At 63.3% G+C, this 227,480-nt stretch carries 206 protein-coding genes and 5 pseudogenes (1 of these 211 running past the window's edge); 99 read left to right on the top strand and 112 right to left on the bottom strand.

Going from position 1 to position 227,480, the window contains the following annotated elements; translation table 11 throughout:
* The 5 genes and pseudogenes from A3AI_RS43235 to A3AI_RS0121345 form a co-directional block, all read left to right on the top strand.
* Nucleotides 1-261 (top strand): annotated as a pseudogene (locus A3AI_RS43235) (IS481 family transposase); the annotation flags it as partial.
* A gap of 316 nt (nt 262-577) precedes the next feature.
* Nucleotides 578-1,603: a class I fructose-bisphosphate aldolase gene (locus A3AI_RS0121330; protein ID WP_024517519.1), complete on the top strand. Its 1,026-nt coding sequence runs from the start codon at nt 578-580 to the stop codon at nt 1,601-1,603.
* A 1-nt stretch (nt 1,604) separates the two neighbouring features.
* On the top strand, nt 1,605-2,285 hold the full coding sequence (locus tag A3AI_RS0121335; RefSeq protein ID WP_024517520.1) for a thiamine phosphate synthase: 681 nt from the start codon (nt 1,605-1,607) through the stop codon (nt 2,283-2,285).
* A gap of 12 nt (nt 2,286-2,297) precedes the next feature.
* Entirely contained in the window at nt 2,298-3,455 is a 1,158-nt protein-coding gene (locus A3AI_RS0121340; RefSeq protein WP_024517521.1) for a tetratricopeptide repeat protein, read from the top strand.
* Between the two features lie 81 nt (nt 3,456-3,536).
* Nucleotides 3,537-4,331, top strand: a complete 795-nt coding sequence (locus A3AI_RS0121345) for an inositol monophosphatase family protein (protein ID WP_024517522.1) — start codon at nt 3,537-3,539, stop codon at nt 4,329-4,331.
* Nucleotides 4,332-4,343: 12 nt separating this feature from the next.
* Here A3AI_RS0121345 and A3AI_RS0121350 read toward each other — a convergent pair whose 3' ends face one another.
* The 3 genes from A3AI_RS0121350 to A3AI_RS0121360 form a co-directional block, all read right to left on the bottom strand.
* Nucleotides 4,344-7,502, bottom strand: a complete 3,159-nt coding sequence (locus A3AI_RS0121350) for a multidrug efflux RND transporter permease subunit (protein WP_024517523.1) — start codon at nt 7,500-7,502, stop codon at nt 4,344-4,346.
* Nucleotides 7,503-7,506: 4 nt separating this feature from the next.
* Nucleotides 7,507-8,703 carry an efflux RND transporter periplasmic adaptor subunit gene (locus A3AI_RS0121355; protein ID WP_024517524.1) on the bottom strand — a complete coding sequence of 399 codons (1,197 nt, stop codon included), beginning with the start codon at nt 8,701-8,703 and terminating at the stop codon, nt 7,507-7,509.
* Nucleotides 8,704-8,919: 216 nt separating this feature from the next.
* Complete coding sequence (locus tag A3AI_RS0121360) at nt 8,920-9,276, bottom strand: hypothetical protein (protein WP_024517525.1); 357 nt, start codon at nt 9,274-9,276, stop codon at nt 8,920-8,922.
* An 83-nt stretch (nt 9,277-9,359) separates the two neighbouring features.
* Here A3AI_RS0121360 and A3AI_RS0121365 point away from each other — a divergent pair, with 83 nt between their 5' ends.
* The 3 genes from A3AI_RS0121365 to A3AI_RS0121375 are packed head-to-tail and all read left to right on the top strand — an operon-like array spanning nt 9,360 to nt 11,872.
* Nucleotides 9,360-10,358: a hypothetical protein gene (locus A3AI_RS0121365; RefSeq protein WP_024517526.1), complete on the top strand. Its 999-nt coding sequence runs from the start codon at nt 9,360-9,362 to the stop codon at nt 10,356-10,358.
* A gap of 12 nt (nt 10,359-10,370) precedes the next feature.
* The gene (locus A3AI_RS0121370) at nt 10,371-11,399 is read left to right on the top strand and encodes a peptidoglycan -binding protein (protein ID WP_024517527.1); all 1,029 of its coding nucleotides are present in this window, start codon (nt 10,371-10,373) and stop codon (nt 11,397-11,399) included.
* The gene (locus tag A3AI_RS0121375; protein ID WP_024517528.1) at nt 11,396-11,872 is read left to right on the top strand and encodes a GNAT family N-acetyltransferase; all 477 of its coding nucleotides are present in this window, start codon (nt 11,396-11,398) and stop codon (nt 11,870-11,872) included. The genes A3AI_RS0121370 and A3AI_RS0121375 overlap by 4 nt, the downstream gene beginning before the upstream one ends.
* An 87-nt stretch (nt 11,873-11,959) precedes the next feature.
* Here the strand turns inward: A3AI_RS0121375 and A3AI_RS0121380 are convergent, their stop codons facing one another.
* Nucleotides 11,960-13,807 carry an ABC transporter ATP-binding protein/permease gene (locus A3AI_RS0121380; RefSeq protein ID WP_024517529.1) on the bottom strand — a complete coding sequence of 616 codons (1,848 nt, stop codon included), beginning with the start codon at nt 13,805-13,807 and terminating at the stop codon, nt 11,960-11,962.
* A 173-nt stretch (nt 13,808-13,980) separates the two neighbouring features.
* Between A3AI_RS0121380 and rpmE the strand changes: the two genes are divergently transcribed.
* Nucleotides 13,981-14,208: a 50S ribosomal protein L31 gene (gene rpmE, locus A3AI_RS0121385; protein ID WP_024517530.1), complete on the top strand. Its 228-nt coding sequence runs from the start codon at nt 13,981-13,983 to the stop codon at nt 14,206-14,208.
* Between the two features lie 109 nt (nt 14,209-14,317).
* On the opposite strand, the gene rcdA is transcribed toward rpmE, so the two are convergent.
* A complete protein-coding gene (gene rcdA / locus A3AI_RS0121390; protein WP_024517531.1) occupies nt 14,318-14,830 on the bottom strand; it encodes a protease adaptor protein RcdA in 513 nt (170 codons plus the stop codon).
* Nucleotides 14,831-15,238: 408 nt separating this feature from the next.
* On the bottom strand, nt 15,239-15,430 hold the full coding sequence (locus tag A3AI_RS0121395; protein ID WP_024517532.1) for a DUF1192 domain-containing protein: 192 nt from the start codon (nt 15,428-15,430) through the stop codon (nt 15,239-15,241).
* A 104-nt stretch (nt 15,431-15,534) separates the two neighbouring features.
* Between A3AI_RS0121395 and A3AI_RS0121400 the strand changes: the two genes are divergently transcribed.
* The gene (locus A3AI_RS0121400) at nt 15,535-16,533 is read left to right on the top strand and encodes an NAD(P)H-quinone oxidoreductase (protein ID WP_024517533.1); all 999 of its coding nucleotides are present in this window, start codon (nt 15,535-15,537) and stop codon (nt 16,531-16,533) included.
* Between the two features lie 159 nt (nt 16,534-16,692).
* Nucleotides 16,693-19,569, top strand: coding sequence for an EAL domain-containing protein (locus tag A3AI_RS0121405; RefSeq protein WP_024517534.1), 2,877 nt, complete (start codon nt 16,693-16,695; stop codon nt 19,567-19,569).
* A 149-nt stretch (nt 19,570-19,718) separates the two neighbouring features.
* Here the strand turns inward: A3AI_RS0121405 and A3AI_RS47785 are convergent, their stop codons facing one another.
* The 6 genes and pseudogenes from A3AI_RS47785 to A3AI_RS49995 all read right to left on the bottom strand — a co-directional run bounded on the left by A3AI_RS47785 (nt 19,719) and on the right by A3AI_RS49995 (nt 23,346).
* The gene (locus A3AI_RS47785; RefSeq protein ID WP_156927878.1) at nt 19,719-19,982 is read right to left on the bottom strand and encodes a hypothetical protein; all 264 of its coding nucleotides are present in this window, start codon (nt 19,980-19,982) and stop codon (nt 19,719-19,721) included.
* A gap of 14 nt (nt 19,983-19,996) precedes the next feature.
* Nucleotides 19,997-20,407: a MaoC family dehydratase gene (locus A3AI_RS0121415; protein ID WP_245286927.1), complete on the bottom strand. Its 411-nt coding sequence runs from the start codon at nt 20,405-20,407 to the stop codon at nt 19,997-19,999.
* 164 nt (nt 20,408-20,571) lie between these two features.
* On the bottom strand, nt 20,572-21,891 hold the full coding sequence (locus tag A3AI_RS0121420) for a beta-ketoacyl [acyl carrier protein] synthase domain-containing protein (RefSeq protein WP_024517536.1): 1,320 nt from the start codon (nt 21,889-21,891) through the stop codon (nt 20,572-20,574).
* 43 nt (nt 21,892-21,934) lie between these two features.
* On the bottom strand, nt 21,935-22,240 hold the full coding sequence (locus tag A3AI_RS0121425; RefSeq protein WP_024517537.1) for an acyl carrier protein: 306 nt from the start codon (nt 22,238-22,240) through the stop codon (nt 21,935-21,937).
* Between the two features lie 141 nt (nt 22,241-22,381).
* Nucleotides 22,382-22,750 (bottom strand): annotated as a pseudogene (locus A3AI_RS0121430) (alcohol dehydrogenase catalytic domain-containing protein); the annotation flags it as partial.
* A 467-nt stretch (nt 22,751-23,217) separates the two neighbouring features.
* Nucleotides 23,218-23,346 (bottom strand): hypothetical protein, encoded by a 129-nt coding sequence (locus tag A3AI_RS49995; protein WP_283807255.1) that lies wholly within the window; start codon nt 23,344-23,346, stop codon nt 23,218-23,220.
* 687 nt (nt 23,347-24,033) lie between these two features.
* Here A3AI_RS49995 and A3AI_RS43245 point away from each other — a divergent pair.
* The 3 genes and pseudogenes from A3AI_RS43245 to A3AI_RS45415 all read left to right on the top strand — a co-directional run.
* Nucleotides 24,034-24,903: pseudogene (locus A3AI_RS43245) on the top strand (translation factor GTPase family protein); the annotation flags it as partial.
* 249 nt (nt 24,904-25,152) lie between these two features.
* Nucleotides 25,153-26,745, top strand: coding sequence for an ATP-binding protein (locus tag A3AI_RS0121445; protein ID WP_024517540.1), 1,593 nt, complete (start codon nt 25,153-25,155; stop codon nt 26,743-26,745).
* Nucleotides 26,746-27,036: 291 nt separating this feature from the next.
* The gene (locus tag A3AI_RS45415; protein ID WP_051382465.1) at nt 27,037-28,065 is read left to right on the top strand and encodes an alpha/beta hydrolase family protein; all 1,029 of its coding nucleotides are present in this window, start codon (nt 27,037-27,039) and stop codon (nt 28,063-28,065) included.
* 60 nt (nt 28,066-28,125) lie between these two features.
* Here the strand turns inward: A3AI_RS45415 and A3AI_RS0121455 are convergent, their stop codons facing one another.
* Nucleotides 28,126-28,863: a DUF899 domain-containing protein gene (locus tag A3AI_RS0121455; protein ID WP_024517542.1), complete on the bottom strand. Its 738-nt coding sequence runs from the start codon at nt 28,861-28,863 to the stop codon at nt 28,126-28,128.
* Between the two features lie 257 nt (nt 28,864-29,120).
* Complete coding sequence (locus tag A3AI_RS0121460) at nt 29,121-29,744, bottom strand: FMN-binding negative transcriptional regulator (protein ID WP_024517543.1); 624 nt, start codon at nt 29,742-29,744, stop codon at nt 29,121-29,123.
* A gap of 197 nt (nt 29,745-29,941) precedes the next feature.
* On the opposite strand from A3AI_RS0121460, the gene A3AI_RS0121465 reads away from it, so the two are divergent.
* From A3AI_RS0121465 to A3AI_RS0121490, 6 genes are all read left to right on the top strand, one after another.
* Nucleotides 29,942-30,877, top strand: a complete 936-nt coding sequence (locus tag A3AI_RS0121465) for a glutathione S-transferase family protein (RefSeq protein WP_024517544.1) — start codon at nt 29,942-29,944, stop codon at nt 30,875-30,877.
* A 106-nt stretch (nt 30,878-30,983) separates the two neighbouring features.
* On the top strand, nt 30,984-31,370 hold the full coding sequence (locus A3AI_RS0121470; RefSeq protein WP_024517545.1) for a BlaI/MecI/CopY family transcriptional regulator: 387 nt from the start codon (nt 30,984-30,986) through the stop codon (nt 31,368-31,370).
* 62 nt (nt 31,371-31,432) lie between these two features.
* Nucleotides 31,433-33,985 carry a M56 family metallopeptidase gene (locus A3AI_RS0121475; RefSeq protein ID WP_024517546.1) on the top strand — a complete coding sequence of 851 codons (2,553 nt, stop codon included), beginning with the start codon at nt 31,433-31,435 and terminating at the stop codon, nt 33,983-33,985.
* A gap of 120 nt (nt 33,986-34,105) precedes the next feature.
* The gene (locus A3AI_RS0121480) at nt 34,106-35,554 is read left to right on the top strand and encodes a DUF1800 domain-containing protein (protein WP_024517547.1); all 1,449 of its coding nucleotides are present in this window, start codon (nt 34,106-34,108) and stop codon (nt 35,552-35,554) included.
* 2 nt (nt 35,555-35,556) lie between these two features.
* The gene (locus tag A3AI_RS0121485) at nt 35,557-36,801 is read left to right on the top strand and encodes a DUF1501 domain-containing protein (RefSeq protein WP_024517548.1); all 1,245 of its coding nucleotides are present in this window, start codon (nt 35,557-35,559) and stop codon (nt 36,799-36,801) included.
* Nucleotides 36,802-36,834: 33 nt separating this feature from the next.
* Nucleotides 36,835-37,161 (top strand): hypothetical protein, encoded by a 327-nt coding sequence (locus A3AI_RS0121490; protein ID WP_024517549.1) that lies wholly within the window; start codon nt 36,835-36,837, stop codon nt 37,159-37,161.
* Nucleotides 37,162-37,277: 116 nt separating this feature from the next.
* Here A3AI_RS0121490 and A3AI_RS0121495 read toward each other — a convergent pair whose 3' ends face one another.
* On the bottom strand, nt 37,278-37,493 hold the full coding sequence (locus A3AI_RS0121495; RefSeq protein WP_024517550.1) for a hypothetical protein: 216 nt from the start codon (nt 37,491-37,493) through the stop codon (nt 37,278-37,280).
* A gap of 261 nt (nt 37,494-37,754) precedes the next feature.
* On the opposite strand from A3AI_RS0121495, the gene A3AI_RS0121500 reads away from it, so the two are divergent.
* The 3 genes from A3AI_RS0121500 to A3AI_RS0121510 all read left to right on the top strand — a co-directional run bounded on the left by A3AI_RS0121500 (nt 37,755) and on the right by A3AI_RS0121510 (nt 40,718).
* Nucleotides 37,755-39,152, top strand: a complete 1,398-nt coding sequence (locus A3AI_RS0121500; RefSeq protein WP_245286928.1) for a serine hydrolase domain-containing protein — start codon at nt 37,755-37,757, stop codon at nt 39,150-39,152.
* Between the two features lie 107 nt (nt 39,153-39,259).
* Complete coding sequence (locus A3AI_RS0121505; RefSeq protein ID WP_024517552.1) at nt 39,260-40,138, top strand: transporter substrate-binding domain-containing protein; 879 nt, start codon at nt 39,260-39,262, stop codon at nt 40,136-40,138.
* A 346-nt stretch (nt 40,139-40,484) separates the two neighbouring features.
* The gene (locus A3AI_RS0121510; RefSeq protein ID WP_024517553.1) at nt 40,485-40,718 is read left to right on the top strand and encodes a hypothetical protein; all 234 of its coding nucleotides are present in this window, start codon (nt 40,485-40,487) and stop codon (nt 40,716-40,718) included.
* A gap of 249 nt (nt 40,719-40,967) precedes the next feature.
* Here A3AI_RS0121510 and A3AI_RS0121515 read toward each other — a convergent pair whose 3' ends face one another.
* The 9 genes from A3AI_RS0121515 to A3AI_RS0121555 all read right to left on the bottom strand — a co-directional run bounded on the left by A3AI_RS0121515 (nt 40,968) and on the right by A3AI_RS0121555 (nt 49,901).
* Nucleotides 40,968-41,636 (bottom strand): amino acid ABC transporter permease, encoded by a 669-nt coding sequence (locus tag A3AI_RS0121515; protein WP_024517554.1) that lies wholly within the window; start codon nt 41,634-41,636, stop codon nt 40,968-40,970.
* A 35-nt stretch (nt 41,637-41,671) separates the two neighbouring features.
* Entirely contained in the window at nt 41,672-42,919 is a 1,248-nt protein-coding gene (locus A3AI_RS0121520; RefSeq protein WP_024517555.1) for an FAD-dependent oxidoreductase, read from the bottom strand.
* Between the two features lie 17 nt (nt 42,920-42,936).
* Complete coding sequence (locus tag A3AI_RS0121525; protein WP_024517556.1) at nt 42,937-43,695, bottom strand: SDR family NAD(P)-dependent oxidoreductase; 759 nt, start codon at nt 43,693-43,695, stop codon at nt 42,937-42,939.
* A gap of 62 nt (nt 43,696-43,757) precedes the next feature.
* On the bottom strand, nt 43,758-44,726 hold the full coding sequence (locus tag A3AI_RS0121530) for an ABC transporter ATP-binding protein (RefSeq protein WP_024517557.1): 969 nt from the start codon (nt 44,724-44,726) through the stop codon (nt 43,758-43,760).
* Nucleotides 44,723-45,733: an ABC transporter ATP-binding protein gene (locus A3AI_RS0121535; RefSeq protein WP_198030170.1), complete on the bottom strand. Its 1,011-nt coding sequence runs from the start codon at nt 45,731-45,733 to the stop codon at nt 44,723-44,725. Before A3AI_RS0121535 ends, A3AI_RS0121530 begins: the two co-directional genes overlap by 4 nt.
* Nucleotides 45,733-46,674 (bottom strand): ABC transporter permease, encoded by a 942-nt coding sequence (locus tag A3AI_RS0121540; RefSeq protein WP_024517559.1) that lies wholly within the window; start codon nt 46,672-46,674, stop codon nt 45,733-45,735. The genes A3AI_RS0121535 and A3AI_RS0121540 overlap by 1 nt, the downstream gene beginning before the upstream one ends.
* Complete coding sequence (locus A3AI_RS0121545) at nt 46,640-47,599, bottom strand: ABC transporter permease (RefSeq protein WP_024517560.1); 960 nt, start codon at nt 47,597-47,599, stop codon at nt 46,640-46,642. The genes A3AI_RS0121540 and A3AI_RS0121545 overlap by 35 nt, the downstream gene beginning before the upstream one ends.
* Nucleotides 47,600-47,655: 56 nt before the next feature.
* Entirely contained in the window at nt 47,656-49,449 is a 1,794-nt protein-coding gene (locus A3AI_RS0121550; protein WP_024517561.1) for a peptide ABC transporter substrate-binding protein, read from the bottom strand.
* Nucleotides 49,450-49,634: 185 nt separating this feature from the next.
* A complete protein-coding gene (locus tag A3AI_RS0121555; protein ID WP_024517562.1) occupies nt 49,635-49,901 on the bottom strand; it encodes a DUF7662 domain-containing protein in 267 nt (88 codons plus the stop codon).
* Between the two features lie 188 nt (nt 49,902-50,089).
* Here A3AI_RS0121555 and A3AI_RS0121560 point away from each other — a divergent pair, with 188 nt between their 5' ends.
* Nucleotides 50,090-51,562 (top strand): sensor domain-containing diguanylate cyclase, encoded by a 1,473-nt coding sequence (locus tag A3AI_RS0121560; RefSeq protein ID WP_024517563.1) that lies wholly within the window; start codon nt 50,090-50,092, stop codon nt 51,560-51,562.
* Nucleotides 51,563-51,673: 111 nt separating this feature from the next.
* On the opposite strand, the gene A3AI_RS0121565 is transcribed toward A3AI_RS0121560, so the two are convergent.
* Nucleotides 51,674-52,552, bottom strand: coding sequence for a UTP--glucose-1-phosphate uridylyltransferase (locus A3AI_RS0121565; protein ID WP_024517564.1), 879 nt, complete (start codon nt 52,550-52,552; stop codon nt 51,674-51,676).
* A 183-nt stretch (nt 52,553-52,735) separates the two neighbouring features.
* Here A3AI_RS0121565 and A3AI_RS0121570 point away from each other — a divergent pair, with 183 nt between their 5' ends.
* Complete coding sequence (locus A3AI_RS0121570) at nt 52,736-54,133, top strand: lytic murein transglycosylase (RefSeq protein WP_024517565.1); 1,398 nt, start codon at nt 52,736-52,738, stop codon at nt 54,131-54,133.
* 169 nt (nt 54,134-54,302) lie between these two features.
* Nucleotides 54,303-56,036 (top strand): SGNH/GDSL hydrolase family protein, encoded by a 1,734-nt coding sequence (locus A3AI_RS0121575; RefSeq protein WP_024517566.1) that lies wholly within the window; start codon nt 54,303-54,305, stop codon nt 56,034-56,036.
* 295 nt (nt 56,037-56,331) lie between these two features.
* On the opposite strand, the gene A3AI_RS0121580 is transcribed toward A3AI_RS0121575, so the two are convergent.
* Nucleotides 56,332-57,066, bottom strand: a complete 735-nt coding sequence (locus A3AI_RS0121580; RefSeq protein WP_024517567.1) for an SDR family NAD(P)-dependent oxidoreductase — start codon at nt 57,064-57,066, stop codon at nt 56,332-56,334.
* Between the two features lie 131 nt (nt 57,067-57,197).
* Between A3AI_RS0121580 and A3AI_RS0121585 the strand changes: the two genes are divergently transcribed.
* Complete coding sequence (locus A3AI_RS0121585; RefSeq protein WP_024517568.1) at nt 57,198-57,977, top strand: SDR family NAD(P)-dependent oxidoreductase; 780 nt, start codon at nt 57,198-57,200, stop codon at nt 57,975-57,977.
* Nucleotides 57,978-58,083: 106 nt separating this feature from the next.
* Entirely contained in the window at nt 58,084-58,974 is an 891-nt protein-coding gene (locus A3AI_RS0121590) for a TauD/TfdA dioxygenase family protein (RefSeq protein ID WP_024517569.1), read from the top strand.
* A 40-nt stretch (nt 58,975-59,014) separates the two neighbouring features.
* Here the strand turns inward: A3AI_RS0121590 and A3AI_RS0121595 are convergent, their stop codons facing one another.
* Nucleotides 59,015-59,677: a YqgE/AlgH family protein gene (locus A3AI_RS0121595; RefSeq protein ID WP_024517570.1), complete on the bottom strand. Its 663-nt coding sequence runs from the start codon at nt 59,675-59,677 to the stop codon at nt 59,015-59,017.
* A 179-nt stretch (nt 59,678-59,856) separates the two neighbouring features.
* On the opposite strand from A3AI_RS0121595, the gene A3AI_RS0121600 reads away from it, so the two are divergent.
* Nucleotides 59,857-60,696, top strand: a complete 840-nt coding sequence (locus A3AI_RS0121600) for a protein-disulfide reductase DsbD domain-containing protein (RefSeq protein ID WP_024517571.1) — start codon at nt 59,857-59,859, stop codon at nt 60,694-60,696.
* Between the two features lie 92 nt (nt 60,697-60,788).
* Entirely contained in the window at nt 60,789-62,159 is a 1,371-nt protein-coding gene (locus A3AI_RS0121605; RefSeq protein ID WP_024517572.1) for an oligosaccharide flippase family protein, read from the top strand.
* Nucleotides 62,160-62,566: 407 nt separating this feature from the next.
* On the opposite strand, the gene A3AI_RS0121610 is transcribed toward A3AI_RS0121605, so the two are convergent.
* The 12 genes and pseudogenes from A3AI_RS0121610 to A3AI_RS0121665 all read right to left on the bottom strand — a co-directional run.
* The gene (locus A3AI_RS0121610) at nt 62,567-63,355 is read right to left on the bottom strand and encodes a 3-hydroxybutyrate dehydrogenase (RefSeq protein WP_024517573.1); all 789 of its coding nucleotides are present in this window, start codon (nt 63,353-63,355) and stop codon (nt 62,567-62,569) included.
* Between the two features lie 5 nt (nt 63,356-63,360).
* Nucleotides 63,361-64,542, bottom strand: a complete 1,182-nt coding sequence (locus A3AI_RS0121615) for a DUF3734 domain-containing protein (RefSeq protein WP_024517574.1) — start codon at nt 64,540-64,542, stop codon at nt 63,361-63,363.
* An 84-nt stretch (nt 64,543-64,626) separates the two neighbouring features.
* The gene (locus tag A3AI_RS0121620; RefSeq protein WP_024517575.1) at nt 64,627-65,127 is read right to left on the bottom strand and encodes a CAP domain-containing protein; all 501 of its coding nucleotides are present in this window, start codon (nt 65,125-65,127) and stop codon (nt 64,627-64,629) included.
* A gap of 119 nt (nt 65,128-65,246) precedes the next feature.
* Nucleotides 65,247-66,284: a sulfate/molybdate ABC transporter ATP-binding protein gene (locus A3AI_RS0121625; protein ID WP_024517576.1), complete on the bottom strand. Its 1,038-nt coding sequence runs from the start codon at nt 66,282-66,284 to the stop codon at nt 65,247-65,249.
* Nucleotides 66,281-67,108 carry a sulfate ABC transporter permease subunit CysW gene (gene cysW, locus A3AI_RS0121630; protein WP_036049182.1) on the bottom strand — a complete coding sequence of 276 codons (828 nt, stop codon included), beginning with the start codon at nt 67,106-67,108 and terminating at the stop codon, nt 66,281-66,283. The genes A3AI_RS0121625 and cysW overlap by 4 nt, the downstream gene beginning before the upstream one ends.
* Before the next feature lie 185 nt (nt 67,109-67,293).
* Complete coding sequence (cysT, locus tag A3AI_RS0121635; protein ID WP_502685758.1) at nt 67,294-68,127, bottom strand: sulfate ABC transporter permease subunit CysT; 834 nt, start codon at nt 68,125-68,127, stop codon at nt 67,294-67,296.
* Between the two features lie 19 nt (nt 68,128-68,146).
* A complete protein-coding gene (locus tag A3AI_RS0121640; RefSeq protein ID WP_024517579.1) occupies nt 68,147-69,133 on the bottom strand; it encodes a sulfate ABC transporter substrate-binding protein in 987 nt (328 codons plus the stop codon).
* Between the two features lie 86 nt (nt 69,134-69,219).
* Entirely contained in the window at nt 69,220-69,954 is a 735-nt protein-coding gene (locus A3AI_RS0121645) for a phosphoadenylyl-sulfate reductase (RefSeq protein ID WP_024517580.1), read from the bottom strand.
* Complete coding sequence (locus A3AI_RS0121650) at nt 69,951-70,466, bottom strand: DUF934 domain-containing protein (protein WP_024517581.1); 516 nt, start codon at nt 70,464-70,466, stop codon at nt 69,951-69,953. Before A3AI_RS0121650 ends, A3AI_RS0121645 begins: the two co-directional genes overlap by 4 nt.
* A complete protein-coding gene (locus tag A3AI_RS0121655) occupies nt 70,453-72,108 on the bottom strand; it encodes a nitrite/sulfite reductase (RefSeq protein ID WP_024517582.1) in 1,656 nt (551 codons plus the stop codon). Before A3AI_RS0121655 ends, A3AI_RS0121650 begins: the two co-directional genes overlap by 14 nt.
* A gap of 10 nt (nt 72,109-72,118) precedes the next feature.
* Nucleotides 72,119-72,448 carry a DUF2849 domain-containing protein gene (locus A3AI_RS0121660; RefSeq protein ID WP_024517583.1) on the bottom strand — a complete coding sequence of 110 codons (330 nt, stop codon included), beginning with the start codon at nt 72,446-72,448 and terminating at the stop codon, nt 72,119-72,121.
* 79 nt (nt 72,449-72,527) lie between these two features.
* Nucleotides 72,528-73,553, bottom strand: a pseudogene (locus tag A3AI_RS0121665) (SAM-dependent methyltransferase); the annotation flags it as partial.
* Nucleotides 73,554-73,969: 416 nt separating this feature from the next.
* Here A3AI_RS0121665 and A3AI_RS0121670 point away from each other — a divergent pair.
* Nucleotides 73,970-76,132: a malate synthase G gene (locus A3AI_RS0121670; protein WP_024517585.1), complete on the top strand. Its 2,163-nt coding sequence runs from the start codon at nt 73,970-73,972 to the stop codon at nt 76,130-76,132.
* Nucleotides 76,133-76,238: 106 nt separating this feature from the next.
* On the opposite strand, the gene A3AI_RS47790 is transcribed toward A3AI_RS0121670, so the two are convergent.
* On the bottom strand, nt 76,239-76,394 hold the full coding sequence (locus A3AI_RS47790) for a Thivi_2564 family membrane protein (protein ID WP_156927879.1): 156 nt from the start codon (nt 76,392-76,394) through the stop codon (nt 76,239-76,241).
* 184 nt (nt 76,395-76,578) lie between these two features.
* Here A3AI_RS47790 and A3AI_RS0121680 point away from each other — a divergent pair, with 184 nt between their 5' ends.
* A complete protein-coding gene (locus tag A3AI_RS0121680) occupies nt 76,579-78,672 on the top strand; it encodes a methyl-accepting chemotaxis protein (RefSeq protein ID WP_024517586.1) in 2,094 nt (697 codons plus the stop codon).
* Between the two features lie 135 nt (nt 78,673-78,807).
* Here A3AI_RS0121680 and A3AI_RS0121685 read toward each other — a convergent pair whose 3' ends face one another.
* Together A3AI_RS0121685 and A3AI_RS0121690 are read right to left on the bottom strand one after the other, a co-directional pair.
* Nucleotides 78,808-79,467: a DUF2865 domain-containing protein gene (locus A3AI_RS0121685; RefSeq protein ID WP_024517587.1), complete on the bottom strand. Its 660-nt coding sequence runs from the start codon at nt 79,465-79,467 to the stop codon at nt 78,808-78,810.
* Between the two features lie 4 nt (nt 79,468-79,471).
* The gene (locus tag A3AI_RS0121690; protein WP_024517588.1) at nt 79,472-80,266 is read right to left on the bottom strand and encodes a L,D-transpeptidase; all 795 of its coding nucleotides are present in this window, start codon (nt 80,264-80,266) and stop codon (nt 79,472-79,474) included.
* Between the two features lie 225 nt (nt 80,267-80,491).
* Here A3AI_RS0121690 and A3AI_RS0121695 point away from each other — a divergent pair, with 225 nt between their 5' ends.
* The 3 genes from A3AI_RS0121695 to A3AI_RS0121705 all read left to right on the top strand — a co-directional run bounded on the left by A3AI_RS0121695 (nt 80,492) and on the right by A3AI_RS0121705 (nt 82,598).
* Entirely contained in the window at nt 80,492-81,604 is a 1,113-nt protein-coding gene (locus tag A3AI_RS0121695; RefSeq protein ID WP_024517589.1) for an AI-2E family transporter, read from the top strand.
* A 75-nt stretch (nt 81,605-81,679) separates the two neighbouring features.
* Nucleotides 81,680-82,030, top strand: a complete 351-nt coding sequence (locus tag A3AI_RS0121700; RefSeq protein WP_024517590.1) for a DUF883 family protein — start codon at nt 81,680-81,682, stop codon at nt 82,028-82,030.
* Between the two features lie 136 nt (nt 82,031-82,166).
* Entirely contained in the window at nt 82,167-82,598 is a 432-nt protein-coding gene (locus tag A3AI_RS0121705; protein ID WP_024517591.1) for a hypothetical protein, read from the top strand.
* A 178-nt stretch (nt 82,599-82,776) separates the two neighbouring features.
* On the opposite strand, the gene A3AI_RS0121710 is transcribed toward A3AI_RS0121705, so the two are convergent.
* From A3AI_RS0121710 to A3AI_RS0121740, 4 genes are all read right to left on the bottom strand, one after another.
* Entirely contained in the window at nt 82,777-83,187 is a 411-nt protein-coding gene (locus A3AI_RS0121710) for a hypothetical protein (RefSeq protein WP_024517592.1), read from the bottom strand.
* An 826-nt stretch (nt 83,188-84,013) separates the two neighbouring features.
* A complete protein-coding gene (locus tag A3AI_RS0121720) occupies nt 84,014-84,466 on the bottom strand; it encodes a universal stress protein (protein ID WP_024517594.1) in 453 nt (150 codons plus the stop codon).
* 235 nt (nt 84,467-84,701) lie between these two features.
* Nucleotides 84,702-84,911: a hypothetical protein gene (locus A3AI_RS0121725; protein ID WP_024517595.1), complete on the bottom strand. Its 210-nt coding sequence runs from the start codon at nt 84,909-84,911 to the stop codon at nt 84,702-84,704.
* Nucleotides 84,912-87,089: 2,178 nt separating this feature from the next.
* Nucleotides 87,090-87,896, bottom strand: a complete 807-nt coding sequence (locus A3AI_RS0121740; protein WP_024517597.1) for a response regulator — start codon at nt 87,894-87,896, stop codon at nt 87,090-87,092.
* A gap of 202 nt (nt 87,897-88,098) precedes the next feature.
* On the opposite strand from A3AI_RS0121740, the gene A3AI_RS0121745 reads away from it, so the two are divergent.
* Both A3AI_RS0121745 and A3AI_RS0121750 read left to right on the top strand, forming a co-directional pair.
* The gene (locus A3AI_RS0121745) at nt 88,099-88,356 is read left to right on the top strand and encodes a NepR family anti-sigma factor (RefSeq protein WP_024517598.1); all 258 of its coding nucleotides are present in this window, start codon (nt 88,099-88,101) and stop codon (nt 88,354-88,356) included.
* A complete protein-coding gene (locus A3AI_RS0121750; RefSeq protein ID WP_024517599.1) occupies nt 88,356-88,901 on the top strand; it encodes a sigma-70 family RNA polymerase sigma factor in 546 nt (181 codons plus the stop codon). The genes A3AI_RS0121745 and A3AI_RS0121750 overlap by 1 nt, the downstream gene beginning before the upstream one ends.
* A gap of 91 nt (nt 88,902-88,992) precedes the next feature.
* Here A3AI_RS0121750 and A3AI_RS0121755 read toward each other — a convergent pair whose 3' ends face one another.
* The 15 genes from A3AI_RS0121755 to urtA all read right to left on the bottom strand — a co-directional run bounded on the left by A3AI_RS0121755 (nt 88,993) and on the right by urtA (nt 103,133).
* Complete coding sequence (locus tag A3AI_RS0121755) at nt 88,993-90,651, bottom strand: CHASE domain-containing protein (protein ID WP_024517600.1); 1,659 nt, start codon at nt 90,649-90,651, stop codon at nt 88,993-88,995.
* Between the two features lie 294 nt (nt 90,652-90,945).
* Nucleotides 90,946-91,566 carry an urease accessory protein UreG gene (gene ureG, locus A3AI_RS0121760; RefSeq protein WP_024517601.1) on the bottom strand — a complete coding sequence of 207 codons (621 nt, stop codon included), beginning with the start codon at nt 91,564-91,566 and terminating at the stop codon, nt 90,946-90,948.
* 62 nt (nt 91,567-91,628) lie between these two features.
* Complete coding sequence (locus tag A3AI_RS0121765; RefSeq protein ID WP_502685759.1) at nt 91,629-92,357, bottom strand: urease accessory protein UreF; 729 nt, start codon at nt 92,355-92,357, stop codon at nt 91,629-91,631.
* Nucleotides 92,338-92,958 carry an urease accessory protein UreE gene (locus tag A3AI_RS0121770; RefSeq protein ID WP_024517603.1) on the bottom strand — a complete coding sequence of 207 codons (621 nt, stop codon included), beginning with the start codon at nt 92,956-92,958 and terminating at the stop codon, nt 92,338-92,340. Before A3AI_RS0121770 ends, A3AI_RS0121765 begins: the two co-directional genes overlap by 20 nt.
* A 12-nt stretch (nt 92,959-92,970) precedes the next feature.
* Nucleotides 92,971-93,267, bottom strand: a complete 297-nt coding sequence (locus tag A3AI_RS0121775) for a putative quinol monooxygenase (RefSeq protein WP_024517604.1) — start codon at nt 93,265-93,267, stop codon at nt 92,971-92,973.
* A 43-nt stretch (nt 93,268-93,310) separates the two neighbouring features.
* On the bottom strand, nt 93,311-95,026 hold the full coding sequence (ureC, locus tag A3AI_RS0121780; protein WP_024517605.1) for an urease subunit alpha: 1,716 nt from the start codon (nt 95,024-95,026) through the stop codon (nt 93,311-93,313).
* Between the two features lie 46 nt (nt 95,027-95,072).
* The gene (locus tag A3AI_RS0121785; RefSeq protein ID WP_024517606.1) at nt 95,073-95,612 is read right to left on the bottom strand and encodes an HD domain-containing protein; all 540 of its coding nucleotides are present in this window, start codon (nt 95,610-95,612) and stop codon (nt 95,073-95,075) included.
* A gap of 4 nt (nt 95,613-95,616) precedes the next feature.
* On the bottom strand, nt 95,617-95,922 hold the full coding sequence (locus A3AI_RS0121790; protein ID WP_024517607.1) for an urease subunit beta: 306 nt from the start codon (nt 95,920-95,922) through the stop codon (nt 95,617-95,619).
* Between the two features lie 115 nt (nt 95,923-96,037).
* Nucleotides 96,038-96,340 carry an urease subunit gamma gene (locus tag A3AI_RS0121795; protein ID WP_024517608.1) on the bottom strand — a complete coding sequence of 101 codons (303 nt, stop codon included), beginning with the start codon at nt 96,338-96,340 and terminating at the stop codon, nt 96,038-96,040.
* A gap of 30 nt (nt 96,341-96,370) precedes the next feature.
* A complete protein-coding gene (locus A3AI_RS0121800) occupies nt 96,371-97,207 on the bottom strand; it encodes an urease accessory protein UreD (RefSeq protein WP_024517609.1) in 837 nt (278 codons plus the stop codon).
* 223 nt (nt 97,208-97,430) lie between these two features.
* Complete coding sequence (gene urtE / locus A3AI_RS0121805) at nt 97,431-98,126, bottom strand: urea ABC transporter ATP-binding subunit UrtE (protein WP_024517610.1); 696 nt, start codon at nt 98,124-98,126, stop codon at nt 97,431-97,433.
* A 5-nt stretch (nt 98,127-98,131) separates the two neighbouring features.
* Nucleotides 98,132-98,893 carry an urea ABC transporter ATP-binding protein UrtD gene (urtD, locus tag A3AI_RS0121810; protein ID WP_024517611.1) on the bottom strand — a complete coding sequence of 254 codons (762 nt, stop codon included), beginning with the start codon at nt 98,891-98,893 and terminating at the stop codon, nt 98,132-98,134.
* On the bottom strand, nt 98,890-100,068 hold the full coding sequence (gene urtC / locus A3AI_RS0121815) for an urea ABC transporter permease subunit UrtC (protein WP_024517612.1): 1,179 nt from the start codon (nt 100,066-100,068) through the stop codon (nt 98,890-98,892). The genes urtD and urtC overlap by 4 nt, the downstream gene beginning before the upstream one ends.
* Entirely contained in the window at nt 100,065-101,624 is a 1,560-nt protein-coding gene (gene urtB, locus A3AI_RS0121820; protein ID WP_051382472.1) for an urea ABC transporter permease subunit UrtB, read from the bottom strand. Before urtB ends, urtC begins: the two co-directional genes overlap by 4 nt.
* A gap of 192 nt (nt 101,625-101,816) precedes the next feature.
* Nucleotides 101,817-103,133 carry an urea ABC transporter substrate-binding protein gene (gene urtA, locus A3AI_RS0121825; protein WP_024517614.1) on the bottom strand — a complete coding sequence of 439 codons (1,317 nt, stop codon included), beginning with the start codon at nt 103,131-103,133 and terminating at the stop codon, nt 101,817-101,819.
* Nucleotides 103,134-103,693: 560 nt separating this feature from the next.
* On the opposite strand from urtA, the gene A3AI_RS0121835 reads away from it, so the two are divergent.
* The 3 genes from A3AI_RS0121835 to A3AI_RS0121845 all read left to right on the top strand — a co-directional run bounded on the left by A3AI_RS0121835 (nt 103,694) and on the right by A3AI_RS0121845 (nt 105,999).
* Nucleotides 103,694-105,211: a DEAD/DEAH box helicase gene (locus A3AI_RS0121835; protein WP_084800999.1), complete on the top strand. Its 1,518-nt coding sequence runs from the start codon at nt 103,694-103,696 to the stop codon at nt 105,209-105,211.
* 24 nt (nt 105,212-105,235) lie between these two features.
* The gene (gene infA, locus A3AI_RS0121840) at nt 105,236-105,532 is read left to right on the top strand and encodes a translation initiation factor IF-1 (protein ID WP_024517616.1); all 297 of its coding nucleotides are present in this window, start codon (nt 105,236-105,238) and stop codon (nt 105,530-105,532) included.
* A gap of 254 nt (nt 105,533-105,786) precedes the next feature.
* The gene (locus A3AI_RS0121845) at nt 105,787-105,999 is read left to right on the top strand and encodes a cold-shock protein (RefSeq protein ID WP_024507660.1); all 213 of its coding nucleotides are present in this window, start codon (nt 105,787-105,789) and stop codon (nt 105,997-105,999) included.
* 259 nt (nt 106,000-106,258) lie between these two features.
* Here the strand turns inward: A3AI_RS0121845 and A3AI_RS0121850 are convergent, their stop codons facing one another.
* The 3 genes from A3AI_RS0121850 to A3AI_RS0121860 all read right to left on the bottom strand — a co-directional run bounded on the left by A3AI_RS0121850 (nt 106,259) and on the right by A3AI_RS0121860 (nt 109,237).
* The gene (locus A3AI_RS0121850) at nt 106,259-106,756 is read right to left on the bottom strand and encodes a pilus assembly protein N-terminal domain-containing protein (protein ID WP_024517617.1); all 498 of its coding nucleotides are present in this window, start codon (nt 106,754-106,756) and stop codon (nt 106,259-106,261) included.
* 124 nt (nt 106,757-106,880) lie between these two features.
* The gene (locus A3AI_RS0121855; protein ID WP_024517618.1) at nt 106,881-108,335 is read right to left on the bottom strand and encodes a hypothetical protein; all 1,455 of its coding nucleotides are present in this window, start codon (nt 108,333-108,335) and stop codon (nt 106,881-106,883) included.
* Between the two features lie 74 nt (nt 108,336-108,409).
* On the bottom strand, nt 108,410-109,237 hold the full coding sequence (locus tag A3AI_RS0121860; protein WP_024517619.1) for a sterol desaturase family protein: 828 nt from the start codon (nt 109,235-109,237) through the stop codon (nt 108,410-108,412).
* Nucleotides 109,238-109,572: 335 nt separating this feature from the next.
* Between A3AI_RS0121860 and A3AI_RS0121865 the strand changes: the two genes are divergently transcribed.
* From A3AI_RS0121865 to A3AI_RS0121930, 14 genes are all read left to right on the top strand, one after another.
* The gene (locus A3AI_RS0121865; RefSeq protein WP_024517620.1) at nt 109,573-109,737 is read left to right on the top strand and encodes a Flp family type IVb pilin; all 165 of its coding nucleotides are present in this window, start codon (nt 109,573-109,575) and stop codon (nt 109,735-109,737) included.
* 75 nt (nt 109,738-109,812) lie between these two features.
* Nucleotides 109,813-109,953 carry a hypothetical protein gene (locus A3AI_RS47795; protein WP_156927881.1) on the top strand — a complete coding sequence of 47 codons (141 nt, stop codon included), beginning with the start codon at nt 109,813-109,815 and terminating at the stop codon, nt 109,951-109,953.
* A 94-nt stretch (nt 109,954-110,047) separates the two neighbouring features.
* Nucleotides 110,048-110,572: an A24 family peptidase gene (locus A3AI_RS0121875; protein ID WP_024517621.1), complete on the top strand. Its 525-nt coding sequence runs from the start codon at nt 110,048-110,050 to the stop codon at nt 110,570-110,572.
* Between the two features lie 177 nt (nt 110,573-110,749).
* Nucleotides 110,750-111,547, top strand: a complete 798-nt coding sequence (cpaB, locus tag A3AI_RS0121880) for a Flp pilus assembly protein CpaB (RefSeq protein ID WP_024517622.1) — start codon at nt 110,750-110,752, stop codon at nt 111,545-111,547.
* 17 nt (nt 111,548-111,564) lie between these two features.
* Nucleotides 111,565-113,040: a type II and III secretion system protein family protein gene (locus tag A3AI_RS0121885; protein WP_024517623.1), complete on the top strand. Its 1,476-nt coding sequence runs from the start codon at nt 111,565-111,567 to the stop codon at nt 113,038-113,040.
* 20 nt (nt 113,041-113,060) lie between these two features.
* Complete coding sequence (locus A3AI_RS0121890) at nt 113,061-113,801, top strand: CpaD family pilus assembly protein (RefSeq protein ID WP_024517624.1); 741 nt, start codon at nt 113,061-113,063, stop codon at nt 113,799-113,801.
* Nucleotides 113,798-115,069: a CpaE/TadZ family protein gene (locus tag A3AI_RS0121895; RefSeq protein WP_024517625.1), complete on the top strand. Its 1,272-nt coding sequence runs from the start codon at nt 113,798-113,800 to the stop codon at nt 115,067-115,069. The genes A3AI_RS0121890 and A3AI_RS0121895 overlap by 4 nt, the downstream gene beginning before the upstream one ends.
* 22 nt (nt 115,070-115,091) lie before the next feature.
* Nucleotides 115,092-116,564 (top strand): TadA family conjugal transfer-associated ATPase, encoded by a 1,473-nt coding sequence (locus A3AI_RS0121900; RefSeq protein ID WP_024517626.1) that lies wholly within the window; start codon nt 115,092-115,094, stop codon nt 116,562-116,564.
* Entirely contained in the window at nt 116,561-117,538 is a 978-nt protein-coding gene (locus A3AI_RS0121905) for a type II secretion system F family protein (protein WP_024517627.1), read from the top strand. Before A3AI_RS0121900 ends, A3AI_RS0121905 begins: the two co-directional genes overlap by 4 nt.
* 13 nt (nt 117,539-117,551) lie before the next feature.
* Nucleotides 117,552-118,526: a type II secretion system F family protein gene (locus A3AI_RS0121910; RefSeq protein ID WP_024517628.1), complete on the top strand. Its 975-nt coding sequence runs from the start codon at nt 117,552-117,554 to the stop codon at nt 118,524-118,526.
* A 275-nt stretch (nt 118,527-118,801) separates the two neighbouring features.
* On the top strand, nt 118,802-119,977 hold the full coding sequence (locus tag A3AI_RS0121915) for an acyltransferase family protein (protein ID WP_198030172.1): 1,176 nt from the start codon (nt 118,802-118,804) through the stop codon (nt 119,975-119,977).
* A 178-nt stretch (nt 119,978-120,155) separates the two neighbouring features.
* Entirely contained in the window at nt 120,156-121,175 is a 1,020-nt protein-coding gene (locus A3AI_RS0121920; RefSeq protein WP_024517630.1) for a glycosyltransferase family 2 protein, read from the top strand.
* A 31-nt stretch (nt 121,176-121,206) separates the two neighbouring features.
* Entirely contained in the window at nt 121,207-121,920 is a 714-nt protein-coding gene (locus tag A3AI_RS0121925) for a class I SAM-dependent methyltransferase (protein ID WP_036049123.1), read from the top strand.
* Nucleotides 121,921-122,147: 227 nt separating this feature from the next.
* On the top strand, nt 122,148-123,602 hold the full coding sequence (locus tag A3AI_RS0121930; protein WP_156927883.1) for a hypothetical protein: 1,455 nt from the start codon (nt 122,148-122,150) through the stop codon (nt 123,600-123,602).
* 81 nt (nt 123,603-123,683) lie between these two features.
* Here the strand turns inward: A3AI_RS0121930 and A3AI_RS0121935 are convergent, their stop codons facing one another.
* The 3 genes from A3AI_RS0121935 to A3AI_RS0121945 all read right to left on the bottom strand — a co-directional run bounded on the left by A3AI_RS0121935 (nt 123,684) and on the right by A3AI_RS0121945 (nt 125,817).
* Complete coding sequence (locus A3AI_RS0121935; RefSeq protein ID WP_024517633.1) at nt 123,684-124,430, bottom strand: SDR family NAD(P)-dependent oxidoreductase; 747 nt, start codon at nt 124,428-124,430, stop codon at nt 123,684-123,686.
* A gap of 243 nt (nt 124,431-124,673) precedes the next feature.
* Nucleotides 124,674-125,486 carry a tetratricopeptide repeat protein gene (locus A3AI_RS0121940; protein ID WP_024517634.1) on the bottom strand — a complete coding sequence of 271 codons (813 nt, stop codon included), beginning with the start codon at nt 125,484-125,486 and terminating at the stop codon, nt 124,674-124,676.
* A 127-nt stretch (nt 125,487-125,613) separates the two neighbouring features.
* Nucleotides 125,614-125,817 carry a hypothetical protein gene (locus A3AI_RS0121945; RefSeq protein WP_024517635.1) on the bottom strand — a complete coding sequence of 68 codons (204 nt, stop codon included), beginning with the start codon at nt 125,815-125,817 and terminating at the stop codon, nt 125,614-125,616.
* A 163-nt stretch (nt 125,818-125,980) separates the two neighbouring features.
* Here A3AI_RS0121945 and A3AI_RS0121950 point away from each other — a divergent pair, with 163 nt between their 5' ends.
* Nucleotides 125,981-127,357, top strand: a complete 1,377-nt coding sequence (locus A3AI_RS0121950) for a leucyl aminopeptidase family protein (RefSeq protein ID WP_024517636.1) — start codon at nt 125,981-125,983, stop codon at nt 127,355-127,357.
* Nucleotides 127,350-128,192, top strand: coding sequence for a C40 family peptidase (locus A3AI_RS0121955; protein ID WP_024517637.1), 843 nt, complete (start codon nt 127,350-127,352; stop codon nt 128,190-128,192). The genes A3AI_RS0121950 and A3AI_RS0121955 overlap by 8 nt, the downstream gene beginning before the upstream one ends.
* Here the strand turns inward: A3AI_RS0121955 and A3AI_RS0121960 are convergent.
* The 6 genes from A3AI_RS0121960 to A3AI_RS0121985 all read right to left on the bottom strand — a co-directional run bounded on the left by A3AI_RS0121960 (nt 128,189) and on the right by A3AI_RS0121985 (nt 136,666).
* On the bottom strand, nt 128,189-129,826 hold the full coding sequence (locus tag A3AI_RS0121960; protein ID WP_024517638.1) for an ABC transporter ATP-binding protein: 1,638 nt from the start codon (nt 129,824-129,826) through the stop codon (nt 128,189-128,191). The two genes, A3AI_RS0121955 and A3AI_RS0121960, sit on opposite strands and share 4 nt — an antisense overlap.
* An 8-nt stretch (nt 129,827-129,834) precedes the next feature.
* Entirely contained in the window at nt 129,835-131,013 is a 1,179-nt protein-coding gene (locus A3AI_RS0121965; RefSeq protein WP_024517639.1) for an ABC transporter permease, read from the bottom strand.
* Complete coding sequence (locus A3AI_RS0121970) at nt 131,013-132,125, bottom strand: microcin C ABC transporter permease YejB (RefSeq protein ID WP_024517640.1); 1,113 nt, start codon at nt 132,123-132,125, stop codon at nt 131,013-131,015. The genes A3AI_RS0121965 and A3AI_RS0121970 overlap by 1 nt, the downstream gene beginning before the upstream one ends.
* 3 nt (nt 132,126-132,128) lie before the next feature.
* On the bottom strand, nt 132,129-133,994 hold the full coding sequence (locus A3AI_RS0121975; RefSeq protein ID WP_210163680.1) for an extracellular solute-binding protein: 1,866 nt from the start codon (nt 133,992-133,994) through the stop codon (nt 132,129-132,131).
* 14 nt (nt 133,995-134,008) lie between these two features.
* Nucleotides 134,009-135,907 (bottom strand): extracellular solute-binding protein, encoded by a 1,899-nt coding sequence (locus tag A3AI_RS0121980; protein WP_024517642.1) that lies wholly within the window; start codon nt 135,905-135,907, stop codon nt 134,009-134,011.
* 207 nt (nt 135,908-136,114) lie between these two features.
* Nucleotides 136,115-136,666, bottom strand: a complete 552-nt coding sequence (locus tag A3AI_RS0121985) for a c-type cytochrome (RefSeq protein WP_024517643.1) — start codon at nt 136,664-136,666, stop codon at nt 136,115-136,117.
* 214 nt (nt 136,667-136,880) lie between these two features.
* Between A3AI_RS0121985 and A3AI_RS0121990 the strand changes: the two genes are divergently transcribed.
* Both A3AI_RS0121990 and A3AI_RS0121995 read left to right on the top strand, forming a co-directional pair.
* On the top strand, nt 136,881-137,621 hold the full coding sequence (locus A3AI_RS0121990) for a 3-deoxy-manno-octulosonate cytidylyltransferase (protein ID WP_024517644.1): 741 nt from the start codon (nt 136,881-136,883) through the stop codon (nt 137,619-137,621).
* Nucleotides 137,622-137,641: 20 nt separating this feature from the next.
* Entirely contained in the window at nt 137,642-138,502 is an 861-nt protein-coding gene (locus A3AI_RS0121995) for a prephenate dehydratase (protein ID WP_024517645.1), read from the top strand.
* A 144-nt stretch (nt 138,503-138,646) separates the two neighbouring features.
* Here the strand turns inward: A3AI_RS0121995 and A3AI_RS0122000 are convergent, their stop codons facing one another.
* Entirely contained in the window at nt 138,647-139,666 is a 1,020-nt protein-coding gene (locus A3AI_RS0122000; protein WP_024517646.1) for an LLM class flavin-dependent oxidoreductase, read from the bottom strand.
* Nucleotides 139,667-140,028: 362 nt separating this feature from the next.
* On the opposite strand from A3AI_RS0122000, the gene metF reads away from it, so the two are divergent.
* Entirely contained in the window at nt 140,029-140,943 is a 915-nt protein-coding gene (metF, locus tag A3AI_RS0122005; RefSeq protein ID WP_024517647.1) for a methylenetetrahydrofolate reductase [NAD(P)H], read from the top strand.
* Complete coding sequence (gene metH, locus A3AI_RS0122010; RefSeq protein WP_024517648.1) at nt 140,943-144,803, top strand: methionine synthase; 3,861 nt, start codon at nt 140,943-140,945, stop codon at nt 144,801-144,803. Before metF ends, metH begins: the two co-directional genes overlap by 1 nt.
* Before the next feature lie 30 nt (nt 144,804-144,833).
* Here the strand turns inward: metH and A3AI_RS0122015 are convergent, their stop codons facing one another.
* A complete protein-coding gene (locus A3AI_RS0122015; protein WP_024517649.1) occupies nt 144,834-145,463 on the bottom strand; it encodes a glutathione S-transferase family protein in 630 nt (209 codons plus the stop codon).
* Between the two features lie 154 nt (nt 145,464-145,617).
* On the opposite strand from A3AI_RS0122015, the gene A3AI_RS0122020 reads away from it, so the two are divergent.
* Nucleotides 145,618-145,914, top strand: coding sequence for a hypothetical protein (locus tag A3AI_RS0122020; RefSeq protein ID WP_024517650.1), 297 nt, complete (start codon nt 145,618-145,620; stop codon nt 145,912-145,914).
* A 176-nt stretch (nt 145,915-146,090) separates the two neighbouring features.
* Here A3AI_RS0122020 and glpK read toward each other — a convergent pair whose 3' ends face one another.
* The 7 genes from glpK to A3AI_RS0122060 all read right to left on the bottom strand — a co-directional run bounded on the left by glpK (nt 146,091) and on the right by A3AI_RS0122060 (nt 156,364).
* Complete coding sequence (gene glpK / locus A3AI_RS0122030; RefSeq protein ID WP_024517651.1) at nt 146,091-147,596, bottom strand: glycerol kinase GlpK; 1,506 nt, start codon at nt 147,594-147,596, stop codon at nt 146,091-146,093.
* Nucleotides 147,597-147,776: 180 nt separating this feature from the next.
* Nucleotides 147,777-148,550 carry an SDR family NAD(P)-dependent oxidoreductase gene (locus tag A3AI_RS0122035; protein ID WP_024517652.1) on the bottom strand — a complete coding sequence of 258 codons (774 nt, stop codon included), beginning with the start codon at nt 148,548-148,550 and terminating at the stop codon, nt 147,777-147,779.
* A 130-nt stretch (nt 148,551-148,680) separates the two neighbouring features.
* The gene (gene pimD, locus A3AI_RS0122040; protein ID WP_024517653.1) at nt 148,681-149,823 is read right to left on the bottom strand and encodes a pimeloyl-CoA dehydrogenase small subunit; all 1,143 of its coding nucleotides are present in this window, start codon (nt 149,821-149,823) and stop codon (nt 148,681-148,683) included.
* 153 nt (nt 149,824-149,976) lie between these two features.
* Nucleotides 149,977-151,164 (bottom strand): pimeloyl-CoA dehydrogenase large subunit, encoded by a 1,188-nt coding sequence (gene pimC, locus A3AI_RS0122045; protein WP_024517654.1) that lies wholly within the window; start codon nt 151,162-151,164, stop codon nt 149,977-149,979.
* Nucleotides 151,165-151,300: 136 nt separating this feature from the next.
* Nucleotides 151,301-152,488: an acetyl-CoA C-acyltransferase gene (locus A3AI_RS0122050; protein ID WP_024517655.1), complete on the bottom strand. Its 1,188-nt coding sequence runs from the start codon at nt 152,486-152,488 to the stop codon at nt 151,301-151,303.
* Nucleotides 152,485-154,176 carry a dicarboxylate--CoA ligase PimA gene (gene pimA, locus A3AI_RS0122055; protein WP_024517656.1) on the bottom strand — a complete coding sequence of 564 codons (1,692 nt, stop codon included), beginning with the start codon at nt 154,174-154,176 and terminating at the stop codon, nt 152,485-152,487. The genes A3AI_RS0122050 and pimA overlap by 4 nt, the downstream gene beginning before the upstream one ends.
* A gap of 91 nt (nt 154,177-154,267) precedes the next feature.
* Nucleotides 154,268-156,364 (bottom strand): 3-hydroxyacyl-CoA dehydrogenase NAD-binding domain-containing protein, encoded by a 2,097-nt coding sequence (locus tag A3AI_RS0122060; protein WP_024517657.1) that lies wholly within the window; start codon nt 156,362-156,364, stop codon nt 154,268-154,270.
* Nucleotides 156,365-156,517: 153 nt separating this feature from the next.
* Between A3AI_RS0122060 and A3AI_RS0122065 the strand changes: the two genes are divergently transcribed.
* The 9 genes from A3AI_RS0122065 to A3AI_RS0122105 all read left to right on the top strand — a co-directional run bounded on the left by A3AI_RS0122065 (nt 156,518) and on the right by A3AI_RS0122105 (nt 166,617).
* Complete coding sequence (locus A3AI_RS0122065) at nt 156,518-157,390, top strand: IclR family transcriptional regulator (protein ID WP_024517658.1); 873 nt, start codon at nt 156,518-156,520, stop codon at nt 157,388-157,390.
* Nucleotides 157,391-157,462: 72 nt separating this feature from the next.
* Nucleotides 157,463-158,260 (top strand): ABC transporter ATP-binding protein, encoded by a 798-nt coding sequence (locus tag A3AI_RS0122070; RefSeq protein ID WP_024517659.1) that lies wholly within the window; start codon nt 157,463-157,465, stop codon nt 158,258-158,260.
* On the top strand, nt 158,257-158,970 hold the full coding sequence (locus A3AI_RS0122075; protein ID WP_024517660.1) for an ABC transporter ATP-binding protein: 714 nt from the start codon (nt 158,257-158,259) through the stop codon (nt 158,968-158,970). Before A3AI_RS0122070 ends, A3AI_RS0122075 begins: the two co-directional genes overlap by 4 nt.
* Before the next feature lie 13 nt (nt 158,971-158,983).
* On the top strand, nt 158,984-159,862 hold the full coding sequence (locus A3AI_RS0122080) for a branched-chain amino acid ABC transporter permease (protein WP_024517661.1): 879 nt from the start codon (nt 158,984-158,986) through the stop codon (nt 159,860-159,862).
* A gap of 2 nt (nt 159,863-159,864) precedes the next feature.
* Entirely contained in the window at nt 159,865-160,884 is a 1,020-nt protein-coding gene (locus tag A3AI_RS0122085) for a branched-chain amino acid ABC transporter permease (protein ID WP_024517662.1), read from the top strand.
* 209 nt (nt 160,885-161,093) lie between these two features.
* On the top strand, nt 161,094-162,317 hold the full coding sequence (locus A3AI_RS0122090) for an ABC transporter substrate-binding protein (RefSeq protein ID WP_024517663.1): 1,224 nt from the start codon (nt 161,094-161,096) through the stop codon (nt 162,315-162,317).
* A gap of 287 nt (nt 162,318-162,604) precedes the next feature.
* Nucleotides 162,605-163,834: an ABC transporter substrate-binding protein gene (locus A3AI_RS0122095; RefSeq protein ID WP_024517664.1), complete on the top strand. Its 1,230-nt coding sequence runs from the start codon at nt 162,605-162,607 to the stop codon at nt 163,832-163,834.
* Between the two features lie 161 nt (nt 163,835-163,995).
* Nucleotides 163,996-165,228 (top strand): ABC transporter substrate-binding protein, encoded by a 1,233-nt coding sequence (locus A3AI_RS0122100; RefSeq protein WP_024517665.1) that lies wholly within the window; start codon nt 163,996-163,998, stop codon nt 165,226-165,228.
* A 105-nt stretch (nt 165,229-165,333) separates the two neighbouring features.
* Complete coding sequence (locus A3AI_RS0122105) at nt 165,334-166,617, top strand: glycerate kinase type-2 family protein (RefSeq protein WP_024517666.1); 1,284 nt, start codon at nt 165,334-165,336, stop codon at nt 166,615-166,617.
* A 19-nt stretch (nt 166,618-166,636) separates the two neighbouring features.
* Here A3AI_RS0122105 and A3AI_RS0122110 read toward each other — a convergent pair whose 3' ends face one another.
* Entirely contained in the window at nt 166,637-167,137 is a 501-nt protein-coding gene (locus A3AI_RS0122110; RefSeq protein ID WP_024517667.1) for a MarR family winged helix-turn-helix transcriptional regulator, read from the bottom strand.
* Between the two features lie 268 nt (nt 167,138-167,405).
* Between A3AI_RS0122110 and A3AI_RS0122120 the strand changes: the two genes are divergently transcribed.
* The 9 genes from A3AI_RS0122120 to A3AI_RS0122165 all read left to right on the top strand — a co-directional run bounded on the left by A3AI_RS0122120 (nt 167,406) and on the right by A3AI_RS0122165 (nt 177,285).
* Nucleotides 167,406-168,446, top strand: a complete 1,041-nt coding sequence (locus A3AI_RS0122120) for a branched-chain amino acid ABC transporter permease (protein WP_024517668.1) — start codon at nt 167,406-167,408, stop codon at nt 168,444-168,446.
* A gap of 2 nt (nt 168,447-168,448) precedes the next feature.
* On the top strand, nt 168,449-170,218 hold the full coding sequence (locus tag A3AI_RS0122125) for a branched-chain amino acid ABC transporter ATP-binding protein/permease (protein ID WP_024517669.1): 1,770 nt from the start codon (nt 168,449-168,451) through the stop codon (nt 170,216-170,218).
* Nucleotides 170,215-170,946, top strand: a complete 732-nt coding sequence (locus A3AI_RS0122130) for an ABC transporter ATP-binding protein (protein ID WP_024517670.1) — start codon at nt 170,215-170,217, stop codon at nt 170,944-170,946. The genes A3AI_RS0122125 and A3AI_RS0122130 overlap by 4 nt, the downstream gene beginning before the upstream one ends.
* Before the next feature lie 213 nt (nt 170,947-171,159).
* Nucleotides 171,160-174,351, top strand: coding sequence for an efflux RND transporter permease subunit (locus A3AI_RS0122135; protein WP_024517671.1), 3,192 nt, complete (start codon nt 171,160-171,162; stop codon nt 174,349-174,351).
* 249 nt (nt 174,352-174,600) lie between these two features.
* Nucleotides 174,601-175,383 carry a hypothetical protein gene (locus A3AI_RS0122145; RefSeq protein WP_036049133.1) on the top strand — a complete coding sequence of 261 codons (783 nt, stop codon included), beginning with the start codon at nt 174,601-174,603 and terminating at the stop codon, nt 175,381-175,383.
* A 28-nt stretch (nt 175,384-175,411) separates the two neighbouring features.
* The gene (locus A3AI_RS0122150; protein ID WP_156927884.1) at nt 175,412-175,804 is read left to right on the top strand and encodes a DUF6152 family protein; all 393 of its coding nucleotides are present in this window, start codon (nt 175,412-175,414) and stop codon (nt 175,802-175,804) included.
* 7 nt (nt 175,805-175,811) lie between these two features.
* Nucleotides 175,812-176,312 (top strand): DUF6644 family protein, encoded by a 501-nt coding sequence (locus A3AI_RS0122155; protein ID WP_024517674.1) that lies wholly within the window; start codon nt 175,812-175,814, stop codon nt 176,310-176,312.
* The gene (locus A3AI_RS0122160; RefSeq protein ID WP_063615494.1) at nt 176,309-176,815 is read left to right on the top strand and encodes a DUF6644 family protein; all 507 of its coding nucleotides are present in this window, start codon (nt 176,309-176,311) and stop codon (nt 176,813-176,815) included. The genes A3AI_RS0122155 and A3AI_RS0122160 overlap by 4 nt, the downstream gene beginning before the upstream one ends.
* 2 nt (nt 176,816-176,817) lie before the next feature.
* Nucleotides 176,818-177,285: a hypothetical protein gene (locus A3AI_RS0122165; RefSeq protein ID WP_024517676.1), complete on the top strand. Its 468-nt coding sequence runs from the start codon at nt 176,818-176,820 to the stop codon at nt 177,283-177,285.
* 212 nt (nt 177,286-177,497) lie between these two features.
* Here the strand turns inward: A3AI_RS0122165 and A3AI_RS0122170 are convergent, their stop codons facing one another.
* The 9 genes from A3AI_RS0122170 to A3AI_RS0122210 all read right to left on the bottom strand — a co-directional run bounded on the left by A3AI_RS0122170 (nt 177,498) and on the right by A3AI_RS0122210 (nt 186,502).
* Nucleotides 177,498-178,649: an ABC transporter substrate-binding protein gene (locus A3AI_RS0122170; RefSeq protein WP_024517677.1), complete on the bottom strand. Its 1,152-nt coding sequence runs from the start codon at nt 178,647-178,649 to the stop codon at nt 177,498-177,500.
* Nucleotides 178,650-178,723: 74 nt separating this feature from the next.
* Nucleotides 178,724-179,161, bottom strand: a complete 438-nt coding sequence (locus A3AI_RS0122175) for an acyl-CoA thioesterase (protein ID WP_024517678.1) — start codon at nt 179,159-179,161, stop codon at nt 178,724-178,726.
* Nucleotides 179,162-179,341: 180 nt separating this feature from the next.
* Nucleotides 179,342-180,103, bottom strand: coding sequence for an SDR family NAD(P)-dependent oxidoreductase (locus A3AI_RS0122180; protein WP_024517679.1), 762 nt, complete (start codon nt 180,101-180,103; stop codon nt 179,342-179,344).
* A gap of 21 nt (nt 180,104-180,124) precedes the next feature.
* A complete protein-coding gene (locus A3AI_RS0122185; RefSeq protein WP_024517680.1) occupies nt 180,125-182,020 on the bottom strand; it encodes a feruloyl-CoA synthase in 1,896 nt (631 codons plus the stop codon).
* Nucleotides 182,017-182,823 carry a crotonase/enoyl-CoA hydratase family protein gene (locus A3AI_RS0122190; protein WP_024517681.1) on the bottom strand — a complete coding sequence of 269 codons (807 nt, stop codon included), beginning with the start codon at nt 182,821-182,823 and terminating at the stop codon, nt 182,017-182,019. The genes A3AI_RS0122185 and A3AI_RS0122190 overlap by 4 nt, the downstream gene beginning before the upstream one ends.
* Before the next feature lie 68 nt (nt 182,824-182,891).
* On the bottom strand, nt 182,892-183,350 hold the full coding sequence (locus tag A3AI_RS0122195) for a DUF3237 domain-containing protein (protein ID WP_024517682.1): 459 nt from the start codon (nt 183,348-183,350) through the stop codon (nt 182,892-182,894).
* A gap of 201 nt (nt 183,351-183,551) precedes the next feature.
* A complete protein-coding gene (locus A3AI_RS0122200; RefSeq protein WP_024517683.1) occupies nt 183,552-184,868 on the bottom strand; it encodes a TRAP transporter large permease in 1,317 nt (438 codons plus the stop codon).
* Between the two features lie 8 nt (nt 184,869-184,876).
* Complete coding sequence (locus A3AI_RS0122205) at nt 184,877-185,386, bottom strand: TRAP transporter small permease (RefSeq protein ID WP_024517684.1); 510 nt, start codon at nt 185,384-185,386, stop codon at nt 184,877-184,879.
* A 99-nt stretch (nt 185,387-185,485) separates the two neighbouring features.
* Nucleotides 185,486-186,502, bottom strand: a complete 1,017-nt coding sequence (locus tag A3AI_RS0122210) for a TRAP transporter substrate-binding protein (RefSeq protein ID WP_024517685.1) — start codon at nt 186,500-186,502, stop codon at nt 185,486-185,488.
* A 166-nt stretch (nt 186,503-186,668) separates the two neighbouring features.
* On the opposite strand from A3AI_RS0122210, the gene pobA reads away from it, so the two are divergent.
* Together pobA and A3AI_RS0122220 are read left to right on the top strand one after the other, a co-directional pair.
* Nucleotides 186,669-187,838 carry a 4-hydroxybenzoate 3-monooxygenase gene (gene pobA, locus A3AI_RS0122215; protein WP_024517686.1) on the top strand — a complete coding sequence of 390 codons (1,170 nt, stop codon included), beginning with the start codon at nt 186,669-186,671 and terminating at the stop codon, nt 187,836-187,838.
* A gap of 356 nt (nt 187,839-188,194) precedes the next feature.
* Nucleotides 188,195-188,632 carry a PaaI family thioesterase gene (locus A3AI_RS0122220; protein ID WP_036049205.1) on the top strand — a complete coding sequence of 146 codons (438 nt, stop codon included), beginning with the start codon at nt 188,195-188,197 and terminating at the stop codon, nt 188,630-188,632.
* A 54-nt stretch (nt 188,633-188,686) separates the two neighbouring features.
* Here the strand turns inward: A3AI_RS0122220 and A3AI_RS0122225 are convergent, their stop codons facing one another.
* The gene (locus A3AI_RS0122225; protein WP_024517688.1) at nt 188,687-189,583 is read right to left on the bottom strand and encodes a LysR family transcriptional regulator; all 897 of its coding nucleotides are present in this window, start codon (nt 189,581-189,583) and stop codon (nt 188,687-188,689) included.
* Nucleotides 189,584-189,700: 117 nt separating this feature from the next.
* On the opposite strand from A3AI_RS0122225, the gene A3AI_RS0122230 reads away from it, so the two are divergent.
* Nucleotides 189,701-190,327, top strand: a complete 627-nt coding sequence (locus A3AI_RS0122230; RefSeq protein WP_024517689.1) for a pyridoxamine 5'-phosphate oxidase family protein — start codon at nt 189,701-189,703, stop codon at nt 190,325-190,327.
* Nucleotides 190,328-190,495: 168 nt separating this feature from the next.
* On the opposite strand, the gene A3AI_RS0122235 is transcribed toward A3AI_RS0122230, so the two are convergent.
* Nucleotides 190,496-191,224: a glutathione S-transferase family protein gene (locus A3AI_RS0122235; protein WP_024517690.1), complete on the bottom strand. Its 729-nt coding sequence runs from the start codon at nt 191,222-191,224 to the stop codon at nt 190,496-190,498.
* 33 nt (nt 191,225-191,257) lie between these two features.
* Complete coding sequence (locus A3AI_RS43260; RefSeq protein ID WP_024517691.1) at nt 191,258-191,545, bottom strand: hypothetical protein; 288 nt, start codon at nt 191,543-191,545, stop codon at nt 191,258-191,260.
* 102 nt (nt 191,546-191,647) lie between these two features.
* On the opposite strand from A3AI_RS43260, the gene A3AI_RS0122245 reads away from it, so the two are divergent.
* Both A3AI_RS0122245 and A3AI_RS0122250 read left to right on the top strand, forming a co-directional pair.
* Nucleotides 191,648-192,346 (top strand): helix-turn-helix transcriptional regulator, encoded by a 699-nt coding sequence (locus tag A3AI_RS0122245; RefSeq protein ID WP_024517692.1) that lies wholly within the window; start codon nt 191,648-191,650, stop codon nt 192,344-192,346.
* Complete coding sequence (locus tag A3AI_RS0122250) at nt 192,339-192,662, top strand: YkgJ family cysteine cluster protein (RefSeq protein WP_024517693.1); 324 nt, start codon at nt 192,339-192,341, stop codon at nt 192,660-192,662. Before A3AI_RS0122245 ends, A3AI_RS0122250 begins: the two co-directional genes overlap by 8 nt.
* A 47-nt stretch (nt 192,663-192,709) precedes the next feature.
* Here the strand turns inward: A3AI_RS0122250 and A3AI_RS0122255 are convergent, their stop codons facing one another.
* Both A3AI_RS0122255 and A3AI_RS0122260 read right to left on the bottom strand, forming a co-directional pair.
* Complete coding sequence (locus A3AI_RS0122255; RefSeq protein WP_024517694.1) at nt 192,710-193,111, bottom strand: hypothetical protein; 402 nt, start codon at nt 193,109-193,111, stop codon at nt 192,710-192,712.
* A 215-nt stretch (nt 193,112-193,326) separates the two neighbouring features.
* Entirely contained in the window at nt 193,327-193,677 is a 351-nt protein-coding gene (locus A3AI_RS0122260; RefSeq protein ID WP_051382466.1) for a DUF3307 domain-containing protein, read from the bottom strand.
* A 404-nt stretch (nt 193,678-194,081) separates the two neighbouring features.
* Between A3AI_RS0122260 and A3AI_RS0122265 the strand changes: the two genes are divergently transcribed.
* On the top strand, nt 194,082-195,494 hold the full coding sequence (locus A3AI_RS0122265) for a TAXI family TRAP transporter solute-binding subunit (protein ID WP_024517696.1): 1,413 nt from the start codon (nt 194,082-194,084) through the stop codon (nt 195,492-195,494).
* 99 nt (nt 195,495-195,593) lie between these two features.
* Entirely contained in the window at nt 195,594-196,922 is a 1,329-nt protein-coding gene (locus tag A3AI_RS0122270) for a dicarboxylate/amino acid:cation symporter (RefSeq protein WP_024517697.1), read from the top strand.
* A 27-nt stretch (nt 196,923-196,949) separates the two neighbouring features.
* Here A3AI_RS0122270 and A3AI_RS0122275 read toward each other — a convergent pair whose 3' ends face one another.
* The 3 genes from A3AI_RS0122275 to A3AI_RS47800 all read right to left on the bottom strand — a co-directional run bounded on the left by A3AI_RS0122275 (nt 196,950) and on the right by A3AI_RS47800 (nt 199,873).
* On the bottom strand, nt 196,950-197,225 hold the full coding sequence (locus A3AI_RS0122275; RefSeq protein WP_245286930.1) for a hypothetical protein: 276 nt from the start codon (nt 197,223-197,225) through the stop codon (nt 196,950-196,952).
* Between the two features lie 899 nt (nt 197,226-198,124).
* Nucleotides 198,125-199,195 (bottom strand): class I SAM-dependent methyltransferase, encoded by a 1,071-nt coding sequence (locus A3AI_RS0122290; protein ID WP_036049214.1) that lies wholly within the window; start codon nt 199,193-199,195, stop codon nt 198,125-198,127.
* Nucleotides 199,196-199,324: 129 nt separating this feature from the next.
* Nucleotides 199,325-199,873 carry a hypothetical protein gene (locus A3AI_RS47800; protein WP_156927885.1) on the bottom strand — a complete coding sequence of 183 codons (549 nt, stop codon included), beginning with the start codon at nt 199,871-199,873 and terminating at the stop codon, nt 199,325-199,327.
* 12 nt (nt 199,874-199,885) lie between these two features.
* Here A3AI_RS47800 and A3AI_RS47805 point away from each other — a divergent pair, with 12 nt between their 5' ends.
* Nucleotides 199,886-200,503 carry a helix-turn-helix transcriptional regulator gene (locus A3AI_RS47805; protein WP_156927886.1) on the top strand — a complete coding sequence of 206 codons (618 nt, stop codon included), beginning with the start codon at nt 199,886-199,888 and terminating at the stop codon, nt 200,501-200,503.
* Between the two features lie 289 nt (nt 200,504-200,792).
* Nucleotides 200,793-201,968 carry an acyltransferase family protein gene (locus tag A3AI_RS0122300; protein WP_024517702.1) on the top strand — a complete coding sequence of 392 codons (1,176 nt, stop codon included), beginning with the start codon at nt 200,793-200,795 and terminating at the stop codon, nt 201,966-201,968.
* A 404-nt stretch (nt 201,969-202,372) separates the two neighbouring features.
* Here A3AI_RS0122300 and A3AI_RS0122305 read toward each other — a convergent pair whose 3' ends face one another.
* From A3AI_RS0122305 to A3AI_RS0122315, 3 genes are all read right to left on the bottom strand, one after another.
* Nucleotides 202,373-204,046 (bottom strand): arylsulfatase, encoded by a 1,674-nt coding sequence (locus tag A3AI_RS0122305; RefSeq protein ID WP_036049143.1) that lies wholly within the window; start codon nt 204,044-204,046, stop codon nt 202,373-202,375.
* A 311-nt stretch (nt 204,047-204,357) separates the two neighbouring features.
* Complete coding sequence (locus tag A3AI_RS0122310; RefSeq protein ID WP_024517704.1) at nt 204,358-205,251, bottom strand: DUF6537 domain-containing protein; 894 nt, start codon at nt 205,249-205,251, stop codon at nt 204,358-204,360.
* 3 nt (nt 205,252-205,254) lie between these two features.
* A complete protein-coding gene (locus tag A3AI_RS0122315) occupies nt 205,255-205,920 on the bottom strand; it encodes a Crp/Fnr family transcriptional regulator (RefSeq protein WP_024517705.1) in 666 nt (221 codons plus the stop codon).
* A gap of 386 nt (nt 205,921-206,306) precedes the next feature.
* Here A3AI_RS0122315 and A3AI_RS0122320 point away from each other — a divergent pair, with 386 nt between their 5' ends.
* The 4 genes from A3AI_RS0122320 (at nt 206,307) to A3AI_RS0122335 (ending at nt 209,888) form a co-directional block, all read left to right on the top strand.
* Nucleotides 206,307-207,419, top strand: a complete 1,113-nt coding sequence (locus A3AI_RS0122320; protein ID WP_024517706.1) for a cyclic nucleotide-gated ion channel — start codon at nt 206,307-206,309, stop codon at nt 207,417-207,419.
* Nucleotides 207,416-208,213, top strand: coding sequence for an enoyl-CoA hydratase/isomerase family protein (locus A3AI_RS0122325; RefSeq protein WP_024517707.1), 798 nt, complete (start codon nt 207,416-207,418; stop codon nt 208,211-208,213). The genes A3AI_RS0122320 and A3AI_RS0122325 overlap by 4 nt, the downstream gene beginning before the upstream one ends.
* Nucleotides 208,214-208,376: 163 nt before the next feature.
* The gene (locus A3AI_RS0122330) at nt 208,377-209,120 is read left to right on the top strand and encodes a LuxR family transcriptional regulator (RefSeq protein WP_024517708.1); all 744 of its coding nucleotides are present in this window, start codon (nt 208,377-208,379) and stop codon (nt 209,118-209,120) included.
* Between the two features lie 84 nt (nt 209,121-209,204).
* Entirely contained in the window at nt 209,205-209,888 is a 684-nt protein-coding gene (locus A3AI_RS0122335) for an acyl-homoserine-lactone synthase (protein WP_024517709.1), read from the top strand.
* 397 nt (nt 209,889-210,285) lie between these two features.
* Here A3AI_RS0122335 and A3AI_RS0122345 read toward each other — a convergent pair whose 3' ends face one another.
* The 8 genes from A3AI_RS0122345 to A3AI_RS0122380 form a co-directional block, all read right to left on the bottom strand.
* A complete protein-coding gene (locus A3AI_RS0122345) occupies nt 210,286-211,005 on the bottom strand; it encodes a nitroreductase (protein WP_024517710.1) in 720 nt (239 codons plus the stop codon).
* Between the two features lie 2 nt (nt 211,006-211,007).
* Entirely contained in the window at nt 211,008-212,252 is a 1,245-nt protein-coding gene (locus A3AI_RS0122350; RefSeq protein ID WP_024517711.1) for an acyl-CoA dehydrogenase, read from the bottom strand.
* A 42-nt stretch (nt 212,253-212,294) separates the two neighbouring features.
* Nucleotides 212,295-213,539, bottom strand: coding sequence for an acyl-CoA dehydrogenase (locus A3AI_RS0122355; RefSeq protein WP_024517712.1), 1,245 nt, complete (start codon nt 213,537-213,539; stop codon nt 212,295-212,297).
* A 24-nt stretch (nt 213,540-213,563) separates the two neighbouring features.
* Nucleotides 213,564-214,691 (bottom strand): acyl-CoA dehydrogenase family protein, encoded by a 1,128-nt coding sequence (locus A3AI_RS0122360; protein WP_024517713.1) that lies wholly within the window; start codon nt 214,689-214,691, stop codon nt 213,564-213,566.
* A 28-nt stretch (nt 214,692-214,719) separates the two neighbouring features.
* Nucleotides 214,720-216,594: an AMP-binding protein gene (locus A3AI_RS0122365; RefSeq protein ID WP_024517714.1), complete on the bottom strand. Its 1,875-nt coding sequence runs from the start codon at nt 216,592-216,594 to the stop codon at nt 214,720-214,722.
* A 41-nt stretch (nt 216,595-216,635) separates the two neighbouring features.
* The gene (locus tag A3AI_RS0122370; protein WP_024517715.1) at nt 216,636-217,442 is read right to left on the bottom strand and encodes an enoyl-CoA hydratase/isomerase family protein; all 807 of its coding nucleotides are present in this window, start codon (nt 217,440-217,442) and stop codon (nt 216,636-216,638) included.
* Between the two features lie 70 nt (nt 217,443-217,512).
* Nucleotides 217,513-218,271, bottom strand: a complete 759-nt coding sequence (locus tag A3AI_RS0122375) for an SDR family NAD(P)-dependent oxidoreductase (RefSeq protein WP_024517716.1) — start codon at nt 218,269-218,271, stop codon at nt 217,513-217,515.
* A 60-nt stretch (nt 218,272-218,331) separates the two neighbouring features.
* Entirely contained in the window at nt 218,332-218,991 is a 660-nt protein-coding gene (locus tag A3AI_RS0122380) for a TetR family transcriptional regulator (protein WP_024517717.1), read from the bottom strand.
* Between the two features lie 160 nt (nt 218,992-219,151).
* On the opposite strand from A3AI_RS0122380, the gene A3AI_RS0122385 reads away from it, so the two are divergent.
* The 3 genes from A3AI_RS0122385 to A3AI_RS0122395 all read left to right on the top strand — a co-directional run bounded on the left by A3AI_RS0122385 (nt 219,152) and on the right by A3AI_RS0122395 (nt 223,393).
* Nucleotides 219,152-220,324, top strand: coding sequence for an acetyl-CoA C-acetyltransferase (locus A3AI_RS0122385; protein ID WP_024517718.1), 1,173 nt, complete (start codon nt 219,152-219,154; stop codon nt 220,322-220,324).
* Between the two features lie 190 nt (nt 220,325-220,514).
* Nucleotides 220,515-222,059 (top strand): acyl-CoA synthetase, encoded by a 1,545-nt coding sequence (locus A3AI_RS0122390; RefSeq protein ID WP_024517719.1) that lies wholly within the window; start codon nt 220,515-220,517, stop codon nt 222,057-222,059.
* A 176-nt stretch (nt 222,060-222,235) separates the two neighbouring features.
* Complete coding sequence (locus tag A3AI_RS0122395; protein ID WP_024517720.1) at nt 222,236-223,393, top strand: alpha/beta hydrolase; 1,158 nt, start codon at nt 222,236-222,238, stop codon at nt 223,391-223,393.
* A gap of 64 nt (nt 223,394-223,457) precedes the next feature.
* On the opposite strand, the pseudogene A3AI_RS43265 reads toward A3AI_RS0122395, so the two are convergent.
* A pseudogene (locus tag A3AI_RS43265) lies at nt 223,458-223,693 on the bottom strand (hypothetical protein); the annotation flags it as partial.
* Between the two features lie 175 nt (nt 223,694-223,868).
* Between A3AI_RS43265 and mbfA the strand changes: the two are divergent.
* From mbfA to A3AI_RS0122420, 4 genes are all read left to right on the top strand, one after another.
* Nucleotides 223,869-224,840 (top strand): iron exporter MbfA, encoded by a 972-nt coding sequence (mbfA, locus tag A3AI_RS0122405; RefSeq protein WP_024517722.1) that lies wholly within the window; start codon nt 223,869-223,871, stop codon nt 224,838-224,840.
* Between the two features lie 192 nt (nt 224,841-225,032).
* Nucleotides 225,033-225,563, top strand: a complete 531-nt coding sequence (locus A3AI_RS0122410; RefSeq protein WP_024517723.1) for a cytochrome b — start codon at nt 225,033-225,035, stop codon at nt 225,561-225,563.
* A gap of 95 nt (nt 225,564-225,658) precedes the next feature.
* Complete coding sequence (locus A3AI_RS0122415; protein ID WP_024517724.1) at nt 225,659-227,131, top strand: amidase; 1,473 nt, start codon at nt 225,659-225,661, stop codon at nt 227,129-227,131.
* Nucleotides 227,132-227,338: 207 nt separating this feature from the next.
* A protein-coding gene (locus A3AI_RS0122420) for a nuclear transport factor 2 family protein (RefSeq protein WP_024517725.1) crosses the window boundary here: on the top strand, nt 227,339-227,480 show its 5' portion. The gene runs 212 nt beyond the window's last position; the window shows 142 of its 354 coding nt (coding positions 1-142); its start codon is at nt 227,339-227,341; its stop codon lies beyond the right edge, outside the window.

The raw sequence follows: 227,480 nt of genomic DNA on the forward strand, positions 1-227,480 counted from the left end.
GATCGATTGCCGAAGGTCGAATACGACAGCCACGAGATCGTGCGCCGTGTCTCCACGACCAAAGCCTATGTCAGCTTCAAGGGACGTCTTTGGAAAGTCCCGCAGGCTTTCCGCGGTGAGCGCCTTGCCATTCGCCCATTGGCAAACGGTGCGCAATACGGGGTCTTCTTTGCCGCACACCAAGTCGCTATCATCGACTTGGCGAGCGGAAAAAGTGTCGGCTATGTCCCCGAACACCCGTCGGTCATGTCCCCGGGCTGAACACTTGACCGGACGATCCGGTATTCCATAGACAGCCGTGCCCGAGCCGAGAGTCCTCGGCTACTGGATCGCCCGCGTTCGCGGGCGATGACGACCAAGAAAATGGCGCCAAAATCCTTCCCTTCGGGAGAGGCGGCGCCCCCGGAACCCCGTCCCTTCGACGAACATCCTCTTTCGCTTGCCCGAGAACCGTCTATTTTCCCGGGCAAGTGCAGGCCGCCTGCACCGACCGGGCGGGCTTTTTCGGCTTGCGCGAGGAAAACGCGTCAAAAGACGGGGTTTTGGACCGCAAAATCCCGTGCCTCGGAGGGATCAAATGAACCTCAGCGAACTCAACAAGATTGCCCGCGCCATGGTCGCGCCGGGCAAGGGGATTCTGGCCGCCGACGAGTCGTCGGGCACGATCAAGAAGCGTTTCGACGCCATCAAGGTCGAGTCCACCGAAGAGAGCCGGCGCGACTACCGTGAGATGCTGTTCCGCGCCACGGAGGCGATGAGCAAATATGTGTCGGGCGTCATCCTCTATGACGAGACCATCTGGCAGAACGCGAAGGACGGGACGCCGCTGGTCAAGCTGATCGAGCAGGCTGGCGCGATTCCCGGCATCAAGGTCGACGAGGGCACGACAGCGCTGCCCGCCTGCCCCGGCGAGCTCGTGACCAAAGGCCTCGACAAGCTCGCCGAGCGGCTGCCGAAATATTACGAGCGCGGCGCGCGCTTTGCGAAATGGCGCGCGGTGATCGACATCGGCGCGGGCATTCCGACCCGGACGGCAATCCATGTCAATGCGCATGCGTTGGCACGCTATGCGGCGCTATGCCAGGCGGCGCAGATCGTGCCGATCGTCGAGCCCGAAGTGCTGATGGACGGCGATCACGACATCGACCGCTGCTACGAGGTGACCCAGCGCGTGCTCAACAAGACCTTCCAGGAGCTGCGCATGCAGCGCGTCGAGCTGGAGGGCATGGTGCTGAAGCCGAACATGGCCGTCTCAGGCAAGAAGTGCCCGAAACAGGCCTCCGTCGCGGAGGTCGCCGAGAAGACGGTGCGTCTGCTGAAGGCCTGCGTGCCGGCGGCGGTGCCGGGCATCGCGTTCCTGTCCGGCGGCCAGTCGGACGAAGAGGCGACCGCGCATCTCAATGCCATGCACAAGATCGGCAACTTGCCCTGGCCGCTCACCTTCTCCTACGGCCGCGCGCTGCAGGCAGCGCCGCAGAAGGCCTGGGCCGGCAAGGCGGAAAACGTTGCTGCGGGCCAGCGCGCCTTCACCCACCGCGCCCGTATGAATGCGCTGGCGAGCAAGGGCGAATGGGCGACCGAGCTGGAAAAGAAGGCGGCATAGCTTGTCCACCAAATCCGCCCCCGCGCGGCCGGCGCCGCGCCTCTATCTCGCAACGCCGGTCGTGGACGATCCCGCAAGGCTCGTCGCAGGCCTGCCCGGCTTGCTTGCCGCAACCGATATCGCGGCGGTGTTGCTGCGGCTGAAGGAGACCGACCAGCGCGGCATGATCACGCGCGTCAAGACGATTGCGCCGGTGGTGCAGGCGGCGGGCAGTGCGCTGCTGCTCGACGGTCATGTCGAGCTGGTCGCCCGCGGCGGTGCCGACGGCGCGCATCTCGGCGGCATCGACGCGCTGGAGGAGGCCCTGCCGAGTCTCAAGCCCGACCGCATCGCGGGCGTCGGCCGGCTGATCACCCGCCACGATTCCATGATCGCGGGCGAGCGCGGCGCCGATTATGTGCTGTTCGGCGAGCCGGATCCTGCGGGCAAGCGACCGTCGCCGGAAGCGATCGCCGAGCGGTTGTCCTGGTGGGCGGAGCTGTTCGAGCCGCCCTGCATCGGTTATGCCGCCTCGCGCGATGAGGTCTCGGAGTTCGTCACCGCGGGAGCGGATTTCGTGCTGGTTGACGATCTCGTATGGGCGGACCAACGAGGCCCGGCCGCGGCGCTTTCCGATCTGGACCAGGCGATGCGACAGGCCTATGCCACCGCCTCCAAAGCTGCGAAGGCGGCGCAGGGGTAATTTCGAACGCCAATGAAAACGCCGCACGCAATACCGATCCTGGCCGCCGCGCTGCTGCTCACCACGAGCGCCGCAGCGCAGATTTCGCTCACCCCGCCGACGGTCCAAGCGCCGGCCACCAAGCCGGCGGAGGCGCCAAAGCCGGCACAGCCAGCTACGGCGGCGGAGCCGACCAAGACCAAGCCGCATATGGTCAAGAAGCCAGAGGCGCCCGCGGCCCAGGCCAAGCCCGCGACCCCGGCCATGCCGGCCGCTTCCGCCACGCCCGCCCCGGCGCCTGATGACCCCAATGCCGACGTGGTCTACGCCGCCTATCAGCGCGGCCAGTACAAAACCGCCCGTGATCTTGCGACCCCGCGCGCGCAAGCGGGCGACATCCACGCCATGACCATGCTCGGCGTGCTCTATTCCAGCGGCCTCGGCGTCAAGCGCGACTATGCCAAGGCTGCCGACTGGTACAAGCGCGCCAGCGACGCCGGCGACCGCGAAGCCATGCTGGAACTCGCGATGATGCGTATTGCCGGCCGCGGCGGACCGACCGACAAGCAGGAAGCCGTCAGGCTGCTCGCCTCCGCCGCCAAGCTCGGCGAGGCCAAGGCGGCCTATAACCTCGCATTGCTTTATCTCGACGGGCAGACGCTGCCGCAGGACGTCAAGCGCTCCGCGGAGTTGCTCAGGATGGCCGCCGACGCCGGCAACCCGGAAGCGCAATACGCGCTGGCGACCTTCTACAAGGAGGGCACCGGGGTAGATAAGGACATGGAGAAGGCGGTGCGGCTGTTGCAAGCGGCCTCGCTTGCCGACAATGCCGATGCCGAGGTCGAATATGCCATCGCGCTCTACAATGGCACCGGCACGCCGAGGAACATACCCGCGGCGGTCGCGCTATTGCGCAAGGCAGCCAAGCAGAACAATCCGATAGCACAGAACCGGCTGGCCTGGGTGCTGTTCTACGGTTCGGGCACGCCGACGGACAAGGTCGATGCGCTGAAATGGCACCTGGTCGCCAAGACCTTCGGCAAGGGCGACGTTCAACTGGATGAAAAGTTTGCCAATCTGAGCCCCGAGGAACGCGCCAAGGGCGAACAGGCGGCCAAGCTCTGGCTTGGGACCGCCGCCACTGCGGCTACTACCATCGCTCCCGCCACGGCCACCACTGCCACCAAATAACCCACCTTGACGTGAGCGTTTCGGCAGGGCACCCACGTCGTTCCGCCAGCAACCCCAGGCAATACACAGCAAGCCGACTTCATGCAGCATTCAGCCCTCATCAACGTCATGGTCAAGGCCGCGCTTCGCGCCGGCCGCAGCTTGAAACGCGATCTTGGCGAGATCGAGCATCTGCAGGTGTCGCTTAAGGGGCCCGCGAACTTCGTCTCGCTCGCCGACAAGCGCGCCGAGGAGATGCTCTACACCGACCTGTCCAAAGCGCGTCCCGGCTACGGCTTCCTCGGCGAGGAAGGCGGCACGCGCGAGGGGACCGACAAGAGCCACACCTGGATCGTCGATCCGCTCGACGGCACCACCAATTTCCTGCATGGCATCCCGCAATTCGCGATCTCGATCGGACTGCAACGCGAGGACACCATCATCGCCGGCGTGGTCTACAACCCCGCCAATGACGAGCTCTATATCGCCGAGCGCGGCAAGGGCGCGTTCCTCAACGACCAGCGGCTTCGCGTCGCCGGAAGGCGCCAACTCAATGAATGCGTGATCGGCTGCGGCCTGCCGCATATCGGACGTGGCGATCACGTCCAGTTCCGCGCCGAGATGGAGACGCTCCAGAACAAGGTTGCGGGCCTGCGCCGCTTCGGCGCCGCCGCCCTCGATCTCGCCTTCGTCGCCGCCGGCCGCCTCGACGGCTTCTGGGAGCGCAACCTCTCGCCCTGGGACGTCGCCGCGGGCCAGATCCTCGTCCGCGAGGCCGGCGGCACCATTTCAGGTGTTGAAGGCAAGGACGATGCGGTCACCAGCGGGCACGTCGTCTGCGGCAATGAATACGTGCATGGCGAGCTGCTGAAGATTCTGAAGGCGGCGTCGAAATAGGCGCCGCGCCGCTTACGGCTTCTGCGGCTCCGCGAGCTCAAGACCTTCCGCCTTCGCTTCCTTCGCCTCTACCTCCTCGCGGTCGCGTGCGAGCACGCGCTGCACCGAGACGAAGAATATCGGCACCATCAGCAGCGCCAGCACGACGACGGCGATCATGCCGCCCATCACGGTGGTGCCGAGTGCCTGCTGGCTTGCGCCGCCCGCACCATGGGCGATCGCCATCGGCAGCACGCCGCAGACGAAGGCGAGACCGGTCATCAGGATCGGCCGAAACCGCAAGCTGCAGGCTTCCACCGTGGCCTCGACCAGCGGCTTGCCCTTCTCGCGCAGGTCCTTTGCGAACTCGATGATCAGGATGGCGTCCTTGGCGGCGAGGCCGATGATGGTGATCAGGCCGACGGTGAAATAGACGTCGTTCGGCAGGCCGCGCAGCATCGCCGCGAGCACTGCGCCGGTGACGCCGAGCGGCACCGTGAGCAGCACCGCGAGCGGAATGGTCCAGCTTTCATAAAGCGCGGCGAGACAGAGGAAGACGACCAGCACCGAAAGCGCGAGCAGGAATGGAGCCTGCGAGCCCGACAGCTTCTCCTGCAGCGATTGTCCGGCCCATTCGAAGCCGAAGCCAGCCGGAAGCTTGCCCGCAAGCCGCTCCATCTCGGCAATCGCATCGCCCGACGTGTAACCTGCCTTTGCTTCGCCGCTGATGCGGATCGCGGGGTAATAGTTGAAGCCAGCAATCTGGGCCGGCCCCTTGGACCATTCGATGGATGCGAAGGCCGAGAACGGCACGAGCTGGCCGCGATTGTTCCGGACATTGTAGCCCAGGATCTCCTCGGCATTCATGCGGGCATCGCGATCCGCCTGCACGATCACGCGCTGCATACGTCCGCGATTGGGGAAGTCGTTGACGTAAGTCGAGCCGAGATTGGTCGAGATGGTGTTGTTGATGTCCTCGAAGCTGATGCCGAAGGCGGCCGCCTTCTCGCGGTCGACAACGACATTGACCTGCGGGGCCTGCGGCAGGCCCTCGATATAGACCTTCTGCAGAACCGGGTTCGCATTGGCCTCCGCCACCAGCCGCTCGGCGGCAGACGCCAGCGCCGCATAACCCTTCTGCCCGCGATCCTGCAGGCGGAAGCTGAAGCCGGAGGAGTTGCCGAGATTGTCGATTGGCGGCGGCTGCAATGCCGAGATCGAGGCGTCGCGCACCGAGCCCATGTCACGGTTGATGTCGGCCACGATCGCGGCCGCGGAGTCCTTTGCCGTGCGCTCCGACCAGTCCTTCAGGGTGATGAAGGCCTGCGCCGTGTTGAGGCCCTGACCCGAGAAGCTGAAGCCGCTCAGGAAGGTCACGTTCTTCACGCCGGGACGCTCGGCCAGATATTTTTCGACCTTCTCGATCGCGGCCAGCGTCCGCGCGTAAGAGGAGTCCGACGGCGTCTGCACGTCGGTCGTGACGAACCCCTGGTCGTCGACCGGCAGAAAGCCGCCGGGCAGGCGCACGAAAGCAAAGCCGAGACCGACGAGAAGCGCGGCGTAGATCAGCATCAGCCGCCCGGTGCGTTTCACCGTGGACTGCACGACGCTCGTATAGCCAAGCCTGCCGCGATCGAGCAGGCGGTTGAACCAGCCGAACACGCCGCTTTGCGCATGGCCATGGCCCGCCGTGACCGGCTTGAGCAGGGTCGCACACAAAGCGGGCGTCAGCGACAGCGCGAGCAGCGCCGAGAAACCGATCGCGGCGACCATGGTGATGGAGAACTGGCGATAGATGATGCCGACCGAGCCGCCGAAGAACGCCATCGGCACGAACACCGCCATCAAGACCAGCGTGATGCCGATGATGGCTCCGGTGATCTGCGACATCGCCTTGCGGGTCGCCTCCTTCGGCGGCAGCCCCTCCTCGGCCATGATGCGCTCCACATTCTCCACCACGACGATGGCGTCGTCGACGAGAATGCCGACCGCGAGCACCATGCCGAACATGGTGAGCATGTTGATGGAGAAGCCCGCGAGCATCAGCGTCGCACAGGCGCCCAACAACGCCACTGGGACGACGATGGTCGGAATCAGGGTGTAGCGGATGTTCTGCAGGAACAGGAACATCACGATGAAGACCAGCACCACCGCTTCGACCAGCGTCGACAGCACCTTGTTGATCGAAGCCTTCACGACGGGCGTGATGTTGTAGGGAATTTCATAGGTGATATTGGCCGGGAAGAAGCGCGACAGCTCCTTCATCTTGGCCTCGATGGCCGTCGCGGTTGCCAGCGCATTGCCGCTCGGCGACAGCGTCACCGACAGGCCGGCGGTCGGCTTGCCATTCAGGCGCGTCGTGAACTGGTAGCTGTAGCCGCCGATCTCCACCCGCGCGACGTCGCGCAAGCGCACCGAGGAGCCATCCGGATTGACCCGCAGCGTGATCGCGCCGAACTCCTCCGGCGTCGCAAGCTGGCCCTTGACCAGCACCAGCGCCGAGATGCGTTGGTCGCGCGTACTGGGTTCCGCGCCGATCGCGCCGGAAGCAACCTGTGCATTCTGGGCGTTGACCGCCCGCGTGACATCGTCGGCGGTGAGGCCATAGCCGACCAGCTTGTCGGGATCCAGCCAGATGCGAAGGGAGCGCTCGGTCGAATAAAGAATGGCGCGGCCGACGCCGGGAATCCTGCGGATTTCACCGAGCACATTGCGGGTCATGAAGTCGCCGAGCGCGACCTCATCGAGGCTGCCGTCGGTCGAACTCAGCGTAATGATCTGCAGCGTCGCACTGGAAGCCTCCGCGACGCGAATGCCCTGCTGCAGCACGGCGCGCGGCAGCCGCGCCTCGACGCGCTTGATGCGATTCTGCACCTCGACCGAGGCTGCACTGGTATCGGTGCCGGGTGCGAAAAAGGCCGTGATTTCGACCTGACCCAGCGAGTCGCTGGTCGATTCGAAGTTGAGAAGACCCGGCGCGCCGTTGAGCTCTTCCTCGATCAGGCGCGTGACGCTGTTGTAGAGGTTCTCCGGCGAGGCGCCGGGATAGGAGGTCGTCACCGAGATCGAAGGCGGCGCGATGATCGGATATTGCGCGACCGGGAGCAGCGGGATCGCAATCGCGCCGATCAAGCAGATGAACAACGCGACGACCCAGGCGAAGATCGGCCTGTCGATGAAGAAGCTGGGCATTGCTTTACCTGACGGTTCGCATGCTGTGCTGGCGAAGCTCTCCGGCTTCCGCAGCTTCGGTCCAGATCTGCGGCTTTACCTTGTCGCCGGCGGCGAATTTCTGGAAACCTTCGACCACGACCCGGTCCCCGGCCTTCAACCCGTCGGTCACGAACCATTGGCCATCCTGCACCGAGCCGGTGCGGACTGGCTGCAGGGCGACGCGGTTGTCGTCCTTCACCACGAACACCTCGCTGCCGCCGCCGCCATTGCGCTGGATGGCCTGCTGAGGGACTGCGATGGCATCGCCGTCGATACCCTGCTCGATGCGGACGCGGACATACATGCCCGGCAGCAATTCGCGCTTTGGATTGGGAAACTGGCCGCGCAGCGTCACCTGCCCGGTGTTGATGTCGACGCGGGCGTCGGAGAACAGCAGCTTGCCGTCGGCCGAATAGAGTGTGTTGTCGTCCAAGGCGAGCCGCACCTTGGCAGCGCCTGGCGCAATGCGTTCGAGATCGCCCGCCTCGAAGGCGCGGCGCAGCTGGCTGAGCTGAGTGACCGACTGGGTGAAATCGGCATAGATCGGATCGAGCTGCTGGATGGTCGCAAGATTGGTCTGGTCCTGGATCACCAGCGCGCCTTCGCTCACCAGGGCAGCACCGACCACGCCGCCGATCGGCGCACGCACGGTCGTATAGCCAAGATTAAGCCTGGCCCGCGCGAGCGCCGCCTTGGCGCCCTCGACATCGGCCTTCGCCTGGTGTTCGGCCGCCACCGCCCGGTCATTCTCGGCTTCCGATGCCGCGCGCTCCTTCGTGAGATAGGCGATGCGGCGCGCCTGCTGCTCGGCCTGGCGCAATGTGGCCTCCGCTTTCGCAAGCGCTGCCTCGTTCGACTGCACCTCGATCTCGAATGGCTTGGGGTCGATGCGATAGAGCGGATCGCCGGCGTTGACCTCGCTGCCCTGGTGGAAGGCGCGCTCGATCACGATGCCGGACACGCGAGGCCGCACTTCGGCGACGCGCGTCGGCGCGATCCGCCCTGGCAGCTCGCTGACAATGGCGCGCGCCTGCGGTGACGCGGTGACGACGCTCACCTCTGGTTCGACCGGTTCGGCTGCCGCGGTGGCTGAATTGGACTGGTTGCAGCCGGCGAGAATGGGCGCGAGAGCGGCGAGCAGAAGAAAGGCGCTGGCCGATGGCACGCGAGACGGCGACATGAAAATATTAGCCCCTTGTTTGCGGTTGGCACGAATGGTTGCGATCCATGCAGCGCCTGACGCGTGCATGCGGCTTGCCGCTAGAGATAGAAAATTCGCCTATTGCAACGCAACGCAGACCGCGGCGGCGCATTGCCACACAGGCGCATTGTCACACGTCAGGGAACACATTGACGGCGCAGCGCTTTTCGCAATCATCGAGAATATTGAGCTGCGTCAGTCCGCCGCAAGCAGTCGCCAATGGTCGACGCTCCATCCTCGTCCTTCGTCATGGCCGAGCAGGCCTGACGTGGCGAGGAAGAACCAGCGCCAGCGAAGCATCCAGAGCAAAGTGTCGTCGCGGTCAACGTTGCGGAAGACGGCTTCGATCGCACCGCGGCTGGCATCGAACTTGGCGAGCCAGTCATCGGGATCGAGAGCGAAACCGCCATTGCAACCAAGGCTTTCAGGTAAGAGAGCGTCATCGTCGCGTGCAATGGACAGGGCACCCAGACAGGCCTTTGGATGGATAAGTCGCCGAAACCGACCGGTTTCAGCCCTGACGGGTTCAGTCTCGCGACCATCGTCGCCCATGAAAGTGGGCCGTGGCCGCTTTTTTCCAGCCGCCGCTGTGCCATAGTGCGGCGTGAAACCGGTTCCTTGTCACGGATATCAGAATGCCCTCCGGCTCCGCTCCCCGCTCCGCCATGGAGATCGACCTGAACAAATTGTCCTCGCCGCGGATCTTCCTGCTGCGCATGCTGGTTTTCCTGGTGCTGTGCGCGCTGGTCGCGGTGGTCCTGTACAAGCAGATCGTGCTGGCCTTTTTCGCCAATCCCGGGCTCAACGCCCTGATCGGCATCGTGCTTCTGATCGGCATCATCCTGGCGTTCCGCCAGGTGATCCGGCTTTATCCGGAAGTCGCCTGGGTCAATAACTTCCGAATCGCCGATCCCGGCCTTGCGATGGACCGCCACCCCACCCTGCTGGCACCGATGGCGGCGATCCTCGGGGGCGGCGGCGAGCGCACCGGGCGGATCAGCATCTCGCAGCAGACGATGCGGCACCTGCTCGATTCCATCGCCACCCGCCTCGACGAGGCGCGCGACATTTCCCGTTACATGACCGGGCTTCTGGTGTTTCTCGGACTGCTCGGCACCTTCTGGGGACTGATCGAAACCGTCGGTTCGGTCGGCAAAGTGATCGATGGGCTGAAGGTCGGCGGCGACGCCGGCGCTCTGTTCGACACGCTGAAAGAGGGCCTCGCCGCCCCGCTCGGCGGCATGGGCATCTCCTTCTCGTCCTCGCTGTTCGGCCTGGCGGGTTCCCTGATCCTCGGCTTTCTCGATCTGCAATCGAGCCAGGCGCAGAACCGCTTCTACACGGACCTCGAGGACTGGCTTGCCACTACTGTCCGCCAATATGGCAGCGACAATACCGGCGGCGGTGATGTCGCCGGCGCGCTTGAGCGGCTGCGTACCGCTATGGAAGAAGCAGGCGGCGGCCGTCACACCGCCACCGCGATGGCAAACCTCGCGGAAGCCATCCAGGGGCTGGTTGCGCATATGCGCACCGAGCAACAGATGATCAGGGAATGGGCCGACGGCCAGGGCGAGCAGAACCGCGAGATCAAGCGGCTTCTGGAGCGGCTCACCCGCCAGCCCGAGAAGAGCTAAGCGGAGATTTCCATGGCGCTTGCACGTGCCCGGCGCGAGTCCGCGTTCAACTACTGGCCCGGCTTTGTCGACGCGCTGTCGACGCTGGTGCTGTCGATCGTGTTCCTGCTGTCGGTGTTCCTGGTGGTACAGTTCTTTCTGTCGCAGGAGGTCACCGGCAAGGACAAGGCATTGGAAGAGCTCAATGCCAAGATCGCGCAACTGAGCGAAGCGCTGTCGCTGGAGAAGCTCGGCAAGCTGACGCTTGACGACCAGGTGGCTTCGCTCAAGGCCGGGCTTACTTCGGCGGTGGCCGAGCGCGACCGGGTCAAGGGGCTTTATGAAGGGCTTGCCAACGCCGGCAATAGTGCGGAGGGGCGCGCCACCGAGCTCAACAAGGCGCTGGAATCGGAAAAGCAGGTCTCGACGCGCGCTCTCGCGCAGATCGAGGTGCTGAACCAGCAGATCAGCGCCTTGCGGCGCCAGCTTGCCGCGCTCGAAGAGGCGCTCGATGCCTCCGAGAAGCGCGACAAGGAATCGCAGACGCGCATCGCCGATCTCGGCCAGCGTCTCAACGTGGCGCTGGCGCAGCGGGTGCAGGAATTGTCGCGCTATCGCTCCGAGTTCTTCGGGCGGCTGCGTGCCATTCTCGGCAACCGGCCCGATATCCGCGTCGTCGGCGACCGCTTCGTGTTCCAGTCGGAAGTGTTCTTCGACACTGGACAGGCAACGCTGTTGCCTGAGGGTAAGTCCGAGCTCGACAAGGTCGCAAGCGCGCTGACCGATCTGGACAAGCAGATCCCGAGTGAAATCGCCTGGGTGCTGCGCGTAGACGGCCATACCGACGTGCGTCCGATCAACAACAACCCGCTCTTCAAGTCGAACTGGGAGCTGTCGTCGGCCCGCGCCATCTCGGTGGTGCAGTATCTGATCTCTCTCGGCGTGCCGGCGCAGCGCCTGGTCGCGGCCGGCTTTGCCGAGTTCCAGCCGCTCGATCCTGCCAACACCGAAGACGCGTACCGCCGCAACCGCCGCATCGAATTGAAGCTGACGGAACGGTGAGCATTACGCTCCGCCTTTATCGCGCGGACGACGAGGAGGCCGCAATCGCACTGTGGCAGCGAACGTGGCAGCAGGCCTATCCGTCGATCGATTTTGCGGAGCGGCTTGCGTGGTGGCGCGAGCGTTGGCGAGGCGAGTTGGTGCCTAACGCGGCGATTGTGGTTGCCGAAGATAATGGCGCACTGCTCGGATTCGTGACCATCGACAAGGACGGCTATCTCGACCAGCTCGTGGTGACGCCGGAGCAATGGGGCTCTGAAATCGCGCGGTTCCTGGTTGACGAGGCCAAGCGACTCGCGCCCACAGGCATTGCGCTTTTGGTCAATAAGGACAACGCCCGCGCCATCCGCTTCTACGAGCGCAACGGCTTTGTGCATGCAGGTGACGAGGTGAATCCGACCTCGGGGAGCCCGGTGCTGAGGATGGCGTGGAGTGGCACCTCGTCATCGCGAGGAGCCAGCGGGTCCGCCTGAAGCGCAGCACGATCACAGGCCCCGCGACGAAGCAACCCGGAGGCGCGCGCGTGGCTCCGAATGCTTCGGTTCGCGCGCAATGACGGATCAAGCCCCCTCGAACTGCAACCTTGCCAGCCTCGCATAAAGCCCGTTCGCAGCGACGAGCGAAGCATGCGTGCCTTGTTCGACGATGCGGCCCTGGTCCATCACCAGGATGCGGTCGCAAGACAGCACCGTGGCGAGGCGATGCGCGATCACCAGCGTGGTGCGGTGGCGCATCAATTCTTCCAGCGCGGTCTGCACCAGCGTTTCGCTTTCGGCATCAAGCGCGGAGGTGGCCTCGTCGAGCAACAGCAGCGGCGCGTCGCGCAGGATTGCGCGGGCGATCGCGATGCGCTGGCGCTGGCCGCCCGACAGCGTCACGCCGCGCTCGCCGAGCTGAGTCTCGAAACCGCCGGGCAGGCGGCGAATGAACTCGGTCGCATGTGCAAGCGCGGCGGCACGCTCGACCTCGGCATCGCTGGCCTCGGGCCGGCCGAAGCGGATATTTTCACGTGCGCTTGCCGCAAACACCGCCGGGTCCTGCGGCACCAGCGCGATCCGGCTGCGAAAATCTTGCGGATTGGCCGACTTGATCGGCACGCCGTCGAAGGAGATCGTGCCGGAGGCAGGATCATAGAAACGCAGCAGCAGGTGGAACAGCGTGCTCTTGCCGGCACCGGAGGGACCAACGATCGCGACCTTCTCGCCCGCGCGCACGGAGAACGAGACCTGCTCGACCGCGCGCACATCGGGCCGCGCCGGATAGGTGAAGCTGACCTCGTCGAAGCCGACATCGCCGCGCGCTGGCGAAGGAAGCACGATCGGCGCGGCAGGCGCGGTGATCTCCGGCCTGACGCGCAGGATCTCGAACAACCGCTCCGCGGCGCCGGAGGCCGCCGAGACCTCGCCCCAGACCTCGCTGAGCTGGCCGAGGCCGGCAGCGGCAAACGCCGCATAGAGCACGAACTGACCGAGCCGGCCGGGCGTGATCGCGCCGGTCAGCACGTCATGCGAGCCGACCCAGAGGATCGCGACCACGCTGGTGAAGACGATGAAGATGATGATCGCAGTCAACACCGCGCGCGCCTTGGTCGAGACGCGCGCAGCCTCATAGGCGCCTTCGACCTCCTTGCCGAAGCGCGCATTCGCGAGCCGCTCGCCGGTATAGGCCTGCACGGTGCGGATCGCGCCGACCAGTTCGGAGGCGTAAGCAGACGCATCGGCCAGCGTATCCTGCGCGTTGCGCGACAGCCGCCGGACCCAGCGGCCGAATGCGACCAGCGGTATCACGATCAGCGGGATCGCGAGCAGCACGAAGCCGGAGAGCTTGGGGCTCGTGACCACCATCATGGCGGCGGCGCCGAGGAACATGAGAATGTTGCGCAGCGCGATCGAGACGGAGGCGCCGGCTGCCGACTTGATCTGGGTGGTGTCGGCGGTCAGGCGCGAGATCAGTTCGCCGGAGCGCGCGGAATCGAAGAAGGACGGCGACAGCGAGATCAGATGCGCGAACACGTCGCGCCGGAGATCGGCGACGATACGCTCGCCGATAGTCATCACGAGGTAGTAGCGCGAGGCGCTGGCAAGCGCGAGCACCGCGACCACCGCGATCATCACGCTGAAGTAGCTGTTGATCAGCGCAATCCCCTTCGGGGTGAAGCCGAAATCGATCATGCGGCGCACCGCGACCGGCACCAGGAGCGTGGTGACGGCGGCAACCGTCAGCGCGATCAGCGCCAGGATGGCCCGTCCCCGATAGCGCGCGATATAGGGCGAGAGCGCCAGCAGCGGGCGAAGCTTCGAACGCCGCGCGGGCGAGGCCTCGTCGATGGAAAGCGCCTGCGCCACCACCTCGTCCGGCTGCGACCCAAGTCCGCCCCGCCCCTCGTCCAGCCGCTCCACTGCGCTCATATGATCTCACCTGTTATGCTGTCCGACCCAGATAGGCGCCACGGAGCAGGCTGGCAAATCCGGGAAGATACGAAGCTCGTCGGCTTGTTTTGGCGGGTTTCATGGGTTATAGAGCCGCCAATTCCGTGAAATTTTAGACCGAAGACAGGCGCCCAGCGCCCACAGGACATGCCATGAAAGCCGAAATTCACCCCAATTATCATACGATTACGGTCGTGATGACCGACGGCACTGAGTACCAGACCCGCTCCACCTGGGGCAAGGAAGGCGACAAGCTGAACCTCGATATCGATCCCAAGTCGCATCCGGCCTGGGTCGGCGGCTCCCAGCAGATTCTCGACCGTGGCGGTCGCGTCTCCCGGTTCCAGAAGAAGTTTTCCGGCTTCCTCAAGAAGGATTGATCGGCCTTTTCAGCCTGCGCGACCTGCGCAAGCCAAGAACGCCCCCGCGGTTCGCGGGGGCGTTCTGTTTTGAGCCTGCGTCATTCCGGAGACCGTCGAACTGGAGAGCTTACTGCTCGAACGCGGCTTTCAGGGCGTTCAGCTGCGGCACCAGAGGATTGCCGATCGCACTGCGCTCGGGCGGCGCGGCGTGAATGGAGTTGTCGAGCCGGCGCACCCGCACCTGCAAGCTCATCGAGCGGGCGATCAGCTCCTGCAATTGCGCCGGCAGCTTCTCGATCATGTCGGTCGGACCGGGATCGGCCGCCGACAGCTTGACCTTGGTCTTCTCGCGGTTGGCCTGGGTCAGCGTCATCTCGCCTTCCTTCACCGCGCGATGCAGCAACAGCCAGGAGGCGAGCTGCATCAGCCGCGTGGTCAGCCGCATGCTCTCGGTCGCGTAAGTGAGGCTCACCGCGCGGTCGAGCGCCTTGGCTTCGGTGCGGCCGTCGCCGTCGAGATAGGCGGCGGTCTCCTCGACAAGGTCCATGCCTTCGCGAAACAGGCTACTGAACGCCGCCGAATTGGTGAGCCGCTCGCTGAATTGAACCAAATGGCTGTCGCTATGCGAACGCTCGGACATGGTTAACGCCTCTTACGCCACTGTGTACGCTGGCCGGCTTTGCGCCGGCTTATGATGAACAAATCATTGCTCGCCGTTGACCGGGAGTCCAGTGACAAGGGAATTTAAGGTTTACGAGCTCTGCGGCGGCGGCCATGGCACATGCGTGGCAGAGTGCGGAATTGGTACAGCTTTCCGGCCAAAATGCGCAAAGCAAAAAAAAGCCGCCGAAAGCGGCGGCTTTGAGAGTTGATAACAGGGAGGCGTCAAACAGAGTGGACAGGAGCCACTCGGTGTCCAAACGAGGACGATGCCAGTCATAAAGGTGAAAGCTTAATCGATCGTAAACACGGCGCTTTTTTTAAGTTGCGTTAGCCATGTCGGCCAGTGGCCGAGCCGCACTGCAACATGCGACAACGCCCACGCCAGTCACGACTTGAAGACGCTGTTGGCCGCCTCGCGCGAGGCGCGCTTTTTGGTCATCGCCTCCTTCAGCCGCTCGATCTCGCTGGTCAGCAGCGCAATGCGCTCGCCCAATTCCTCCACCGACAACAGGGACAGGTCCTGCCCGATCTCGTGGCTGATCTTCTTCCGCGGCCGATCGTCGTCCTCGCTCGCCATCGCAAGCCTCCCTCATCTCGTCGCTTTCGAAGCGGTTGCCAGCAACCCCCCGGCTGGCTAATCAAAGCGACCCAATACTGAAGCGTTTGCCCCAAGGACAAACCATGGAAAAGCTGCCCGCGCAAATGATCGTCGTCGCCATTTCCAAGCCCGGCGGTCCGGAGGTGCTCATTCCCGAAACGCGCCCGGTCCCGACGCCCGGTGCCGACGAGATCCTGATCAAGGTCGAGGCCGCAGGCGTCAACCGTCCCGACGTCTCGCAGCGCTCCGGTTCCTATCCGCCGCCGCCCGGCGCATCCGACCTGCCGGGTCTCGAAGTCGCCGGCGAAGTGGTGGCCGTGGGCTCCAATGCCAAAAAGCACAAGCTCGGCGACAAGGTGATGTCGCTCGTCGCCGGCGGCGGCTATGCCCAATATTGCATTGCCCAGGACGCCCAGGCGATGGCGGTGCCGCCGTCGTTCTCGATTGCGGAAGCCGGCGCCACGCCGGAAACCTTGATGACGGTCTGGCACAATGTGTTCGAGCGCGGCGCGTTGAAGCCGAACGAGACGCTGCTGATCCATGGCGGCTCCTCCGGCATCGGCACCATGGCGATCCAGCTTGCGAAAGCCTTCGGCGCCAAGGTGATCGTCACCGTCGGTTCCAAGGAAAAGGCGGACGCGTGCCTCAAGCTCGGCGCCGACCGCGCCATCAACTACAAGAGCGAAGATTTCGTCGCCGAGGTGAAGGCCGCAACCGGCGGCCATGGCGTTGATGTCATCCTCGACATGGTCGGCGGCGATTATATCGAGCGCAATTATGATGCCGCGGCGATCGATGGCCGCATCGTCCAGATCGCTTTCCTCGGCGCGCCCAAGGCGACCGTCAACTTCACCCGGCTGATGGTGAAGCGCCTCACCCACACCGGCTCCACGCTTCGCCCCCGTAGTAACGCGGACAAGGCGGCGATGGTCGCGGCGATCGAGGCCAAGGCGATGCGGTTTTTGCGCGAAGGTCGCATCAAACCGCTGATGGACAGCAGTTTTCCGCTTGAAAAAGCCGCCGATGCGCACCGGCGCATCGAGAGCTCCGCACATATTGGCAAAATTGTGTTGCTGGCGTGATGCCGGCCACTGCCTGCCCGTCTGGAAAGTCTTTGATTCCTTTCGCTTTCGTGGCAATGATCGTTCACCACACGAACGCATCGGCTCTGGGGTTGGGGGTGCGTTTTTCGCTTTAACTCTTGTCATGTCGGCATAAGCGTCGAACGCGGAGAACTGACATTGCGCCTGATCAGGTGCCTTGCGCTGTTTGCGCTCGGCCTCATGATTGCTGTTGCGGCTTCGCCGGCATCTGCACTCGACGCCGTCAGCGTCCGCAGTGACGCGCCTGCTATCGACCTGACCGGAGTGCTTGAGCATCTCCACAGCGACACCGATCGCGTTCAGGTCTCCACTGCGCCCGGCACCGACGGCATCGTGCGCCGCATCGAGGTGCGGGCCCGCGAAGGCGGCCAGTATTGGGTGGTGTTCGCGCTCGCCAACAACACCGACGACCAGCTCGACCGCCTGATCGTCGCACCGCATTACCGCGTGGTCGGCTCCGGCCTGCTGTGGCCCGACCTCGGCCTGTCGCGCATCGCGACCATCACGCCCTCGACCGGCGACCGCCCCGACCGCCAGGAGAGCCCGACCGCCGACGTCTTCCGTATCACCCTCGACCCCGGCGCCGTCGTCACCTTCGTCGCGGAGCTGCGCACCGACAAGCTGCCGCAACTCTACCTGTGGGAGCCCGACGCCTACAAGGACAAGGTCAACTCCTTCACCCTCTACCAAGGCATCGTGATCGGCATCTCCGGCCTGCTGGCGCTGGTGCTTACCATCCTGTTCGTGGTGAAGGGCAGCATCATGTTCCCGGCGGCAGCCGCGCTCGCCTGGGCGGTGCTGGTCTATATCGGCGTCGATTTCGGCTTCTGGGGCAAGGTGCTCGACATGTCGAACAACGCCGAGCGCGTCTGGCGCGCGGCGGGCGAAGCCATTCTCGCCGCGACACTGCTGGTGTTCCTGTTCGCCTATTTGAATCTCAGCCGCTGGCATGTGCGCTACTCCCACATCACGCTTGGCTGGCTGTTCTTCCTGGGCTCCCTGGTGGCGCTCGCCCTGTTCGATCCGGCGGTCGCCTCCGGCATCGCCCGCATGTCGCTGGTCATGATCGCCTTCGCCGGCTTTGCGCTGATCGTCTATCTCTCGACCCACGGCTTCGACCGCGCGGTGCTGCTGATCCCGACCTGGTTCCTGCTCGTGGTCTGGGTGGTCGCAGCCGGCATGACCATTGCGGGCTCCGTCACCAACGACATCGTCGGCCCCGCTCTGCTCGGCGGCCTGGTGCTGATCGTGATGCTCATCGGATTTACGGTGATGCAGCATGCGTTTGCCGGCGGCGGCGCCACCACCGGCGTCGTCTCCGATGTCGAGCGCCGCGCACTGGCGCTGACCGGCTCGGGTGATCTGATCTGGGACTGGGACGTCTCCGCCGACAAGGTCTTCACCAGCCCGGAAACGGAGAGCCTGCTCGGGCTGAAGCGCGGCGCGCTGGAAGGCCCCGCCGCCAAATGGCTGGAAGTGCTGCATCCACTGGACCAGGACCGCTTCCGCGCCGCGCTCGACAGCGTGCTCGACCAGCGCCGCGGCCGGCTGGTGCAGGATTTCCGCCTGCGCACGCCCGACGGCCACTTCATGTGGTTTGCGCTCAAAGCACGCCCCGTGGTCGGCTCCGACGGCGAGGTCTCCCGCGTGGTCGGCACGCTCACCGACGTCACCGAGATCCGCAACGCCGAAGAGCGCATGCTGCACGATTCCGTGCACGACAACCTCACCGGCCTGCCGAACCGCAGGCTGTTCCTCGACCGCCTCAATGCGGTGGCGACTCTCGCGAAGACCATGCCCAGCTTGCGGCCGACCTTGATGGTGATCGATCTCGACCGCTTCAAGCAGGTCAATGATTCCGTCGGCATTGCGGTCGGCGATTCCATTCTGCTCACGCTCGCCCGCCGCCTCACCCGCATCCTCAAGCCGCAGGACACGCTGGCGCGCATGGCCGGCGACCAGTTCGGCCTGATCCTGCTCTCCGAGCAGGACCCCGCACGCATCACCGCCTTTGCCGAGACCATCCGCAAGACCATCCGCGCGCCGATCGCCTTCAATGACCGCGAGATCTTTCTCACCGCCTCGATCGGGCTCGCGCTGTCCGATCCGCAGACGCAGCTCTCCGACGACATCATCAAGGACGCCGAGCTTGCGATGTATCACTCCAAGCGGATCGGCGGCGACCGCATCGACGTCTACAAGCCTGCGATGCGCGCGCGGAAGACGGACCGCCTGACGCTCGAGAGCGAATTGCGCCGCGCCATCGAGCGCGAGGAGATATCGATCCTCTACCAGCCGATCGTGCGGCTGGAGGATCGCTCCATCGCGGGCTTCGAGGCGCTGGCTCGCTGGGAACATCCGAAACTCGGGCGGATGTCGCCGATCGAGTTCATCACCGTCGCCGAAGAGATCGGCCTGATCGTCGATCTCGGGACCTTCGTGCTCGACCAGACCGCGCGGCAGTTGTCGATCTGGCAGCGCGCGATGCGCGCCCGCGACCCGATCTTCGCCTCCGTCAACGTCTCCTCCCGGCAATTGCTGCGGCATGACCTGATCCACGACATCCGCACCGTGCTGTCGCGCTCCTCGGTCGCGCGCGGCACGCTGAAGCTTGAACTGACGGAATCGCTTGTGATGGAGAATCCGGAGCACGCCGCGCAGATGCTGACCCGCATCCGTGACCTCGGCACCGGGCTGTCGCTCGACGATTTCGGCACCGGCCATTCCTCGCTGTCTTATCTGCAGCGCTTCCCCTTCGATACCATCAAGATCGACCAGTCCTTCGTCCGCACCACCAGCCGCGGCACGCGCCCGGTGATCCTGAAATCGATCATCGCGCTCGCCCACGACCTCGGCATGGACGTCGTTGCCGAAGGCGCCGAGACCGACTCCGATGCGGTCGAGCTCTACCAACTCGGCTGTGAATACGCCCAAGGCTTTGCCTTCGGCGAGCCCATGGACGCCGACGCCGCGATGCGGCTGCTCACGGAAGTGCGGCTGGAAGCGGCGAGCTGAGCCGGGCTTGTCACTCATAATCGTCGTCCCGGCCAAGCGAAGCGCGAGCCAGGCCCCCTACCGCGGAATGCATCTGCGGCGTTCGGTGGTAGACGCATCTCGCCCGTCGTTGCGAGCGAAACGAAGCGATCAGAGCCGCTGCCGGAATTTTAGTTTGCTTGGCCGCTAACTAAATCACCTGTTGACGTCCAGATCGAACCGAAAGCACGAGCTGGGCTCCAAACTAGTCGGAGTTGGACTCCCACAAGAGACAGCCGCAATGCTTCTCGAAGGTTTTCCTGCGCGGCGGGACGCATGACTTGAAGTGCAAAGCGCCTGACGTTGGCCTGAAACGCCAGCTCTTCCTCACTGAGATCGCCATCCAGGCCGGCGGCCGCGAGGTGTGGACTTTCAATTTTTTTCACGCTGAGCACCGCTAGGCCTCCATTCAAACTGCGTCCCCTGGAGCCGGCTGGTGTTGGTTCGAGGGCACCAGCACCACGGCTTCACCTTTGATCACGATCTGGTCCCCGACGGTGCATCGGGTCCGCAGTATCGTGCAGTTGCGCTCAGGTATCAGTTCGGCAACAGTGACCCGCGCCGTGACCGTATCTCCAGGCCGAACCGGCGCAGTGAACCGCAAGTTTTGCGAGACGTAGATCGACCCTGGCCCTGGCAGCCGCGTGCCGATCACCGCCGAGATGAGACCGGCACTCAGCATCCCTTGCGAAATACGGCCCTTGAAACGGGTCGTCTCGGCATAGACCTGGTTGAGATGGAGCGGGTTGGTATCGCCGCACACACCGGAGAACAGCAGGATGTCCGCCTCTGTCACCGTCTTGGCGAAACTCGCGGACATTCCCACCGCAAGATCCTCAAAGCAGTAACCCCTCGTCGCTGCCCGAAGGTGATGGAGAGTGTTCATCATTAAGCTCTGCCGCCATGAAGTTTCAGGGGACGGGCTACGATAGCTTCCAAGAGATTTGGCATGCGTGATTGACCCACCTGTGTCTTCGCTCCCCGTTATTCGGCTACCATCGGCAACGCCCGTTCCCGGTACATCGGCGCAGCGCCAAGAAAGCCGGCAACGCCTTGGATGGCTGGCGCCCGCATGATCGAAAAGTGATCGCTGTCGAAGCCAACTGCGCTAACCGGACCGGCGCTCACGACGCTCAATCGGTCGAGCGCCTCCTCGACGCTTTTGGCGTTCTGGGCCCGCAGCGCGAGCGCGTAGCGGATAGGCGCGCGGATCGGGCACGACACTCGGCGCGCGAACGCGATCGCGTTCGCTATCAGCGGCGCGCGCTTTGCTGACGTCGCGTAAACGTTGCGCAGCGCGGTGAGCTCGATGGGGTCGCCAAGCGAGGTGCCGGTGCCGTGCACCTCGACATAGGCGACATCCTCCGGCTTGGCGCCGGCGTGCCTCAGCGCCTGCCGTATCACCGCTTCCTGGGCGGCGACGTTCGGAGCCGTCAGGCCGTTGCTGGCGCCGTCATTGTTGACCGATGATCCGACCAGCAGCGCCTCGACCCGGTCGTTGTTCGCTGCTGCATCGCGCGCTCGCCTGAGAACGACAACCGCGCCTCCTTCGCCGCGGATGTAGCCGTTGGCGGCACTGTCGAAGGTCCGGCAGCTGTCGGTGGTCGACATCGCCCTGAGGCGGGCGAATCCGATCGTTTCCTCCGGACCGAGGATGAGATTGACGCCGCCGGCAAACGCCAGGTCGCAATCGCCGCAGCGTAGGCTCTGCGCTGCGAGATGCACCGCGACCAGCGAGGCCGAGCAAGCCGAATCCACATAGATCGCCGGCCCTTGGAGACCGAGCGTGTAGGCGACCCGACCAACGCCAACGGCGCGATTGGCCCCTAGCTTGCCGTAGAACGTGATGCGGTGTGGATCGCCCGAGCCGACCGTCCGGCGAGCATAATCGACATCGCCGGCCGTGAGGAACAAACCGACGCGCTGGCCGCGCAACGTCGAGGGGACAATTGCCGCATTCTCCAGCGCGCTCCAGCATAGCTGCAGCATCCAGCGCTGCTGAGGATCCATCTCCATGGCTTCCGCCATCGAGATGCGGAAGAATTCTGGATCGAAGAGATAGGGATCGTCGACATAGCCGGCGCGCCGTGAATAGGTCGTGCCGGAAAGGTCGGGATCGGTCGAATGGTATTTGTCGATATCGAAACGGTCGGCTGGGGTCTCGCGGATCGCCACCTTCCCGCCCTTGATGAATTGCCAGAGCGCGGACGACGTGTCGTTGCCGCCTGGAAGCCGAAACGCCATTCCGATGATGGCAACCGGATCAACGGCGGAGACGCCTTCGTCGTGGGCTGGACCATTCATTGCATTGACTTTCCTACCGAGATGTCACGCGTCCTCGAATACGTCACCAATCGCCGGCGTCGGCGATCGGCTGGTCTCCGCTGGTCGGGTTTTTGCCCTCGCTCGGTTTCAGGGCGCCCGTACGCTCCGCCAAGTGTTGCGCGAGCGCTGCGAAAGTCGCCTTCTCCAAGATCACTGTTTCATCGACAGGGATGCCCAACTTGTCTTCGAGAAAGAAAGCCAGCTCGACCGGGTGCATGGAGTCGAAACCGGAAGCGTCGAAGGTCTGGTTGATATCGGACGGCATTCCCATTTCATGATCTGCCGCCCATTTGCGGATCAGCTCGAGAACTGCTTCAGCACCGGTCATCGTCTGTCTCCTTGATCTCACAAGACATGCGAAATGGATCACCCGGCACTGATACCGGGTGGTATGCAGCGATATTGTTGCGCGGTGGATTTGCCGACATCAGTCGATTGCGCGGATTATCCGAACATGCGTCATTGCCCAGGCGCTCGCTTCCCAACTCAGATGTCTGGGACGAGGCAAAAGCTGCGTGGCTTGAATGCGCGTGAATTGAGCGAAGGCGCCGAACGACGTCTCGTATCCCCATATGCGCTGTGACAGCGACAGCATCGGATCGCCGCCATTGCATTCCTCATCGTCGCCACTGACCTGACAGCAATGGGCGACCACCTCATCGCCCGGACGCCAAGATCGAACGTTCGAACCGACAGCCCAGACGATTCCAGCTGCATCGGAGCCGGCGATGTGGAACGGCTCGTTGTGGAAATCTAACGGTGATACCGGATGGCCGAGCGCCGCCCATATGCCGTTGTCGTTCACCCCCGCCGCCATCACGAGGACAAGCACGTCGTTTGGGCCCAGCAGAGGAACATCAACGATCTCACGTCACACTTGACCTTAAGTAAACGCAGACGAAGTTGCAGCGTTCAACTTATGGGTGCTACATCATTTACACGGATTCCTATAGCCGCGGCAGATAACATACATTGTAATTAATCATCAATTCCACTTGAAATAGCGTCAAACACAAATAACAGAGAACCAGATCGGCGCCTCCGCAATCCCTCGCATAAGTTTCAAAAGCAATTTAGATAGCAGCCAGGCTGACGCTCCGCGCAGTGACGGTTGGGACACGCATCCACACCCTCGCGGCGCATTTTCGCCCGAGCTTTGCATCTCACTTCACCTCCTCTAAAAGCAGAGGGAGCGGGGAAGGCCGGGTGGCCGCATGCACCCGGGGCCTCCGCGCAAAAAATTTGCGCGAAAGCGCGTCGACCACAGGTACAGGCGGTGACAACCGGCCTTCCCCGCGCGATGGTTTACGGCTTATAGGTACTCTCCCCGGTGAACCAGCGTTTGCCACCGTCGCTGTCGCGCATCATCTTGCGCGAGAACTTGGCGCCTGCATGGGCGCGCCAGGACCACACCACTTCGCCGTCCGCGTCCATGCCGCTCGTCGATCGGCACGGCCCGCGTCCACCGCATTCCGCACCACGTTCGTGACGATCGCGATACGCCCCTGGTGTCGGCGCGGAACGGGCGAAGTGAACATCAATTTCCAGAAAAGCGAAAGAAGAATATTTTGGCGTGGGGGACTGGACGACCCAAATCCGCTTGAACGGACAAACGAAATTCGATTTTTCGCGCCGGCGTTTTTTTAGCTGCCGAACAGCGTACTGGGCGGCCTGACGCGCAAATCGAGACGATTTTGCCCGACGGGCGAACCACGCAATCCTAGGGCGAAACGCGAAGCCAAGGCGGGCGCACGAATATTCGGACCAACCGGAGCCTCAAATGATTTCGAACAAATTCCGGGATGTTCGGGAGAACAATGTTAATCTCAGGTGGAACTCAAACTTGCCTAGCGCACCCGCGAAGTTCATGTCTGAATAGCGCAAAACGCGCTGATCACCTGGTCCGATGCGATATTCGCCAACATGACCTTGCCCGTGGAATCTTTCATTATCCAACGTCTTCAAGAGGGTGGCTGGCGTGTCATCGACCGCCGGCCCGACCTCATCGATCGCCCGATTGCTGACTTTGTTTCGCTTCGCGATGCGGAGGAATGGGTGAGCTGGAAATCCGGCCATCCCAAGATCAATCCGTATGCAATGGCCGAAGACACCCAGCCAGGGCTGGTCGAGGTCGCGATCGAGCCGAAGTCGAAAGCCGACGGGGAGAAGCTCCTTGCTGCGCTGGTAAAGCTGGCGGCCGAGGACCCGACGTTCAAAATCTCGACTGACTACGAGTCCGGACAGACCGTTATGAAGGGCGCGAGCGAACTTCATCTCGATGCCAAGGTCGACATCCTCAGACGGAGCTACAACGTCAATTTCAGGATCGGTGCACCTCAGGTGGCATTCCTCGAATGCATCACGGAGTCGGCCGAAGTGGAGTACACTCACAAAAAGCAGTCGGGCGGCTCCGGTCAATTCGCGGCCGTCCGGCTGCGCGTCGAGCCGAATGAGCCGGGAATGGGCTATCAGTTCGAGTCTAGGATCGCAGGTGGGACGATTCCAAAGGAATATATCCCTGGCATCGAAAAGGGGATCGAGAGCGTGCTTCCTTCGGGCGTGGTCGCCGGCTTTCCGGTGGTCGATATCAAGGTCGCTCTGATCGACACCACGTATCACGACGTCGACTCGTCGACGCAGGCTTTTGAGATCGCCGCGCGCGTGGCGTTTCGCGAGGCGCTGCAGAAGGCGCGGCCCGTGCTGCTCGAGCCGATCATGAAAGTCGAGGTGCTGACACCGGAGGACTGTGTCGCGCCCATTATCAGGGACCTGAATTTGCGGCGCGGGCAAATCCAGTCTCAGGCCGAGCGCGGCAACGTCATCGCGATCAACGCGCTAGTGCCGCTCATGAACATGTTCGGTTACGTAAGTAGCCTGCGCCCGATAAGCCGGAGCCGCGCAACCTTCACGATGCGGCTTGATCGCTACGCGCCGACGCCTCCGCGAGATGACCCACCACCATTTAAGCCCGCGGTCGGGATGCATGGTTAGCCAGCCGTAGCGTAAGGATCGCCCCTCCCCTTGCGGGAGAGGCGGGATTGCATCGCAAGATGCGATCCAGGTGAGGGGTTCGCCCCCACGAGCAGGCATCTTCATCAGCTCGATTCGTGGAAGCAGCCCCTCGCGGGCGTTGCGCTTGCACGGCCGACCAAAAAGCTGAATGATTTGATCGATCGTCCTTGAGGGACGGAGCGGATTGCACTGCACGCGTTTAAGCCTTTTCGTGGAGCTGTCCCGGACATGTCGACGCTTATTCCCCATGGCGCGTGCCTGCTGTGGACGCCGGAATTGATCTGGCTGAACGTCGTTTCCGACGCGATGGTGGCGGTCGCCTTCTTTGCCACGGCTTTCGTGCTTGGGTTCTTCGTCTGGCGGCGGCGCCACCACGTCATGTTCGGCGGCGTGCTCTGGGTGTTTGCGATCTTCGCCGTGGTCTGCGGCGTGACCCGGCTGGAATCGATCCTCACCGTGTGGGTGCCCGCTTACCAGATCGAGGCTATCACCAAAGGCCTGCTTGCGCCGATCGCGCTCGCGATCACGGCGGCCCTGCTGCTGATGCTGCCGCGGCTCCTGGTGCTGCCCACACGGATCCAGCTTGCCGAAGCCTATACGGCGCTGGAGGAGGAGATCCGGCAGCGCCGCAAGGCCGAGGCCATGGTCAAGCGTTTTCAGGAGATCGAGGCCAATGAGGCCCAGGTCCGGCAAGCGCAGAAGATGGAGGCGATCGGCCAGCTCACCGGCGGCGTCGCGCACGACTTCAACAACATCCTCACCGTGATCACCGGAACGATCGAAATCCTCGGCGATGCGGTCAAGGACCGACCGCATCTCGCCCAGATCGCCGATCTGATCAGCGCGGCCGCGGCAAGGGGCGCGGATCTGACCAAGCACCTGCTGGCCTTCAGCCGCCGCCAGCCACTCCAGCCGCGCTCGACAGACATCAATGCGCTGGTCGTTGATGCCGGGCGCCTGCTGCGGCGGACGCTTGGCGAGGACATCGAGATCGAATCGATGCTGGCGCACGATCTGGCGCCCGCCCTGATCGATCCGAGCCAGCTCTCGACCGCGATCCTCAACCTCGCCCTCAATGCGCGTGACGCCATGCCCGGCGGCGGCAAATTGACGTTGGAAACCAAAAATGCCGTGCTCGACGAAAACTACGCGCGCGCCAACAACGAGGTCAGGCCGGGCAACTATGTCCTGATTGCAGTGAGCGACACAGGGCACGGAATTCCGGGCAACCTGCGCGACAAGGTGTTCGAGCCGTTCTTCACCACCAAGGATGCCGGGAAGGGATCCGGGCTGGGCTTGAGCATGGTCTATGGTTTCGTCAAGCAGTCGGACGGACATATCAATATCTACAGCGAAGAGGGCCACGGCACGACCGTGAAGCTCTATCTGCCGCGGGCTGCGACGCCGCCGGAGGCGTCCGACGCCGAGACCGGCATCTCCAGCAGCGAAGGCGGCGACGAGTTCATCCTGCTGGTCGAGGACGACCCGCTGGTCCGGCAATATGTCGTGACGCAGATCGGCCGCCTCGGCTACCACACGCTGGCAGCCAGCAACGCCGCCGAGGCGCTGGCCGTCATCGACCGGGGCGAGCGCATCGATCTACTGTTTACCGACGTGATGCTCCCCGGGGGAATGAACGGCCGTCAGCTCGCGACCGAGGCGCTCAAGCGACGCCCGGAACTCAAGGTGCTCTACACCTCCGGCTATACCGAGAACGCCCTCGTCCATCACGGCCGCCTCGACCCCGGCGTGCTGTTGCTGCCGAAGCCCTATCTCAGCTCCGATCTCGCACGCATGCTGCGCACCGCGCTGGCGTCGTGAACTCCTGCCGGATAGGCCGATGCTTGAGCGTGCCCGTCTTCGCTTGGTGCCGTGACCACGCGCGAAGGTTGCACGCGCATTTGTGACAAGCTTTTGAAACGACTGCGCGCTGAACGCGAAAAAAATTCCAAGAGTGATCCTGTCTCCGAGCTGTTCGCTGAACTAGGGTGTGTTCAACAACATGGCGCTTTGGCCGACCGATTCGTTACGGGTCGGAACAATCGCCTCCGTCGCGACGCGAAAGTCTTCGCACTCGCGACATCGGGCGAAAACTTGGCGAGGGAGGGGACGGTGACAACAAAACATCTTCGCATTGCGGCCATCATTGCGGTCCTGTTGCAGGCTGGCGCCGCGGGATTGGCAAGCGCCGCGTCGCCAGGCAAGGGCGTCGCAATCGGCACGACGTTTCCCGACCACTTCCCGGTGATCGGAAACTTCTATCTCGGCAAGCCGGTGATTGGCTTCGGCTCCGATATCGGCCGTGTCGAGCGCATCCCGGTGATCTTCCTCCATGGTAACAATGATTCTCCGTATCCGACCGCCTGCAACCCCTTTGGGCGCGTCCAGGCCTTCGCGCAATTCTTCCTGGATCACGGCTATCACCCAAGCGAACTCTGGGGGCTCGGCTATCAAGGCGATCAGTGCGACCTTGCGCAGGACAACACCCATCGCTCAGGCATCTCGCACACCACTGCAGTGGCGGTGCCGATGCTGCGCCAGTTCGTGCAGGCGGTGCTCGACTTCACCGGCGCCAAGCGCGTCGACATCGTCGCCCACAGTCTCGGCGTTACCGTGGCGCGGGAATGGATGCTGCAGGACAATGCCTATCGCAAGGTGCGGGCGCTCGTCGCCATCGACGGCCCCAATCACGGCATCATCGACTGCTCGCCCAACCCGGCCAATTTCTACCAGTTGGTGAGCGGCGGCGGCTTCACGCCGAGCAGCGCGGTATGCGACGAGTACGGCTCAGACCACACCCAGTTGCTTGGCGTGCTGAACGCCGGGGGCGAGACGCCGGGCCCGACACGTTACCTGGTCATCCGCAACAAGCCGGGCACACCCGACTTCGTCTACAACAGTCTGCCGGACGGCTCCCTCCCCGGCGTTCCCGCCGAGGATCGCGACGGCAACCCGCATGATTTCACCGAAAGCGCCGCTCTCGCCAGCGCCAAAACAATCGACCTGACCGGCCAGGGACAATACGACCCGGTCCTCTCTACCTCCCATCTCGGAATCCTGAACTCGCCTGACACGCGCGGCGCCGCACTGCAGTTCCTGACCTCACTACCGGGACGCCCCGATCAAGAGAGTGGAGATTAAAGACTCGCGAAGGCCGGCGCTGGACGGCCGTTCGGCTGCGCCCAGCGCCCGCCGAAGGACCTATGCGCGGTCCTTTCGGAACGCAGCTTCGCCGGCGTCCGACACCTCGACCCATTTCGGGTGAGGCGCCGCCTCGGCCTCGTAATTGTCGTGCCAGTTCCACCATTTGTATGGCGGGGTTTGCGGATAGCCCGCGGGCGAGTCCTCCCAGACCTCCTGGCGGCCGAGCGGGGTCAGATCGAGATAGCTCCAGACCGTCCCCATCGCCTCGTCGCCGCGATTGTTGATGAAATAGGTGCGGAACACGCGCTCGCCGTCACGGACAAACACGTTGTGGCCGTGCCATTCGTCGACGCCGAAGTCCTTATCGAAGCTGTCGGTGATGGTGTACCAGGGTATCTCCCAGCCCATCCGCGTCTTCAGCCGCGAGATGTCCGGCTGCGGCGCCCGCGAGGCGTAGACCAGCGTGGTGTCGCGGACGTTGAGATGCGAGAGATGGGAGACCTGATCGGCGCCGAGCGAGCAGCCGCGGCAGGCGTGATCAGGCCAGCCGAACACGCCGGGCTCGAAGAAGGCGCGATAGACGATCAGCTGCCGCCGGCCCTCGAACAGGTCGAGCAGGTCGAGCTTGCCGCCCGGTCCCTCGAATGCGTATGTCTTCTCGACCGCCTGCCACGGCATCCGCCGCCGCTCCGCGGCGAGCGCATCGCGCGCGCGGGTAAAGGATTTCTCCTTCACCAGCATCGTTTGGCGTGCGGCCTCCCAGGCCTCTGCCGACACGATTGGAGGCGTGGTCATTCCGTGAAATCCGTTGTTCCCGTCCATCTGCTTCTCCTGTTCGCTGTCGCACCGGCGCTGCGCGAATTGTTGCTCGGCTCGCCGTGTTGCGCTCGCGAGACAAGCTAGTCGCGCCGATCAGGCGGTGGGAGTTACAAGTGTGTCGGGATTTGTTGGCCGGGCTTGTCCCGGTCATCCACGTGGGCCGGCGAGTACCAGGGACGTGGATGCCCGGGTCAAGCCCGGAGGAGAGGACGGCGCGATTTGTCTCGCAGCCTTCACTCCGGAATCAATTTTGCCACTTCTCGATCGGAGCTACGTTCGCTGACAGACAGACCAGCCACGACACCCGCACGATCCTCGGCGCTGCGGTTCTGGCTCATCTTGCGCTTGCCTTCGATGCGCGTGATCGGCAGCCGTAGACCCACAATGGCGCGAAGCTGCGCGGCGACGAACGGCTCCGGTGCGTCCTTGACCTCCCAGGGCGTGGCGCTGTCGCGTTCATGCAGTCTGGTCAGCCGCGTTACGATGTCGCGCAGACGCTCGGCGTCCTCGAAGAACTCGACCGGACCATAGGCATGGACCGCGACATAGTTCCAGGTCGGCACCACCCGATGCGTCTCCTGCTTGGCCGCATACCAGTTCGGGGTGATGTAGGCGTGCGGACCGAGGAACAGCGCCATCGCTTCGCCTGCGGGTGCGAGCTTCCAGTGCGGGTTGGCGCGGGCGACATGGCCGTACAGCGTGCCATAAGGCCCCTCGTCCCTGACCAGGAACATCGGCAGCGGTGTCGCGACCAGCCCCTGCTCGGTCGCGGTTACGAGATGCGACAGGCGGGCTTCGTCGATCGTCGCATGGATCGCGGCAAGATCGTCCTCGCGAAAGGCTGGCGGCACATACATCGGTCGGCTCCTCAAGATGTCGCGACCATGCCCCGGAACTGGTCCCAGGAGAAGGGCCAGTTTTGGCGAGAATGGCCCAACCAATTTGATTGGAGCCCGGCCACCTGGAGCTGCAAATGGCCGGCCACGTCACCCTCGCCCACTGTGCTATATAGTGCCGGCCTTTTCCGGCTCCAATCATTCGCGCGGGAGCACCCATGCCGCAAAGCCCTCCTGTTATCCTGCATCATTTCGAGCAGTCGCCGTTCTCCGAAAAAATCCGCCTGACCTTCGGCCTCAAGCAGATCGCCTGGCGGTCGTCGCTCATTTCCCGGATCATGCCGAGGCCCGACCTGATGCCATTGACCGGCGGCTATCGCCGTACGCCGGTCATGCAGATCGGCGCCGACATCTATTGCGACACGCAATGCATCATGCGCGAGCTCGAGCTGAGATTTGCCGAGCCTTCGCTGTTTCCCGAGCGAAATCGTGGGATCGGCTGGGCGTCCGCGATGTGGACGGATAGGTCGTTCTTTCAGAACACCGTCAATCTCGTGTTCGGCTCGCTGGGGGACGCCGTGCCGCAGAGTTTTGTCGAGGACCGCGAGCGGCTGCGCGGTGCGAAATTCGATGTCGCCGCCATGAAGGCCGCCATTCCGCAGATGCGCGACCAATATCGCGCGCATCTCGACTGGATCGAGAGCCAGCTCGCCGATCAGGGCACCTTTCTGTGCGGCGAGCGATGCGGCCTGCTCGACATCAACGCCTACATGAACGTGTGGTATGTGCGTTCCAACCTGCAGGTCGCGGACCAGCTGCTCAAAGGCTTCTCCCGGGTGCGCGACTGGGAACAACGGATGCGCGCGATCGGCCATGGCAAGAGAGTGGATATCTCCACTGCCGACGCGCTGGTGATCGCGCGGGACAGCACGCCGCAAACGGCTGACATGAGCGATCCGCTCGACCCCAACGGGCGCAAGGTCGGCGACCTCGTCGACGTCACACCGGATGACTATGGGAAAATCCCCGTGCGCGGGCGCATCGTTGCGTCATCGGCGCAGACCATCGCCATTGCCAGGCACGACGCTGCGGCGGGCGATGTCGTGGTGCATTTCCCACGCGCCGGCTTCCTGGTCACGCCGGCCGCAGCCTGACCGTCAGCAGCCCAACCGTCAGGAATCTGAACGGCGGCGTTGCAAAGCCGCCCACGTATGTTACGATTGGTAGCGTTACAAGAGCCTTAAGAATAGCGAGTGCCCCATGGACGACAGCCTGCCCGAACTCGGCGATCTCGAACGCGAGGTGATGCAACTGGTTTGGGCTCACGGGCCAATCACGGCAGAGGACGTACGCGAGAGGCTGTCGCGCCGCCTCAAGGAATCGACCGTTCGCACCGTGCTGCGGCGTCTGGAGGACAAGGGCTACACTACGCACACGGTGGACGGGCGGACCTACGTCTACCAGGCCGCTGAACCGCGCGGACAGGTCGCGGCCAAGGCGGTCAAGCGCATTGTCGACTGGTTCTGCAATGGCTCGATCGAGGAGGTGCTGGTCGGCATGGTCGACAACGAAATGCTCGACCAGAAGCAGCTGAAGCTGCTGGCCGACCAGGTGGCCAAGGCGAAAGCCAAGGCGGCGAAAAAATAAGGCTGCAAAAAACAAAGCGGCGACGAAATGAGGCGGCAGGAAAAAAACGGGAGCGAAAAACAATGCTGATCGTTCTGGCGGAGGCGGCACTGCGCTCCTTGCTGCTGGGAGGCATTGTCTGGGCCGCATTGGCCGTCTTCCGCGTGCGCAACCCGCACATCCAGATGTTCTCGTGGGCGCTGGTGCTCGTGGTATCGCTCGCAATGCCGCTGGCGATGGATTGGGCGACGCTGACCCTTACCCGCCATGTCTTGCCGCTAGCTGCGCCTGCACGCATCATGCCGCTTGAAGCGCTTCCGCTGGAGCCGCTGCAGGACTTCGGCGAGAACCTGAGCCAGACCCTGACCGAAGCCGCCGCGCCGGCCGCAACCGCGGTGAGAGGCCACGCGGCGCTGGACTGGCGACTGATCGCAACCGTGGTCTACGCCATGGTCGCCGCCTTCCTGTTGCTGCGGCTCGTGATCGGGCTGCGCCTCACCTGGCGGATCGCCCGTGATGCGCGGCCGCTCGATGAGCCCTGGCTTGCCAGCGCGGATGTACGCATCACGCCGGCGATCGACGGACCCGTCACCTTCGGATCGATCATTCTGGTTCCGGCCGAATTCGACGAATGGGATTTTCGCAAGCGCGAGGCGGTGGTGGCCCATGAGAGCGCTCATGTCGCCAACCACGATTTCTACCTGCTGCTTGCCGCCTCGCTCAATCGCGCCCTGTTCTGGTTCAGCCCCTTTGCCTGGTGGCAGCTCGTCCGGCTTGCGGAGCTTGCCGAGATCATCAGCGACGCCGAGGCGATCGAGGTGCTCGACGACAGGCTGTCCTATGCCGAGATCCTGCTCGAGCTCGTGCAGAACATCGGACGCGCGAAGCTGGCCGGGCCGCAGATGGCCAGGATTTCCACCATCGGCACCCGCATCGAACGCATCGTCGCTGCGGTCGCAATGCCCCGGAAAGTGGACTGGCGGCAACGGCTCTGGATCGCGGCCGCCATCGCCCCCTTCGCCGTCACCTCCAGTGCGACGATTGCCTACCGTGCCGAGCCGCAGGCGATCCTTGCGCCCGATGCCGAGGCCGTTGCCGCGCCCGCGGCGGCAAAGCCCTTCGTCAATTTCTATTCCGTGGGCGGACGGAGTGTGTTTGCCGTTTTCCGCGAAGGCGACGAGCTGTTCGGGCAATTGACCGGGCAGCAGAAGCTGCGCCTCACCGTGACGCGCGGCGGCACCGCCACCTATGCGGCGGCCGGTGGTTCGCTCAGCTTTGCGCTCGATGCCGAGCGGCAATCGTCGCATCTGGCCGCGCAGTTGAACGGGCGGCAGATCCAGGCGGATCGTCTGGTCGAGCTGCCGCGCCCGCAGCTTTCGGCCGATGCGGGAGTGCCCGAGAATTTCGTCGGCTGGTATCGCGTCGGCGACTACCGCGTGCTTGCGGTTACAGGCGACGGCACAGGCCTGACGCTGAAGGAGACCGGACGGCCGTCTTTTGTTGCCGCACCCGATGGTGTGAACGCCTTTGCGGCTGCCGATGGCGATCTCGTCGCCTTCCTTGGCGATAGGGACGGCAAGGCCGATCACGTCCTCTTCTACGAACCCGGCCGCGGGGCGCGGCTCGGGGCACGCATCGATGAAGCCAAGGCGCAGGCGATCGAGGCGGGATTTGCGCGGCGCGTGGCCGAGATCCCCGATAAATTCCGCGACCAGATCCCGACGCCGGGAACCAAGGAGGCGATCCTGCGCGGGATTTCGGACATGGCGCGCGGCACGCCGAATTACGAGCGCATGAGCGCGTCGCTGGCGGCAAGAATCCGCCGGCAAGTCGACCAGCTGCATGCGATGTTCGTCTCGCTCGGCGCGGTGGAGCAGGTCTTCTTCCGCGGCGTCGGGCCGGGCGGCTACGACATCTATGGCGTGAAATTCGCGAACGGCTTTGCCGAGTTTCGCTTGCTGCTCGGCGCCGATGGCAAGGCCGAGGACGTCCTGTTCCGCCCCGATGGCAATGACGAGCCGGGCGGCGTCGCCGCGTGCACTACCGAGGCTGGCCTGAAGGCGCACGCCGACAACACGCCGATCAAGCTCACGCTCTATAACGGCAGCGGCGGCGATATCCAGCTCGCCAGCGTGGACGCCGCCGGCCAGCGCATTACGCAAGGCGCGGTCGGCGACAACATGACGTCCCAGATCCTGACCACCGTCGGCACGCCCTGGATCGTCGCCGATCGTGCCGGACGCTGCCTTGAGATCCTGCTGCCGGGACAGCGCACGCGCTATCACACGATCGACGCGCCGTCGTCCGACCGCGCCGCACATGCACTGGCGCCGCGCAGCACGCCACAGGCCGGCAGCGAGGACATGCTGCGCCACTACATCGAGGCGGTTGGCCGCGGCGAGCCGGACTACGATCACATGACGTCGGAGGTGGCGGCGCAGACGCGCCAGGCGCTTGCGGTGGACCAGGCGATCGTGGCGAGGCTCGGGGCGCTACGCGCCGTGTCGTTCCGCGGTGTGTCCCAGCTCGGCAGCGACATCTACACGGTGCATTTTGCCAACGGCTCGGCGGAATGGCGCATCGGGATCGCCCGGGACGGCTCGATCGCGCGCATCGCGCTCGGGCCAGCCTATTAGACGCATAAAATACCGTCCCAGAAATGAGCCGCAGGCGGCCGCGCCATCCGCGCTTGCGTCGTGCGGCGCTAAATGCTACAAACCGTAGCATTACGGTTTGTCACCATCAGGCGACCATCCATGAGCAGTTCCGCCAAGGCTGACGCTGCACTCGCGCTCCATCGCTTCGGCATGGGGCCGCGGCCGGGATCGATTGAAAAGATCGTATCCGATCCGCGCGGCGCGCTGCTCGCCGAGCTCGACAATCCGCCGCCCTATCCGGCAGCAGCCGCCACGCTGCCCTCGAGCGCGAAGGCGTTCCGCACCGTAGCCGATGCCAATGCGCGGCGGCAGGCAAAAGCCACCCTCGCCACGCGCGCCGAAGCGGAAGCGAAGAAGCAGCAGATGGCGGCTGCCGGCACGGCGATGACCGAAGGCCCGGCGACCGCTATGAGCGAGACGGCAAGCAAGGCCGCCGCCGAAGCGGTGCCCGATCCGGGCCGGCCGATCTATCTCGAGGAGGCGAAGCTCCGCACCGAGGCAGCGCTTGCCGCGGATATCGGCTTCACCGAACGGCTGGTCTGGTTCTGGTCCAATCATTTCTGCATCTCGGCCGACAAGATCCGAAGCATGTCCGGTGCCTATGAGCGCGAGGCGATCCGCCCGCATGTGCTTGGGTCTTTCGCCGACTTGTTGCTGGCGGCCGAGAATCATCCAGCCATGCTGTTCTATCTCGACAATCTCGGCTCGATGGGCGCGAACTCGATCGCCGGCATCAACCGCAGCCGCGGCCTCAACGAAAATCTCGCCCGCGAGACGCTGGAACTGCACACACTCGGTGTCCGCGCGGGCTACACCCAGGACGACGTCATCGCATTCGCCAATGTGCTGACCGGCTGGACGCTGGTGCCGCCGGGCGACAATCCCGAGCATGGCGGCGAGTTCAGCTTCAACCCGCGTCTGCACGAGCCGGGTGCGCAAAAAATTCTGGGCAAATCCTACGAGCAGGAGGGTGTTGAGCAGGGCCGCGCAGTGCTGCGCGATCTCGCCGCCCATCCAGCGACCGCAACCCATCTCGCGACCCGGCTCGCGACCCATTTCATCGCCGACACGCCGCCGCCGGCGCTGGTCGAACGCATGGCGAAGACCTTTCTCGACAGCTCGGGCGACCTCAAGGAGGTCGCGAAGACAATGGTGAGCGCGCCGGAATCCTGGAGCGAGCCGCCGGGCAAGCTGAAGCGCCCGGGCGAATGGGTCGTCTCCATCGTTCGCGCCGCGGGCATCACGCAGGTTGACGCCAAGCGTTACACCGGCGGACAGGCGCTACTCGGCGAGCCGTTGTGGCGTCCGCCGTCCCCGAAGGGCTTTCCCGACGACGAGGGGAGCTGGATCGACGGCATGGGACGGCGGCTCGACATCGCCAACAATTTCGCCGAGCGCATCGCCGGCCGGGCTGATCCCGAGGACATTGTCGAAAACGTACTGTGCGGCTGCGTCTCCGCAGAGCTGAGGCAAGCAATCGGCCGCGCCGAAAGCCGCCAGCAGGCGCTGGCGCTGCTGTTCATGTCGACGGAATTCCAGCGGAGGTGACGATGAGCGTTGGCCATTCCATAAGCCGCCGCGCGGCGCTGATCGGCTCCGGCGCGCTGTTTGCCTGGACGCAATTGCCGCGCCTTGCGCGCGCCGAAGGCCGCGATCCGCGCATGCTGGTGATCGTGCTGCGCGGGGCGCTGGACGGGTTAGGGGCGGTGGCGCCGGTCGGCGATCCCGACTGGATCGGCCTGCGCGGCGAGCGTGCGCTTGTCCTCGACGGCAAGACGCCGGCGCTGCCGCTCGACAGTTTCTTCGCGCTCAATCCGGCGATGCCGAACCTGCACCGGCTCTATCGGGCACAGCAGGCTACGCTCGTGCACGCGACCGCGACGCCCTATCGTGAGCGCTCGCATTTCGACGGGCAGGACGTGCTGGAAAGCGGCCTGGTGAAGCCGGGCGGCGCGGACAGCGGCTGGCTCAACCGCGCTCTGCTTGCGCTGGAGACAGAGGGCCGGGTCAATCCGGTTGGCAGCCGGGCTTTCGGCGTTGGCGCGGTGACGCCGCTGATCGTGCGCGGCAAGGCGCCGGTGATGTCCTGGGTGCCGCAGAAATTGTTGCCTGCCAGCGACGACACCGCAGCCCGCCTGCTCGATCTCTATCAGCACACTGACCCGAAACTCGCGGTCGCGCTGGAGGGGCGGATGAAGCTTGCCTCGCTCGGCACCAGCGCGGTCGAAGATACGATGGCCGATGCCAATCCGCTTGTCGTGCCGCCGGGGACGCGTTTGCGCGCCTATTTCGCGGAAGCCGCCGGCACCGCGGCGCGCTACCTCGCCAAAGCCGAAGGGCCGCGCGTCGGTGCGCTCGGCTTTGTCGGCTGGGACACGCATATCAACGAGGGCGCGGCGGCGGGCCAGCTCTACAATCTGCTCAGCGCGCTCGACGGCGCGATTGCCGCCGTCGAGACCAACATGGGCGAGGCGTGGCGCGAGACGGTGGTCACCGTCATCACCGAATTCGGGCGCACCGCGCGCATCAACGGCACGCTCGGCACCGACCACGGCACCGGCACCGTCGCGCTGCTGGCCGGCGGCGCGCTCAAGGGCGGCCGCGTGATCGCGGATTGGCCAGGGCTGAAGACGGAGCAGCTTTACGAAGGCCGCGACCTCAAGCCGACCACCGACCTGCGCGCGGTGCTCAAGGGGTTATTGCGCGATCATCTGCGCGTCGAGGAGCGTGAGCTTGCAGGCAGCATATTCCCTGACAGCGCCGGCGTGGCGCCGATCGCCGGTCTCGTCGGTTGATTTCATCAAGCGAAGACAGAAGAAGGAACGTCCATGATGAAGACCCTCGCCCTCATCCTCTCGGTCACGCTGTCAGGTGCCGTCCTGTCGGCCGATGTCGCGCCCGCTTTCGCAACCAGGATGGACGGCAAATGCTGCGTGTCCTCCGACGGCGGCCGCTCCTATCGCTACCGGATGGTGACGCGGCGCCAGCAGGTCCCGCACACCTGCACCGCCTATGCGGCAAGCTGCGTCCGCATTTCCACCGCGCAGCCGGATCGCTATCCGATGTGCCATGCAGCCAAGTTGCAATGTCTGCAGAGCGGCACCTATGTCGGCCCCTATAGCGGCCGGCTCTTCTTCGGCATGGAGAAGATCTAGCCGTCCAATGCGGGATGATTGTTCAACACACTGTCAGCCCGCGCCATTCCTGCCAAGACGCGATGAGATCAGGTTGAAACGTCATCGTCCTATTGGGTTTAATTGAAGAAGCGTTCTCACACCTCGCGCTTGGGCGTATATTGGCCGACCACGCACTTGTAACCTTGCAGCTTCCACTCATGATAGGGGCCCTTCGCGAGCCAATCGGCAATGCCGATTTGCGCCGTCGTCGAGCAAGCGGCCATCGTGATGCCCGACTGCTCGGAGTTGGTGACGACCTTTTCAAGGCAAAGCTGTCCATTGCAAAGAACGGCGACGAGAGTGACCAGCATGGTAACCTTTCCCAATGGTAGAGGACTGATCAAACCCCATGCAGGGTTCATGCCAGAACAGAACCAAGGTACTCTGGTGCACATCGGAGATTCGGTGCACCCGGATTACTACGGAAAATGCGCATTATCCCTTTGCTAATTGTCCGCGGCGCGTTGGTTATCGCGAGCCTGCTTTTTGGCAGCGCGGTCCATGCGCAAGGCACGGCCGGACAGAACTGGCCGACGCGAGAATGGCCCACATCTTCTCCCGAAGATGAAGGAATGGATTCCGCAAATCTGGCCAAGCTCGTCGCATTCGGTTCGACGCGCAGCTTCGACAGTCTCCTGATCGCGCGTCACGGCAAACTCGTGCTCGACGCGTATTACGCGCCCTACACCGCCGACATTCCACACGCGATCAATTCATCGACCAAGGCCGTCATCGGCACGCTGATTGCGATCGCGCACAGCGAGGGTCTGCTCGACAGCCTCGATCATCCGTTGCTGGATTTCTTTCCCGGCCGCGACATCGCCAATGTCGACGACAACAAGCGCGCCATCACGGTGCAGCACCTGCTCAACATGACCTCGGGGTTTGAGTGGGAGGAAGGCGCCGAGGGCGGCCGCGAGCAGTCGCTCATCGATCTCAGCCGAGCCAGGGATTGGACGCAGTTCATTCTCGACCGCCCGATGGCCCATCAGCCGGGCATGGTCTTCTATTACAACAGCGGCAACCCCGATCTGCTCTCTGCCATCATCACCAAGCTCACCGGCAAGCCCGCCGCCGACTATGCACAGGAAAAACTGTTCGGCCCGCTCGGTATCGAGCCGCCGTTCTGGCGGCGCGATCCGCAAGGGCTCACAATAGGTGCGTGCTGCCTATTTCTGTCACCGCACGACATGGCCAAGATCGGCTATCTCTATTTGCGCCGTGGCGAATGGGCGGGACAACAGATTCTACCGCCCGAGTGGATCGATGCGGTGAGCCACGCGACAATCAACATGCATATCAAGGCCGATCCGAGCCTGCACTATTCCGACCTGTTCTGGGCGATCCCGGACAAGCACGTCTACATGACGGTTGGATTGCATTGCCAATTAATCATGATGTTTCCCGACGCCGACATCGTGGCAGTGGTGACGGCCCGGAATTTTTGTGGTTTCAGCAAGGTAGCGGTCATGATTTCCGGCGCCGTCGAATCGGAGACGGCGCTGCCGGCAAATCCGGAAGGCGCAGCTCAACTCGCGAAGGCGATTGCCGATGTCGCGACGGAGCAGCCGAGTAAGGTCGGCGCGACGCCCCCGCTTGCAGCTGAAATCTCCGGTAAGACATACCGGTTTCCTGACAACTCGCTCGGCGTGAGATCGCTGACGCTGAGCCTGCTGGATATTGAACCGCATTACAGGATCTATGCGCGCGATCCGACCGGCTCCACGATCGGGATCGACGGTCCGATCGGTCTTGATGGCCTCTACCGCAAGAGTACGCGGAGCAGTCTTGGCGTGCGGGCGGTCAAGGGCTGGTGGGCGGACGACCAGACCTTTGCGATCGACGTTCAATATGTGGGAATGGGCGAGCAGCGCCGGTGGTTGCTGAGGTTTGACGGGCTGAAAGTCACAGTGACCGGCAAGGGCGATGACGGAAGCGACGTCGCGATCGAGGGCACGCGTAGTGGCTGATCGGCACAACGATAACATTGAGGATGCAAGTAAAGCTCGGCTACTGCGCACTTGCTGCCTTGCAGAGCCGACGCTAGGCTTCCCGCCGTTTCATGCAGGAGGCAGAGGTGACCCAATCCGACGAGACGAAGATTTCCGAAGATCGCCGCGAGGCGCTGCGTTACGCGCTGGCGATCGGCAGCGGCGCGGCGCTCGCCTCGGCGCTGGCAAGCCCGGCATCGGCGCAAGCCGCAGGCGACAACACGCTCGATCGCATCCGCTCAGCCAAGGTGATGCGGATCGCCGTGCTGCCGGGCGAGCTGCCCTATTTCAACAAGGATCTCGCCAGCGGCACCTGGTCCGGCATGTGCATCGAGATGGCGAACGACATCGCCAAACTGCTCGACGTCAAGCTGGAATACACCGAATCGACCTATGGCAATTCGATCCTCGATCTGCAGTCGAACAAGATCGACGTCGGCTTCGCGCTGAATCCGACGCCGCAGCGGGCGCTGGTGGTGGATTTCTGCGGCGCGGTGTTCAACCATCCCTTCGGCGCCATGCTGAAGAAGGGACTGGAAGCGAAGACCTGGGCCGACATCAACAAGCCCGAGGTCAGGATCGCGGTCGATGCCGGCTCGGCCAACGAGGCCGTCGCGCGCCGCTTTGCGCCGAACGCGACCATCAAGTCGCTGCGCTCGCGCGACGAGGTGATGCTTGAGATGTCGTCCGGCCGTGTCGATTGCGTCGTCAACGCGCTGGTGCTGGGGCTGACCGCTATTGCGAAGAACCCCAATCTCGGCACCTACAAGATCCTGCAATCGCCCTCGGTTGCGATTCCCTCCAGCATGGGCGTACGCCGCGAGTCCGACAAAACCTGGCGCGACTTCCTCGCCACCTGGATCGACTACAACCGCGGCATCGGCCAGATGCGCGAATGGTTCATCAAGGGGCTTTCGCTATCCGGCGTGAAGCCCGAAGACGTGCCGGTGGAATTGAATATTTGATGCGTTGTTGTCTGCTCTCCCTCCCCGTTCTTCACGGGGAGAGGGTCGCGGTGAGGGGCCGCTTCCGCGAATGCGGTCGGCAAAGTTGACGGAGAGCCCCCTCACCCGGATCGCATCTGCGATGCGATCCGACCTCTCCACGCAAACGGGGGCGCGGTGCACCGAGTTCGCGCGCCCGCAAGTTTCGATTTCGATGCGATACGAATGTGAAAGATTTATTTTCCGAATTCTTAGCCAATCCAATTATTCGCAGCGCTCCACAGATCACTCTCCTCCGTAGTTACCCCGATGGAAACGAATCCGCTATTACGCTCCAATAGCTCAAGCGTCCGGCCCGGGAGGAACGATGTCGTATACGATAGGCTTTGTACCAAGGAACAAGCAGGCTGTGTCGGCAACCGAGGCGCCGACCGCAAACAGAGCGCTTGCGATGATCGCTGCGCTGCAAGAGACCGCAGAGGAAATCAGGTTCATCCGATCGCCCCAGGAAGGCGACATGGGGATCGAGATGCTGTTGCTGCTGGCCAAGGAAGAGGCTGAGGAGATTGTTCCGCAGCCGGGCATCTGGAAGCAGCGCTGAAGCGCGACGAGATTAGGTTCAGCTGGCCGCCGCGCTGTGCACCTCTCCCCGGCGGGGAGAGGTCGGATTGCTTCCGGCGATGCGCAGCATCGTCCGGTGCAATCCGGGTGAGGGCCGCGGCACTCACGAGAGACCGTATCCCCTCACCCGGATCGCATCTTGCGATGCGATCCGACCTCTCCCGATGGGAGAGGTGAACCGAACTCGCTGATCGAGCCGATTCGACTTAATTTCATGGTTCCTTAGAATTCACACCCTGTCGTAGGTCATCCCGCTCTCCAGCCGGCGGCCGATCAGTGTCGCCGGGAACAGGATGGCGAAATAGATCAACGCGACGATGGTGTAGACCTCGAGCGGCCGGTAGGTGTCGGCGTTGATCAGCGTTGCGTTGTAGACGAGATCCGGCACGGCGATGACCGAGACCAGCGAGGTGTTCTTCAGCTGGGTCACCGACTGGTTGACATAAGGCGCCAGCATCGGTTTCAGCGCCTGCGGCAGGATCACGAGTCGCAGCACCCGCCAGGGACGCAGGCCCAGCGCACGCGCCGCATCCCACTGCCCGCGCGGCACGCTCTCGATGCTGCCGCGCACGATCTCGGCATAGAACGCCCCGCCATAAAGCGACAGCACGCTCATGGCGGCGACATGGGCCGGGATGTTCACGCCGACCACGACCGGAAACGCGTAATAGAACCAGATGATCTGCACCAGCAGCGGCGTACAGCGAAAGAGCTCGATATAGGCGACCAGCAACCAGTCGATCACCCGCAGGCGCCGCAGCCGCAGAATGCCGACGACAAGCCCGATCAGGCTGCCGATGACGATGCTGCCGATCGTATAGACAAGCGTCCAGCCGAGGCCGAGCCAGAACAGATGGCTGTATTTGCCGAGGATCGCGAAGTCCCAGACGTAATGCATGACGGCCCCCGGTTAAGGAATTGAACGCGCGACCCTCAGAGGTAGCGGCCCGGCGAAAATGGTGCGACATCGAATGGCGGCGGCGCGCCAGCGATCATGGCCGCGATCGCGGCGCCCGTCGCCGGTCCTGTGGTGAAACCGATATGCTGGTGGCCGAATGCCAGCCAGAGGCCGGCATGACGCGGCGCCTGTCCGATCATGGGCAGGCTGTCCGGCAGGGTCGGCCGCGCGCCGCGCCAGACCGGGCCCGCCGCCTCGCCGAATTCGACAACGCCGCGCGCCAGCGGCACCACCGTCTCGAGCTGCGCAAAGGATGACGGCGCGTCGCGCGCGGTCAGCTCGACGCCGCTGGTGACGCGAATGCCGATCTCCATAGGCGTCAAGACGAAGCTGCCGTCGGCATCGTGGATCGGGCGACTCAGGCGGCGCGCCGGGTTCGGCTTGAACTCCTGGTGATAGCCGCGCTCGAACGCCAGCGGCACGCGATAGCCGAGCGGCCGCAACAGTTCCGCCGACCACGGCCCCAGCGCCACCACGACATGGCGCGCCGAGATTGCGCCGCTCGCAAGCAGCGCACGCCAGCCGTCGGTCTCCGGCGCGATCGCCCTGATCTCGGATTGCACGATCTGGCCACCTGAGCCCGCAAACATCCGTGCATAGGCCTTGGTCACGCCGCCGGGCGAGTCCACCGACGCGGTCTGCGTGTGCAGCAATCCGCTGCGGTAGGCCGGCACGATGCCGGGCTCGAGCGCAGAGATGGCCTGACGATCCAGAACTTCGCTCCGAATCCCGTACTCGGCGAGCAGCGCCTGCTCCGCTTTGGCAGCGGCCGCGCCGTCGCTGCGCCAAGCCTTCAGCCAGCCGGTCTCGCGCAAGCGTGCGGTTGCATCCGCCCTCACGATCCAATCCCGGTGCAGCATCAGCGACGTCTCGATCAGGCCATGCAGGGCGATCGCACGCGGCTTCACGCGCGACGGCGTCGCATTGGCCAGAAATCGGACGAGCCATCCGGCATTCCGCGCCGCCCAGAGCGGATCCCAGCGCAGCGCGGCGTGGCGGTTGCCCAGATAGTGCGGCAGAGCGGAAAACAGCGACGGCTTGTTGAGCGGGAAGATCGAGCCCGAGGAGAGCACGCCGGCATTGCCGTAGGACGTCTCGTCGCCCGGCTCGCGCCGATCGATGAGCCTGACCGAGAGCCCGCGCTGGCGCGCCGCCAAGGCTGCCGACACGCCGACAATTCCCGCACCGAGCACGACGACATCCGCTGTCCCGCCCTCCGACATCGCTCGACCTTGCAGCGCTACATCAGCGTGAGCCCGCCATCGACCGGCAGCAGCACGCCGGTGATGTGGGCGGCTTCCGGTGACAGCAGGAATGCAACCGCCGCCGCCACCTCGTCCGGCTCGGCCAGGCGCCCCAGCGGATTGGCCTTGGCGACCATTTGCCAGGTTTTTGGATCCAGCGCGCCGAGCCGCCCCTCGTCCTTGCGGGTATAACCGGGCACGACGATGTTGGCGGTCGCGCCGGAGCCGGCAAGCTCGATGGCGAGGCACTTCACCAGGGCCTCGAGCGCCGCCTTTGCCGCACTCGACGACGGAAAGGTGCCGTTGGGCACGAAGCGATGCGCGTTGAAGCTGGAGATCGCGACCACGCGACCCTGAGCGCCACGTTTGAGATCAGGCAGCGCGGCGCGCACAAGCTCATGAAATGCCGCCGCGATCACCGCAAACGATCGCTCCAGCCCTTCGCGTGGCAGATCGGCAAAGCTGCGCCGGTCCGCAAAGCCCGCGGTATGTACGATTGCATCAACGGCTCCGAAGACTTTCCGCGTGGCATGAACGAGCTCGGCCGCCGTGCCCGTCGCGGCCAGGTCACCGCTGCGCCATTCAATGCGGGCACCGGCGCGCATGCATTCCGCGGCCACCGCCCGCAACCGCTCCAGCCCCGCGCCGTCGCTGCCCTGCCCGTGCAGCATCAGGCATTGGTCCGGCCCGGCGAGGCGGCGCGCAAGCGCTGCCCCTATGCCGGAGCCGCCGCCGGTGATGATCGAAACTCGCATGCCTCGCCTGTCTCAACCTTTATCGCGCCAAAAGCGGCACGTAAGATGCCAAGCCTCACGCATCAACGCAAATGGCAGGCGACCCAATGGCCGTCGGCGCTTTGCTTGAGCTTGGGCGCCTCCTGGCTGCAACGTGCTTCCGCGATCGGGCAGCGGGTATGGAAGTGACAGCCGGACGGCGGATTGGCCGGGCTCGGCACCTCTCCCGCGAGGCGGATGCGCTGGCGCTTCACCTTGGGATCGGGGATCGGCACCGCCGACAACAGCGCCTCAGTATAGGGATGCTTTGGCGCGGCATAGAGCGCGCGGCTCGGCGCGGTCTCGACAATGCGGCCGAGATACATCACCGCGACGCGTCGGCTGATATGCTCGACCACCGACAGATCATGCGCGATGAACAGGTAGGCGATGGCGAATCTCTGCTGCAGATCCTCCAAAAGGTTGATCACCTGGGCCTGGATCGAGACGTCGAGCGCAGAGACCGGCTCGTCGCAGACGATCAGCTTCGGCTCGACCGCGAGCGCACGCGCAATGCCGATGCGCTGGCGCTGGCCGCCGGAGAACTCGTGCGGATAGCGGCTCATATGATCGGCCTTCAGCCCGACGATCTCCAGCAGTTCGGCGATGCGCTCGTCGAACTGTTGCTTGGTCTTGGCAAGGCCGTGAATGATCAGCGCCTCGCCGATGATGGCGGCGACCGTCATGCGCGGATTGAGCGAGGCGTAAGGGTCCTGGAAGATGATCTGGATGTCGCGCCTGAGCGCTCGCATCTCGTCGCCGGAGAGCGCCAGCACGTTCTTGCCGTCGAAAGTGACCTCACCCGAGCTCGGCTCGATCAGGCGCAGCACGCAGCGGCCGGTGGTCGACTTGCCGCAGCCGGATTCCCCGACCAGCCCGAGCGTCTCGCCTGCATCGATCTGGAAATCGACGCCGTCGACGGCGTGGATGCTGCCGACCTGCCGCTGCAACAGGCCGCCGCGGATCGGGAATGCCTTGGTGAGATCCTTGACGCGGAGCAGCGGCTCGCTCATGCGCTTCTCGTCTCCTCGGCGCGGATGCAGGCGACCTTGTGGCCTGCTTCGATCTCCCGCAGCTCGGGCTGCGCACGCGAACATTCGTCGATGGCAAAGCGGCAGCGGGCGGCAAAGCGGCAGCCCACGGGCGGATCAATCAGCTTCGGCACGCTGCCGGCGATGGTCTCGAGCCGCTGCTTGCGCATCGAGGCGAGATCGATCCGCGGGATCGAGCGGATCAGCCCCTGGGTGTAGGGATGGCGCGGATTGCCGAACAGGCGATTGACGTCCGCCTCCTCTACCACCTTGCCAGCATACATCACCACGACCCGCTGCGCGACCTCGGCAACCACACCCATGGCGTGGGTGATCAGCATGATGGACATGCCGAGCCGCGATTTCATGTCCTGCAGCAGATCGAGGATCTGCGCCTGGATGGTCACGTCAAGCGCCGTGGTCGGCTCGTCCGCGATCAGCAGCTTCGGATTGCATGACAGCGCCATCGCGATCATCACGCGCTGGCGCTGGCCGCCGGAGAAGTGATGCGGATAGTCGTGGACGCGGGCTTTCGGGTTCGGAATCTGCACCAGCGCGAGCATCTCGACGGCGCGATCGAGCGCGGCGCGGCGGCTCAGACCCTCATGCTGCTGGATCACCTCGCAGAGTTGATCGCCGATCGTATAGACCGGGTTGAGCGAGGTCATCGGCTCCTGGAATACGATGGCGATTTCGCTGGAGCGGATGCTGTTCATCTCGTCGGCATTGAGCGGCACGAGGTCCCGCCCCTGCCAGAGGATCTGGCCCTCGACGATCTTGCCTGGCGGCATCGCGATCAGCTTCATCACCGACAGCGCTGTGACGGTCTTGCCGCAGCCGGATTCACCGACCACGCAGAGCGTCTCGCCGCGGCCAATCGACAGATCGACGCCGTCGACCGAGCGCACCATGCCCTCGTCGGTCTCGAACCAGGTTTTCAGACCCCTGATATCAAGCAACGGCCGATTGGTGGTGACGCTTGCGTCCATCACATCACCTTCCGCGGATCGAGTGCGTCGCGCAGGCCATCGCCGATGAAATTGATGGCGATGACGGTCAGGAAGATCGCGCCGCCCGCAAACAGTGCCCAATGCGGCGCGATGTCGAGATAGTCCTTGGCGTCGAACAACAGCCGCCCCCAGGTCGGAATGTCAGGGGGAAAGCCGAGACCGAGGAATGACAGCGTCGATTCCGCGATGATGGCGGCGGCGACATCGATGGTGCCGGCGACAATAACGGGCCCCAGCGCATTGGGCAGGATGTGCCGCACCACGAGCCGCGATTTCGAGGCGCCGAGCGCGCGCGCGGCCTCGACGAACTCCTTTTCGCGCAAGGACAGGAACTGCGCGCGCACCAGGCGCGCAACCGGCATCCAGCGGAAGCCGCCGATCACAAGCACGATCATGATGAAGACGCCTCCCTCCGGGCCAACGAGACCTTTGAGGAAGTCGCGGAACAGGTAGATCACGAGCAACAGCAGCGGCAGCTGCGGTAACGACAGGAACAGGTCCGTGATCCACATCAGGACGGCGTCGACCACTCCCCTGGACATGCCGGCAATGGCGCCGATGATGGTGCCGGCAAACATCGCGACCGCCATCGCGGCAAAGCCGACCGCAAGCGAGATTCGGCCGCCATAGATCATGCGCGAGAGCAGGTCCTGGCCAAGATCATCGGTGCCGAAGGGATGGTCCCAGGACGGCGGCGACAGTCGCGCTGTGAAATCGATCTCGTTGATCGGCACCGGCCAGATATACGGCCCAATGAGAATAGCGAGCGCCAGCAGCGCCAGCACGACGACGCTCGCCGCCGCCAGCCGATGCCGGCGGAAGCGACGGAAGGCCTCGCGCCCCGGCGAAAAGCGCCGCTCGCGTTTCGCAACGGGGCGCACGGCCTCAACTGTAGGAGATGCGTGGGTCAAGCCAACCATAGATGATATCGGCCAACAGGTTGAAGAGAACGACAAGACAGGCGAACACGAAGGTGACCGCCATGATGACGGGCGTGTCATTGGCAAGGATCGCGCTGATCAGCAGCGAGCCAATGCCGGGGATGCGGAAGATCTGCTCGGTGACGATGGCGCCGCCGAACACGGTCGGCATCTGCAGCGCCACCAGCGTCACCACCGGTATCAGCGCGTTGCGCACCACATGCTTGATGATGACCTTGCGCTCGCCGATGCCTTTCGCGCGCGCCGTCGTGACATAGTCAAGCCGGATGACGTCGAGCACGGCCGAGCGCACATAGCGCGTATAGGATGCGGCCTGGAACAGGCCAAGCACCGCGATCGGCATGATGGCCTGCTTGATATACTCCCAATACCATTGCCAGCCGGACGCGGAGATATCGGCGCGGTAGACAAAGGGCAGCCATCCCAGATTGACGGAGAAGATCAGGATCAGCAGAAGGCCGGTGAAGAAGGTCGGCAGGGAGAAGCCGATGAAGGCGACCGTGCTCGCGATCTGATCGAACATCGAATAAGGTCGCATCGCCGCATACACGCCGACCGGCAGCGCCACGATCAGCGCCAGCAGCTGCGCGGTACCGATCACATAGAGCGTGGTCGGGATACGCTGCAGGATCAACTGATCCACATCGATGCGGCTCGCGAAGGAAAAGCCCCAGTCGCCATGCAGCATGGCGACCAGCCAGTGGAAGTAGCGGATCAGGATCGGATCATCCATCCCGAATTTTACCCGCAGCGCCTCGCGCACCTCGGGGGGGATGTTCGGATTGCTCGCAAGCTCTCCGAAGGGATCGCCCGGCGCCAGTGCCAATAGTACGAACAGGATCAGGCTGATGCCGAGCAGGCTCGGAAGCGCGATCAGGAGACGCCTGAGAAGGTAATGTCCCATCGCTCCCCGCGCGGCTTACGATGTTGATCCGATCATACGAGCGCTGCAGGCACGGATCAGCTCTCCCGGTACCAGTTCGCGATCTGCCAGAGGTCGTTGTCCCAGCCGCTTCCGTGCGCGACCACGCCATTTTTCACAGCGGTGGCCTTCGGGCGGTTGATTTCCGGCAGGATGTAATGATCGGCACAAACCAGATCATTGAGCCGGATGAACATTGCCGCCCGCTTGACGGGATCGAGCTCGTGCTGGGCCTGGCGAAAGACGTCGTCGTACTCCTTGTTTTGCCAGCGCGTGATGTTGCGGCCCTGCCACTTGTTCTCCTTGGTTGCGACCTCCGCGGAGGTGAACTGATTCATGAAGAACTCCGGATCAGCCTGCGGCATGGTGGTCTGGTACATTTCCATGTCGCAGTAGAAATGCGTATAGGTGTCCGGATTGGCGGCGTCCGACGAGAAGAACACTGAGGCGACGACCGATTTCAATTCGAGCTCGATGCCGGCCTTCTGGCAAGCCTGCTTGATGATGGCCTGGTTCTTCTGCCGCGGCGCGTTGATCGAGGTCTGGAAGGTGAACTTGAGCTGTTTGCCGTCCTTCTCGCGGATGCCGGACGATCCCTTCTTCCAACCCGCCGAATCCAGAATCTGGTTGGCCTTATCGATGTTGAACTCGAACTTGTTGTTTTTCGACCGGAAGCGCTCGGGATTATTGAGGAAGATTCCAGTGGCGATGCCGGCGCGGCCATAGATGAATTTCTGAACCGAGCCGCGGTCGATCAAGAGGTTGAGCGCTTCGCGCACGGCCGGATCTGACAACAGCGGATGCTTGGTCTTGATGCTGGCGCGCTCGCCGTCAACCTCTTGGGCCGGATCGGTGACATTGAGCAATATGAACTCGATACCGCCACCGGGATCGTACGACATCTTGCCTTGGCCGCCATTTTCCAGCTTCTGCAGGATCTCGTCCTCGACCTGCACGTTCCAGGCAAAATCATATTCGCCGGTCTGCAGCACCGCGCGCGCCGCGGAGACAGCGTCACCGCCCCCCTTGATTTCGACCGTGTCGAAGTAAGGCCTGCCTTCCTGGTGGTAGTTTGGATTGCGCTTGCCAGACACCGTATCGCCCGGCTTGAAGTCGACGAACAGATAGGGACCCGTCCCTACCGGCTTCAGATTGGTCGGCGCCTCGCGCGACTTTCCGCCACTATAATCCGCAAACAGGTGTTTGGGGATGATCAACCCGTAAGAGGCGACAAACGCGTTTGCCCAGAACGGTGTCGGCTGCGCAAAGGTCATGCGTACCGTGTGGTCGTCGATCTTCTCGACCTGCTTGACGTCCTTGTAGCTGCCGATCGAGACCGCCGCCGTATCTGGATTCTTCGCGTACTCCCAGTTGAAGATCACGTCGTCGGCGGTGAAGGGCACGCCGTCATGCCATTTGACGTTCTTCTTCAATTTCCAGATCACGGAGAGGCCGTCCTCGGTGAGGCCGTCATTTTCCTTGCTCGGAATTTCAGTGGCGAGGATCGGGACCAGGTTGCCGTCCGGGTCCCATCCGGCCAGCGGCTCGTAGAACAGGCGACAGGCTTCCTGATCCTTGGTTCCAACCGCAAAATGCGGATTGAGCAGGGTCGGCGCCTGCCACAACAGGAGCTTCAGTGCGCCGCCCGCGCCTTTGGGAGGCTTGTAGGAGATCGGGCCCTCAGCAGCCATGGCCACCCCTGACGCGCTCAGCATCATGCCGGCTATTGGCGCGGTGAGCCCCAATCCGACCATGCCCTGCACAAACGCGCGGCGCGACAGCCGTCCGGTCTTGACCTCATCGATCAGGGTCCGAAGTTCCTGCTCTTTCATTGGGTGGCTCCAAAATGGCACTTAACAACGGCGCTTATTGCGGCCTTGGTTGCAACTTCGGCCGCTCCAGGCGCCGGGGGAGGCGCGAAAGTGGATCAGCTTAAGCGTTGCCTGTCAAAGCAGATTCCGGGCCAACTTTGGGTGTAGCGCTCTCAACTCCAACGGGATTTGATCGCTCTCGCGCTTTAGCGCCGGCCGCGCTCTTGCTTCATCCGCGCAAAGCGCACGCTTTTTCCGTCGGGCATGCGATTGGCGACGAAGCCGGCAGCGAGGCACGCCTCGCGCTGTGGCATCTTCTCCTGCGGACTGCGCAGGCTGTCCCACCAGGAGGCGCGTTGCGCCGCACGCGGCAGCGCGTCACCGATGATCTCCTCGATCTGTTCGAAGCTCAGCACCAGCTCCTGCTGCTTTTGCTTCATCAAGTAGTCGCGCAAGCTGTCGTAGTCGTTCACGAGGAAACCCCAGGGTCATCCAAAGCATCGCGCGGCCGACCAACTCGGCCAGCGCGTCCGCATCGATCCGGCAAGAAAGCGTTAACTGATTAATGCGGCGTTGTCGTCACTTAAGCCGCCGGCAATGATTAAGGGGCATGCAAAAGAAACGTCAGGAAAGAATTTGATCTTTTGAAATTGCAGCGGGCATGGGCAAACGCACCGGGCGGCTTTCGGCAAGGCTATTGATCGCCTCCTCGGTGGTGACGGTGATCGGCTTTTCCGCGATCTGTGCCAGCGTCATGCTCGACATGCGGCGCGGCGTCGAGGAGTTGGCGCGGCAGTCGCTGGAAAACCTCGCCACCGGGATCGAGGCCGATATCAGCCGCAACATCGAGCTGTACGACCTGTCGCTGCGCAACGTCGTCAACAACATCACCGCGCCTGAGATCGCCGGCGTCTCCAGGCCGGTCCTGCACCTGATCCTGTTCGACCGCGCCGCGACCGCCAAGCATTTCGGCGCGATCCAGGTGTTCGACGTCAAAGGCAAGCTCACGGTCGATGCCGCGAGCCTCGATCCGATGCCGGAGAACCGCGCCGACGAGGAGTATTTTACCGTACATCGCGACAACCCGGATGTCGGGCTGTTCATCAGCAAACCGATGCTGCACCGGGGCGCCTATTCCATCGTGCTGAGCCGGCGCGTCAACGGCCCGGACGGCAGCTTCTCAGGCGTGGTTGCGGGCTCGATCCGCTTTTCCTATTTCCACGAGCTGTTCGGCTCCTTGAGCCTCAGCGAGGGCGACACCATCACCGTGCTGCGCAGCGATCGCACCATCATGATGCGCACACCGTTCGACCTCGACGTGATCGGCAAGAATCTCAACGATCGGCACGACTGGAATCCAGACAATCTGCAGGACGGCGGTTCCTATGCCGGCACCGGACCGGTCGATGCGACGCCGCGGCTTTATGTGCGGCGCGGCGGCAACGGCCCGCTGGCGGTAATCGTGGGCAAGCCGCTCGATACGATCTTCCGGTTGTGGCGCGTCCAGGCCAGCCGCATCGGCGCGGTCATGCTGGCGCTGATCGTGTTCGCGATCGCGGTCACGCTGGTGCTGGCGCGGGAGATCAACCGTCGCGCCCAGGCCGAGAGCAGGCTCGAGGAGATGGCCACGACCGACGCGCTCACGGGCCTGCGCAATCGGCGCAAATTCGATCAGACCATCGAGAACGAATGGCACCGGGCGATGCGGCACAAGATGCCGCTGTCGCTGTTGATGATCGATGCCGATCATTTCAAGGCCTATAACGACACCCACGGACACCAGGCGGGTGACCAGGTCCTGATCGGCATCGCGATCTGCATTTCCGATGCGGTGCGGCGCGCCGCCGATTGCGCCGCGCGCTATGGCGGTGAGGAGTTCGCTGTGCTGTTGCCGGGCGTTGCCGGAGCGGACGCGATGAAGGTCGCCGAGAACATCCGCGAGAGGGTGCTGGTCTGGTCGGGCGCGGACAATCTCTCCACCGTCAGCGTGGGCGTCGCGGCGGTGACGCCGACCGCCGTCATGGACTGGGCCATGCTGGTGCAGGCCGCCGACAAGGCGCTCTACGCCGCCAAGGCGGCAGGCCGCAACCGTTGCGAACTCGCGGCCAGTCCGGCGCTGTCGCTGGTGGCGTGATCTGTCATTGCGAGGAGCAAAGCGACGAAGCAATCCAGAGTCGCGCGCGTGGTTCTGGATTGCTTCGCTTCGCTCGCAATGACGCGATAGCAGCTGACGGCCCCGCTGTCCTCAAGTCCCCAGATACTTCTTCATCTCCTCGCGCAGGCCGTCGCGCAGGTCGGGCCGCGCCATGGCATAGGCGATGTTGGCGCGCAGGAAGCCTGACTTCGAGCCGCAATCATGCCGTTCGCCCGCGAACTCGACGCCGTAGAAATTCTGCGTCGCGCTCAAGCCGATCATGGCGTCGGTGAGCTGGATCTCGCCACCGGCGCCGCGCGGCTGCGTGGCAAGAATTCTGAAAATGTCCGGCTGCAGGATGTAGCGGCCGGTGATCGAGAAGTTCGACGGCGCGGTGCCCTTGGCCGGTTTCTCGACCATGCCGGCGACCTCGAACATGCTGCCGCCATGACGCTTGCCGACGCCGCAGATGCCGTATTGATGGGTCTGGTCGGCGGGTACTTCCTGGACGGCGAGCAGGTTGGATTTGTCGGGCAGCGCCTGCGCGGCCTCCACCATCTGCTTCAGGCAGCCCGGCGAATGCAGCACGAGCTCGTCCGGCAACACCACCGCGAACGGTTCGTCACCGACAATGTCGCGCGCGCACCATACGGCGTGGCCGAGCCCCAGTGGCGCTTGCTGGCGCGTGAACGAGACCGCGCCGGCTTGCGGCTGGTCGCGCGCCAGGATCTCAAGCTCGGCCCTCTTGCCGCGCGCCTCGAGCGTTGCATCGAGCTCGTACATGCGGTCGAAGTGATCCTCGATCGCCACCTTGTTGCGGCCGGTCACGAAGATGAAGTGTTCGATGCCGGCCTCCTTGGCCTCATCGAACACATACTGGATCAGCGGCTTGTCGACGATGGTCAGCATCTCCTTCGGCATCGCCTTGGTGGCGGGGAGAACGCGGGTGCCGAGACCGGCGACCGGGAAGACGGCTTTGCGAATTTTCATGGGCTTGATCGGATATCCTGACGGGGATGCAAACGGCGCGGGACTTGACCCGAGTTGGTAGCCGCTTTGCGGCCGGGGACAAGGGTTAGTCTCTTCCTAACGTTAAAAGTTGACTTTTGTTAAACTATTGGAAACCGGCAAGAGGCCTCCTGAAAGCCTGATTTGGCAGGGACAGGGTAGGGCATGACAAAACGCATGGAACCTTTGGCGCGGACGGTGGCGGGTGCGCTTTTGGTCGCAGCCGTCCTCGGGGTTGTTATCCCCGGACCCGCGCTGGCGCAGAGCAGCAGCGGCCTCTCCAGTCTGTTCGGCGGCCTGTTCTCCGGACCAAAGGCCGATGCTCCCGCGCCGGTGCCCGGCAGCAATCCACCCGCGCCAAATGGAGCCGTAGCCTGGAGCGGCCAGGATGGCGCCTCCGGCCATCCCCTGATGACGGCGGATGCGATCCGGCAGGCGGCGGCGAATTTCGACAATTGCATCGCCGGCATGTGGCCCGATGCGGCCCGACGCAATATCAGCCAGGACAGCTTCCAACGCTTCACCGCAGGCCTCTCGCCGGACCTGCGCATCATGGACCTGCTCGACGCGCAGCCGGAGTTCACCAAGTCGATCTGGGATTATCTGGACATCCTGGTGAACGACAACCGGCTGGCCAAGGGCCGCGAGACGCTTGCCAAATACAAGATGCAGTTCGACACCACCGAAAAGGCATATGGCGTCGACCGCTACGTCATCGCGGCGATCTGGGGCATCGAATCCAACTATTCCACCCAGATCGGCGACCGCAGCGTGCTGCAATCGACCGGAACGCTTGCCTGCATCGGCCGCCGTCAGCCTTATTTTCGTGACGAGTTTCTCTCGGCGCTGGAAATCCTGCACCATGGCGACCTGCGCCCCGAGCAGATGCACGGCTCCTGGGCCGGCGCTTTCGGCCCGACCCAGTTCATGCCGACCGCATTCAAGCGCTATGCGGTCGATGCCGATGGCGACGGCCGGAAGGACGTGGTCGACGATCCCATCGACCTGATCGCCTCCACCGCCAACAACCTGAAGAAGGACGGCTGGCAGACCGGCCAGGCCTGGGGCTACGAGGTCAAGGTCCCGCAGGGTTTCAACTATATGCTGGCCGACCGCGCCAGGACCATGACGCTTGCGCAATGGGAGCATCTCGGCATCACCCGAGCCACCGGGCAGGCCTTCCCGAACGGGAACGAGAAAGCCTATCTGCTGGCGCCCGCCGGGGCCGAGGGCCCGGGCTTTCTGATGCTGCAGAATTTCCGGGTGATCATGAAATATAATCCGGCCGAGGCCTATGCGCTGGCGATCGGCCATTTCGCCGACCGCCTGCGCGGCGGACAGCCCTTTGTCCAGCCCTGGCCGCGCCAGGAGCGCGAATTGTCGCGGGAAGAGCGGCTGGAGCTGCAGCAGTTGCTCGCCCAGCGTGGCTTCTACCGCGGCACCCCGGACGGTCAGTTCGGTGGCGAAACCCGGCAGGCCTTGCGCAATTTCCAGGCCTCGATCGGGGCGCCCGCGGACGGTTTCGCCTCGGCAGACATGCTGGAACGGCTGCGCGCACATTAATACCGCTTGTTTCAGGTCCGAAAGTAACCGTGAACAGCACATTTTGCCGCCGGCCTTGACGAGGGCGGTATCGGGTCGATTTATGGCGGCGAGAATTCGCCCGTTTGCGGCCCTATTGCGCTATTATGTTCGCACGGCCGTTTGACCCCGCTTTGCGCCCGAAAGCCGCATGAGACAGAAACCGTTCAGGAAGCTCTTGACCGAGGCCGGCCCGCTGATTGCGCTGGCCGTTGCCGTCGCGCTCCTGGTCGGCATCGTGGGACCGGCGTCCGCGCAATTCTTTAATTTCGGCGGGCCGTCACGGCCCGCACCGCGCTCCAGCGGCGGCGGCTGGTTCGGCGGTGGTGGCTGGTTTGGCGGCGACTTCTTCTCGCCGTTCCGGCCGGAGCAGCAGCCCAAGCCGCGAGTCTACCAGGATTTCTCCAAGGCGCCGCCGCCGGAGAAGCGCGACCCCAACATCGTCCCCGAGCGCAACGTGCTCGTGCTCGGCGACGGCATGGCGGACTGGCTCGCCTACGGCCTCGAGAGCGCCTACGCCGAGCAGCCCGAAATGGGCGTGACGCGGAAAGTGAAAAACAGCTCCGGCCTGATTCAGTACCAGCCCAAGGGCCCACCCGCGGATTGGGCCGCCGCGACGCGTGACATCCTCGCCACCGAAAAGCCCGACGTGATCGTAGTGATGCTTGGGCTCAACGACCGCATCCCGCTCCGCGAGCCGGTGGCCGAGAAGAGCGACAAGGCTGCGGACAAGAAAACCGACAAAAACGTCCGCAAGCCCGATGGCAAAGCGACCGACGCGAAATCGGCCAAGGACGGCGATGCCGCAGCCAAGCCCGACGACAAGGCCGCCGCCGACAGCGAACTGCCGCAGGACGACGCCGAGAATGCCGATAAGCCGGCAGCCGCGCCGGAAAAAGCCGCGCGATCGCCGAACGGGATCTATCAGTTCCACGACGATCGCTGGGTCGAGCTCTACGAGAAGAAAATCGAGGAGATGATCGGCGTGCTGAAGTCCAAGGGCGTGCCGGTGGTCTGGGTCGGGCTGCCCGCAGTCCGCGGCCCGAAGGGCACGGCCGACACGCTATTTCTGGATTCGCTCTACCGCGACGCCGCCGGCAAGGCCGGCATCACCTATGTCGATGTCTGGGACGGCTTTGTCGACGAGGCCGGCCGCTTCATGCAGAAGGGCCCGGACTTCGAAGGCCAGCCGCGCCAGCTGCGCTCCTATGACGGCGTCTATTTCACCTCTTACGGCGCTCGCAAGCTCGCGCATTATGTCGAGCGCGAGATTACCCGGCTGCTCGCTGCGCGCTCGGGACCGATTGCGCTGCCGACGGAGCCCGCAACCCCCGACTCCAATGTCGTCCCTGGCCAGCCCGCGCCGCGGCCGCTGGCAGGGCCGATCGTGCCGCTGGTCGCTGCATCGGTGAATTCCGACCAGTTGCTCGGCGGCCCGGGGACGCGGCCCGCGGCGGTCGATGCACTGGCCGCACGAACCATGGTCAAGGGTGAGCCGCTGGCCCCGCCGGCCGGGCGCGCCGACGATTTTTCCTGGCCTCGGCGGGAGGTCGGGTACGAGCCCGCCAAGGGTGATGTGCCGGTGGCGTCCAAGGAGCCGGCTGCGCCTGCGGCCGCTGCGCCCGCGCCGGCCGCTGGCACCTCGCCCGAGGTCGCCGCCGTCAATCCCAATGCACAGCAGAAGCAGGCGCCGAAGAAGCCGCCGCAGCAGGCGCCGGCGCAATCGGCCGGGCCGAACCTGCGTGACTTCTTCGGCTTTGGCTCGCCGGCACCCGCGCCTGGGCCCGCGCCCGCGCCAAGGCAGATCGCGCCGACGAGGCCGCCGCTAGCACCCGGCGTTCCACGCCCACCGGCGAACGTCGGCCACTCGGCCGCGATGCAGTGATCTAAAGCGGGATGAGATCTGGTTGAAGCGTCATCGCGCTTCAGGTCTTTGATTGGGCACGATCTTTTCGGAAAACCGCTACACACTTTTCCGGATCATGCTTTAGGCACGCTACCCGTACTTGCCTCGCCCCGCACGGAGGGAGAGGTCGGATTGCATCGCAGATGCAATGCGGGTGAGTTGGACTCACCGCACACTCATCAGCTTCCGAATTTGTGGATGCAAGCCACTCACCCCGCCCTCTCCCGTGAAGGACGGGGAAAGGGCGAGCGGCATCTGTACTGTTCGTCGAACCTCAGAGAATGAGCCCGCCGTCGACGACGATCGTCTGACCGACGATGTAGGATGCCAGCGGCGAGGCCAAGAACAGCGCGGCGCCGGCCATGTCGGCGGGCGTGCCCAGCCGCTTCAACGGAATCCTCTCCAGCGCGCCTTCAAGACGCTTTGGATTCGCCGTCGTCACCTTGGTCATCTTGGTGTCGACAAGGCCGGGCGCGATGCCGTTGACGCGGATGCCGTCGTCCGCCCAGGCTTCGCCCAGTGTTCGCGTCAGCCCGACGGCACCGGTCTTGGAGGCGTTGTAGGCCGGGTTGCCCATGGTCGAATGATAGGCCGCGGTCGAGCTCACGATGATGACCGAGCCCTTCGTCTCACGCAGCATCGGATGAAATTTGCTCGCGCAGGCCATCAGGCTCATCAGGTTCACTTCCATCACCTTGCGAAATCCCGCCATCTCGAACTCGCCGCGGCGGTAGATCACCGCGCCCTGCGCCAGCACCAGCACATCGAGCCGCTCGAAATAGGGATTGAAACGCTCGACCGCCGTGGCATCGGCAACATCGAGCCGCGTGTAATCGAGACCTTCGAGATGCGAGCCATCATCGGCTGAATAATCGGCAGCCCCGGCGCGGGTGCCGCACACCGCAACGCGCGCGCCGTGGGCGCGAAAGGCCTGCGCGATGCCGTTGCCGATCCCGCTGGAGCCACCAATCACCAGCACCTGCTTGCCGCTGAAATCGAGCTCGTTCATTTCCCTCACCCTCGTTTGAACATTCCTCCCGACGGAAAAGCCGTTTGGATTTTTTCCTCGTCGCGGTTTGACCGGGTCCGGCATCAATGCCAGCCTGTCGGACCCGCCATTATCTCACAAACGAGCCTCAGATGTCCGATATCAAGCAGCTCAGCCGGTCGGTCAAGGGATTGACCGTGCTCATCACGGGTGCGGCGAGCGGCATGGGTCGAGCCACCGCCCATGTCTTCGCCGACGAAGGGGCCAAAGTCGCGGTGACGGATTTCGATGCCGACGGCGCGCAGCGCGTCGCAAGCGAGATCGCCGGGCGAGGCGGCGTGGCCAAAGCCTGGATGCTCGACGTCGCCGACCGTGGCGCGGTCGAGACCGTCGTCGCCGATGTCGCGACGCAGTTGGGCGCGCTCGACATCATCGTCAACAATGCCGGCATCTCGGTACGCGTCGCGATCGACGATCCCGGCTATGACGAGGCGTGGGGACGCGCGCTCGCGGTAATGCTGACCGCGCACCAGCGCATCATCCGCGCAGCCCTGCCGCATCTGCGCCGCTCGCAATGCCCGCGCATCGTCAATATCGCCTCCACCGAAGCGCTCGGTGCGACCGCGCTGCACAGCCCCTACTCCGCGGCCAAGGCCGGCGTGACCGGGCTCACGCGCTCGCTCGCGGTCGAGCTCGGCCGCGAGGGTATCATCGTGAACTGCATCTGCCCCGGCCCGATCAGGACTGCGATCACCGACCGGATTCCCGAGGAGCACAAGACCATCTACGCCAGGCGCCGCACCGCGCTTGGCCGCTATGGCTTGCCGGAGGAGGTCGCGCACATGACCTTGAGCCTGTGCCTGCCGGCGGCCTCGTTCCTGACCGGTGCGGTGATCCCGGTCGACGGCGGGCTGATGGCGCGCAATGCATGAGGCGAAGGCATGCGCCGCCGAGCGTTGACATGAGGCGGCCCGAGAGTAGCTTTTTGAGCAAAGGGGCGCTGGCGACACCGCGCCGCAAAATAGCGGGAGAAATGCCATGGCGATCGCGATCCGCCAGCTGCAGAAGCACTTTGTCGGCGAGGTCAGCGGCCTCGATCTGCGGCAGCCTTTGACGCCTGACCAGGCCCGCGAGATCGAGGCCGCCATGGACCAATATGCCGTGCTGGTCTTCCACGGCCAGGACATCACCGACGCACAGCAGATGGTGTTTGCGCTGAATTTCGGTGAGCGAGAGAACCCGCGCGGTGGCAACGTGATCAAGCAGGGCGAGCATCGGCTCGACTCCCCCCTGAACGATGTCTCCAACCTCGGCAAAGATGGCAAGCCGCTGCCGCGCGAGCACCGCACCCATCTGTTCAATCTCGGCAACTGCCTGTGGCATTCCGACAGCTCGTTCCGCCCTGTCCCTGCGAAATTCTCGCTGTTGTCGGCGCGCGTGGTGAACCCGAAGGGCGGCAACACCGAATTCGCCGACATGCGCGCCGCCTATGACGCGCTCGACGATGAGACCAAGGCCGAGATCGCGGACTTGATCTGCGAGCACTCGCTGATGTACTCGCGCGGCTCGCTCGGCTTTACCGAGTACAGCGACGAGGAGAAGGAGATGTTCAAGCCGGTGCTGCAGCGCCTGGTGCGCACGCATCCCGTTCATCGCCGCAAGTCGCTGTATCTGTCCTCGCACGCCGGCAGGGTCCTAGGGATGAGCATGCCCGAGGGGCGGCTGTTGCTGCGCGACCTCAACGAGCACGCCACCCAGCCGGAATTCGTCTACGTCCACAAATGGACGCTGCACGACCTTGTGATGTGGGACAACCGCCAGACCATGCACCGCGTCCGCCGCTACGACCAGTCGCAACCCCGCGACATGCGCCGTGCCACCGTCGCCGGTACCGAGCCCACCGTCGCACAGCAGCAGGCGGCGGAGTAGCTCTCGTCGTTCCCGGCGAAGGCCGGGACGACGGCGGAAGTCAGGCATGCCCCGCTTCGTTCGAGAGCATGCCCGGATCTATCCCGATCTTGCGCAGCGCGCGGGCGTACTTGTCATCGAGCTCGTCGCCGAAGACGAGATCGGCATCCGCATCGCAATGCAGCCAGCCGTTCTCCTGGATCTCGTTCTCGAGCTGGCCCGGCGCCCAGCCGGCATAGCCGAGCGCGAGGATGGCGTACTTGGGCCCCTCGCCTTTCGCGATCGCCTTGAGGATATCGACGGTCGCGGTGAGGCAGATGCCATCGGCGATCTTGAGCGTCGCATTGGCGATATAGAAATCGCCGGAATGCAGCACAAAGCCGCGGCCGGTGTCGACCGGGCCGCCACGCAGCACCTTCATGCTCTCCGCATTGCCCGGCAGCTTGATCTGCTCGGACTTGTTGATGATGTTGAGCTGCACCAGAAGCTCGGGAAAGTCGATGCTGCCCGCGGGGCGATTGACCATGATGCCCATCGCGCCTTCGGACGAATGCGCACAGAGATAGATCACCGAGCGCTCGAAACGCGGATCGCCCATCACAGGCATCGCGACCAACAGCCGCCCGTCGAGATAGCCGTGCTTCGACGAGTCCCCGGACGAATCCTCTCCGCGGCCCGCCGCCTTGCGGCGAAGCTCGCTCGGTCCTTTGCCTTCAGGGTCCATCCGCAAAGCTCTTGCCATGTCGACTATCCTGATATCGGGGCGCCGTTCTGTCAATCAAAGCATGACAGCCAAACCAAACGACGTCTTTCCTTTGATTAGCCCTCTTGCCACGCGAGAAGCGATGCACCATCACAAGCAATTCAATAGTTTGCGCAGCTGACAACCTGTAAAGACGTCGCATGAACTCCATTGTTCCAGCCCGCGCCTTGCTTGGCGTCGCGGCCAGTATTTTGCTTTCGCTGTTTGCCCCCAACGCCCATGCCCAGGACGCCTCGCCCTGGCAGGAGGACGCGCATTCCGCAGCCCGGCTGCTGGCGGGATCGCGCAGCGGCGCGGTGCTGCTCGGCGGCATCGCCCTCCAGCTCAAGCCGGGCTGGCATACCTATTGGCGCACGCCCGGCGATTCCGGCGTGCCGCCGCGCTTCGACTTCTCCAAGTCCGACAATGTCGAAGCTGTGACGGTGTTGTGGCCCTCGCCGACAAAATTCGACGACGGCGCCGGCGGCATCTCGCTTGGCTATCACGACCAGATCGTGCTGCCGCTGCGAATCGTCGCCAAGAATGCCGAGAAGCCGGTGACGCTGCGCGCCGACGTCAACTACGCCGTCTGTGAGAAGATCTGCATTCCCGTGCAGGCCAATCTCGAGCTCACGTTCAACAGCGTGGCGAGCACCGAGGACAGTGCGCTGTTCGCGGCGCTGGACACCGTTCCGAAGCCTGCCAATGTCGGCGATCCCAATCCGCTCACCATCCGCGACGTCAAGCGCGAGGGACGTTCCGAGGTGCTGGTTGACGTGGTGAGCCCCGACAACCGGCCGATCAATCTGTTCGTCGAGGGCCCGACGCCGGATTGGGGCCTGCCGGTTCCAAAGCTGTTGGACCACGGCCCGCCCGGCGTGAAGCGCTTTGCCTTTGCGCTGGAAGGCGTGCCGCCTGGCGTCAACCCTGAAGGCGCCGCGCTCAAGCTGACCCTGGTCGGCGCCGATCGGGCGTATGAGTTCAATATCAATCTGGAGTGACCGACGGCCGGGATCACCCAACCGTTTCTTAACGAAGGGTTGATAGACGATCCCATCGCCGCTGTCGCGGCCTCTCGCCGGATCCTCGCGCCGTGGCCTCAATCGACGCCCAACCCGCAACGAACCCGCAAAGCGGCGTGATCGCGCGGCTGCGCGCCGTGCTCGCGGGCGGGTCCAGCGAAGCGTCACTGACGCGCAGGCTCGCCGGCACCATCTTCATCATCCGCGTGCTCAGCGCAGGGCTTGCCTATGTCTCGCAGATCCTGCTCGCGCGCTGGATGGGCGGCTCGGACTACGGCATCTATGTCTATGTCTGGACCTGGGTGCTGCTGCTCGGCAGCATGATGGATTTCGGCATCTCCGCCTCCGCCCAGAAGATCATCCCGGAATACCGCATGAGCGGCGACCACGCGCGGCTGCGCGGCTTTCTCTCCGGCAGCCGCTGGATGACATTCGCGGCCTCCTCTGCGCTGTCGCTGCTGTTGGCGGGCCTGGTGAAACTGCTGTCGCCCTGGATCGCGGCAGGCGAAATCACCCCGCTCTATATCGGCTGCCTGACCCTGCCGCCCTTCGTCGTCGCCAACACCCAGGATGGCATCGCCCGCTCCCATGACTGGATGCCGCTCGGCCTGATGCCGCAATTCATCGTGCGCCAGGGCCTGATCGTCGCGCTGACCGCCGGCATCTTTGTGCTCGGCCTCGATCTCGGCGCCACGGCCGCGATGGCGGCAAGCGCCGGCGCGGTGTGGATTGCGATGCTCGGCCAGATGGTCGTGCTCAACCGCAGGCTCATGAGCCACATTGCACCGGGCCCGCGCGCCTATGATTTCCGCGGCTGGCTCGCAATCTCGCTGCCGATCATGCTGGTCGAGAGTTTTTACCTGCTGTTGTCCTACACCGATGTGCTGGTGCTGCAGCAGTTTCGGCCTTCCGAAGAGGTCGGCGTCTATTTTGCGGTCGTGAAGACGCTGGCGCTGGTGTCGTTCGTTCATTACGCGATGTCGGCAACCACGGCGCATCGCTTCGCTGAATACAACGCGCTGGGCGACAAGGCGCGGCTTTCGGCCTATATCGCGCATGCCATCAACTGGACCTTCTGGCCTTCGCTCGCCGCGACCATCGCGCTGCTCACCATCGGCAAGCCGCTGCTCCGGCTGTTCGGCCCGCAATTCGTCGTCGGCTACGACATCATGTTCGTCGCCGCGATCGGCCTTGTGGTGCGCGCAGCGATCGGCCCGGTCGAGCGCCTGCTCAACATGCTTGGTCACCAACACATCTGCGCAGCGGCGTACGCGGCTGCCTTCGCGATGAATGTCGTGCTGTGCCTCCTGCTGGTGCCGCGCTTCGGCGGCCATGGCGCGGCGGCCGCGACATCGATCTCGCTGAGCTTCGAAACGGTGCTGTTGTTCTGGATCGTCCGCAGCCGGCTCAGGCTGCACGTGCTGGCGTTCGGAAAGCGCTAAAGCGCGATGAGGTGAGGTTGGATCGAGCCGCAGGGTACACCTCTCCCGAAGGGAGAGGTCGAATTGCATCGACAGATGCAATCCGGGTGAGGGGTTATCGTCGATCGGTGGAGCTGCGGCCCCTCACCCGATTTGCGCCGGACGATGCTTCGCATCGCCGGGAGCAAATCGACCTCTCCCCGTCGGGGAGAGGTGCCCCCCGCGGCAACCAATCGAACCCAATCTCATCATGCTTTAAGCGTTTTCGAGCGAAGTAGGCACCGGTCTGCGTCAAGAAAACGCGTCAAAATAAGAATCCAGAGCTTCTGGTTCTGATTCGATCAGAACCGAAAAATGCTTCAGCCGCTTGCTCAGCCGCCATCAACCCGCGAAAGCGGGTGATCCACTACGAGGCATGACAGTTTCAGTTACTCCGCCGTCCAGCCGCCGTCGATCGAGAGGTTCGATCCGGTGATCTGCGCGGCGTCGTCGGTGCAGAGGAACAGCGCAAGCGCTGCGACCTGCTCCGAGGTGACGAATTCCTTGGTGGGCTGCGCGTCGAGCAGCACGTCCTTGATGACCTGCTCCTTGGTCATGTTGCGCGCCTTCATCGTCTCCGGGATCTGATGCTCGACCAGCGGTGTCCAGACATAACCCGGGCTGATGCAGTTGCAGGTGATCTTGAAGGTCGCAACCTCCAGCGCCACCGTCTTGGTGAGGCCGGCGATGCCGTGCTTGGCCGAAACATAAGCCGACTTGAAGGGGGAAGCGACCAGCGAATGGGCCGAGGCCGTGTTGATGATGCGGCCCCAGCCGCGCTTCTTCATGCCGGGCACCGCGGCGCGGATGCCATAGAAGGCCGAGGAGAGGTTGATGGCGATGATCGTCTCCCACTTCTCCGGCGGGAATTCCTCGATCGGCGCGACGAACTGGATGCCGGCATTGTTGACCAGCACGTCGACCGAGCCGAAGCTCTTCTCGCCGAGCGCAATCATCCCGGCGATCTCGGCGGGCTTGGTCATGTCTGCGGGCGAGTGCACGGCCTTGACCTTGAAGTCGCTCTCGATCGCCGAGCGCTCCTTCTCGATATCGGCGGGTGCGCCCATGCCGTTGAGCACGATGTTGGCGCCTTCGCTGGCGAATTTGCGCGCATAAGCGAGCCCGATGCCGCTGGTCGAGCCGGTCACAACAGCGGTCTTGCCTGACAAAATGCCCATTCCGTTCACTCCTTTTTTTTGACGGCGGCGCCGCCCTCGACGTCGCCGGTGAGATCATAGGTCACCATGGTCTCGCCGGATTGCGGCCGCTCCAGCCAATCCTTGTGGCGCATCGACAGATGGACGTCGCGGACGCCCGAATCCCAATGTTCCACCATGGCGACATGCGAAAAATCATAGTCCTTCGAATTGGTCTCGTAATTCTTGCTGCGGTAAATCAGATGCACGACCGTGACGGTGTTGTCCCGCGTCGCCTTGGCGAGGAATTCAACGGTGGGATCATTCTTCAAATTGTCCGGCAGCTTCTTGATCAGGTCGCGCACCGCCTTGCGCGCATTGTGGATCTGCCGGTTCTTGTCGGTGTTCATGCGGGTCCGGCTGGAGTAGCGGATGTCCTTCTCCCGCTCCGCCGCTTCGAGCAGGTTCCTCGGCAGATCTCCACGCGCGCTGAACAGGTCGACCTGGAAGATCAAAAGATCCCGATCGGCTTCCGCATCCAGCACATAGTCGAGCGGGGTGTTGGAGGCGATGCCGCCGTCCCAATAATGCTCGCCCTCGATTTCGACAGCGGGAAAGCCGGGCGGCAGCGCGCCAGACGCCATGATGTGCTCGGGACCGATCTTCTTGCCCATCTTGCGAAATTCAAAATTGTCGAAATAGCAGAAATTGCCCGTGGTGACGCTGACAGCGCCGACGCTGAGGCGGGTCTTGAGATCGTTGATGCGATCGAAATCGACCAGCCGCTCCAGCGTCTTCTTGAGCGGCCCGGTGTCGTAATAGCTCTGGGCCTGCGGGCTGCCGGGCGGCCATAGCGGCGCCGGCGGAAGGCGCGGGGTGAAAAAGCCGGGCACGCCGAAGGTTGCGATCAGCGCCGCACTGGTCTCGTTGAACAATGTGCGGCCGCGCTCGGTCCTGGTCGTTGGTTGCCAAGGCACCGGCGCTGAAACCATCTGCCAGAATTCCTTGAGCTTCTCGATGCGCTTCTCGCGCTCATTGCCGGCGATGATGGCGGCATTGACCGCGCCGATCGAGATGCCCGCGATCCATTCCGGCTCGAAATCAAAATGGCAAAGCGCCTGATAGGCGCCAGCTTGATAGGAACCCAGCGCGCCGCCGCCTTGCAGCACCAATACGGGCTGCGCTTTCGCAGGGGTCGTCGCCGGCATCGGATGGGCATATTCGGACATGGCTACCGTCGGACAACACGAAGGAACTGCACCGTGGCGCCCCTTCGCCGCGGCGTCAACCAGCCCAAGGTATGGTCTTGATCACTAAACCGCGCCCGGCTCGGCCAGAATCAACGTCCAGAACACCTTGTACTTGGTGTTGGGAGCATAGCCGGTCGCAATGCCCAATTTTGTGACACCGCTGGCCAACATATTCGCGCGATGCGGCGGCGAGTCGCGCCAGCCGGAAAAGGCTTCCGCCAGCGTGTGATAGCCCGCCGAGACATTCTCGACCGCCTTCGCGGCGGGATAACCTGCGCCGTTGAGGCGCTTTGCCAACGGCGCGCGGACGTCGTGATCGAGCTTGTTTGCGCCCGCCATCGCCTGCGCCTGGGTTTGCGCAAGCTGCATCAAGGCGGGATCAACCTCGACGGCGCCGAGCCCGTTGTTCTGGCGATATTGCGAGATCATGGCGGCGGCGGCCACCGGATCGAGCTTGGCGTCTGCGCTTGCCATATCGATATACATCGACGGCGTGGTGACCGGAGCCTCGGAGGCACAGCCCGCAAGCAACAATGTGACGAGAATTGCGGCAGCCGCGCGCATGAAATACCCCCAATGAGCGGGGAGTTGTTGCATACCAACCGTGGCCGAAAGGTGAAGATCGGGACAGTTTTCCTGCCGCTCCCGAGCGTCCGGAAGGACCGAAGCCGGAACGACAGTGTTTACGCTGCGAAAATGCGGTAGCGCCGGGGGCTCAGGCCGACCTGATCGCCAGGGCGGAGATCCTGGTCGCGCGGGGCATCGATCTCGATCGCAACCTTGGCCCGCGCCAGCAGCACTTCCGCGCGCTGAACCGGACCGAAGCTGCGCACGCGCGTAACCGCCCCCTGCAGCGCACCGGCACCGGCTGGAGCGACCTGCATGTCGTGGCGGCGGACGAACAGTTTTGACGGCCCGGAAGCGTGGCCTTGAGCGGCGAGCGGCAGCGCCTCGCCGCCGATACGCACCTCGCCATCGGCCACATCGACCGCGAGTTCGATGGATTCGCCGATGAAGCCGTGCACGAAGGCCGAGGCCGGATTGTCGTACACATCGTTCGGCGTGCCCATCTGCTCGATCTTGCCCTTGTCCATCACCACCACGCGGTTGGCGACTTCGAGCGCCTCCTCCTGGTCATGGGTGACGAAGATCGAGGTCATGCGGATCTGCTCATGCAGCGAGCGCAGCCACTGCCGCAGCTCTTTCCGCACCTTGGCATCGAGCGCGCCGAACGGCTCGTCGAGCAAAAGGATGCGCGGCTCGATCGCCAGCGCACGTGCCAGCGCAATGCGCTGACGCTGGCCGCCGGACAGCTGGCTCGGATAACGGTCGGCGAGCCAGTCGAGTTGTACGAGATCGAGCAATTCCTTGACGCGGGCGCGGATCGCGGCGTCGCTCTTGCGCACGCGGCGCGGCTGCACGCGCAGGCCGAAGGCGACGTTCTCGAACACGCTCATGTGGCGAAACAGCGCGTAATGCTGGAACACGAAGCCGACATGGCGCTCGCCGGCGCCACGCGACAGCGCGTTCTCGCCGTCGAAAGTGACCTCGCCCGTGTCGGGCCAGTCGAGACCAGCGATGATCCGCAGCAGCGTGGTCTTGCCGGAGCCGGACGGTCCGAGCAACGCCAGCAATTCACCATCCGCAACCTTCAAATCGACGCCGTCGAGCGCCGCGAAGCTGCCGAAATTCTTCCTGAGTTGCCTCACTTCAATAGTCACGGCACGTCCCTTTCGTCCAACCTGCGTTCGAGCAAGGTCTTGGCGATCAGCGTGATCAGCGCCAGCATTGCGAGTAGCGAGGCCACCGCAAACGACGCCACGAACTGGTATTCGTTGTAGAGAATCTCGACCAGCAGCGGCATGGTGTTGGTGAGGCCGCGGACATGGCCCGAGACCACCGAGACCGCGCCGAACTCGCCCATCGCGCGCGCGTTGCACAACAGCACGCCATAGAGCAGGCCCCATTTGATGTTGGGCAGCGTGACGCGGAAGAATGTCTGCAGGCCCGAGGCGCCGAGCGAGATCGCGGCCTCCTCCTCCTGCGTGCCCTGCTCCTGCATCAACGGGATCAGTGCGCGCGCGACGAAGGGGAAGGTCACAAACAACGTCGCCAGCGCGATGCCCGGCACGGCGAACAGTACCTGGACGCCATGGCTGGCGAGGAAAGCGCCGAAGAAGCCCTGCGCGCCGAACAGCAGCACGAAGACGAGGCCCGAGATCACGGGGCTCACCGAGAACGGCAGGTCGATCAGCGAGATCAGGACGGTCTTGCCGGCAAACTCGAATTTTGCAATGGCCCAGGCCGCGATCACGCCGAACACCAGATTGAGGCTGACGGAGATCGCCGCCACCAGCAGTGTCAGCCGGATCGCCGACAGCGCCTCCGGATCCGACAGCGCGGCAAAATAGGCGTTGATGCCTTTGGAAAAAGCCTGCGCGAAGACCAGGATCAGCGGCAGCACGACAAAGATCGAGAGAAAGGCAATTGCGATCGTGATAATGGCGATGCGGACGAAGTGTGGCTCGCTGCGCGGATTCTTGATTGCCGCACGCTCCGCTCTGTTCCCTCCCGTATCGGGAGAGGGTTGGGGTGACGAGCTGCCGTCTATCGCCGGACCTCCATCTCCCCTCACCCGGATCGCGTCGGACGATGCGATCCGACCTCTCCCGACGGGAGAGGTGAGCTCGGTCCGTGGCAATGACGTTTCCATGCTCATCCGCCGCCCTCTCAATGCGTAGGCGCGCGGACCTGGGTCCAGCGCTGCAGGCGGTTGACGGCAAAGATGATCACGAACGATGCAACGAGCATGATCACCGCAATCGCGGTCGCGTCCGCATAGCGAAACTCGGACAGCCGGATCACGATCAGCAGCGGCGCGATCTCGGACACGTTGGGCAGGTTGCCCGCAATGAAGATCACCGAACCGTACTCACCGACCGCGCGGGCAAAGGCGAGCGCAAGCCCCGTGAGCAGCGCCGGCGCAAGGCTCGGAAGGATCACCTTGGTGACGATGTGCCAGCGGCCGGCGCCGAGGCTCGCCGCCGCCTCCTCGATCTCGGGATCGAGGTCGATCAGCACCGGCTGCACGGTGCGCACCACAAAGGGAATGCCGATGAAGATCATGGCGACGAAAATGCCAATCGGCGTGAACGCCACCTTGATGCCGAGCTGCGCCAGCGGCGCGCCGAGCCAGCCCTTGTCGGCAAACAGCGCCGTCAGCGCGATGCCGGCGACCGCGGTCGGCAAGGCGAAGGGAACGTCGACGATGGCATCGAAGATGCGCCGCCCCGGAAAGCGGTAACGCACCAGCGCCCAGACCACGATCGTGCCCATCACGAGGTTCACGGCGGCCGCGGCAAACGAGAGTCCAAAGGAGACCTTCAATGCGCTCAGCGTGCGCCGGCTGCTCACGATGCCCCAGAACTGGTCGGGGCTGAGCTCGAATGTCTTGATGAAGAGCCCGGCGAGCGGAATCAGCACGATCAGCGACAGCCAAGTCAGGGTCAGGCCCATGGTGAGGCCGAAACCCGGTAGCGTGCTGCGTCGTCCTGCGCTCACAATCGCCTCGTTGCGATGGAGATCAGTTCTTGTAGATCTGATCGAAAATGCCGCCCTCGGCGAAATGTTCCTTCTGTGCCTTGGTCCAGCCGCCGAACACGTCATCGATGGTGAAGAGCTCGACGGACGCGAAGGATTTCTCATATGCCTTCGCAATCTGCGGATCGCGCGGACGATAGGAATTGCGCGCGGCGATCTCCTGGCCCTCCTTCGAATACCAGTATTTCAGATAGGTCTCGGCCACGGCGCGGGTGCCCTTCTTCTCCACAACGGTGTCGACGACGGCGACCGGCGGCTCGGCCAGGATCGAGAGTTTCGGCGCCACGATCTCGAACTTGTCGGCACCGAACTCGCGCAAAGCCAGATACGCCTCGTTCTCCCAAGCGAGCAGCACATCGCCGACGCCGCGCTCGACGAATGTGACGGTCGCCCCGCGCGCGCCGGTGTCGAGCACCGGAACGTTCTTGTAGAGATCGGCGACGAACTGCTTTGCCTTCTCGGCCGAGCCGTACTTCTTCTGCGCAAAGCCCCAGGCCGCGAGGTAGTTCCAGCGTGCGCCGCCTGACGTCTTCGGGTTCGGCGTGATGACGTCGACGCCTGGCTTGATCAGGTCGTCCCAATCCTTGATGGCCTTAGGGTTACCTTTCCGCACCAGGAACACAATCGTCGAAGTGTAGGGTGAGGCATTTTGCGGCAGGCGCTTTTGCCAGTCGGCGCCAATCAGGCCCTTGGCCGCGATCGCATCGATGTCATAGGCGAGTGCGAGCGTCACCACGTCGGCCTGCAGGCCGTCGATCACCGAGCGCGCCTGCGCGCCCGAACCGCCATGCGACTGCCTGATCTCGACGCTCTTGCCGGTCTCTTTCTGGTAAGCCGCCGCGAACGCCTTGTTGAAATCAGTGTAGAGCTCGCGCGTCGGATCGTAGGAGACGTTGAGCAGGGTGATGTCGGCGGCAATGGCCGAGCCGGCCCACAGCAGGGCCGCGGCAGCGAGGAACAGGCGATGCATCTCAATCTCCGTTGGCCGCGAGCTGCGGCTCTACGCGTTCTGTACAGGCGCGGGCGATCACCGACCTACGAAGATTTCCAGATATGCTAAGCAGTTTTCGTTATATGGATGCCGCACTCGGTCTTGGCGCGACCGCGCCAGCGACCGGCGCGCGCATCCTCGCCCGCCTCGGTGCGGCTGGTGCAGGGCATGCAGCCGACCGAGAGAAAGCCGGCAGCGACGAGCGGATGCGGCGGCAGATCGGCGGACTTATAGATCGCCTCGATTTCGGCGCGCGCAGCTTGCGCGAACGGATTGAATTTCAGCCTGACATCATCTTGCTCGACCACCGGGATCGCGGCGCGCAGGCCGCCCTGGAAGCGCTTGCGCCCATTGATCCAGGCACTGAACGGCTTCAACGCGCGCGCCAGCGGCTCCACTTTGCGGATGCGGCAGCAGGCGTCGGGATCGGAGAACCAGAGATCGCCGTCGGGATCCTTCTGCTTGAGCGCTTCCTGCGCCGGCTTGATCGAGCGCACGTCGCGCAAGCCCAGCGTCTTGATCAGGGTGTCGCGATAGGCCAGCGTCTCCTCGAAGATCCACCCGGTATCGAGAAAGATCACGGGGATCGCGGGATCGACATCCGCCATCACCTTGAGCAGCGCGGCCGACTCGGTGCCGAAGGAAGAGACCAGCGCCAATTTGTCGCGGCCAACGGTGCGCAGCGCCGCGGCGATGATTTCCGAAGGCTTGGCATCGGCAAGCGAGCGCGCGAGTTCCTCGGCTGCCGGCAGATGGTCTGCGGCCGGATCGGCGGTGAAGGGTGTCGCCAACGCGTTCATAGGCCCGCACTCTCGGAATGACGCAGCTGCAGGCGGCGGAACGGCGCCGCGACGCGGCCGTCGCCGGTCGGCTGGTAGAACACCGAATAGCGCTTCACGGTCTGGGTGTAGGCTTCGGCGTCGGCCTGCTTCTTGACGTCGAACGCGTCGAAGCCGGCGCGCAGCATGAACACGAACTGGTCGCGCAGCACCTGGCCCGTGGCCCGCAGCTCGCCGCGGAAGAAATAGCGCTCGCGCAACAGGCGCGCCTGGCTATAGGCACGGCCGTCGCGGAAGCTCGGGAACACCAGCGCTATCAGTGCCAGCCGCTCGACATAGGGCACGAGGTCCTCGACGTCGCGATTGTTCGGCCAGATCACGCCGACCTTCTCGCGCCGCTGCAGCACGAGTTCGGGGTCGGCGAGGAAGCGCGCGGCAGAGACCAGCACGGCGCCGCTCTCCGGCAAGGCCGCGTCGTCGGCGATGTGGACATACTCGTCCGCCTGAATTTTTCCGCCCTTAACGAGTGGCATAGACACGCTCCCTGAATGGTTCGACGCCGAGCCGCTTCACCGTGTCGACGAACAGCTCGTCGGGGTTGGCGCGCAGCGCGAGATAGGCTTCCACGATGTCCTCGATCACGTCGGCAACATCGTTGTAGGGCACCGCGGGGCCGATCAGCACGCCGAGTTCGGCCTTCTCGTCGGCACGGCCGCCAATGGTGATCTGGTAGAATTCCTCGCCGTTCTTCTCGACGCCGAGAATGCCGATATGGCCGACATGGTGATGACCGCAGGCATTGATGCAGCCGGAGATGTTGATGTGCAGCCGGCCGATCAGGTTGGCGGTGTCGTGATTGGCAAAGCGCCGGGTCAATTCCTGCGCGATCGGGATCGAACGTGCATTCGCCAGCGAGCAGTAATCGAGTCCGGGGCAGGCGATGATGTCCGACACCAGGTTCACGTTGGGCGTCGCAAGGCCGATCGTCTCGAGCGCCTTCCACAGCGCCGGCAGGTCGCGGCGGGCGACATGCGGCAGCGCCAGGTTCTGCTCATGGCCGACGCGGATTTCACCGAAAGAATATTTATCGGCGAGATCGGCAAGCGCGTCCATCTGGTCGGCGGTGGCGTCACCCGGAGGGCCGCCCACCGGCTTGAGCGAGATGGTGACGATCGCATAGCCGGTCGCCTTGTGCGGAAACACCGCGTTGCGCCGCCAGCGCTCGAACAGCGGATCGTGTGCCGCCTTGCGCAGCTCGTCCGGCATGTGCGGCAGCTTCTCGTAGGTCGGATAGGAGAAGCGCGAGCGGATGTCCTCGATGGTCTCGTCATCGAGCCTCAAGGAGCCGTCGCGAATCTGCTGCCACTCCTCTTCGACTTCCTGCGCGAACTTCTCGACGCCGAGCTCGTGCACCAGGATCTTGATGCGAGCCTTGTAGATGTTGTCGCGCCGTCCGTAGCTGTTGTAAACGCGCATGATGGCTTCGACATAGCTCAGGAGATCCCGCCCATGGACGAAGGGGCGGATGGTCTTGGCGATGAAGGGCGTGCGGCCGAGCCCGCCGCCGACCATGACCTCGAAGCCGGTCTCGCCCTGCTCGTTCTTGTGCAGCCGAAGGCCGATGTCGTGGATCTTGATCGCGGCGCGGTCATGCGGGTGCGCCGTGATGGCGAACTTGAACTTGCGCGGCAGAAAGGAGAATTCCGGATGCAGCGTGGTGTATTGCCGCAAGACCTCGGACCAGATGCGCGGATCCTCGATCTCGCCGGGCACGACGCCGGCCCACTGGTCCGACGTCACGTTGCGCGTGTTGTTGCCGGAGGTCTGCATGGCATGAATGCCGACCTCGGCGAGATCGGCGAGCGCATCCGGCAGCTCGGCGAGCTTGATCCAGTTGAACTGGATGTTCTGGCGGGTGGTGAAGTGGCCGTAGCCGCGGTCGTAGCGGCGCGCGACATGCGCAAGACGCCGCAGCTGCTTCGACGACAGCGTGCCATAGGGAATCGCGACGCGGAACATATAGGCGTGCAGCTGCAGATAGACGCCGTTCTGCAGCCGCAGCATCTTGAACTCGTCCTCGGTGAGCTCGCCCGAGAGGCGCCGCTTCACCTGGTCGCGGAATTCGGAGACGCGCTCGTTGATCAGCGTGCGGTCGATTTCGTCGTAAGCATACATGATGAGCTACTCACACCCGAGCCGGTTCTTGCACCGGCAGGCCGATGGTGACGCCGGTCGCGCGGATGGTTTCGCGCAGATTGCCCGGCGCGATGGCGCCACCCTCGCCGATCTCCACCGGCGCGATGTAGGCGCCGACCGCGCCGAGATCGTCAGCCGCGGATTCGGAGAGCAGCGCCCGCGCCTCATCGGCAGCGCGTACCACCGCTGCCTCGCTGAGATCGATCGACCATTCGCCGGCGGCAGTGCGATAGATCACCGCGCCGTCCCAGGTCCGGTTGGCGGTCACCACCGAGGGCTGGGTGATCTTGATTTTCTTTTGTTCCAGGGGAGAGGTCATGCGGGATTTCCAGGATGCCTAGGGATCAATTGATTGAGGTTTTCGCGAGCCGCGCGTGCCGCGCGGCTGCGGATCGGGAAAACGGCCGCACCTCGCCAGCCTCGGCGGCGACGCCCGGCACGATGAAATAGGTGACACCGGCCTCGCGCAGCGCGCCGATGTCCTTGCCGCCGCGGCCTGGCCCGAAGGCCTCGCCGGCCTTCAGCCGCACCACGCGGCGGCCGGACCTGGCGGCATCGACGATCTGCTGATCGACGACATCCTGGTCGCGACGGCTCACGGCGATGCGCGCGGCGTCGCGGCGGATGCGATCGAGAATTTCGGTTGAGACGTCGTCGTCATGGAAGACGATGTCGGCATCCTGTAGTGCGCGCAGCGCCTTTACTGTCAGGAGGTCCGGATCGCCCGGGCCGGCACCGACCAACGTCACGCTGCCTTCCGCCGCGCCCGAGGACAGCGCGCCGGCGAAGGCGGAGGGATCATCGATGTCGTTCAGCGCGGCCTCGGCCTCACCGTCGCGGCCGGACAGCACCAGCGCGCCGATCTTGCCGTCGATCACCTTTTCCCAGAAACGGCGACGAAGCATGAACTCGGGGATGCGGTCGTGGATCGATTTGCGGAAGCGGCCGATGAAGCCGGCGAGCTCGCCGATCCGGGCCGGAAGTGCCGCCTCGATGCGCTCGCGTACGCGGCGCGCCACCACGGGCGAGGCTCCGCCGGTGCCGACGGCGACCACGACATCGCCGCGGTCGACGATGGCCGGAAAGATGAAGGTGGAATGGGCAAGATCGTCCATGACGTTGACGGGCAGGCCGAGCGATTTCGCGCGGGCCGCCATCGCGACGCCGGTTTCACCCGCGCCGGCGCAGAACACGGCAATGACGCCATCGAGATCGGCGGCAAGCGGATCGCCCGAAGCGCGCACGACCTTTGCCGCCTGCGCCGGTTCCAGAGCGCTCACATCATGTGCGCCTGACAGCACATACCAGTGCACCGCAGCACCTGCCGCCGCGAGCACGCGGAGCTTCGCCTGCGCGAGGTCCCCGGAACCGATCAGAAGGACCGGTCCGGCTTGCAGGTCGAGAAACACCGGCAGAAATCGCATGTGACACTCGCTTCCCCAATCGCGGGGTATGCTAGAATTGTTTTCTTTATAGATAGCTTTCAAGCCTCGCAAAGAGAAAATTATTACTCTATATTGCGACGCAACGGTGGAATTTTTGCCTCTGGGAACCCACGCTCGCGACATGCTTTTTCTCAAATTATGAAAAGCATTTTCGAAAACGAGATAAGCAGTTTCCGTGCCGCCAATACCGCCGGGACCGCGCCGTGGATCACAATGTTTCAGAGCCCGCGGGAAGACGTCGTGCAGAGCTGAAAAAAGCGCCGGCAGCTTGCGCCGCGCGGCCTTTCGCTGTCCCCGTCTTTGGCGCTAAAAGGCTTTCGACGCCGCCCCTTTGGCGGCGCTTTTGCTCTCACTTCCAAAAACCAAGCGCCGCTTGCCCGCGAGAAAAACCCATCATGACGCGTATCGAAGCCCATGGATTGAAGATTGCCCCTGACCTCTTTGACTTCATCGCCAAGGAGGCGGCGCCGAAGACCGGGATCGACCCCGACGCGTTCTGGAAGGGGCTCGCCGGCATCATTCGCGATCTAGGGCCGAAGAACCGCCAATTGCTCGCCTTCCGCGATGAGCTCCAGGCCAAGATCGACGACTGGCATCGCGCCAACAAGGGCAAGGCGTTCGACATCAACGCCTATACCTCCTTCCTGAAGGAAATCGGCTACCTCCTGGCCGAGCCCGCGACCCAGAAAGTCGAAACCGCCAATGTGGACGACGAGATCGGCAAGATCTGCGGGCCGCAGCTCGTGGTGCCGCTGACCAATGCCCGCTATGCGCTGAACGCGGCGAATGCCCGCTGGGGCTCGCTCTACGATGCCTTCTACGGCACCGACGCGATCCCGCACGATCCGAGCGAGGGCGGGAAAGGCTACAACAAGGCGCGCGGCGACAAGGTGATCGCCAAGGCCAAGGCCTTCCTGGATTCCGCCGCACCGCTTGCGACCGCGAGCCACACCGACGTCACCTCCTACAGCGTCATCGCCGGCCAGCTCGCCGTGAAGCTGAAGAGCGGCAACGCCACCGCGCTGAAATCGCAGCCGCAGTTCGCGGGCTATCAGGGCGACGCGGCCGCGCCGTCGGCCATCCTGCTGGTCAACAACGGTCTTCATATCGAGATCAAGATCGACCGCAGCCATATCATCGGCAAGGACGATCCGGCCGGCGTCGCCGACATCGTGATGGAGGCCGCGGTCTCGACAATTCTCGACATGGAGGACAGCGTCGCCGCCGTCGATGCCGAGGACAAGGTGCTGGTCTATCGCAACACGCTTGGTCTGATGAACGGTACGCTGTCGGCCGATTTCGACAAGGGCGGCAAGACCATGACGCGGTCGCTGAACGCCGACCGGGTCTACAAGACGCCCGCAGGCGGCGAACTCACGCTGCATGGCCGCAGCCTGCTTTTGATGCGCAATGTCGGCCATCACATGTTCACCGACGCGGTGCTGGACGACAAGGGCAACGAGATTCCGGAAGGCCTGCTGGATGCCGCCGTCTCCGGGCTGCTCGCGATCCACGACCTCAAGGGCCATTCCAAGGTCAAGAACAGCCGCACCGGCTCGGTCTACATCGTCAAGCCGAAGATGCACGGTCCCGACGAGGTCGCGCTGACCTGCCAGATCTTCGAACGCGTCGAGAAGATGCTGTCCCTGCCCGCCGACACCATGAAGGTCGGCATCATGGACGAGGAGCGCCGCACCACCGTCAACCTCAAGGCCTGCATCCAGCAAGCCTCGAAGCGCATCATGTTCATCAACACCGGCTTCCTCGACCGCACCGGTGACGAGATCCACACCTCGATGGAAGCGGGTCCGATGATCCGCAAGAACGAGATGAAGGCGCAGCCCTGGATCAAGGCCTATGAGGACTGGAACGTCGATATCGGCCTGATCGACGGTTTGCCGGGCCACGCCCAGATCGGCAAGGGCATGTGGGCCGCCCCCGACAAGATGGCGGACATGCTGGCGCAGAAGATCGGCCATCCGCAGGCCGGCGCCACCACCGCCTGGGTGCCCTCGCCGACCGCGGCGACCTTGCATGCCCTGCACTACCACCAAGTGAACGTGCTGGCGCGCCAGCAGGAGCTTGCCAAGGGCGGACAGCGCGCCAAGCTCTCCGACATCCTCACCATTCCGGTGTCGAAGTCGAACTGGGCGCCCGACGATGTGCGGCAGGAGATCGACAACAACTGCCAGGGCATTCTGGGTTATGTGGTGCGCTGGATCGACCAGGGCGTCGGCTGCTCCAAGGTGCCCGACATTCACGACGTCGGCCTGATGGAAGACCGTGCCACCTTGCGCATCTCAAGCCAGCATCTGGCGAACTGGCTGCATCAGGGCGTCGTCACCGAGGCGCAGGTGATGGAGTCGCTGAAGCGCATGGCGATCGTGGTCGACAAGCAGAACGCGGGCGATTCGCTCTACAAGCCGATGGCGCCGTCTTTCGACGGCACAGCCTTCAAGGCCGCCTGCGATCTCGTCTTCAAGGGCCGCGAGCAGCCGAACGGCTACACCGAATTCATCCTCACCGCCCGCCGCCGCGAGGCCAAGGCAGCAGGGTAAATACAAGCCAATCCACTACGTCATTCCGGGGCACGTGAAGCGTGAACCCGGAATCTCGAGATTCGGGCTCGATGCTGACGCATCGCCCCGGAATGACGAGACGTGGCTAGAACACCGCCAGATATTTCAGCAGCGACACGATGCCGATGATGATCACGATCACACGGGCGATCTGCTTGGCGCGGCCGTCGAGCGGCAGCATGTTGATGAGATAAAGCACGAGGATGACGACAAGGAAGGTGACGAGAACGCCGACGATCATCTGCAACCCCCAAAAGCGAACGGTTAATGCCTGATTAACGCTGCTCGCCCCTCCGGGTTCCCACACCGGAACCTGGCTTAAAACGGTAAGATTTTAGGCGGCCGCGTAATAATACGGCAATCATGCTGTCTAAGTTTTTACGGTTTCCGGTTCAGATGCATGCGGGAATTTGGAGTGCCCCAACATGTTGAACCGTTTGACCATATCGGCCCTTTTGCAGGCCGTAATCCTTGCCGCCGCGCTCATCATTGTGCTGGTCTTTTCGTTCAGCGCCTGGGACTCCTGGGAGCGCGTCCAGATCACCAATCGCATCGCACTGGTCGCCGATGCGTCGGCCGGCATGTTCAAGGCGATGGATCGCCTGCGCGCCGACCGCACCACGACCAACCGCGTTCTGATCAATGACGACAAGCTCGGCGGTGAGGTCGAGCGCTACATCCGCGCTCTCCGCGACGCCGAGATGCCGCCCATGGCCCATGCGCTGGAAGTACTGCCGGGCATCGGATTTGCCCAGCAGGACACGCTGGTGGGCGAGTTCGACCGCCTGTTCAAGACGCTGACCGCGCAGCAAAACGACTTCTGGCAGGAGATGAGCAAGCCGAAGGCCTCGCGCCGCGCCGCGCTCGGCAAGGAATTTATGGACACGGAGACCGCGCTGCTCACGCTGCTCGACAAGATCTCGGGCGTGCTCGCCAGCGACGTCAACCACCAGGATGCCGTCATCGACCAGCTGCTGCTGATCAAGCAGACGGCCTGGCTACTCCGCAACACGGCCGGCGAGGCATCACTGATCGTCTCGAGCAATCTTCCAAGCGGCAAGGTCACGCCGGAGACGCGCCTTGCCTACATCAAGTTCGTAGGCGGCACGGAAGCCGCGTGGAAGGCGTTGCAATTGTCGATGGAGGGCATGAAGGCCTCGCCCACGCTCTCCGCCGCGATGGAGAATACCAAGACGAGTTACTTCGATCAGCAATATACCGCGCTGCGTGACCGCCTGATCAACGCGATGGCGACAGGCGAGAAGCCGGAGATGGTCGCCAATGACTGGAGCCCCTACACTGTCGCCCGTCTCAACGCTGCCGTCGGCGTCGCCGACGCCGCGCTCGAAGCGGCCAAGACCTACATCGCAGACCAGCATTCGCTGGCGGTGCGCTCGCTGACCCTGCAGCTGTTCTTCCTGATCGCGGCGATCGCCTTCTCCTGCGGAGCCATGCTGATGGTCAGCCGCCACGTGATCAAGCCACTGCATCACATCCGCGACGACATGCTGAAAGTGGCCGGCGGCGATCTTGCCGTCCAGACCGGCTATGGCGCGCGCCAGGACGAGATCGGAGCGCTCGCGGGCGCGCTGGAGACCTTCAAGCAGCAGGCCGAGGACAAGCTGAAGATCGAGGCGCAGGAGCGCGAGCGCAATGCAGGCGCCGCAGCACGCCAGCGTACGATGGAGAACCATGTCGGCGAGTTCGAGAGCCTGGTGCGCGGGAGCCTGCGCGAGCTCGGCGAGGCCTCCGGCGCAATGCGCGGCACCTCCTCGAGCCTGACCGCAGTCTCGCGCCAGACCAACGAGCGCGTCGAGGTCGCGCAGAAGGCGTCCAGCGAGGCTTCGCTGAGTGTCGAGAGCGTCGCCTCGGCCTCCGAGGAGCTCAGCGCCTCCATCAACGACATCAGCCAGCAGGCAGCGCATGCGGCCGGCATTGCAAGCCGTGCGGTGGGCGAGGCGAGCCAGACCGACGGCACCGTGCAGGGGCTCGCCAAATCGGCCGCCCGGATCGGCGAGGTGGTCGGCCTGATCAACACCATCGCGGCGCAGACCAACCTGCTTGCGCTCAACGCCACCATCGAGGCGGCGCGTGCGGGCGAGGCCGGCCGCGGCTTTGCCGTGGTCGCCTCCGAGGTCAAGTCGCTGGCGAGTCAGACGGCGAAGGCGACCGACGAAATCTCGGAGCAGATCGCCGACATCCAGAAGGTGGCGGGCGATGCGATCGACGCCATCAAGCGGATCGGCAGCATCATCGGCGAGGTCAACGAGGTCGCAACCGCGATTGCCGCCGCCGTGCAGGAACAGGGCGCCGCCACCCAGGAGATCACCCGCTCCACCCAGTTCGCGGCGCAAGGCACCAAGAACGTCTCGGACAACATACTCGGCGTCAAAACCGACGCCGACGCCTCGGCCTCGGCCGCGGAAAACGTCAAGCAGGCCTCCGAGACGCTGGAGACGCAGAGCCAGCATCTGGGCCAGCAGGTGACGGAATTCCTGGCGAAGATCCGCGCGGCGTAATCCAGGCGGGCGGAAGCTGGAAAGATTGACGACCAGCCTCCCGATCCCACGTCATTGCGAGCGAAGCGAAGCAATCCAGGGCCTTGCGGAAGGCTCTGGATTGCTTCGTCGCTTTGCTCCTCGCAATGACGGAAACTACCTCCCCGCCGCCACCACGGGCAGGTTGCGATAGCGCGCCCGCGCTGACTGCGGCAGCGGGGTGAAGTTCGCCGCGCCGCGCGACGCATCGCGCGTCGCCACCTCGAGGCCCTTCCGACCCGCGACGAGATCGCCCTTACGAAGGGTCGGATCATTGTCGACTGGAATGGACGCGAGGCCGGCAGGGTCCTTGCCGTTGCAGGTGCAGCCCGCGACCAGCGCGGTGCGATAGCGGTAGGCGTTGGGCAGCTCGGAATAGGGCTTGCCGTCTTCAGTGACGGCGCTGTCGATTTCGCTGCCGTAGACCAGCGCGATCGGGCTCGCCGGACAGAAGTTGCTGCAGCTCTCCGCACGGCTGTTGCTGTCCGGGCCGGCGATGGGGAAATAGCGGCCGTCGCAACTGCGCACGCACCAAGCCTGGCCGCCGCCGCCATGACTGGCGCGGCGACGCGGCACCTCGACCCGACCATCGTCGCGGTCGAAGGGCGGGGCGAAGAACACCCGGGGTGGGAACGCTCGGGGTAGCGGCGCCGGCGGTCGCGCGCCGAAGGCGCCAAACAAGGCCGAGAAGAAATCCCCAGCCTGCGCCGTGAGCGGCAGACATGCCGCGCTCACGGCGAGTGCCAGGCCAAGAAAAATCTGTGTGCGGCTTCGCATCGGCTTAGTCGACCGTGTTGGTGGACAGCATCACCGCCTGCCGGCCTGACGGCAGCGGCGCAGCAACTGGATGCAGCGCGGCCGGCGTCGGGTTCAGCCGGCGTGCCTGCAGCGGTGCACTCCTCTTCGAAGGCATATTCTTGGGCAGCACCACGACCTTGCTGCCGACGGTGACGCGATTGAACAGATCCGTGACGTCCTCATTGGTCAGGCGAATGCAGCCCGAGGAGACGAACTTGCCGATGGTGGTGGGGTCGTTGGTACCGTGAATGCGGTATTCGCTGCTGCCGAGATACATCGCGCGCGCACCCAGCGGATTGCCGGGGCCGCCGGCCATGAAGCGCGGCAGATAAGGCTGGCGCGCGACCATCTCCGACGGCGGATACCAGTCCGGCCATTCCGCCTTGCGGCTGATGGTCTGGGTGCCCGACCAGGTGAAGCCCTGACGGCCAACCCCGACGCCATAGCGGATAGCGCGTCCGCCGCCGAGCACGTAATAGAGCACGGTATTGCCCGTATCGATGATGATGGTGCCGGGCGCCTCGGAGGTGTCGAGATTGATCACCGTGCGGCGCAGCCGCTCCGGCAGCACGCTGTCCTCATCCGCACTGCCGATGCCGGCCGGCGGGCTCTGGACATAGCCTTGAGGAAAGCCGTTCGGATCGCTTGGCGCGTAGCCGAGCGCCTGAGCACTCGCCGCGCCGGAGGACAGGCTGCAGGCGAGGAAGGCCGCACCGGCAAGGACGGATGCGCGGCTGGCGCGCGACAGAGTGAGCGCTAAGGGAAAAAGCTTGATCATGTGCCGCCCCTTGGAATGGAAGTGCATCGCCGTGATGCTGTGCTCGAACAAACGCAGCTGAGGCGTCGGCGGTTCCGCACCGGCGCGTTGCAGACACGACACGGTCAAGCTCATCCCCTCTCACGTTCGCGCGATGGAACCGCCCGAGGAAGCGCGGGTTAATGAACATCGCGGTTCGGAAGGCGCGGCGACGACGAAGTCAGTCCAGTGCAGGGATTAGTCTGAATGCGTGTCCTTCCCAGTGAGCGTCTGTTGTCCAACACGCCCTCAAGCACCCCCGTGTCCGACACGGTGGCCGAGCTTCCCCCCGTCATCCGCCGGACCGAGGTTGTTGCGCTCGCCCTCGTCGGGCTGCTCCTCATCGGCATCGGCACCGTGCTCTATCTGGCCAAAGGTTTCTTCCTGCCGGTCGTGATGGGCTTTGTCGTCGGCACCATGCTGTCGCCGGCCGCGAATGTCCTGGAGCGCAACAAGATCCCGCGATCGCTTGCAGCAGTGCTGATCGTGATGGCCGTCGGCGCCATGGTGACCTTCATCATCGGCCTGATCTCGGCGCCCCTGATGGAATGGAGCACCCACCTGCCCCAGCTTGGCACGCAGTTGAAGGAGAAGCTGCACGTCTTCGACCGCCCGCTGGCGCTCTGGCAGGACCTGCAAGCCATGCTCGGCAACGCAAATTCGCCCAGCAGTTTCCAGTTACCGAGCTTCGATTGGGTTCAGCCGACGATCGGATTCCTGTCGCCGACCTTCACCGAATTCCTGCTGTTCTTCGCAACGCTTGTCCTGTTCGTCGCCAGCTGGCGTGACCTGCGGCGTACCCTGATCATGGTATTCAGCGACCGCGACGCACGGCTCAGGACGCTTCGCATCCTCAACGAGATCGAGGTGCATCTCGGCAACTATCTCCTGACCGTGACGGTCATCAATGCCGGCCTCGGCATCGCCACCGGCCTCGTTTGCTGGATCGCGCAGATGCCGCGTCCGGCGGGGCTCGGCGCGCTCGCCGCGACCTTAAACTTCATTCCGATCATCGGCCCGATCGCGACCTTCATCATCCTCGCCCTGGTCGGCATCGTCGCACTGCCGAGTCTTGGTGCGGCCTCGGTCGCCCCAATCGCCTTTTGCGGCATCGCCTTTCTGGAGGGACATTTCATCACGCCGACCATCATCGGGCGGCGGCTGGCGCTCAACGCCCTTGCCGTCTTTCTCGGCATCGCTTTCTGGACCTGGATGTGGGGACCGATGGGCGCGTTTTTGTCCTCACCGCTCCTGATCGTCGCCGTGATCCTGAAAGAGCATCTGTGGCCGGTCAATTCGCCGCAGCTGCCGGACGCGTGACGGGTTTCACGCGAGGAACTTAGCCGAGCCGCCGGCGTTTTCGGCTCGACACGCAACAAAGCATGGGAGCCTGCCATGGCGAGCGCCGATGCAGAGATCTTGATGAGGAACACGATGGGTGATGCAGCCTATGACCGCCTCGAGAAGGATGTAATCAAGGTGAAAAGAGACATTGCCGACCTGACGGACCATATCACCGACACAGTCAACGCGCTGGGAGACGCCGCGAGACGGCAGGCACGGCGCGGTTACAAGCAGGCGATGGACGACCTGTCCGAGCGCTCCGGTGCCATGATGGATGCGGCGCAGGATGCCGCGGCCAGTGTCGAGGAGCGACTCGAAGACATCATCACGCAGCGGCCGCTCGCCACCGTCGGCCTTGCGCTGGGCCTCGGCCTGCTGATCGGCATGAGCTGGCGTCGATAGAAACTTCTGCCTCGAGGCAATCTGCGGCCATAAGGAGCGGCAACGATGTCCATGACAGCGGGCCTGCTGAAGGGATGGCGGCGCTGGCTTGAGGCGCTCGCCTTTGTCGAGGCGCTCTACAGATCGAGGCGCAAGCATGCCCTTACGTATCGTCGATGAACTTAAGGATGCGACCGCCTCTACTCTGCGGCAGGCCACGCTGGTATCGGCCATCGTGCTGGCGCTTGCCATCGCCGCGGGCTTCCTGTGTGCGGCCGCTTTCGTTCTCGTGCTTCAGAGCTACGGTGCCGTGGCGGCCTGCCTCGCCCTTGCCGGCATCTTCTTGCTGATCGCCATCATCGCTGCGGTGACCTACACCGTCCGCAAGCGACAGATGGAGGTACGCGCTCGTCAGCGGCGCACCAAGGCGGCGCATCTGCTTGCCGATCCCCTGGTGCTCACGACGGGGCTGCAGATCGTCCGCGCCGTCGGCCTGAAACGTCTGATCCCGCTCATCGCCATCGGCGGCGTAGCGCTCGGATTCCTGGCGACTCGCAGCGCCGCGCAAGACGAGGCCCCGGCCGAGTAGATCGAGCCTGGCGCTTTAGCCTCGTGTCAGCTTTGCTTGTCCGTGCTGTCCCGTCATTGCGCGGGAAAGGCGAAACAATCCAGAGCCCGGGGCACTAGATTGCTTCGCTCCTCGCATTGAGGGACGGCAACGTGCCGTACTTTATAGGGCACGGCTTTCGCCGCGACGGCGCGCTAGATCAAGTCACGCAGCGGCCGGGCTGCAGCTTGTGCGCGACCTCGGTCAGGACGCTGACCACCGGCTCGCAGGCCACCATCGGCTTGCTCTGGGTCTGGCCCGACTGGATCAAGGGCCGGCTGCGCGTTGTCTCGCGTGCCACCTTGATCAGGGGGATGCGAACCAGCACGGAGGTACCCGGCAGATCGCCGGGACGGAAGGCGATCGTCCGGGTCGGCATCACAGGCGATGCGACGCTGGCCCGATCCGCCTTGTCGGCGCGGTTGATGACGGCCTCGCCCGGCTTGCCGGACAGCAGCGGCAGGGAAAGATCGTGCCCTGAGGCGAACTGCACTGCACCCAGCGTCAGCGAAACCACGGCGGTACCGAAAACGATCTTAATCAGACTTGGTTTGACAAACAGACTTGGCATGGCGGAGGTCCCCGTCCCATGAACAGTCACTTAACGTTGGTCGCGGGAACCCGGTCCTTGGTCGTGCGATCACTTAACCGTGTGCAAAAAATTTTTGGCCCTCCGGAACGACTCGCGTGCCCGGGAGTCATCCCGGCAGCCGGTTATTCCCCCCTGCCCCATTGACCGGTGACGTAGGGCGCGGCTGTGGTGATGCCAGCCGCGCCCTGCTTTTTGCAGATAATTCAGCGAAATCGCCCTAACCACCCCACCTCGGGCCAAGCGACGGCGGCGGGCCGACCCGGCAAACCGTTGGCGCGCCACGCGAGTTATCCGCGGTATGGCGTCGGCTCGAGGGTTATGAGGGCTGGCCGAACTGCCGGCCCCTTTCTGGGCGGGATTGCGTTCAGAAGCCAGGACCCTCCAAAAAGTGGATCGCAAGCCAGAAGAGGGCGGCGACCATTGCTATCACGATGCAAATCGAAACCCACTGCAGAGGGCTCGCGCGGCGGACACCCCACCACAGGCGATGCCTTTGCTCTGCGTCTGTCTCGTCAGGGTCCCGCTTCTGATCAGATATCGGTGCGGTCATCGCTCGCGCTCCAGCACTCACATCGCCTTTCCCGCTCCGTTGAGCGGCGTTCGGGCCCTTACTTTTGCTGCCGATTGGTCGCGCGCTGCGGCGCCTTCAGCCGGAGTTTCACCCAGCGAACGGAAGCTAGCCCTGCACCATTCATTTCTGTCCGCTAAAGCATGATCCGGAAAAGTGTGTAGCGGTTTTCCGAAACGATCATGCTCAATCAAAGACCTAAAGCGCGATGACGATTCAACCAAATCTCATCGCGCTTTAGTGCACCACCAACACCGGCACGCTTCCGTCCACCAGGACCTCAGATGTCTGACTCCCCAGGAACAGCTTCCTGAGGCCGCGACGCCCGTGAGAGGCCATGACGATCAAGTCGCAGTCTCTCAACTTTGCTGCTTCGATAATCGCAGTGGCCGGGTGCGCATTCGGAACATGCAAGAGTTCTACAGACTTCCCGATCTGCTCCGCCATGGCTCGAGCTTCATCGAGCACTTCGCCCGCACGTTCCCTGCAGGCCGCGTCATAGCGATCAAATTCTTGCTGGGTGGGAATCCATCCCGAGTCGTGTCCGCTCCCATAGTAGACCGGCAGCGGTTCCGTTACAGTGATGACTGTCGCTTTGGCGTTCAAGGCCTTTGCTAAGGCAATCCCATGCTTCAAGCCTTTGCTCGCGACATCCGATCCATCTGTGCTCAAGAGAATATTGGCGTACATTCGGGGCTCCTTGCTCGTCGAACGCTTTCCCTAAGAACTGCTCGTCACTTGTACGGACCGACGTCGCCGTCCGTCTGGGGGCCGATCCCAAACCCATTCGTGGACCAACGCGCGTCCGGTGATGGGCCCGTTTCAAGACCTGAGCCGATGTCCGGTTTGAGTCTGCAATTCGCCGACCAGCGGTCATTGGGTCAAGCCGCGCTTACGAACCTCGACTTGTGAGGACACGGCCTAACTAGCCAGAATTACGCCTGACGATCTTCAGCGCCAGCAGCCCCATGCCACAGGCGAGAGCAATAACCCCCACCGCGATGAGTTCGGGCGAGAGACCGCTTGATCGATATTCAAGACCAAGCGCGATGCAGAGGATGCCGAAAAAGATCAGGACCAACCCGCCAAACTTCTTCACCAGAAAAAGCGGCCCATCAGCAGTGTTTGCAGCCATGTTGAACCTCCTGCCATCTCCGCGGTGGTGGCGCGTCTATCATAGCGGGCGACGTGCGTACCCACACCGGCTTCAAATACTGAGTATCAGGGGGCAAAAACCCGGAGCCAAGGGGATTGATTCTAGATCGCGCGCGTCGGCATTGGGCTCCCTGTACTCCTCGGCTGGAGCCAGCATGTGTAGGCGGCGCGGGTCTCCAGGCCTTTGCTGCACGAGGGTGGCGCCTATGTCCGGCTCGCCAAGGCGGGCGCGGCGCCGTTCGCTTGACGGGGATCAATTCGAGTTGCGGAAATCGAAAGGGGCCGCCTTCAGCGACCCCACCGGTGAAAATGTATTCGGAATGCTTCCCCAACGCAGAGATCGCGACGCCTTGATTTACCAACCGAAAGCGTAAGACCCAGCGCAGACGTTCACCCAGCGAAAACCGTTCCATTGGTTACAGTTGCTGCTCCAGCCCCCGTTGTTGCCCCAGCCTCCACCCCAGCCCCAAGGACTGGTCGCAGCAACACCCGCCGCGACACCAGCGGCAACGGGCCATCCCCAACCGCCCCAGCCTCCACCCCAGCCTCCGCCCCAGCCGCCACCCCAACCGGGGCGTCCGGCAGCAGCCACACGCCAACCCGGACGTACTCCACCACCCCAGCCGGGGCGTACGACCGCAGCGCGACGAACGCCGACCATACCCATGGCACCGCGTCCCGCGAAGCGGCCGCCCCTAAATCCGGCGGCACCCGTACCCATGGCACCGCGTCCAGAGAGGCCGCCGCCCCTAAATCCGCCGCCGCCTCGAAAGCCCCCTCTTGCGGCGGCAGGGTCTGGAGTCAGTGCTATGAGCACTGCGATGATCCCAAAACCGGAAATGATAGCTGATGTCTTTTTACGCATTTTCATCACTCCCTCACATTTTTTGGTTGTCTTCACTTTGACGAGGCGCCGTCATCTGCGGCGATACCTCGATTTCACGAGGGCAAAAGCGGAACTCGCGTCAAAGGCAGAACTCGCGTTTACGTATCAACAATGCGAACCGCGCGGAACGGTTGCACCCTCGCACGAAATGACGGTCACATAATTGTAAGCGCGGCGGTGCGATTCGCGCCGGGCGAGCCTCGCGGGGTGGGGTTCGAAGGCACTTGAGCGGTGCGCAACGATGCGCAGCCGGGAACACCGGTTCACTGGCTTGAGTGCTGGACCGTCAATCTGGAATTTGGCGACCTCAGAACGAGAAGATCAGCCAGACCTCGAGTGCGGTCACGGCGACGCCTAGTGCGACGATGCCGATGCAAAAGCCCCGATCCTCGCCCGTCATTGCAGAAACCCCGGACGCAACTTAAGCGCTAATCAATATATAACACACGCCTGGCTGAAAAGACAGAGAAGCTGCCGCATTGAAAGATACGCGTCCGGCATTGCCGCCGGGCTAGCCATAACCGCTGGCGATTTTAGCGATGATGTTCCGGACAACGCTGTGCCAACACCTGTGTCCAAGCCTCGATCGGGTCATATCATCCGGAGACGATCAGCCACGAACGGCCGCGCATCGGTTCCACCCTTTGTTGCTTGCGCAAAGTTGGTTTCCGCCCCATGTGGCAGCTGCCCCCAACAACAGCCCTGCAACTGGGCGGCAGCTACAGGACCGTTGTTTGCGAGGGCGCATCGGGCTGGTGATACGCACGTTAAAAGAACCCTACAACACTACCGCGTGCAATTGTCCCTAGATACAATTGCCTGCCGGGAGTGTTGTCCTATTTCCCCGTCGGGAGCTTTTGGAGGTGGCATGATGCATAGGACCGCATGTGTCGCCGCACTCTTGTTGGCGGGCTTTTCGAGCGTCGCGAACGCACAAGTCGACTGCGCCAGGATACCTCAGGGACCGGAGCGCACCGATTGCTACCTCGGACTTAGTCAGCTCCATCGCGCACAATCGGATCTGGCCGCGGCAAGAGCGCACGCTCAGTCGGACGCTGCGTGGTATCGGGCAATTACGGGAGTAGCCCTGCCAAAGCCTAAACCGCGCCGTCGGGAATAGCGGTTGGAGCATCGCACCGCCCCTTGGCCAACAAAGGACGTTCTCGAAGACCGGCCGATCGGAGGGCAAAAATGAGTTGCGGCCGCCGGAATCACAAGGGCCCGGTGCGCTCATCGCGCGCCGAGCCCCCTGTTCACTCCAGCCAACGCCAACTATGACGCAGCCGCCCTTGGCACGCGGTTGCGCGAGTTGCGCTGGAAGAAAAGCGCCTGGCTGGCGACGGCCGAGACCATCGCCGGCTGGAACGGCTTTGAGATCAGGAACGCCGGCTCCGGCCGCTCACCGGTCAGGAAGCGCTCCGGATAAGCGGTGATGAACACCACCGGCACCTCGAAGTTGCGCAACAGCTCGTTGACCGCGTCCAGGCCAGAGGAGCCGTCGGCGAGCTGGATGTCGGCAAGGATCAGCCCCGGTTTCCGGTTCTTGGCGATCGCGACGGCATCCGCATGTGTCCGCGCGACGCCGATGACGTTGTGACCGAGATTGCGCACCAGACTCTCCAGGTCCATCGCGATGAAGGTCTCATCCTCGATGATGAGCACGTCGGTCGCGATTTCCGCGGCCATCTCCCGGCCCGCGGCATCGGCGAGACGCCGTGTCTCGGCGACGTCATTACCCAAGATGAACGCCACTTCCGGCTCCGAAAAGCCTTCCAGCGACAACAGCAAAAAGGCCTGCCGCGGCAGCGGCGTGATGTTGGACAGTCGCCGCTCCGGCGGCATCGGCAGCGTCGTCACCTCGGCATCGTCATTGAGCGCGACCGAGTTCCAGATCTGGGTGAATAATTTGAACAAGCCCGCCTTCGGCCCGTGCTGCTCGTCAAGCAGCGAGGCGTCCTGAAGCAGGGCCTCGAGCATGGCACCGACATAAGCGTCGCCGGATGCCTGGCTCCCCGTGAGCGCGCGTGCATAGCGGCGCAGCAACGGCAAATGTTCAGCAACAAGCTGTGATCGGGACATCCCCACTCCAATCGATATCGGGCCATGAAAAAAGGGGCGGCCCGGTTCCCCCGGTGGGATCACTACGCACGAGCTCAAGAAAAGTTCCAGCGCGGCTGGAACTTTCTGGGCGACTTTGCATTACCCCCGTTACGCGAAGGCGTCCAAAGCTGGAAATTCTTTGAGAGACAGGGACTTAACCGGGGAAAATGTGGAACAGGTCATGAAGGATGCAAAATCGCAGGCCAAGAACGCCCCACCCGGCCGGCAGGGCGGCCTCAATGCCGAAATCCAGGCGAGAATCGGCCACCAGCTCCGCGCCATGTACGACGACGTCGTGCGACAGGGGGTTCCTGACCGGTTTGCGGAGCTGGTCCGCAAGCTTGATACGCCAACCGCCGCGCACCAAATAAATGCTGAAGGGGGATCCGGCCCTTCCGGAGGCGGGGGCGCCAACAATCAAGAAGACGGGAGGGATTAATGCCTCTCACCGATGCCCTTCGCGACGACATTCTGGCGACGGTGCCGAGTCTCCGCGCCTTTGCGATCTCGCTTTCCGGCAGTGGCGACCGTGCCGATGACTTGGTCCAGGAAACGCTGTTGCGCGCGCTTGCCAACATCGATTCCTTTCAGCCGGGATCCAACCTGCCGGCGTGGCTGTTCACGATCCTGCGCAATCTGTTCCGGTCCGATTACCGCAAGCGACGGCGCGAGGTCGAGGACGCCGAGGGCAACTATGCCAAGACGCTGAAGACGCAGCCGTCGCAGGGCGCACATCTGGAATTCGAGGAGTTCCGTACTGCGCTCGAAAAGCTGCCGCAGGACCAGCGCGAGGCGCTGATCCTGGTCGGTGCGTCCGGCTTCTCCTATGAGGACGCCGCGACGATCTGCGGCTGCGCGGTCGGCACCATCAAGAGCCGCGTCAACCGCGCCCGCTCCAAGCTCGCCGCGCTGCTCTATGTCGACGGCGCCGAGGATTTTGGTCCCGACGAAACCGTTCGCGCCGTGATCGGCGGGAATGGGTGACGTTCAAAATGGGTTGATGTCGTCCCGGCGAAAGCCGCGACGACATCAACCCACGGTCCGGTGACGATTTGTCGCGCGGTCCAACCAACAACTACGACTTCACCGGCCGCACCGGCGCAGACAGCTGCTCGGTGCGGTCGCGTTCGGTCATGTCGATGACGGTGACCATGGGCGCGGTGAGTTCATAGACATAGCTCACATCCGTGAAGTAGCGCGTCGAGGTGCCGCCCAGCGCCTCCGGCGCGACGCGGTCGAGCAGGATCACGCCGAAATCCGAATCCGGCCGGCGCGTCGCCTCGCTGGTGTTGAACTCCTCCCAGCGGAAATGGAAGACGCCATCGGGCTCTTCGCCAGTGACCTCCCAGGTCGCGACGATGTTGGGATGCTTGCCGACCAGCGACAGGCCCTCGTCGGAATGCGAGGCCAGTTCGAAGAACAACAGCGACAGGCTCTGCGCCGCGCGGGCGCTGACCGCGATGTCCGGCCCGCTCACCGCGATGCGGTCGGCGTGCGGGATCGCGCGGGCCTCGAACAGGCCCTTCAGCTTCACGCCCTGCCATTGGCTTTCGGAGAGCAGCGACACCACGTTCGACATGGCGTGAATGCGTCCGATCAGAAGCTCGCGCGCGACATCGATGTCGGCGCCGTGGCGCAGCGTCCGTGTGATGATCGACTGGATCACTGCCAGGATGTTCTTGACGCGATGATTGAGCTCGTCGATCACCGCGGTGAGCCTGCGCTCGAAGCCGATTCTTACCTGGATCTCGCGGCTCATGCGCAGGTTGTTGTAGGCGACATAGCCGAACAGGCCGCAGATCACCACTGTCAAGGCAAGGCCGATCACACCGACGATCGCCGCAGTCTGCTCGGCGCGCCTGGTCACATTGGTTTTGGCGTAATAGGCCAGCACCCAGTCGCGATTACCGAAGCTGATGGTGCGGACCGATGACGGCGCGGGTCCCTCCACGTTGACACGCCGCTCGGAGACGACGCCCTGGTCGTTGGCGACGAATTCACCATCGACGTTGCGAGGATCCTTGAGCACCACCGAAAACAGCGACAGATCGTCATTGGTCAGCATCAGCGACGCGAGATCGTAGGAGAAGGTCACGAAGCCAGCGGGTGAGCTGGCATCCGGCAGCATCACGGGCGCGGCGAGCACGACGCTGTACGGCCCATTCTCGTGAAACATCGGCAGGGGATCGGAGGCATAGGGCTTGCCCTCACCCATGGCGAGCGACAGCATGGTGGAGAGCGCCGGATTGCCGTCCAGCGTTCGCCCGACAAAGGCTGCAGTCTGCACGTTGCGCGGCTCGACATCCATCAGCAGGTCGACCGGCTGCTGCAGCGCATGCGTATCCAGCGGCTTACCCTCGATGTTGCGGATGGTATCGGGAAATCCCGCGCGCTTGAGATCGTTGCGGGCAGCATCGAGATCGCCCGGATTGAGCCGCGCGACCCAGCCCGCGACCAGAAAATCGGTCTTGAACGCGTAGATCGAGGAGCGCAACGGCTCCAGCATGTTGGCCTTGTTCATCGAGGGCAGGCGGAACAGGCCCGAGGTGACGCGGGCGAGCAGCTCGCGCTCGCTCAAGCGGTCCTGCACCAGGCTCGCATGCACGTCGATGGCGCGGGCGAGCGCGATATTGTCGATGGTCAATTCCTGCTGGTGTACGCGATAGGCGGCGAGGCCCGACAACAGGACCCCGATCAGCGCGATCAAGCCGATGATGAAACCCAGCCGAACCACTCGCCTACTCGATCATGCGGGGTTGGCGACAGGACATTCGCCGGAACGGCCGCGCGACACGCGGGGAGAGCCAACCGGCTGATATGATGATGCAGTCATGGTGGCCACGCAACAACGGTTGGCTGGAAAGCTTAACGCTCAGCTCAAAAGGAAATCGCACATCGCAAAATCCGGAGGATGTTAACGGCGTGGTGCCGCCTTTGTTCCGTGCGATTTGGCGAATTTTGCCCGGCTGCCGTACAGCTCGCCTGCCACAAACCTTAACAGCGCGTAAGCGTTGCGCTTGCAGCCACCTTACCCGGCCCTCAATCCGCCCTTGGCTTCGATGAAGCTGATGATGCGCGAAAGCCCTTCGCTCTTCTTCAGATTGGTCATGACGAATGGCCCCTCGCCTCGCATCCGTTTCGTATCGGCCTCCATTTTCTCGAGCGATGCGCCGACATGGGGGGCGAGGTCGATCTTGTTGATCACGAGCAGGTCGGAGCGGGTGATGCCGGGGCCGCCCTTGGAGGGGATCTTGTCGCCGGCCGCGACGTCGATGACGTAGATGGTGAGGTCGGCAAGCTCCGGCGAGAAGGTGGCAGCCAGATTGTCGCCGCCGGATTCGATCAGCACCAGGTCGAGGCCGGGAAACTTCGCGCGCATGTCTGCAACCGCTGCGAGATTCATCGAAGCGTCTTCGCGGATCGCGGTATGCGGGCAGCCGCCCGTCTCGACGCCGGCAATGCGGTCCGGCGTCAGCGATCCCGACCGCACCAGGAATTCCGCATCCCATTTGGTGTAGATGTCGTTGGTGATGGCGGCGATGTCGTACCGCTCGCGCATCGCCTTGCAGAGCAAGTCCATCAGCGCGGTCTTGCCCGATCCGACCGGACCGCCGACGCCGACCCGCAGTGGGCCGTGAGAACTAGCCATGGAGATAGGTCCTTCGAGCTTGGTCGTTCCGGCTTTCGCCGAAACGACGGGTGGAGAGCCGGTCATGACCTGAACAGCCTTGTATACTGGGTCTCGTGCCGAAGGCTTGCCAGATCGGCGCGGAACGTCGCGCTGCCGAGATCGTCGAGCGCGGCACGCTGCGCGCGCTCGGCCGTGGCCGTCACCACGGGCTCGAGCGCCGCCAGCACGCGCTGGCTGTCGGTCTGGCCGAGCGGGATCAGCCGGCTGGCGGCGGAAATCCAGTTCGACACCACCGCGTGAAGGAACGCGTGCAACGTCGGCTGCAGCGGGATTCCGTGCGCGGACGCGACGAGGCCAACCGCGATCGGGTAAACCAGTGTCCCCTCGCAGTGCGACAGCGCCTGCTCCAGCTCGGCACTGGTCCATGCGGCCCGCGCCGTCTCGATGAAGGCCCGGCCTTGCGTCGAGGTCTCAAGCTGCCGCTCGCGCGAGGGCACGAAAGCCGCGGCAAGCTCGGCGATGTCGCGCAAGGCAGCGGTGTCGCCAGCCTCCACCGCGCGATGGGTATGGACCAGGAACACGCCGTCGCAAAAGCCGGGGCCGTCGCCGAGCATCGCCGCGAGCCAGCCGCGCAAGGTCTCGGCATCGCCGATATCGCCCGCCTCCACCGCCCATTCGATACCGCTGGAATAGGCGAAGGCGCCGACCGGAAAGGCCGGAGAGAGCCAGGTCATGAGCCGGTAGAGCGCAGCCGCGTCCGCGCCCATCAGGGCGGAGCCGTCGGCCGCGCTAGTCGTGGTCATGAGCATGGGAATGACCGTGATGGTGCTCGTGATGGCCATGCTCATGATCATGATCATCGTGGTCATGCGCATGATGATCATGGTCATGATCGCCATGCGCGTGGTCGTGATGCGCGTGGTTCCCGTGAGCATGGCCATGATGGGCATGGTCTTCACGCGCATGGCCGTGCGCCGAGCCTTCCGCATAGGCGCCGCCTTCCGGATCGAACGGCGCCTCGATCTCGATGACGCGGGCACCCAGCCCCTTCACCATCGTCTCGATGACATGATCGCGCCTGATGCGCAGCGCCTTGGCCATGATCTGGGTCGGCAGATGGCGGTTGCCGAGATGCCAGGCGACCCGGATCAGATGATGCGGATCGCTGCCCTTGATCTCAACCAGCGGTTCGGCGGCCGCGACCACCTCGATCAGCCGGCCGTCCTCCAGCACCAGCGCATCGCCGCCGCGTAGCGCGACGGCCTTCTCGAGGTCGAGCAGGAAAGCCAGTCCGCGAGTGCCGGTCATCGCCGTGCGCCGCCGGTGACGGTCGTCGAAGTCGAGAACAACCGTATCGGCCGGCGTTTCGGTCCAGCGATGCTGTGGCTTGACCTGCGTCGCGCGGATCATTTTGCTTGTCCTCTAGAATTTCTCGACCTTGGCGTCGCTGATGATCTCGATCACGGTCGAGACCTTCAGCGGCGTGGAAATCTCCCGCCACTTCTTCATGTGCGGCGCGCGCGCATGCGAATTGAGATCGTCACGGGCCTCCCAGCGCTCGACGACCACATAGACGTTCGGATCGTGGATCGAGATATGGCCCTCATAGGACAGGCAGCCTTTTTCCTTCAACGTCTCGGCGATGCATTCCTTGTGGCCCGCAATGAAGGCCTCGCGGCCCTCCGGCTTCATATGCGTGGTGGCGATGACGTAAATCACGAACTTCCTCCCGGTATTGTTCAACTTGTTGAGCAGGAGGACCTTAGAACATGAAATAGCGTTGCGCCAAGGGCAGAACTTCCGCAGGTTCGCAGGTCAGGAGCTCGCCGTCTGCGCGCACCTCATAGGTCTCGGGGTCGACCTCGATGTTCGGCGTCGCGTCGTTGTGGATCATGCTCTTCTTGGAGATCTTGCCACGGGTGTTCTGGACCGCATAAAGCTTCTTGTCGATGCCGAGCTTGCGGCCGAGGCCGGCGGTGATCGCGGCTTTCGAGGTGAACACCACGGAAGAGGCCGTCAGCGACTTGCCAAAGGCGGCGAACATCGGCTGGTAATGCACCGGCTGCGGCGTCGGGATCGAGGCGTTGGGATCGCCCATCGGCGCGGCCACGATCGAGCCGCCCTTGATGATGCAATCGGGCTTGACGCCGAAGAACGCCGGCGACCACAGTACGAGATCGGCGAGCTTGCCCTTCTCCACCGAGCCGATCAGTTTTGAGACGCCATGCGCGATCGCGGGGTTGATGGTGTATTTGGCGATGTAGCGCTTGACGCGGAAATTGTCGTTGTCCTTGCCCTTGTCCTCGGGGAGCGCGCCGCGCTGCTTCTTCATCTTGTCCGCGGTCTGCCAGGTACGGATGATGACCTCGCCCAGTCGGCCCATGGCCTGGGAGTCTGAGGACATCATCGAGAGTGCACCGAGATCGTGCAGGATGTCTTCGGCTGCGATGGTTTCCTTCCGGATGCGGCTTTCGGCAAACGCCAGATCTTCCGGGATCGACGAATCGAGATGGTGGCACACCATCAGCATGTCCAGATGCTCGTCGATGGTGTTGCGGGTAAACGGCCGCGTCGGATTGGTCGAGGACGGCAGCACGTTCTTCAAGCCGGCGATCTTGATGATGTCGGGCGCGTGGCCGCCGCCGGCGCCTTCGGTGTGAAAGGCATGAATCGTACGGCCCTTGAAGGCCTTCACGGTGTCCTCGACAAAGCCAGACTCGTTCAGCGTATCGGTGTGGATCATCACCTGGATGTCGTGGTCGTCGGCAACCGACAGGCAGTTGTCGATCGCGGCCGGCGTGGTGCCCCAGTCCTCATGCAGCTTCAGCGCACAGGCGCCCGCCTTGATCATCTCCACCAGCGACGCGGGCCGCGACGCATTGCCCTTGCCTGATATGCCGAGATTGACCGGAAACGCATCGAACGACTGCATCATCCGCCCCATATGCCAGGGGCCAGGCGTGCAGGTGGTGGCGAAGGTGCCATGCGAAGGCCCGGTGCCGCCACCGAGCATGGAGGTGACGCCAGACATCAGCGCGTGCTCGATCTGCTGCGGGCAGATGAAATGGATGTGACTGTCGAAGCCGCCGGCCGTGAGGATCTTGCCTTCGCCCGCAATCACATCGGTGCCCGGGCCGATCACGATGGTGACGCTGGGCTGGATGTCCGGATTGCCGGCCTTGCCGATGGCGCTGATCATGCCTTCCTTGATCGCGACGTCGGCCTTGACGATGCCCCAGTGGTCGACGATCAGCGCATTGGTGATCACGGTGTCGGCCGCGCCCTGCTTGTTGGTCGCCTGCGACTGGCCCATGCCGTCGCGGATCACCTTGCCGCCGCCGAACTTCACCTCCTCGCCGTAGGTCGTAAAATCCTTCTCCACCTCGATGATGAGATCGGTGTCGGCGAGCCGCACCCTGTCGCCGGTGGTCGGCCCGAACATGTCGGCATAGACGGAACGCTTGATCTTGACGGACATTGGTTAGGCCCCACTTGCAATCAGTCCGGAACGAGGCAGCACGCGCTCATGGCGCCCGCCTCGCATTCGCAACGGCTTCATCGAACAACGCATCGAGCGTCGCATTGCCGCCGCGGCAGCCCGCGACGACCTGCTCGGCCCAGGCGGCATAATCAGCCAACTCCTCGCGCTGCTCCGCGCTCGGATTTGCAAAGATGCGGGCGCGGATGTTGCTGACCTTGTCGGCGATCTTGATCAGTTTTGCGCCAGGCGATTGCTTCGGCGCGTCTTCGATCTGCTTCTGCCGACGCTCGCTTTTGGGGAGGCTCATGTCGTCGGTGCACTCGACCACCAGACCGGCGACGCGCAGCCCGAACCGATCTGCCAACTCGTCATTCGTGGTCTCGCTGTCCTCGATCGTGTCATGCAGCCAGCCGGCCGCGACCAGCTCGGCATCCTCGCCATTCGTCACCTCGGACAGCATGTTCGCGACCTCGGCGAGATGGTTGATATAAGGCTCCTCGCCCCGCCCCTTGCGCCGCTGCCCATTATGCCGCCGCGCCGCAAGCTCGGCCGCTTCAGAGACAAGTCGAATGCCGGTGAGCATCACGTCACAGCTTGCCCATCACATCGCCACGAAAGCCGTAGACCGTGCGTTTGCCTGCCAGCACGACCAGTCGCACCTCGCGGGTTTGGCCGGGCTCGAAGCGAACGGCGGTGCCGGCGGCGATGTCGAGGCGCATGCCGCGGGCCTTTTTGCGCTCGAACCTCAGCGCCGGATTGGTCTCGAAGAAATGGTAGTGCGAGCCGACCTGGATCGGACGGTCGCCGGTGTTTGACACAGTCAGCGTCGCGGTCTTGCGGCCGGCATTGAGCTCGATCTCGCCGTCCTTGATAAAGAGCTCGCCAGGGATCATATTTTCTTTCCTCCTTCATTCCGGGGCAGCGCGCAACGAGAAGGCCGGAATCTCGAGACAATAACTGCTGGATTCCGGGTTCGGCACGGCGTGCCGCCGGAATGACAATAAGGGACTAGCGGATCGGCTCGTGCACGGTGACGAGCTTGGTGCCGTCGGGAAAGGTCGCTTCAACCTGGATATCGTTGATCATCTCGGGGATGCCGGGCATCACCTGGTCGCGGGTGAGCACTTGTGCGCCGGCCTGCATCAGCTCGGCGACGGTGCGGCCGTCGCGGGCGCCCTCGACGATGAAATCCGAGATGATGGCGACGGCTTCGGGGTGGTTGAGCTTGACGCCGCGCTGCAGCCGTCGCCGCGCCACCATGGCCGCCATCGAAATCAGAAGCTTGTCCTTTTCGCGGGGAGACAGATTCATACGGGATCTCTTGAAACCTATGAGAACGACCTAGTTGAGCCAGAGCCGCGGCAGCGGGGGGCCACCGGTGCGGGACAGCACAGCCACGATATCAGCGCGCAGCCGCGCTGCATCTTGGGCACAGAAGCGCGCCATTGCAAACCCATTCCAGGCGGAGATGCCGACCTCGCCGCCGAAATGATCCGCCGCTTCCCGCAGGCGCTCCGCCAGCGCCTGATCGCCGGGCACGATGAGAGCGGTCGCAATCGCCGCGGCATGCTTGCCGATGGCGGACTGCGACAGCTTCTCACCCACATCGCCCTCGAGACGCACCGTTTCGGCGTAAGCCAGTCTTCCGCCGCGACGCACGCGCCAGCGATCGACAAAGGAGCCCTGCTGCACACGCTCGCCCATGGCGGTGCGGCCGAACACCACCATTTCGCACAACAGAAGCGAGGCACCCTCCGCAAGATCGATGTCGATCCGGCGCGACACTTTTGCGCGGTCGAACAGGATGGTTTCCTGCGGCAGCCAGGCAAGCCCGGCGCCAGCGGCAAGCTTCAACGAAATCGCAAGCTCGGCGGGACGATCGGTGGCGCGATAGATTTTTTCCGCGGCGGCGGTCGTCAGCGTCAGCCGCGCCCCTTCATGCGCCGTGATATCGACGTCGAACCGGTCGCCGCCGGCGACGCCGCCGGCAGTGTTCACAAACACCGCCGACAGCCCCTCGGCTTCCGGCGATGGAAAGCGGACGCGCAGCGAGCCTGATTCATGCAGGCTGCCGCGTCGGGTCGCGCCGTCGCGCGCATGCACCTCGAACGCCACCGCGCCACGGGCGCGATTGGCCGCGAACACCGCCGATGCCGTGGTGGGTGTCTCAGTGTCCATCCGTCCCCCAATCCTAAACCAAACAAGGATTTCGCTTGATCGAGTTTATCCGCGGATACGGATCACCTCTCCCCGCCGGGGGAGAGGTCGGCGCGTAGCGCCGGGTGAGGGCCGCAGCTCTCTCGAGGGACCGTAACGCCTCACCCGATTTGCTGCGCAGATCGACTTCTCCGTTTGGGAGAGGTGGACCTCCGTTGCCGCAACAGCTTACCATCATTGTCCGTTACAGCGCCATCTGGCGGCTGATCTCAGCCTGGTCGAGACCGGCGCGATCGCAGGAATATTTGACTGCGCCGCGGTCCATGACCGCGAAAGTGTCGCCAAGCTCGCAGGCAAAGTCGAGATATTGCTCGACCAGCACGATGGCGATGTCGCCGAGATTGCGCAGATATGAGATCGCGCGGCCGATGTCCTTGATGATCGAAGGCTGGATGCCCTCGGTCGGCTCGTCGAGCAGCAGCAGTTTCGGCCGCATCACCAACGCACGGCCGATGGCAAGCTGCTGTTGCTGGCCGCCGGAGAGATCGCCGCCGCGCCGCCCGAGCATGGACTGCAGCACAGGGAACAGCGAGAACACGTCATCGGGAATGCTGCGATCCTCGCGCTTGAGCGGCGCAAATCCGGTGCGCAGGTTCTCTTCCACGGTCAGCAGCGGAAAGATCTCGCGGCCCTGCGGCACGAAGCCGATGCCGCGACGTGCCCGCTCGTAGGGCCGCAAGCTCGTGACGTCGGCGCCGTCGAAGGTGATGGAGCCCGAAGCGATCGGGTACTGGCCGACCAGCGCACGGAGCAGCGAGGTCTTGCCGACGCCGTTGCGCCCGAGCACGCAAGTGACCCTGCCCGGCTGTGCATTGATCGAGACGCCGCGCAGCGCCTGCGCCGCGCCGTAATAGAGGTTGATGTCCTTGACTTCGAGCATTTGCGTTACCGTCCCAGATACACTTCGATGACCCGCTCGTTGGATGAGACCTGGTCGATCGTACCTTCAGCCAGCACGGTGCCTTCATGCAGGCACGTCACCTTGACGCCGAGCTCGCGCACAAAGCTCATGTCGTGCTCGACCACCATCACGGTGTGATCGCGGTTGATCTGCTTCAACAGCTCCGCCGTCTGCTGGGTCTCGACATCGGTCATGCCGGCGACCGGCTCGTCGACCAGCAACAGCCGTGGGTTTTGTGCGAGCAGCATTCCGATCTCCAACCACTGTTTCTGGCCGTGGGAGAGGCTACCGGCGAGTCGCTTGCGGGCGTCAGTGAGGCGGATGGTTTCGAGCACGCGCTCGATCCGCTCGCTGTCCGGCTTGTTGGGCCGCCAGAACAGCGTGCCCTTGACGCTGTGATCGACATTGAGCGCGAGCAGCAGATTGTCCTCGACCGTTTGGCTTTCGAACACCGTCGGCTTCTGGAATTTTCGGCCGATGCCGAGTTCGGCGATGCGAGTCTCATCGAGGCGCGTGAGATCGGTAACGCCGTCGAACAGCACCGTGCCTTCGTCCGGCTTGGTCTTGCCGGTGATGATGTCCATCATCGTGGTCTTGCCGGCGCCATTGGGGCCGATAATGGCGCGCATCTCGCCGGGCGCAAGCGTCAGCGAAAGATTGTTGATGGCATGGAAACCGTCGAAGGAGACATGCACGCCGTCAAGATAGAGCAGCGCGGAAGTGGTACGGCCGTCGATGGTGTTCATGGCCCTTGCTCCGCCATCTTGGGTTCGCTGACGCCGTCTTCGCGCGCGGCACTCACCGCATCCGCCGCGATCGTCTTCTGTCTCATGGGCATCCGCCAGCTATTGAAGGTGCCCACGATGCCCTTGGGCAACAGCAGCGTCACCAGGATGAACAGCGCGCCAAGCATGAACAGCCAGTACGGGGCAAGCACGCCGGAGGTGAAAAAGGTCTTGGCGTAGTTGACGACGATGGCCCCCAGTGCCGCGCCGATCAGCGTGCCCCGGCCACCGACGGCAACCCAGATCACGGCTTCAATCGAGTTGCCCGGCGCGAATTCCGACGGATTGATGATGCCGACCTGCGGCACGTAGAGCGCGCCCGCGACGCCTGCCATGCAGGCGGAGAGCGTGAACACGAACAGCTTGTAGGATTCGACGCGATAGCCGATGAAGCGCGTGCGCGACTCGGCGTCGCGGATCGCGATCAGCACCTTGCCGAGCTTGGACGTCACGATCGCCCGGCAGAGCAGGAAGGCCACTATCAGGAACAGGCAGCTCAGCGCAAACAGCGCCGCGCGTGTGCCATCGGCCTGCACGTTGAAGCCCAGGATGTCCTTGAAGTCGGTCAGGCCGTTGTTGCCGCCGAAGCCGAAATCGTTGCGGAAGAAGGCGAGCAGCAGCGCATAGGTCATCGCCTGCGTGATGATCGAGAGGTAAACGCCGGTGACGCGGGAGCGGAAGGCGAACCAGCCGAAGCCGAAGGCGAGCAGGCCGGGTACTACCACCACCATCAGCGCCGCGAAGGGGAACATGTCGAAGCCATACCAGTACCACGGTAGCTTCTGCCAGTTCAGGAACACCATGAAGTCGGGCAGGATCGGATTGCCGTAGACGCCGCGGGTGCCGATCTGGCGCATCAGATACATGCCCATGGCGTAGCCGCCGAGCGCGAAGAAGGCGCCATGACCGAGCGAGAGAATGCCGCAATAACCCCAGATCAGGTCGATCGAGAGCGCCAGGATGGCGTAGCAGACATATTTGCCCCACAGCGCCACGAGATAGGTCGGCACCTGGAAGACGGAGCCGACGGGCAACAGGAGGTTGGAGAGCGGAATCAGGATCCCGCAGGCCGCGACCACCACGACGAAGGTAGTTGCGGCCCGATCCAGCGAACGTGTCAGGACATGCGGCATCATGCTTCCACCGCCCGCCCCTTGAGCGCGAACAGGCCACGCGGACGTTTCTGAATGAACAGAATGATCAGCACGAGAATGGCGATCTTACCGAGCACCGCGCCGGCCACCGGCTCCAGGAACTTGTTAGCGATACCGAGTGTGAAGGCGCCGACCAGCGTACCCCAGAGATTGCCGACGCCGCCGAACACCACGACCATGAAAGAGTCGATGATGTAGCCCTGGCCGAGATTGGGGCTGACATTGTCGATCTGCGACAGCGCAACGCCCGCAATGCCCGCGATTCCAGAGCCGAGGCCGAAGGTGAGCGCGTCGACCCGGGAGGTGGCGATGCCCATCGAGGCCGCCATGCGGCGGTTCTGCGTCACCGCGCGCATCTCGAGCCCGAGCGCAGTGAAGCGCAGCATCGCGAGCAGGATCACGAACACCGCGAGCGTGAAGCAGAGGATCCAGAGCCGGTTGTAGGTGATGGTGATCTGGCCGAGCTCGAAGGCGCCGCTCATCCAGGACGGGTTGCCGACCTCGCGGTTGGTCGGGCCGAAGATGGTGCGCACCGCCTGCTGCAGCACCAGCGACAGGCCCCAGGTCGCAAGCAGCGTCTCCAGCGGCCGGCCGTAGAGGAAGCGGATGATGCTGCGCTCGATCAGGACCCCGATGGCGCCTGCGACCAGGAAGGCCAAGGGCACCGCGATCAGAAGCGAATAGTCGAACAGACCGGGATAGCGGGTGCGGATCACCTCCTGCACGACGAAAGTAGTGTAAGCGCCGAGCATCACCATCTCGCCGTGGGCCATGTTGATGACGCCCATCACGCCGAAGGTGATGGCGAGCCCAATCGCGGCCAGCAACAGCACCGAGCCGAGCGAAAGCCCGTACCAGGCGTTCTGCACGCCGGACCATATCGCGAGCGAATTCTGAATCGACGAGACCGCGCTCGCTGCCGCCTTTGCGACCGCGGGCGGCTGGTCGGTGCCGATGTCGCTGAGCATCGCCAGCGCGTCCTGGTCGCCGCGCGACCGGATGGTCGCTACCGCCTCGAGCTTGTCGACCTCGGCGGCGTCGGACTTGAACAGGATGATCGCGGCGCGCGCCTGGGCGAGGAATGCCTTGGCCGTCCGATCGGTCTCCTTGGCAAGCGCGCCTTCGACGGCCGGCAGCGCGGCCTCCTCATGCGACTTGAACACCGATTTCGCCGCGGAGATACGCGCGTCAAGGTTGGGCGACTGCAAGGTCAGGCCGCCGAGCGCGGCCTCGATGTGGCGGCGCAGCTTGTTATTGAGGCTGACCGCGCTCGCGCTGTCGGGAATGGCATCGACGGGCGCGCCGGTCGCGGCATCGACCGCCTTGCCGTCCTCCTGCTTAATGTAGACCTTCTTGGTGTCGGCATCGAACATCAGCCGCTCGTCCTTGAGCGCACTGATGATGGGATAGGCGAGCGGACTGCCCGACGAAGCAATGGCGTCGACGGCTTCCTCAGAATCGGAAAAATCGTCGGTGGTGAACTTGGCGACCGCATCCTCGAACGGGCCCGCGAAAGCGGGGCCCGTAAAAGCGATCAGCACGAGCGCGAGCAGAAAGGCATGAAACGGAGCAATGAACCTGGCGAGCACTGGCAAACCCCGGCGAGAGGTAAAAGGAAGGCGGCGACATCGCCGCCTTCCACTTTCTGTTTGCGCATGATCCTTTCGAAAAACCGGTTTCCACTTTTTCGGATCATGCGCCGGTTCTTATCAAGACGGTCAGGCGGGCGATCAGGAGCCCGAGCCGAGGCACTTGTTGGTCTTGACGTTGTAGTTGCCGCACTTCTTGCCGACCCAATCGCCGATCAGGTCCTTGGAGCCGTCCAGCTCCTTTGACCATGCATCGCCGGGGACAAGGTCCTTGGTCTTGTACACCACGTTGAACTGGCCATCGCCCTTGATCTCACCGATGAACACGGGCTTGGTGATGTGGTGGTTGGGCAGCATCTTGGAGATGCCGCCGGTCAGGTTCGGCGCTTCGGTGCCGGGCAGCGCGTCGATGACCTTGTCGGCATCGGTCGACTTCACCTTCTCGACCGCCTTCACCCACATGTTGAAGCCGATCACGTGAGCTTCCATCGGGTCGTTGGTCGTGCGCTTCGGGTTCTTGGTGTAGGCCTGCCACTCCTTGATGAATTTCTCGTTGGCCGGAGTTTTGATCGACTCGAAGTAGTTCCAGGCGGCGAGATGGCCGACCAGCGGCTTGGTGTCGATGCCGGCGAGCTCTTCCTCACCCACCGAGAACGCGACCACCGGGATGTCGGTCGCCTTGATGCCCTGGTTGCCGAGCTCCTTGTAGAAGGGAACGTTGGCGTCGCCGTTGATGGTGGAGACCACCGCGGTCTTCTTGCCGGCCGAGCCGAACGCCTTGATCTTGGAGACCTCGGTCTGCCAGTCCGCGAAACCGAATGGAGTGTAGTTGATCATGATGTCGTCGGCGGCAACACCCTTCGACTTCAGATAGGCCTCGAGGATCTTGTTGGTGGTGCGCGGATAGACATAGTCGGTGCCTTCCAGCACCCAGCGCTTCACCTTATCTTCCTTCATCAGATAGTCGACGGCTGGAATCGCCTGCTGGTTCGGCGCCGCACCCGTGTAGAACACGTTGCGCTCGGACTCCTCGCCTTCATACTGCACCGGGTAGAACAGGATGCTGTTCAGCTCCTTGAACACCGGCAGCACGGATTTGCGCGACACCGAGGTCCAGCAGCCGAACACGACCGCGACCTTGTCCTTGGTGATGAGCTCGCGCGCCTTTTCGGCGAACAGCGGCCAGTTCGAAGCGGGATCGACGACGACTGCCTCAAGCTTCTTGCCGAGGACGCCGCCCTTCTTGTTCTGCTCGTCGATCAAAAAAAGGATGGTGTCCTTCAGCGTCGTTTCGCTGATGGCCATGGTGCCGGAGAGCGAGTGCAGGACGCCGACCTTGATCGTATCGTCCGCGGCAAGAACCGGCGAAATCGCAAAGCCGAGGGCAAGCCCAGCGGTCGCTGCCAGCCAGCGACGGCGGGTCATCGTCGCTATGTTGTGAGCAATTTTGGTAAGCATAGAGGTATCCTCTCCCTGACGCAGGCGTGAAAAAACGCTGCGACGGCCCCATCGGCCGCCTGCGTTAAGGGAATCGCAAGAACCATGCCACGCCCATGGGCGGCCTTAAGTCGCTGAATTTGCTTTCGAAACTGGTTAAATTCGCAAAAATTCCACGATTGGCGGCTCATTTTTTGAACAAAAAAAATGTATGCTTTCGCGGCAACCTGTATAATTTGTGAGCATAATCGGAAGAATGTCTAATTTTACGGCATGAAACTTCACGGCCCAGAGAGCAAAAGCGCACAGCGCGTGATCCGTGAGGCGCCGGCGAAACGGGCTTGATCCGCGAAATCATCCTTGAAAGTGCCGCGTTCGCGTTCCATATGTCTCCGCGGACCTCGGGAATCATTCGGGGCATCGCGAGCCGCGTGTTCTTAAGCCGTTAGCCTTTCCATAGAATAATGGGCTTCTGGCTCGCTTTTTCAGCCAAACAACAATCGACGCCCCCGACACGCGGGTGTTCCTGAGATCGTCGGCCCGCCGCCCGGCCTTTGCCGCTGGCTGCCGGCTGTTTCATTATGGAAAGAACAGAGCTTTTGACCTCCTTTCAGGATTTCGGCCTCGCCGATCCCATCACCCGTGCGCTTCAGGAAGAAAACTACCTCACGCCCACACCCATTCAGGCCCAGACCGTCCCGCTCGGATTAGCCGGACGTGACGTCGTCGGCATCGCCCAGACCGGCACCGGCAAGACCGCAGCCTTCGCGCTCCCGATCCTGAACCGGATCCTCGAGAATCGCATTCGGCCGCAAGCCAAGCACTGCCGCGCCCTCATCCTGAGCCCGACCCGCGAACTGTCGGGCCAGATCCTCGACAGCTTCAACGCCTATGGCCGCCACGTCCGCCTCTCCTCGGCGCTGGCGATCGGCGGCGTGCCGATGGGACGCCAGGTGCGCGCCCTCATGCAGGGCGTCGAAGTGCTGGTCGCGACCCCCGGCCGCCTGCTCGACCTCGTGCAGGGCAATGCGCTCAAGCTTGCCGGCGTCGAGTTCCTGGTGCTGGACGAAGCCGACCGCATGCTCGACATGGGCTTCATCAACGACATCCGCAAAATCGTCGCCAAACTGCCGCTCAGGCGCCAGACGCTGTTCTTCTCGGCAACCATGCCGAAGGCGATCGCGGAGCTCGCGGAAGCCATGCTGCGCGATCCCGCGCGCGTTGCGGTCACGCCGGTTTCCTCCACGGCCGAACGCATCAGCCAGCGGATCATCCAGGTCGACCACACTGCCAAGGCCGCGGTGCTCGCGCAGCTCCTGACCCAGGAGCCGATCGATCGCGCGCTGGTCTTCACCCGCACCAAGCATGGCGCCGACAAGGTGGTGAAGAGCCTCGCGAAGGCCGGCATCGCCGCCCACGCGATCCATGGCAACAAGTCGCAGAACCATCGTGAGCGAGTACTCACCGCGTTCCGCTCCGGCGAGGTGCGCACGCTGATCGCCACCGATATCGCCGCCCGCGGCATCGACGTCGACGGCGTCAGCCATGTGGTGAATTTCGACCTGCCCAACGTGCCGGAAACCTATGTCCACCGCATCGGGCGCACGGCGCGCGCGGGCCGCGAGGGTACCGCAATCTCACTGGTCGCGGGCGGAGAGGAGATGGGCTATCTGCGCGACATCGAGCGCCTGATCCGCGTGGCGCTGCCGCGCGAGGACCGGCGCACCCCGGGCGGCCAGCGCGAGGCGGCCCCCGCGCCGACAGCGGCTCATCGGCCCGGCCATGGACATGGACATGGGCATGGGCATGGGCAGAACCGCGGCGGTCGCGGTGGCTCGCAGCCGCATGGACATGGACATGGGCCACGGGCAAATGAGGCTGCACAAGTCTCGAAAGGCCCTCGCCGCCGCCGCCGTGGTGATGCTAAGAGTGGCGCCCTGCAAACCAATCGCCAGGAACCGCACCGCGAACCGCACCGTGCGTCGCATGGCGGCAACAAGTCGTCTGGCAGCAACAATATGGAAGGAAAGGGCCTGGCTTTTTTGCATCGCGAAATACGCCGCAATGACCAGCGCAAGCGCGATCAGCGCCCCCATTAGTCATCGATCGATCTGGAGCTAGACATGGCAAAAGAAGAGTTGATCCAGTTCGAAGGACTGGTTACCGAAATCCTTCCTGACGCACGCTACCGCGTGCAACTGGACACCGGGCACGAGATCGTTGCCTACACCGCAGGCAAAATGAAGAAGAACCGCATCAAGACGCTCGCGGGCGACCGCGTCACCGTCGAGATGTCGCCCTACGATCTGGAGAAGGGCCGGCTGATATTCCGCCACAAGGACGAGCGCCCGAGCCAGGCCCCTGGCGGCGCACCGCGCGGGGGACCTCAGCGCGGCGGCGGCCAGTTCCGCCGCAGATAGGTCGCGCCCGAGGCAACCATGGCAACTTGATGTCCGCACTAAGGTTTGGGGCGCCGGCCACCAAATTTTCGCGCACGTCAGGATTGTCTAAATGACCTGCTTCCCATAAGATGCTGTTATCGATTTTCGGCCGGACGACATTAGCTATTACCGGTATAGCCGGTTCAGACGCTGACGACCCTTCCAAAAATTCGATCGCACCAGCCTGCGCAAGTGGGCATTAGACTTTGTTTATCTGAGAAGGGACTACCCCCGTGAGCATGGGAACCGTGAAATGGTTTAACGCCACCAAGGGCTACGGCTTCATTCAACCGGATGACGGCGGCAAGGATGTGTTCGTGCACATCTCGGCTGTCGAGCGCGCTGGCCTTGGCACGTTGCGTGAGGGCCAGAAGATCTCCTACGAAATCGTAGCGGATCGCCGTTCCGGTAAGTCGTCGGCCGACAACCTCCGCGCCGCCAACTGAATGCTGATCGGCAGGGCTGCACTGAAGCGCGCTTCAGTGGAGCCCTTTCGAGACGCTTTGCCGGACACTGAAATGGTTGCAAAAGGGCCGTGCCTCTGGCGCGGCCCTTTTCATTTGCGGCCGAGAGCAATGCAACAGCTCTCCGCCACGCCACACGCCCGCCAAAGAGGCCGCACAGCGGCGGTCTCGAAGAGCGACCGCGTGGATGTCAAAGCATGATCCGGAAAAGTGTGTAGCGGTTTTCCGGATCATGCTTTAGTCAGTTCGTCTTGGCCTGCTGCGCGGCGTTTCCGGCGGCCTGGTTGTTGAGGGTGCCGGACTGGGTCATTACCGACTGGAAGTATTTGTCGTCATCGCCGAGCGTCGCGCGGCGCTGGCAGAGCGGCATGCAGCTATAGGTCTCGCGCTCGATGCCGCGATAGACCGTGACCAGCCGGTCGCTCGGCCCCTCGACCTGGATCGTGCGATCGACCAGCACCTCGCCGCCGCGATCCATCGCGATGAAGTTGGTCGCGCCATAGCCTTTGCCGGTGACGACGATGATGCCGCCGTTCTGCAGCGTCACGTCGGCGATCATCGGGTTTCCGACCACAATGGTGGCGACCCGATTGGGCAGCTTGAACAGCTTCGCCTGATCGACGCTGACCGAGATGGCGTCATCCGACGGTTCGGCTGCGGCGGCAAGCGGCAACAACAGGAGGCCGAATGCCATGCCGAACAGGGGACGCACGAGGTTACGCAAGAGCTCACTGAACATGATCGACTCCGGGACACTGACAGCCGGGGCTTAGGCGATGATCGAAGCCTTTCCGGCGCCCGATGCGGCGAGTTTGCCCGCAAATCGTGAACGGACGGCAAACAAGACGCGAGGCTTGCAGCATTCAATCGTTTGCCCTGACGTGGACTACGGCATTGTCGTCGGAATAAACCCGGCGCCAGCCCTGCATCCGGTCGAGCAGCCGCGCCGCCGGCGTTTTCGGCGTCAGCCATACGGCATCGATGTCATAGGTTTTCAAAAGGTTAAGGAATCCGTCGACATCGTTGAGTTCAAGGGCATGGTGATAGGCGAGTGCAAAGGTCTCGCCATAAAGCTCGGCCCGCCCGTCGATGAAGACCGGGATACCGTGCGAGATCAGGAAGCCCGCAAAAGACATGTCGTTGAGAATGCGGCCCGCGTGATGCGCTTTCAGCGCCTCCACGGCGGCTCGTTCGGAGGCCGTCGCCGGCGGTGAATAGCGGGCGACGCCTGCGATCGCCCAACTCGAGAGAACGAGCATGGCCGCAAATGCCGTGGTCAGGGTAAGTGCGACGTTTGTCTTGCCGGCGCGCGCCGGCGGCAACGCGAATTGCGCGGCGAGCGGCGTCATCACGACCAGCGGCGCCAGCAGGGCGAGCACCTCGATATTGCGGACATGCGACAGCGCCATGTGAATGAAGCCGAGCAGCAGCAGGATGCGCGGCGGCGGCAGCATGATGCGCCAATAGAGCGCCGCGCCGAGGCCGCCTAGCAGGGCAAGCTCGAGCGGCATGACATGGCTGAAATCGGCCGGCCGCCATTCATCGATCAGACGAAGAAGCTCACCGAGGTCGAGAATCCGGCGCGCCGCCAGGATAGAGCCCCAGCCATAGGGCGTGACACAGCTTGCGGCAACCGCCGCGGCGGCGAAGACGATCCAGCGCAGGGCAAGCGCGGTGCGCGCCGCACGCTCCGCGTTCCACAGGGCGTCGAGCGCGATCGGCACGATCAAGGCAAGCCCGAGCACGAAGCTGCCGTGAAGATTCGCCCACAGCACCATCAGCGGCAGCAGCAGGAAGGACGGCGGCTTGCGCGCCTCGCTCGCGCCAAGCAGGCCGTGCACCCAGGCAAGCATGACCGGCAGAGCCAGCACATGCGGCCGCGCCAGAAGATGCGGAGCGGTGAGCGTCAGCGCCGCCACGCAAACCAGCAGCGCGTATTTTTCGCCGATACGGGCGGACAAATAGAAGGCGAGTAGCGCGAACGTCACGGCGCTCGCCAATGCCGTGAGAACGACCGGCCCGCTCCAGCCGGCCCAGTTATAGGCCTTGGCGAGCAGCACCTGCGCGAGCCAGGAGGTCGAGATCCATGGCTCGCCCGCCCTGGTGAAGGAATAGATGTCGACGCGCGGCAGCGCGCTGTGATCGAGGATCCACTGGCCGACCGCGATATGCCAATAGGTGTCGGGATCGTTGAGCAGCGGGTTGCCATTGATCAGCAGCAGCGCATAGACGCCGATGCCGAGCCACAGAAAACTCGGCACGCGGCCGAGCAGCACGGTCCCGCCCGTGTGAACTGTCGCGATGTCGGCGCTGCTCAAGACGCCTCCGCGCAGTCGTTTTGATGGAGCGTGATCTTGACGGAAAACGAGTGTCCACTTTTCCTGATCATGCTCTAGCGCCGGAACGGAAACGCGAGCTGGCCGAGGATTTCGGTCGGCATGGTCACTTCGTCCCCGCCGTAATCGTCCGGCAGCCGTCCTTCGGGCATCCGGAAGGTGCCGAACAGGATGTCCCAGATCGGGAAGGTGCCGGCGAAATTGGTGTTGCCGCCATCGTCGACCGGCGTGTGATGCCAGCGGTGAAACACCGGCGTTGCGATCACATAGCGGAGCGGCCCGAGCGTCCAGTTCAGGTTGGCGTGCACGAAGGCGGAATGGAAAGTGGTGAAGGGTCCGACCCAGAGCATGATGTTGGGCGAGATGCCCGCCATCAAAAGAATGACGTCGACCGAGATGGTGCCGAGCACGAGGTTCACGGGATGGAAGCGGGCCGCGGAAATCCAGTCCAGCTCTTCACTCGAATGATGCACGGCGTGGTATTTCCAGAACTCGCCGCCGTGAAACAGCCGGTGCAGCCAGTACAGCATGAAATCGGACGCGACCAGGAACAGCAGCGCCTGGATCCAGAGCGGCAGATGCGACAGCGGCCCGTGGCCATTGTCGTAGAAGGCGATCAGCTCGTCGGCATCGTGAATGTTGAACACGACGCCGGCGCCGAGCACCAGCAGGCCGATGCGCAGCACGCGCGCGAACACCGGGACGAAGAACCAGTAGACGATATCGGTGATGAGCTCGCGCCTCTGCCACCACGGTGTGCCGGGATTGCAGGGAGAGAAGTAGCTGAGCACCGAGAACATCAGCGCAAGCACGAACGTGATCGGCACCACCTTCTCGATGGTCTGGCCGAGCATCAAGAGCACTTCCATCGGCAGGTTCGACATTGCCGCCTCACTTTTCTCTCACCGGATCAGCATGGGTACTCCCGTGGAGCTTAAGGAGCCGTGAAGCAGGCCGTCGTCGAGGCGCGGAGCCTTTGTCTTATGCGCGATATGCCGAAGCGCGCCCCGTGGAATTGCCGACATACGGATTTTATCGACTGTCTTAATGCGACGTTTACTCTGCGCAAGAACACCGAATTACACGACGTTTTACGCGAATGAATTAACTGCGCCGAAATTGTCGGAACGTAGGGTGCGCCACATGGTCACGGTGCTGAGAACGCCGGCGAGACCAGAACCCAGAGTTCGACAGCCACGTGTACATGGAGTTTGAGATTATGAAGAACCTGATTGCGCGTTTCGTGAAGGACGAGTCCGGTGCCACTGCGATCGAGTACGGCCTCATCGCCGCCGGCATCTCGCTGGCGATCATTGCAGTCGTGAACGGCCTCGGCACCAACCTGAGCGGCAAGTTCACCTCGATCAACAGCTCGCTGAAGTAAGCGACGCTCGAGAGACCTAACAGCAAAGGCCCCGGCGAACCGGGGCCTTTGTCGTCTTAACAAGCGGCTTGTTCCATGCGTAAACCCGACGCCGCCTTGGCGACAGATGCCACGTCCACTCCGCAACGCCGGGACCGCGCCTCGCGCGAGCTGGTCTGTCTTGCGCTGATCCTGGCGCTCGGCACGCTGCTCTGGCGCATCGCCAGCGTCTGGTGACGGGGTACAAGGCATTTGCCGATTTTTCACCTCTCGCCTTTAGCCTTTCGCGACAACGTTTCCCTGAAATCGCCGCGGCGCGGAGCCGATGCCCATGATGCTTGACCTCGCACGGCTTCTCGTCTTTCCGGCCCTGATGGCGTTCGCCGCGGCGAGCGACATCTTCACCATGACCATTTCGAACCGGGTGTCGCTCGCACTCGCCGTCTCGTTCCTTGTGCTCGCTCCGCTCACCGGCATGGGGCTCGAGCAGATTCTGCTGCATTTCGGCGCCGGCGCCGTCGTGCTGATGGTGGCGTTCGGCTGCTTTGCCATGGGCTGGATGGGCGGCGGCGATGCCAAGATCCTGGCAGCCGCCTCGCTCTGGTTCGGCTTCTCACATCTTTTGCCCTACCTGCTCTACGCCTCGGTGCTCGGCGGGGCGTTGACACTGCTGCTGCTGCAGTTCCGGCAGTGGCCGCTGCCCTATCAACTGGCCGGCCAGGCCTGGCTCTCGCGGCTGCATGCCAAGGAGACCGGCATTCCCTACGGCATCGCGCTCGCGATCGGCGCGCTGATGATCTATCCCGAGACCGATTGGGTGAAGACGATCGACCTTGCGCACTTCGCGCTGCGCTGAGCCTTGCCCCGAGCGCCGCGCTGAGCCTTGCCCCGAGCGCCGCGCTGAGCCTTGCCCGGATAAACCCGGCGTTAAGGCGATTTAGATACGCCTCATTAACCATGCTTTGACGAATAACTGGTCAACTCCCATCACGGCGACCGGCGCGTCGCGGCGTTATGTGGAAAGTTGAAGCGTATGAATACCGCTCGCATCGTGGTCCTGGCCATTGCTATCGGTGCCGGCGGCATCGCCGCTTATCTCGCGAGCGGGTCCGACAAGCCCGCCCCTGCCCAGCCGGTCGCGCAACTGGCGACCGTGGACGTGCTCGTCGCCAAGGGCGAGATCAATCTCGGCCAGACCGTCAAGGCCGAGGACATGCAGTGGCAGACCTGGCCGACGGCCTCCGCCAGCAACAGCTTCGTCAAGCGCAGCGATCGCCCCGATGCCCCCAATCAGCTGGCGGGCTCGATCGCGCGCGGTTCCTTCATGGCAGGCGAGCCGATCCGCGAGCAGAAGCTGGTCAAGACCGGTTCCGGCTTCATGGCTGCCATCCTGCCGTCCGGCATGCGCGCGGTCTCGACCGAGATCGCGCCGGAGACCGGCGCCGGCGGCTTCATCCTGCCCAACGATCGCGTCGACGTTCTCCTGACCCAGCGCCTCAAGAATCCCGATCCGAAGGCCACCCAGCCGGACATCGTTCACACCGAGGTCGTGCTGCGCAATGTGCGCGTGCTCGCCATCGACCAGGCGCCGAGAGAGAAGGACGGCCAGAATACTGTGGTCGGCAAGACGGTCACGCTGGAGCTGAAGCCTGACGAGACGACCACGCTCGCGGCCTCCCGCCAGGCCGGCACGCTGTCGCTGGCGCTGCGCAGCATCGCCGACGCCAACACGGTCGAGACCGTCGATGCCAGCGTGAAATTCACCCAGAGCGTCAACATCGTCCGCTTCGGCATTCCGGGCGGGGCGACGCTGATGCCGACGCAGCCGTGACGATGAGGACCGACGACATGAAGTCCAGGGCAAGAATTGCAAAGCTGCGAACCTCGACGGTGCGCGCCCTGTCGTTCTCGGCCGTCGCCGCGTTCACGCTCAACCCGGCGCTGACGCCCGTCGTGGCGACCGATTACCGCGTGCCTGCGCCGGTTGCCGCCGATGGCCAGATGAACGCGCGATTCCTGGCGCTCGGCATCGGCAAGTCGATTGTCATCGACCTGCCGCGCGACATCAAGGACGTGCTGGTCGCCGATCCCAAGATCGCCAATGCCGTGGTGCGCTCGTCGCAGCGCGCCTATATCATCGGCGCGACGATCGGCCAGACCAATATCGTGTTCTTCGATTCCGCCGGCCAGCAGATCGCCGCCTATGACATCGCGGTGAAGCGCGACCTCAACGGCGTACGCGGCGCGCTGAAGCAGCTGCTGCCGAACTCCGACATCCAGATCGAGGGCGTGGCCGACGGCGTGGTGCTGACCGGCTCGGTCGCCTCGCCGATCGAGGCCCAGCAGGCCGCGGATCTTGCCGGACGCCTCGTCGGCGGCGTCGACAAGGTGGTCAATTCGATCACGGTTCGCGGCCGCGACCAGGTGATGCTGAAGGTCACGGTCGCCGAAGTAGCGCGCCAGATCATCAAGCAGATGGGCATCGACCTCTCGGCCAACCTCACCTATGGCACCGCGGTCGTCAACTTCAACAACTCCAACCCCTTCACCGCCCATGGCGGTCCGCTGGTCGGCGGTAACGCCGTGACCACCTCATTCGGCTCGACGCCGTCGGTGACGGCGACGCTGCGCGCGATGGAGAACGCGGGTGTCATCCGCACACTGGCCGAGCCGAATCTGACCGCGATCTCTGGCGAATCGGCGACCTTCATCGCCGGCGGCGAGTTTCCGATCCCCGCCGGCTACGCCTGCGATCCCACGACCCATGTCTGTACCACCCAGATCTCCTACAAGAAGTTCGGCGTCTCGCTCAACTTCACGCCGGTGGTGCTGAACGGGGGACGCATCAGCCTGCATGTGATGACGGAAGTGTCGGAACTGTCGAACGACAATTCGGTCACGCTGTCGCAGGCGGTGACCACCTCGACGGTCAACTCCATTGTCATTCCCTCGATCAAGACCCGGCGCGCCGAAACCACGCTGGAGATTCCCTCCGGCGGCGCGATGGCCATGGCCGGCCTGATCCAGGACCAGACCAAGCAGGCGGTCAGCGGCATGCCGGGGCTGATGCAGCTGCCGGTGCTCGGCTCGCTGTTCCGCAGCCGCGACTACGTCAACAACCAGACCGAATTGATGGTGCTGGTGACGCCCTATGTGGTCCGCGCGGTGGCACAGAAGGACCTGTCGCGCCCGGATGACGGCTTCGCCGCGGTGTCCGATCCGCAGGCCGATCTTCTGGGCTCGATCAACCGCATCTACGGCGTGCCGGGCCGCACCGAACCCGCACGGAATTACCGCGGCCAATACGGCTTCATCACCGATTGAGCCGAGCGAGGACCTTACCCATGACAGCGCAAAAACTCCTCGATCGCAGCCGCTCCGTCCGGTTCGCCAGTCTGCTCTTAGGGCTCGCGGCGGCGCTTTCCGCCTGCACCCATACCGACGACCATGTCGTGACCGCGAGCATCCCGGAAGACTACCGCCTGCGCCATCCGATCGCGGTGGAGGAGGCCAACGAGTCGATGGTGGTGTTCGTCGGCCGTGGCCGCGGCGGCCTGACCGCAAGCCAGCGGGCCGAAGTGATGGGCCTGGGGCAGACCTGGATGCGCGAAGGCACCGGCGCGATCAGCGCCGATGTGCCGGTCAAAACCCCCAACGCGCGCGCGGCAGCCGATTCCCTGCACGAGATCCAGTCGCTGCTCGCCGCCGTCGGCGTTCCGCCGCACGGGCTCGTGGTGCACAACTATCATCCCGACGATGCCAAGTTCATGCCGCCGATCCGCCTGACCTATCCGCGGGTCAAAGCGGTGGCAGGCCCGTGCGGCCTGTGGCCGGAGGACATCGGGCCCTCGATCAAGAACAAGGGCTATTACGACAACCGCTCCTATTACAATTTCGGCTGCGCCTATCAGCGCAACATGGCCGCCATGATCGACGATCCGGCCGACCTCGAACAGCCGCGCAGCGAGACGCCGCCCTACACCCTCCGCCGCAGCGAAGCGTTCGAGAAATACCGCAAGGGCACTCCCACCACGACCACCTATCCCGAGGCCGATAAGGCCAAACTCAGCACGACCGGCCAATGATCAGCTACGCCCGACAGACTCCCGAACAGCAGCCGGCAGCCACCGCGCTACCGCCTGCGGAGGATCACATCGCCCCGGCGCCGCGCGTGTCGGTGCAAGCGTTTTGCGAGACGGTGGAAACCGCCGCGGCCGTCCAGGCAGCCGGCGAGGACCGAAGGCTCGGCAAGGCGCATCTGAAGATTCAGATGGGCGGCATGGCGGCGGCTGTCGAAGCCTATCACGCCGCCCCGACGCCCAACGTGATCGTGCTGGAAGCCGATGCGCGCACCGACATCCTGACCGGCCTCGACCAGCTCGCAACCGTCTGCGATGCCGGCACGCGGGTGATCGTGATCGGCCGCATCAACGACGTGACGCTGTATCGCGAGCTGGTCCGCCGCGGCGTCAGCGATTATGTGATTGCGCCCGTCACCGCCATCGACGTGGTGCGTTCGATCTGCAATCTGTTCTCGGCGCCCGAGGCCAAGTCGGTTGGGCGCATTGTCGCGGTGGTCGGCGCCAAGGGCGGAGTGGGTGCCTCGACCGTCGCGCACAACGTCGCCTGGGCGATCGCCCGCGACCTTGCGATGGATTCGGTCGTCGCCGATCTCGACCTCGCCTTCGGCACCGCCGGGCTCGACTACAACCAGGATCCCCCGCAAGGCATTGCGGATGCGGTGTTCTCGCCCGATCGCGTCGATACCGCCTTCATCGACCGCCTGCTGTCGAAATGCACCGACCATTTGAGCCTCTTGGCGGCGCCCGCGACGCTCGACCGGGTCTACGATTTCGGCGACGACGCGTTCGACGCCATCTTCGACACCCTGCGCACCACCATGCCCTGCATCGTGCTTGATATCCCGCACCAATGGTCGGGCTGGACCAAGCGCGCGCTGATCGGCGCCGACGACATCCTGATCGTCGCGGCGCCGGATCTCGCCAATCTGCGCAACACCAAGAACATCTTCGACCTCCTGAAGGCCGCGCGTCCGAACGACCGGCCGCCGCTCTACTGCCTGAACCAGGTCGGCGTGCCGAAACGTCCCGAGATCAACGCGGCTGAATTCGCCAAGGCGATCGAGAGCGAGCCCATCGCCTCGATCCCGTTCGATCCGCAGATCTTCGGCTCGGCCGCCAATAACGGCCAGATGATTGCGGAGATTTCCGCCAACCATCGCACCACCGAGATGTTCCTGCAGATCGCGCAGCGCCTGACCGGCCGCAGCGAGGGCAAGAAACAGAAGGGCTCGTTCCTGTCGCCTCTGATCGGGAAGCTCTTGAAAAAGTAGATGAGACGCGTGGAGTTTTATCGTGTTCGGTAAGCGTAGCGGATCAGACACCGAGCTCCGGGGTATGCGCCCGGCGCCCAGCGCGCCGGAGCCGGCGCCTGTCCCGGCAGCTCCGCGCTCCGCGCCGCCCGCGGTCGCATCCCCGCCGCTTGCGCCGGCCAGACCGATGCCGCCGCCCCCGCCGCCGCCTCCGATGGAGACGCGCCGCTCGGACAATTACTACCAGGTCAAGGCGACCATCTTCGGCGCGCTGATCGAAGCCATCGACCTCGCGCAGCTGGCCAAGCTCGATTCCGAGTCCGCACGCGAGGAAATCCGCGATATCGTCAACGAGATCATCGCGATCAAGAACATCGTGATGTCGATCGCCGAGCAGGAGGAGCTGCTCGACGACATCTGCAACGACGTGCTCGGCTACGGCCCGCTCGAGCCGCTATTGTCGCGCGACGACATCGCCGACATCATGGTCAACGGAGCCAACACGGTCTTCATCGAAGTCGGCGGCAAGATCCAGCGCACCGGCATCCGTTTCCGCGACAACCAGCAGCTCCTCAACATCTGCCAGCGCATCGTGAGCCAGGTCGGCCGCCGCGTCGACGAATCTTCGCCGATCTGCGACGCGCGCCTCGCCGACGGCTCCCGTGTCAACGCTATCGTCCCGCCGCTGGCGATCGACGGCCCCGCGCTCACCATCCGCAAATTCAAGAAGGACAAGCTGACGCTCGACCAGCTGGTCAAGTTCGGCGCGATTACCCCCGAAGGCGCGGAGATCCTGCAGATCATCGGCCGCGTCCGCTGCAACGTCTTGATCTCCGGCGGCACCGGCTCGGGCAAGACCACGCTTCTGAACTGCCTCACCAACTATATCGAGCACGACGAGCGCGTCATCACCTGCGAGGACGCCGCCGAATTGCAGCTGCAGCAGCCTCACGTGGTGCGGCTGGAAACCCGCCCGCCCAACATAGAGGGCGAGGGTCAGGTCACCATGCGCGAGCTGGTGCGAAACTGCCTGCGTATGCGCCCCGAACGCATCATCGTCGGCGAGGTCCGCGGCCCTGAAGCCTTCGACCTCCTGCAGGCCATGAACACCGGCCATGACGGCTCGATGGGCACGCTGCACGCCAACAACCCGCGCGAGGCCATGTCGCGCTGCGAATCCATGATCACCATGGGCGGCTTTTCCCTTCCTTCGCGTACGATTCGCGAGATGATCTGCGCCTCCATCGACGTCATCATCCAGGCGGCGCGCCTGCGCGACGGTTCGCGCCGCATCACCCACATCACCGAGGTGATGGGGATGGAAGGCGACACCATCATCACCCAGGACGTCTTCGTCTACGACCTCCTCGGCGAGGACGCCAACGGCAAGATCATCGGCCGCCATCGCTCGACCGGCATCGGCCGGCCGCGCTTCTGGGAGCGCGCGCGCTACTACAACGAAGAGAAGCGGCTGGCGGCCGCGCTCGACGCCGCGGAAGTGAGGACGGAGAAATGAACACGCAGACGCTCGCGCTGGGCTTTCTGGCGGCGACCGCCATCGGCGGCGTGGCCTGGGTCTTCGTCTATCCCATGCTGTCGGGCGAGAAGCAGGCGGAGAGCCGCCGCGCCTCCATCGCCAAGCCCGAGCCCGCGGCCAAGCGCCAGGCCGACAAGAGCCAGCGCTCGCGCCGCGAGCAGGTCGAAAACTCGCTGAAGGACCTCGAGGCGCGTCACCAGAAAGAGGTCAAGCTCTCGCTCAACGCCCGCCTGCAGCAGGCAGGCCTCGACTGGACGCCGCAGCGTTTCTGGATCGTGTCGGGCATCCTGGGCGTGGCGGCCTTGCTGGCGGTACTGTTCGCCGGCGGCGGGATTTTGGGCGCGGTGGGCCTGGGGTTTGCGGCCGGTTTCGGCGTGCCGCGCTGGGGCCTCGGCTTCCTCAAGAAACGCCGCGAGAAGAAATTCCTGGCAGCGCTGCCCGACGCGGTCGACGTGATCGTGCGCGGCATCAAGGCCGGCCTGCCGCTGTTCGAATCGATCAAGGTGGTCGCGGCCGACGCGCCGGAGCCGCTCAGGAGCGAGTTCAAAGCCATCATCGAGACCCAGGCGATCGGCATGCCGCTGGGCGAGGCCTGCGCGCGGCTCTATGAGCGCATGCCGGTGCCGGAAGCCAACTTCTTCGGCATCGTGGTCTCGATCCAGCAGAAGAGCGGCGGCAACCTGTCGGAAGCGCTCGGCAACCTCTCCAAGGTGCTGCGCGACCGCAAGAAGATGGCCGAGAAGATCCAGGCGATGTCGATGGAGGCCAAGGCCTCGGCCGGCATCATCGGCTCGCTGCCTCCGATCGAAATGGTGCTCGTCTATATCACGACGCCCGACTACATCTCGACGCTGTGGACCCATCCAACCGGCCAGGTGATGCTGGTTGGTTGCGTGATCTGGATGTCCATCGGCATCATGGTGATGAAGAAAATGATCAATTTCGACTTCTGAAGGCGCCGTAGACATGTTCGAGTTCCTGTCCGACAAGCTTCACGACGCGCATTTCATGACCATGCTGCTCGCGGCGATCGCCGCGAGCGCCACTGCCTACACGCTGATCATGCCGCTGTTCGCCGGCGAAGGCCTTGCCAAGCGCATGAAGGCGGTGGCAAGCGAACGCGAGCGCATCCGCCAGCGCGAGCGCGAGCGGCTCAACAAGAGCGAGAAGGTCACGCTGCGCCAGACGCCGAAGCAGCTCGTCTCCAAGGTGGTGGAGGACTTCAACCTCACCAAATACCTCGCCCAGGAAGCCGCACGGGACAAGCTGACCCAGGCCGGCTATCGGGGACAGGCGCCCTACATCACCTTCCTGTTTGCGCGCCTGGTGGCGCCGATCGTGCTTCTGATCATGTCGGCGGTCTATGTCTTCCTGATCGCGCATCTGGACAGGCCGCTTCCGATCAAGATCGGCATCTGCATCGGCGCCGCCTATCTCGGCCTGCAGGCGCCGATGCTGTTCCTGAAGAACGCGATCTCCAAGCGCCAGCTCTCGATCAAGCGCGCCTTCCCCGACGCGCTCGACCTGCTGCTGATCTGCATCGAATCGGGCATGTCGATCGAGGCCGCGTTCCGCAGGGTCGCGAGCGAGATCGCCAGTCAGTCGGTCGCGCTGTCGGAGGAGTTCACGCTCACCACAGCCGAATTGTCCTACTTGCAGGACCGCAAGGTGGCTTACGAAAACCTCGCCAAGCGCACCGGGCTGGAGGGCGTCAAATCGGTCTGCCTCGCGCTGCAGCAGTCGGAGCGCTACGGCACCCCGCTCGGCCAGAGCCTGCGCGTGATGGCCCAGGAAAACCGCGACATGCGCATGAACGAGGCCGAGAAGAAGGCCGCGGCCCTGCCTCCCAAGCTCACCGTGCCGATGATCCTGTTCTTCCTGCCGGTGCTGTTCGTGGTGATCCTGGGACCGACCTACATCAAGATCGCGGCGATGCAGTGAGGCTGTCGGCGCGGCCCAACACATGCCGACCGCGGCAACTGATCACCCCTATAGATTGCAAAATACGATCAGCGCACCAGCGGCCAATCCGGCTTCCCGCTGAGCCACGCCGACGACGCATGCCCCCATTGCGATAGTGCGCCTGACCGACCGATCGCCACTTTACTCCAAAAGATTGTGGTGATACGGACTCAACCAGGGGTAATTGCGTTACGGTATACTACTTGTACGCGTTGCCAGAGCAGGTATCGGCGCGCGGTAGAATGATAACAAATTTGCAAGTCTTACGAGCGATCGCCGCGCTCGGAGTGGTTATCTATCACACGGACATAAGAATCAATGGCGTCCATTCAGAACTTATGGGCGTCTCAATCTTTTTCGTGATCAGTGGATTCATCATGGTCCACATCACGCGCGGGGAAACCGAGGATTTTCTCGCTAAGAGACTGATCAGGATCGTACCGATCTACTGGATCTTTACACTCGGGGCCGTGGCTTGGTTCGGCTTCGGCTTCGCAAATTTGCCGCGTGTCGTTCCGCTGTGGTTTCACTGGCTCCTCACGAAGCCATGGTACATCGCGGCGTGGTTTGGTGCGCGGGCTTGGTCGCTCTGCTCAAAGGATACTGCAGTCGCCTTGGCTCGAAGCCTGTCCTTCTGGCCGAACGCACAAGATCCGTTGCCCATCCTCGGTGTCGGCTGGACACTCAATATTGAGATGTTCTTCTACGTTCTGTTCGCGCTTTGCCTGCGGGCCGGCGAGCGTCTCGCGCCTCCGGTAAGCGCGGCGATTCTCGTCGGGTTGTTCTTCCTGAATGCATCAGGCGCATACCCGAACCAGGTACTCGCGACGTACGGCCACGACTACGTGATATTTTTTGTCCTTGGAATGGTCTGCTACTACGCATGGCAGTTTTTGATGCCCACGATTGAACGCCATCGCCTGACCGCGACGGTGCTTGCCTGTTGCGTCTTGGCCCTTTGGCCACTGGCCATCTTCATTCCAATTCCGTTGGCCGGCATTCGATATTATTTGCCTCCTGCAGTCGTCCTGTCGGCTCTCGTCCTTCATTCCGCCGGCCGGCGTATCGACTCGCGCCTTCTGATCGATCTTGGCGGCGCGTCCTTCGCCCTGTATTTGATCCATATTCCCGTCTTGGAATCCTTGCGAACCTCAAGCGCGATTTTCCCGATCCTGAAGCTCGCAACACCGACCGGGGCCTTGATCGCCGCGTGTCTCAGCAGTTCGCTGGCAATGATCGCCTATTACAGATTGGAGCTCCCGCTCCTGCGTTCCTTACATTCGCGTCTGAAATCCGCCAATCGAACGGGCCGGCGCATCCACACCAACCGCAATCTTGGACACAGCGTCCGGCCGATAGCTGCAGATATCCTCAAAGGGCCTGCTCTCGCGTTCGTCCCGCTGCAGCGCGCCGGCATCTATTCAATATAAAATCTTTCACAATCATTGGATGCATATTATGGATCATACACTTGACCAGATCGTCCGTCGGCTTGTATGCTATTTCGCCCGCAAGACAGTAGTCGAGACGTCAGTGGGTTGAGCTTCGTCCCAACCGTTCGGTCGGAGGGCGTTTTAGTTTTGGAATATTGATCGCAGTCGTCTGCACATGGCGACTTCGATTACTCCGGTGGGGCCTCGGAGCGTGACTACTTTAAAGCGACTGGTTACGGTTTCCGTACCCGTTTTGAATGAAGCGGACAACATCGAGCCGCTCTTGAAGCGGCTGCGCGCGGTGGCTGACACGCACGGCAGCTATGACTTCGAGTTTCTGTTCACGGATAATGCGAGCACCGACGCCACATTCGAGCGGCTGGCTGAGGAAGCCTGCGCCGACAACAGGGTTCGCGTCATTCGCTTCACCCGAAATTTCGGTTTTCAGACATCAATCTTGACGAACTATCTGAACGCCAGGGGCGATGTCGCGATTCAGATCGACGCTGACTTGCAGGATCCGCCGGAGCTTTTTGGCGAGTTTCTCGCCGCGTGGGAGCAGGGTTACAAGGTCGTTTACGGAATCCGCAAAAGCCGGCCGGAAAATCCTGTTCTCAGCGCCGCCCGGAAATTCTTCTATCGAGGCCTCGCGAGCCTCAGTAGCGTCGACTTGCCGGTGGATGCCGGCGACTTCCGCCTGATCGATCGCGTCGTCATCGAGGACCTGAGGCGCGTGAGAGATGAGGCTCCTTACATACGGGGCACGATTGCGCAATTGGGGTACCAGCAGATCGGAATTCCCTACAATCGCGAGCAACGTCAGCGGGGCCGCAGCAAATTCCACCTGCTGGCGTTAATCCGCTTCGCGGTGGACGGCGTTTGCGGTCAGTCCACCAAGCCACTGGAATTGATTACTCTCCTCGGGACCATCCTCAGCTTCCTATCGTTTACTGGCGCGCTGTTCTACTTCGCCTGGTACCTCTTGGTGATACGCAGACCACCCGCTGGTTTCACAACACTGGTCATTCTGATTTTGTTATCGACGAGCGTGCAGACTGCATTCATCGGACTGCTGGGCGAATACATAGGGCGAATATTTCGCAATACCCGCCATATACCGGCCCCCATCATCGATCGGCGTATCGAGCCCGTCCGAGCGCGCGACAAGCGCGAGGCATTTGCACCACACCTGTAAGCCACCAATCGAGGACGACCCGAGGATAAAAATGGATCCGCAACAGCAAGCGATTGCCGAAGAATTCGACGGCTATCGGGAGACATACGACCAGGCGGTCAACCGGGCGATTGCGTTCTCGGGACAAAAAGTGGAGTCGTTCACTAGAGCCAAGGCCAATGATTTATTGCGAACGGTCTCCTCACGCTTCGCCTCTCCGAGCCAACTAAATCTGCTCGATGTCGGCTGCGGCATCGGCAACTACCACCCGTTCCTGACCCCTGTCGTGGGCGCGGTCAGCGGAGTGGACGTTTCGCGCGCCTGCATCGAGAAGGCTCAGCAGCGAAACCCTGAGGTTTCCTACTCGGTCTATGATGGCGACCGGCTGCCCTATCCAGACGGACAGTTCGACGTCACATTCTGCGTCTGTGTGCTTCACCACGTTCCACCAGACCGGTGGGCGCAGTTTGTGAGCGAGATGCGTCGGGTCACACGCGCCGGTGGCCTGATCATTGTCTACGAACATAATCCCAGACATCCCCTCACCCGCAAGGTCGTGCGTGACTGTGACTTCGACCGCGATGCTGTTCTTCTAACGAAGACGCAGACGCGCGAGCTTCTGACAACCGCTGGCTGCACCGACGTCGCGACAAATTCAATCCTGACCGTACCACCGATGGGCGCGTTCGTTGAAAAGCTTGACGGCCTGTTCGCAAAGCTGCCGTTCGGCAGCCAATATCGCGCAATTGGCCGCGTGATGGACTAACCAAACGAGCCAACCCCAATTCGCCGTCAAGCGAGTCAGATTGAAGTTTGCAGGAAATGCACGATAGATCCAGTCCAATCGACGGCCCGATCCGACCAGCGAGGACGACGGGCTTCAATTTCATAGGTCTGCCTCGCGCCGCGATCATGCTCCTTCTCCCGGCAACCCTTTGGGTCTGGCTGTGTTGGGATTGGCCAACTCGACTCGGCTTCTATTCAGATGATTGGATGATCTTGTTACATCCCTTCGTCGGTACCGCGGAGGCTTTCCGTGATATTGCGCATGGCGTCGCGACGCGCCCCGTCTCGGTCCCCTTTATTTGGCTAGCTCAGGAGATCGTCGACTGGTCGCCGGCCCGATCGCAAATTTTGAACGCCGTCATGTTATTGGTCGCGGCAGCGAGCGTCGGTATGCTCGCAGCAGCTCTGAGCGCTGGTGTACGCGGCCTCCGGGACGGCGCTTTCTTTGGAGCCTGCGTTGCTAGCAGCGCCTTTATCGTCTTCCCCTCCAATATCGGAACTTTCGCATGGGGCGTCGGTGTCAGTACGGTGATCCCGGCCCTTCCCTTGTTCTGCCTCGCCATGAGCTTGCTCTTGCACGCCGGCAGCAGCTGGTGGCGGCTCGCCGCCGGACTTCTCATGGCCCTGCTATCACACCTGTCCTATGAGGCCTTCTATTTCCAGGAGATCACGGTCCTGTTGATCTCGACAGCCCTCCGCGGAAGCCGGATAACGGACATTCCCTGGCGAGCGGTCATTGGCTCGGCTGTTGTCAGTGTCGGTTGCCTTGCTTTCAACCGTACGACCTCCGACGGCGTCCAAAAGACCTTCCACTGGGATTTCCTTCAAACCTTCATCGCCGGTTATTCGCGCATTCCCAGCATCCTCGGTCACGCCGTCCGCGAATATGATCTCCTGATTGCCACGTCTGTCATCATAACAGGCCTGGCAGGCGCAATCTGCCTGGCCCGGTTTGTTGGTCTTTGGCGAGTGCAAATCGCGCTTCTTGTCACAATCTGCGGAGTTGTCGCGTCCGGCTTCCTCTACGCTTTTGCCGGCTACGGCTTCGCGGCGGAAGGACCAATGGCGCGCGTCGGCGTCATTCTCGCGACCTATTACTCGATCGGCTCAGGTGTGCTGGCGACTGCTGCTTGGAGTGCGACCCGCTGGTATCGCTTGCCTGCCTTTGCATTTTGCCTGTTCGCCGCCATCGCCTTCGTGGCGCTCGGCCTCACAGCGCGATCGCGGGTCGATGAATGGGCAGATACCTGGGCTTACGAGCTATCAAGACTATCCAGGCTGCCTGCTTCGATAATTTCTAACGAATTGCCCGAGGATGCCGGGCGGCGGATTTACCTTGCTATCGAGGACAAGGCCCAAACATTCGTCGAGCCCGCAACAGCACCTTGGGAAATTGCCGGTGCAGTGGCCTGGAAGGCTTCTCAGACTACCAATAGCCGGCGGTTAATGGTCGATACCTGGCATGGGAGCCATACCGCGCCCTACTGGTTCTCGGCCCCGGGAAATTGGTTCAATCGTTGGAACGGGAACAGCTTCGAGCAAGGCCCCTGCGGAAGTGGCGGAATCACGTATAGCTCCCCTGGCGCCGAGCTCTGGCTATGGAAGACATCGACAAGCGAACTAACCCGAATCGAAGCTCCTTGGGAATATGGGTGCAAGTAGCGAGCCTTGGCGGCAACGCGCACAAACGAGTGCCACAACACTCCCGCCTCCTGTATCGACTATTCGTTGGTGTGGATGACATCAGCTTGCGGTCTTGCCGCCGTTCACGCGGATGATCTGACCGGTGATGAAGCTCGCGTGCTCGGAGGCGAGGAACAGGATCGCATCCGCGATCTCGTCCGGCCGTCCGCCGCGCTTGAGCGGGACCGCGGCATAGAAGGCTGCCTTCTTGTCGGGCGAGCCGGTCAAGCGATCCAACATGGCGGTTTCCGTCGGCCCCGGCGCGACCGCGTTGACTCGGACGCCATAGCTAGCAGCTTCCAGCGCCGCCGATTTCGTCAACCCTTCGACCGCATGCTTGCTCGCGGTGTAGAGCGACATGTTCGCGGCTCCCCGCGCACCCATGGTGGAGGAGACATTGACGATGCTGCCGAAGCCCTGCTCCCGCATCACCCGCATCTCGTGCTTGAGACTGAGCAGCGTGCCGAGAACATTGGTCTCGAAGGTTGCGGCATAGCTGTCTGCCGTCTGCTCGATGACCGGGCCCGGCGTGCCCTCGACGCCTGCGTTGTTGACGGCGATGTCCAGACCGCCGAAGCGCGCGACGGCGCGGTCGACGAGATGGCGCACGTCGTCTTCGTGACGCACGTCAGCCCTCACGAATTCCGCCTCAGCACCCAGGCCGCCGAGCTCGGCCGCGAGTGCCTTGCCTGCATCCTCTCTGCGGCCGGACACGACCACCCTGTAACCGGCTTTCGCGAAGCCAAGAGCGGCTGCGCGGCCGATGCCTGTGAGAGCTCCGGTGATCAGTACGACTGGCGAGGACATGGACATCTCCTGGATTCGGCGTGACTTCGGGAGGATGCTTGGTTTGGTGGCGGACGCCGCTGCAGCCCTTCCCGTTGCGCATGAGATAGAGGCACACAGCGCTCAGGAAAAAGACTTTAATGGACTGAGGCCATGCCTCATAGGCATGAAGCGAGGTGACCGTCGCACGCTCGGTTTCGGGCGGCGTCTCCGCCGTCGTTGCGAGGGGCGAAGCGGCGAAGGTCGGGACCGAGCGTCGCCCGGCTAATCCGGACGGCTCAGCTCCGCGAGCGGCGCGCCGTTGCGGGCGGAGGTGCGGCTGTCGCTGCCTTTCAGCATCTCGCGTAAGTAGGCGACGTTGGCGGCTGCCTCGTCCGACGGCAGGTCGGCCTTGACGATGGTTTCGGCTTCCGCAAAGTGCCCCTGCAGACCGACCACGAGACCGAGATTCTGCCGAACCCGCGAATCGGCCTTGGGGTTGGCATAGGCTTGGCGCAGCACCTGCTCCGCCTTCGGCAGGTCCTTCGTCAGCATGTAGGAGAGGCCGAGATTGGACAGCACCGAAGGCTCGTTCGGCACGATCTTGAGAGCGCTCTCATAGTAACGCCGCGCCTCGTCGTGGCGGCCCATCTGGTCAAGGCAGGTGCCCTGCACCGAGAGGATGTGCCAGTCGGGATTGGCGGGCGAGTGCGCGCGAGAGAGCACGTCGAAGGCCTGCTGGAAATTGCCGTTGTCGGCGAGCGCCCGGCCATAGGCCGCGAGCACCGCCTTGTTGCCGGGATTGTTGATACTGGCCTGCTCGAGCACGGCAGCAGCCTGCGCGCGCTGGCCGTTGGCACGCAGCGCCTGGCCATAGGCGAGCGCCGCGTCGGCATCCTTGGGGTTGGCCCGGTAGCGGTCGCCATAGGCCTGCTCCGCCGTGCGCGGGTCGGAGTCGGGTACCGGTTCGCTTCTGGAGGAGGACGTGATCGATCCGGTGATGTCGGACATGGTCTGGCAGCCGCCGAGACCCATGGCCAAAACCACGGTCAGGGCCGCGGACGCGAGAAGCCGGGCGGGACTGTACTGCTGACGCATGAAAACGGTTCTAAAGCGAACGGATCGATCCGAACGCATCAGCAATAAACCGTTAACGCTAACGGGCGGTTAATAGGGGGTCGCGGTGATCACGGGAATACCTTCACGGCGCGGCCCTCGCCGTCGCTCAATATTCGATCGCAAGCCGTTTCCTCACCTCGTCGATCCGCTTGTCCAGCGCATCGAAGCGGGCGTGCAGGGCGCGGTCATGCAGATAGAAAATATAGCCGAGCGCCGCCAGACCGAAGATCCAGTGATGGGCCTCGACATAGTTCAGCACTGCCTCGATCGCATGGCCAATGAAAGACAGGATACCCAACACCACGTCCATCGCATTTCCCTCAGGGGTTCTCGTGTTTGCCGGGAATCTAGCATATTCGCCGCACCTGCCGCCAAGAGCCCCAGGTCAGGGCTTGCCGATTGCGGGCGCTGCAAAACTCTGCGAAGTCTTGAATCCGCCGCCACAGCGCCGCCTCTTGCGAGATGAGCCACGCATGCCAATCCCTTTCGAAACCGCCGCCACCGCCGCTGTTCCCATCACCTTCGTGACCAAGCCGGGTTGGGAGGCGATCCGCGCCGGCCTTGCGCCCGCGGCACGGCAGTTCGCCGACGGCAACGGCTTTGTCGGCAAGCCCGGCGTCTGCCTGACGTTGCCGGGCACAGACGGCACGGTTGCGCAGGTCCTGTTCGGCCTGGAAGAGGCGGACGCCGGATCGCCCGATCCGTTCCGTCCGGGCGCCCTGCCCGGTCTGTTGCCTGCCGGCACCTACCGCTTTGCCAACGCTCCGCACGACGCGCGTCTGGCGGCGCTTGCCTTTGCGCTCGGCAGCTACCGCTTCGGCCGTTATCGCAAGGCGGATGGGCCGGGCGCGAAACTGGTGCCGCCTGACGGCGTCGATGTCGTCGCCATCAGCCGGATTGCGGAAGCAGCGGTGCTCGCCCGCGACCTCGTCAATACGCCCAGCAACGATATGGGCCCGGAGCAGCTGGCGCAGGTGGCTGCGGACGTCGCCGCGCGCTTCGGCGCACGCTTCAACTGCATCATGGGCAACGAGCTCGAGAAGGGCTTTCCACTGATCCATGCGGTCGGCATGGCCTCGACCCGTGCACCGCGGCTGATCGATTTCTCCTGGGGCGATCCTTCGCATCCGAAGGTGACGCTGGTCGGCAAGGGCGTCTGCTTCGATACCGGCGGGCTGGATTTGAAACCGTCGTCCGGCATGCTGAACATGAAGAAGGACATGGGTGGCGCCGCCAATGTGCTGGCGCTGGCGCAGATGGTGATGGATGCAAAGCTCAAGGTCCGCTTGCGGGTGCTGATCCCGGCGGTCGAGAACGCGGTCGCCGGCAACGCTTTCCGTCCGCTCGACATCTTCCGCTCGCGGAAGGGGCTATCGGTCGAAATCGGCAACACCGATGCGGAGGGACGGCTGATCCTCGCCGACGCATTGGCCTATGCGGACGAGGAGAAGCCGGAGCTTCTGATCGACATGGGCACGCTCACCGGCGCTGCACGGGTGGCGCTGGGGCCGGATCTGCCGCCGTTCTATACCCAGGATGACACGCTTGCGCTTGAGGTCGCGCGTTGTGCGCGCGAGGAGAACGATCCCCTCTGGCGCATGCCGCTGTGGGCGCCTTACGACAGCTGGCTGGACGTGAAGATGGCGGACATCACCAACGCGCCGTCCGGCACCTTTGCCGGCTCGATCACCTGCGCACTGTTCCTGCAGCGCTTTGTCGAGCACGCCAAAAGCTGGCTGCATTTCGACATTTTTGCCTGGACACCTTCGGCCAAACCTGGACGGCCCGAGGGCGGCGAATGCCAGGCGGCGCGTGCCATGTTCCGCCTGCTCGGAGAACGCTATGCATGATCCGCGGCTGACGCCGGCGCGCGGCGACATTGCCGCCAAACATCTCGAAGGCAAGGTGGAGGCGGCCCGCTTCGTCGAGGGCGAGACGTTCGCAATAAGCGCGAGCCTTGCGTCGTTGCGCGAGGCGCCGGTTGCCGATGCCGCGCTTCTTACCCAGGCGATCAAGGGCGAGATCGTGACGATCTACGATCGGAATGAGGAAGGTTGGGCCTGGGGCCAGCTTGCAGCGGATGGATATGTCGGCTGGCTGCCGCAAGCCACGTTCGTGAAATACGGTCCGAACCCTACTCACAAGGTGACAGCGATTCGAACCTTCGCATTCCCGGGTCCCTCGATCAAATTGCCTCCGGTCGAGACGCTAGTCATGCTGTCGCTGGTGACAATGGTGCGCGAAGAGGGCGACTTCGCTGTTACAAGCGAAGGCCTGTTTTTGCCGAAGCAGCACATCGCCGATATGGGCAATTTAGAAGCCGATTTTGTCGCAATCGCCGAGCGCTTCATTGGCACGCCGTATTTGTGGGGCGGCAAGAGCAGCCTTGGAATCGATTGCTCAGGGCTGGTGCAGGTATCGCTGCATGCCGCAGGCATCGAGTGCCCGCGCGACAGCGACATGCAGCAGGCCCAGTTCGGCCGCGCACTCGATGCGCATGAGTCAGAGCGGCTGCGGCGTGGTGATCTCATCTTCTGGAAGGGCCATGTCGCTATTGTCCGCGACGCCGATACGGTCGTGCATGCCAATGCCTTTCACATGGCGACTGCAATCGAAGGTACGCAAGACGCGATCGCGCGCATCAAGGCCGCTGGCAGCGAGGTAACGGCGATCAAGCGGATTTAAGTCGCGACTGCGCCGTTGGCGGTCGTCTCGTGGCGGAAGGCGGCGGCGAACAGTGCGCGGGTGTAGTCGGTCTTCGGGTTCTTGAACAATTGCGAAGCCGGCCCTTCCTCCACCACCTTGCCGTGGCGCATTACGATCAAGTGGCTGGCAAGCGAAGCAACCACGCGCAAATCGTGCGAGATGAACATGTAAGTGAGGTCGTGCTTGCGCTGCAGCTCGCGCAGCAAATCGACCATCTGGGCCTGGAACAGCATGTCGAGCGCGCTGGTCGGCTCGTCCAGCACCACGAAGCTCGGCTCCAGCACCACCGCGCGCGCGATCGAGATGCGCTGCCGCTGGCCGCCGGAGAACTCGTGCGGATAGCGGTAGCGCGTCTCGGGATCGAGGCCGACATCCTGCAGTGCCTTGACCACTCGCGCCTCGCGTTCGGCGGAGGAGAGCTGCGGCTGATGCACGCTCAGCCCTTCGGCGACGATATCGCCGACCGACATGCGCGGGCTCAGCGAGCCGAACGGATCCTGAAACACGATCTGCATGTCGCGGCGGAACGGGCGCATCGCCTTGAAGCGCAGCCCCTGGATGTCGCGACCCAGAAACACGATCGGGCCGTCGGAGGAGATCAGGCGCAGCAATGCCAGCCCCAGCGTGGTCTTGCCGGAGCCGGATTCACCCACCACGCCAAGCGTCTCGCCCTTGCGCACGGCAACGCTGACACCGTCGACCGCCTTGATGTGCCCCACCACGGAGCGCAGGAGCCCGCGCTTGATCGGGAACCACACCTTGAGGTCGTCGGCCGACATCACCACCGGCGCGTTCGGCCGCGGCGGTGCCGGATCGGGCTTGGGCTCGGCGGCAAGCAAGGCGCGGGTGTAGGGATGCTTGGGCGCGGTGAAAACCTGCTCGACCGGCCCCTGCTCCACGATCTTGCCGCCATTCATGACGCAGACCCGGTCGGCGATCCGGCGCACGATGCCGAGATCATGGGTGATGAAGAGCAGGCTCATGCCCAGACGCGCGCGGATATCGGCGAGCAGCGCCAGGATCTGTGCCTGAACGGTGACGTCGAGCGCAGTGGTCGGCTCGTCCGCGATCAGGAGATCAGGCTCGTTGGCGAGCGCCATCGCGATCATGACACGCTGGCGCTGGCCGCCGGACAGCTGATGCGGATAGCTTCCCACGCGCGTCTCCGGCTCGGGAATGCCGACCTGCCGCAGCAATTCCAGCGTGCGCGCCCGCACGCTCGATCCACCGATGCTCTTGTGCAGCTGGAGCGTCTCGCCGATCTGCGCGCCCACCGTATGCAGCGGGTTCAATGACGTCATCGGCTCCTGGAAGATCACCGAGATGTCGTTGCCGCGGATCCCGCGCATTTCATTTTCGGACAGGGTGAGCAACTCGCGTCCCTTGAAGCGGATGCTGCCCGAGGGGTGCGAAGCCATCGGATACGGCAATAGCTTCAGGATCGAGAGCGCGCTGACTGACTTGCCCGAGCCGGACTCGCCGACCAGCGCCACGCATTCGCCGCGCTTGATTTCGTACGAAATCTTGTCGACCGCGAGCGAGGCCCTGCCCTGCTGGCGGAAGGCCACCGACAGATCGCGGATCGCAAGCAGCGGCTGGTTGATGGCGTCCATGCGAGGCCTCACCTGAACGTCTTGCGTGGATCAAATGCGTCGCGCACGGCCTCGCCGATGAAGATCAAAAGCGACAGCATGATCGCGACCGAGAAGAAGCCGGTGAAACCGAGCCACGGCGCCTGCACGTTGGCTTTTGCCTGCGACAGCAGTTCGCCGAGCGACGGCGAGCCGGGCGGCAAGCCGAAGCCGAGGAAGTCCAGTGCGGTCAGCGTCATCACCGATGAGGAGACGATGAAGGGAAGAAACGTCATGGTCGCGACCATGGCGTTCGGCAGCAGATGGCGGAACATGATCACGGCATTTGACACGCCGAGCGCGCGCGCTGCCTGGATGTATTCGAAATTGCGCCCGCGCAGGAATTCAGCGCGGACCAGACCGACCAGCGACACCCAGGAAAACAGCGCCATGATGCCGAGCAGGATGAAAAAGCCCGGCGGCAATACGGCCGAAATGATGAGGAGCAAATAGAGATAGGGAATGGCGTTCCAGATCTCGATGAAGCGCTGGAAGCCGAGATCGATCCAGCCGCCGAAATAGCCCTGAACGCCGCCGGCGGCGACGCCGATGATCGAGGAGACGATGGTGAGGCTTAGGCCGAACAGCACGGAGATGCGGAAGCCATAGATCAGCCGCGCCACCACGTCGCGGCCCTGATCGTCGGTGCCGAGCCAGTTATATTCGAGGTCGCGGCAACTCTTCAGCCCCTTCTTCTCGACCACCGGCGCGCACTGCTTCTCGGTCAGCATCCAGGTCGGCGGTGACGGTGCCGGCGTCGGCAGGTCGAGATTGTGGGTGTCGTAGGAATAGCGGATCAAGGGCCAGACGATGACGCCGCCCTTGTCCTTGATCAGCTTCTGCAAATAGGGATCGCGGTAATCGGCCGCGGTCTCGAAGTCGCCGCCGAAGGTAGTTTCCGCATAGGTGACAAAGGCTGGCCAGTACAGACGGCCGTCGTACTTGATCAGGAACGGCCGGTCATTGGCGATCAATTCGGCGAACAGGGAGACGAAAAACAGGATCATGAAGATCCAGAACGACCAGTAGCCGCGCTTGTTGGCCTTGAAATTCTCCCAGCGCCGCCGGTTCAATGGCGACGCCTGGAACCGATGCCGCGTCGGCGGCACGGCCTCGCCGAGTGATGATTGCGTGGTGACCTCGACGGGAGGCGGTGCGGTGATCGTCATCAGACCTCCCGCGCCTCGAAATCGATCCGCGGATCGATCCACATATAGGTGAGGTCGGAGATCAGGTTCACCACGAGCCCGATCAGCGAAAAGATGTAAAGCGTACCGAACACGACCGGGTAGTCGCGGTTGAGCACGCTTTCAAACGAGAGAAGGCCCAGGCCATCGAGCGAGAAAATGGTTTCGATCAGCAGCGAGCCCGAGAAGAACGCGTTGATGAAGGCGCCCGGAAAGCCGGCGATCACGATCAGCATGGCGTTACGGAAGATATGACCGTAAAGCACCTGGCGCTCGCTGCAGCCCTTGGCGCGTGCCGTCATCACATATTGCTTTCGGATCTCATCCAAGAAGGAATTCTTGGTGAGGAGCGTCATGGTCGCAAAGGCACTGAGCGCCATCGAGATCAGCGGCAGGGTCAGGTGCCAGAAATAGTCGATGATCTTCCAGTACCAGGGAAACTGCGACCAGCCGTCGGAAGTCAGCCCGCGCAGCGGGAAGATGTTGAAGAACGAGCCGCCAGCGAACAGGATGATCAGGAGAATCGCGAACAGGAAGCCCGGGATCGCAAAGCCTACGATGATGACCGCTGAGGTCCAGGTGTCGAACTTCGACCCGTCCTTCACCGCCTTGCGGATGCCGAGCGGAATCGAGATCAGATAGGTCAGAAGCGTCATCCAGATGCCGAGCGACATCGAGACCGGCAGCTTCTCCTTGATAAGCTGGATCACGCTGACGTCGCGGAAATAGCTCTTGCCGAAATCGAAGCGCGCGAAATTCCAGACCATGAGCGCAAAGCGCTCCGGCGCCGGCTTGTCGAAGCCGAACTGCTTTTCCAGGCTCTTGATGAAGTCGGGATCGAGGCCCTGCGCACCGCGGTATTTGGAATTGACCGCGTCGGCGGACGCGCCGACCTGGCCTGGCCCGCGGGCGCCGAAATCGCCGCCCCCGCCGGAGATGCGCGAGGTGCCGCCGGTATCGGCGCCGGAGAGCTGCGCAATCACCCGCTCCACCGGCCCGCCCGGCGCGAACTGCACCACGACAAAGGACACGAACAGGATTCCGAGCAGGGTCGGAATCATCAGGAGGATGCGTCGGGCGATATAGGCGCTCATGACCTACCTGGCCTGCTCTTTTGCGGCCTTGGCAGCGTCATACCACCAGATTTCCGGCGCACCGGTACCCTGCGCGTAACGCGGCAGCTTGGTCGGATGGTTGAACTCGTCCCAATAGGCCACGGGATGTGTGCTGCGATACCACTGCGGAATCCAATAGCGTCCGGCGCGGAAAACGCGGTCCAGGGCCCGGCATGCCGTCGTCAATTCCGCCCGTGACTGCGCGCCGATGGCTTGCTCGACCAAGGCGTCGATCGCAGGGTTCGCAACGCCGGCAAGATTGTACGAGCCCTTTGTGGCGGCGGACTGCGAGGTGAAGTAGGGACGCAGACTGTCGCCCGGCGTCGCGGACATGCTGAGCCGTTCGGTGGTGACGTCGAAATCAAAGGCCTCCACGCGCGCGCGGTATTGGACGGCATCGACTAGCCGTGGGCTGGCATCCACGCCGAGCAGGCCCAGATTCTTGATCAGGGACGCGTGGTGCGGCAGGAACGACTGCTCGTCGAGCAGGAACTCGATCTTGAAGGGCTCGCCGGTCGGCAGGACCCGCTTGTTGTCCTTGACGACCAGCCCGGCTTCGTTGAGCAGTTGCTGCGCCCTGCGCAAGAGCGCGCGGTCCTGTCCTGATCCGTCCGACACCGGCGGGACGAAGGGCTCGCCGAATACCTCGTCCGGCACCTGACCACGGAACGGCTCAAGGAGCTTCAGTTCATCCGGTGATGGCGGCCCGCTTGCCACCATATCCGAATTCTGGAATGGCGAGCTCGTGCGCGCGTAAGCGCCGTACATCACGGTCTTGTTGGTCCATTCGAAATCGAAGGCACAGATCAACGCCTCGCGCACGCGCGGATCCCTAAATTTGTCGCGCCGCGTATTGATGAACCAGCCTTGTCCACCCGACGGCGTTTCATCCGGCAAGGTCTCGCGCTTGACGCGGCCATCCTTCACGGCAGGAAAGTCGTAGCGCGTGGCCCAGATACGGGCGGTGAACTCTTCACGGTACAGATAACTCTTGGCGGTAAAGCCCTCGAAAGCAACGTCACGGTCGCGATAGAACTCATAGCGCACAGTGTCGAAATTGTAGGTGCCGCGATTGACTGGCAGGTCGGCAGCCCACCAATCCTTGACCCGCTCGAACTCGATGTAGCGGTTGGCCTCGAATTTGCCGACCTTGTACGGCCCCGAGCCCAGCGGGGTATCGAGCGTGGTTTCATCGAAGGGGCGCGCCGAATAATAGGCCTTGGAAAAAATCGGCAACCCCGCGACATAGAGCGGGACGTCGCGGGCGCGGTTCTTCGCAAAAGTGACCACCAGCGTCGCATCGTCCGCGGCCTCGGCCTTTATCATGTCGCGCAGCTGCACGATGATCAGCGGGTGCCCCTTTTCCTTCAGCACATTGAAGGAGAACGCAGCATCCTGCGCCGTCAGCTTCGAGCCATCGTGAAAGCGCGCTTCGGGACGCAAGGTGAAGCGATAGGTGAGCTTGTCGGGTGAGATCTGCACCGACTTGGCAACGAGCCCATACATAGCGTCGGGCTCGTCGCCGGCGCGCACCATCAGCGTCGCGAAGGTCATGTCCATGCCCTGCGCGCCTTCGCCCTTCAGGATGTAGGCATTCAGAGAATCGAAGGTGAAGAACGACTGGTTGTAACCTCTCACCGAAGGGATCAGCGAAAACATTCCGCCCTTCGGCGCGTCAGGATTGACGTAGTCGAAGTGATGAAAATCGACCGGGTATTTCAGGTCGCCGAAGGCCGACATGCCATGCGCCTCGGCGCCTGCCTCGCTGGCCCGCGCAGTGCGCAGCAACGGCGCGGCGAGCGCGCCAATGCCAAGGCCGAGCACATGCCGGCGCGACGGAGCGGGCAGGCTGATCAATGTCTTCAAGCGCGTTTGCCTATTTTGGCTGCCTTCTCGGCGTCCCACCACCACAGCGTCGGGAAGCCGGAAATTGCGTATGCGGGCAACGGTTCCGGATGGCTGAAGCGATCCCAGCGGGCGTAGTTCATGCTGCCGCTGAGATAATGCGGCACGCAATAGAAGTTCCAGAGCAGCACGCGGTCGAGCGCCTTGCAGCTCGCCTTCAGCTCGTCGCGATTCTTGGCAAAGATGATCCGGTCGATGAGCTGGTCAACCGCCGGATTCTTGATGCCGCAAAGGTTCTGAGAACCGGGATTGTCCGCCGCCTGCGATCCCCAGAACTCACGCTGCTCATTGCCGGGCGACAGCGACTCCGGCCAGACATTCGGGGTGAGATCGAAGTCGAAGCTGCGAGTCCGGTTCTGGTACTGCGTATCGTCCACCGTGCGAACGGAAACGGTGACACCGAGCCGCTCCAGCGAGGATTTGTAGAACAGCATCAGACGTTCCATGCTCTCGCTGTCCGACAGGAACTCGACGCTCACAGGCTTGCCCGCGGGATCGACGAGCCTGTGGTCCTTGATCTCGAAGCCCGCGTCCTTCAACAGCCTCAGGGCTTCGCGCAGATTGTTGCGCACGTTCTCCGGCGTACCGCCGACCGGATTGGCATAGGCCGTCGTGAAAACCTCGGGCGGCACCTTGTCGCGCACCGTCTCCAGAATCTGCAGCTCGAGCCCCTCCGGCAGGCCCGACGAGGACAGCTCGTCCAGTCCGGCGAAATAGCTATTGATGCGCTTGTAGGCGCCATAGAACAGCTGCTTGTTCATCTCCTCGAAATCGAAGACATAGTTGAAGGCGCGCCTTAGCCGGGCGTCCTGAAACAGGGGCCGGCGCAGGTTGAACGCAAAGCCCTGCATGCGTCCGACGTTTTTGATCGGGAACGGCTCCTTGATGACGCGCTTCTCGGTCACTGCCGGAAAGTCATAGGCTGTCGCCCACTGCTTGGCCGAATTCTCCATGATCCAGTCGACCTGGTCGGCCTTGAAGGCTTCCAGCGCGACCAGATTGTCGCGGAAGAATTCGAAGCGCAGCTCGTCGAAATTGTTGGCGCCAAGCTGTGTCGGGCTGTTGGCGCCCCAATAGTCCTTGACCCGCTCGAGCGTCAGCGAACGGCCGGCGACGAATTCCTTGATCCGATAAGGCCCGGAGCCGAGCGGCTTCTCCAGGGTGGTCGCGGAAACGTCGCGCTTCCTGCCGTCGCTGCCGGTGCCTTCCCACCAATGCTTGGGCAGGACCGTGAGCTGGCCCACGATCGCCGGCAGCTCCCGGTTGCCCGGCGCATCGAAGGTAAAGGTGACTTCCAGGTCGCCGGTCTTCTCCGCCTTGACGACGTGGCGATAGTAGGAGGAGAACATGGGGCTGAACTTCTTCAGCACGTCGAAGGAATAGATCACGTCCTCTGGCGTCACTGGTTTGCCGTCATGCCAGCGCGCTTCCTTGCGCAGGCGATATTTCACGAAAGAAACATCATCCGGATACGCCGCCGCCTCCGCAAGCAGTCCGTAAGTGGTCTCCGCCTCGTCGTACGAATTGGTGGTCAGGCTCTCGTAGATCAGCGACACCGCGGGCGCGAGCGTCCCTTTCACGCCAGAGATCGCCAGGTTGAAATTGTCGAAGGTGCCGACGCTGATCTGGCGGACCGCGCCGCCCTTCGGCGCATCCGGATTGACGTAGTCGAAGCGCTTGAAGTCGGCCGGATACTTGATGTCACCGAACAACGAGAGCGCGTGCCGCCAGGGAAGCTCGGTCGCGCCTTGCGCGGCGGCCGGCTCGATGATCGCGGGACCCGCAATGTGGCCAAGCGCGGGAGTGACGGCGGCAATGGCGCTGGCTTGCAGAAGCTGTCGACGGGTAATGGCCAAAATGGAGACGTCCCTTCGCTAATTGCGGGTTATTTGGCCGCAATATACGGCAAGGATTCGACCGGTAACGTTGCTTTTTCCTCATGATAGCACGCCTCCGTGCGACGAAAGGTCCCGATAACAAGCCTGCGAGGGCGACCAACGAAGAACGGCCAGGCTTGGGGCCTGGCCGTCGCTACGGGAACAATTCGCTTCGAGCGAAACAAGCTACTTCGATGCGGTCGGCAGCGGAACCGGCGTGTCCGCGAGTGTGTGCAGATAGTCGATCACGTCCGCGCGCTCGCTGTCCTTCGGAATACCGGCAAAACCCATGGCCGTGCCCGGAATGAAGCCCTTCGGGCTGGTCAGGAACTGATTGAGGTCCTCGTCGGTCCACTCGCCGCCCTTGGCCTTCATGGCGGCCGAGAAGTTGAAGCCCCCGCGGCCCTCGCCCTTGTGGTCGCCGACGATGCCCCAGAGATTCGGACCGACCCGATTCGGCTCGCCCTTCGCGAAGGTATGGCAGGCCAGGCACTTCTTGGCAGCGGCAGCGCCCTTCTCGACCGAGGCGGTCTGCAACAATTTCTCGATGGGCTCAGACTTTGCGGGAGCAGCAGCTTCGCCGCCGCCGGCCGCCTCTTCCTTCACCGCGATCTCGAAACCGGGTTTCGCCGGCGGGACCGGGGCAAACAGCGCGTTGGCGGTGAAGTTCATGACCAGCAGCACAAGGCAGCTAGCAAGGATCGCGCCGAGAATCTTATTCAGTTCGAAGGAGTCCATGTCGAATTCCGCCCCAAGCCGAAAAGCCTATCATGAGGCCTGCTATAGCGGCCCTTTATTGAATTTGAGCCCCGAACCACCGCTTTGGCAGCGAATAGGCCCGGGGCGCATCGATGAGATATCGGTTTGCCCGTGCTCTGGCAACCCGTATAAGCGCTCCGGCTTTGGCGCCGTCCCCACCCATCACCGGTCCGCTGAGGAGCCCCTTTTTCGGATGCCAGACAGACGCATTTTGGTGCTGATTCCCGCCCGCATGGCCGCAACCCGGCTGCCCGGCAAGCCGCTGCTCGATATCGCAGGATTGCCGATGATCGTCCATGTGCTACGCCGCGCGGAAGAGGCGCAAATCGGACGCGTCGCCGTTGCAACCGACACAATGGAGATAGCCGAGGCTGTAAGGGCCCATGGCGGCGAGGCGATCATGACCCGCCCCGACCATCCCTCCGGGTCGGACCGGGTGTTCGAGGCGGCCTGCAAGCTCGATCCCGGTCGCCAGGCCGAGATCGTGGTCAATCTGCAGGGCGATTTCCCGACTATTTCGCCGGAGAACATTCGCGACGTGCTGGCGCCGCTCGAGGACCCCGCGGTGGACATCGCAACGCTTGCGTCGATGATTCACACCGAGGACGAGGACACCGCGCCAAGCGTGGTGAAGGCAGTCGGCAGCCCACTCGGCGGGCGGCGCATGCGAGCGCTCTATTTCACCCGCGCCACGGCCCCTCACGGCGACGGACCGCGCTACCACCATATCGGCCTCTACGCCTATCGCCGCGCGGCCCTGGAGCGCTACGTGAAGCTGCCGCCCTCGCCGCTGGAATTGCAGGAGAAGCTGGAGCAGTTGCGGGCGCTGGAAGCGGGCATGCGGATCGACATCACCATCGTCGACACCGTACCGCGCGGGGTCGACACGCCTGTCGACCTGGAGACCACCCGCCGGATACTGGCGAAATCCTGAGGTATTGCTAGAAGCGGATCATGACCCAGAAGCTGAAAATTGCGTTCCAGGGCGAGCCGGGCGCCAATTCCCATATCGCCATTGTCGAGGCCTTTCCCGACGCCGAGCCGCTGCCATGCGCGACCTTCGAGGACGCGCTGGCGGCGATCTCCTCGGGCGAAGCCGACCTCGGCATGATCCCGATCGAGAACTCCGTCGCCGGGCGCGTCGCCGACATCCATCATCTGTTGCCGGCCTCCGGCCTCTTCATCGTCGGCGAATGGTTCTTGCCGGTCCATCACCAACTGATGGCGCCGCGCGGGGCGAAGCTTGCCGACGTCAAGACGGTGGAGAGCCACGTCCACGCGCTCGGCCAGTGTCGCCGCGTCATCCGCGAGCGCGGCATCAGGGCGATCGTCGCGGGCGACACGGCCGGCGCCGCCCGGGACATTGCCCAGCGCGGCGACAAGACGACGGCTGCGATCGCCTCGCGGCTTGCCGCCGACATCTACGGGCTCGATATCCTCATCGAGGACATCGAGGACGAGGCCCATAACACCACGCGCTTCGTCGTGCTGGCGCGCGAAGAAAAGTGGGCGCAGCAGGGCTCGGGCCCGCTGGTCACGACCTTCGTGTTCCGGGTGCGCAATTTGCCCGCCGCGCTCTACAAGGCACTGGGCGGCTTTGCCACCAACGGCGTCAACATGACCAAGCTCGAGAGCTACATGGTCGACGGCAATTTCTTCGCCACGCAATTCTATGCCGACGTCGACGGTCATCCCAACGACCGGGGCCTGGCCTTTGCGCTGGAAGAGCTGAAATTCTTCTCGCGCGAATTCCGCATTGTCGGCGTTTATCCCGGTCATCCCTTCCGCGCGACGTTCAAGGAAGCGCAATCATAGTCTCCGCCATCTGGCGAAAGCGCCCATAATCACGGGCGCTTGTTGTTTGCGCGACAGATTCTCCTCCGTCATGCCCGGGCTTGTCCGGGTCAAGCCCGGCCATGACGCTTGGGTTGACGATTTCCCGACTCACTTCCGAACGCACTACGCGGCCTCGCCCTTCGCCAGCCCAAACGCCTGCGCCAGCAGGCTGTACGACTTCTTCCGCGCCTCGTGGTCATAGACGGCGGTAATCACCATCAGCTCATCGGCCTGGCTCGCCGTGATCAGCGGCTGTAGCTTCTGCATGATGGTCGCGGGGCTGCCGACGAACAGGCGCGAGCGGTTGCGCGCGACGGAGGCACGCTCGGCGGGCGTATAAGGATAGGCTTCGGCCTCCTCCGGGCTCGGCAGCGGCGAATATTGGCCGCGGTCGCGCCGAAGCCGATTGAGATCGGCGGAGGATGCAAGACGCTCGGCCTCGGCGTCGGTTTCTGCCGTCACCACCGCAACCGCGAGGATCGCGCGCGGTTTTTGCAGGAAGCGGGATGGCTTGAAGTGCGTGCGATAGGTGACCATCGCGTCGACCGCGTCATGACTTGCGAAGTGATGCGCGAACGCGAAGCCCATGCCGACCTGGGCTGCGAGCTCGGAGGAATAGTCGCTGGAGCCGAGCAGCCAGATCGGCGGCAGCGAGGTGTCGTCAGGCATCGCCACCACATTGTTGTAGGGGTGCCCCGGCGGGAAATCGCGGGTTTCCCACAACACGAGTTCATGCAGCCGCTCCAGAAAATCGTCGCCCTCGCGCCGGTCGAGCCGGCTGCGCAGCGCGTAAGCCGTGGCGCCGTCGGTGCCGGGCGCACGCCCAAGACCGAGATCGATCCGGCCGGGGAACAGCGCCTCCAGCATCTTGAAGCGCTCGGCGACCACCAGCGGCGCGTGATTCGGCAGCATTACCCCACCGGAGCCGACGCGGATGTGCCGGGTCACCGCCGCGATCTGCCCAATCATCACGTCGGGCGCGGGGCTCGCGACCGACGCAAGGTTGTGATGCTCGGCGAGCCAATAGCGGATATAGCCGAGCCCATCGACATGGCGCGCCAGGTCGATGCTGTTGCGCAGCGCCGCCGCGGGGCGGGTTTCGGTGGTGACAACGGAGAGATCGAGGACGGAGAGCGGGATCATGCCGCGATACCTAGTGCACGACGTGGGGTAGACAACAAGCGCACCGCGAGGGGCCTCCCGTGCAGGCCGAGGGGAGATCGGGTAACGGACTAGGAGTGGGCAATGTAACGTAGGTAGCTACTTTGTAGCAGTTTTGCCCATTATCACTTCGTGCTAGATCCTGCTCATTTTGCTTGATATTTTGGTATTTTTACCGAATATCCAGCCCAACTCATTGCCCGCAGTCTCGATTTTATAGCGCAAGTATTGATGAAATTGGGCAATTTCCCATATCCAATGGTCTGTTTCAGCCCACTCCTTTGGCCTATTTTACCACCTCCCAACCCAAACCTGACCCCTGAACCAGTGGAGTCTGTGGTCCGATGTCCGAGCTGACGCCCCCCGCCCCCGAGGCGGCCCGCGCGCTGCCAGCCGCCAAAATCTCCTTCGAGTTCTTCCCGCCGAAGACCGAAGAGATGGATAAGAACCTGTGGGAGACCATCAAGAGGCTCGCGCCCTTGGCGCCGAACTTCGTGTCGGTGACCTACGGCGCCGGCGGCTCCACGCGCGAGCGCACCCACGCCACCATCGCCCGCATCCTGTCCGAGACCGCTCTGCGCCCGGCTGCTCACCTGACCTGTGTCGGTGCGTCCAGGGGCGAGATCGACGAGATTGTCGACCGCTATCATGATGTCGGCGTCCGCCACATCGTGGCCCTGCGCGGCGACCCCGCCACCGGTATCGGCACGCCCTTCGTGGCGCATCCCGACGGCTACAAGACCTCGCCGGAACTGGTCGAAGGCATCAGGAAGCGCCACCCCGATATCGAGGTGTCGGTTTCGGCCTATCCCGAGAAGCATCCCGAGGCGTGCGATTTCGACGCCGACATCGACACGCTGAAGGCCAAGGTCGACGCGGGCGCCGCGCGCGCGATCACCCAGGTCTTCTTCGACAACGACCTCTACTTCCGCTACCTCGACCGCGTGCGTGCGCGCGGGATCGACATCCCGGTCGTGCCTGGCATCATGCCCATGCACAATTTCAAGCAGGCCCGCAATTTCGTCACCCGCGCCGGCACCAGCGTGCCGGACTGGCTGGCGCAGAAATTCGACGGGCTCGACGACGATGTCGAGACGCGCAAGCTGGTGGCGGCAACCGTTGCCGCCGGGCAAGTGCAGAAGCTTGCCAAGCACGGCGTCGACACCTTCCATTTCTACACCATGAACCGCGCCGATCTCGTGTTTGCGATCAGCCATCTGCTCGGCATTCGCCCGAAGACCGCGCGAGAGGCCGCCTGATGTCCGTACCCGTTTCTCCCAAGCGCATCGCCCTGCTCACTGAGGCCAGGAAGCGCATCCTGGTGCTCGACGGCGCCATGGGCACCATGATCCAGGGTCTGCAGTTCGACGAGACTGCGTTCCGAGGCACGCGCTTCGCCAATTTCCATCGCGACCTCCGCGGCAACAACGATCTGTTGATCCTGACCCAGCCGAAGGCGATCGAGGACATCCACGCCGCGTACTTGCGCGCCGGCGCCGATATTGTCGCCACCAACACCTTCTCATCGACCTCGATCGCGCAGGCCGACTACGACCTCGCGGAGATCGTCTATGAGATGAACCGCGATGGCGCCAGACTCGCGCGCGCCGCGGCGGAGCGCGTCGCAGCCGAGGACGGCAAGCCGCGTTTCGTCGCCGGCGCCATCGGCCCGACCAACCGCACCGCCTCGATCTCGCCCGACGTCGCCAACCCCGGCTATCGCGCGGTGACTTTCGATGATCTCCGCGAAGCCTATGGCGAACAGGTCAAGGGCCTGCTCGACGGCGGCGTCGATCTGCTGCTGCTCGAGACCATCTTCGACACGCTGAACGCCAAGGCGGCTCTTTATGCGATCGCCGAGATCTGCGAGGCGCGCGGCATCGATGTGCCGGTGATGGTGTCGGGCACCATCACCGACAAATCCGGCCGCCTGCTCTCCGGGCAACTGCCGGAAGCGTTCTGGAACTCGGTGCAGCATGCCAGGCCCATCACCATCGGCTTCAACTGCGCGCTCGGTGCGGAAGATCTGCGCGCCCACATCGCCGATATCAGCCGCATCGCCGATACGCTGGTCTGTGCCTATCCCAATGCCGGCCTGCCCAACGAATTCGGCCAGTATGACGAGACGCCGGACTACATGGCGCGCCTGATCGGCGCCTTCGCACGCGACGGGCTGGTCAACGTCGTCGGCGGCTGCTGCGGCACCACGCCCGACCATATCGCGGCGATTGCCGCCGCCGTCGCGCCCCACAAGCCGCGCGTCGTGCCGGAGATCGCGCCCCGGCTGCGGCTCTCGGGGCTGGAGCCGTTCGAGCTGACGCCCGCAATTCCCTTTGTCAACGTCGGCGAGCGCACCAACGTCACGGGCTCCGCCAAATTCCGCAAGCTGATCACCGCCGGCGACTACGCCGCTGCGCTGCAGGTCGCGCGCGACCAGGTTGCCAATGGCGCGCAGGTGATCGACGTCAACATGGACGAGGGCCTGCTGGACTCGGAAGCCGCGATGCGGACCTTCCTCAACCTCGTTGCCGCCGAGCCCGACATCGCCCGCGTGCCCGTGATGGTCGACTCCTCGAAATTCACGGTCATCGAGGCCGGCCTGAAATGCGTGCAGGGCAAGCCGATCGTGAACTCGATCTCGATGAAAGAGGGCGAGGAGAAGTTCATTCACGAGGCGGAAATCGCGCGGCGCCATGGCGCGGCGGTCGTGGTGATGGCTTTTGACGAAAAGGGCCAGGCCGACACCTTTGCGCGCAAGACCGAGATCTGCAAACGCGCCTACGACATCCTGGTCGATCGCGTCGGCTTCCCGCCGGAAGACATCATCTTCGATCCGAATATTTTCGCAATCGCGACCGGCATCGAGGAGCACAACAATTACGGCGTCGATTTCATCGAGGCCACGCGCTGGATCCGCCAGAATTTGCCGGGCGCACATGTCTCGGGCGGCGTCTCCAACCTCTCCTTCTCGTTCCGCGGCAATGAGCCGGTGCGCGAGGCCATGCACTCGGTGTTCCTGTATCACGCCATCAAGGCCGGCATGGACATGGGCATCGTCAACGCCGGCCAGATGATCGTCTATGACGACATCGATCCCGAGCTGCGCCAGGTGTGTGAGGACGTCGTCCTCAATCGCGATCCCGGCGCAGCCGAGCGGCTGCTGGCGCTCGCGGAAAGATTCCGTGGCAAGCAGACGCAGGCCAAGGAAGCCGATCTCGCCTGGCGCGAATGGCCGGTCGACAAGCGGCTCTCTCACGCGCTGGTGCACGGCATCACCGAGTTCATCGAGCGCGACACCGAAGAAGCACGCCAGGCCGCCACGCGGCCGCTGGGGGTGATCGAGGGCCCGCTGATGGCCGGCATGAACGTGGTCGGTGACCTCTTCGGCGACGGCAAGATGTTCCTGCCGCAGGTGGTCAAATCCGCCCGCGTGATGAAGCAGGCCGTTGCCTATCTGATGCCGTTCATGGAAGCGGAGAAGGCGAACAACAACGGCAGCGCCGGCCAGCGTTCTTCTGCCGGCAAAATCGTGATGGCGACCGTGAAGGGCGACGTGCACGATATCGGCAAGAACATCGTCGGCATTGTGCTCCAGTGCAATAATTTCGAGGTCATCGACCTCGGCGTGATGGTGCCCGCCGCCAGGATCGTCGAGACGGTCAAGACGGAGAAGGCGGATATTGTCGGCCTTTCCGGCCTGATCACACCCTCGCTCGACGAAATGGCGTTCTTCGCTTCTGAGCTGCAACGCGAAGGGCTGAAGGTGCCGCTCCTGATCGGCGGTGCGACCACCAGCCGCGTGCACACGGCAGTGAAGATCGATCCGAACTATCACGCCGGTCCCGTGGTGCATGTCAATGACGCGAGCCGCGCGGTCGGTGTTGCGTCCTCGCTCTTGTCCGACCGGCGCGAGGCGTATGCGGCGGAGGTCCGCGCCGAATATGCCAAGATCTCGGCGGCGCATTTCCGGGCACAGGCCGACAAGAAGCGACTGTCGCTGGCCGCCGCACGCGCCAACGCACCGAAGATCGATTTTGCCCAAACACCGCCGAAGAAGCCGACCTTCCTCGGCACCAGGACGTTCGCGGATTACGACCTCGCCGAGCTCGTTCCCTATATCGACTGGACGCCGTTCTTTCAGACCTGGGAGCTGGCCGGCCGCTTCCCCGCCATTCTCGACGACGCAAAAGTCGGCGAGGCGGCACGGGCGCTCTATGACGATGCGCGCAAGATGCTCGACCGCATCGTCAAGGAAAAATGGTTCACCGCGCGCGCGGTGGTCGGCTTCTGGCCGGCCAATGCCGAAGGTGACGATATCGCCGTCTACGCCGACGAGGCGCGGACCAGGAAGATCGCGACCCTGCACACGCTGCGCCAGCAGCTCGAGAAGCGCGAGGGCCGCTTCAACGCAGCGCTGTCGGACTTTATCGCGCCGCGCGACACGAAGATGCCTGACTATATCGGCGGTTTTGCCGTGACCGCAGGCATCGGCGAGGACGCGGTCGCCGACCGCTTCAAGCATGCCAATGACGACTACTCCTCGATCCTGTGCAAGGCGCTGGCCGATCGCCTCGCGGAAGCCTTCGCCGAGCGCATGCATGCGCGGGTGCGGCGCGAGCTCTGGGCCTATGCGCCGGATGAGACGCTGTCGAACCAGGACCTGATCCTCGAGAAGTATCAGGGCATCCGCCCGGCGCCCGGCTATCCCGCGCAGCCCGATCACACCGAGAAGAAGACGCTGTTCGAGCTGCTCGATGCCGAGAACAATGCCGGGGTGAAGCTGACCGAGAGCTTTGCGATGTGGCCGGGCTCGTCGGTCTCCGGCCTCTATTTCTCGCATCCCGAAAGCTATTATTTCGGCGTCGGCAAGATCGAGCGCGACCAGGTCGAGGACTACGCCGCGCGCAAGGGCATGCAGGTCGCGGAGGTCGAACGCTGGCTGGCGCCGATCCTGAACTACATCCCGACGCAGGACCGCTCGGCGACCGACCGCGCGGTACAGGAGGCGATGCCGACGACAGCGCCGGCGGCGACACCGGCGAACGATATCACCTCGCATCCGCCCGGCTGCAGCTGCGCGGTGCATCTGGCGTGGCGAAAGAAGGCGGCGAGAGGTTAGCCGCACCGCGCGAAGCGCGGGACGACAAGATCACCGCTTCGGCGGCGAGAGCGGCTGCACGATTTCCTTGAACACCGGCAGCGCCTCGCACATCGAGGAATGTGCTGACAGTGCGGGATACGCCTGTGGCGTGAACAGATGCGAATGTGCCTCAACGGTGAAGCGCAACACGCAGGCAAGCGCGATGTCGGAATGGCCGATGCCCGCGCCGAACAGATAGGGCGTCGTCGCAGCGTCGCGCGCCTGCTCCAGCGCATCCAGCGCGCCCTTGATCTGCGCCTCGCAGCGATCGACCCACAGCGCGAGCTTTTCCTTGCGCAGTGCGCTTTCGTAGACGAGGCTCACAGACTTGTCGCCGAGCCCGGTCGCAAGTGCGATGATGCGCAAGTGCCGACGCCGCTCGATCCCCTTGGCGGCGATCATCGCCCTGTCCGTCCCGACCAGCTCGTCGAGATAATCGATGATCGCGGTGGAATCGATCAGAGCCTCGCCGTCGTCGAGCACCAGGGTCGGCACCCGCCTGAGCGGATTATAGGGCGCGATCTTCTCGGCATCGCCGAAGGTCGACCACGGCTTGTGATCGAACTTCAGTCCGTAAAGCCGCATCGCGATCGCGACCCGGCGGACGAACGGAGAGTCGTATTGGCCGATCAGGAACATGGTGTGCACTCTCTGTTGGTCGCGCCAGTCTGTCATACCCCGCGCAGGCGGCATATCGAGAACGCTGCCGCTTGCCTCATGACGGATTTTTAACTGGCGGCCTTCCGCGAATCAGCCGCTAGATGGCCACAGCCGGCCATAGGAAAGCGAACTCATGTCGCGCCATCACATCCTGCCGCCGATTGTCTACACGCCCGAGCCGCCCAAGCCGAAGGAAGCCAGGCGCCGCCGCCGCGTTGGCTACGCGCAAAGCGCGGATACCACGGATGAGGCCACGGAGGTCGACGAGGCTGGGACGGCCGCGCCGGTCTACGACGCCGCGCTCCCGCAGCATTCAAGGCCGGTTGAGGCCGTCGAACGGCGAGCTTCCTCCACCACCGGCAAGCTCAGCGAGGATACGCTGAAGGCCCTGCTGGCGGTGCAGGAGGAGAGCGGACAGGGTGTGGATTGATCCGAGGCGGCCGACTCACGCGATAGCTCTCTCCACGTCATGGCCGGGCTTGTCCCGGCCATCCACGTCGGGCCACGCACGCGGAAAGACGTGGATGCCCGGGACAAGCCCGGGCATGACGGCGGTGCATGTGGCAATCAGAAAGAATACGACGCGCGTGACTGAAAAAGAGTGCCCTATTCCCCCGCATCGCTCGCCAGCACGCCCTTCACCGCCTTCGCCCAGCCCTTCAGCTTCCGCTCGCGCGTGGCTGCGCTCATGTTGGGCTTGAAGCGGTGCTCGAGGCGCCAGTTGTCGGCGAATTTGGCGGGCTCGGGATAGACGCCTGCGCACAGACCGGCGAGATAGGCAGCGCCTAACGCGGTTGTCTCCTGGATCATCGGCCGATCGACCGGGGCGTTCAGCAAATCCGCAAGGCGCTGCATGGTCCAGTCCGAGGCCGTCATGCCGCCGTCGACGCGGAGCACGATGTTGGCGGCTGCTTTCGCCTCGGGCCAGTCGGCGCGCATCGCTTCCCAGAGATCGAAGGTCTGGTAGCAGACGCTCTCAAGGGTGGCATGTGCGAGCTCGGCGGGGCCGGTATTCCGCGTGAGCCCGAACAGCGCGCCGCGCGCGTTCGGCCGCCAATAGGGCGCGCCCATTCCGACAAAGGCCGGCACCAGATAGACGCTCTGGGTAGAATCGGATTTGTCGGCGAGCGGGCCGGTCTCGGCGGCCTGCTTGATGATGCCGAGCCCGTCGCGCAGCCATTGCACCGCGGAGCCCGCGACGAAGATCGAACCTTCCAGCGCGTAGGTGCGCTTTCCCCCGAGCTGGTAGGCGATGGTGGTGAGCAGCTTGTTCTTCGAGGCGACCGGCGTCGATCCGGTGTTGAGCAGCGCGAAGCAGCCGGTGCCGTAGGTCGATTTCATCATGCCGGGCGTGAAGCAGGCCTGGCCAATGGTCGCGGCCTGCTGGTCGCCGGCGATGCCTGAGATCGGGATTGCGCCGCCAAAGAGATCAGGCACGCTTTCGCCGAACCTTGCGGAGGAATCCTTCACCTCGGGCAGCATCGAGCGTGGCACGCGCAGGATCTTCAACAGCTCGTCGTCCCACTGCCCGGTGTGAATGTTGAACAGCAGCGAGCGCGAGGCGTTGGTGGCGTCGGTCGCATGAACCTTGCCGCCGGTGAGTCGCCACAGCAGATAGCAATCGACCGTACCGAACAACAGCTCGCCGCGCTCGGCGCGCTGGCGCAGGCCCGGAACCTGGTCGAGGATCCAGGCGACTTTGGTGCCGGAGAAATAGGGATCGATGATCAGGCCGGTCTTTTGCGAGACCAGCGGCTCATAGCCTTCGGCCTTGAGCTGGGCGCAGATATCGGCGGTGCGGCGGTCCTGCCAGACGATGGCGCGGTGCACGGCCTGGCCGGTGGCACGATCCCACACCACGGTGGTCTCGCGCTGGTTGGTGATGCCGATCGCGGCGATGTCGCGCGCCTTCAGCCCCGCCTTTTCCAGTGCATCGCGGCAGGTGATGACGGTCGAGGTCCAGATGTCCTCCGGCTCGTGCTCGACCCAGCCCGAGGCCGGGAAATGCTGCGGAAACTCCTGCTGCGCCACTGCGGCGATGGAGATGTCGCTGCGAAACACGATGGCGCGCGAGGAGGTGGTGCCCTGATCGATGGCCAGCACAAAGGACATGGAAGCTTACCTTGGCGTTTGTCCCGTTGACGGGGAGGCTTGTTGTGTCGCGCCAAGGAAAGGGGATTGGACGGGGAAGGTCAATATCTCCGAGTCGTCCCGGCGCGCGCCGGGACCCATGACGCCCCAGGGAGCCGTTATTGCGAAGAACGGCGTAACTTAGGATCGGTGCGCGTGATCCTACACCGCCGCCGTCGTCACGCCGCCATCGACCACGATGGTCTGGCCGGTCATAAATGTCGAAGCATCCGAGGCCAAATAGGCGACCGCACCGGCGATCTCGTCGGGCTCGCCGATGCGGCGAAGGGGTGTGGTGGCGCAGCGGTGTTTCAGGCGCTCCTCGTCTTCCCAGAGCGCGCGGGCGAAATCGGTCTTGACCAGGCCCGGCGCGACGCAATTGACGCGCACGCCCTTCGGACCCCATTCGCCGGCGAGGCTGCGGCACAGCGCGAAGTCGGCGGCCTTGGAGATGCCATAGGCGCCGATCACGGTCGAGCCGCGCAGGCCGCCGATTGAGGAGATGATCACGACCGAGCCCTTGCCGCGCGCCGCCATCTGCGGGATCGCGAGCGAAGAGAGCCAGATGTTGCTCTTGACGTTACTGCCCATGATCTTGTCGAAGGCCTCATCCGTAATGTCGAGCAGCGGGCCGTAATAGGGATTGACCGCGGCGTTGCAGACGAGGATGTCGATCTTGCCGTAATGCTTGGTCGCGCCCGAGATCAGCGCCTCGACCTCATTGCGGCGAGCGATATTGCAGGCAATGACATGCGCATCGCCGCCGGCCTTGCGGATGCCATCCGCCACTGCCTCGCAGGCATCGGCCTTGCGGCTGGAGATTATGACCTTGGCGCCGAGTTGCGCCAGCAGCTCAGCCGACGAGCGGCCGATGCCGCGGCTTGAACCGGTAATGACGGCGACCTGGCCGGTGAGGTCGAACGGGGTGTTTTTCATGTTGTTTGCTCCCGGGGATTTCGTCATTCCGGGGCACGCGCCAAAGCGCGTGGACCCGGAATCCAGAGGTTGTGGCGCGAGATTTCCGCGTTCGCGCTTACGCGCGCCCCGGATGACGAGGGAGAGAGCCTTACACCAGCCCGCCGCCCTCGCTGACGCGGCGTAGATGATACTCCGTGTCACCGAAGGTGTTCTCGATCATGGTCAGCCGCTTGAAGTAGTGGCCGATCTTGGCCTCCATGGTCATGCCGATGCCGCCATGAAGCTGGATCGATTGCTGGCCGATGAACTTGCCTGACTTTCCGATCTGCACCTTGGCCGCGGCGATCGCGGTGGCGCGCTCTTTCGCATTGTCGAAATCGGCGGCCATGGTCGCGAACATCGACATCGAGCGGGCCTGCTCGAGAGCCACGAACATGTCGGCGGCGCGATGCTGCAAGCTCTGGAAGGTGCCGATCGCCACGCCGAACTGCTTGCGCGTTTTGATATACTCAACGGTGGTTTTCAGCGATTCATCCATCAGGCCGACTGCTTCGGCACACAGCGCGGTGCGCGCCTCGTCGACGACGCGCTCGATGAGCGGCAGGCCGTTCTCGGGATCGCCGATCACAGCGTCCGCGCCCACCTCTACACCGGTGAAAGTGATGTCGGCGGCATGCAGGCCGTCCTGAGTCGGATAGGCCTTCCTGGTCACGCCTTTTGCATCCGCGGGGACAAGGAAGATGCCGATGCCGGTCTTGTCGCGCTGGCCGCCCTTGGTGCGCGCGGTTACGATCAAGGTATCGGCGTTCTCGCCATTGAGGACGACGAACTTCTCTCCGTCGATCACCCAGCCGTTGCCCTTCTTCTTCGCCGATGTCGTGACATCGGACAGATCGTAGCGCGAGCCCTTCTCGAGCTGGGCGAAGGCAAGAGTCCTGCTGCCGTCGATGATGGCCGGAATGTGCGCGGCCTTCTGCGCGGCCGAGCCGCCGTGGCGCAGGAAGCCGCCGCCGATCACAACGGTCGCGAGATACGGCTCCAGCACCAGCGACTTGCCGAGCGCTTCCATCACGATCATGGTTTCCACGGCGCCCGCACCGAAGCCGCCGTCGCTTTCCGCGAACGGCAGGCCGAGCAGGCCCTGCTCGGCGAGCTTGGACCAGATGGCTCTGCTCCAGCCGCCCTTCTCTTTCATGTATTTCTTGCGCTGCTCGAAATCATAGGCGTCAGTGAGAAGTCCATCGACGCTTTCCTTGAGCAGCCGCTGCTCCTCGGACAAATCGAAATCCATGTGTCTTATTTCCTCATACCCGTCTAATTTTCACTCTGTCATTCCGGGACACGCGCCAAGCGCGTGGACCCGGAATCCAGAAGTTGCGGCGCGAGAGATTCTCAGGTGCGCAATTGCGCACCATAGTTCGCGCTTCGCGCCCCCGGAATGACATCAAAGCCCCAGCACCGCCTTGCAGATGATGTTGCGCTGGATCTCGTTGGAGCCGCCGTAGATCGAGACCTTGCGGTTGTTGAAATAGGTCGGCGCGATCTGCGCGGTCCAGTCCATCGCTTCGTTGGAATTGTCGGGATGCTCGTCATAGGGTGCGGCGAACGGCCCGATCACTTCCATCAGAAGCTCGGTGGTGGTCTGCTGGATCTCCGAGCCCTTGATCTTCAGCACCGAGGACGCCGGGTTGGGCTTGCCCTTGCCGTGCTTGCCTTCGTCGGCGACGACGCGCAGCTGCGTCAGCTCCAGTGCCTTGAGCTCGATCTCGCAGGCCGCGAACTTCTCGCGGAAGGCGGGATCTTCCAACACCGGGCGTCCGCCGGACTCGACCTTCGACGCCAGCTCCTTGATGCGGCGCAGGCGCTCCTTGGAGACGCCGACCCGAGCGATGCCGGTGCGCTCATTGCCGAGCAGGAATTTGGCGTAATCCCAGCCCTTGTTCTCCTCGCCGATGAGGTTCTCGTAAGGAACTTCGACGTCGTCGAAGAAGACCTCGTTGACCTCGTGGCCGCCGTCGATGGTCTGGATCGGGCGCACGGTAACGCCCTTCGACTTCATGCTGAACACGATGAAGGAGATGCCGGTCTGCTTCTTCGCGGCCGGATCAGTGCGGCAGAGGCAGAAGATCATGTCGGCGTGCTGGGCGAGCGTGGTCCAGGTCTTCTGGCCGTTGATGATCCACTTGTCGCCCTTGCGCTCGGCCTTGGTCTTGAGCGAGGCGAGGTCGGAGCCCGAGCCCGGCTCCGAGAAGCCCTGGCACCACCAGTCGTCGACACTGGCGATGCGCGGCAGGTACTTCTTCTTCTGCTCCTCATTGCCGAAGGTGTAGATGACCGGACCGACCATGCTGACGCCAAAGGCGAGCGGCTGCGGCGCCGGATAGCTCTGCAGCTCCTCGTTGAAGATGTAGTGCTGCACCGAGGTCCACCCCGTGCCGCCATATTCCTTCGGCCAGTGCGTGACGCCCCAACCCTTCTTGTTGAGGATGCGCCACCAGGTGACCATCTCGTCCTTGGAGAGGTGCCGGCCCTCGACCAGCTTGCGCCGTGTCTCCGGCGGAACATTGTCGCGGAAGAACTGCCGCACGTCCTCGCGGAACGCCTGCTCTTCCTTGGTGAAGCTGAGATCCATCGGAGTCTCCTTTGAGCCTATAAATGGTTTGGCTCGTCATTCCGGGGCACGCAAAGCGTGAAGGCCGGAATCTCGCGCCACAATCTCTGGATTCCGGATCAGACGCTCTCGCGCCTGTCCGGAATGACGCAAGGCCTTACTGCAGCACCTCGAACAGGCCGGCTGCGCCCATGCCGCCGCCGACGCACATGGTGACGACGGCGTACTTCGCCTTGCGGCGGCGGCCTTCGATCAGCGCGTGGCCGGTCAGGCGCGCGCCCGACATGCCGTAGGGATGGCCGACCGCGATCGCGCCGCCATTGACGTTGATCTTCTCGGGGTCGATGCCGAGCTTGTCGCGGCAATAGAGCACCTGCACCGCGAAGGCTTCGTTGAGCTCCCAGAGACCGATGTCATCGACCTTCAGGCCATGACGCTTGAGAAGGCGCGGCACGGCAAAGACCGGACCGATGCCCATCTCGTCCGGCTCACAGCCATGGGCGACGAAGCCGCGGAAGATGCCGAGCGGCTTGAGGCCACGCTTGGCCGCTTCCTTGTCGCTCATGATCACGGAAGCCGAGGCGCCGTCCGAGAGCTGGCTGGCATTGCCGGCGGTGATGCAGAAGCCGTCGCCGCGCACCGGCTTCAGGCCGGCGAGGCCTTCGGCGGTGGTGTCGGGACGCGGACCCTCGTCCTGCGACAGCGTGATGTCCTTGAAGGACACGGCACCCGTCGCCTTGTCGGTCACTGCCATCTTGGTGGTGATCGGCGCGAGCTCATCCTTGAACTTGCCGCCCTGCTGTGCGGCGGCGACGCGGCGCTGGCTCTCCAGCGAATATTCGTCCTGGCGCTCGCGCGAGATGCTGTAGCGCTTGGCGACCACCTCCGCCGTGTCGATCATGGGCATGTAGACCTCGCCCTTGATCTCGAGCAGCGCCGGGTCCTGCGTATGGAACTTGTTGGCATGGTCGTTCTGCACGAGGCTGATCGACTCGCCGCCGCCGCCGACGGCGATCTCGACGCCGTCGAAGATCACCGAGCGCGCGGCCAGCGCGATCGCCTGCAGGCCCGAGGCGCACTGCCGGTCGATGGTGGTGCCGCCGACCGTCACCGGAAGCCCGGCGCGAAGCAGCGCCTTGCGCGCGATGTTGCCGCCGGTCGAGCCCTGCTGCAGGGCGGCGCCCATCACCACGTCCTCGACCTCCTTGGGATCGACATTGGCGCGCTTCACGGCTTCGCCGATGGCATGGCCAAGCAGGGTCGCGCCCTCGGTGACGTTGAGCGCGCCGCGATAGGCCTTGCCGATCGGCGTGCGGGCAGTGGAAACGATGACGGCATCGGTCATGAACGACCTCCTGTTGCGATTGGTTGTGTTGGTAGCGTTGGTTGGGAACTGGTCTGGTTGCGCAATTCGTAGCGTGAGAGCTTTCCGACCGGCGTGCGCGGCAGCTCGGCGACGAACTCCACCGCCGCCGGCAGCTCATGCTTGCCGACCTTGCCAGTGAGAAACGCGCGCAGCTCGTCGATCGAGACGGGCTGGGCGCCCTCGCGCAGCTTGATATAGGCCTTGGCCGCCTCGCCGCGGTAATCGTCGGGAATGCCGATCACGATCACCTCGTGCACGGACGGGTGGGTATAGATCGCCTGCTCGATCATCTGCGGATAGACGTTGAAGCCGCCGGAGATGATCATGTCCTTCTTGCGGTCGACCAGGAAGAAGAAACCGTCCGCATCCATGTAGCCGATATCACCGGTGAGGAAGCGGTCGCCGACAAAGGACTCCGCCGTCTCCTTGGGCTTGTTCCAATAGCCTTTGGTGACGTTCGGCCCCTGGATGCGGATCTCGCCGACCTCTCCGACGCCCAGCACCTTGGTGGGGTCATCGAGCGCAACCACGTCGAGTTCGATGCCAGGCAGCATCATGCCGATCGAGCCCGGTTTCTCCGGCTCGGTGTCGCAATGGGCGGTGCCTGGCGAACAGGTCTCGGTCATGCCCCAGCCGCTGCGGAGCTTCATGCCGACCCGCTGCTGCAGCACCTTGGCGACCTCGACCGGCAGCGGCGCGCCACCCGAGCCGGCAACGTGGAGTGAGGAGAAATCGCGCTTGTCGAGATCGGGCAATGCCGCGATCGCGATCCACATCGTGGGCACGCCGGGGAAATAGGTGGCGCGCTTGACCTCGATGTCGCGCATCACGGTCTCCGCGTCGAAGCGCTGGTGCAACGAGATCAGATTGCCGCGCCGGATTGAGGAGAGCAGCACGACGGTGAGCGCATAGATGTGGAACAGCGGCAGCACGCAGATCACGCGCTCGATGACGTCGCCGCGCCTGGCGCGGCCGGGCTTGCCCCATACGTCATAGATCGATACCGCGGAGGTGAGATTGCCATGCGAGAGCATTGCGCCCTTCGGCAGGCCGGTGGTGCCCCCGGTATATTGCAGCAGCGCAACGTCGTCAGGCGAAAGCGCGGGCCACTGTGCCGGTGGCGTCGCGCCGTCGACGAACTTCTTGAAGGTGATGACCGCGGGATCGTCGGGCAGCGGCATCTGCTTGGTGCCGACACTGCCCCAATGATCGTCCTCGCAGACGATCAGGCGATCGATCAGGCCCTTCTCCAGGAATTTCAGCGCGGTCACCAGCAAAGCCGCGAGGTTGCTGGTAACAAGCACGCGACTGCCGGAATCCGAAAGCTTGTGCGACAGCGCGATCTCGCCGTCGAGCGGCGACAAATGCGCCACCCGCGCGCCGGCCTTCAGCGCGCCGAAGAAATTGACCGGATGATCAGGCGTGTTGCCGAGGAACAGGGCGACAGACGCGCCCTTGCCGAGGCCCGCGCGCATGAAGGCACTGGCCGCGACTTCGACCATCCCCTCGAGCCCGGTGTAGGAGATCGGACGATCACGGAATTCAATGACGGTGCGAGAACCGAACTTCTGCGCCGCCTCCGACAACAGGCCGGGCACCGTGCCCTGGATGATCTCATCGTCCCAATGCACGCCTTCGGGATAAAACTGTTCGCCAGGATGGGTCATGGACAATTTCAGCGCGATACGATCAAGCGGCGGTCATTCCGGGAGCGCCAAGAGCGAACCCGGAATGACTTGTGGGGAAACTAACGGCTCATCAAGCAGCTTTCGACGCCGCGGCGAGCGACGCAAAACCCTTGCCTTCGGCGGCGAGGCGCTTCAGCAGCGGCGCCGGCTCGAGCGAGGGATCGTTGGTCTCCTTGGCGTAGAAGGCGAGACGATCGGCGATGTGCTTGAGGCCCACCTGGTCGGCCCAGAACATCGGGCCACCGCGATAGATCGGCCAGCCGTAGCCGTAGAGCCAGACCACGTCGATGTCGGACGGCCGCGCCGCGATGCCCTCTTCGAGGATCTTCGCGCCCTCGTTGATCATCGGATACATCATGCGCTCGAGGATCTCCTCGTCGCTCACCGCCCGGCGCTTGCGCCCCAGACGCGTCAGCGTCTCGTCGATCAGCTTCTCGACGTCGGGATCGGGCAGTGGCGAGCGGGAGCCGCCTTCATACTTGTAGTAGCCCTTGCCGGTCTTCTGGCCGAAGCGGCCGGCTTCGCACAGCGCGTCCGCGATCTCCGACTTGATGCCGCGGTCCTTGCGCGAGCGCCAGCCGATGTCGAGGCCGGCAAGGTCGCCCATCGCGAACGGCCCCATCGGCATGCCGAACTTTGTCACCACGGCATCGACCTGCTGCGGCAGCGCGCCTTCGAACAGGAGTTTCTCGGCCTGCTTGCCGCGCTGCGCCAGCATGCGGTTGCCGACGAAGCCGTCGCAGACGCCGACCACGGCCGGTACTTTTGCGATCTTGCGCGAGATCGAAACTGCCGTGACCAGCGCGTCAGGCGCGGTCTTCGCTCCGCGCACGATCTCGCACAGCTTCATGACGTTGGCGGGCGAGAAGAAGTGCATGCCCAGCACGTCCTGCGGACGCTTGGTCTGCTTGGCGATCTCGTCGATGTTCAGATAGGAGGTGTTGGAGGCGAGCACGGCGCCCGGCTTGGCGAACTGGTCGAGCTTGCCGAACACGTCCTTCTTGACCGCCATGGTCTCGAACACCGCCTCGATGATGAGGTCGGCGTCCTTCACATTCTCGAGCCCGACCTTGCCGTCGATCAGCGCCATGCGCTTGGCCGGCGCATCCGCCGGGATGCCCCCGCGCGCGGCGGTCGCCTCCCAGTTCTTCTGCATGATGCCCATGCCGCGCTTGAGCTGCTCATCGGCGGTCTCGATCAGAGTGACGGGGATGCCGGCATTGGCAAAGGACATCGCAATGCCGCCGCCCATGGTGCCGGCGCCGATGATGGCGACGCGCGCTACGTTGCGACCTTTTGTCCCCTCCGGCACGCCCGCGATCTTGGCCGCCTCGCGCTCGGCGAAGAAGGCGTAGCGCTGCGCCTTGGACTGGTCGCTGGCGACGAGTTTCAGAAAACCCTCGCGCTCCTTCTTCAACCCCTCGTCGAACGGCAGATCGATGGCAGCACCAACCGCATCAGCGGCCGCGAACGGCGCCTCCAGCCCGCGCGCCCGCTTGGTCATGGCGGCGACCGCATTGGTGAAGATCGAGCGGTCGGCCTTGGCCGCGGCGAGCTTGGCGTCGTCGTCGCGCAGCCTGCGCAGGGGACGCTTCTCAGCGAGCACCTTGCGCGCGAATGCTTCGCCGCCGGAGGCCGGCCCCTCGGCGATCTCCTCGATCAGCCCGTTCTTGAGCGCTTCAGCGGCCCCGATCGGATCGCCGCCGACGATCATCTTCACGGCAAGCTCGGGTCCCACCGCGCGCGGCAGGCGCTGCGTGCCGCCGGCACCGGGAAGCAGACCGAGTTTCACCTCGGGCAGGCCGAGCCTGGCGTCCTTGGTGGCGACGCGGAAATGGCACGCGAGCGCGACCTCGAGGCCGCCGCCGAGCGCTGTGCCGTGAATTGCGGCAACGATCGGTTTCGGCGAATTCTCCATCACCGAGAGCACTTCGTTAAGTCCCGGCGGCTTCGGCGGCTTGCCAAATTCGGTGATGTCTGCGCCGGCGATGAAGGTGCGGCCCGCGCAGGTCAACACGATGCCCTTGACCTCCGGATCGGCGATCGCGGCATTCATGCACTCGAGGATGCCGCCGCGCACCGCGGCGCTGAGCGCATTCACCGGCGGGCTGTTGACTGTGACGATGGCGATGATGTCTCGACGTTCGAGCTTGACGACTTCGCTCACGCTACACTCCTTGGCTCTCTCGCTTCGGCGGCTTCTCTCCGCTTCGGCTTATTTTGTTGATTTCGCACTGCGGAATTTAATTCCACATCTTGACGTGAGGGTTATTTTGAAGCACGTCCGTTGTCAACGCCTCCACGCAAGTAGCAGCTATCAATGAAGCGTACAGGGAAGAAACCAGCGACCGATCGCAATTTCGTCGTCGCGCTCTCCCGTGGACTCGACGTCTTGCGCGCATTCCAACCCCATGACGGGCTTCTGGGCAATCAGGAGATCGCGGCCCGCACCAACTTGCCCAAGCCGACCGTTTCCCGGCTCACTTACACATTGACCAAGCTCGGTTATCTTACGCCGGTCCCGCGCTTTGAGAAGTACAAGCTCGCGCCCGCGGTGATGGCGCTCGGCTATGCAGCATTGGCCAATCTGGGGGTGGGCCGCCTCTCCGAGCCGTTCCGCCAAGAACTTATGCGGCAGACCGGGGGCGCCTGCGCAGTCGGCGGCCGCGACCGCCACAGCATGATCTATTTCGGGCAGGCCAGGAGCGACCTGACGGTCGGGGTTCAACTCGACGTCGGCTCCCGGATACCTATTGCAACCACGGCGATGGGCCGGGCCTACATCTGGGCGCTGCCCGACGACGAGCGCGCCATTTTATTGCGCGAACTGCGCGAGCACTACGGCAGCCGCTGGCCCAAAATGCGCGACGGTATCGAGCGTTCCGGTGAAACAATCGCGAAACATGGTTTTGCGATGTCTGCCGGCGAGTGGCAGAACGACGTCCATGCGGTCGGCGTTGCACTAAAGTTAAATGACGGAACAGGGCCTTATGCGTTTAACTGCGGGGCGCCGGCATTCCGGTTCACGGAAGAACGCCTGCTCAACGATATTGGACCGCGCCTGATCGCGATGGTAAGGAACATCGAAGCAGCCTTGGTCGGCATCGCACCGCCGGCGCAATCAAAAAAACAACAAAGCAAGAACGGGAAACCAGGAGGGAAAATTGCTCGCGTGGCCGAAGGGATCAGGTAGGCTTCATCGCAAGGACGTGCGAAAATTTTCGCCCGCCAGTTCCGTCCCTGTCTGGCACACGGGCGGGACACGATGACGCAGGCACAGCTCGCGCAGGGACAGGATCCCCTGCTCGCCGTTCGCGACGTCAGCGTCGTGTTCGGTGGCATCGTCGCACTGAACGGCGTCTCCTTCAACATGCACAAGGGTCAGGTCCTCGGCCTGATCGGTCCCAACGGCGCCGGCAAAACCACCCTGTTCAACTGCCTCTCCCGGCTCTACCAGCCGTCCTCCGGCGACATCCTGATGGAGGGACAGAGCATCCTGAAGCGGCCGCCGCACCGGATCGCCGAGATCGGCATCGGCCGCACCTTCCAGAACGTCGCGCTGTTCGCCAACCTCTCGGTGATGGACAATGTCCGCATCGGCGCCCATTCCAAGACCTCGAGCGACATCATCAGCGACTCGCTCAGGCTCGCCTGGGTCCGGCGCAGCGAGGTTGCGGTCAACAAGAAGGTGCACGAGCTCCTCGCCTATCTGGACCTCGAGGACGTCGCCCACACCACCGTGGCGGGCCTGCCGTTCGGCACCCAGAAGCGTGTGGAACTGGCGCGCGCGCTCGCGACCGACCCCAAGATCCTGCTGCTCGACGAGCCGGCAGGCGGCCTCAACCATGAAGAGGTCCACGTGCTCGGCGACCTGATCCGCCGCATCCGCAACGAGCGCCATGTCACCGTGCTGCTGGTCGAGCACCACATGGGGCTCGTGATGTCGATCGCCGACCATGTCGTGGCGCTCAATTTCGGCCGCAAGCTCGCGGAAGGAACGCCCGCGCAGGTGCAGGCCGATCCCGACGTCATCAAGGCCTATCTCGGGAGCAAGGACCAATGACGACGCTGTTGAACGTCAGGGACCTGCGCGCCTATTACGGCCAGGTGCAGGCCCTGCATGGGCTGAGCTTCTCGCTCAACGAAGGCAGCCTCACCACGCTGCTCGGGGCCAACGGCGCCGGCAAGACCACGACCTTGCGCGCGATCTGCAACATGGTGCGCTCGACCGGCGCGATCGAGTTCGAGGGCGCGCCGCTCACCAGCCGTTCGACCGAAAACATCGTGCGGCTCGGCATCGCCCATGTGCCGCAGGGCCGCGGCACCTTCACCACCATGACGGTGGAGGAAAACCTGCAGCTCGGGGCCATCACGCGGCGCGACAAGGCCGGCATCGTCTCCGACATCGAGCGGATGTATGCCTATTTCCCGGTGCTCAAGCAGCGTTACACCCAGCAGGCCGGCACGCTCTCCGGCGGCGAGCAGCAGATGCTCGCGGTCGCCCGCGCGCTGATGCTGCGGCCGCGGCTGATGCTGCTCGATGAGCCCTCTTTCGGGCTCGCGCCGCTCGTCGTGCGCGACCTCTTCAAGATCCTCGGCAAGATCAATCGCGAGGAGAAGGTTTCGATCCTGGTGGTCGAGCAGAACGCGCAGCTCGCGCTCGAGCTCGCCGACCAGGCCTATGTGATCGAGACCGGCCGCATCGTGATGTCGGGGGCGGCCCAAGAGATCGCCAACGACGAGAACGTCCGCAAGTCCTATCTGGGCTATTGAGGGAACGAGGGCAATGGAGCTATTCAGCAACCAAATCCTGGCGGGCATCTCCACCGGCGCGATTTACGCCTGCATGGCGCTCGCGGTGGTCATGATCTACCAGGCGATCGACCATCTCAATTTCGCGCAGGGCGAAATGGCGATGTTCTCGACCTTCATCTCCTGGCAGATGATGCAATGGGGCATACCCTATTGGGCCGCCTTCTTCCTCACCATCGGCCTTTCCTTCGTTGCCGGCATCGCCATCGAGCGCATCCTGTTCAAGCCGCTGGCGAAGGCGCCGGTGCTGACCAACGTCGCCGGCTTCATCGCGCTATATTCGATCATCAACTCCTCCGCCGGGCTGATCTGGGACTTCACCATCAAGCAATATCCGACACCGTTCGGTTCTGCCCCCTTCCTAGGCAGCCAGCTTATCTCGACCCACCAGGCCGGCATGATCGGAGTCACCATCCTGCTCCTGATCGGGCTCTATTTCTTCTTCCAGTACACCCGCGTTGGCCTGGCGATGCGTGCGGCCGCGTCGCTGCCCGAATCGGCACGGCTGGTCGGCATCAACACGAGCTGGATGATCGCGCTCGGCTGGGGCATGGCGTCGGCAATCGGCGCCATCGCCGGCATGCTGATCGCGCCAGTGGTATTCCTGGAGCCGAACATGATGGGCGGCGTCCTGATCTACGGCTTTGCCGCAGCCGTGCTCGGCGGCCTGACCAGCCCGCTCGGCGCCGTGGTCGGCGGCTTTTTGGTCGGCATCTTCGAGAACCTCGCCGGCACCTACATCCCGGGCGTCGGCAACGAGCTGAAGCTGCCGATTGCGCTCGCGTTGATCATTTCCGTCCTGGTCGTCAAACCTGCCGGTCTGTTCGGCCGTGCCATCGTGAAGCGAGTCTGATCATGAGCGCTGCTGTCGAGGAAGTCGTAACCGAAGCACCAGCCGTCGAAGCCGTCCCCAAGCGCGCCATGACACTCGGCACCGGCACGTCGCTGGTCGTGTTGGCGCTGTTGATCCTGGCGCCGCTGGTCGTGAAGAATTTCGTCATCTTCCAGCTCACGATGCTGCTGGTCTATGGCCTGGCAGTCTTGGCATTGAACATCCTGACCGGCGGGAGCGGCCAATTCTCGCTCGGCCAGAGCGCGTTCTACGCCGTGGGCGCCTACACGTCCGCGGTCCTGATGGAGCAATACAACGTCAACTATGCGCTGACGCTGCCGATCTCGGGTATCCTGTGCTTTGCGGTCGGCTTCCTGTTCGGCCAGCCGGCGCTGCGGCTCTCCGGTGTCTACCTCGCGCTCGCAACGTTTGCGCTCGCAACCGCCATGCCGCAGCTGCTCAAGCTCAACTTCCTGGAGCCCTGGACGGGCGGCGTGCAGGGCCTGGTCGTGACCAAGCCCGACGCGCCGTTCGGCCTGCCGATGTCGCAGGACATGTGGCTCTATTATTTCACACTGGCGATCACCATTGCGATCTATGTCGGCGCGGTGAACCTGTTGCGCTCGCGCTCGGGCAGAGCCTTCATGGCTATCCGCGACAATGAGATCGCGGCATCCGCCATGGGCATCGACGTCGCGCTGTACAAGACGCTGGCCTTCGGCGTGTCCGCCGGGATCACCGGCATCGCCGGCTCGCTCGGCGCCATCGTCGTGCAATTCGTCGCGCCCGACAGCTACACCATCGGGCTCGCGATCCAGCTATTCCTCGGCATGGTGGTCGGCGGCGTCGGCTGGCTGCCAGGGTCGATCGTGGGCGCCGCCTTCATCATCTTCGTGCCCAACATGGCGGAGAACATCTCCAAGGGCCTGTCGGGCGCCGTGTTCGGCGTGCTGCTGTTCCTTGTCATCTTCGTGGTGCCGCATGGCGCGCGACAGGTCGCGATCTTCTGTCAGCAGACGGTCGCAAAGTTCCGGAAGAGATAGAGCCCGGATTGAGGTCCGGCGACAAACGAAGGATCACCTCTCCCAAAGGGAGAGGTCGATTTGCGTAGCAAATCGGGTGAGGGGTTATGGTCCCTCGATACAGCTGCGGCCCTCCACCCGGCGCTATGCGCCGACCTCTCCCCGCTGGGGAGAGGTGCAAGGAGCCTGCGGACGGATCAACCTGTGAACCTACATCCAATCGAGGAGACATGATGTTCGTTGAAAAACTGAAGATCGCTGCGCTTGCGACAGCGGCAGTTGTTTTGATGTCCGGCACGGCGCTGGCACAGAAGAAATACGACACCGGCGCCACCGACACCGAGATCAAAATCGGCAACATCATGCCCTATAGCGGTCCCGCCTCGGCCTACGGCGTCATCGGCAAGACCGAGCAGGCCTATTTCAACAAGATCAACGCCGAGGGCGGCATCAACGGCCGCAAGATCAACTTCATCTCCTACGATGACGCCTACAGCCCGCCGAAGGCGGTGGAGCAGACGCGCAAGCTCGTCGAGAGCGACGAGGTGCTCCTGATGTTCAACCCGCTCGGCACGCCTTCGAACTCGGCAATCCAGAGGTATCTCAACTCCAAGAAGATCCCGCAGCTGTTCGTCGCCACCGGCGCCAGCAAGTGGAACGATCCGAAGGATTTCCCCTGGACCATGGGCTGGCAGCCTTCCTACCAGAGCGAAGCGCATATCTATGCGAAATATTTGCTCAAGGAGAAGCCGGACGCCAAGATCGGCGTGCTCTACCAGAACGACGATTTCGGTAAGGACTATCTGAAAGGCCTGAAGGACGGCCTCGGCGCCAAGGCGTCGATGATCACGGCCGAAGAGAGCTATGAGACCTCAGAACCTTCGATCGACGGCCATATCGTCAAGCTGAAGGCCGCCGGCGTCGATGTGTTCGTCTCCATCACCACGCCGAAATTCGCCGCGCAAGCGATCAAGAAGCTTGCCGAGATGGACTGGCATCCGCTCCACATCGTCTCCAACGTCTCGGCTTCGGTCGGCGGCGTGATCAAGCCCGCGGGCTTCGAAAATTCGCAAGGCATCCTGTCGGCGGCCTACGCCAAGGACGGCGCGGACTCGCAGTGGGACAACGATCCCGGCATGCAGAAGTTCTACGCCTTCCTGAAGGAATACTATCCCGAGGGCAACCGGCTCGACGGCTCCGTGGTGTATGGCTACGGCGCGGCGCAAACCATGGTCCAGGTCTTGAAGCAGGCCGGCGACGACCTGACCCGTGCCAATGTGATGAAGCAGGCGGCGAGCCTGAAGAATTTCACGCCCGACACACTCTTGCCCGGCATCAAGATCAACACCTCGCCAACCGATTATGCCCCGATCAAGCAACTGCAGATGATGCGGTTCAAGGGCGAGAAGTGGGAGCTGTTCGGCGACATCATCAATGACGAGCTGGGCAATTAAGGCCCGGTATTAACCCTTGAGGCGGCGCAATCTTCCGCGTCCCTTAGACTAAATTCCNCCCCCTGCGAGCCGCTCGCAGGGGGCTTTTTGTTGCTGGCCTTCCGCGGCGGGTGTTGAATGGCGGCGGGACGCGTTCGGGGGGACGCGCCTCCCAACAGGTGGACGCGTCAGCGAACGCATCCCGACAAAGCGGGGCGCATAAGCGCCCCCAACAAACGTTGGAGCGCCAATCGACGCTCCCAAAAACCAGCAAGGAGACACATTCAACCAGCTTCAGGGAGATCAATATGCCTGCTTTCGATTGGCGTTGGGGAGCCCTTGCCGCTGCCCTCGCGATGGCCGCAGCGACTTCCACGGCAAGTTTCGCGCAGAGCAAATACGATACCGGCGCCACCGACACCGAAATCAAGATCGGCAACATCATGCCCTATAGCGGCCCCGCCTCCGCGTATGGCGTGATCGGCAGGACCGAGGCCGCCTATTTCGACAAGATCAATGCCGAAGGCGGCATCAACGGGCGCAAGATCAACTTCATCTCCTACGACGACGGCTACAGCCCGCCGAAGACCGTCGAGCAGGCGCGCAAGCTCGTCGAGAGCGACGAGGTGCTGTTCATCTTCAATTCGCTCGGCACGCCGCCGAACTCGGCGATCCAGAAATACATGAACTCCAAGAAGGTGCCGCAACTGTTCGTTGCCACCGGAGCCACCAAGTGGAATGACCCGAAGGAATTTCCCTGGACCATGGGCTGGCAGCCCTCCTACCAGAGCGAGTCGCATATCTACGCGAAATACATTCTCAAGAACCGCCCGAACGGCAAGATCGCGATTCTTTACCAGAACGACGACTACGGCAAAGACTACCTGAAGGGCTTCAAGGACGAGCTGGGTGCAAAGGCGGCGTCGATGATCGTAGCCGAAGAGAGCTACGAGACCACCGAGCCGACCATCGATACTCATATCGTGACGCTGAAGGCGTCGGGCGCCGACATTTTCTTCAACATCACGACGCCGAAATTCGCGGCGCAGGCGATCCGGAAGGCGGCCGAGATCGGTTGGAAGCCGGAGCATTTCCTCAACAACGTCTCCGCCTCGATCGGCAGCGTCATCAGGCCGGCCGGCTTTGACGCAGCCCAAGGCATCATTTCCTCGGCCTATCTGAAGGATCCGACCGACCCGCAATGGAAGGACGATCCCGGCATGAAGGGATGGAACGCCTTCCTCGACAAATACTATCCCGACGCCGACCGTACCGACTTGTCGGTGATGTTCGGATACACGGTCGCGCAGGGCCTGGTCCACGTCCTGAAGAACTGCGGCAATGATCTCACGCGTGTGAATGTCATGAAACAGGCCGCCAGCATCAAGGATCTTTCGCTGCCTGGCTTCCTGCCGGGCATCACGGCGAACACCAGCGCCACCGATTTCGCCCCGCTGGCCCAATTGCAGCTGATGCGATTCAAGGGCCAGACCTGGGAGCGATTTGGCGACGTGATCTCGTCCGACGTCGGCGGCTGAGGACCCGCGTCGCGAGGCGACCAAAGCAGCAGCCCCTGCGACACCGCCGCAGGGGCATTTCGTTTGACGGTTCTGGCGAATTGGTATCGACTATCGCCATTCAATAAGAGCTTTCCGGGAAGAAAGCCGCGACACATCACCATTCCCCGAGGGAGGAACGTATGCTCGTTATTGCCACGAGGCTGGCCATAGCCTCGACTGCGCTTGTCCTGTTTGCCGCTGCGAGCGGCGGCGCGCTGGCGGCCGACAAGAAATACGACACCGGCGCCACCGACACCGAAATCAAGATCGGCAACATCATGCCCTATAGCGGGCCTGCATCCGCGTATGGCGTGATCGGCAAGACCGAACAGGCCTACTTCAACAAGATCAATGCCGCGGGCGGCATCAACGGGCGCAAGATCAACTTCGTCTCCTACGACGACGGCTACAGCCCGCCGAAGACGGTCGAGCAGGCGCGCAAGCTGGTCGAGAGCGACGAGGTGCTGTTCATCTTCAATTCGCTCGGCACGCCGCCGAACTCGGCGATCCAGAAATACATGAACTCCAAGAAGGTGCCGCAACTCTTTGTCGCCACCGGAGCCACCAAGTGGAACGATCCGAAAGATTTCCCCTGGACCATGGGCTGGCAGCCCTCCTATCAGAGCGAGTCGCACATCTACGCCAAGTATCTATTGAAGGAGAAGCCAGACGCCAAAATCGCCGTGCTGTATCAGAACGACGACTACGGTAAGGATTATCTCAAAGGCCTGAAGGACGGCTTGGGCGCCAAGGCGGCCTCCATGATCATCGCGGAGGAAAGCTACGAGACAACCGAGCCCACAGTCGACAACCACGTCGTCAAGCTGAAATCGACCGGTGCCGATGTGTTCGTCGATATCACCACGCCGAAATTCGCGGCGCAGGCGATCAAGAAGGTTGCCGAGATCGACTGGAAGGCGCTGCATATCCTCAACAATGTCGGCGCCTCGCTGGGCAGCGTGATCAAGCCCGCGGGATTTGAGAATGCGCAAGGCATCGTTTCGGCCGCCTATCTGAAGGACGTGTCCGACCCGCAATGGGACAATGACGCCGGCATGAAACAGTTTCTGGATTTCCTGGCCAAGGATTTTCCGGAAGGCAACAAGCTCGACGCATCCACGGTGGTTGGCTATGCCGTCTCCCAGACCCTGGTCCAGGTGCTCAAGCAATGCGGCGATGATCTGACCCGCGGGAACATCATGAAGCAGGCGGCGAATCTGAAGGACTTCCGCACCGAGATGCTGCTGCCCGGCATCACCATCAACACCTCCGCGACCGATTTCGCCCCGATCAGCCAGCTGCAGCTGATGCGGTTCAAGGGCGAAAGGTGGGAGCTGTTCGGCGACGTCATTTCCGGCGACGTCGGCGGCTAGCTTCAAGTCTTCGGGCATGACCCCCGCAGCCAATCTGCGGGGGTTTTCTTTTTGGCCAGGAGGAGGGATAAGCGGGCTTATGTCTCCTCGATGTCCCGGGACACCATGACTGACCAACGCCCTCTCCTGCGCGAGATCTTTGACGCCGCCGTTGCCGCCGCGCATCCCGATGTCGTGCTCGCGCCGCATCTGCCGCCCTTGCCCAAGGGACGCGTGATCTGCCTTGCGGCCGGCAAGGGCGCGGCCGCCATGGCCGTCGCCGCCGAGCGGCATTATCTCGATGCGCTCGGGCTCGAGCCTGAGCGTCTGTCCGGGATTGCGACCACAAGGCACGGCCACGGCGTGCCGACGCGGCGCATCAAGGTGGTCGAGGCCGGCCATCCCATGCCCGACCAGGCCGGATTGAAGGGCGCTGCGGAGAGTTTGCAGCTCGCTGAGACCGCGCAAGGCGACGATCTCCTGCTGGTGCTTCTCTCCGGCGGCGGCTCGGCCAACTGGATCGCACCGGTTGCGGGCATCACCTTTGCGCAGAAGCAGGCGCTGACACGCGCGCTCCTGCGTTCCGGCGCGCCGATCGGCGAGATCAACACGGTTCGCAAGCATCTGTCGCGGATCAAGGGCGGCCGGCTGGCGCGCGCCGGGCAGCACGCGACGGAAATCCTGACGCTCGCGATCTCCGACGTGCCGCATGACGATCCGTCCGCGATCGCCTCGGGGCCAACGGTCCCCGATCCGACCACGCTCGCCGACGCGCGCGCCATCATCGCGAAATACGCCTTGCAGGTGGACGATGCGATCCGCCGCGCGCTCGAGGATCCGGCCAACGAAAGCTGCAAGCCGGGCGACCCGGCCTTTGCCCATGCGCGCTTCGAATTGATCGCGCGACCGAAGGCCTCGCTCGATGCCGCCGTCGCCCGGGCAAAAGAGGCTGGTTATGACATCATCGACCTCGGCGCCGATCTCGAGGGCGAGGCACGCGAGGTCGCGGCCGATCATGCGCGGCTGGCGCTTCAGGCCCGCGCCAACGGCCGGCGTGTCGCGATCCTGTCGGGTGGCGAGCTCACCGTCACCGTGCGCGGCAATGGCCGCGGCGGCCCCAACCAGGAATATGCGCTGGCGCTCGCCGATCTCCTGAAGGACACGGCAGGTGTCGCTGCTCTCGCCGGCGACACCGACGGCGCCGATGGCGGCGGTGGCAGTGCCAGCGACCCCGCCGGGGCGCTGATCGATGCGGCTACATTTGCGAAAATGAAGTCGCTCGGCCTGAGCCCGCGCGCCTATCTCGACGACAACGACGCCACGGGGTTCTTCGCGGCGACGGGCGACCTGCTGCAGACCGGCCCGACGCTGACCAATGTGAATGACGTCAGGGTGATTTTGGTGGAGTAGCGAAGGACCGCAGCGGGAGCTAAAACTCGCCCGCGATCTTCGCCAGCATATCGAGCAGCGCCAGGCGGTTGGCGGGTCCGAGCAGCTCGTTGAGCCGCGCCTCGTGCTTGGTGGCCACGAGCTTCTTGGCCCGCGCCAGCACGGCCCGGCCCTTGTCGGTCAGCAGCAAAATATGCGAGCGGCGGTCGTTGGTGGAGCGCACGCGCTCGCACAGGCCGCGGCTTTCCAGGCCGTCGAGCATGGAGACGAAGTTCGGCCTGAGAATGCCGAGCGTGTTCGCGATTTCGGTCTGGTTGCGGCCGGGGTTCTTGTCCAGCAGCAACAGCACCGAGAACTGCGCCGGCGTCAGCTGCAGCGGCGCGACGCAGCGCAGGAAGTCCTCGAACACCTTGAGCTGCGCCCGCTTCATCGCGTAGCCAAGCAGCTCCGAGAGCTCGCCAAGCTGCAGCGCCGCAGTCTCGTCGCCCTCGTTCTCGTTCCCTTGGACCTGTTCCTTGCGCGCCCTTGCGGGCTCAGCCATCGTGGCTTTGTTAATGGCAGTTTTAGTGGAGGCGGTCTTGATGGCGGTCCTGCTGCTGGCGCTCCTGGCGATGGCTGTCTTGGAAACTGTCATCGCCCTGTGCTCGCGGTCCCGCTAGGCTTTGAAGGGGGGCCACCGCTGCCGGCGCCCTTGAGATTATATCTAATAATTGTTATCCATCATATCAAATGTCATGAGGCGTTTTCAACTGCCGTGACAGATCGGCCGGCGATGTCTCGCTGGCTGCGCGAAGGGGGAGCGTCAAGACTTGAACACCACGATCATGCTGTTCCTGATCCAGGACGGCATCACCAACGGCGCGATCTATGCCCTGCTCGGGCTGGCGCTGGTGCTGGTGTTCGCCGTGACCCGCGTGATCCTGATCCCGCAGGGCGAGTTCGTCACCTATGGCGCGCTGACCTACGCCTCGCTCTGTGCGGGGCAGATGCCGGGTACGGCCAGGCTCGCCTTTGTCATGGGGATCGCGGCCTTTGCTTTCGACGTATTCGCTGCGCGGCGTGCGCTGCGGCTACCGCTCATCGCTCGCGCCTTCGCGGCCAACATCATCCTTCCCGGCATCGTGCTGGCCCTGACCTCCGTCCTGGTCGGCCGGCATCCGCCAGTCCTGGTCAATGTCGCGCTGGCGCTTGTCATCGTGGCCCTGATCGGCGTGTTCCTGTATCGCCTCGCCTTCCAGCCGCTGGCGCACACTTCGGTGCTGGTGCTCCTGATTGCCTCGGTCGGCTGCCACCTTGCGATGCAAGGCCTCGGCCTCTTGTTTTTCGGCGCCGAGGGCCAGCGCGGACCCGCGCTTGCCGATACCGCGGCGACGCTCGGCCCGCTGCGCTTCACCGGCCAGAGCATCGCGGTCTACACGCTCACCATCGCCTTCATCGTCGCGCTGTGGCTGTTCTTCGGCCTCAGCGTCTATGGCAAGGCGCTGCGTGCTACCGCCGTCAACCGGCTGGGCGCGCGCCTGGTCGGCATCCGCACCTCGCTGTCGGGGCAGATCGCCTTCCTGCTCGCCTCCATCATCGGCGCGCTGTCGGGCATCCTCATCGTTCCGATCACCACGCTCTATTACGACACCGGCTTCCTGATTGGCCTGAAGGGTTTCATCGCCGCGATCATCGGCGGCCTCGTCAGCTATCCCCTGACCGCAATCGCGGCATTGTTGGTCGGTATCGTCGAGGCCTTCTCCTCCTTCTATGCCAGCAACTTCAAGGAGGTCATCGTCTTCATGCTGCTGATCCCGGTGCTGTTGGCGCGCTCGCTCGCCGCGCCCGCGGTCGAGGAAGAGAAGGACTAGCCATGCGCGAGCGCCTTCCCATCCTCGTCTTCGCGCTTCTCATGGCCGCGATCCCGTTCGTGCCTGACATGCCGCCGTTCTGGATCGTGCTGCTGGACAATATCGGCCTGTCCGCGCTGGTCGCGATGGGGCTCGTGCTGCTTACCGGCGTCGGCGGCCTCACCTCCTTCGGCCAGGCGGCGTTTGTCGGCTTCGGCGCCTATACGACGGCGGTGCTGACCACGGCTTACGGGCTGTCACCCTGGCTGACGCTCCCCGCCGCGCTCGTCGTCAGCGGCATTGCCGCGGTGCTGCTTGGCCTCGTCACCGTGCGTCTGTCAGGCCACTATCTGCCGCTCGGCACCATCGCCTGGGGGTTGGGCCTGTTCTATTTGTTTTCAAAGCTCGAATTCCTCGGCCGCAATGACGGCATCTCCGGCATTCCGCCGCTTGCGATCGGGACCTTCAGGATGATCGATCCGGGCACGATCTATTATGCCATCTGGGCCGCGGTCCTGATCGCGGCGCTGTTGACGATGAACCTGCTCGATTCCCGCACCGGCCGCGCCATCCGCGCGCTGCGGCGCGGACATGTGGCAGCCGAGGCCTTTGGCGTACAGACGCCGCGCTCGAAGCTCCTGGTGTTCATCCACGCCGCGGTGCTGGCGGGCCTCTCGGGCTGGCTCTATGCACATTTCCAGCGCGCGGTGAATCCGACACCGTTCGGTGCTCAGGCCGGCATCGAATATCTCTTCATCGCGGTGGTCGGCGGCGCCGGCTATGTCTGGGGCGGCGTGCTGGGCGCTGCCATTGTCGTGGTCTTGAAGGAGGTGCTGCAGAGCTACCTGCCGCTCCTGCTGCATGGCGAAGGCCAGCTCGAGATCATCGTGTTCGGCATTCTCCTGGTCGCGCTGCTGCAGCTCGCGCCATCGGGCGTCTGGCCGCTGCTGGCGTCCTTGCTGCCGGTCAAGCCGAGCACCAAGCGGCCCGACCCAACCCTGCAATTGACCGAGCGTGTGCGCACCGCCGGCGAGGGAGGCGTGCTGCTCGAAGTCGACAAGGCGCGCAAGCAATTCGGCGGCGTGATCGCGGTCAACGATGTCTCGTTCGACGTGCAGGCGCGCGAGATCGTGGCGCTGATCGGGCCGAACGGCGCCGGCAAGAGCACCACCTTCAACCTGATCACCGGCGTGCTGACGGCAACCAGCGGCGCCATCGCGGTCAACGGCAGGAAGCTGCGCAATCCGCCGCCGCAGGAGGTGGTGAAACTCGGCATCGCCCGCACCTTCCAGCATGTGAAGCTGGTGCCCGACATGACCGTTCTGGAGAATGTCGCGATCGGCGCGCATCTGCGGGGCTCTGCCGGACCGCTCTCGAGCATGTTTCGACTCGACCGCGCCGACGAGGCAAGGCTGCTGGCCGAGGCCGCGCGCCAGATCGCGCGCGTCGGCCTTGCCGAGCAGATGGACCAGCCGGCCGGCTCGCTCTCGCTGGGACAGCAGCGCATTGTCGAGATCGCGCGTGCGCTCTGTGCCGATCCCATGCTGCTGCTGCTGGACGAGCCGGCGGCAGGGCTGCGTCACATGGAGAAGCAGCGGCTCGCGAGCTTGCTACGCCAGTTGCGTGACGGCGGCATGTCGGTGCTGCTCGTCGAGCACGACATGGGCTTTGTGATGGACCTCGCCGACCGCATCGTCGTGCTCGATTTCGGCACCAAGATCGCGGAAGGCACGCCGGCCGCGATCAAGCAAAATCCGGAAGTGATCAAGGCCTATCTCGGAGCCGCCGCATGAGCGCGCTGCTCTCGGTTGCGGATGCGCATGTCGCCTATGGCAAGGTCGAGGCCGTGCGTTCGGTGTCGCTCGAGGTTGGGGCTCACGAGATCGTCACCATCATCGGCGCCAACGGCGCCGGCAAGACCACGCTGCTCAATGCCGTCATGGGCGTGCTGCCGCTTAGAGGTCATGTTGGCTTTGCCGGCCAGGATCTCGCGCAACTCGAGATCGAGGACCGCGTGGGCCTGGGCCTGAGCCTGGTTGCCGAGCATCGCGAGCTGTTCTGGACCATGAACGTGGAGGACAATCTGCTGCTCGGCGCCTTCCGGAGCGCGAGATCAGCCACGGCATCGTCGTTCGAGCGGGTCTATGCGCTGTTCCCGCGGCTGAAGGAGCGGCGCAAGCAGCTCGCGGGCACCTTGTCCGGCGGCGAGCAGCAGATGCTCGCCATGGGCCGCGCGCTGATGGGCGCGCCAAGGCTTTTGATGCTGGACGAGCCGAGCCTGGGGCTCGCGCCGATCATCGTCGCCGACATCTTCCGCACCGTCGGCGAGCTGCGGAGCGCCGGCGTCTCGGTGCTGCTGGTCGAGCAGAACGCGCAAGCCGCGCTGAAAATCGCCGACCGCGCCTATGTGATGGAGCTCGGTGAGTTCGTGCTGCAGGGCCCAGCCCGCGACATCGAGCGTCACGAAGGCGTGGCGGCGAGCTATCTCGGCTTCCAGCACACCGGCGAGAGCGCGATTTAACACGCTACTCATAAGTGTACCGGGAGCGGTCCCACGACCGCAGCTCAAAAGCCATGCGCGCCTTCCGCGCCCGCACCATTACCGAAAAGTAATGCGGTTCAAACTTCGATGAGAACTTAGTGATTGGAAAGCTTTCTCGGTCGATGCCACAAGCTCATGCTGCGAGTTTTGCGCCGCGACGCGCCGGATCGCGACTGATCGAGAAGCGTGCGGATGAACGGGATTGTCAGAATTGCGCTGGCGCGGCCATATACCTTCGTGGTGCTGGCGCTGTTGATCCTGATCATCGGGCCCCTCGCCGCGATGCGCACGCCGACCGACATCTTCCCCGAAATCCGCATTCCGGTGATCGGCGTGGTCTGGCAGTATACCGGCCTGCCGCCGGACCAGATGGCCGGTCGTATCACCACGCCGTTCGAACGCTCCCTGACGACGACGGTCAACGACATCGAGCACATCGTCGCGAATTCCTATAGCGGCTTCGGTATCGTCAAGATCTTCTTCCAGCCCAATGCCGACATCCGGACCGCGAACGCGCAGGTGACCGCGATCTCGCAGACGCTCTTGAAGCAGATGCCGCCAGGCGCCACGCCGCCGCTGATCCTGAACTACAACGCCTCCACGGTCCCGATCATCCAGCTCGCGCTGTCAGGCGAAGGCCTTACCGAGCAGAATCTCGCCGATATCGGCATCAACCAGCTGCGCACGCCGCTGGTCACGGTCCCTGGCGCGGCCATCCCCTATCCCTATGGCGGCAAGCAGCGGCAGATCCAGATCGACCTCAATCCGGCCGCCCTGCAATCGCTCGGCCTGTCCGGTCAGGACGTCGCCAACACGCTCGCCGCACAAAACCTGATCACGCCGGTGGGCACGGAAAAAATCGGCGCGTTCGAATACACCATGCAGCTCAACAATTCGCCGCTGAAGATCGACGGGCTCGGCGATCTCCCGATCAAGACTGTCAACGGCGCGATGGTCTATGTGCGCGATGTCGCCACCATCCGCGACGGCAATCCGCCGCAGACCAACATCGTGCATGTCAATGGCGACCGTTCGGTGCTGATGATGGTTCTGAAGGCGGGCTCGACTTCGACGCTGGACATCATCGCCGGCATCAAGAAGAAGGTCGAGGAGTTCAAGTCGTCGCTGCCGGATGCGCTCAGAATCGACTTTGTCGGCGATCAGTCGGTCTTCGTCCGCGGCGCCATCAGCGGCGTCGCCCGCGAAGGCATCATCGCCGCGCTGCTGACCAGCGTGATGATCCTGCTGTTTCTGGGAAGCTGGCGCTCGACCATCATTATCGCCACATCGATCCCGCTCGCCGTGCTTGGCTCGATCATCATGCTGTCGATGATCGGCGAGACACTCAACATCATGACGCTGGGGGGCCTCGCGCTCGCCGTCGGCATCCTCGTGGACGAGGCAACCGTCACCATCGAGAACATCAACTACCATCTCGAGCAGGGCAAGGAGGTCGAGCGCGCGATCCTGGACGGCGCCAACCAGATCGTGGTGCCCGCCTTCGTCTCGCTGCTGTGCATTTGCATCGTATTCGTGCCGATGTTCTTCCTGCAGGGCGTGGCGCGCTTCCTGTTCGTGCCGATGGCCGAAGCCGTGATGTTCGCGATGGTGTGGTCGTTCATCCTGTCGCGCACCCTGGTGCCGACCATGGCGAAATACCTGCTGCATGAGCATCACGGCCACGGTGAAGCGCCGCCCTCGCGCAATCCGCTGGCGCGGTTCCAGCGCGGTTTCGAAGCTTCCTTCGAGCGCCTTCGTGCCGGCTACCGCGACCTTCTCGCGCTCGCGCTCGACCACAGGCCGACGTTCGTCGTCGGCTTCATCGGTGTCGTCGCGCTGTCGTTCCTGCTGGTGCCGTATCTCGGCCGCAACTTCTTCCCCTCGATCGATGCCGGCCAGATCCTGATGCATGCGCGCACCCAGGTCGGCATCCGGGTCGAAGACTCAGCCGCCCAGTTCGCCCAGATCCAGAAGGCCATTCGCACGGTGATCCCGCCCGATGAGATCGAAGCCATGACCGACAACATCGGTATGCCGATCTCCGGTATCAACATGACCTACAACAACACCGGCTTGATCGGCACGCAGGACGGCGACGTCCAGATCAAGCTCAGGGAAGGTCACAAGCCGACCGATACCTACATCAAGGCGTTGCGGGAAACGCTGCCGCAACTGTTCCCGGGCGTCACCTTCGCATTCCTGCCGGCCGACATCGTCAACCAGATCCTCAATTTCGGCGCGCCGGCGCCGATCGACCTCGAAATTCGCGGCCCCGACCTGAACGGCAACTATGCCTACGCCAACAGCCTGATCGAGAAGCTTCGCCACATTCCCGGCGTTGCCGACGCCCGCATTCAGCAGTCCGCGCGCAACCCGACCTTCAATGTCGATGTCGACCGCACCCGCGCCCAATATGTCGGTGTGACCGAGCGCGACATCGCCAACAGCATGGTGGTCAACCTCGCCGGCAGCTCCCAGGTCGCGCCAACCTATTATCTCGATCCGACCAACGGCGTGTCCTATTCGATCGTCATGCAGACGCCGCAATATCAGCTCGACACGCTCGGCTCGCTGGAAGCCCTGCCGATGACCGCTCCGGGGGTGCGGGACCCGGTCCTGCTCGGCGGCATCGCCAATATCACGCGGACGACGTCGAGCGCCGTGGTATCGCAATACGACATCCAGTCCATGGTGCAGATCTACGCCACGCCGCAGGGTCGCGACCTCGGCGCCGTTGCCGCCGATATCCGCGAGGTTCTGGCGGAGACTGCCAAGCAGCTGCCCAGAGGCAGCACGGTCTCGCTGGTCGGCCAGGTGCAGACCATGGAGAGCTCGTTCTCCGGCCTCATGTTTGGACTGCTCGGTGCGATCGTGCTGATCTATCTTCTCATCGTCGTGAACTTCCAGTCATGGTCGGATCCCTTCGTGATCATCACCGCATTGCCGGCCGCGCTGGCCGGTATCGTCTGGATGCTGTTCACGACGGAGACCACGCTGTCGGTGCCGGCACTGACCGGTGCCATCATGTGCATGGGCGTTGCGACCGCCAACAGCGTGCTGGTGATCTCATTTGCCCGCGAGCGCTATGCGGAACTCGGCGATCCCCGCGCCGCGGCGCTAGAAGCCGGCTTTGTCCGTATCCGCCCCGTGATGATGACGGCGCTTGCTATGATCATCGGCATGCTGCCGATGGCGCTCGGCCTCGGCGAAGGCGGTGAGCAGAACGCTCCGCTCGGCCGCGCCGTGATCGGCGGCCTGATGTTCTCGACGCTCGCAACCTTGATGTTCGTCCCCGTCGTCTTCAGCCTGGTGCACAAGAAGCAGGCGCAGGCCTCGGCCGAGCTGGTGTCGCTTGATGAGCAGCACGCGCAGGCCGCCGAGTAGAATTCAGAACCATCGAAAGTCGCTTCGACGAAGGCGGTCACACGTGTTGAGCAGCATGTGAAGAATTTTCTCGTCGTCGAATGCGAGGCGGCCCAGGACGAGCATCATCTTTTTGTTGACGCACCAGCACGATGAACAAGACGTCAATCGACGCGTTGGCTCCCACATTTTTGAGACACTTGTACGCCGTACCGCTTTTCTTTCGCATCCGCACAAACTATGGTGCAGGAACATCGGGTGGAAAGCCCCATGATCGGCAGGACGTTTGCAAAGGCGTTAGCGATCGCAGGTTTTGTTTTCGTCGTGCTTGCGGCGCGTGCGCCGACCGCTGTGCATGCCGAACCCGATCTCAGCGGGGTCTGGCTTCCCGACATCAGGGACCAGAAGCGCCAGGAAGCGGCGAACATGCCGCCGTGGAAGCCGGAAATCCTCAAGCAGGTTCAGCACCTTATCGCGGAGGAGAAAGCGGGGCGTCCGTTCCTCGTCCTGAGCCACTGCCTGCCGCATGGCATGCCAAGCTGGATGCTGATGACGCATAATGCATTCGAGCTGCTTGCAACGCCCGGCCGCATCACCATGCTGGGCGAGGTCGACGGCAACCGGATGCGGCGAATCTATCTCGACGGCCGCAAGCTGCCCGACGATCCTGACCTGTCGTTGCACGGCTATTCCATCGGCCATTGGGAGGGCGAAACGCTGGTGGTCGACACCAGCGCAATAGTGCCGCAGGCCTATATCGCGATCAGCGAGGCGGTCGGCATCCCCAACAATGGCGACATGCACATCGTCGAGCACATTCATCTCGCCGGGCCGAATGTGATGCATGACGATCTCGAGATCACCGCGCCGAAAATTCTCACCGACACCTGGAAGACGACGCGAATTTTCCGCCGCTACCCCGATCGGCACTACGAAGTCACCGAGGGGGAGTGCGAGCAGGAAGACCTGGTGCCGGGCAAGGACGAACACGGCAACGACATATTCATCTCCAACGCGCAGGGCGCGTACGGGACCGTTCACACCGCGAAATAGATCGCTGCGTTAGCAAGGGATGATCGAGATGTCGCCGAAGGCTGCACTGCTTGCCGCGAGCTTCGTGCTGGGGACAACCGGGCTCGCACTGGCGCACCATTCCAATGCGGCCTATGACAGCGACCATCCGCAGACCGTGGATGGCACCGTCAAGCAGGTCAACTGGACCAACCCGCACATTACCTTTGTCGTCGAGACCGACGCCAAGGATGGGCCGCAGGCCGGAACCTGGGTGTTCGAAGTGTCGAGCCCCGGCGTTCTCACCCGCTCCGGCTGGACCAAGCGCTCGCTGAATCCGGGCGATCACGCGACCTTCTATTATCTGCCGCTGCGCGACGCCAAGCAGGGCGGCTTCCTGCGCAAAGTCACGCTGCCCGACGGCAAGGAGCTGACCTACAGCCTGACCCCGGAAGAGCAGTAAGCTCGAGATGGAAGCGCTGCTGACCGGGTTTTCCAAGTGGTTGGCGGCGACCTCGCTCAGCCACATCATCCAGAGCGTCACCTGGATCATCCCGACCCTTCAGACCATCCACATTCTCTGCGTGGCGATCGCGTTCTCATCGGCGGTGATGGTGGATTTGCGGATCTTCCGCTTGTTCGAACGGGACGAACCCTTGAGCGATGTCGCGCGGCGCTTCCTGCCGCCGATCTGGCCGGTCCTTGTCATTTTGCTTATCACGGGAAGCCTGCTCATCATCGGCGAGCCGCGCCGGTCGCTGCTCAACACCACCTTTTATCTCAAGATGGCACTGCTGATCGTCGCCATTCTGCTGACGGCAACCTTGCAGCGGACCGCGCTGGCGTCGCCGGGCCTCTTTGACGATCGCAGCCGACGGCTGAGCGGGCAGTTGCTCGCGACGCTGTCGATCCTGGTCTGGTGCGGCATCCTGTTCGCGGGCCGCTGGATCGCTTACACGCAGGCGGGATGATGTCGCAGCTGTCGGACCCTGTTGCCTTCTTTGAGGACAGCGGCATCGCACAGGCGATCCGCGAAAGCGACACGCTGTTCCCCTTCATCGAGTCCGTGCATGTGGTCGCGATCTGTCTTGTGGTCGGCTCGATCCTCGCGCTCGACCTGCGCCTGCTCGGCCTCGCCTCGGTCGAGCGGCCGGTGGGGCGGCTGGCGAATGCGGTCCTGCCGGTGACCTGGAGTGCATTTGCCATTGCGGCGACCTCCGGCTTCCTGCTGTTCATCTCCAACGCGACCAAATATCTCGCCAACGGCTATTTCGACGCCAAGATCATCCTGATCTGCGCGGCCGGCCTAAACATGATCGTCTTCCATGCCATCGGCGCCAAGGACATGCCGCAATGGGAGAAGCAGGCGCAGCCACCGCTGCCGGCGCGGCTCGCGGGCGCGCTCTCCATTCTGCTCTGGATCGCGGTCGTGGCCTGCGGACGCTGGATCGGCTTCACCATGCAGGTGCTGTAGCGATGAGCAAGTTGCGGACTTTTACGAGCCTGACCGCAGCCCTCGCCCTCGCGAGCTTCTCCGCCTCACCTTCGCTGTCCGACAGCGCAGCGCCGATGCCGCCGTTCAAGGCCCATGTCGATATGAAGACCTTCATGGAGCATGTACTCACTCCTGCTGCCCAGATCGTCTGGAGCGTCAACGGCTCGGTGATCGATGCCAAGGGCGAGCACGATTTGTCGCCCAGGACCGACGACGATTGGGAGCGCATCACCAGCGGCGCGGCGACGCTGGCGGAGGCCACCAACGCGCTGATGATACCGGGGCGCGCGCGGGACACGGAGTGGAATTTTTATGTCAAGAAGCTCGCCGACGCCGCCGACAAGGCCTACCAGGCCGCCGAGGCGCATGATCTGAAATCAGTCGCCGAGGTCAGCGATCGCCTCGACGGCATCTGCGCATCGTGCCACCGGCACTACGGGCTTGAGTAGAGAGACACCCTCTGCATCAGCGGCGCGAATGCGCATTATCGCGCCCTCGCCCTTGGTCGGAGAGGGCGCTCCGCTGGTAGAACAGATAGGCTCGAGTGAGGCGGCTGTCTCCGCGAGATATCTCGCATTTGAATCCGTGGAGAGAGACCCCTCACCCATGCTCGCTTACGCGAGCGCACCCTCTCCCGCAAGGCAGAGGGGCAGAACAGCGCTCACTCCGCCGGAACGTATTTGCCGTCCTTCACGGTCAGGATGATGCGGGCGCGGTCATCGAGGCCGTAGCGGTCGCTCTCGGTGAAATTGTAGACGCCCTGGCTTGCAGGAATTTCACGCTCGGTCAGGAAGGCCTGGCGGATCGCCTCGCGGAATTCCGGCGTGCCGGGTTTCGCGGTCTTCAGCGCCGTTGGAATGACGCGTTTCAGCACCTCGAAGGCATCGTAGGAATGGCCGGCGAACTGGCTGCGGCTGTTTGCGCCATACTTCGCTTCATAGGCGGTGTCGAGCGCCAGCCCCGGCTTCTTCGTCAGCGCGCTGTCTGCTTGCGTCTCCGGCGACATCACCGGACCCGAGGCCATGATCACGCCCTCAGCCGACTTACCGGCGATGCGGATGAAATCCATGCTGGCCGCGCCGTGGGTCTGATAGATCAGGCCCTTGTAGCCGCGGTCGCGCAGTTCAGTCTGCGGCAGCGCTGCGGCGGTGCCGGAGGCGCCGACCAGGATCGCATCGGGATTGGCGGCGACGAGCTTGAGCACCTGACCGGTGACCGACGTGTCGGGACGCGCAAAACGCTCCTCGTCGACAACGGTCATGCCCATCGGCACGCCCTGCTTCTTCAGATCGTTGAACCAGAGATCGCCGTAGGAATCGGAATAGCCGATATAGCCGACCGTCTTCACATTGTGCTTCTTCATGTGCTCGTAGAGCACCTTGCCCATGATCGGCACCGGCTGCGGCATGTCGACCGACCATTTGGCACGCTCGGGCGTGATCGGGAATGGCGCGAGACCAAAATGCGGAATGCCGGCCTCGTTGGCCACATTCGACACCGCAATCGACGGCGGCGTGGTCGAGGAGCCCATGATGATGTCGGCCTTGGACTCCGTGACAAAGCGACGCGCATTGGTGGTCGCGTTGGTCGGGTCGCCGCCGTCGTCGAGCACGATCACTTTCAGCGGCACGCCGCCGATCTCCTTCGGCACGAAATCCAGCGCATTGCGCTCGGGGATGCCGAGCGCAGCCGCCGGCCCCGTGGTGGTGATGGTAATGCCGATGGTGATTTCGTTTGTCTGGGCGCTGACCGGGCCGCCCGGCAGCGCCAAGGCCGCCGCAAGCGACGCGGCAGCCAGAAATTGCTTCTTCATATGGTCCTCCCTGCAATCATTGTTGTTCCAGAGCAAAACTAGCCCGGTATTTCAACCTACTCTTTAGACGATGGTTACACCGGTGGCCGAAACTCACCCTCCAGGAATTTCTTGACAATCTCTGGCGGCACCGGTGCCGATTTCAGCTTGTCCGGATCGTCGGGGTCGCGGCCGACCAGCACCCGCGTCTCGAACGCTTCGATCGCCAGGTCCCCGCCCTTGTAGACCTTGTGCGTCACCTCGAAGCTCGACCGCTTGAAGCTTTCGATCCGGGTTTCAATCGTGATCCAGTCGCCATGGGTGGAGGGGATGTAGAATTTGGCGCGGGTGTCGACCATGGGGATGCCGACCAGCCCATAGCGTTTCACGATGTCCTGTTTGGAGAAGCCCGCCGCCTCGAACATGATAGAGGTGGAATCGTCGAACATCGCAAAATAGCGCGGGTAGTAGACGATGTTGGCGGGGTCGCAATCGCCCCACTGGATCTGGACATCCCGCCGGTGCACGAACATGCGATTAGCTCCTCTACCCTTCACCTCTCCCATAGGGAGAGGTCGGCGCGAAGCGCCGGGTGAGGGGTTTTGCCCTATCGTTGGAACTGAGCCCCCTCACCCGATTTGCTGCGCAAATCGACCTCTCCCCGTTGGGGAGAGGTAAGAGAAAGCTCGCGGCTGGTGCAAGCATCACGCCTTTTACTTCGGCGCCATACGCAGCGACGCGTCGAGGCGGACGACTTCGCCGTTGAGGTAGGGGTTGTCGATCATGTGCAGCGCGAGGGACGCGAACTCGTCGGCGTGACCGAGCCGGCGCGGGAACGGGATCGCCGCGGCGAGCGAATCCTGCGCCTCCTGCGGCAGGTTGGCGAGCAGCGGCGTCAGGAACAGGCCGGGCGCGATGGTCAGCACGCGGATGCCGAACTGCGCAAGCTCGCGCGCGATCGGCAGCGTCATGCCGACAATGCCGCCCTTGGAGGCCGAATAGGCGGATTGGCCGATCTGGCCGTCATAGGCCGCAACGGAGGCGGTGTTGATGACGACGCCGCGCTCGCCGGTCGCGAGCGGCTCGAGCTTGGACATGCCTGACGTCGCAAGCCGCAGCATGTTGAAGGAGCCGATCAGATTGACCTTGATCACCTTCTCGAAGTCGGGAAGCGCCATCGGCCCGTCACGGCCGATCACGCGCTTGGCGACGCCGATGCCGGCGCAATTGACCAGCACGCGCGCAACGCCATGCGCCTTGGCCGCTTGCGCGATCGCGGCTTCGGCGGACGCGGCGTCCGAGACGTCGCAAGCGACCGCAACCCCGCCGATCTCGGCGGCGACGGTTTCGGCGAGCTTGGCATTGAGATCGCACACGGCAACCTTGGCGCCCTGGGCGGCGAGCTTGCGTGCGGTGGCGGCACCGAGTCCCGATGCACCTCCGGTGACGATGGCGGCCTGATCCTTCAACTGCATGGTGCTCTCCTTGGAAACTCTTCAGTTCAGCGTGATGACGTGTTCGGGCGGCGGCGCTGCATATAGCTCGTCGATCAGGACTTTCCGATGTTCCAGCACCGCGCGCTGGTTGATCGAGCCCTTGTCGGTGACCTCGCCGCAGTCGATCGACAGCGACGCATCGAACAGGATGGCGCGGGTGATCCGGTTCGACGAACCGGTGGCGCTCGACAGAAAACGGGTAAAGCGCTCGCGGAAGGCATCGCGCACCAGCGGATCGGCCGCGGTGACCTTCAGATCGTCAGGCGGCAGCGTCGGATTGATCAGGCGGCAGCCGTCGAGATCGAGCACCACGAGGGCTGCGATCTCGTCGCGGTTGATGCCGGCGATCACCACGTCGCGCACCAGCGGCGCGCAGGCCGCAATGAACCGCGCGCGCAAAGGGCCGACGCTGACCCAGGTGCCGGAGGCAAGCTTGAAATCCTCGGCAATGCGGCCGTCGAAATCGAAGCCGGCATGCAGATCGTTTGCGTCGGCTGGCTTGAGCGCGTCGCCAAGCTTGTAGAAGCCTTCTTCGTCGAAGGCGGCCTTGGTCGTATCAGGCTGCCGCCAATAGCCCGGCGTGACGTTCGGCCCCCTGGCGCGCACCTCCAGCTTGCCGTTGTTCGGCACGAGCTTGGCCTCATTGCCCGGCACCGGCAGCCCGACATGGCCGGAGCGGCTGGTGCGCGGAGTGACCGACATGAAGAACGGCGCGGTCTCGGTGGCGCCAAGCCCGGTCAGCATCGGCACGCGGGCGCCGGTCGCCTGCACCGAGAGCTCATCGAGGCCGTTCCAGATGTGCGGCGCGAGCGCTGCGCCCGAGAAGAACATCGCATGCAGCCTGCCGAAGAACTTGTCGCGCAAGGCGGCATCATCGCGCAGATAGGGCAACAGCGATTCATAGCCCTTCGGGACGTTGAAATAGACGGTCGGCGATATCTCGCGCAGATTGCGCACCGTCTCCTCGATGCCACCGGGCACGGGCTTGCCCGCATCGAGATACATCGAGCCACCGTTATAGAGCGTGAGCCCGATATTGTGGTTACCGCCGAAGGTGTGGTTCCAGGGCAGCCAGTCGACGATCACGGGCGGCTCGTCCTTGAGGAAGGCCAGGGTTTCCCGGATCATCACCTGGTTGGCGCAGATCATTCTTTGCGTATTGATCACCGCCTTGGGATTGCCGGTCGAGCCCGACGTCAGCAGGAATTTTGCGATCGTATCGGGGCCGATCCTGTCGTGCGCCGCATCGAGGTCGGGATGCAATGGTGTCGCCATCAGATCGGCGAGGGTGGTGACATCGCGGCCCTGCACGCGGCCGAAGGCTGCCGCGATCTCGGTGCCGAGCGAGACATTGGCCGTGAGCGCATCGGCGAACTTGTCGGCGTCGTCGGCGAACACGAGGCCCGGCGTCAGCAGCTTCATCACATGGGCGAGCTTGCCGTAATCCCTGGAGACCAGCGAATAGGCCGCTGACACCGGGCAATAAGGAATGCCCGCATAGAGCGCGCCGAAAGCGACGAGCGCATGGTCGATGGAGTTGCCGGAGAGGATGACGACCGGCTTCTGCGCCGACAACCCACGCGCAAGCAGTGCCGAGGCAATATGCCGACTTGCGGTCAGAAGCTCGGCATAGGTGATCTGGCGCCAGCCGCGCCCGCCTTCGCGCTGCGCCATGAAGACACGATCCGGCGTGGCGCTCGCCCAGTGATGCAGGCGGTCGGTGATGCGCACGGGATAGTCGGGCAGCACGCGAAGAGGACGCAGATAGGTGGTGCCATCGGCCTTGCGGTCGATCGACACGGCGGGATCGCCGAACGAGATCGCGCGGAGCGATTGGCGGCTGTCGGCGCGGGAGGCGCTCTCGCTGTCTCGCGCGATGTTCGGCTGTGCGCTCATGTCGAACCCGGCTTCACCTTGGCGGTCTTGTGCTCGAGGAAGGCGCGGATGCGGCGTTTTGCCTCTTTGTCGCTCTGCGCCACGGTCGCCATCAGCGACTCCATCAGGAGCCCCGTCTGCGGATTGGATTCCGCGATCATCGGCAGCGCCTGCAGCACCGCGAAATTGGTCAGCGGCGCATTGGCAGCGATGCGCTCCGCAAGCTCCAGCGCCTTCTTGAGCGCCCCGCCCGCTTCCACCAGATATTGCGCAAAGCCATAGGCCGAGCCTTCGGTCGCCGAATAGACGCGGCCCGTGAGCATCATGTCGGTCATGCGCGCGACGCCGATCAGCCGCGGCAGCCGCACCGAGCCGCCGCCGCCGACAAAAATGCCGCGCTGGCCCTCGGGCAGCGCGAAATAGGCCGACGGCTCGGCGACGCGGATATGGGCGGCGCAGGCCAGCTCAAGCCCGCCGCCGATCACCGCGCCCTTCAGTGCAGCGATGACGGGCACGCGGCTATATTGAATGCGGTCGAACACCCGATGCCACATCTGCGAGTGGCGCAGGCCTTCGGTCGCGTCATGCTCGGTCAGTTCGGAGAGATCGAGGCCGGAGGAGAAATGATCGCCAATGCCATGGATGACCACGGCGCCGATGTCGTCGGGGAGTTTGGCAAAGCACTCGCCGATCTCAAGGATAATGCCGTCGTTGAGCGCATTGCGCTTGGCTGGACGGTTCAGCCCGACCGTCAGCACCGCCCCGCTCTTTTCGATCTTGAGCAGCGCGGCCTGTTCCGCGTTGGCGCCAGTGGCGTTTCCCATCGGCTTATTGTGTCCCGGTTAGAATAATTATGTTTTATAACAATTTCGGCCGGAGTCAATGTTCCGCCTTACATGACCTTGTGTACGTCGATCACCACGCGCTCGGCGTGACGGGCAACGGAGGCGACGAAGAGGTGCTCCATCAGCCAGCGGTATTGCGCGGAGCCGGTCTCGAATTTCGGCGAGGTGCGGCAATAGATCAATTTCGGGTCCACCGGCTCGTTGCGCTTGAGCTTTTGCAGCAGATCCGCAGGCCCAAAGCGGATGCCCTTGTTCTCGACATAGATGATCGCGCCGTCATGGGTCTCAAGCGCGTATTTCGCTTCCAGCTCGATCAGCTCATTGGGCCGGATGATCTGGAAGTCCGCGCCGAACGCGCAGACCTTGCCATTGACCTCCCCATGCACCTCGCCGCCGATGATCGGCACGATGCGGCGCACGCCGTAGCCGATATCGCCGGCGCTGACGACGGGATCGATATGGGCGGTGATGGTGAAGACGTATTTTGTCTCGATCACGGGATTCATCGGCAACAAACTCCTATTTTCGAACGTCTTCAAGCAGCATCCCCGGGCACCTCACCTCTCCCAAAGGGAGAGGTCGATTTGCGTAGCAAATCGGGTGAGCGGTTGAGATCCCTCGATAGAGCTGCGGCCCCTCACCCGGATCGCTTCGCGATCCGGCCTCTCCCCGCTGGGGAGAGATGAAAGCAGCGCCCTCGTTCCCTCCTATGGCGCCATGTGCTGCGGCAGCCACGTTGCAAGCAGCGGGAAGGTGATCAGGATCACGAGGCGAACCAGGTCGGTCGCGACGAAGGGCAGCACGCCCTTGAAGATGGTCGCAAACGACACGTCCTTCACCACGCTCTTGATCACGAACACATTCATGCCGACGGGGGGATGGATCAGGCCGAGTTCGACCGTCATCACGATGATGACGCCGAACCAGATTGGATCAAAACCAAGATGCGTTACCACCGGGAAGATGATCGGCACGGTCAGGATGATCATGGCCATGGCGTCCATCAGGCAGCCGAGCACGAGATACATCAGCATGATCACCGCAAGCACGCCGTAGCTGCCCAGCCCAAGCGAGGTCAAAAACTCCGTCACCTTCTGCGGGGTCTGCGTCACCGTGAGGAAATAGCCGAAGATCAGCGCGCCGATCAGCACGGTGAAGACGGCGGCCGCTGTGCGGGTCGCCTGCAGCAGCGAGGTCAGGATCTTTTCCTTGTCGAGCCGGCCGGTAACAAGGCCGATCAGGAAGGCGCCGGTCGCGCCGACTCCGCCGGCCTCGGTCGGCGTGAAGCGCGGCAGGAAGGGAAGACCGTAGAGGCCGCCGATGACGAAGATGAACAGCAGCACCGGCGCCCAGATGTCCTTCAGCCCCGCGAAGCGTTCGCGCCAGGGCAGCGGCTTGCCTTGCGGCAGGAAGCCGGGCGCGACACGGCCGATCAGCCCAATCGTGATCATGTACATGGTCATCGCGAGCAGGCCGGGAATGATGCCGGCGATGAACAGTTTGCCGATGTCCTGCTCGGTGATGATGCCGTAGACCGCGAGCACCGTCGATGGCGGCAGCATGGCGCCCAGCGTGCCGCCGGCTGCGATCACGCCGGTGGCGAAGGATTGCGGATAGCCGAAGCGCCGCATCTCGGGATAAGCGACAGCGGAGAACGTCGCGGCGGTCGCAACCGACGAGCCCGAGATTGCGGCAAAGCCGCCGCAGGCGGCAACAGTTGCGATGCCGAGGCCACCGCGCAGGTGCCCGACAAAGCCATTGGCGGCGCGGAACAGTTCGCGGCTCATGCCCGAATTGCTGACGAAAGTGCCCATCAAGAGGAACATCGGGATGACGCCGAAGGTATAGTCGGTCACCGTGCGCATCGAGGTCTGGCCGACCAGCTTCAGCGCCGGCGTCGCGCCGACCAGATAGGAGAAACCTGAAACGCCGACGAGCCCCATCGCCATGCCCACGGGCACGCGCAACAGCATCAGCCCAAACAGCGCAACGAACCCGAGGATGGCGACGGCGTTGGTGCTCAGCAAGGCAATTACTCCGTGGCCTTGATCTTTGGCTCGTGCATTTCTTCGGGATGGAAGATCAGGCGATAGGTGCGGATCGCAATCAGCAGCACCGCCGATACGTCACCGATCCAGGCAACCGCGAAGAACGGCCAGGTCGGCATGTGCATGTCGAAGGTCAGTACGTGGTCCTTGTAGGTGCCGCGCACCTTGTCGAACAAGGTGTAAGTCTGCACCGTCACCACGAACAACAGCACCAGCGTTGCGAACACGTCGATCATGCGCTGGTAGCGCGGCCCGACATTGGCCCAGACCAGATCGACGGTGATGTGGGTGCCGCGATAGGAGGTCGCGGCGATACCCCAGAAAATCAGGATGCCGAGCAGCATGCGCCCGATGTCGAAGGAATCGGGAATGGCATAGTTGAGCGTGTTGCGCAGCAAGACCGAGACGAAAATATCGAGCGCAACGATGCCGACAAAGCCGGCCGCGATCCATTCGATTCCGTCGATGAAGCGATCCATCCAGGCACGTTTCATGCGGCTGCCATAGCTTGATGAATACATTTTGAACGGTCTGGCCGTTCTTCACCTCTCCCCAGCGGGGAGAGGTAAACCGAGTCTGCGGACCGAATCGCGCTACTGCGCAAGCGCGCCGTATTTGGCGAGCGAGGCCTTCAGCTCCTTCATCGCGGCATCAGGATCGACGCCGGTCTTCTTGACGCCGTCGGCCCAGGTCTTGAACAGCGGATCGGCCGCCTTTTTCCATTCAGCGGTCTGTTCCGGGTTCAGCTTGTAGACCTCCTGGCCCGGCTCCGCCTTGATCTTGTCGACCCCGGCGTCCTCGAACTCGCCCCAGGGCGCGCCGACCTTGCCGGCCGTTTCGGTGTTGCAATTGTCGTCGATCGCCTTCTTCTGACGGTCTGACATTCCGTCATACTTGTCCTTGTTCATAACCAGCACGAACGTCGTGACATAGAGCGGCGCGTCCATGTGAAACTTGGTCACCTTGTCGACGCCGAACAGCACCAGCGAACCGGCCGGAAAGGTCACGCCGTCGGCGACGCCCCGCTCGATGATATCGCGCACTTCCGGCGCCGAGGACTGCACGTTGGTGCCGCCGAGCTGAGTCACGAAATTCGCAATCGTTGCGTCGGCCGGGCGGATCTTCATGCCCTTGACGTCCTCGGGTACCACCACCTTCTTGGTGCGGGTGTGGAACGCGGAAGGCGTGTGGACGAAGGCGAGGCAGTATTTCACATCGCTCATCTCCTTCGCCGCATATTTGCGGTACCAGGCGTCGAGCCCTTCCGAGCCGCCCTTGGCATTCGCGACCAGGAATGGAAGCTCGCCGGCGCCGATGATCGGGAAGCGACCGGGCTGATAGCCGGGATTGACGTAGGTCAGGTCGGCGATGCCGTCGCGCGCCATGTCGTAGTGGTCGAAGGCCTTGCCGAGTTGCTGTGCCGGGAAAACCTGGGACTTGATGGTGCCGCCCGAGTCCTTCTCAACCGCCGCCGCCCAGCCTTCCAGCGCCTTCTGCAGGGGATGCGAGGCCGGCACCCAGTGTGATATCTTCAGGTTGATGGTCTGCTCGGCCGCAAATGCAGGCGTTATGCTCGCCGCCACCAGCAGCGCCAACCACGTCTTCCTCATCGGTATTCTCTCCCTCTTTCGTAGGGGTTTCGTCCGCGCATTTTCAGCTGGGCCGGCCCCTTTGCACACATTGTTATATGATATAATTATCAATGCAAGCCGACGGTTTTCTCAACCGCGCGCTCTAGCTGGCGTTTGAAGCCTATAACATCGGGAGGAGCAAGTATTGCGGACAAAAGTCGCAATCATCGGCGCGGGGCCGGCGGGCCTGCTGCTGGGGCAGCTGCTCGAGAGCTACGGCATCGACAACGTGATCATCGAGCGGCAATCGGCCGATTATGTGCTCGGCCGCATTCGCGCGGGCCTTCTGGAAGAAGGTACCGTCCGCCTGCTCGACGAGGTCGGCGCGGGCAGCCGCGCCCGTCGGGAAGGCCTGCTCCATGACGGGATCGAGCTCGCCTTCGGCGGTGCGCGTCACCGGATCGACATGAAAGCCTTAACCGGCAAGACCGTGATGATCTATGGCCAGACCGAGGTCACGCTCGACTTGATGAACGCGCGAAAGGCTGCGGGCCTCACCACCGTCTACCAGGCTGCCGACGTCACGCCGCTCGATTTTGATACGGATCATCCGCGCGTCACCTATGTCAAGGACGGCGCGACCCACGAGATCGAGTGCGACTTCATCGCCGGCTGCGACGGCTTCCATGGCATCAGCCGCGCCAGCGTCAATCCAACGGCAATCGAGACGTTCGAGCGGGTCTATCCGTTCGGCTGGCTCGGCATCCTCTCGGAGACGCCGCCTGTCTCGCATGAGTTGATCTACTCCAACCATGCGCGCGGCTTCGCACTCTGCACCATGCGCTCGATGCACCGCAGCCGCCATTACGTGCAGTGCTCACTGGACGATCATGTCGACCAATGGCCTGACGATCGCTTCTGGGACGAACTGAAGCGGCGCATCGACCAGAAGGCGGCCGATGAGCTCGTCACCGGCCCCTCGATCGAAAAGAGTATCGCGCCACTGCGCAGCTTTGTCGCCGAGCCGATGCGCTTCGGCCGGATGTTCCTGGCTGGCGATGCCGCCCACATCGTGCCGCCGACCGGCGCCAAGGGATTGAACCTCGCCGCCAGCGACGCGCATTACCTGGCGACCGCGCTGCGCGAGTATTACGACGAGAAATCCTCGGCCGGGATCGACCATTATTCGGCGACGGCGCTGGCGCGGGTCTGGAAAGCGGTGCGCTTCTCCTGGTGGATGACCTCGATGCTGCACAAGTTTCCCGATACCGGCACCATCGGCGCCCGCATCCAGCTCGCAGAGCTGGATTATGTCTGCAGCTCGCAGGCTGCGATGACATCGCTGGCGGAGAACTATGTGGGATTGCCGTTTTAGTTTGTAGTGACGGCGTTGCCACCAGCAACGCCGTCATTGCGAGCCAACGGGTCCGGCCTTTTGGCCGGCCCGATGACAGGCTACGCGAAGCAATCCAGAGTCACGCATGGGCTCTGGATTGCTTCGTCGCTTGTGCCGGCGTGAGTTACTCCCGTCATTCCGGGGCGCATCGAAGAGGCGAACCCGGAATCTCGAGATTCCGGGTCTGGTGCTGACGCACCATCCCGGAATGACGGGGCGTCATCGAGGTCATTTCAAACACCCGCACAAATCCCGTTTAAAGCTTTGTAGGCGATGAAAACGCCATGAGGCTGGCGTTCAATGGCGCCATGTCTTCGCCAACGCATGAGCCGCCCATGTCCGAGATCATCCTTACCGATACAGTCCCCGCCGGCTTTGAACCGCATTTCCGTAAGAGCCCGTTCACCGATCCCTGGGAGCCGCTTTATGCCAAGCGGACCGACAAAGCCGTCCATCTCGGGCTGCGACTGGCAAAAGCGCACACCAATGCGCGCGGAATGATTCATGGTGGGCTGATCGCCTCGCTTGCCGACAACGCGATGGGCTATAGCTGCGCGCAGGCGACGGGCTGGAACACCAAAAACTCGCTGGTCACGATCTCGCTTGCCGTCGATTACGTGGGCTCGGCCGATATCGGCCAGTGGCTTGCAGTCGAATGCGAGGTGATCAAGACCGGCAGCACCATCTGCTTTGCGCAGGCCTTGATCAAGGCGGACGATGTCGTGATCGCGCGGGCGAACGGCACGTTCCGTGTGGTGCCGAAGAAAGTGTGAGCCGATCTTACGCGCACCGTCATTCCGGGGCGGTGCGAAGCACCGAACGACAGTTCACTGCCCAAACTTCCAATCCGCGGTCTCGACCACGAGATCGATGAACGCGCGCACCTTGGCCGACAACAGCCGCGAGGTCGGATAGACGATGTGCACCGGCAGCGCCGGCAGTTCGAATCTCTGCAGCACGGCTTTCAGCCACCCGCGCTTGATCGCATCGGCCGCCTGATAGGCCAGCACCCGCGTCAGCCCGCCGCCTGTCATGGCGTACTGGATCGCGGCATCCGACACATTGCTGGTGAAGCGCGGCGCGACATGGATGCGCAATTCCTCGCCATCACGGGCAAAGCGCCAGTCGGCCGTCAGCGCGGAGGCACCGAACTGGATGATCTCGTGCTGCGCAAGCGCCTCCGGAGTCTTCGGCTCGCCATGCGCCTTGAGATAGGCGGGCGACGCCACCACGATCCTTCGCATGTCGCCGACCTGCCGCGCCACCAGTGACGAGTCGGGCAATTGCCCGATGCGCACCGCGAGATCGACACCGTCCTCGACCAGGTTGACCATGCGGTCCTCCAGGCGCAACTCGCCTGACACCTCGGGATAGCGCTTCAGGTAGGCCGCCATGACCGGGCTGACATGGAGCCGCCCGAAGCCGACCGGCGCCGAGATCACCAGCCGCCCGGTGGGACGGGTGCGCTCGCTCTCCGCGGCGAGTTCCGCTTCCTCGATATCGGCCAGGATGCGGCGGGCACGCTCCAGATAGCGCGCGCCGGCGTCGGTCAATGCCACCTTGCGCGTGGTCCGCTGCAACAGCCGCGTGCCCAACCGCTCCTCTAGCGCGGCGATCAGTCGCGTCACCGCCGGCGGCGACAGGCCGAGCTTTCGCGCGGCCGGCGCAAACCCCTGCAGGTCCGCCACCGTCACGAAGGTCTGCATGGCTTCGATCCGGTCCATGCTATTATTTCAATATATGAAATGATTAAGTGTCAACGAGAATGATTGTTTTGGACCGGAAAAGGCTCACTTTGTATGAGGACGACGGGCCGTAAGCCCGCGCGAGGAGACGCTGCGATGCCAGACACTCATACCTATGCCAGCGACGTGGCCTTTTCGACTGCGGTAAAGCAGATCCAGACCCGGAAGGGGTCTCGCGAGCGTTATGCGCATCAGGAGCAGCGCGGTTGGCGCACCGAGGTCGACGACAACCTCGCCGCCTTCCTCGCCGAGACCAACAGCTTCTATCTGGCCACCGCGTCAGCCGATGGCCAGCCCTATATCCAGCACCGCGGCGGCCCGAAGGGCTTTTTGAAGGTGCTGGACAAGCACACGCTGGCGTTCGCCGATTTCGCCGGCAACCAGCAATACATCACGCAGGGCAATCTCACGGAAAATCCCAAGGCCTATATTTTCGTGATGGATTACGCGCACCGCCGCCGCGTCAAGATCTGGGGCGAGGCCAAGATCGTGGAGGACGATTCGGCGCTGATGCAGTCCTTGATGCCAAAGGGCTATCGCGCACGCGGCGAGCAGGTGATCCTGTTCACCATCGGCGCCTGGGACACCAACTGCCCGCAGCACATCCCGCAGAAGTTCGACGCAGCGGATGTGGCAGCAGCGCTGGCGGCGCGCGATGGGCGGATCGCTGAGCTGGAGGCGGAGATTGCGGCGTTGAAGGGACCGGCAGCGCAGCAGCATTGAACAACGTTCGCCAGGGGCTCCGCTTACCTCGCCCCGCCCGCGGGAGGGGTGGGATTGCATCGTACATGTAATCCGGGTGAAGGGGACTCTCGGCTGACCGTGCTCGCGGAGACGGCCCCTCGGCCCTACCTTCTCCCCGCAAGAGAGCGGGGAGAAGGAGAAGAAAGATCAAGCCGCTTCGCGCTCCTGGTTCCACGCGAATTCCGGGTAGTATTGCAGCATCATCCGCTCGGTATAGGCGGTGAGATTGACGAAGTCCTCTGCGCGCTCGCGCAGGCGGGACGAGAAGAACGGCGTCAGGATGCCGGACAGCGCGCCGAAGGCGGTAGCGTCGGTACCGCAGGGTTTATCGCCCATCAGATAGCGCTTGTCGCCAAGCTGCACCGACAAGGCCAGCAGCGAGCGCACCGCGAGTTCCACATCGTCATCGGGCGCGTGGCGGCCGAGACCGCTCAACAGATAATTCTCGGCGACGCGAAACTGCGCGTCCTCGCGCAGCTTTTCACGGCGATGCTCGGGCGCGCCATCGAAAAAATGCGCCGGGCCCTTGGCAAAATTCTCGGGATCTACCCAGCGCGCGCCAACCAGCGCCCAATAGAGATGGTGCTCGATCATCCGCTCGAAAGCCCAGGCTTGCGCGCGCTCGGCGCGGTCGAGGCCGTCGTCGAAATCGAAACCATATTTGCGCTCGATATGGGCGCGGATGAAGGTGGAGTCCGCGACCGCGACCCCGTCGTCCTCGATGAATGGCAGTTGCCCCTTGGGCGAAGCCGGCGGCATTGCCCGCTCCTTGCGGTAGGCGAGGCCCGCCATTTTGAGCTGGACCTCGGTCTTGGTCACAAAGGGACTTATTTCCGGCAGGCCAAAACCGGCGCCAAAGCCAAAGAGGGTGATCATGCGGCGAACTCCCGACGTTGTGATGAAGTTCGCCTACCGCCCCCCTGCTGCCACCATGGTGTCAGCAGCCGTCACGCGGCGGGCGAATTTGGCTCCCTTGTGCGCGCGTCTGGCGATAGTTTCGAACCACGCGTTGCCGGCTGCTGCCACCACGCCCGACACCAGCGCAATCGCCGCAAAGCGGGGATCGCCGGAGCCAAGGTTGAGGCTGAGCAGTCGTTCGTAGGCCCAAACCTGGAACGACCGCGGGAACGATCGGTGGAGCGACCGCTGGAACGCATGACGCGAACCGATGGCGCCCTGGTTACAGAGAGTGGTCATGGACAAAATCCCTTCATTTGAAGTGTTGTCCCGTTATACAAAGCCCCTGCTGCCAACATCCTGTCAGCAGCAGCAAGCCCTCGTTTTTGAACGAGAATTTCCATGAGACGCGCCGACCGTCTATTCCAGATCATCCAGGTCTTGCGCCGTACGCGGAATCCGCTCACGGCGGACGCGATCGCGCTCGAGCTCGAGACCTCCAAGCGGACGATCTATCGTGATATCGCCACGTTGATGGGCCAGCGGGTGCCGATCCGAGGCGAAGCGGGCATGGGCTACATCCTGGAGAAGGGCTTTGACCTGCCGCCTTTGATGCTGACACCTGATGAAATCGAGGCGGCGGTGCTCGGCGCCCAATGGGTGGTCGGCAACGCCGATGGCGTGCTGGCGCGGGCCGCGGAAGACCTGATGGCCAAGATCGCCGACACCGTGCCGGAGCGGTTGCGGCCCTTCGTGCTGGAGCCTGCGAGCCGCGCGCGGGCCAATTGGCGCAAGGAACCCGACCGCATCGACATGGCGCGCACCCGCAGCCAAATTCACGAGGGCCGGAAGATCGCGCTGCGCTACCGCGACGAGCAGGGCCGCGACAGCGAGCGCACGATCTGGCCGATCGCGATCGGCTATCATGAGGCGGTGCGGATTCTCGCCGCCTGGTGCGAGCTCCGAAAGGACTTCCGCAGCTTCCGCACCGACCGCGTGGTCGATGCGCAATATCTCGAGGAGAAATACCCCGAACGGCGCGATGCGCTGCGCGCCAAATGGCGCCGCAGCCTGGTCTGGGAGCATCCGAAAGATGTCTGATGCGGCGAGGCGGTCCGAGGTGGAAAGCCCGTGCCAGGCTTGCGGCGCCTGCTGCGCCTATTCGGAAAACTGGCCGCGCTTCTCCATCGAAGAGGACGCGGCGCTCGACCTCATTCCGAAAGAGCTGGTCAATGCGAAGGGCTCCGGCATGCGCTGCGAGAACGACCGCTGCGCGGCGCTTGCGGGCAAGATCGGCGAAGCGACCTCATGCACCATCTACGCCATCCGCCCCGAGGTCTGCCGGACCTGCATGCCGGGTGACGCCGAATGCGCCATGGCGCGGCGGAAGCACGGGCTGCCGGTGCTTTCGGTATAGTGCCCGCGGGAAAGCCGCGACGCCTCATCCCGGCGAAGGCTGAGAGATCAGGCCGTGACCGCCTCAGCGAGGTCGTCGTCCTCGTCCACCTCGTCCCTGATCGGCGCGAAGGTGGAGAGCGGCTTGGTCGAGAGCGTAATCGGCTTGCGGCCAGAGGCGGTGGGGCGGGCGCGCTCGACGGGTTCGCGGGACTGCGCGTAGAGCGATGCGCCGACGCGTCCGCCGATCAGGATGAGGTCGCGCTCGGTGCAGCTTGAAGCGATCGCCAGCGCCAGCGAATGCAGATGGCTCTTGCGATAGCAGAACAAGGCGAGCTGGGCGCGCACATCGGACGAGACGCTGTCCACCAGCCTCGCCAGTCCATGCTCATTGGCGCGATACATTTCGCCGAGCAGATCGTCCCTGACCGGGCAGCGCTCGCTGTCGTAGACGTCACGGCTGGAAAACATCGAGAAATCCCCCTGAAGCGGAAGATGCAATGCAATGTGCTAACGAATGGTTAACCAGGAATGGCCGTGCTCGTACGGGGTCCTTGATCGGAGCCCGAGAATCAGATCGCGCAGCTTCGTCCGTGGTGCGTGACGCGCGCTCGCTTCACCTCTCCCGAACGGAGAGGTGAACGGAGTTCGCCGCCACGATCGCGGTTGTTAAAACGCCTTGACGCCTACGGCGCGCCAGCCATGAAGATCGACAGCGCGAAGCCGGTGAGATGGTGCAGCGCCTGGTCGACGCCGATCACGGTCCAGAACCAGGGATGCTCCGGGGTCATGCCGAAGCGGGAGGAGACGAGGCCCTTGGCACGGTCGACGGTGATATGGATGGCGAAGTCGATGAAGGCGACGAACCAGAACCGCGGCGCCACGATCAGGATCAGCACCAGGGCAACCGCAAGGTGTATCAGGCAATGCACCAGGAGCGGCAGCGCCCAGCCATGGCGCTGGTCCTTGCCGTGGGCCATCCAGGCATTCTGCAAAACGAAGTCGGCGATGATGTGCTTGAAGGTGAGCAGCAGCATCCACCCGACCAGCGCGCCAACAGGAACCGACGACGAGAGGGCTGGAAACGACACGCTGACGTCCTTGCTGAGTGGGATCGCGGGAGATGGAGGCGTTCAGCGCGACTTCTTCTTTAAGCCCGGCCACTTCGATCCGTTGTTGACCTTTTATGACACCTCCGGGCCCGGAATGCACCAGCCGGGAACCCGAAAAACGCCAAGTGTGGCCTGACGGTGCCATCTCACCGCGCAATTTGAAATCACTTCGTCGCAGCAAGGTTACCGCGAGGCGGCATTTGCAATCTGCGCGAGGACCGCTATCATTTGCGCCAATATCAAAAATAACCGTTCTTTTTTAGGCAGTTAGCATTTCTCGGGCCGCACCGCGCTTCGAGCGGCAGCAGGTCCGGCCTTCGGGAGAGGCCATGAGCGCTGAGGTCCCAACCGAGCCGCAAGAGCCGCAGCGACCGCAACTTGCCATCACCAACCGCGGCCAGGTGGTGCTGTTCGCGCTGTTGACGCTGATCCTCACCGCTTTCACGGTCTGGGCCGGCCGCGCCTGGGTGAAGAGCTCGGAAACCTTGATCTTCGCCGTCGGCGCCCCCAACAGCGAGGAGGCGCATTTCGCTGAGCGGCTCGCGGCGGTCATGAAGAACACCTCCTCCCGTTTTCGCCTCAAGATTGTAACCAGTACTGACAATGCCAAGGCGCTGTCGCTGTTCGACCGCCGCCTCGCCGACCTTGCGCTGCTCCGTACCGATGCGAAGATTCCGCCACGCGCGCGGGCGCTGGCGATCGTCGAGCACGACCCCATGCTCCTGATCAGCCCCGGCGACAAGAAGATCAAGACACTCGACGATCTCAAGAAAAAGAAGATCGCCGTGCTCGCCGAGGGCGAGAAGAACCTCGCCTTTGTGCGCAACATGCTTGAGGCGCTCGACGCGCATGATGCGGCCTCCCGCGTTCAGCTGGCCCCTGCGGGCTCGACGCTGCAAAAGCTGTTTTCCTCAGGCTATGGCGCGGTGATCGCGATCTTCCATCTGTCCAATGCGATAAAGAACAAGAGCTACGCGCAATACGACAAGCAGGGCAATTTCACCCTGAACGCGATCGACGGGACCAAAGGCCTGGCGCGCAGGATCCCGGGGATCAGCGACGAGACGATCGAGGCCGGCACGCTGTCCTCGGCGCCGGAAATTCCCGAGGACGATCTCGACACCGTCGGCCTCGAATGGCTGCTGGTCGCACAGGCGCACATGTCGGGCACCACCGCCGGCGACCTCGCCCGCATCATCTATGAAAACAAGTCGGAACTCGCGCTCGACGACGGGTTCGGCTCCAGGATCGAGCCTGCGGTGACCGACAAGGATGCCTTCGTGATGGCCCATCCGGGCGCCCGCGACTACATCAATGACGATACCAAGTCATTCATGGATCGCTACAGCGACATGATGTATCTCGGCGCCGGCGCGCTGTCCGTGATCGGCTCGGTCTTCGCGGCGATCTACTCCCAAATTACCCGTGTCTCGCCGGCAAAGGCCGGCGCGCTTGCCACCGCCATCCTCACCATCGGCGAGAAGGTCGAGCACGCCCATTGTCTCGACGACCTCGAACTGCTGCAGGAAGAACTGGAAAAAATCCTGCGCGGCGCGGTGATCGGATTGCGCGACGGCACCATCAGTGGCGACGGTCTGGAGACGTTCAAGCTCGGCTATGAATTCGTGCGCGACGAGATCGCGATGCGGCGGGACTACCTGCAGCGGCATGCCGAATGTAATGCGCTGGACGTGGCACTGCTCGATGCACCGGGCAAGCCGAGCAAGGAAGCCGCGGAATAGCGGCGGTCTCCCCCGAGCGTGCGCGATTGTGATTGCCCGCCCTGCGCAGAAGCCCCATGATGGCTGCAGACACATGATATGCCATCCGAGACCCCCCAAATGACCCCCGTCGCGATCCAGCCGGCCAGCCGGCACCCCCATCAGCCCTGGTACCGGATCCTCTACGTCCAGGTCCTGATCGCGATCGCGCTCGGGGTGCTCATCGGCCATTTCTACCCCGATCTCGGCAAGCAATTAAAGCCGCTCGGCGACGGCTTCATCGCGCTGATCAAGATGATGATCGCGCCGGTCATCTTCTGCACCGTCGTGCACGGCATCTCCTCGATGGGCGACCTCAAGCGGGTCGGCCGGGTCGGGCTGAAGGCGCTGATCTATTTCGAAACTGTCTCGACGGTGGCGCTCGCGGTCGGCCTTCTCGTCGGCAGGACGCTGCAGCCGGGGCGCGGCTTCAACATCGATCCCTCGACGATCGATGCGAAGTCGGTTGCGAGCTACGTGACACAAGCCAAGCAGGAGGGCATCGTCTCCCATCTGATGGCGATCATTCCCGACAGCTATCTGGGCGCGATCGCGCGCGGTGACGTCCTGCAGGTGCTGCTGATCTCGATCCTGTCGGGCTTTGCCATCTCCTACCTCGGCAAGGCGGGCGAGCCGATCTCCGACGCCGTCGACAAGGCTGCCAAGATGTTCTTCGGCATCATCCGCATCATCGTACGGGCCGCGCCGCTCGGCGCATTCGGCGCGATGGCGTTTACGGTCGGCGCCTACGGGCTCGGCTCGCTCGTCAACCTCGCCGCGCTGATCGGCACGTTCTATCTGACCAGCCTCCTGTTCGTGCTGATCGTACTGGGATCGATCGCGCGGCTCGCCGGCTTCTCGATCATCCGCTTCATCGCCTACATCAAGGATGAGCTGCTGATCGTGCTCGGCACGTCTTCTTCCGAGACGGTGCTGCCGCAGATCATGCAGAAGATGGAGCATCTCGGCGCTTCGCGCTCGGTGGTCGGCCTCGTGGTGCCGACCGGCTACAGCTTCAATCTCGACGGCACCAACATCTACATGACGCTGGCGACCCTGTTCCTGGCGCAGGCGACAAACACCGAGCTCACGATCTGGCAGGAACTCGGCATCCTAGGTGTCGCCATGATCACCTCGAAGGGTGCCTCGGGCGTGACCGGCGCCGGCTTCATCACGCTGGCGGCAACGCTCTCCATCGTCCCCGACATTCCGATCCAGTCGATCGCGATCCTGGTCGGCATCGACAAGTTCATGAGCGAGTGCCGCGCGCTGACCAACCTGGTCGGCAACGGCGTCGCCTGCGTCGTGATTTCGCTCTCCGAAGGCGAGCTCGACAAGGCCGCGCTGCACGAGACGATGGCGCATCCGCTCGAAATCGGCGAGGCGCTGGAGCCGGGCGGCGCCGCGTGAGCGCTGGTCCAGCGCACGCTCGGACCGTCAGCCGCCGTTCTTGAGAGCGCGCTTGACCTTTTGCACGGGCCAGCGTTCACCCGCGGCGATGACCCGAACCGTCACACCATTGCCGATTAGCGCATGCGTGCTGATCTCGTCGTTGTTGGCAACGACGACGAGATCGGTCTCGGGTTTCCAGTCAAGCGTCAGGTCGATATCACCGGGAAAAATCTGCCACCGGGAGCCATCCTCCAATTCCACGATATGGCTTTCGGAATGGGATCGGATTTTCATCAGCTGTCCTCCGCGCTTGGTCGGCAACGGTCGAACCTGATCCGCCGTGGCATTACGCTTGCGGACAGGCTCTCTCCAGCAAACGCCGTTGCAGCTTGAGGGACTTTTTTCGCGTCGCCCCGTTCCGCATAGCCTTGTTCCGTGTAGCCTTGTTCCGTGCAGCTTCGGCCGCCGCGCCAGCCTTGGTTCCGCTCCCCGATTCGGTCTTCCGCCGTGCTTTGGACGGTGTCTGACGGATCGGCTGCTGCTGCCAGCCGCGTTGCGGCTGGATCGTCATCGGGCCTGTGATTGTCCTGACCATTCGTGTTGTCTTGATCGCTTGTCTCAGCTTTTGCAGGCGCAGCGACCGCACGCTCGCGAGCAGCCGCCGTGGCTTGCAAATTCGGAAGGTTCAACCGTGCGAAGCACGCGTTGTGACCCTCGCATCTATAATGCTTGAAAAATGAAGGGGTTCCGCTCGATATAGCTGGCAGCGCCGACGTCGCGAAACGGTCACGCTGAAAGTGTCTGCTCGTAAAGGCAATGGCGACTTCTGAAAACCAGGCGGAAGCCGTCCGACTGCTCCGAGCATTGCGGCTTTTTGCCCATCGCCGAACAACCGCCATTTGATGGAGATACCGGCGCCATGCACCACCTTTTCCTCGCCATCACCTTTGCCGGTGTCGTCGTACTTGTCTTCGCGTCCCTGGTGGCCTTGGAGAGGGTGATAGGGTGATCGCTACGCGGCGATTGATTAAGCGGCCCCTGTCGGATCGGACGACAGGGACCGCCTGCGGCGGGGGNGGGAGGGGGGCGCTACCGCCGCCACTCAACATAAGGCGGACAAGGAGGCCCTGTCCGTGGGCCAGTTCACACTTTGCGTCGCCCGGCTTGCGAGCCGAAAGGCCACAGGCTTTCACTCACGCTCGCAGCGAACCGGGTCTTTCCTAAGGTCTTGCTTCAAGGATCATGTTGAATGGTGTTTCTGTCGCGCGCCGCACGGATCTGAATCCGCCTGACATGATCGTCTCTCGCAGCCTTTTCTCGCCGGCCTGCGCGCCAAGTCCCGCGCCGACTTCCTGCGCCAGCGACGTCGGCAGGCAGATCATGGTCGAGCCTGCATAGTACAGGCGTCCAACCGGATTGAGGTTCTGCTCCAGCGTGTCGCCTGCCATGGGCTCGACGATCATCCAGCTACCGTCCGGCTTGAGAGACTGCCGGATGTGACCACTGGCGCCGGCCGGGTCGCCCATATCATGCAGACAATCGAAACAGGTCACGAGATCGAAGTCCTTGCCCGGATAGTCCTTCGCCAGACCAACCTCGAAACGCGTGTTGGCCGAGACGCCGTGTTCCTTGGCATGCGCCCGCGCGTCTTCGATCGAGGATGGATGGAAGTCGTATCCGATGAACGTCGACTTCGGAAACGCCTTGGCCATCAAGACGGTCGACCAGCCATGACCGCAACCGACATCGGCAACCTTGGCTCCGCGTTCGAGCTTTTCGACCACGCCGTCGAGAGCCGGCAGCCACTGCTGCACGAGAAAGTTCTGGTATCCCGGCCTGAAGAAACGCGCCACCGCGCAGAACATGCAACCGGTTTGATCGCCCCAAGCCACGCCCTGGCCGGATTTGAAGGCCGCCTGCACCTTCGGCTGGTTGTCCAGAAGGGCCGTCATCAGGTCGAAGCCGCCCATCATGTAGACTGGGCTTTCCTGGTTGACGAACACCATCGCCTGCTCGGGTGGCAGCGAGAATGTGTCCGTTTTCGCATCGTAGGCCAGATAATTGGATGCCGCCTGGTGGGACAGCCATTCGCGCAGATACCGCTCGTGCACCTTGGCGGCTTTGGCGAGCTGGGCACAGGTCATGGGGCCTTTGGCATGAAGCGTTTCATAGAGGCCAAGCGAGCCGCCTAGCCGCACCATGGCAACGCTCGATGCGCCGCCGAGATCGCCGAGCATCTGGCCGATGAAAATATTGAGCTTTCCCTCGTCAATCATTGTTGATCTCCGCATGAAGCCAATTGTTTGTTTGAAATCGCGGGCAAACGAAGCACGCGAAACGGTACAATGACGCTCCGCCGTCGGCATCAGCCAAACGGCTGACGCGCAAAAAAGCCGCTTTCCGTCTGTTCGATTAAAGGCTTAGGATCGATTTTGCAGCGAGCGGTTTGGGCAAGTCCTTCGGCTTGTCATCAAGCGATATTGCAACGGCGAGCATTGCAAATGATCAGCGAACGCAGATTTACTGCGCTCATCGCAGCTATTTACGACGCCGGCACGGACTTTCGGTGCTGGCCGAAAGCGATGCGCCCCATGGCGCAGGCGTTCAACGCGCCCGCCGTCGTGATGAGCTGCAACAGCCCGCATCTGGACGAAGTCTTCGCGATCGCGCCCCAGGTCGATCCGGCTCAGAATGAGCGTTACGCTGCCTACTATCACCGCATCAATCCGATCGCGAAACATGTGCTGTCCTCGCCGGTCGGCGCCGTCAGAACAGATACGATGATGATCCCGCGGTCCGAATTTGCCCGGACGGAGTTCTTCAACGATTTTCTCCTGCCGCAAAACCTCGGTTCGATGCTCGGCGCCGTCGCTCACATCGAGCGCACGCGGCAGTTCAACGTGGTCATCCAGCGAGGACGTCAGTTCGACCGCGAGGAGGTCGCCCTCTACCAGCGTCTTGCGCCACATCTCCGGCGCGCCGTGCAACTCAACGTCAAGCTGGAATTGCTCGACTTGCGATGCGCGGCCTCCACCGAAATGCTTCATCAGCTTGATAAGGGCACCGTTCTTGTCGACGCCTCGGCGCGCGTTCTGTTCGCAAACCGGGAGGCCGAGCGCTTGATGCGAGCAGGCGGCGCCCTGCGGATCGTGAACGGCACGATGCGCGCCCGATCCGCATCCGATACCGCAAGGCTGCACGCGTCCATTGCCGGCTGCGCCCGGCGGGAGAGCGGAAGCGAGGATGGCAGCTTGCTCATGATGAGCCGCGGTCCAAATCGATCGCCGATCACCGTGTCGGTTCTGCCCTTCCGCCGGCAAGAGCCGTTTCTGCTGTCACAGCGCCCGGCCGCGATCATATTCACGTCCGATCCCGATCAGGCATCGGAGCCGACCGCGGCTCGGATAAAGCTGCGTTACGGCCTGACGCGAGCGGAAACCGCCTTTGCCCTCGAGATCAGCAAGGGCGACGGCGTCCAGCGCTGCGCCGACCGGCTGGGCATTTCCCGCTCGACGGCGCGCACGCACCTGTTGCACATCTTCAGAAAGACCGACACCAGCCGACAGGCGGAACTGGTGCGGCTGTTCTCGCGGGCTTGAGGGCTCATGCGGAGCGGCCTCTGGCAGCGCATGAGGCGGTTATTTCCCGCAGCAACGGAATCTGCAGCATGATCTCCGGCGCTTCGGAAAGCCGTTGGCAGGACCGGGCGTCTCCGCAAGATTTGAAGAACAAGCAAAATCAGCCCTCGCCGCGTCGTTTTGCACTACGACCGATCACCCCGGCGACCACGTCGCCTGAATACAACAGTTGCAGAATAATTAGATTGCTGTTGAGCAGTTCCGCTTATCAAGGGTTGCAGTGTTTCTAGGTGTTTCCTAGTGTTTCCTGATGTTTCTAAGTGTGCCAGCACAATCGGGGGAAGGCGTGATTTTGGCGCGTGGCAAGCTCGACGCGCTTACGTCGGTGCGGTTCTTCTTCGCAATGATGGTGGTTGTCGGCCACTTTACGGGCCAATTCGCCGCTGAGTTCGGGACATTGCCCGGATTTGTCTACAACATGGCTCCATTGGCCGTTTCTTGGTTCTTCGTCCTCAGCGGCTTCATTATCGCCTACAACTACCCTGAACTCTCGACCAATAAACAGCGCAGGGATTTTCTTATTCTGAGAGTGGCTCGGTTGTGGCCCGTCCACGTCGTAGTCCTAACGGCTGCGATTTCATTCTTGTACGTCACAAATAATGGCTATCTTCTACGTCACGAAGACTGGCTATTTTTTCATTACACGCTCACACAAACGTGGACCATGAACGCGGACATAGCCAACGGCTACAATGGTCCCTCATGGAGCGTCTCGAATGAGCTTTTCTTTTACATAGCCTACATCGGTATGCTGGCTCCCAGGCGCTGGTTGAGAATATTCGTCGTCGTCGTTCCTATCGTTGTCGGTGCGGCCCTGCCAATCGCCCATGGTTGTTTTCTCCCGGCCGATAGTGCCGGAAGCACTGCAGGCAGCCCGCATTGCAACCTCTTGGTCTTTCAGTTCCCGCCAGCACGATTGATTGAGTTCGTCTCGGGTGTCGTCATCTATCGTATGAAGCTTCGCATACCTCAATCGATCGGGCTGGCGGCGGCGACGGCGGTCTTTGGTTGCTTCATTCCGCCCATCCCCGGGATCGGGAACGACCCGCTTGCCTTGACGGCAGTGCGGGAAATCCTGCTCATCGTGGGCGGGGGCGCGCTGATAGCATCGCTCGCAAGGGATGGCTGGCTGTCCCGTTTGCTCAGTTTCCGTCCGTTCGTGATCGGCGGAGAAATCAGCTACTCCATCTACATGACGCACCAAGTCGTGATCCTTGGCATATTGTCACATGTTCACGGACTGGATCTGTCACTCACGTTCTTATTCATTTTGACAATCACGATCACCTCTTCGGCCTTCCTCTTCTATTTTGTTGAAGCTCCCGTCCGGGACGCCGTTAAGCTGAGGCTAAAAACAAGGGCGTCCGCAACGCAAGGCCGCACCCAACGGGCAGCTGAGACAGATCACGTTCTGGAAGCGTATTGACTGCTTGAAACCCGCTGATGATTAGCGCCAATTTCTGCACGATTATTTGGTGAATTGTATTCGCAGCGGTGACGGCATCCAGCGCTGCGCCGACCGGTTGCGCATTTCCCGCTCGACGGCGCGCACGCACCTGTTGCACATCTTCAGAAGGACCGACACCAGCCGACAGGCCGAACTGGTGCGGCACGCCTCGTTGCGAACGCATCCGCCCGGCGCGAGTGTTGGCCTGTTGCCCGCGACAGTGCGCAACAACTGCGAGGCTCTGGCCGAGTGGACGATAAAGCGGACATACTGTCACAAAAGCGTGGCAGCGAGCCGTTCCGTGAAGCCGACCCGCTGCCCGCCACTGGATATAATTCGCCAGCCATTAGCTTGGCGCTACGCAAGTCATTTAGTCAGCGATATTACCCACCGCTGCCCTTGATGTTCGGCAGGTGTTTCATGTCCAGCAACGGCACCGGATTCTCTGGGTGTTGCAGATCGGGTCTCCAATCGTTCGAGGCGCCGCCCGGAGACCGCTTGATGCTTGGATACTCGGCAATCGATTTGTTGAACTCCATCACGACCGGCATGATAAGTGCCAAGGCCCAGCCGTTGTCCTGTCCGGCGTACTTGCCCGGCGACTGTGTTGGCATACGCGCCGACATCGCGCCGTTGAATACCATGTCATATTTCTCGAATGGGTCCATTGTGAGATTGTAAAGCGCACCGATCGCACCGAGGTTCTGCTCCGGCCCGAGCCAAGTATCTTTGGCCGTCCAAAGGTACTTCCACGCGATGCTGAGATCGGGGTTGGTTGGATCACCGGCGACATCCGCGCGTGCTCCCATGAAGTTTTCGCCGTCGATGTAAATCCACGACCTTCGAGCTGAGTGCTTGGCGCGACCGAGAACGTACTCGCTGTTGTCGATGCTATCAAAGTAGATTGGCTTGCCGTTGTTGTCGGTCCATCCACCGTGCGGCGGCGGGGTCAGGCCGACCATCTTGGCGAGCGTCGCCCAGCAGTCGATGTGCGACATCATTTCATCGTACGTCGCGCCAGTTGGAATGTGTCCGGGCCACCACATCAGGCCCGGGACGCGCCAACCGCCTTCAAATGCCGAGCCTTTTTCGCCGCGGAAGGGTGTGGTGCCTGCGTCGGGATATGCATCCTGCCACGCACCATTGTCCGCCGTCACGATGACAATCGTGTTCGGCGCCTCCGCGCGGATCGTGTCCATGATGCGCCCGATGTCGTCATCGAGTTCGAGCAAAGAGTCCGAGTAATCGCCCAACCGAGATTTCCCAGCGAACTTTGCCGCGGCGTTGGTCGGGTTATGCATCTTCATGAAATTCACGTCCATGAAGAAAGGCTTGGCATCTTTGGCGTGTTTCTTGATGTAGTCGATTGCGTAATCGGATTGACGGACGTCGAAGTCGGCAAGGCGGTCGTAGGTGATGTACTCACCTCTCTTCGCCGGTTGTCCTGCAACTCCCTCCCAGTCGTACATGTTCACGATGTCAAAATATGCTTTCGCGATTTCTGGGTTGTACGAGGGAAACCAAGGATGAAACCATTTCGAGGTGTCGGCGTAGGTGTAAACCCCCGGATAATATGCCGCGAACGCCTTCATCTCATCGAAGCCATGCTCGATTGGATAGGACTCGGGCTTGTCACCGAGATGCCACTTGCCAGAGAAGTAAGTCGAATAGCCGTTCTTCTGGAAATACTCGGCGATTGTCGGCGTCTCCTTCTTTAACGCATTTTCGTCACCTGGAGCGACCACGATCGAGAGCGCCGAACGGATCGGAATACGCCCAGTAATGAACGAGGCTCGGCCTGCCGTGCAGCTTGCTTGGCCGTACCAATTGGTGAATGTTGCACCTTCCTTGGCAATCCGATCGATGTTGGGAGTTGGGTGGCCCAGAGCTGCGCCACCACCCGAATAGGCCCCGAAATCATTCCAACCCGTGTCGTCAGTCATCAACATGACGACATTTGGTCGCTTCTGCTCTTGCGCGGATGCCGGTAGGTTCGTCGCTGCCATAGCGGCGACGCCCGCCAGCAGGCCACGCCATAATAGGTGTCCAATTTTCATCGGTCGGTTCCTCCGATTGGTCTTGCAGGTCTGAAGTGCAGCCCAAAGGGACGGTTCCCGCTATGCGATTTCGGCATATGGCTCGCGAGCGCGAGCCGCACCGCGGGTGGGGCCGCTCCACAAAGCAAATCCATTCAACGAGCGTGCACCGGCACGCCGTGCCGCAACATTTTCTCGAAGCCAGTGTGAATTCTAAATGGTCCCTTTGGCTTGGTGCGCCCGGTGCCAATCGGAGGTGTCGGAGTTTGCCTCTTGACTTCGCCGCCTCGTTCTATGGTTTCAGTTCAGCATCGAGGGGCGTATCGCAATCGTCACGCTGCATCGTCGGCGGCGGCCTGCGCCCGTGCGCGGATCTCCGCGATCGCGCGCTTCAGCGCGATCTGGCGCGCGTCGGGCATGATGGCGGCGCGGGCTTCTGCAATTGCTCCTGCGAGATCGGTCAGCGGCAGGTCGCCGTCGAAGGTCGGTTTAGCCAGGCCATCGATGATCGCGTGCCAGTCGGCAAGGCCGCGCCGATAGGGATCGCCAAAGCCCCGCATCATGGTCGCGGTCTCGACCACCGCAGGGACCGCCTGCGGCTGCTTCACCAGAGCGCGCGCGATCATGTGCAGCCAGCGCTCCACCCAGACCCGCTCCTGGGCGTAGCGGATGGAGAACAGCCGCCAGCGGCGCAGCCAGGCCTCGATCTTGAGGCGGCGAATGCCCCAGCGGTTCACGGTGGAGAACGGGATCGCGACGCGCCGGTGCTCCGAGCCGAGCTTGCCGAGCACCATCAGGATTGGATTGGCGGCAATCTCCGGCAACGCGTCGACCAGTTCGTCGAAACGGAAGCGATGGATTTCGGTCGACCGGATGCGCCCATCGGATGCGTTGTACGCGGCCAGCTTGAGCTGGGCGACGCGGATCGCGTCCTCATAGGCCATGCGCCTGGCCATCAGCCGCGCGATGTCGCAGAAGATGGCGGCCTCGACGCCCTGGCGGCCGATGAAGCGTTGCAGACGCTCGACATAGAGGCTGGCGTAGCTTGCGCCCTGGTAATCCATCAGCAGATGGATGCCCTCGCTGACGACCGCCTCCGCCCCCTCGGGCAGCCCGAGCGGCAGCAACGGTGGCGTGGTGTCCTCTTCGTCGAGAAAATCGGCGAACAGGTACCGCAGCGAAGACAGGATGCCGTCGTCCGATGCGCTCGTCTCCCGCATTCTCATTGCTTACGCCGTCTCCGCCGCGACTTCCGGCGGCGTCTGCTCGGCGAGCCGCTGCTCCAGCCGGCCGATATTCTCGAACAGGCGCGCGGTGAAGAGCTTGAGGAAATAGAAGCCGAAGGCCGGGTTCTGCACATAGAGCTGCTCGACCTGGTTGTAGCTGACGGACAGGATCAGCCCGTCCTCGACGCATTCCAGCGACTGGGTGCGCAGGTTCGACGGCGACAGCATGCCGAACTCGCCGACGATGGCGCCGATCGGCAGCACGATGCCGGATTCGACCAGGCGGTAGCGGCCGCTGACGATGTAGTACATCGCATCCGCCTTCTCGTCCTTGTAGAACAGCATCTCGCCGGCCTTGCACTTGCGCTCGGTCGTGAAGGGCTTCAGCCAGTCCATCGACAGATTGGAGGAGACGCTCCGCTTCACGTCGCGCACCAGCTGCAGCATCTGGTGCAGCCGGTAGGAGTTGAGCAGCAGCGCAACCGTCTGCACCAGGATGACCAGGTAGTTGTGGTTGGGTACGGCAGTCCCGATCAGCACGAAATTGGTCAGGATCGCGAAGACGCGCAGCGGGATCATGGTCTTCATCGATAGCGTGGCGACCACAAAGACCGAGGCGAACAGGGTGCCGGCGGTGCCTACATGCTCGGCGAGATGAGAAGTATCCATCGGGACCAACCAGACTTGTGAATAGAGACGTGTTTGGGAATAGAGACGTGGCGTTCGGCGGGCCGGAAGCACAAAGGGACCCGCGAACGCTTCTGATATACGGCGAAAAGGCGACGTTTGTCCGCCGTTTGGACCATTTCCGCAAAATTTCCCGTATCCTTGCGGGAGTTAACCGTGCCAGCGAATTCACGACCGCGGCGGGGAGAGGCCAAACCCTGCAATGGTATAGCTTCCGGCAAGCCCTGCAGCGAGGGTGCGGCGTTGACGCCCCCGCCCCATCGGAGCACCTTGGTGGTATCTGCCCGGCCAGATTTGATAAAAGCTTTTTCCTTTGTAAAACCTTGGCAAGATCGCCGATTTTTGGTTTCCGCAAGGCGCGTTTTCCGATGACCAAGCAAGCCGCTTTCCCGGGCGTGGCGCAATTTGTGACGGCAACCGCCGGCCGCAACATGACCACGGCGGCCCATGTCGCCGTGGTGATCGGCGCGGTCATGATCTTCCTGCTCACCATCGACCCGGCCTATGCCGCGGCCCGGCACTGGATCGAGGGCGTGCTGTGGGGTTGCCTCGCCTTCTTTGCCTTCGAATGGCTGGTCCGCCTCCGCCACTCCGTCAGAACCCGGCGGGACTTTGGCTATGTCTTCTCGGGCCGCGGCCTGGTCGACGCGGCCTGCGCGCTCGTGGTGCCGGTCGCGCTGCTCTCCGGCGTCGCGCCGCGAACGGCATGGCTGTTTGCAGTGGTATGGCTGGTCAAGGTCATTCCGGGCATTCCGGGCTTGCGGCAATTGCGCCGGGTACTGGTGCTGGAAGCCGGCCCGCTGCTCAGCGTGCTGGTGCTGTTCCTGATGGTCTGGTTCGTGGGCTCGGTCCTGATGTATTTCCTGGAGCGGGATGCCCAGCCGCAAAGCTTCAGCAACCTGCCGTCGGCGATGTGGTGGGCCGTGGTGACGCTGACGACGACCGGCTATGGCGACGCGGTTCCCATCACGCCGCTCGGGCGGCTGGTCGCGGCCGTGGTGATGATCTGCGGACTCGGCGTGTTCGGTCTGTGGACCGGCATCCTCGCCACCGCCTTTGCCACCGAGACGCGGCGCGACAATTTCCTTCGCACCTGGGAGTCCGTGACCAAGGTGCCGTTCTTTGCCGAGCTCGGCCCCGCCGCGATCGCCGACGTCACCCATATGCTGCGCACCATCGACCTGCCGCCGCGCGTCGTGATCATCCGCAAGGGCCAGCAGGGCGATTGCATGTATTTCATCGCCTCCGGCGAGGTCGAGGTCGACCTGCCGGGCAAGAAGGTGCGGCTCGGGGAAGGCGCCTTCTTCGGCGAGATGGCGCTGCTCGGCAACAATCTGCGCTCGGCCAACATCATGACCACACGGCTGTCGAAACTGCTGGTGCTTGACCTCGCCGATTTCCGCCTGTTGATGGCACGGCATCCCGATCTCGCCCAAACCATCGACGCCGAGGCCAAGCGCCGCACTTTGGAGAATCAATGAGCAAGCCACAATCTGCCCGCGAACCGGAGGCGGCGAGTCCGCCGCTGCTCGAACGCAACGGCGCCCGCGCCACCATCCGCCTCAACCGGCCGCGCCATCTCAACCGCCTGCAACCCGAGGATCTCGATCAGCTGCTCAAACTCTTTGCGGAGATCGAAGCCGATGCTGCGATCCGCGTCGTGGTGCTGACGGGAACCGGCCGCGCCTTCAGCGCCGGCTACGACCTCGGCTCGATCGCAGACCGCGCGGCGAATGCCCAGGAGCAGGTCGCCGGCTCGACATTCGAGGTCGTGGTGAACCGGCTGGAGGATCTCGGGCTGCCGACCATCTGCCGTCTCAATGGCGGGGTGTATGGCGGCTCGACCGATCTCGCGCTCGCCTGCGACTTCCGCATTGGAACCGAGGCCTGCGAGATGTTCATGCCGGCGGCACGGCTCGGCCTGCACTATTACACCAGCGGCATCAGGCGCTACGTGTCGCGGCTCGGCGTCGACAATGCCAAGCGGCTGTTTCTGACCGCCGAAAGGATCGATGCCACCGAGATGTTGCGGATCGGCTACCTCACCGCGCTGGTCGCGCCTGATACGCTGGATGCGGAGGTCGACCGGCTGGCCACGCAGCTGTCCGGCAACGCCCCGATCGCGATGCGCGGCATGAAACGGACCATCAACGAGCTCGCGCGTGGCGCGCTTGACGAGAAGGCCGCTGACCGACGCGCCCGCGACAGCATGCATGGCGATGAGATCAAGGAAGGCGTCAAGGCATTCGCGGAAAAGCGTCCGCCAAGGTTCTGAAGCGTTCAACATTTTGCGACGAAAAGACGCAACGCGCGCGCAAGCCCCGGAGACGCTCGCGCATTGCCATCTTCGCGATTGGGAATTATGCGGCGAGCACGCTGTTTGCGATTGACTCAAGGTTGTCTCGGACTAGCCTGATCGCGGGGCGGGAGACTTGGACATGCAGGGGATTGAATCCATTTGGGGCAGACGCGCGCTTGATTTCGTCGATGCGATCGAGGCGTCAGCCACGAGTGCGAGCGTCATCTCGCAATTCGAAAAGACGATCGGCGATCTCGGCTTTCACGCCTACATCATGGCAGGCATTCCGGAACCGGGACAGACGCTGGCGCAGGTGACCGTCGCCAATGGCTGGCCGGCCCAATGGTTCGAGCTCTACAACCGCGAGAATCTGAGCGCAGTCGATCCCGTGCCGCGCCACTGCTTCAACACGCTGAACCCGTTCGAGTGGAAAGACGTGCCCTATGACCATGAGCGCAATGCCGCGGCTCACGACGTCATGACCCGCGCGCGCGACTTCCGCTTCCATGAAGGCTTCTGCATCCCGATCCACTACGATGATGCCACCGGCGCCGTCAGCATGGCCGGCGAGCGGCCCTATCTCGATCCCGAGACCAAGAGCGCGCTGCATCTGATGAGCGTGTTCACCCATGGCCGCCTGCGCGCGCTGGCGCGGTCGGCGCCCCCGGTCGCGCCGGCGCAGAGCCGGCGCCTCTCGGAGACCGAGGCGGAGGTGCTGCGCTGGGCCGCGCGCGGCAAGACCGCCTGGGAGACCAGCCAGATCCTCGGCATCTCCGAGCGCAACGTGCGCTGGCACCTCGAAGAGGCGCAGCGCAAGCTGAAGGCCCCGAACAAGACCGCGACCGTCGCGCGCGTTCTTGTCAATCGGGAAATCGTGATCTGAACTGGGAATTCTTCCAGTGGATCAAATCCAATACGCTGGCATGTTCGCCGTCTGGTTGAATCAGCAACCGGACGGGAGAGACAAATGCCCGAGATACATGTTGTGCGGAAGGATAACCGGCGTCTCTATGAGAGTTATTTCGATCCCTACTTCCGGTTGCGCCACGACATCTACGTCAAGCAGCGCAAATGGATGGCGCTGGACCGGCCCGACGGGCGGGAGATCGACCAGTTCGACACCGAAGAGGCGGTCTATCTGTTCGCCATCGACGGCGGCCGGCTGATCGGCGCGATGCGCGCCGTGCCCACGCTGTCGCCGACCCTGATGAGCGACATCTTCCCCTATCTCAACCTGCGCGGCCTGGTCCGGCGCCCCGACATCTACGAGCTGTCGCGGGTCTTCGTCATTCCGGAGCGCCGTGGCGAGCATGCCGGACCGCGCGTCGAGATGCTGCTTCTGACCGCCATCATGGAATACGGCATCTCGATCGGGCTCACCGCCTTCACCATCGTGCTGGAATCCTGGTGGCTGCCCCGCTTCGAGCGCATCGGCTGGAAGGCCCATCCGCTCGGGCTGCCGCACCAGATGGACGGCATGTCGGTGCTCGCGGTGCTGGTCGATTGCGACGAGGCGACCTGGAAATCGCTGTGCGGCCAGATCGGCATATCGGGGCCGACGCTGACTTGGCGCGGGCTCTCCGACCTTAGTCGGAGGGCTCTACCGGCGCTCTCTGTTCCTCCTCCAGCAGCCGCTCAGCAAACGCGATGAGCTCCTCACGGTGCCGCTTGCTCCGAAGAGCAAGAAAGCTCCTCATGAGCCGAAGTCCGAAAGCCGTCGTCTCGTCGGCTTTCAATGCGGCTAGCTTGGGCGGCATCGGGATGCGACTCGCTGCTCATCTTCCGGGTTTATAGCCGTGACCGAACCTTCGCTCGACAGAATCATTGCGCAGCTGCAATTATGCATCGTGGATGCGAGGGCTTTGCAACTCAAGATGTTGGAACGGCTTTTGTCAATAGCGTTGCTGGAAGCCTATGAGACCCGGGAGAGGTCCGAAAAGTCCCGCGAGCACTGATGTTGAGCGCCCCGGCACCATAGAACCGGATGCGCCATGCATCGCGGATGCGTTGCTGCATTAAAACTTGGCAACAATTCTCGTCGGAGAACTCTACTCGTCAAAGAATCTGGCCGTATCGGCCAACGCGGCGCGGCTGGTGCGGTAGCTGTTGGCCTTGTGCGCGCGGTCCGGATAGCCGAACGAGATCCCGCAGACTACGCGGCGGTCGTCGGAAAGACCAAAATGCGCCCGCACCACGTCGGAGTGGAAGGCGAGCGCGGCCTGCGGGATGGTGGCAACGCCGAGCGCCTGCGCCGCCAGCATGAAGCTCGTGACGTAGCCGCCACAGTCGATGGCGCCGTAGACGCCGAGTGCCTCGTCGGTGTGCACGATGGCGACATGCGGCGCACCGAAGAAGTTGAAATTCTGCAGCGCCTGCCTGGCGTAGCCCGCCTTGTCGCCGCGGGGAATGCCGAGCGAGTTATAGAGCTGAAAGCCGCTCTCGCGCCGCCGCTCCAGATAGACACCGCGATATTCGCGGGGAAACGGGAAGTCGCCCGCGTTCGGCCTGCCGCTCGAGGCGGCCGCATACATCGCCTCGCGGAACCTCTCGGTCGCCGCGCCTGAGGTGATCTCGAGCCGCCAGGGCTGGCTGTTGCACCAGGATGCGGTCTTCTGCGCAGCGGTCAGAATACGCTCGATGGTGACGCGCGGAACCGGCTTCGACAGGAAGCCGCGGCAGGAGAAGCGCTCGGCGAGCAGTTCCTCGAGCACCCCAATCCGGTCCTGGGCGCTGGGCCGGCCGCCGGACGTCTCGGTTGCTGCGTCCATTGTCATCGTCCCTTGGTCGGAATCTTATTGAACGGCACGTCCTTATCGACGCGGATATCGCCGGGCAATCCAAGCACGCGCTCGGCGATGATGTTACGCAGGATCTCGTCGGTGCCGCCCGCAATGCGCGTCGACGGCGACGAGAGCAGCATCTGCTGGAACTGGCCGGCAGCTTCCGCCACGTTCGGATCGTTGAGAACGCCGGCAGCCCCCTCCAGGTCCATCGCATAAGTCGCGATGTCCTGCAGCATGGTGCCAGCCACGAGCTTGCCGATTGAATTCTCCGGTCCCGGACGCTCACCCTTCGATAGCGCCGAGATGGCGCGGTAGCTCGTGTATTTCAGCCCGCTGTTCCGCACCGCCCAACTGGCGAGCTTCGAGCGGGTCGCCGAATCATCGATCGCAAGCCCGTCCTCGGTCATCAGGCTGCTGCAGAAATCGAAAATTTCAGAGAAGCCGGTGGCGAGCCGCGCACCGATCGACATGCGCTCGTTCATCAATGTTGTAAGCGACACGTTCCAGCCGTCGCCGACGGCGCCCAGCCGCTGCGAGTCTTGCACGCGCAGGTCGGTGAAGAACACCTCGTTGAACTCCTGCATGCCGTTGGCCTGCTTGATCGGCTTCACCTCGACGCCCGGGCTTTTCATGTTGATGTAGAACATGGTCAACCCCTTGTGCTTGGGCACGTTGGGGTCGGTGCGGGTGATCAGGATGCCGTAGTCGGAATAGTGCGCGCCGGAGGTCCAGATCTTCTGGCCGTTGATGACCCATTCGTCGCCTTTCTTCTCGGCACGTGTGCGCAGGCCCGCGACATCGGAGCCGCCGGCCGGCTCGGAGAAGAGCTGGCACCAGATCTCCTCGCCGGAGGCGAGCTTGGGCAGATAGCGCCGCTTGTCGGCCTCGGAGCCGTAGGCCATCACGGTTGGGCCACACATGCCCTCGCCGATCTGGAACGGCTGCGTCAGCTTGCCGTAGACGCCCTCCTCCTGCTGCCAGATCACGCGCTCGACCGGTGAGGCGCCGCGGCCACCATAGTCCTTCGGCCAGTGCAGGCAGGCCCATCCGGCGTCCGACTTCTTCTTCTGCCAGCGCTTTGCGACGTCGACGATGTCATGCTTCTGCAGCCTGATGCGACCGAGCGAGGATTTCGACAGCTCGGCCTCAAGCTCCTTCGGCGCGTTGGCGTCGATCCATTTGCGGGCCTCGGCGCGGAAAGCGGCTTCCTGCGGGGTATCATCGAAGTTCATGGCGGACCTCGTTATGTCTGGGTCGTTTACAGGACGGCGGCATCACGCTCGTCCCTTGGTCGGTATCTGGTTGAACGGCAAATCCTTGTCGACACGGACGTCGCCGGGCAATCCGAGCACGCGCTCGGCGATGATGTTGCGCATGATCTCGTCGGTGCCGCCCTCGACGCGGGTGCCGGGCGCGCGCAAGAGCATGGCCTGGAATTTTCCGGCGAGCTCGGCTTCCGGTCCGTTCAGGACGCCGGCCGCACCTTCGAGATCGAGCGCGAACATCGCAACCTCCTGGATCATCGCGCCCGCGACCAGCTTGCCGATGGAATTCTCCGGCCCCGGACGCTCGCCCTTCGACAGCGCAGAAATGGCGCGGAGGCTGGTGTATTTGAGCCCGCTCGCCCTCACCGCCCAGTTCGCAAGCTTCGAGCGCACATTGCGGTCATCGATGGCGAGGCCGTCCTCGAGCATTAAATTGTTGCAGAACTCGAACAATTCGGGGAAGCCGGTGGCAACGCCGGCGCCGATCGACATGCGCTCGTTCATAAGTGTGGTCAGCGCAACATTCCAGCCGTCATTAACATTGCCGAGCCGCTGCGCGTCCGGAATTTTGACGTCGCTGAAATACACCTCGTTGAAGTCCGATTGCCCGCTGGCCTGCTTGATCGGTCGCACTTCGACACCCGGACTCTTCATGTCCAGGAAGAACATGGTGAGCCCCTTGTGCTTGGGCGCGGTCGGGTCGGTGCGGGTGAGCAGGATGCCGTAGTCGGAATAATGCGCCCCGGAGGTCCAGATCTTCTGGCCGTTGACGATCCAGTCGTCGCCGCGTTTCTCGGCACGGGTGCGCAGGCCCGCGACGTCGGAGCCGGCGGAAGGTTCGGAGAACAGCTGGCACCAGACGTTCTCGCCTGAGGCGAGCGGCGGCAGATAATGGCGCTTCTGTTCTTCGCTGGCGAACGCCATCATGGTCGGCCCGCACATGCCGTGGCCGATGATGAACATCGCCGAGAGCTTGCCGAACGCGCCCTCCTCCTGCTGCCAGATCACGCGTTCGATTGGCGAAGAGCCGCGGCCGCCATAATCCTTCGGCCAGTGCAGGCAGGCCCAGCCGGCATCGGCCTTCTTCTTCTGCCAGGCCTTTGCGACTTCAAGGACATTGGCGCCCTCAAGCCGCGTCCGGCCGAGCGAGGATTTGCGCAGTTCATCTTCATATTGCTTGGGCGCATTCGCTGTGATCCAGGCGCGTGCTTCGGCTCGGAAGGCGGCTTCCTGCGGGGTGTCTTCGAAGTTCATGATGAACCTCTCTCCTCTGTCAGCTCAAGCCGCGTTCTTCTTGCGCATACGATCGATCAACTGATCTTCCCAATAGGACAGGCTGCCCAGCCCCAGCGCGGTCGCATTGGCGCGGCGATAGAACATGTGGCAGTCGAACTCCCAGGTAAATCCCATGCCGCCGTGAACCTGGATGTTGTTCTTGGCACAATGCTGGAACGCCTGGGTTGCGCTGATGCGTGCGGCGGCCGCGGCTTCCGGCAATTCCGACGAATTGGTCGAAAGCGCCCAGGCGCCGTAATAGGAGTTGGAGCGCGCCAAGGTCGCCGAGACATACATGTCGGCGAGCATGTGCTTGACCGCCTGGAACGAGCCGATCGGACGGCCGAAAGCGATGCGGTCGAGCGCATAGTCGCGGCCCATCTCCAGGGCGCGGTCGGAGCCGCCGACCTGCTCGAACGCCATGAGCACCGCGGCGCGGTCGAGCACCTGGGTGAGGATGCTCCAACCATCGCCCACGCGGCCGAGCGGCTCGGCCTTGGCATTCTTGAAGGTGATTTCGGCCTGTCCGCGTGTCGGATCGATGTTGGAGAGCGCCTTGGTCTCAACGCCTTCGCCCTTGAGCTCGGCGAGATAAAGCGAAATGTCGCTATCGCGACCACCACTACCGGTCCGCGCCACGACGATGGCGAAATCAGCGATCGCGCCGTCAGCGACAGGCATCTTCACGCCAGTGAGCGCATTGCCGGAAGCGGCGAGCTTGACCGCCTGCGGTGACGGATTGCCCTTGCCCTCGAACAGCGCGAGCGTGCCGATCGCCTCGCCCTTCGCGATCTTCGGCAGCCATTTCTGCTTCTGCACGTCGCTGCCGGCGATCAAGAGCGCCTCGGCGGCGAGATAAACGGTCGAGGAGAACGGCACCGGCGCAAGCGCGCGGCCCATCTCCTCGGCAATCACGCAAAGCTCGAGGTGTCCTGCGCCGGCACCACCATAATTTTCCGGGATCGCTACGCCGAGAAAACCCATCTCGGCGAGGCCTTGCCACAGCTCGCGGTCATACGACGCCTTGCCGTCGAGCACTGCGCGCACGGCCTTCGGGGAGCATTTTTCGGTGAGGAATTTGCGCGCTTCGTCGCGGAGCTGTTTCTGTTCGTCAGAGAAGTCGAAATTCATGGGATGTCACTCGCCTTGGCTATTCGGTCTAGTTCAGGATGATCACGTCTTCGTCCGGCGAGGCGGCATAGAGCCGCTCGACCAGCACGGCGCGGCGCTCAAGGCCAGCGCGTTGATTGATGTAGCCCTTGTCGGTGAGCTCGTTGCCATCGATCGAGGGCGGCTCGACCATCAGCAGCGCACGCGAGATCTTGCGGCTGCTCGCCCCGTCCACCGCCTTGTTGTGCGCATCGAGCCCCTGCCTGACGCAGGCGATCACGTCAGGATGTTTCACCACTTCTTCAAAAGAAGCATCCGCATTGCCCACGATCTGCCGGCAGGCGTGCAGGTTCGGCCAGGCCAACAGGCCGACAAAGGGAAGGTCTTGCCCTGCCACCAACGCATCATGGATCGCGGGAGACGCCGCAGCGATCGCATCGGTGCGAAGCGAGCCGACATGCACGAACGTTCCGGTGGTGAGCTTGAAATCCTCGACTACGCGACCGGCGAAGATGATGCCGGCCACCGGATCGGCCGGATCGACGAACAGGCCGGCATCGCCGATGCAATAGAAGCCTTCCTCATCGAACATCTTCTTGGTCAGCTCGGGCTGGCCGAAATAGCCTGATGTGACGTTGACCCCGCGCAGCCGCAATTCATATTTCGAGCCGCACGGTACCATCTTCAATTCCACACCGGGGAACGGCAGACCGATCAGGCCGACGCGCTCGGTGTCCCAATAGGTGCCGGTCGAGGTCGGCGCGGTCTCGGTCGATCCCCAGCCGGTATAGAACACGATGCGCTGACCGGTGGTGCGTACCGCAAGTGCTTGCATGCGATCGTAGAGATCATCCGGCAGGCGTGCCCCGCCATAGGCCATCACGATCAGGTTCTTGAAGAAGCTGCGGCAAAGAACCTCGTCCTTCTCCATTGCGGAAGCCAACGCGGCATAACCGGCAGGCACGTTCGCGTAATAGGTGGGCGAAATCTCGCGAAGATTTTTGATCGTCTCGTCGAACTGCCCCGGGATGGGCCGGCCGTCATCGATATAAAGCGTACCGCCGTCGACAAGCACCGGATGGAAAGCCGCATTGCCGCCCATGGTGTGGTTCCAGGGCATCCAGTCCAGGACGGTCGAAACCGGTCCATCAGCGTCGCGCGGCCGCACCTGCATCATCATCGCCGCGTTCGCGCACATCATCTCCTGGGTGTTGATGACAGCCTTGGGCATGCCGGTCGAGCCCGACGTGAACAAGAGCTTTCCGATGGTTTGCGGCGTGATCCTGGCAATCGATTCCTCGACTGCGCCTGTCACCGGCGTTGCCGCGAGTTCCGCAAATGCGACGCTTGTGATGCCCTCGCAGGGCCGCGCAACGTGGACAACGGTGACGCCGTCAAGATCGAGCGCCTTGAGCGCCTTCTCGAAAGTCGGCCCGTCCTGCACCATCACCACGGCAGGTTTGATCAGGCCGAACAGATATTTCAGCTTCTGGTGATCATGGCTCATCAGCGAATAGGCCGGAGAGACCGGTGCCACCGGCAGCCGCGCCTGCATCGCTGCCTGCGTCATCAGCGCGTGCTCGATCGAATTGCCTGAGAGGATCGCAACGGGACGCCCTTCGTCCAGGCCCAGATTGAGCAGCCCTTGCGTCAGGGAATCGACAACGCGCTTGGCTTCACCATAGGAGACCTTACGCCACTCCCGCTTCTCCCCTGTGCGCTGCGCGAGCCAGATGCGCTCGGGTGCTTCCTTCGCCCATTTCGCAAGCGACGCCGGAATATGCTTCTCATAGCCCTGGAGAGGAATTCGCGGCTTCAGCACGACCACGCCGTCAGCGCGCCGCTCCACCGCGATGTCGCGCGGCAGCCAGTCGACCTTGCGAAAGCCGGCTTTCTCGAGCACCGCAGCTGCACTCCCAACCATATTGCGTCTCCCGAAATATTCGCCCTTTGCGGACGTTGTACTTATCGATTTTTATAGACTGGCTTTCGCTTCTCAATAAAGGCCCGGATGCCTTCGTTGAAATCATCCGAGCGGCTGCAGAGCACCTGGTTGCGATCTTCCATCGCAATCGCAGCTTCGAGCGAGGTCGCATCCACGCTCATGTTGAGGCATTCCTTGGAGAGCCGGAGGCCGATCGGCGAAGCAATCATCATCGCCTCGACATAGGGCTCTGCGGCAGCATCAAGGCTGTCCTCCTCGACGACCTCGGAGACAAGGCCAACGGCGAGCGCGCGATCGGCGCCGATAAAGCGGCCGGTGAGGATCAGTTCGGACGCAACTGAGACGCCGACCAGGCGCGGGAGGAAATAGCTGGTACCGATGTCGCAGCCGCCGAGGCCAAGCTTGATGAAGGCGCAGTTCATCCGCGCGGATTTCGCAGCGATGCGAATATCGGACGCGAGCGCCAGCGCAAAACCGCCGCCGGCGGCCGCACCCTGCACCAGCGCGATGATCGGCTGCGGACAGCGCCGCATCAGCATCACGATGTCGGCGATGCATCGCTGCGAATCGAGCGACTCCGTGACCCCTGGCGGCTCCTGCTGCCCGGCGCGACGCGCCATCGCCTGCTTGAGGTCGAGGCCGGCGCAGAAATTCTTGCCCGCGCCCTTGAGCACCACCACGCGCGTCGTGCGATTGCGCTGCAAGCCCTGGAAATAGCCGTTGAGTGCATCGATCAGGCTGGCATCGAGCGCATTGAGGCTCTCCGGGCGATTGAGTGTCACCCGGTCGACGCCGTCATGGTGCTCGATTCTGAGCGGTTCGGTCACGCAAGTCTCCTCCCTCACCGTCGTCCCGGCCTGGTGCGCAGTTGCGCGGGGCCGGGACGATGACAAGACCTTACCGTGGCGCCATGCGGATCGCGCCGTCGAGACGGATGGTCTCGCCGTTGAGCATCGCGTTCTCGACAATGTGCACCGCGAGCGCGCCATATTCATTGGCATCGCCGAGGCGTGCGGGGTGCGGCACCTGGGCGCCGAGGCTCTTGCGCGCCTCCTCGTTCAGCCCCATCAGCAGCGGCGTCAGGAACAGGCCCGGCGCGATGGTGTTGACGCGGATCTTGTGCTGCGCGAGGTCGCGCGCCGCCGGCAGCGTGAGCCCGACCACGCCGCCCTTGGAAGCGGAGTAGGCGATCTGGCCGATCTGGCCTTCATAGGCCGCCACACTCGCGGTGTTGATAATGACGCCGCGCTCCTCGCCGACCGGCGCGGCCGGCACCAGGCGCTCGGCGAACAGCCGCAGGCAATTGAAGGTACCGATCAGGTTGACATTGATGATGCGCGCGAACTTCGCCAGCGGATAGACGCCGTCCTTGCCGACGATGCGCTGCGAGCCGCCGATGCCGGCGCAATTGACCAGCACGCGCGCCGTGCCGTGCGCGGCTTCCGCCTTGGCAAGGGCGGCCTTGACCTGCTCCTCATCAGTGACGTCGGCATGAAGGCCAACGCCCTTCACTTCTGCTGCGATCTTCTCGGCATTCTCCTTGCTCTGGTCGAGCACGGCGATCTTGGCGCCTTTGTCGGCCATGGCGCGGGCGGTCGCGGCACCGAGCCCGGAACCGCCACCGGTGATGAGAACGGCAACGTCTTTCAACTGCATCTGGTCTTCTCCTTGGGCGTTTTTGTCTTTGAAACTACGAAACGAGGATCGGCGCGCCGATCAGAGGGGAGCAGCTTCCTCCCTCTCGACGCTCAGCATGCCGCCGCAGATCAGCGACTCCATGTGCTGGATGTAGTCGCGACAAACATCGTCGGTGACCGGGCCGACGCCAACCGCGCGCGACATCGCGTGGCGGCCGAAGAACAGGTGATCGCAGGCGCCGATCAAGCTGGTGTAGAACAGCACCGGGTCAATGTTACGGAACTCGCCGGCCGCAACGCCTTGCCCGAGCAGCCGGCGATGAAAATCAAGCAAAGGCGCGACGAAGAATTTTGCCACCTCGTCGGCCGACTCCGCGCTGCTCTCATGCAGCAGGTAATGGATCAGCCGGTTCATATAAGGGAAGCGGTGGTAGGCGCGGATGATGCCTGCGATGTGCAGTTTCAACTTTGCGGTCGGCGTGATCGGCTGCGCGAGCAAATACTCGAGATTGTCCATCTCGGTCGCGGCATCCCGCGCGAGCAGCGCCAGCAACAGCCCGTCCTTGTTGCCGAAATGATATTTGACCAGCGCGGCGTTGACCCCGGACTTCTGGGCAATGTCGCTCAACGAAATGTCGATGGTGGCGCGCCCGATCATAAGCTCGCTGGCCGCAACCAGCAGCTTTTCCGCCGTTGGGTTCCTGCCGTTGGAGAGCTTGTTGGGAGCGCCGGTATCCAAGGGTTGGTCGGTCCTGGGTTAGGTCTGGATCGGGGATGCACATAAGCCTAAGCAGCTCTGCATCTCAAGAGTTAATTGAATGATTGACTAAATCCGCGACCGCCCCTTTAATCCGCCGCAACCAAACCAGCCACAGCAGACAATCAGGGAGTTCAGGATAATGGCCGAGGCTTATATCGTCGCCGCCGCCCGCACCGCCGGCGGCCGCAAGGGGGGACGTCTTGCGGGCTGGCACCCGGCCGACCTCGCCGCCACGGTTCTTGATGCGCTGGTGGATCGGTCGGGTGCCGACCCCGCGCAGATCGAGGACGTGATCATGGGCTGCGTCATGCAGGCCGGCGAGCAGTCCAACAATGTCGCGCGCAACGCGGTGATGGCCTCGAAGCTGCCGGAGAGTGTGCCGGGCACCTCGATCGACCGCCAATGCGGCTCCTCGCAGCAGGCGCTGCACTTTGCCGCACAGGCGGTGATGTCGGGCGCAATGGATGTCGTGATCGCAGCCGGCGTGGAATCGATGACGCGGGTGCCGATGGGTCTTGCCTCCTCGCTACCGGCAAAGAACGGCTTCGGCCACTACAAGAGCCCGAACATCGAGCAACGCTATCCCAACATCATGTTCAGCCAGTTCACCGGCGCGGAGATGATGGCGGAGAAGTACGGCCTCTCCAAGGATGAACTCGATGAATATTCCTACCAGAGCCATCAGCGCGCGATCGCGGCGACGCAAGCCGGCGCCTTCAAGGACGAGATCGTGCCGCTCAAGATCACCCGTGCCGACGGCTCGACCGACACCCACCACATCGACGAAGGCATCCGCTTCGACGTCAGCCTCGACGGCATCAAGAGCGTCAAGCTGATCGCGGAGAACGGCAAGCTGACCGCGGCCTCCGCAAGCCAGATCTGCGACGGCGCCTCCGGCGTCATGGTGGTGAATGAGCGCGGCCTGAAGTCGCTCGGCGTGAAGCCGCTCGCGCGCATCCATCATATGACCATGGTGGGCGGCGATCCCGTGATCATGCTGGAAGCACCGCTGCCGGCGACCGAGCGCGCACTGAAGAAGGCCGGCATGACGATCGACGACATCGACCTGTTCGAGGTCAACGAGGCGTTCGCCTCGGTGCCGGCCGGCTGGCTGAAGACGACCGGCGCCGACCCCGCGCGGCTCAACGTCAACGGCGGCGCCATCGCGCTTGGCCATCCGCTCGGCTCCTCCGGCACCAAGCTGATGACCACGCTGGTCAACGCCCTCAAGCAGCGCAACAAGCGCTACGGCCTGCAGACCATGTGCGAAGGCGGCGGCATGGCCAATGTGACGATCGTGGAAAGGCTGTAACGAGCTCTCTGTTTCCTCTCCCGCTCTTCGCGAGGAGAGGGTCAGGGAGAGGGGCCGCATCCACAAATCCGGAAAATAGAGGAGCGCGCGAAAGCTCCCCCTCGCCCGGATCGCATCTTCCGATGCGATGCGAGCTTTCCCCGCGCGCGGGGCGAGGTGAAGAGAGACCGCCCGCCTGCTTGAGGATTCAATGACCCACCCCACGATCCACGCCCGCACCAATCCGGACAAGATCGCCTACCAGATGGCCGCAACCGGCAAGGCGATCACCTATCGCGAGCTTGACGAACTCTCCAACCAGGGTGCGCAGCTGTTTCGCGCCCTGGGGCTCAAGGCCGGCGATCATGTCGCGCTGTTGATGGAGAACCGGCTGGCCTTCATGGAGATCTGCTGGGCCGCGCAGCGCGCCGGCCTCTATTACACCGCGATCAGCCGCTATCTCACCCAGGACGAGATCGACTACATCGTGAAGGATTGCGGCGCCAAGGTCGTGATCACTTCGCCGAAATGCGCCGAGCAGATCAAAGGCCTGATCACCGGCGGATCAAGCGAGGCGATCTTCTTCATGCTGGACGAGCCGGAGCCGGGCTTTCGCTCTTGGGACAAGGAAGCCGGCGCGCAAGCCATCACGCCGATCCCGGATGAGATTGCCGGCTATGACATGCTGTATTCCTCCGGCACCACCGGCCGGCCCAAGGGCGTCAAAAAGGAATTCGAAGGCAAGCCGATCGACTGGCCGAACCCGTTTTTGCTGACGCTGTGTGCCAATATGTGCGGCATGGGGTCGGAGACGACCTATCTCTCGCCCGCGCCGCTCTACCATGCGGCGCCCCTGCGCTTCAACATGATGGCGACCGTGCTCGGCGGCACCTCCGTCATCATGGAGTCCTTCGACGCTGAAGCTTTCCTCAAGCTGGTCGAAAAGCACAAGGTCACGCAGTCGCAGCTGGTACCGACCATGTTCGTGCGCATGCTGAAGCTGCCGGACGAGGTGCGCGACCGCTACGACGTCTCCTCGCTAAAGGGCGCGATCCATGCCGCCGCGCCCTGCCCGGCCGACGTCAAGGCCAGGATGATCGACTGGTGGGGGCCGATCCTGATCGAATATTACGCGGGCTCGGAGGGCAATGGCGTCACGGTCTGCAACTCGCAGCAATGGCTCGCCCATCGCGGCAGCGTCGGCCGCGCCGTTGTTGGCAAGATCAAGATCCTGGACGAGGCTGAAGAGGAACTGCCGGCGGGCGAGATCGGCACCGTCTATTTCGCCGATGCACCGACCTTCAGCTATCACAATGATCCCGAGAAGACCAAACGCGCACACAATACGCGGGGCTGGTCGACGCTGGGCGATGTCGGCTATCTCGATGCCGACGGCTATCTCTATCTCACCGATCGAAAATCCTACATGATCATCTCAGGTGGCGTGAACATCTATCCGCAGGAGACCGAGGACGCGCTGATCGCCCATCCTGGTGTCGCCGACGTCGCGGTGTTCGGCGTGCCGAACGAGGAGATGGGCGAGGAGGTCAAGGCGGTGGTGCAGCCGCATGACATGGCGCAGGCAGGCGACGCGCTGGCGGAGGAGCTGATCCAGTTCTGCCGCAAGCGCCTGTCCCCGATCAAATGCCCGCGCAGCGTCGACTTCGCGGCGGAACTGCCGCGCACGCCGACCGGCAAGCTTGTGAAGCGCCATTTGCGCGACCGCTACTGGCCGAAAACGGCGGTGCGGGTCTAGTTCTCCGTCGTCCCGGCGAAAGCCATAATCACGGGCCTTTGTTGTTGCGGTGACCGGCAGTCGCAGCATACTCAGTAACCACGCCTTTGGATCCCGGCTCTGCTTCAGCCGTCGCTCTTCGAGCTACGGCGGGCGCGTCGCTTGGCCGGGACGACGAATTGAGAGAGTGAGACAACATGGCCCTCCCTCCGATCCCGCTCCCCGCCTCCATCCGCTCGCGCACTGTCGCCAACATCAACGGCCTCACCATGCATGTGCTGGAGGCCGGGTTCGAGACCCGCGGCCGGCCCTGCATTCTGCTGCTGCATGGCTTCCCGGAGCTCGCCTTCTCCTGGCGCAAGGTGATGCCGGCGCTGGCGGGGGCGGGCTATCACGTGATCGCGCCGGACCAGCGCGGCTACGGTCGCACCACCGGCTGGAGCGCCGACTATGACGACGATCTCGCGCCGTTCCGCTTCACCAATCTGGCGCGCGATGCGATCGGCCTGGTCTCCGCCTTCGGCTACGCGAGCGTCGATGCGGTGATCGGGCATGATTTCGGCAGCCCCGTCGCCGCCTGGTGTGCGCTGTTGCGGCCCGACGTGTTTCGCGCGGTCGCCATGATGAGCGCACCGTTCGGCGGTCCACCCAAATTGCCGTTCGACACCGCGGACAAGCCGGCAGCCGCCCGGAGCGGCGATTCCGTGCATCGCGCGCTCGCTGCTCTTTCGCGGCCGCGCAAGCATTACCAATGGTACTATTCGACACACGCTGCCAATGACGACATGGTCAACGCGCGCCAAGGCCTGCGCGAATTCCTGCGCGCCTACTATCATCACAAGAGTGCAGACTGGAAGGATAACAAGCCATATCCGCTCACAGCATGGTCGGCCGAAGAGCTTGCAAAACTGCCGACCTATTATGTGATGGATCTCGACAAGACCATGCCTGAGACGGTTGCCATGGAAATGCCGTCGGTTGCCGAGATTGCGGCCAACACATGGCTGCCCGATAGCGAGCTTACCTTCTACGCGTCCGAATATGAACGCACCGGATTCCAGGGCGGGCTGCAATGGTATCGCTGCGGCACCTCGGGCGAGTTCGATGCGGAAATGCAGCTCTGGTCCGGCCGGACCATCGACGTGCCCTCGTGCTTCATCTCGGGAAAGCAGGATTGGGGCACGTATCAACGCGCCGGCGTGTTCGAGGCGATGCAGAAGAGCGTTTGCACTGCAATGATCGGCTGCCATCTCGTCGATGGCGCCGGCCACTGGGTGCAGCAGGAACAGCCTCAGGAAGTCAGTCGACTGCTGCTGCAATTCATTGAGCAGGCGACAGAACGTAGCGCGCGCTAACGCGGTCGCCGAAACTGCGGAAAGGCGGCCATTGCAGCGTCGAGTCCGGCGGCGGATCGCCTCAATCGCCTTCCATGACCAGGCGGCCGTCCCTCGTCGTCACACGCACAGTTCGAAGTCGTAGGGGTAGAACAGCTCGATCCCGTATTGGGCACCTTCGGTGAACGGCACGCAATGCCAGACCTGCTCGCGCGAGCCATCTGCACGGGGCTCGCGCCTGCCGGCCCAGCCCGGAATTTCCAGCTTGGTCCGCCGCGGCGCCAAGCCCGGATCGTTGAGCCGGTATTTGATCGTCTCCATGCACTCTCCCTGTTCATGGCAATGGCTGGCGATGTGCAACGGTCATCTTCCGCAGCCGGTTCCCATCCGGTCTGTGACTGACGGCCCCAATTAGGGGCCCCGCTTGGATTTGACCTCGGAACGATGAGCCCCTATACAATTTAGAACCATTCTAAATTAACGAGAAAGCGATCTTATGAAGAATTTCGCCGATCTGACCGAGCGCGAGGTGCTGGCAGTGGCGATTTCCGCGGAGGAGGAAGACAGCCGCATCTACATGACCTTTGCCGAGGACCTGAAGGATCGCTACCCGGATTCGGCAAAACTGTTCGAGGAGATGGCGGAGGAGGAACGCGGCCATCGGCACATGCTGCTCGAGCTCTATGAACAGCGCTTCGGCCCCCATCTGCCGCCCATTCGCCGCGACGACGTAAAGGGATTTCTGCGCCGCCGCCCGGTGTGGCTGACCAAGAACCTGCCGCTGGAGACCATCCGCAAGGAAGCGGAGACGATGGAGTTCGAGGCAGAGCGGTTTTACGTCAAGGCGGCCGACCAGGCGCAGGACGTTGCCGTGCGCCGGTTGCTCGGCGACCTCGCGGAGGCGGAGAAGGACCACGAGAAGACCGCAACCCAGCTAACCCATGACATCCTGAGCCCCGATGTCCGCGCCGCCGAGGACCGCACGCGCCGGCGCGTCTTCGTGCTGCAATATGTGCAGCCGGGTCTGGCGGGACTTATGGATGGCTCGGTCTCGACACTCGCGCCGCTGTTTGCCGCCGCGTTCGCCACCCATCAGAACTGGCAGACATTCCTCGTGGGTCTTGCGGCCTCGATCGGCGCCGGCATCAGCATGGGCTTTGCCGAAGCCTTGTCGGACGACGGCTCATTGACCGGGCGCGGCTCGCCGTGGCTGCGCGGCTTGACCTGCGGATTGATGACCACGGTCGGCGGGCTCGGCCACACCCTGCCCTATCTGGTGCCGGACAGCTGGACCAACGCGTTCTGGATCGCGACCGCGATCGCCGGCGTCGTGGTGTTCTTCGAGCTGTGGGCGATCGCCTATATCCGCACCCGCTACATGGACACGCCGTTCCTGCAGGCCGTATTCCAGATCGTGCTTGGCGGCGTGATCGTGCTCGCGGTGGGTATTCTGATCGGAGGCGCATAGTCCGCTTGCGATGGCGACGCGCGTGCTCGCATGCCCCCGCGCGGCACGGACAGATTGAAATATGAACTCATTATGACGCAGTCACCGGTGCCACCTGCAAACGATTCTAGTTCGGCATCTTTGACGTGAACTTCGACATCGGCTAGGCAATCTGCAAGTGTCCTCGCCTGATATCGATTGCTCCGGGATCCCATGTCTTCTCGCCTGCAATATGGCCATACGGCCAAGGTATTTCATTGGCTCATCGTCGCGCTGCTTGTCGTGCAATATCTGATCGGCTGGCTGATGCCGGACATCCATCGCGGGATGCAGCCGGGCGTCCTGATGACCATGCATCTCTCCTTCGGTCTCTCGATTCTCCTCCTGATCATGCTGCGTTTTGTCTGGCGCTTGACGCATCCGGTCGCGCCTGAAAGCTCGCTACCGTCCTGGCAGCGGCTCAGTTCCGAACTAGTACATTGGCTGCTCTATATCCTGGTGCTCGCGACGACCGTTACGGGTTGGCTGTTTGCATCGTTCCGCGGCTGGTCCGTTTCCTTTTTCTATCTGTTTCCATTTCCAATGCTGGCGTCCGACAATGCGGCAGCCGGACGCGCTATCGATGGCTTGCATCAGGTGGCGGAGTGGACCTTGCTGGTCTTCATCGGCCTGCACGTGCTGGCTGCACTCGTGCATCTGTTCGTCTATCGCAACGGTGTCATGCAGCGCATGCTGCCCGGATAGACTGTTCGCATAGCAATTGCGGTCAAACCGAGCTTGCGGCCGAGGTCCATTCTGATCAACACTCGATAGCAAAAGATCGGAAGGGAGAACTCGCCTTGGCCAAATCGCAATGGAGCTTCAAGACCGCGACCGAATTGTCGGCGGCACTCGCAGCAAGACAGGTTTCAGCAGTCGAGCTCGCCGAAGATGCAATCGCCCGCATCGAGCGTCACGACGACAAGATCAATGCCATCTGCGTGCGCGATTTCGACCGTGCCATGCAGGCCGCCCGTGCCGCCGACGCGGCACTGGGGCGTGGCGAGATGAAGCCACTGCTCGGAATCCCCCTCACGGTGAAGGAATCCTTCAACATTGCGGGCCTGCCGACCACCTGGGGCTTCGTCCCGCAAAAGGACTATCGACCGACGGAGGATGCGTTGACCATCAGCCGCGTGAAGGAGGCCGGCGGCGTCATCCTCGGCAAGACCAACGTGCCGCTCGGCCTCGGCGACTGGCAGAGCTACAACGACATCTACGGGACAACCAATAACCCCTACGATCTCGGACGCACGCCCGGCGGTTCGTCCGGCGGCTCCTCGGCGGCGCTTGCTGCAGGCTACGGACCGCTGTCGCTGGGCTCCGATATCGGCGGCTCCGTGCGCGTGCCGGCGTTCCATTGCGGCGTCTACGCGCACAAGCCGACCTACGCGCTGGTGGCGATCCGCGGTCACGCTCCTCCGCAGGTCCAGCCGATTCCGATGGATCGCGATCTCTCGGTGCTGGGCCCGATGGCGCGCGGTGCCGCCGATCTTGCGCTCGCGCTCGACGTGATCGCGGGGCCCGATCCGCTGGATGCCGGCGTCGGCTACACGCTCGCATTGCCGTCGCCACGCCACGCGGCATTGAAGGATTTCCGCGTGCTGGTCGTCGACGGCCATCCGCTGTTGCCGCCGAACAGGGAGGTTCGCGCGAGCATCGAGATGCTTGCCGGCAATCTCGAGAAGGCCGGCGCGCGCGTGGCGCGGCAGAGCCCGCTGCTGCCCGATTTCGCGGATGCTTCGCGGCTCTATATGCGGATGCTGATGGGGTTCCTGGCCTCGTTCTGGCCGACCGAGCAATATGAAGGTGCACGCGCCGCCGCGGCGCAACTCGCGCCCGACGATACGAGCCTCGCGGCCGAACGGCTGCGCGGCATCTCGATCAGCCATCGCGCCTGGGTGCTCGACGACGGAGCCCGTGCGCGGCTGCGCGCGCAATGGCGGGCCCTGTTCAGGGAATTCGATGCGGTGATCTGCCCGATCATGCCGACGCAGGCCTATCCGCACGACCATTCGCCGGAGCAGGAGACCCGCCGCATCAATATCGACGGCAAGGACTATGTCTATCCCGACCAGCTCTCCTGGCCCGGCTTCGCAACGCTGCCGGGGCTGCCATCAACTGCTATTCCGACCGGCTTTGCGTCGGATGGGCTGCCGGTCGGCGTGCAGATCATCGGACCATGGCTCGAGGACAAGACGCCGATCAAACTCGCCGAGCTGATCGAACGCGAGTTCGGCGGCTTCGTACCGCCGAAGATGTTTGACGATTAGCTGGCCTGCGGCAACATAAAGCATGATCCGGAAAAGTGTGTAGCGGTTTTCCGAAAAGATCATGCTCAATCAAAGACCTAAAGCGCGGTGACGATTCAACCAAATCTCATCGCGCTTTGGTGCGATGTATCAAAACTGCCAACCCGGCCTTATACGGATTCAGGGGCGCGCGATCCACGCCCCTGAAATGACGAACGGGAGGTAGCAATGAGCAAGGATATTGAGGAACTCACCGTACTCAACCGCGACTACGTCGCCTCCGTGCAGAATGGCGATGTGAAGCGCTTTAACGAGATCCTGGCACCGGAATTTTACTGCACCAATCCCGACAAATCCCTGGTCGACCGTG

This window comes from Bradyrhizobium sp. Tv2a-2, assembly GCF_000472425.1.
GTDB lineage: Bacteria > Pseudomonadota > Alphaproteobacteria > Rhizobiales > Xanthobacteraceae > Bradyrhizobium.

What these genes read in the sequence shown, in the direction of transcription:
- rpmE (WP_024517530.1), top strand. Translation starts at nt 13,981, where the DNA reads ATGAAAGCCGAAATTCACCCCAATTATCATACGATTACGGTCGTGATG.
- A3AI_RS0121525 (WP_024517556.1), bottom strand. Translation starts at nt 43,695, where the DNA reads ATGCGAGTTTCGATCATCACCGGCGGCGGCTCCGGCATAGGGGCAGCG.
- A3AI_RS0121765 (WP_502685759.1), bottom strand. Translation starts at nt 92,357, where the DNA reads ATGCTCATGACCACGACTAGCGCGGCCGACGGCTCCGCCCTGATGGGC.
- A3AI_RS43260 (WP_024517691.1), bottom strand. Translation starts at nt 191,545, where the DNA reads ATGACCACTCTCTGTAACCAGGGCGCCATCGGTTCGCGTCATGCGTTC.
- A3AI_RS0121925 (WP_036049123.1), top strand. Translation starts at nt 121,207, where the DNA reads ATGGATCCGCAACAGCAAGCGATTGCCGAAGAATTCGACGGCTATCGG.
- rcdA (WP_024517531.1), bottom strand. Translation starts at nt 14,830, where the DNA reads ATGTCCGAGCGTTCGCATAGCGACAGCCATTTGGTTCAATTCAGCGAG.
- A3AI_RS0122320 (WP_024517706.1), top strand. Translation starts at nt 206,307, where the DNA reads ATGACCAAGCAAGCCGCTTTCCCGGGCGTGGCGCAATTTGTGACGGCA.
- A3AI_RS0121490 (WP_024517549.1), top strand. Translation starts at nt 36,835, where the DNA reads ATGATGAAGACCCTCGCCCTCATCCTCTCGGTCACGCTGTCAGGTGCC.
- A3AI_RS0122250 (WP_024517693.1), top strand. Translation starts at nt 192,339, where the DNA reads ATGTCTGATGCGGCGAGGCGGTCCGAGGTGGAAAGCCCGTGCCAGGCT.
- A3AI_RS0122090 (WP_024517663.1), top strand. Translation starts at nt 161,094, where the DNA reads ATGATGTTCGTTGAAAAACTGAAGATCGCTGCGCTTGCGACAGCGGCA.
- A3AI_RS0121355 (WP_024517524.1), bottom strand. Translation starts at nt 8,703, where the DNA reads ATGTCGCCGTCTCGCGTGCCATCGGCCAGCGCCTTTCTTCTGCTCGCC.
- A3AI_RS0121750 (WP_024517599.1), top strand. Translation starts at nt 88,356, where the DNA reads ATGCCTCTCACCGATGCCCTTCGCGACGACATTCTGGCGACGGTGCCG.
- A3AI_RS0122220 (WP_036049205.1), top strand. Translation starts at nt 188,195, where the DNA reads ATGTCCGAGATCATCCTTACCGATACAGTCCCCGCCGGCTTTGAACCG.
- A3AI_RS0121965 (WP_024517639.1), bottom strand. Translation starts at nt 131,013, where the DNA reads ATGACGATCACCGCACCGCCTCCCGTCGAGGTCACCACGCAATCATCA.
- A3AI_RS0122070 (WP_024517659.1), top strand. Translation starts at nt 157,463, where the DNA reads ATGACGCAGGCACAGCTCGCGCAGGGACAGGATCCCCTGCTCGCCGTT.
- A3AI_RS0122080 (WP_024517661.1), top strand. Translation starts at nt 158,984, where the DNA reads ATGGAGCTATTCAGCAACCAAATCCTGGCGGGCATCTCCACCGGCGCG.
- A3AI_RS0121945 (WP_024517635.1), bottom strand. Translation starts at nt 125,817, where the DNA reads ATGGACGTGGTGTTGGGTATCCTGTCTTTCATTGGCCATGCGATCGAG.
- A3AI_RS0121680 (WP_024517586.1), top strand. Translation starts at nt 76,579, where the DNA reads ATGTTGAACCGTTTGACCATATCGGCCCTTTTGCAGGCCGTAATCCTT.
- A3AI_RS0122095 (WP_024517664.1), top strand. Translation starts at nt 162,605, where the DNA reads ATGCCTGCTTTCGATTGGCGTTGGGGAGCCCTTGCCGCTGCCCTCGCG.
- urtE (WP_024517610.1), bottom strand. Translation starts at nt 98,126, where the DNA reads ATGCTCGAAGTCAAGGACATCAACCTCTATTACGGCGCGGCGCAGGCG.
- metH (WP_024517648.1), top strand. Translation starts at nt 140,943, where the DNA reads ATGTCCGTACCCGTTTCTCCCAAGCGCATCGCCCTGCTCACTGAGGCC.
- A3AI_RS0122185 (WP_024517680.1), bottom strand. Translation starts at nt 182,020, where the DNA reads ATGAGCGCACAGCCGAACATCGCGCGAGACAGCGAGAGCGCCTCCCGC.
- A3AI_RS0122075 (WP_024517660.1), top strand. Translation starts at nt 158,257, where the DNA reads ATGACGACGCTGTTGAACGTCAGGGACCTGCGCGCCTATTACGGCCAG.
- A3AI_RS0121380 (WP_024517529.1), bottom strand. Translation starts at nt 13,807, where the DNA reads ATGAGCGCAGTGGAGCGGCTGGACGAGGGGCGGGGCGGACTTGGGTCG.
- A3AI_RS0122385 (WP_024517718.1), top strand. Translation starts at nt 219,152, where the DNA reads ATGGCCGAGGCTTATATCGTCGCCGCCGCCCGCACCGCCGGCGGCCGC.
- A3AI_RS0121670 (WP_024517585.1), top strand. Translation starts at nt 73,970, where the DNA reads ATGACGCGTATCGAAGCCCATGGATTGAAGATTGCCCCTGACCTCTTT.
- A3AI_RS0122335 (WP_024517709.1), top strand. Translation starts at nt 209,205, where the DNA reads ATGCCCGAGATACATGTTGTGCGGAAGGATAACCGGCGTCTCTATGAG.
- A3AI_RS0121580 (WP_024517567.1), bottom strand. Translation starts at nt 57,066, where the DNA reads ATGAACGAGCTCGATTTCAGCGGCAAGCAGGTGCTGGTGATTGGTGGC.
- A3AI_RS0121645 (WP_024517580.1), bottom strand. Translation starts at nt 69,954, where the DNA reads ATGAACGCGTTGGCGACACCCTTCACCGCCGATCCGGCCGCAGACCAT.
- A3AI_RS0121940 (WP_024517634.1), bottom strand. Translation starts at nt 125,486, where the DNA reads ATGCGTCAGCAGTACAGTCCCGCCCGGCTTCTCGCGTCCGCGGCCCTG.
- A3AI_RS0121500 (WP_245286928.1), top strand. Translation starts at nt 37,755, where the DNA reads ATGGATTCCGCAAATCTGGCCAAGCTCGTCGCATTCGGTTCGACGCGC.
- A3AI_RS0122020 (WP_024517650.1), top strand. Translation starts at nt 145,618, where the DNA reads ATGTCGCGCCATCACATCCTGCCGCCGATTGTCTACACGCCCGAGCCG.
- metF (WP_024517647.1), top strand. Translation starts at nt 140,029, where the DNA reads ATGTCCGAGCTGACGCCCCCCGCCCCCGAGGCGGCCCGCGCGCTGCCA.
- A3AI_RS0121425 (WP_024517537.1), bottom strand. Translation starts at nt 22,240, where the DNA reads ATGACCGGTGCTGAAGCAGTTCTCGAGCTGATCCGCAAATGGGCGGCA.
- A3AI_RS49995 (WP_283807255.1), bottom strand. Translation starts at nt 23,346, where the DNA reads ATGGACGCGGACGGCGAAGTGGTGTGGTCCTGGCGCGCCCATGCAGGC.
- A3AI_RS0122035 (WP_024517652.1), bottom strand. Translation starts at nt 148,550, where the DNA reads ATGAAAAACACCCCGTTCGACCTCACCGGCCAGGTCGCCGTCATTACC.
- ureC (WP_024517605.1), bottom strand. Translation starts at nt 95,026, where the DNA reads ATGTCCGTCAAGATCAAGCGTTCCGTCTATGCCGACATGTTCGGGCCG.
- A3AI_RS0122395 (WP_024517720.1), top strand. Translation starts at nt 222,236, where the DNA reads ATGGCCCTCCCTCCGATCCCGCTCCCCGCCTCCATCCGCTCGCGCACT.
- A3AI_RS0121860 (WP_024517619.1), bottom strand. Translation starts at nt 109,237, where the DNA reads ATGTCGAACCTGCCGATGGAAGTGCTCTTGATGCTCGGCCAGACCATC.
- A3AI_RS0122050 (WP_024517655.1), bottom strand. Translation starts at nt 152,488, where the DNA reads ATGACCGATGCCGTCATCGTTTCCACTGCCCGCACGCCGATCGGCAAG.
- A3AI_RS0122315 (WP_024517705.1), bottom strand. Translation starts at nt 205,920, where the DNA reads ATGGATACTTCTCATCTCGCCGAGCATGTAGGCACCGCCGGCACCCTG.
- A3AI_RS0122065 (WP_024517658.1), top strand. Translation starts at nt 156,518, where the DNA reads ATGAAGCGTACAGGGAAGAAACCAGCGACCGATCGCAATTTCGTCGTC.
- A3AI_RS0121890 (WP_024517624.1), top strand. Translation starts at nt 113,061, where the DNA reads ATGACAGCGCAAAAACTCCTCGATCGCAGCCGCTCCGTCCGGTTCGCC.
- A3AI_RS0121660 (WP_024517583.1), bottom strand. Translation starts at nt 72,448, where the DNA reads ATGACCTCTCCCCTGGAACAAAAGAAAATCAAGATCACCCAGCCCTCG.
- A3AI_RS0121350 (WP_024517523.1), bottom strand. Translation starts at nt 7,502, where the DNA reads ATGCCCAGCTTCTTCATCGACAGGCCGATCTTCGCCTGGGTCGTCGCG.
- A3AI_RS0122210 (WP_024517685.1), bottom strand. Translation starts at nt 186,502, where the DNA reads ATGAGGAAGACGTGGTTGGCGCTGCTGGTGGCGGCGAGCATAACGCCT.
- A3AI_RS0121345 (WP_024517522.1), top strand. Translation starts at nt 3,537, where the DNA reads ATGCAGCATTCAGCCCTCATCAACGTCATGGTCAAGGCCGCGCTTCGC.
- A3AI_RS0122350 (WP_024517711.1), bottom strand. Translation starts at nt 212,252, where the DNA reads ATGAACTTCGATGATACCCCGCAGGAAGCCGCTTTCCGCGCCGAGGCC.
- A3AI_RS0122305 (WP_036049143.1), bottom strand. Translation starts at nt 204,046, where the DNA reads ATGAAAATTGGACACCTATTATGGCGTGGCCTGCTGGCGGGCGTCGCC.
- A3AI_RS0121590 (WP_024517569.1), top strand. Translation starts at nt 58,084, where the DNA reads ATGGCGATCGCGATCCGCCAGCTGCAGAAGCACTTTGTCGGCGAGGTC.
- A3AI_RS0122135 (WP_024517671.1), top strand. Translation starts at nt 171,160, where the DNA reads ATGAACGGGATTGTCAGAATTGCGCTGGCGCGGCCATATACCTTCGTG.
- A3AI_RS0122160 (WP_063615494.1), top strand. Translation starts at nt 176,309, where the DNA reads ATGATGTCGCAGCTGTCGGACCCTGTTGCCTTCTTTGAGGACAGCGGC.
- A3AI_RS0121910 (WP_024517628.1), top strand. Translation starts at nt 117,552, where the DNA reads ATGTTCGAGTTCCTGTCCGACAAGCTTCACGACGCGCATTTCATGACC.
- A3AI_RS0122170 (WP_024517677.1), bottom strand. Translation starts at nt 178,649, where the DNA reads ATGAAGAAGCAATTTCTGGCTGCCGCGTCGCTTGCGGCGGCCTTGGCG.
- A3AI_RS0121495 (WP_024517550.1), bottom strand. Translation starts at nt 37,493, where the DNA reads ATGCTGGTCACTCTCGTCGCCGTTCTTTGCAATGGACAGCTTTGCCTT.
- A3AI_RS0122145 (WP_036049133.1), top strand. Translation starts at nt 174,601, where the DNA reads ATGATCGGCAGGACGTTTGCAAAGGCGTTAGCGATCGCAGGTTTTGTT.
- A3AI_RS0121740 (WP_024517597.1), bottom strand. Translation starts at nt 87,896, where the DNA reads ATGTCCCGATCACAGCTTGTTGCTGAACATTTGCCGTTGCTGCGCCGC.
- pimC (WP_024517654.1), bottom strand. Translation starts at nt 151,164, where the DNA reads ATGGATCTCAGCTTCACCAAGGAAGAGCAGGCGTTCCGCGAGGACGTG.
- A3AI_RS0121510 (WP_024517553.1), top strand. Translation starts at nt 40,485, where the DNA reads ATGTCGTATACGATAGGCTTTGTACCAAGGAACAAGCAGGCTGTGTCG.
- A3AI_RS0122330 (WP_024517708.1), top strand. Translation starts at nt 208,377, where the DNA reads ATGCAGGGGATTGAATCCATTTGGGGCAGACGCGCGCTTGATTTCGTC.
- A3AI_RS0121560 (WP_024517563.1), top strand. Translation starts at nt 50,090, where the DNA reads ATGGGCAAACGCACCGGGCGGCTTTCGGCAAGGCTATTGATCGCCTCC.
- A3AI_RS0121990 (WP_024517644.1), top strand. Translation starts at nt 136,881, where the DNA reads ATGCCAGACAGACGCATTTTGGTGCTGATTCCCGCCCGCATGGCCGCA.
- A3AI_RS0121955 (WP_024517637.1), top strand. Translation starts at nt 127,350, where the DNA reads ATGCATGATCCGCGGCTGACGCCGGCGCGCGGCGACATTGCCGCCAAA.
- A3AI_RS0121700 (WP_024517590.1), top strand. Translation starts at nt 81,680, where the DNA reads ATGGCGAGCGCCGATGCAGAGATCTTGATGAGGAACACGATGGGTGAT.
- A3AI_RS0122310 (WP_024517704.1), bottom strand. Translation starts at nt 205,251, where the DNA reads ATGAGAATGCGGGAGACGAGCGCATCGGACGACGGCATCCTGTCTTCG.
- A3AI_RS0122255 (WP_024517694.1), bottom strand. Translation starts at nt 193,111, where the DNA reads ATGTTTTCCAGCCGTGACGTCTACGACAGCGAGCGCTGCCCGGTCAGG.
- A3AI_RS0121720 (WP_024517594.1), bottom strand. Translation starts at nt 84,466, where the DNA reads ATGTACGCCAATATTCTCTTGAGCACAGATGGATCGGATGTCGCGAGC.
- A3AI_RS0122085 (WP_024517662.1), top strand. Translation starts at nt 159,865, where the DNA reads ATGAGCGCTGCTGTCGAGGAAGTCGTAACCGAAGCACCAGCCGTCGAA.
- A3AI_RS0122125 (WP_024517669.1), top strand. Translation starts at nt 168,449, where the DNA reads ATGCGCGAGCGCCTTCCCATCCTCGTCTTCGCGCTTCTCATGGCCGCG.
- A3AI_RS0121460 (WP_024517543.1), bottom strand. Translation starts at nt 29,744, where the DNA reads ATGTATGTGCCGCCAGCCTTTCGCGAGGACGATCTTGCCGCGATCCAT.
- A3AI_RS0121565 (WP_024517564.1), bottom strand. Translation starts at nt 52,552, where the DNA reads ATGAAAATTCGCAAAGCCGTCTTCCCGGTCGCCGGTCTCGGCACCCGC.
- A3AI_RS0122165 (WP_024517676.1), top strand. Translation starts at nt 176,818, where the DNA reads ATGAGCAAGTTGCGGACTTTTACGAGCCTGACCGCAGCCCTCGCCCTC.
- A3AI_RS0121985 (WP_024517643.1), bottom strand. Translation starts at nt 136,666, where the DNA reads ATGGACTCCTTCGAACTGAATAAGATTCTCGGCGCGATCCTTGCTAGC.
- A3AI_RS0121470 (WP_024517545.1), top strand. Translation starts at nt 30,984, where the DNA reads ATGGACGACAGCCTGCCCGAACTCGGCGATCTCGAACGCGAGGTGATG.
- A3AI_RS0122360 (WP_024517713.1), bottom strand. Translation starts at nt 214,691, where the DNA reads ATGAATTTCGACTTCTCTGACGAACAGAAACAGCTCCGCGACGAAGCG.
- A3AI_RS0121655 (WP_024517582.1), bottom strand. Translation starts at nt 72,108, where the DNA reads ATGTATGCTTACGACGAAATCGACCGCACGCTGATCAACGAGCGCGTC.
- A3AI_RS0121585 (WP_024517568.1), top strand. Translation starts at nt 57,198, where the DNA reads ATGTCCGATATCAAGCAGCTCAGCCGGTCGGTCAAGGGATTGACCGTG.
- A3AI_RS0121530 (WP_024517557.1), bottom strand. Translation starts at nt 44,726, where the DNA reads ATGAGCGAGCCGCTGCTCCGCGTCAAGGATCTCACCAAGGCATTCCCG.
- urtD (WP_024517611.1), bottom strand. Translation starts at nt 98,893, where the DNA reads ATGAACACCATCGACGGCCGTACCACTTCCGCGCTGCTCTATCTTGAC.
- pimA (WP_024517656.1), bottom strand. Translation starts at nt 154,176, where the DNA reads ATGACCCATCCTGGCGAACAGTTTTATCCCGAAGGCGTGCATTGGGAC.
- A3AI_RS0121895 (WP_024517625.1), top strand. Translation starts at nt 113,798, where the DNA reads ATGATCAGCTACGCCCGACAGACTCCCGAACAGCAGCCGGCAGCCACC.
- A3AI_RS0121970 (WP_024517640.1), bottom strand. Translation starts at nt 132,125, where the DNA reads ATGAGCGCCTATATCGCCCGACGCATCCTCCTGATGATTCCGACCCTG.
- A3AI_RS0121785 (WP_024517606.1), bottom strand. Translation starts at nt 95,612, where the DNA reads ATGCTCACCGGCATTCGACTTGTCTCTGAAGCGGCCGAGCTTGCGGCG.
- A3AI_RS0122150 (WP_156927884.1), top strand. Translation starts at nt 175,412, where the DNA reads ATGTCGCCGAAGGCTGCACTGCTTGCCGCGAGCTTCGTGCTGGGGACA.
- A3AI_RS0121610 (WP_024517573.1), bottom strand. Translation starts at nt 63,355, where the DNA reads ATGGGCATTTTGTCAGGCAAGACCGCTGTTGTGACCGGCTCGACCAGC.
- A3AI_RS0122225 (WP_024517688.1), bottom strand. Translation starts at nt 189,583, where the DNA reads ATGGACCGGATCGAAGCCATGCAGACCTTCGTGACGGTGGCGGACCTG.
- A3AI_RS0122230 (WP_024517689.1), top strand. Translation starts at nt 189,701, where the DNA reads ATGCCAGACACTCATACCTATGCCAGCGACGTGGCCTTTTCGACTGCG.
- A3AI_RS0122100 (WP_024517665.1), top strand. Translation starts at nt 163,996, where the DNA reads ATGCTCGTTATTGCCACGAGGCTGGCCATAGCCTCGACTGCGCTTGTC.
- A3AI_RS0121745 (WP_024517598.1), top strand. Translation starts at nt 88,099, where the DNA reads ATGAAGGATGCAAAATCGCAGGCCAAGAACGCCCCACCCGGCCGGCAG.
- A3AI_RS0121465 (WP_024517544.1), top strand. Translation starts at nt 29,942, where the DNA reads ATGCCGCAAAGCCCTCCTGTTATCCTGCATCATTTCGAGCAGTCGCCG.
- A3AI_RS0121370 (WP_024517527.1), top strand. Translation starts at nt 10,371, where the DNA reads ATGGCGCTTGCACGTGCCCGGCGCGAGTCCGCGTTCAACTACTGGCCC.
- A3AI_RS0122110 (WP_024517667.1), bottom strand. Translation starts at nt 167,137, where the DNA reads ATGGCTGAGCCCGCAAGGGCGCGCAAGGAACAGGTCCAAGGGAACGAG.
- A3AI_RS0121515 (WP_024517554.1), bottom strand. Translation starts at nt 41,636, where the DNA reads ATGCATTACGTCTGGGACTTCGCGATCCTCGGCAAATACAGCCATCTG.
- A3AI_RS0122355 (WP_024517712.1), bottom strand. Translation starts at nt 213,539, where the DNA reads ATGAACTTCGAAGACACCCCGCAGGAAGCCGCCTTCCGAGCCGAAGCA.
- A3AI_RS0121455 (WP_024517542.1), bottom strand. Translation starts at nt 28,863, where the DNA reads ATGACCACGCCTCCAATCGTGTCGGCAGAGGCCTGGGAGGCCGCACGC.
- A3AI_RS0121620 (WP_024517575.1), bottom strand. Translation starts at nt 65,127, where the DNA reads ATGCGCGCGGCTGCCGCAATTCTCGTCACATTGTTGCTTGCGGGCTGT.
- pimD (WP_024517653.1), bottom strand. Translation starts at nt 149,823, where the DNA reads ATGGATTTCGATTTGTCCGAGGAGCAGCGGCTGCTCAAGGAAAGCGTC.
- A3AI_RS0122365 (WP_024517714.1), bottom strand. Translation starts at nt 216,594, where the DNA reads ATGGTTGGGAGTGCAGCTGCGGTGCTCGAGAAAGCCGGCTTTCGCAAG.
- infA (WP_024517616.1), top strand. Translation starts at nt 105,236, where the DNA reads ATGGCAAAAGAAGAGTTGATCCAGTTCGAAGGACTGGTTACCGAAATC.
- A3AI_RS0121445 (WP_024517540.1), top strand. Translation starts at nt 25,153, where the DNA reads ATGTCGACGCTTATTCCCCATGGCGCGTGCCTGCTGTGGACGCCGGAA.
- A3AI_RS0121885 (WP_024517623.1), top strand. Translation starts at nt 111,565, where the DNA reads ATGAAGTCCAGGGCAAGAATTGCAAAGCTGCGAACCTCGACGGTGCGC.
- A3AI_RS0121475 (WP_024517546.1), top strand. Translation starts at nt 31,433, where the DNA reads ATGCTGATCGTTCTGGCGGAGGCGGCACTGCGCTCCTTGCTGCTGGGA.
- A3AI_RS0121615 (WP_024517574.1), bottom strand. Translation starts at nt 64,542, where the DNA reads ATGTCCGAATATGCCCATCCGATGCCGGCGACGACCCCTGCGAAAGCG.
- urtC (WP_024517612.1), bottom strand. Translation starts at nt 100,068, where the DNA reads ATGATGCCGCATGTCCTGACACGTTCGCTGGATCGGGCCGCAACTACC.
- A3AI_RS0121395 (WP_024517532.1), bottom strand. Translation starts at nt 15,430, where the DNA reads ATGGCGAGCGAGGACGACGATCGGCCGCGGAAGAAGATCAGCCACGAG.
- A3AI_RS0122000 (WP_024517646.1), bottom strand. Translation starts at nt 139,666, where the DNA reads ATGATCCCGCTCTCCGTCCTCGATCTCTCCGTTGTCACCACCGAAACC.
- A3AI_RS0122270 (WP_024517697.1), top strand. Translation starts at nt 195,594, where the DNA reads ATGACCCCCGTCGCGATCCAGCCGGCCAGCCGGCACCCCCATCAGCCC.
- A3AI_RS0122180 (WP_024517679.1), bottom strand. Translation starts at nt 180,103, where the DNA reads ATGCAGTTGAAGGATCAGGCCGCCATCGTCACCGGAGGTGCATCGGGA.
- A3AI_RS0121400 (WP_024517533.1), top strand. Translation starts at nt 15,535, where the DNA reads ATGGAAAAGCTGCCCGCGCAAATGATCGTCGTCGCCATTTCCAAGCCC.
- A3AI_RS0121725 (WP_024517595.1), bottom strand. Translation starts at nt 84,911, where the DNA reads ATGGCTGCAAACACTGCTGATGGGCCGCTTTTTCTGGTGAAGAAGTTT.
- ureG (WP_024517601.1), bottom strand. Translation starts at nt 91,566, where the DNA reads ATGGCTAGTTCTCACGGCCCACTGCGGGTCGGCGTCGGCGGTCCGGTC.
- A3AI_RS0122325 (WP_024517707.1), top strand. Translation starts at nt 207,416, where the DNA reads ATGAGCAAGCCACAATCTGCCCGCGAACCGGAGGCGGCGAGTCCGCCG.
- A3AI_RS0122245 (WP_024517692.1), top strand. Translation starts at nt 191,648, where the DNA reads ATGAGACGCGCCGACCGTCTATTCCAGATCATCCAGGTCTTGCGCCGT.
- A3AI_RS0122290 (WP_036049214.1), bottom strand. Translation starts at nt 199,195, where the DNA reads ATGCGGAGATCAACAATGATTGACGAGGGAAAGCTCAATATTTTCATC.
- A3AI_RS0121795 (WP_024517608.1), bottom strand. Translation starts at nt 96,340, where the DNA reads ATGAATCTGTCTCCCCGCGAAAAGGACAAGCTTCTGATTTCGATGGCG.
- A3AI_RS0121935 (WP_024517633.1), bottom strand. Translation starts at nt 124,430, where the DNA reads ATGTCCTCGCCAGTCGTACTGATCACCGGAGCTCTCACAGGCATCGGC.
- A3AI_RS0121770 (WP_024517603.1), bottom strand. Translation starts at nt 92,958, where the DNA reads ATGATCCGCGCGACGCAGGTCAAGCCACAGCATCGCTGGACCGAAACG.
- A3AI_RS0121920 (WP_024517630.1), top strand. Translation starts at nt 120,156, where the DNA reads ATGGCGACTTCGATTACTCCGGTGGGGCCTCGGAGCGTGACTACTTTA.
- A3AI_RS0121875 (WP_024517621.1), top strand. Translation starts at nt 110,048, where the DNA reads ATGATGCTTGACCTCGCACGGCTTCTCGTCTTTCCGGCCCTGATGGCG.
- A3AI_RS0121710 (WP_024517592.1), bottom strand. Translation starts at nt 83,187, where the DNA reads ATGCCAAGTCTGTTTGTCAAACCAAGTCTGATTAAGATCGTTTTCGGT.
- A3AI_RS0121520 (WP_024517555.1), bottom strand. Translation starts at nt 42,919, where the DNA reads ATGTCGGAGGGCGGGACAGCGGATGTCGTCGTGCTCGGTGCGGGAATT.
- A3AI_RS0121800 (WP_024517609.1), bottom strand. Translation starts at nt 97,207, where the DNA reads ATGGACACTGAGACACCCACCACGGCATCGGCGGTGTTCGCGGCCAAT.
- A3AI_RS0121595 (WP_024517570.1), bottom strand. Translation starts at nt 59,677, where the DNA reads ATGGACCCTGAAGGCAAAGGACCGAGCGAGCTTCGCCGCAAGGCGGCG.
- A3AI_RS0122195 (WP_024517682.1), bottom strand. Translation starts at nt 183,350, where the DNA reads ATGAATCCCGTGATCGAGACAAAATACGTCTTCACCATCACCGCCCAT.
- A3AI_RS0122205 (WP_024517684.1), bottom strand. Translation starts at nt 185,386, where the DNA reads ATGAAACGTGCCTGGATGGATCGCTTCATCGACGGAATCGAATGGATC.
- A3AI_RS0121695 (WP_024517589.1), top strand. Translation starts at nt 80,492, where the DNA reads ATGCGTGTCCTTCCCAGTGAGCGTCTGTTGTCCAACACGCCCTCAAGC.
- A3AI_RS0122190 (WP_024517681.1), bottom strand. Translation starts at nt 182,823, where the DNA reads ATGGGAAACGCCACTGGCGCCAACGCGGAACAGGCCGCGCTGCTCAAG.
- A3AI_RS0121835 (WP_084800999.1), top strand. Translation starts at nt 103,694, where the DNA reads ATGGAAAGAACAGAGCTTTTGACCTCCTTTCAGGATTTCGGCCTCGCC.
- A3AI_RS0121960 (WP_024517638.1), bottom strand. Translation starts at nt 129,826, where the DNA reads ATGGACGCCATCAACCAGCCGCTGCTTGCGATCCGCGATCTGTCGGTG.
- A3AI_RS0121340 (WP_024517521.1), top strand. Translation starts at nt 2,298, where the DNA reads ATGAAAACGCCGCACGCAATACCGATCCTGGCCGCCGCGCTGCTGCTC.
- A3AI_RS0121550 (WP_024517561.1), bottom strand. Translation starts at nt 49,449, where the DNA reads ATGAAAGAGCAGGAACTTCGGACCCTGATCGATGAGGTCAAGACCGGA.
- mbfA (WP_024517722.1), top strand. Translation starts at nt 223,869, where the DNA reads ATGAAGAATTTCGCCGATCTGACCGAGCGCGAGGTGCTGGCAGTGGCG.
- A3AI_RS0121865 (WP_024517620.1), top strand. Translation starts at nt 109,573, where the DNA reads ATGAAGAACCTGATTGCGCGTTTCGTGAAGGACGAGTCCGGTGCCACT.
- A3AI_RS0122175 (WP_024517678.1), bottom strand. Translation starts at nt 179,161, where the DNA reads ATGTTCGTGCACCGGCGGGATGTCCAGATCCAGTGGGGCGATTGCGAC.
- A3AI_RS0121600 (WP_024517571.1), top strand. Translation starts at nt 59,857, where the DNA reads ATGAACTCCATTGTTCCAGCCCGCGCCTTGCTTGGCGTCGCGGCCAGT.
- A3AI_RS0121850 (WP_024517617.1), bottom strand. Translation starts at nt 106,756, where the DNA reads ATGTTCAGTGAGCTCTTGCGTAACCTCGTGCGTCCCCTGTTCGGCATG.
- A3AI_RS0122015 (WP_024517649.1), bottom strand. Translation starts at nt 145,463, where the DNA reads ATGTTCCTGATCGGCCAATACGACTCTCCGTTCGTCCGCCGGGTCGCG.
- A3AI_RS0122105 (WP_024517666.1), top strand. Translation starts at nt 165,334, where the DNA reads ATGACTGACCAACGCCCTCTCCTGCGCGAGATCTTTGACGCCGCCGTT.
- A3AI_RS0121545 (WP_024517560.1), bottom strand. Translation starts at nt 47,599, where the DNA reads ATGGGACATTACCTTCTCAGGCGTCTCCTGATCGCGCTTCCGAGCCTG.
- A3AI_RS47790 (WP_156927879.1), bottom strand. Translation starts at nt 76,394, where the DNA reads ATGATCGTCGGCGTTCTCGTCACCTTCCTTGTCGTCATCCTCGTGCTT.
- A3AI_RS0122130 (WP_024517670.1), top strand. Translation starts at nt 170,215, where the DNA reads ATGAGCGCGCTGCTCTCGGTTGCGGATGCGCATGTCGCCTATGGCAAG.
- A3AI_RS0121420 (WP_024517536.1), bottom strand. Translation starts at nt 21,891, where the DNA reads ATGAATGGTCCAGCCCACGACGAAGGCGTCTCCGCCGTTGATCCGGTT.
- A3AI_RS0121415 (WP_245286927.1), bottom strand. Translation starts at nt 20,407, where the DNA reads ATGTCCGCGAGTTTCGCCAAGACGGTGACAGAGGCGGACATCCTGCTG.
- A3AI_RS0121535 (WP_198030170.1), bottom strand. Translation starts at nt 45,733, where the DNA reads ATGGACGCAAGCGTCACCACCAATCGGCCGTTGCTTGATATCAGGGGT.
- A3AI_RS0122155 (WP_024517674.1), top strand. Translation starts at nt 175,812, where the DNA reads ATGGAAGCGCTGCTGACCGGGTTTTCCAAGTGGTTGGCGGCGACCTCG.
- A3AI_RS0121995 (WP_024517645.1), top strand. Translation starts at nt 137,642, where the DNA reads ATGACCCAGAAGCTGAAAATTGCGTTCCAGGGCGAGCCGGGCGCCAAT.
- A3AI_RS0122390 (WP_024517719.1), top strand. Translation starts at nt 220,515, where the DNA reads ATGACCCACCCCACGATCCACGCCCGCACCAATCCGGACAAGATCGCC.
- A3AI_RS0121950 (WP_024517636.1), top strand. Translation starts at nt 125,981, where the DNA reads ATGCCAATCCCTTTCGAAACCGCCGCCACCGCCGCTGTTCCCATCACC.
- A3AI_RS47795 (WP_156927881.1), top strand. Translation starts at nt 109,813, where the DNA reads ATGCGTAAACCCGACGCCGCCTTGGCGACAGATGCCACGTCCACTCCG.
- urtA (WP_024517614.1), bottom strand. Translation starts at nt 103,133, where the DNA reads ATGCTTACCAAAATTGCTCACAACATAGCGACGATGACCCGCCGTCGC.
- A3AI_RS0122410 (WP_024517723.1), top strand. Translation starts at nt 225,033, where the DNA reads ATGTCTTCTCGCCTGCAATATGGCCATACGGCCAAGGTATTTCATTGG.
- A3AI_RS0121480 (WP_024517547.1), top strand. Translation starts at nt 34,106, where the DNA reads ATGAGCAGTTCCGCCAAGGCTGACGCTGCACTCGCGCTCCATCGCTTC.
- A3AI_RS0121640 (WP_024517579.1), bottom strand. Translation starts at nt 69,133, where the DNA reads ATGCATCGCCTGTTCCTCGCTGCCGCGGCCCTGCTGTGGGCCGGCTCG.
- A3AI_RS47800 (WP_156927885.1), bottom strand. Translation starts at nt 199,873, where the DNA reads ATGTGGCGCAAGACGCTGGTAGAGGGCGACCTCCTCGCGGTCGAACTG.
- A3AI_RS0121575 (WP_024517566.1), top strand. Translation starts at nt 54,303, where the DNA reads ATGAGACAGAAACCGTTCAGGAAGCTCTTGACCGAGGCCGGCCCGCTG.
- A3AI_RS0121690 (WP_024517588.1), bottom strand. Translation starts at nt 80,266, where the DNA reads ATGATCAAGCTTTTTCCCTTAGCGCTCACTCTGTCGCGCGCCAGCCGC.
- A3AI_RS0121650 (WP_024517581.1), bottom strand. Translation starts at nt 70,466, where the DNA reads ATGCCACTCGTTAAGGGCGGAAAAATTCAGGCGGACGAGTATGTCCAC.
- A3AI_RS0122265 (WP_024517696.1), top strand. Translation starts at nt 194,082, where the DNA reads ATGAGCGCTGAGGTCCCAACCGAGCCGCAAGAGCCGCAGCGACCGCAA.
- A3AI_RS0122235 (WP_024517690.1), bottom strand. Translation starts at nt 191,224, where the DNA reads ATGATCACCCTCTTTGGCTTTGGCGCCGGTTTTGGCCTGCCGGAAATA.
- A3AI_RS0121705 (WP_024517591.1), top strand. Translation starts at nt 82,167, where the DNA reads ATGCCCTTACGTATCGTCGATGAACTTAAGGATGCGACCGCCTCTACT.
- A3AI_RS0122260 (WP_051382466.1), bottom strand. Translation starts at nt 193,677, where the DNA reads ATGCTGCTGCTCACCTTCAAGCACATCATCGCCGACTTCGTTTTGCAG.
- A3AI_RS0121790 (WP_024517607.1), bottom strand. Translation starts at nt 95,922, where the DNA reads ATGATCCCTGGCGAGCTCTTTATCAAGGACGGCGAGATCGAGCTCAAT.
- A3AI_RS0121905 (WP_024517627.1), top strand. Translation starts at nt 116,561, where the DNA reads ATGAACACGCAGACGCTCGCGCTGGGCTTTCTGGCGGCGACCGCCATC.
- A3AI_RS0122345 (WP_024517710.1), bottom strand. Translation starts at nt 211,005, where the DNA reads ATGGACGCAGCAACCGAGACGTCCGGCGGCCGGCCCAGCGCCCAGGAC.
- A3AI_RS0121540 (WP_024517559.1), bottom strand. Translation starts at nt 46,674, where the DNA reads ATGGTTGGCTTGACCCACGCATCTCCTACAGTTGAGGCCGTGCGCCCC.
- A3AI_RS0121360 (WP_024517525.1), bottom strand. Translation starts at nt 9,276, where the DNA reads ATGGGCGACGATGGTCGCGAGACTGAACCCGTCAGGGCTGAAACCGGT.
- cpaB (WP_024517622.1), top strand. Translation starts at nt 110,750, where the DNA reads ATGAATACCGCTCGCATCGTGGTCCTGGCCATTGCTATCGGTGCCGGC.
- A3AI_RS0121685 (WP_024517587.1), bottom strand. Translation starts at nt 79,467, where the DNA reads ATGCGAAGCCGCACACAGATTTTTCTTGGCCTGGCACTCGCCGTGAGC.
- A3AI_RS0121930 (WP_156927883.1), top strand. Translation starts at nt 122,148, where the DNA reads ATGATCTTGTTACATCCCTTCGTCGGTACCGCGGAGGCTTTCCGTGAT.
- glpK (WP_024517651.1), bottom strand. Translation starts at nt 147,596, where the DNA reads ATGTCCTTTGTGCTGGCCATCGATCAGGGCACCACCTCCTCGCGCGCC.
- A3AI_RS0121330 (WP_024517519.1), top strand. Translation starts at nt 578, where the DNA reads ATGAACCTCAGCGAACTCAACAAGATTGCCCGCGCCATGGTCGCGCCG.
- A3AI_RS0122375 (WP_024517716.1), bottom strand. Translation starts at nt 218,271, where the DNA reads ATGCAGTTGAAAGACGTTGCCGTTCTCATCACCGGTGGCGGTTCCGGG.
- A3AI_RS0121485 (WP_024517548.1), top strand. Translation starts at nt 35,557, where the DNA reads ATGAGCGTTGGCCATTCCATAAGCCGCCGCGCGGCGCTGATCGGCTCC.
- A3AI_RS0121365 (WP_024517526.1), top strand. Translation starts at nt 9,360, where the DNA reads ATGCCCTCCGGCTCCGCTCCCCGCTCCGCCATGGAGATCGACCTGAAC.
- A3AI_RS0121570 (WP_024517565.1), top strand. Translation starts at nt 52,736, where the DNA reads ATGACAAAACGCATGGAACCTTTGGCGCGGACGGTGGCGGGTGCGCTT.
- A3AI_RS0122300 (WP_024517702.1), top strand. Translation starts at nt 200,793, where the DNA reads ATGTTTCTAAGTGTGCCAGCACAATCGGGGGAAGGCGTGATTTTGGCG.